The organism is Paenirhizobium selenitireducens ATCC BAA-1503, from assembly GCF_900492185.1.
Taxonomy (GTDB): Bacteria; Pseudomonadota; Alphaproteobacteria; order Rhizobiales; family Rhizobiaceae; genus Allorhizobium; species Allorhizobium selenitireducens_A.
The window spans coordinates 177,004-367,454 of record NZ_UEYP01000005.1; the positions used below are offsets into that span (position 1 = coordinate 177,004).

The following is a 190,451-nucleotide window of genomic DNA, read 5'->3' on the forward strand; positions in this document are numbered from 1 at the left end:
CGCGGAAGGCGAGGATCTTCGAGATACGGCCGTTTTCGATCAGCTTGCCATCCTGGCCGAGAACCTTGACAGCCTGGTTCGGCTTGATCGAGCCGGAATGGATGCGGCCGGTGATGATGCGACCAAGGAAGGGGTTGGCTTCGAGGATCGTGCCGATCATGCGGAACGCGCCGTCCTCATCACCGACGCTCGGTTCCGGAACATGTTCCAGGACGAGGTCGAGCAGAGGAGCAAGGCCCTGCTCCTTAGGGCCTTCCGGATTGACGTTCATCCATCCGTCGCGGCCCGAACCGTAGAGAATCGGGAAGTCGAGCTGTTCGTCGGTCGCATCGAGATTGGCGAACAGGTCGAAGACTTCATTGATGACTTCTTCGTGGCGGCCGTCCGGACGGTCGATCTTGTTGATCGCAACGATCGGACGCAGGCCGACCTTCAGCGCCTTGCCGACGACGAACTTGGTCTGCGGCATCGGGCCTTCGGACGAGTCGACGAGAACGATGGCGCCGTCGACCATCGACAGGATACGTTCGACTTCGCCGCCGAAGTCGGCGTGGCCGGGAGTGTCGACGATGTTGATGCGGACACCCTTCCACTCGACCGAGGTCGCCTTGGCGAGAATGGTGATGCCACGCTCCTTTTCGAGGTCGTTGGAGTCCATGACGCGTTCGGCGACGCGCTGGTTCTCGCGGAACGAACCCGACTGCTTGAGGAGTTCGTCAACGAGCGTCGTTTTCCCATGGTCGACGTGCGCAATGATGGCGATATTGCGAATCTTCATACAAAAATCTCTGATGGCTGGGCGCGCGACAAGACGTGGCGGCCTGTTACTTTGCCGCGCTCATACCTTGTTTTTTGCGTTTGCGAAAGGAAAAAAGCCGAGGCCGCCGGGCTTGGTTACCGGCGACCGGGAATCCCCTTTACCACGATCGTCGGCATCACGCCGCCAACCCCTTCTTCTTCAGCATGGCTTCTGGGCTCGGCAGCCGGCCGCGGAACGACGTGTAGGCCACTTCCGGATCGATCGAACCGCCGACCGAATAGATATTGGCCTTAAGCCTTTCCGCCATGGCCGGATCGAAGGCATTTCCCGTTTCCTCGAAGGCGGAGAAGGCATCGGCGTCAAGCACTTCGGACCACATGTAGGAATAATAGCCGGCAGAATAGCCGTCACCGGCGAAGACGTGTTGGAAGTGCGGCGTGGCATGGCGCATCACCAGCGACTTCGGCAGCCCGATCGTCTTCAACACCTCCGCCTGCAGCGCCATTGGATCCTCCACCGCCCCGCGTGTATGGAACGCCATGTCGACCAGCGCAGACGAGGTGAACTCGACCGTGGCAAAACCGGCATTGAAGGTGCGCGCGGCCAGAACCTTGTCGAGCAGGGACTGGGGAATCGGCTGCCCGGTCTCATAATGCGCGGCATAGGTTTTCAGGATCTCAGGCACTGTCAGCCAATGCTCGTAAAGCTGCGAGGGAAGCTCGACGAAGTCGCGTGACACGCTCGTACCCGACACCGATGGATAGGTGACGTTCGACAGCATGCCATGCGCGGCATGGCCGAATTCGTGGAACAGCGTGCGCGCATCGTCGAGCGACAGCAGCGCCGGGCGTCCCTCCTCGGGCTTGGCGAAATTGCAGACGTTGTAGATGATCGGGATCTCGCCGACTGCGCCATTCTTCAGCGGCAGCTTGTGCTGCGACTGGAACGAACTCATCCAGGCACCCGAACGCTTCGACGGTCGGGCGAAATAGTCACCGAGGAACATGGCGACCAGCTTGTCGTTGCGATCGCGGATCTCGAAGACCCGCACATCCGGGTGATAGCCGGCCACGTCCTCGAGCGGCACCGCCCTGATGCCGAACAGCCGTCCGGCGACATCGAAGCAGGCCTCGATGATCTTTTCCAGTTGCAGATAGGGCTTCAGTTCCGCCTCGGAAAAATCGAACTTCTTCGCCCGCAGCTTCTCGGCATAATAGCGCCAGTCCCAGGGCATGACCTCGTGGTTTCCACCCTCTTCGGCGATCAGTTCGGCAAGCGCGCCTTCTTCGGCCTTGGCCTGGTCCAGCGCCTTTTCCCATACCTTCATCAGAAGGCCGTTCACCGCCTCGGGCGTCTTGGCCATGGTGTCGTCGAGCTTCAGGGCGGCATAATTGGCATAGCCGAGCAGGCCCGCCTTTTCCGCCCGAAGCGCCAGCGTCTCCTTGACGATCGCCCGGTTGTCGCTCTCGCCGCCATTCATGCCGCGCGCCACCCAGGCCTTGAAGGCTTGTTCGCGCAGGTCCCGGCGTGTCGAGAAGGTGAGGAACGGCTCGATGATCGAACGGGAAAGGGTAACGACATGGGCATGGCCCTCGCCGCGCGCCGCAGCCACCGTCGCCATCGCTTCCTTCAGGAAATCCGGAATGCCGGCGAGATCGTCCTCGCCGTCGAGCGGCAGGAACCAGGACTTCTCGTCGGCCAGCACGTTCTGGCCGAACTGCGCCCCAAGGCTCGCCAGCCGCTCGTTGATCGCGGCGAGCCGCTCCTGCTTCGTTTTCTCCAGCCTGGCGCCCGACTTCACGAAACCCTTCCAATGGCGCTCCAGCACACGCAGTTCCTCGGTCGTCAGCCCGAGTTCGGCGCGTTTCTCCCACAGCGTATCGATGCGGCGAAAGAGGTCGGCATTCATGCCGATCTTCGAATAATGACGCGACATCTTCGGCGCGATTTCACGCTCCAAAGCCTGGATGGCATCATTGCTGTGCGCGCCGGCCTTGTTCCAGAACAGTGCCGAGACGCGCGACAGTTCATCCCCGGCGGTCTCCGAGGCGATGATCGTGTTGGCGAAGGTCGGCGCGTCCGGATTCTTGGCGATCGCGTCGATCTCGGCATCATGGGCGGCAAGGGCGGCGTCGAAGGCCGGCGCATAGTCTTCGTCGCGGACCGCCTCGAAGCGCGGCAGGCCGTTCGGGCCGGACCAATCGAAGACGGCGGGATTGACGGATGACGATGTGCTCATGGCGATTTCCCTTTGGACCTGCATGACGCCCGCAAACCGGGCTCGTCCTGCGATATGGTATTCATGGATTGGCGTTGGCAAGCGCATGGAGGATTTGGCGTTGAATTTTATCGCCCTCCCGTCGGTCACGGAGTCATCAAGGTCGCATTCGACCTATCGCCAAATCTCTCCCTCGGCCTTATGGTCCAGCGATCCATCGACCGCACGGCCCGCCGGTAAATCAGCGACGTCGACAACCCAATCCGACTGACTGGAACAGCATGACAAAGGCTCGCATGAGCGAGCGCCGCACCTCGCTGATCGGCGCACTCCTGACCACCATCGGCCCCGTCTCCATGGCCGTCTACACACCGGCCATGCCCGAACTGGTCAATGCTTTCGCCACGACGGAGAGTGCGATCAAGCTCAGCCTTTCGGTCTATTTCGGCGGCTTCGCCGTCGCCCAACTCGTTGCCGGTCCGGTCTCCGATGCCTTCGGGCGCAGGAAGGCCACCCTTGCCTTCCTGATGATCTATATCCTGGGCAGCCTGATTGCCGCCTTCGCGCCCACGGTCGACTGGCTTCTGGCCGGGCGCCTCATCCAGGGCATCGGCGCCTCGGTCGGCATTACCGTGTCGCGCGCCATCGTCCGCGATCAGTTCAGTGGCCCGGAGGCCGCCCGCATCCTCAACATGGTCGGCATCATGCTGGCGATCGGACCGGCCGCCGGCCCGACGCTCGGTGGCCTGGCGCTGGCATATTCCGGCTGGCAGGCGATCTTCGTGCTGATGGTCCTGTTCGGCATCGGCACCAGCCTGGCGATCGGCCTTCTGATGGCGGAGACCACCACACCCGACCGGACCCTTCTTCGCCCGACCCGCCTGATCCGCGCCTATGGCACCCTGATCGGCGATCCCCGTGTGCTGTTCTCCGCGCTGGTGCTCGGTGGCTGCATCGGCGCGCTCTACGCGCAGTCGACCATGCTGCCCTTCGTGCTCATCAACAATGTCGGGCTGACACCGAGCCAGTTCGGCATCGGCATGCTGATGCAGTCGGGCTTCTTCTTTTCGGGTTCGGTCGCGCTACGTCTGCTGGCCCGGCGACTGGGCGAGCGCGGCGCGCTGCGGACGGGCCTTGGCTTGATCGGCATCGGCGGCGCCATGATCGCCCTGTCCGTCCATCTCATCCCGCCGACCTTCCTGTCGATCATGGGGCCGGTGGCCGTCTGCTCCTTCGGCATCGCCTTCGTCAGCCCCTATATCACCACGGCCGGCCTTGCGCCGCATCCTCAGATCGCCGGCTCGGCGGCGGCCCTGATCGGCTTCATCCAGATGGCATCCGGCTTCCTCGGCGGCGTCGCGGCCGCCATGATCGGCGATCCGCTCACCGCTTTCGGCACCGTCATTCCCTTGATGGAATTCATGTCGATCGCCGCCTATCTCGCCTTCGTCCGGGCCCGGCGCCGCATGGAATGAAAAAACCCGCCGCTGCGTCTGCAACGGCGGGCTCTCGAAAGTGATTGGCGCGATGCTCAGCCCTTGAGGTTGCGCTTGGCGAGCGTCCTCAAACGAAGGGCGTTCAGCTTGATGAAGCCGGCCGCGTCCTTCTGGTCATAGGCGCCCTGGTCGTCTTCGAAGGTGACCAGCTGGTCGGAATAGAGCGACTTCGACGATTCACGGCCGATGACCATGACATTGCCCTTGTAGAGCTTCAGCGTCACTTCGCCTTCGACATGCTCCTGGCTCTTGTCGATCAGGGCCTGCAGCATTTCGCGTTCCGGCGAGAACCAGAAGCCGTAATAGATGAGCTCCGCATATTTCGGCATCAACTCGTCCTTGAGGTGCGCAGCACCGCGGTCGAGCGTGATGCTCTCGATCGCGCGATGCGCGGCCAGAAGGATCGTGCCGCCGGGGGTCTCGTAGACGCCGCGGGACTTCATGCCCACGAAACGATTCTCGACGAGGTCCAGGCGACCGATGCCGTTGTCGCGGCCGTAAGTGTTGAGTTCAGCCAGGAGCGTTGCCGGGCTCATGCGGACGCCGTTGATCGAAACCGCGTCGCCCTTCTCGAAACCGACCTTGATGATGGTCGCCTTGTCAGGCGCGGCCTCCGGCGAGATGGTGCGCATGTGCACGTATTCGGGCGCTTCCTGGCTCGGGTCCTCGAGAACCTTGCCCTCGGACGAGGAATGCAGAAGATTGGCGTCGACCGAGAACGGCGCCTCGCCCTTCTTGTCCTTGGCGACCGGGATCTGGTGCTGTTCCGCGAACTCGAGAAGATCGGTCCGGCTCTTGAACGACCAGTCGCGCCACGGGGCGATGATCTTGATGTCCGGGTTCAGCGCATAGGCCGAGAGCTCGAAACGAACCTGGTCATTGCCCTTGCCGGTCGCGCCATGGGCGATCGCGTCGGCGCCGGTCTTCTTGGCGATGTCGATCAGGTGCTTGGAAATGAGCGGGCGGGCGATCGAGGTGCCGAGCAGGTAGACGCCTTCGTAGACGGCGTTGGCGCGGAACATCGGGAACACAAAATCGCGGACGAATTCTTCGCGCACGTCCTCGATGAAGATCTCCTTGATCCCCAGCATCTCGGCCTTCTTGCGTGCCGGCTCGAGTTCTTCGCCCTGGCCGAGGTCGGCGGTGAAGGTCACGACTTCGGCGTTGAGTTCCGTCTGAAGCCATTTCAGGATGATCGAGGTGTCGAGCCCGCCGGAATAGGCGAGGACGACCTTCTTCACGTCTTTATGCGATGCCATGATGAAAGTCCGTTCGTGAGCGTTGAGCCGCATCGACCAGGGCCCTTGGTTTGCGGCACTTTTAGCGAGATTATCGCGCCGCGCAAGGGGAAGGGGCCATGGCAGAGGTCAGGCCGCCGAAAGCGGAACATGGCTTTGCGGGTTTGACCCAAGCGGGAACGGCGTCCATATCTCCGGTCTCTGAGGCAAACGAGAAGGGATATCGACATGCAACATCCAGCTATCGCCAGCGGCAAGGTCGCCGTCATCACGGGCGCTGCGTCCGGCATCGGCCTCGCCACGGCCAAGGCCTTCGCCCGCAAGGGCATGTGCGTCGTGCTTGCCGATCTTGGCGGAGACCGGCTCTCCGAGGCCTGCCAGCAGGTCGCGGCGCTCTCCGCGCACCCGGACACTGATGTCGTGGCCATCGAGACCGATGTCGGCAAGATCGACGAATTGGAGGCACTCGAGCGGGCGGTCATCCAGCGCTTCGGCCGCATTCACGTACTGATGAACAATGCCGGCATCCAGCCGGGCAGCAGCCTTTTCGGCCCGCAGGCCAACTGGGAAAACGTGCTGTCGGTCAACCTGATGGGCGTGATCAACGGCACGCGCACCTTCGGGCCACACATGATCGGCCATGGCGAGCCGGCGCTCATCATCAACACCGGCTCCAAGCAGGGTATCACCACCCCTCCCGGCGATCCCGCCTACAACGTGTCGAAAGCCGGCGTGAAGGCTTTCACCGAAGCGCTTCAGCACGAACTGCGCAACACACCGGACTGCCAGGTCACGGCGCATCTTCTGATCCCCGGCTTCGTCTTCACCGCGCTGACCGCCAACGGCCGCACGGTGAAGCCCGAGGGGGCCTGGACGCCGGAACAGACGGTCGATTTCATGCTGCAAAGCATCGAGCGCGGGGATTTCTACATCCTCTGCCCGGATAATGACGTCGACCGCGCGACGGACGAGAAGCGTATCCTCTGGGCCGCCGGCGACATCGTCGAGAACCGGCCGCCGCTGTCACGCTGGCATCCGGACTATGCGGAGAAGTTCAAGGCCGCACTCACCGGCCAATAAGCCGGATTGGCAAGCTGCAATGAGCCCGGTATGGATGACGCCAGTGCGTTGCCCGTTCCGGGCTTCTTTCGTTCCGGATATCTGCCATGGATTTCATTCCAAGCCTGCCGACCATCCTCGCCTTCAGTGTTGCGATCTTCCTGCTCGCCATCACGCCCGGACCCGACATGACGCTGTGGATCAGCCGTTCGCTGCGCGACGGCCGCGCCACCGGCCTGATGACGCTCGCCGGCACGAGCTTCGGCATCTCGATCCACACCCTGCTGGTCGCCTTCGGCATTTCGGCACTGATCGTCGCCTCGCCGACCGCCTTCACCCTGCTCAAGACGGGCGGTGCCGGTTATCTCCTCTGGCTGGCGATCCAGGCGATACGCCACGGTTCCAATTTCGTCGTGCGCGCCGACGGCGAACGACAGGTCTCCCCCACCAAGGCCTTTCTCAACGGCCTCTGGGTCAACCTCCTGAATCCGAAGGTCATCATCTTCTTCATGACCTTCCTGCCGCAATTCGTCAGCGCCAGCGATCCCAACGTGACGGGAAAGCTCCTTTTCCTCGGCATCTGGTCGATCATCCTGTCCCTGCCGATCGGCCTTGCCATCATCTTCATGGCGGACGTGCTCTCGTCGTGGCTGCAGGTCAACCGCAAGGTCCTGCGCGCCATCGACTACACCTTTGCCGGCGTCTTCTCGATCTTCGCGGTCAAGATCCTGTTCACCCAGGCGCGTTGATCCTCCAAGCAGACAAAAAGGCGCCGAGCCCTTATGGCCGGCGCCTTTTTTTTCACGTCTTGTCGCAGCAGATCAGCCGATCAGCAATTCATCGTCATCCAGCGTCTGGCCGCGGATGCGGCGGAACATGTCGATCAGGTCCTCGACCTGCAGGTCCTTGCGATTGTCGCCGGCTACGTCGAGGACGATCTCGCCGGCATGAAGCATGATCGTGCGCGTGCCGAAATCGAGTGCCTGACGCATCGAATGAGTGACCATCAGCGTCGTCAGCTTGCGTTCCGAGACGATCGACTGGGTGAGCCCCATGATGAACTCGGCCATGCCCGGATCGAGCGCCGCCGTATGCTCGTCGAGCAGCAGGACTTCAGAACCGGCCAGCGTCGCCATCACCAGCGACACGGCCTGACGCTGTCCGCCGGACAAGAGGTCCATGCGGTCCGCCATGCGATTTTCCAGGCCGAGATTGAGCGAGGCGATACGGTCGCGGAACTCGCTCCGGCGCGAGCCGCCGAGCGCGGACACAAGCCCCCGCCGCTTGCCCCGCTGCGAGGCGAGCGCGAGGTTCTCCTCGATCGACAGCGCACCGCAACTGCCGGCCAGCGGATCCTGGAAGACGCGGGCGACAAGTCGCGCGCGCGTCGCCGTCGTCTTGCGCGACACGTCGGCATTGCCGATCGTCACCCGGCCGGCCGTCGGCAGCACGTCGCCGGCGAGAACGCCGAGCAGGGTCGACTTGCCGGCGCCGTTGGAACCGATGACGGTGACGAAGGAGCCGGTCTCGATCGTCAGGTTGACGTTCTTCAGCGCCTGCTTCTGCAGCGGCGTGCCGCGGCCGAACACGACTTCGATGTTCTCCAGCGCGATCATGCCGATGCTCCTCCACGACGAAGGCGGGGAAGGACCAGCGCGACCGCGACGAGGACGGCGGTGACGAAGTTCAGGTCGGAAGCCTTGAGGCCAAGCACGTCGCTCGACAGGGCGAGCTGGATCGCCAGGCGATAGGCGATCGAGCCGAAGACGCAGCCGATCAGGGCGATCAGCAGGCCGCGCTTGCCGAACAGGGTTTCGCCGATGATCACGGCGGCAAGCCCGACGACGATGGTGCCGACGCCCGAGGTGACGTCGGCAAAGCCGTTGGTCTGGGCAAACAGCGCCCCGCCGAGCGCCACCAGCGCATTGGAAAGAGCAATGCCGAGATAGATCTGACTATCGGTCTGGACGCCTTGCGCCCGCGCCATGCGTGCATTGGCGCCGGTCGCACGCATCGCCAATCCCGCGTCGCTTTCAAGGAAGCGCCAGACGAGGAAGACAACGACGGCGACCAGCAGGAAGACGAAAAGCGGGCGGACCAGATATTCAGGAATGCCCTGGCCGTAAAACGGGGTGAGCATGGTATCCTGGTTGAGTAGCGCGACGTTCGGCTTGCCCATCACACGCAGGTTCACCGAGAACAGCGCAATCATCGTCAGGATCGAAGCGAGCAGGTTGAGGATCTTGAAGCGGACGTTGAGCATGGCGGTCACCAGACCCGCGGCCGATCCGGCGACCATCGCAATGGCGCTCGCGACCCAGGCGTTGAGCCCGGCGATGATCAGCACGGCGGCGACGGCGGCCCCGAGTGGAAAGGAACCGTCGACGGTCAGGTCGGGAAAGTCGAGGACACGGAAGGCGAGATAGACGCCGATCGCCACGAAGGCGAAGACCAGGCCCAGCTCGACGGCACCCCAGAAGGCGATTTGGCTCACGGTGGAGAAGTCCTTGTAGGCCGCGCACCGCCGGTTCAGCGCGGCATGGTGCACAGGAAGTTGACGGGGCCGCGCGAACACGGCCCCGATTGTCGAAGTTTACTCGATGGTCTTGGTGGCGCGGCTGGTGATGCTTTCCGGGAAGGTAACGCCCATCTTGGCCGCGGCCTTCTTGTTGATCACCAGATCGGTGCCGGCGGCGACGCGGACCGGAATGTCGCCCGGCTTTTCACCCTTGAGGACGCGAACGACGATCTCGCCGGTCTGCTTGCCGACGTCGAAATAGTTGAAGCCGAGGGCGGCCAGCGCACCGCGGTTCACCGAATCCGTATCGCCGGCATAGAGCGGGATCTTGGCTTCCTCGGCGACGCCGACGGCTGCCTCGAAGGCCGAGACGATGGTGTTGTCGGTCGGAACGTAGATCACGTCGACGCGGCCGACCAGCGCACGCGCGGCGCCCTGCACTTCAGCCGACTTGGTGGCGACGGATTCGACGATAGTCAGGCCAGCCTTTTCGGCTTCAGCTTTCAAGGCGGCGAGCGTCGAGACCGAATTGGCCTCGGCCGTGTTGTAGATGAAGCCGATCGACTTGGCGTTGGGGGTGATTTCCTTGATCAGCGCCACATGGTCGGCAACCGGCGACATGTCGGAAAGGCCGGTGACGTTGCCGCCCGGCTTTTCCATGTCCTTGATCAGTTCGGCGCCGAGCGGGTCCGACACGGCGGTGAAGACAACCGGAATGTCGCGGGTGGCGGAAACGACGGCCTGGGCGGACGGCGTGGAGATCGGAACGATGACGGTCGGGGCATCGCCGACGAACTGGCGGGCGATCTGCGCGGCCGTTCCCGGATTGCCCTGGGCCGACTCGTAGACGAACGTCAGGTTTTCGCCGTCCTTGTAGCCGGCCTCCGCCAGGGCTTCCTTGATGCCGTCGCGGGCGGCATCAAGCGCCGGGTGTTCGACGATGGCGGTGACGGCAACCGTGACATCTTCAGCCTTGGCCGGCAGGATCAGGGCGGTAGCAGCGAAAAGTGCGAGTAGGGTGGCGCGCATGAATGCCTCCAAAAGGTTGGTGTACCGCAGATCGTCTTAGGTAAGCGATCGCTTGAAATCAATTCACGCGCCGGTATGGAGTCGATGATTTCTCGTGATGCATTGTCGCATCGAGACCTGTCACCACTCCTTAGTCGTCCTCGCCGTGGCCGACGATCATCATCGCCTCGAAGGCCAGCCGATCGGTCTTGCGCATACGCTCCGATTCCGACTTCAACTGGCCGCAGGCGGCGAGGATGTCGCGACCGCGCGGCGTGCGGATCGGCGAGGCATAGCCGGCCTGATTGATGAAATCGGCGAATTTCTCGATCTGCTCCCAGTCCGAGCACTGGTAATTGGTGCCTGGCCAGGGATTGAACGGAATGAGGTTGATCTTGGCCGGCACGCCTTTGAGCAGCTGGATCAGCCCCTTGGCGTCCTCGAGGCTGTCGTTGACGTCCTTCAGCATCACATATTCGAAGGTGATGCGGCGCGCATTCGAAAGCCCCGGATAGGCGCGGCAGGCTTCGATCAGCTCCTTCAGCGGATATTTCTTGTTGATCGGCACCAACATGTCGCGCAGTTCGTCGCGCACCGCATGCAGCGAGATCGCCAGCATCACGCCGATCTCCTCGCCGGTGCGGTAGATCTCCGGAACGACACCGGAAGTCGACAGCGTGACGCGTCGCTTGGAAAGCGACAGGCCGTCGCCGTCGGTGGCGATCAGCAGCGCCTTCTTCACTTCCTCGAAATTGTAGAGCGGCTCGCCCATGCCCATCATAACGACATTGGTGATCTTGCGATCGCTCGATGGAATCATGGCGCCTTGCGGCACGTCACGGTCGGGGAAGTCGCCCAGCCGGTCGCGTGCCAGAAGCAATTGCGACAGGATTTCCTCCGCCGTCAGGTTGCGCACCAGGCGCTGCGTGCCCGTATGGCAGAAGGAACAGGTCAGCGTGCAGCCGACCTGGCTGGAAATGCAAAGCGTGCCGCGGCCCTCTTCAGGGATGTAGACCGTCTCGACCTCGACGGGGCGACCGGCACCGCGCGGCGGATAGCGCAGCAGCCATTTGCGGGTGCCGTCGTTGGATACCTGCTCTTCGACGATTTCCGGCCGGGCGATGGTGAAGTTGGCCTTCAGCATCTCGCGCATATCCTTGGAGACATTGGCCATGGCATCGAAATCCGAGACGCCGCGCACGTATAACCAGTTCCACAGCTGCGCGACGCGCATCTTGATCTGCCGCTCCGGCACACCCTTGTCGCGCAGCATCGCGCCCAGTTCCTCGCGGCTCGCACCGATCAGGGTCGGCATTTCCGCTCCAGCCTTGGTGACAGGCACGGTGCGCGCATTGCTCTGCCCCATCACACTCTCCATGACAGCCATGTCGTCAGAACCCTTTCGATCAAAGATGCCGCCTTCGCCATCGACGTGGCGACCGCACCCGATCCTGCATGAACGTAAGAAATTAAGCCGGGCGGGATCCGATATCCCGACAGCCCGGCATTTGCGGGGCCTCTAGCAGTTTTTTCGCCCTGCGTCACGCCGAATGTGAGACCCCCGGTCGCAGGCCCGAACGGCAAAAGGGCCGGTGTGTAACCGACCCTTGATCAACTTTCTCGCGTTGCAGGTCTTACTTGCAGTTTTCGATCTGCTTGAGGGCGGCCGAAATGCCGGAGAGCGAATAGGTATAATTCGTCCCCGTACCACGCGCCGAGGTCGCCTTGACCGTCATGTTGGTTCCGCCCTTCATGGCGGCAACCAGTGCCGGCTCCTCGGCGGCATTCTCGACCCAGGCCGAACTGTCCTTGACGAACATGACGAAGTTCTTCGCGTCGATCGTCACATTGACCTTGGAGCCTTCCTTGAGCGCATAGCCCATCATTGCCTGGGGCTCATAGGAGATGTTCTGGCCGGGCCTCTGCGACACGACGAAGAAGATGTCGCCGTGATTGACCGATGCAGGTTCCTTCGCAGTTGGGACGGAGAGAACGTAGCACACGTTCCCGCCATTGGACTTATAGGAATAAGCACCCCATGCCTTGAACTGCTCGATTCGCGTCGGCGACTGCGCCACAGCGAGAGTGCTGCTTGCCAGAATGATTGCCAATGCGGTTACGCTACTTCTTACGAACATGTCTTCCTGCCGGTTGCTTGTCCATCCATCGTTCGGCCGCTACGAGCCGAACACTCCATCGTCAAAACTTGATTCAGTATGACTTAATTTACGTTACCAAACCGTCAACGCGAAACGATTCCGGCCGCAAACCGTGGGCTCCGATCGAGAATCGCCCTATTTCGAGACATTCGCAAGGCTCAAAATCAGGCTCGCTCGATCCCGGCGATCTAGAGGAAAGAAATCTGGCGAGAGTTGGGCTCCGACAGAATTCCGCGCGAATGAAAGGCCCGATTCCGGAAAAAATTCACGACCGTCCTGGCTTGGCGTCCTGGCTTGGCGATTGTCAGCGGCCCTTCAGCCCTGCGCACGCGCGTCAGCAGGTAGACCCTCGTCGGACAGCATCGCGTCGGCGGCGTGGTAGTGCCTGTCCTTGATATGGCCGTTGATCAGCGCGATCGCCGAGGTCAGGACGGCGATATCGTCGGTGAAGCCGACCAGCGCGAACATGTCGGGAATGGTATCGAGCGGCAGGACGAAATAGCCGAGCGCGGCAAGCAGAATGCCCCGCACGCGTAGCGGTGTCTGTCGGTCGGTCGCGCAGTAGAAGGCAGCGATCACATCGCGCGAGAAGGGAACCTGCCGGATAGCCTTCTTCATCGTCGGCCAGAACTTCGCCCGGACATTGCTTTCCTGCCGCTCCTGCGTTTCCTCGTCGCCCGGCAGCAGGATTTCGCCGATCTTGATATCGTCCATTGCGTCCGATCCTCTCGTTTGGACCCGTCAAAGATATGGGAAGCCCATCGCCAAAATCAATCGCGCCCGGCGGCGGCCCTGTCCATCGCGCTTGCCAGGTTGAAGTCGAGATCTGTGAGCCCCTCGGCCGAATGCGTGGTCAAGGTCACGTCGACGCAACGATAGACATTCGACCATTCCGGATGATGATCAAGCCGTTCGGCGACGAGCGCCGAGCGGGTCATGAAGGCAAAGGCTTCGGCGAAGTCGGCGAAGATGAAACGACGGTTGATGGCCTTGCCGCCCGGCGCCAGCGACCACTGGGGCAGGGCCAAAAGTCGTTGCGCGATTGCCGCTTCGTCAAGTTTCTCGTATTTCATCAGCATCCTCTCTCATTTTTCCACGGAAGACCGATGACTCCGTTTCCTGTGCTTTTCGTCTGCCTTGGCAATATATGTCGCTCTCCGCTGGCCGAGGGGATCTTTCGTGACATGACGATGCAGAACGGCAGAGAACACGACTATCCGACCGATTCGGCAGGCACCGGCGGATGGCATATCGGCTATCCGCCGGACGCCCGCTCCGTGCAGGTCGCCCGCGAACACGGCATAGATATATCGGATTTGCGCGCCCGGCGTATCGAGGCCTCGGATTTCGAGCGCTTCGAGTTGATCCTCGCCATGGACCGCAGCAACCTGCGCCACCTCCAGGACATGGCGCCGCGCCAGACGGCGGCGACCCTTGCGCTTTTCAGCGCCTATGCCCTCGGCCAGGAGATCGATATTCCCGATCCCTATTACGGCGGGATCGAGGGTTTCCGCGACGTCTACAGCATGCTCTTCAGCGGCTGCAGATCCCTCGTCACAAAATTCGAGGCAGAGCGGGCCTCATGGAGCGGAAACACTTCCTCGGTGAGGTAGGGACCGCCACCGACCGATTCCTTCGAGGACAGGAGAACGAAGCGGCTGGCCAGGAACGGGGCGGTATGGAAGTCACCGCGCCCGGCGAGATAGTTGACGACGTCATCGACACGGCATGTCTTCAGGCGGGCCAGCGTCACGTGGGGCATGAACTTGCGTGGATCGGGCGGCAGGCCAATGCGCTGGCAAATGCGCTCGATCTCGGCCTGCAGGGCGAACATTTCCGGCGCCGGCGAAACACCGGCCCACACGGAGTGCGGCTTCTTCGAACCGAAGGAGCCAATGCCGTTGAGGCTGAGCGTGAATTCGGGACGGTCGATCCGGTCGAGCCGATCGACGATCTCGTCGGCGGTGCGGCCATCCACATCGCCGATGAAGCGCAGGGTGATGTGGTAATTCTCCACATCGATCCAACGTGCACCAGGGAGACCGCCGCGCAAAAGGGAGAGACTCAAGGCCGCGCTTCGCGGAATTTCGAGGGCAGTGAATAATCTCGGCATAGCGAGCTCCCCGAATCTTTTTGCAGATGCACACAGCGAATCACGCAATGCCGGGACACGCAAGTCCCTATTTCGGCGTGTCCCGTACGGTTTTCACAAAGTCTCGGACGACAGGCAGCATGCGCTCCACCATGATCGCGATCCCGTCGGCATTGGGGTGCATCCCATCCTCGAGCTGCAACTCGGAGCGCGTGACCACCCCGTCGAGGATGAACGGGTAGAAGGCGAGCCCGTGTCTTTCGGCAAGCTTCGGATAGATCGGGTTGAAACGCGCGGCATAGTCGGCCCCCATATTGGGCGGCGCCAGCATGCCGACCAGCAGGACCGCGATCCCACGATCCTTCAGCCTGCCGATGATCGCATCCAGGTTCCTTTCGGTCTCCTCCGGCGCAATCCCGCGCAACGCGTCATTGGCGCCGAGTTCCAGGATGACGCCCTTCGTCCCGTCAGGCACCGACCAGTCGACCCTGGCAAGCCCTGCCGCGCTGGTATCGCCGGAGACGCCGGCATTGGCGATCGTCACTTCAACGCCCTCCGCGACCAGCGCCTTTTCGAGGCGAACGGGCAGAGCATCCTCCTGCGGCAGCTGGTAGCCGGCCATCAGGCTGTCGCCGAAACCCACCAACGGAACCGGTTCTGCCGCCACGCTGAGGCCGGATGCGAGAACGCCGCCGGCAATCACGGCGAAATGAAGGAGCATCGCTTTAAATCTCATCGGGGCTTTCCTAAATTAAACAGGCTGGAACAGCGCGCGAAGCTTGCTTCGCCTCACATATATAGGGCGAGCACGAGTGATAAAAACCATTATCGAACTGAAGAAGGCCGACCTCACGCTGGGCAATGCGGCCGCATCCGTTCATGTTCTGAAGAACATCGACCTGACCATCGGCAAAGGTGAAGCCGTTGGCATCGTCGGCCCCTCAGGGTCGGGAAAGTCCACGCTGCTGATGGTGCTTGCGGGCCTCGAACGGCTCGACACTGGCGAGATCCACGTCAATGGTGCGCCCTTGCACAATCTTGGAGAAGATGCGCTGGCCGATTTTCGCGGCAAGAACATTGGCATCGTCTTCCAGTCCTTCCATCTGATCGCCAACATGACCGCCCTCGAGAATGTCGCCATTCCGCTCGAGCTTGCCAATGTGCGCAGTCCCTTCGACATCGCCCGGCGCGAACTGCAGGCCGTCGGCCTGGGTGAGCGGCTCGGCCACTATCCGGGCCAGCTCTCCGGCGGCGAGCAGCAGCGCGTCGCGATCGCCCGTGCGCTCGCTCCCTCGCCGGCCGTGCTTATCGCCGACGAACCGACCGGCAATCTCGACACGGAGACGGGTCGCCAGATCGCCGACCTGCTTTTTGCCCAGCAGGCCGAACGCGGCATGACGCTGGTGCTGGTCACCCATGACCTTGCGCTTGCCTCCCGCTGCTCGCGCCAGGTGCGCGTCGCCTCGGGCCGGATCGTGGCTGACGCCGCAGTGACCGAACGTCGCTCGGAAGTCGTGACGGCATGATGCGTTTCAGGACGAGAGCCTCGACAGCCTTTCGCATAGCCCTGCGCGAGCTGCGCGGCGGGCTGAAGGGTTTTTATATTTTCCTGGCCTGCATCGCGCTCGGCACCGGCGCCATCGCCGCCGTCAATTCGGTCGCAACGGCGATTACCGGCTCCATTGCCTCGGAAGGGCGTACGCTCCTCGCCGGCGACGTGCGCTTCGAGTTGAACAACCGTGAGGCCAACGCCGAAGAGATCCGTTTTCTGGAGGACTTGGGAGACATTTCCGTGTCGACCGTGCTGCGCTCCATGGCGCGCCTGCCCGACGGATCGGACCAATCATTGGTCGAAGTAAAGGCTATCGACGGCGCCTACCCGCTCTACGGCACCTTCGTGGCCGACCCCGCCCGTCCCTTGAGCGAACTTGTCGCCGCAAGCGAGGGCCGTTTCGGCGCGGTCGCCGCCCCTCTGTTGCTGGAGCGACTTGGCCTTGAAGTCGGCGACGAGATACTGATCGGCAAGGCACGCTTCGTCATCGCCGGCTCGATCGCAACCGAACCGGATGCGATCTCCGACGGCTTCGGCTTTGCACCCCGGCTGATCACCAGCCGCGAAGCCCTGAAGGCCAGCGGACTGGTGGAAACCGGCAGTCTGGTCGAGCATGCCTACAAGGTCCGGCTCACAGCCCCCGCCCCCACACCGGAAGAGATTCGGCGCAAGGCCGAAAGCACATTGCCGAATGCCGGCTGGTCGATCCGCACCAGCGACCGGGCCGCTCCGTCGCTCACAGAGAATATCGAACGCTTTTCCCAGTTTCTGACGCTGGTCGGCCTGACGGCGCTGGTGGTCGGCGGCGTCGGCGTGGCCAATGCGGTGCGCGCCTTCCTCGATTCCAAGCGCACCGTCATCGCCACCTTGAAGTGCCTCGGCGCACCGGCCTCGGTCGTCGTCATGGTCTATTTCTTCCAGATCACCATCGTTGCGGCCATCGGTATCCTGGCCGGTCTCGTGCTCGGCGCCATCGCTCCCCTGGTCGCCTCCTATTATCTCGCCGGCTTCCTTCCCATATCGACCGAACCGACGCTTTATCCCGGTGCCCTTCTGCTCGCGGCCCTGTTCGGCATGCTCGTGACCCTGGCCTTTGCCATCCTGCCGCTCGGTCATGCTCGGAAAGTCCCGGCGACCGCCCTCTTCCGCGAACAGGGTTTCGAGCCACGCGGCTGGCCGTCGTGGCCCTATCTGGCTGCCACCACGCTGGCCCTTGGCGCTCTGGCGGCGCTGGCAATCCTGACCTCCGAGGAAAGGCGCATCGCGACGATCTTCCTCGTCGCCATGGCCGCCGGCTTCGTTCTCCTGCGCCTGGTCGCCCTTGGCATCGCCTACCTGGCGCGGCGCAGCCCCCATGTGCCCTCCGCCGCGCTGCGGCTGGCGATCGGCAACATCCATCGTCCCGGCGCCCTCACGCCCGCCGTCACCCTGTCGCTCGGTCTGGGCTTGAGCCTGCTCGTCGCGCTGGCGTTGATCGACGGCAATCTGCGACGCGAACTCAGCGCCAACCTGCCGGAACGCGCGCCGAATTTCTTCTTCATCGACATCCAGAAGAGCGAGATCGAAGGCTTCCGTTCGGTCGTCGAGGGACAGTCGCAAAACGGCAAACTGGTGGAAGTTCCCATGCTGCGCGGACGCATCCTCGCATTCAACGATACGGATGTCGCCAAGATGGACGTGCCACCGGAAGGCCGTTGGGTACTTCGGGGCGATCGCGGCATCACCTATGCAGAAACGGTGCCGGAAAACGCATCCGTCATCGAGGGAGAGTGGTGGCCGGCAGACTATACGGGCGAACCTCTCGTTTCGTTTTCCGCCGAGGAGGCCGGCGAACTCGGATTGAAACTCGGCGACACCGTGACCGTCAACGTGCTCGGCCGCAACATCACCGCCAAGATCGCCAATTTCCGCAAGGTCGAGTGGGAAAGCCTGTCAATCAATTTCGTCATGGTGTTCTCGCCCAACACCTTTGCCGGCGCCCCCCATGCCTGGCTCGCGACGCTGACCGATGCGAGCGCCGGGCCGGCCGAGGAGGCCGCCATCCTGAAAGCCGTGACCCGAACCTTCCCGACGATCACCAGTGTGCGGGTCAAGGACGCGCTCGACGTGGTCGACCGGCTGGTCGGCCAGTTGGCGACCGCCATTCGTGCCGCCGCGGCCATTGCACTCGTGGCCTCGATCCTCGTGCTTTCCGGAGCGCTTGCGGCCGGCAATCGCGCCCGCACACACGATGCCGTGGTGCTGAAGACCCTGGGCGCGACGCGGGCCATGCTGATCCGTGCCTTTACCTACGAATACTTCCTGCTGGGAGCGGCGACCGCCTGTTTCGCCCTTCTTGCCGGCGGCGGGGTGGCCTGGTACGTGCTGAGCCAGATCATGCGGCTGCCATCCAATTTCCTGCCCGATGTGGCGCTCGCCACGATACTACTTTCGCTCGTGACGACGATCGGCATCGGACTCGCCGGCACCTGGCGAATTCTCGGACAGAAGGCGGCTCCGGTTCTCAGGGAACTCTAGCTCCCACCAAGATCTTCATCCGCCTCCGATTGAGCCATAACCGCCGGTCGGATCGGCGCCGATAACACCATTTTGAGAAGCGCGGCTCTTGTCGCGCGCGCCCGGAAACCTCATATTGGCGCTAGGCATGCTGAAGCTCCGCAGCGGCGCCTGGGTATGAAACCCGACACCGTAACCTTTTCGGAGCTTGAAAAGAGGAAACAATGTCTGAACTTCGCAACTACCAGAGCCGACCCGGCCAGAGTGGTGCCCAGTCGGCGACGATGATCGACGAGGGCCTGCGCGCCTATATGCTCAAGGTTTACAACCTGATGGCGCTCGGATTGACCATCACCGGTATTGCCGCCTTCGTCACTGCACAGATGGCGATCGGCAGCGACGGCCAACTGACCGCCTTTGGCCAGGCGATCTATCTGAGCCCCCTGAAGTGGCTGGTGATGCTCGCCCCGGTAGGCCTGGTGTTCTTCATGAGCTTCAAGATCCACTCGATGAGCGTCTCGGCTGCGCAGACCACGTTCTGGGTCTATGCCGGTCTGATGGGTCTGTCGCTGTCGTCGATCTTCATGGTCTACACGGGCGCCAGCATCGTCCAGACCTTCTTCGTGACGGCGGCGTCGTTCGGGGCGCTCTCGCTCTACGGCTACACCACCAAGCGTGACCTGTCGGGCATGGGTTCGTTCCTGATCATGGGCCTGTTCGGCGTGATCATCGCTTCGCTGGTCAATATCTTCCTGGCGTCTTCGGCGCTTGAATTCGCCATTTCGGTGATCGGCGTCCTGCTGTTTGCCGGCCTGACCGCCTACGACACGCAGAACATCAAGGAATCCTATTACGAAGCCGATGGCAGCGACGTTGCCGGCCGCAAGGCGATCATGGGAGCCCTGCAGCTCTACCTCGACTTCATCAACCTGTTCCTGTTCATGCTGCGCTTCCTTGGCAACCGCGAGTAACAGGAAAGACGATAAGGCCGGGACGTTCATCGAGCGTTCCGGCAAAAAGAAACCCGCCGGTGACGGCGGGTTTTTTGTGGCCCTTGAGAGCCCGTGCCCTTGTCGAGAACCTTACTGGTTCATCATGATCTGGCCCGTGCGGGCCGCTGCGAGCGGCGCGGAAACCATGCGAACGAACTTGGCGATATCGACTGCCGGGTGACGCGAGGCATAGATCACGTCGCGGTTCTTGATCGGGAAGGTCTGGCCGACGATCAGGCTGTCGGCCACAGACATGTCGAAGCGGTAGACGATCGGATAGCGGCCTTCCTTGTTCGGCCTCATGCCCTTGGCGACGAGTTCATGGAAACGCTCGGGCGACAGCAGGTCGGACACGATTTCCGGCTCCTCGTAACGGAAGACGAAGTAACCCTTGGCATCGATCCGCTCGTCCGAGCCGCCGCCAGCCAGCGCGATGCTTTCGAGCAGGTTCACGTCGTTGGAGCCAAAGGGGATGCGGCCGTTCTTCCAGACTTCGCCCAGCGCGGTGAAGGTCCGCGGATCGTGGGTGACAAAAATCTGGTCCTTGGGCTCGACGTAGATGTTCTCCGACGGGTTCTCGACGATCGACTGCAGCAGGACCGTGCCGGTCTTCTTTCCACGCGCCAGCGTGACGTAGGACTCGTAAGGCTGCGATGCCGGACCGCCAGCCTTGGCGATGACTTCCATGATCGTCTCGCCGGACAGTCCGAGCGGCACCATGGAGGGCTTGCCGACGGCACCGGACACCGTGACATTGCGGGACGAGGTGGAGCCGCTGCTGATGATGACATCCGGTTCGACGGCCTTGTTGGCCAATGCGCTCAAGACCGCCTGGCGCGCCTGCTCGAGCGTCCGGCCGCTGAACTGCACCAGGCCGACATAAGGAATGGCGGCCTTGCCGTCCGGTTGGACGATGACGTCGATATCGGTCTTCTTGGAATCCTGGGTCGAGAACAGGCCGTCGGCGCCGGCCTCGAAGATGGTGACCCGCAGCTGGTCGCCCACACCGATCACGACATTGCGTGCAGCGCCGCCGATACCAAAGCGGCGCTTCAGCATGCCGACGGAGAAATCAGCAACCGTGCGCGCGCTTTCCGCATTCACGTCGACGATTTCAAAGACGGCCGCGTTCGAACGGTGGACGTCGGAGATCGACTTGCCAGCCTGCGAATTGATATCGGATGCAAGCGGACCGGCACCGGGAACCGCTTCGCAGCTCGCCAGACCGGCACATACGATGGCAACAACAACAACGCGTTTCAAATGGGCACTCCTGACCGCGACAGATTCTCGTTCGGCTGATGTCCCTTAGCATGGGAAAAAGCCGGACTTCCAGACGTAGAACCACAATAGGTTACGGAAGCTAAAATTTGACCAATACCTGCCATCAAATTCTGCCGCCACTGTTGCCGATATGCCGCGGAGACGCCTTGGGTGAAGACCAGCGCGGAGGCGGATCGATGAAGGCACCGGGTTCGTTGACCTCATGGGCAAGAATGCGTCGCACGATCTCCCGAATGGCGATCACCCGGCCTTCCTGATGGTAGAAGTTGCCTTTGACCTGGATGGTGGCGGCCATAGCGGCAAGGAATCTCTGGAGTAGGGCATCGTCCACGGGCTCGGGTTCCGCCCAGAAACTGTCAAGGGCACCCTGATGGGTGAGCCCGGGTACGTCGAAAACCGCGCAGCCGAGCGCGATCGTCGGCACATGCGCCCTCAGGCTGTGAAGTCCGACCGTGGAATTCACCACGACAGCGCCCGATGCCCGCTTGAGCAAGGCAACGAGATTGCCCTCTTCGATGAAGATCACCCGCTTTTCGACCTGGTAGCGCCTCGCGATATGGGCGACCCTTTTGCCCCAACGTTCCAGCCCGTTATCCAGTGGATGCTGCTTGACGACCAGAAAATGATCAGCCGGCGCATGGGCGGCGAAGGAACGGATGACCTCTTCCAGCATCTCGGAGAGATGCGCATAGGGCGAGTTGGCGCGAATCTGGTAGTCGCTCTGGAGTTGCAACGCCACCACATAGAATGGCACATGACCGTTCTCCAGAAGATCGGTCGGGGTCCCGGCCTTCCGCTGCAGGGCCCGGACGACCCAAGGCAGATAGTCGACCAGCGCATTATAATATTTGTCGGCGCGATAGAGCGGGAAGAACGGGCGCCCGAAATAGGCGGTCAGATTGTAGACCACCTCGTTGAAGGCTTCCTGTCCGAAGGTATGGGGATAGAGCACATGCATATCCGGCTCCGGAACCTGTCCGCCGACGGCCTTGATGATCTCGGGATCATTGGGAAAATGCGACAGGCGGCCCATTCCGTCGCGTTCGAGGGTGATCCAGTCGGGACGCAGATAGCCAAATTCCATCGCATGACAACGAACACCCAACCTCTGGCCGATCTCCCGTGCCACACAGTGATACGGGAGTTGGTCGGCATAGTAGAGAATGTCGGTGATACCCTCGCGCTTGATCAGCGCCTCGAGGAAGCCCGGCCAGCGCTTGAACGAGCCGCGATAGTTGAGTGCGCCAGGCTTGCGCCAATAAAGCTGATCGCCCAAAGACAGGTTGACGCGATGGGTGGACGCGCCGGCCGCCTCGAATGCGTCAGCTAGCGCCCGCCAGAACGTCGATGGCGGCCCTTGAAGAAACAAGACTGAGGATCGTTTCCCGGATTGTTGCATCAGCAGACGCACCAGCCACTAAGGACAGAGAGGGGCATTCCGAACCATTTCACTAATACCAACATTTTACCTGGGCAACGGCGGCGACTATAGGTGGTGACCAATCCACGAACAAGACGGCAAGTGACCATGATGCACCGTTTCTCCCTGTTGATCCTCCAGGGTCCCGCCTCTCCTTTCCTGAGGGGTCTCGCCGCCGCGGCGGAGAAGCGCGGACTGGCGGTCCACAAGATCAATTTCTGCCTTGGTGATAGCGTCTTCTGGTGGCCGCGCACGGCCGAATGGTTCAAGGGCACGGATGCCCAATGGCCGCACTATCTCGAGCGCTATTGCCGTGACAGGCAGATCACCGACATGCTGATGCTGGGAGACGGACGGCCCAAGCATGCCGCCGCGATCGCGGTGGCCCACAGGCTTGGCATTCGCGTACATGTGTTTGAGCATGGTTATCTGAGGCCAGATTGGCTGACCATCGAGCCGGACGGTATGTCCGGGCGATCGCGCTTTCCACGCGATTCCGGGGTGATTCGCGCTATCGCCGCTGACAGACCACCGGCCGATCTCAGCGCGCATTTCCGCTCAAGTTTCCTCACCTATGCCCTGCTGGACCTCGCCTATCACGTCCCCAATGTGCTGCTGGGCTGGATGGTCCATCCGAACTATCGCACCCATGGCCCCGTTCATCCCGTCGTCGAATATGCCGGCTGGATCGGCAAGGCTTTCAGTGCGGGCCGGCGGCGCCGCGAGGCACAAGCAATCGAGCGCCGCTACCTGCCGGGCTTGCCACAACAGAGCCCTCGCTTCTTCCTCTTCCCGCTGCAACTGGCCGGCGACTACCAGATCCGCATCCACGCGCCGTTTGGTGATCTCGACCGGCTGGTGGAGGGAGTGATCCGTTCCTTCGCCCGCCACGCAGCACCCGACAGACGCCTCCTGTTCAAGACCCACCCGATCGACAACGGCCTGAGCGACTGGCGACGAAAAATCGCCGATATGGCGCACGCACAGGGCGTCGGCGAACGGGTTGATCTGATCGATGGCGGCGACCTGGACCGGCTGATTGCCCGCGCCGAGGGCGTGGTCACGGTCAATTCGACCGTCGGCCTGACGGCGCTGCTTGCCGCAAAACCGGTCATCAGCCTCGGTGCCTCGGTCTACGACATACCCGGCGTGACCCACCAGGCAAGCCTGTCCTCCTTCTGGACCAATCCCGAAGCCCCGGAAGCGGATATGCCCGACGCCCTGGCCCGGGCCCTGATTGCCACCATACAGGTGCGCGGCGGCTTCATCGGCAAGGAGGCGATCGATAGCGGCGCGCGGGAAATGGTCGACCGTATCCTCTCTCCGTCCCCTCATCTCTCGCAACGGGCCGCCGGACCGGCGGCATTTCGCTACGAGGCCGAACTGGGCACCCCGTGACGATGCGGGACTTCACCGTCTCTGCTTGCGGTGGAACCAGCGATAGAGCCATGGCTTCGCGATTCCGCCAAAGCGGGAGAGCAGGTAGAGGCTCGGCGTGAAGAAGATCTCCGCCTGCCCCCGGTCCAGACCCTTGACGATGCGCCGGGCAACGGCCTCGGCGCTCCACAGTCCGGCACTGCCCATCATCGCCACAGCTTCGGGAGGACGCAGTCTCAGTTCGGCAGCCAATTGCGGCGTATCCGTATCGGGGGGAAAGCAGATCGACACATCGATTCCATGCCCGCGCGATTCGACGCGCAATGCCTCGGCGAATCCGATGAGAGCCGACTTCGAGGCGCAGTAGGCGGTGTAGCCATGAAGGCCGATCAGCCCCGCCCCGGAGGAGACGATCATGATCCGGCCCCGCCTGCGGGCCTTCATGCCGGCATAGACGGCAGAAATCACATGAACCGTGCCGTGGAGGTTCGTGTCGACATGGCGCCTGAACTCAGCGCCTGAGAGGGCATCGAACGGCGCAGGCGCGACCATTCCCGCGGAGGTCACCAGAATATCGCAGGGGCCAACATCGGCTTCGACGGCAGAGAGCGCGGCCTGCACTGCAGCGTCGTCGGCAACATCGAGGCTGGCGATGAAGATGTCGTCCGCACTCCGCCCGGTCTCGGACACCAAAAGCGCCCTTGCCGCCTCGAGGCGCTCCCGGCTGCGCCCGATCAGGGTGACGCGGGCCGCCCGCGCGAGATATTGCCGCGCGACCGCCAGGCCGATCCCGCTCGAGCCTCCGGTAATGACGACGTGGACCATGGGCACCTCGGACCGTGTTCACCGGAATCACAATTGTGGAAAAGGAGCCGGCAAGCAGCAGACGGCTCAGGACTTGGCGAACAGCGCCATCAACTGGCGGGCGTCGAACGAGCCGAGCCCGAATTTCTCCTGCTCGAGACGTCCAAGGATGGCGGCCGTACGATCCACCGCACGGGCAATCTGCTCGTCGGTATGGGCGCTGGTGATGAAGAAGCGCAGGCGGGCGAGACCTTCCGGCACCGCCGGATGGATGATCGGCAGCACGTTGATACCGTCGGCATGCAATTCGTTCGACAGCTGTACCGCGCGCAGGGAATCGGCAACCAGCACCGGCACAACCGAATAGCCCTGGCTCAACCCCGTATCGAGACCGCGCTCGCGCGCAAGGTCGAGGAAGAGGCGGCTGTTGTGGCGCAGCTGGTGGGTCCGCTCCGGTTCTGCCTTCAGGATTTCCAGGCTGGCGATTGCCGCCGCCGCCAGCGCCGGGGCAAGGCCGACACTGTAGACGAAGCCGCCGGCCTGGGCCTTCAGCAAGGTGACCAGCGCCTCGCTGCCGGCGATGTAGCCGCCACAGCTGCAGCTGGTCTTGGACAGGGTCCCCATCCAGATATCGACTTCGCCCGCGGCAATGCCGAAATGTTCGAACACGCCGCGGCCCGTCTCTCCGAGCACGCCCAGCGAATGCGCTTCATCGACCATCAGCCAAAAGCCGTATTGCTCCTTGAGACGCAACAGCGCCGGCAGATCGGCAATGTCGCCGTCCATCGAATAGACGCCTTCGACGATCACCAGGATTCGCTCGTAGTCGCCGGCCAGCGTCTTCAGCACCCGGTCGAGATCGGCAGTGTCGTTGTGCTTGAAGAAGCGGCGGGTCGCGCCGGAGAGCTTTATGCCGGCCAGCGCGCTGTTGTGGATGAATTCGTCGTGGATCACCAGATCCTTCGGGCCGACCAGCGAACTGATCCCCGCGACATTGGTCAGGTAACCACTGACGAAACAGACCGCGGCCTGCGCATCGTAGACGTCGGCGATCTTCTCTTCGAGCACGGTATGGATTGTGCGTTCGCCCGCCACCACGCGGCTTGCCGAAGCCGAAACGCCGAAAGTCTGCAGCGCCTCGCTGGCGCGCGCCAGAACCATGGGGTGATGGTTGAGGCCGAGATAGTCGTAGGAGGCAAAATTGTCGAAGCTGCGCCCACCGATCAGCGCGGTGGCGCCGCTTGCGCCCTCATGCGCCCGATAGAACGGGTTTTCCATGCCCATCTGCTGGCCGGCGAGCTGCTGCATCACCACCTGCTTATATTCGGGCAGGTCGGAGAAGCCCGGCTGCTTGCGCACCGGCGCCTGCGCCGCGGCGTGCTCCGTCCGGACACGACGCCCGGCTTCGACGTCCTTCTGCAACCCCTTCATGCGGTTCAATATGAACTGCCGCTTGCTCTCATCCATTTCAGCGCTCCAAGGCCCTTACTCCGAGGAATCGGAGTTGCCTTCCTGATCGGCTCCGCCGTGACGTCGGCTCAGTTCGTCGAGAATCCGCAGCTCGTCCGGCTTTTCGGCCGCCGTTTCGTCCGTATCGCTACGCGATCTCACCTTCTCGAAGAGACGCCGCGTGATGTCCCCAACCGTGGCATTGTCTGCCAGGCTGCTCAGCGGCATGTCGAAGCCGGTATTCTGTTCGAAATTCAGCCCGAGTTCAACGGCCATGAGGCTGTCGAGCCCGATTTCCTTGAGGACGCTGTCCTTGGAGATGCTTTCGCGTGACACTCTTAGAATATTGGCGATTTCCTGCGCGACCACATCAAAGAGGATATCCTGCGCCTCGACCTGTGTCTTGCCGTCGATCATTGCCGCAAGGTCGATCTCGCCCCCTTCCGCCCCGCTTGCATGATGCGAAGCGCGACGCATGACGACCTCGAACAGGTTCTCGCCGACCACCCGCAGATGATGGGCGGCACCCCAGTCGAATTCCGAGACCATGACCACGGCAGCCTCGATGCTGTCGGGCGCGGACGCGATATAGTCCTCGACGCATTGCAGCGCTTCACGCGAGCCGATCGCGGTCTTACCGAGCCGGCGATCCAACCGCTGGCCGATCTCCGTGTTGCGGGCGAGATAGCCCGCGTCGGCAATCGCGCCGAAACCGACGGCCAGACCCGGCAGTCCCGCGCAGCGCCGCGCACGCGCCAGGCCTTCGAGAAATCCGTTCGCCGCCACGTAATTGGCCTGGCCCGGATTGCCGACCAGCGTCGTCACCGAGGAGAACAGGATGAAATTGTCCAGGCTGTCAGCGCGCGTCAGGCGGTCGAGGATCGCGGCACCCTTGGCCTTGACGTCGATGACCGGCCGGTTGCGTTCGCGGTTGAGATTGCCGATCAACGCATCGTCCAGCACCATGGCTGCGTGGACGACGCTCTTTAGCGGAGCGACCTTGCGGATCGTTGCCAGCATCGTCTTTACGTCCGATTCCTTCGTCACGTCGCAAGCATAGAGATGCGCCTCGACGCCGGCCGCGCGCCAGCGTTCGATCGCCGCTTCCGTTTCGGCATCGGCAACACCCCGGCGCGAGCAGAGCGCGACATGACGCGCCCCCTTCTCGACCAGCCATTCGGCGGCAACCAGACCGAAGCCGCCGATCCCGCCGACCACCAGATGAACGCCCTTCGGGTCGACCACCATCTTGCGCCTGGCTCGCGACGCGACCCGATCCACCCCGGCCTTCGGCGGCAGGACGACGATCTTGCCGATATGGCCGGCATTCTGCATGAGACGGAAGGCATCGCCGATCTCGTCGTGATCGAATGCACGATAGGGCAGCGGCGAGAACACACCCTCCTCGAACAGCGCCCCGATCTCGCCCAGCATCCGCTTCGAGAGCTCGGGATGAAGCACGAGCAACTGGTCGGCGTCGATGCCGAAATAGCTGACATTGCGGCGGAAGGGGCGAAGCCCGATCTTGCTGTCGGCGTAGTAGTCGCGCTTGCCGAGCTCGAGGAAACGGCCGAACGGCTTGACCAGCGACAGGCTCTGCTCCATCGCCTCGCCGAACAGCGAGTTGAGCACGAGGTCGACCCCTTCGCCTCCGGTCACCGACAGCACGTCGTTGACGAAGCTCAGCGAACGGGAATCGAAGATGTGGTCGGCGCCGAGCATTTCGACGAAGCGCCGCTTTTCCTGCGTGCCGGCGGTGGCGATGACCTTGAGACCGGCATGCTTGGCAACCTGCAACGCGGCGAGGCCGACACCGCCGGCAGCACCGTGGATCAGGATCGTTTCACCCGGGCGTGCCCTGGCAAGCTCGATGATCGCATAATAGGCCGTCAGGAAGACGACCGGGATCGAGGCCGCCGCGACCGGATCGACGCCGGCTGGCAGCTTGGCGACACCGGCACGATCGACCGCCACATGGGTGGCGAAGGCCGCGGCGGCGATCGCCATTACCGGATCGCCGATGGAAAGGTCGCTGACATTCTTGCCGACGGCAACGACGCGGCCGGAGAACTCCATGCCGATCGAGGCGCCCGCGAAGCCGTCTTCCAGCGCCTCTTCCGGCAGGAGGCCCATGGCCCACATGACGTCACGGAAGTTGAGGCCTGTTGCCGCGACCTGGACCAGAACCTCGTCCGGCCCGATCGCCGGCACGTCACAGCTTTCCCAGCGGATACTCGAAACCTGCGACGGCGTCTGCTGACGGATGACGGCGGCATCGAAATTGGCCGTGAAGGCGTTCGTTTCCGGCATGGCGCCCGGAACGGCGCGCATCTCGAGCACGCTCCTGCCATCGAGGTCGACGCACCATTCGCGGTTGACGGCGCCCGGCACGCAAATGGTTGCCACGTCGGCGAGCAAGTGGGCTAGATCACGACGGGCCGCGCCGCTGTCGATGCTCTGCACGTCGAGGAAGTCGAACTCGTTGCGCAGAACGCGCAGGAAAGTCCACAGGCCGGAATTGACCGGGTCGGCGGCCGGTCGATCGGCCACCGGCGCGCCGCCGGGTGCCGACACCAGAAGCCGGATGGGCGCCGGTTCCTTTGGAAGCGATCCACGATAGTCGGCAAGCGCCAGGGCAAAGGCGCTCAGGATCAGTACATTGTCCTGCAGCACGGCAGAGCCGTCCACCGCCGGATCGACGGCGGGCGAGAGATGGATCACGTCCAGCGGGCCATCCGCATTGCGTTCGAAGCGTTCGATGAAGGCCTTCTTGTCGGCGGCAAGATCGCCGCTTGCGGCAAGGACCTCGAACGACGGGAACCCCTGGGCCACGGCCGCGGCGGACAGGGCATCCGTCGCAACGCGTCCGTCATGAACCAGCAGGACCGGATTCTGCGTCGTGCCGATGACTTCCGAGACCTCGGACGCAGCGGAGGCTGCGGCCTTCGTTTCGATGGTGAAGACCGGACCGCCGGTCATCTCGCGCAGGGCGACATCCGCCTCGTCAAAGCCGATCCTCGAAAGGATCGCACGCCAATCGCTGGCGGTCGCCAATGCACCGATCGGGAATTCCGCCGTCTGGCTGCGGGCAAACCAGCCGTCCGAGAGGCCCGAGACGAAGTCGTGGAACAAGGAAGGCGCCTCGACGGCGGCCAGCAAAGTTTGAGCATCAGCCAACACGGCCCCGTTCTTCTCCGAGGCAAAATCCGTTTCGACCAGATCGCGAAGCTTGCTGCTTGCGCTGAGCACGACATCGGCCGATGCAAGGCTCGGCAGTTGCTCGCGCGAAAGGATCTTCACATGGGCCTGATCTTCGAAAGCGAGTTCGAGACGATGGCGAAGCGCGCCATCCGGCTCGTAGATCACCAGCCGCGCCCCATGGTCCGCGGCGATCTCTGCGATCCCCCGGCTCAGGCCCACCGAGGTGCTGCCGAGTTCGAGAATCTGCGGGCTTGCCTGTAATGGCCGCGTGGCGAACCAGGCGCGCAGGCCGTCCAGGAGGATGGCGATTCGCGACCGGGCCGCGACCGAATGGATTTCCTGGTGCTCGACGGTTGCTTCGCTGAGGAAGTGATCGCGCTTCGGCAAGGCTTCATCGGCAGCCCCCGCGCCGGCACTCCGGTCTGCGAGGCGATCGAGGACTTCGCGATGGACGTCGTTGATCAGGACCGCCTCGACGGCCCGATCCGGGCATTCCTTGTAGAGTTCGCCGAGGATCTCGGCCACCGGCGGCAGGGGACATTCCGGATCGATGATCCATTCCCCGTCCTGCTGCTCGATGAACCCGGCATCGGCCAGCAGATGCAGGCCATTGAACAGGAATGGCCGGAGCGCCGGATCGTCGGGAAGATCGGCCGAGGTGAGGCTCGCCTTGCCGCTCGCAAGCGTGCTCGTCATGTCGTGCAGGGCCCGCATGATTGCCGCGTTGAACAACAGCGTCTCGTTGTCGAGGCCGGTTTCCGGCAGATGCGCGAAGCAGGAATCCGCCGAGACGGCGGCCGCGCCCGACGGCAAGGTCCGCCCCGCCACCGACGAAGACAGCGCCTCGTAGTGGAAGGAAAGCGCGCCCAGCGTCTTGCGCTGTTTCAGGTAGGTACGACGGAAACGGCAGTCCTCGAAGGACGCAACGCGCTCGCCATCCGCGTCGAACAGATGGAACTTGGCCTTGATCGAGGTCGGGCTCAGCCGGTCGATCTCGATCACCGCCCGGCGGATCGTCGCACCGGTTCGGTCGATGCGGATCTGGCCGAAGCGCACCGGAATATAGGGTGCGCCGCGATGGTCGCCGCTGAAGCGGTCGAACAGGGCGACCAGACCGTGGAAAACGGCGTCGACGGAAACCGGGTTCAGATTGTAACGCAGCATCGGATGCGCTGGCGTCGCTGGTTCGGCAAGCGACACCTCGATCAAGCGATCGCCGCGGCAGATGGTCTGTTGCATCAGTTGGAAGTGCGGCCCGTAGTCGAGACCGAAATTGGCGGCAATGCCATAGGCCTTCTTCGCATCGATCTCGGCGGTCACGTCAATCTGCGGAAAGGCGGGGGCCGGACGCACCTCGGACGCGGAGAGCTTGCGCACCCGGGCGACCGCGTGGATCGTCCAGTCGTCTTCGCTCAACCGCTCGCGCGATCGGATCTCCAGATCACCGGTCTCGGGCGAAATCAGCGTCGAAAGCTCGATCAGGCGGCTTTCGCTGAGCTCGAGCGGGCGAACGATTTCGAGATTGGTGATCTCGACGCGCGACTGGCCGAACAACTGGTTGGCCGCCGAGACGGCAATCTCGATGAAACCGCTGCCCGGCAGAATAGAGCGACCGTCGACGACGTGCTCGGCCAAGTCCGGGAAGAGATGGGCATCGATATGGTTTTTCCAGGTCGCGCCGTTCGGATCGATGCGCCAGCCGACGAGCGTGTAGCCGACTTCGCTATCGCGGCCGTAGATGTCGGCGCGATCGCTGGTGCGGTCGGGCTGGAGGTCGATCCTCTCAAAGGGAAGTTCGGGCAGGGAAACGAAGGCATTGCGCTTGCCGAATACCTTGGCCCTGTCGACTGCCGCACCGCAGGCGACGGCGCGCGCCATGGCCTGGAGGATCGGATCGCTGTCCAGATGCCCGTCATCGCGCGACAGCGTGCCGACATAGTTGATCGAAGCCGAACGCTGCTTGGCGATATCGGAGAGATAGCCGCCGAGGATGGCGCGCGGCGTCACCTCGATGAAGACGTTGCAGCCGAGTGCCATCGCCTCTTCCGCGGCCTGCTGGAACTTCACCGGCTGGCGGACATTGCGCCACCAGTATTCCGGGGTCAGCGCCTCGCCGGTGATCGCGGTTCCCGTGACGGTCGAGATGAACACCGTGTCGCCGCGACGCGGCGCGATCGCCGGCATGTCGGCGAGAAAGGCATCCCGCGAGCGGTCGATCAATGGGTGATGGAAGGGATAGTTGATGTCGAGCGGCTGGACCGCCACCCTGCGCTTGCGGGCACGCTCGCGCAGCAGTTTGATGTTCTCGTAGGAGCCGGAGATCGTGACCGAATTGGGTGCGTTTATCGCCGCGACTTCGAGGTCCTCGAGGTCAAGCGAGCGAATCAGTTCCACGGCTGCCTGCTCGCCGAGCTTCACGGCGGCCATGGTGCCCTCGCCGGCCAGCACGTCCTGGTGCAGCGAGCGCTTGGCGATGACGGTGACGGCATCCTCGAGCGACAGCGCCCCGGCCGCATAGGCGGCCGCCACTTCGCCGACCGAATGGCCGAAGCTCGCCGTTGGGCGAAGACCCATCTCGACCATGGCGTCCGTCAGGGCAGCCTGGATGGCGAAGAGCAGCGGTTGTGCGAGCTTGGTGTCGCTGAGCTTGCTCTCGAGCTCTGGATCGCTCAGCGATGCCTTGAGGTCGATCGGAGACTGGTGCGAGAAAAGCTCTGAAATCCGCTCGAAGGCCTTCCGGAAGGACGCATTGTGCCTCAGCGCTTCAAGGCCCATGCCGGCCCACTGCGCGCCGTTGCCGGAGAATACAAGTGCGACCTTCGGGTCGCGTGACAGCGCTTCGCCCGTTTCGGCGAGCGATTCGGCACCGGAGAGATGCGCGTCGATCGCTTCGATGGCCTCGGCGCGGTCCGCCGTAACGACGAAGCGGTGGCGTAGCGCCGAACGGTTGGCGCTCGCGGCCGCGACGATGGCGGCGGCCTCCTCTTCGCTTTCCGTCTCGGCGAGACGATCGCGATAGGCGGCAAGCAGCGTCTTGAGGCTTTCGGCCGTGTGGGCGCTCAACATCAGAAGGCGAGGCGAGGCTTCGGTCGCCGGCTTCGATGCGGAGGTCGTTGCGGCCTTCCGAGGGTCGGCGATCACGACATGCGCGTTGGCCCCGCCAAAGCCGAAGGAGTTGATGCCGGCGAGGCGCGGGCGCTCGCTCTGGGCGAGGATCACGGGCTCATGCGCGACACGAACGTTCAGGCCCTGGAAATCGATGTCTTCGTTCGGCGTGTCGAAATGCAGCGACGCCGGCAGATAGTCGTGCTCCAGCGCGAGCATCGCCTTGATTACGCCCAGCAAGCCGGAAGCTGGTTCCGTGTGGCCGATATTCGTCTTGATCGAACCGATCCAGACCGGCTCTTCCCGGCGCATGCCGATCACCTGGCCGAGCGACCAGACCTCGGCCGGGTCACCGACCTTGGTCCCGGTGCCATGCCCTTCGACGAAGGCGACGTCGCGGGGATCGATGGCGTCGGAATAGATCGACATCAGCAATTCCGCCTGCGCCTCGCGCGACGGCAGGGAAATGCCATTGGTGCGCCCGGCGGCGTTGACGCCCGAGGCGACGATGGTCGCACGGCTGCGATCACCCTCGCGGGCGGCACGCTCGGACGACCGGAGCACGAGCACGGCGCCGCCTTCAGCGCGCACATAGCCGACACCGTCATTATCATAGGCCTTGCACAGCCCGTCGGGCGACAGCATGCGGGCCTGAGCGAAGCCGACGAAGGGCAGCGGATGGACGAGCATGTTGACGCCGCCGACGATCGCGGTGTCGACCTGGCCGGAATTGATGGCGCGCACGGCATGGTCGAGAGCGACGAGCGAGGACGAACAGGCGGTATCGACCGTCAGGCTCGGACCCTTCAGACCGAAGACGTGGGAAATACGGTTGGAGACGATCGAGAGCGTATTGCCGGTCATGAAGTAGGGACCGGGGGCTGCCGGATCCTCGACCGACAGATTGGCATGGTCGAGGCTGGATGCTCCGACATAGACGGCAACGCGTTCGTCCTGCAGGCTGGCAACCGGCAGATTGGCATCCTCGAGGGCCCGCCAGGTCAACTCCAGCAGGAGCCGCTGCTGCGGATCCATGAAGGTGGCTTCGCGACGTGAAATGCCGAACAAGGCCGGGTCGAAGGCATGGATATGCTCCAGTACGCCGGCAGCGTCGGTATAGTATTTGCCCGGAACGCCCATCTGCGGATGCCAGAACCGCGCTCGGTCCCAGCGATCGCCTGGAATACTCGTGACCGCACAAACACCCGCCCGCATCATCTCGAACAGCGCTTCAGGCGATCCGGCCCCAGGTGCGGCGCATGCGCGCCCGATTACTTCTACTGTCATATACTTCAATCGCAGAGTTTCATTGGTTTAGGGCACGACAACCTCGGCGCTTCAACAAGCATCCCGCATCCCCCTTAGCCAAGCGGCGGTACAGCGTCAATTGCATCACGGCTTTATCGCATAGCGAAGGCACGCTCGACGGCCAGTCCCGAAGAAATCCCCCGATCGCATAGCCAACGAGCACGGTATCACTATTGGAACGAGTGCAAATGCGCAAATGCGGTCGTAGACGCCCGACAATGGTTGAGTTATGAAGAGCTAAACAGTTCAGAGACCCGTCGGAAAAATGCGAATAGCCATTATCGGAACGTCAAATTCAGTCATGACCCACGGATGGGCGAACGCGCTCAGGAAAATCGTCCCTGAACATTGGGAAATTGAGAATCTTTCGCTTGGAGCAAGTCCTTCTCTCTACGGAAGTTTTATTATTCCAAGAGAAAATGTTGTGGAGAATTTTGATTTCGCCCTTCTGGACTTCACGGTAAACGATCAGCAATTTCTCGACATAAGCAATCTGTCCCGCGATTATTTGGCCGCGTCTTATGCGGGATTACTTCGGCATTTCGCGACAGAAGACGCCCGGTGCACACCGATTTGCCTGTTCCTACCTCAAAAGGCTTTCGCGCTGGAAGGGAAAGCCACTGACGCTTACTCCATATGCACGGGGATCTGCGAACACTACGACATCGAGTATATTGATGCGTTCGCAATGGTACAGAGGCTCGTCCAGACCGGCATTGGCGTGGACGAGATTTTCGCGGATTGGGGTCACCTGACACCCGAATACCAGATCGTCATGGCCGAGAAAGTTCTTGAGTTCTTGTGCAATGCCATCCCAAAGAAGCCTCGGCGTGAGATATTGGTCGAGGCGCCCATCATTACTGCAGTACCAAGAAGTGATATCGAGTATTTTAACGGCGAGGTGCGGACAATAGGCACATCGTTCGCGAAGCACGAAGTTACGACCTTGAGAGAGGGTGGCGGCGGAGTTATAAACGGCTCGCCCTTTCTCTTGGCCATTGTGCACTGGATCGACGAAGCTTCTGGCCCCGTCTGCTTCAAAGGCAGCGACACAAAAGTTTCGAAGGCACTCCGCAAGGAATGGAAACGGCTCTTCGCCTTAACCCATTTTCGCAAGCCAGTTCGCAGCGAGGGCTCAATTCCGTTTGAGTTCGGCGAGAAGCAAGGCTATTTGCTCGAGCGCGGTTTCGGCCTGGCGAAGACGACCCAAATCGCGGGCGATGTGGCTGACATTGTGGGATTCTTGAAATCCGATGTCGATCCGCTTGCCCAGGGCCGCATGCTGCTGGAGGCTCTCGCCGCAAGAGAACCGGCGCTTGTCTAGGTTCGATCTTGGGTCCTGCCGAGGCAGGCGTGGCTATAGGTCGCGAACTCGGCGGCACAAAGAAGACTTGCGACAAGCCTCGAAGTGCAGCAATACGCTCTGCGAGCCCTATTTTGCCACAAAGGCATGATGGATAGTCCACCCGTATGAGACACGTCGTCTCGCAAGCGACCTAGGTCAAGCGTTTCGGGATCTGCAGGAGCAATCGTGTATATAAAGACACATCTCAGGATCGTTGCTGCACTGTTGATGCGCGAGATGTCGGCACGATTCGGAAACAAGCCGGGTGGTTACATATGGGCGCTGCTCGACCCCGCCGCTCACGTCATGCTGATGACCTTAATTTTCAGCGCCATCGCACACGCCCCGCCGCTAGGTGAGAGTTTTCCTTTGTTCTTCGCCACCGGCTATATCGGCTTTCAATTCTATCTGGCGACTCTTAGTCAGGTGAGTGGCGCGTTGAAGGCCAACAAATCGTTGTTGAGCTACCCGAATGTCGCACCGATCGATACCGTGGTCGCCCGTTACATTCTTCAGATGGGTACCACGGTCCTGATCGGCTTGATCGTATTTTCCGCCATCGGCAGCACGCTTCACACCCCCCTGCGGCCCCAATGGGAATTCATCATCGAAGCAGCGTTGCTGGGAAGTCTCCTGGCGCTCGGAGCCAGCCTAGTCAATACGGTGCTGTTCCTGAAATACCCGCTGTACGAGAGCGTGTTTCATATCGTCAGCCGCCCGCTCTTCCTGTTGTCGGGGGTTGTGTTTCTCCCCGAGGCTTTGCCGAACCCCTTCAGGGAGATCATTCTGCTGAATCCGATCATCCATGTGGTGACACTCTTCCGGCGAGGCTTTTATCCGGAATATCGCGCCGCGAGTTTCAGTCCGGAATATCTCTATAGCTGGGTGTTTTGTGCGTTGTTTGCCGGTATGATTCTGTTCACGTTTTCTACCAGGACGCTACGTAACGAATGATCAGGTTAGAGCAGGCTTCCAAATTTGTGTATGCACGCGGCACCAGAAAGCCGATTCTTGACGGCGTTTCCCTAGTCCTCAAGCGCGGTCGCAGCGTCGGACTGCTTGGCCGAAACGGCGCCGGGAAATCGACCCTTCTGCGCCTCTTCGCCGGGACGATCCGACTCGATGCCGGACGCATTGTCCGCGAGGGGAACATTTCCTGGCCTCTCGGCTTCCAGGGGAGCTTCCAGGGCAATCTCACGGGCGAGCAGAATGTGCGCTTCGTGGCGCGGATTTACGGCGTCGATTCCGAGAAGCTGATCGACTATGTCGCCGAGTTTGCCGAACTTGGCGCGTTCTTCCGATCGCCCGTGGCAACCTACTCGTCCGGCATGAAGGCACGTCTGGCGTTCGGCTTGAGTATGGGTGTGAGTTTCGACTATTATCTGGTCGATGAGATCACGGCGGTGGGCGACGCCAATTTCAAGAAGAAATGCAGTGAGGTATTTCAAACCCGCCTCGTCGATTCCGATGTCGTCATGGTATCGCACAGCACGGCGACGATCCGGGAATATTGCGACTGCGGTATCGTGCTTGAAAAAGGCAAACTGACTTATTTCGATGACGTTGAGGATGCGATCCGCGCCCACGACAAGAACATGAAGGATAGCTGACACCATGGCAAATCCCGAGAACACGGCCGGCGCCAAGATCACGCCGCCGAAACTGGATGCCGCGGCAGCCAGGCCTAAGCAGCATCCGAATGTTCGGATACTCGAGGGCCTGCTGGACGAGAGCAAGAAGAAGGCGCGCGCGGTCCGATCGAAGCGCAACATGTCGATCCTTAAGATCCGGCATCTGATCATCATCTCGGGCTTCATCGCCCTGGTCGCCATTCCCACCACGCTGGCGTCGCTCTATCTCGCCTTCGTCGCGCAGGATCAGTACCACAGCTCCTCCTCGTTCGCGGTCCGAAGCATAGGCTCGACCATCGGCGCATCGGACATCATGGGAATGTTCACGCAGACGACGGCGACCAGCACCGTGGCCGATTCCTACATCCTGATCGACTACCTGCTCAGCGAGCGCATGCTGGAGGATGTCGATTCGCGGTTTGACCTGGATACGGTCTATGCGCCCCGGGGCGCGGACTATTTCTTCGGTTTGGCAGCCGGGCTGCCGATTGAAGACAAGCTGAACTATTGGCGCAAGATGGTCACCGTGAATTTCGACCATTCCTCCGGCATCCTCCAGCTTCAGGTCAAGGCTTTCACGCCGCAGCAGGCCCAGGAGATTGCAAGTTACATCTTGTCGAAGTCCGAGCAGCTGATCAACGAACTGTCGGATAAGGCGCACGAGGAAACCCTCAAGCTCGCCCGGCAGGAAATCGGCATCGCCGAGCAGCGCCTCACGGATGCCCGCATGGCACTGCGGGAGTTCCGCGACGTCTCGCAGGACGTCGATCCGGTCGAGGGCGCCAAGCTCGCGGTCAAGCTCGTCGCCGGCATGGAACAGGAACTGGCGAAGCTGAATGCGCATCTGGAGGCCGCCCGCTCGCAGATGGCGGAGGATACGCCGCGCATTCGCGTGATCAAGAGCCAGATTTCGGCGCTGACGTCGCGCATTGAAGCGGAGAAACAACGTCTCGGCAGCGGCACGACGGATGCCAAGACTGCACGAACCACGCAGGATCTGATCGGCTCCGACGTGTCCGGCAGGCTGCAGCTCTACGAAAAGCTCGAACTCGAACGCGAATTCGGTGAGCGGACCTACGCAGCGGCCCTCGCCTCGCTGGAAAAGGCCCGCCTGGATGCGACCGGCAAGCAGCGCTACCTGGCGGTCTTCATCGAGCCGACACTGTCGCAGATGGCCCAATACCCGCAACGCTTCCTCCATGCGCTCATGGTCTTTCTGGCCGGCATGTTCGCCTGGGGCATGGCGACGCTCATCTATTATAATATTCGCGACCGGGCCTGAGCCGGCCGATACCTTTCTCGCTGTCCAAACGAAAAAGCCTCCGGTCATCGACCGGAGGCTTTTAACTTAAGGTAAGCCGATTTGCAGAGAGAAGCCTTAAGCGGCCTCCTCCTGCGCGTCATCCTCTTCAACGCCCTTGCCGCGCTTTGGGCCCTTGGCGAGATTGACCTCAACCAGGCGCACGGCCTCGGTTTCGGACATCTTGTTGACAGCAGCGATCTCACGCGCCATTCGGTCGAGTGCCGCTTCATAGAGCTGGCGCTCGGAATAGGACTGCTCGGGCTGGTTCTCAGCGCGGAAGAGATCACGAACCACTTCGGCGATCGAGATCAGGTCGCCGGAATTGATCTTCGCGTCATATTCCTGGGCACGGCGCGACCACATGGTACGCTTGACGCGCGCCTTGCCCTGAACGACCTTCAGGGCACGCTCGACGAAATCACTTTCGGACAGCTTGCGCATGCCGATGCTCACGGCCTTGCCGACCGGGACCTTGAGGCGCATCTTGTCCTTCTCGAAGTCGATCACGAAAAGCTCGAGCTTCATGCCGGCCACTTCTTGCTCTTCGATGGCGGTGATGATACCGACACCATGTGCCGGATAGACGATCGATTCGCCGGTCTTGAAGCCTTGGCGCGTCGAAGATTTTTTCTGCTGGGTCGTCATTCGTTTCAAAAACTCCCTGTTATGCTCCCGGCATCACGCCGGTGCCGGGTCGGTCAGGCCCGGATGAGACGGGGGAAACCGTCGGGTCACTTCATCCTGGTCCAGGCCGCCACGCAAAACACCCCAATCGTCGCAACAGCAACGCGATCGCACAGATCGCTAGTGTCACGTTAACCGCGTTGGACGATGGGTTTGCTTTCGTGATGGTTCAGGGCACACCAATGCCGCGAAGTGGAACAGTTCTATCTTGCTACCACAAAAATATGAGGAAATCAATATTTTACTGCCGCACCGCCACAACGGGGCCTGCCCGGCCTGGTAGGGCGCGCTTCCTGTCACCCTATCCTGCCCAGTTCGTCCCTGTCACGCGACGCGGTCGATCGGGGATCAATCCCCGCTACCAGGCTTCGTCGAAAAGAACTTCTCGAACTTGCCGGGCACGCCGTCCATCTCCTTGGCCTCGGGCAGTGGATCCCGCCTGACCGTGATGTTCGGCCAGATCTTGGCATAGTCCGTGTTGATCTGCAGCCACTTGTCGAGACCCGGCTCCGTATCCGGCTTGATCGCCTCGGCCGGACATTCGGGCTCGCACACACCGCAATCGATACACTCGTCGGGATGGATGACGAGGAAATTCTCACCTTCGTAGAAACAGTCGACCGGGCAGACCTCGACGCAATCGGTATACTTGCAGCGGATACAATTGTCAGTGACTATATAAGTCATGCGGCACTCCAGGGTCTCGTTTCTGCGCGGACGGAATTCGGCTCCAGTTCATTTCCCATCCATCGCGGGCAGGGGTCAAACGACTGACGGACCGCGCTGGATTCTGCTGAACAGGGATGTGAGCTACTGTGTTATCCGGGCTATAGCAAGGATAAACAGTTCTGAAAATAGTCCCGGCCGCGCACAGTTTTCTAATCGTCGGACCAAGTTTCGCCAGGTTGCAGCCGATCGATCGCCCGCCTCTCCTTCTTGGTCGGGCGCCCTGACCCAGGAAGGCGCGCGGCCTGCTCGAGCGGCCCCAGCTTGTCTTCCTCGCTCGGCGGCGGCGTGATGTCCTCATAGAGCAGACGGGCTTGCTCGAATGGCCCCCGGCGTTCCCCTGGCTTTGCCACCAGAAGCACGATATCACGCTTTTGCAACGCAACCTCGATGCGGTCGCCCGGTCCGATCATGTGGCTGGATTGACGGACGATTTGTCCATTGATCCTGACATGGCCACCCGACACGCGCTCCTGCGCGAGCGAGCGCGATTTCGTAACGCGGGCGAATAACAGCCACTTGTCGATGCGCTGGCGCGAACCGGTCTGTGGCCGTTTGTCGTCCATGTTACTTCTTCATCTGCTCCTTGAGAGCGGCAAGCTTGGCAAAGGGCGAATCCGGATCGATCGGCTTTTCCTTGCGCGGCGACTTTGCCTCGAAACGGGCCGGCTGCGACTTTGCGTCGCGGTCCGGCCGATTGTTCGGCCGATCCTTGCGCTCGCCCCGATCCTGCCGCTCCGAACGGTCGCCCTTGTGGCCGGAGCCACCACGGCCGCCGTCCCTGTCGCGGCCCTTGCCGCCTTCGCCGTCGCGACGCCGCTCGTCCCGCTTGCCTTCGGTCTGCCCTTCGGCAGGCGTACGGCTGGGACCGCGATTGCCCTGGCGTTGGCGATCGCCCGCCGGGCGGGCGCCGCGCTGGTTGTCGGCACGGCCACCCGGACGCCACAACAGCACCGGCTTCGGCTCGGCAGCGACGGCCTCTTCCGCCGCGGGCTCGCCGGAGACTACAGCTTCGTTCACGGGAGCAACGGCGGCTTCGGCCGGAGCGGTTCCTTCTTCGCCAACCGGCTGCTCGACGCCGGGTGCTTCGCCAGCGTCACTTTCCGCCGAGGCGGCGTCTTCGTCAGCGGCTTCAGCCACACCGTTCTCGCCGGAGACTTCGCCGGCTTCTGCGGCCTTTTCCTCCGCAGGCGCCGGAGCACCAGTCTGGGCGGAAAGAAATGCCTCGGCTTCCTCGGCGGTTACGCTGTCGGCGCGATAGCCGAGACCCTTGAGGATCTCTTCCATGTCGTCCGGCGTGGCGCCGAGAATGGACAGCATCGCCGTCGTCGTGGTGAAACGCCGTCCGTCATAGGCGCCGTCCGGACGCTGCGGCGAGCCCGGCTTCCACTGCAAGAGCGGACGGATAAGGTCGGCGAGACGCTCGAGAATGTCGATGCGCACGGCGCGCTTTCCGAGGAAGCGAAAGCCGGCCAGCTTGTAGAACATGCGCTCGAAGCCCGGATCGGTGACCACCGAGGTACGGCCGGCAGCGAGCACCGGAATGAGATCGCCATAGCCCGGCTTATCGAGGCCGTCGTTCTTCAGCGCCCAAAGCAGCGTGATCAGCTCGGCCGGTGCCGGCTTCAAGAGCGCCGGCATGAAGATGTGATAGGCGCCGAAGCGCACGCCATAGCGGCGCATCGAAGCGCGCGCATCCTGGTCGAGCGACTTCACGTCGTCGGATACGTCGCGACGGAAGAGCACGCCAAGGTTTTCGACCAGCTGATAGGCAAGACCCTTGGCAAGGCCTTGCAGGTCCTCGGCGCGCGACAGGTCATCGAGCGGCTTGAGGATCGTCGAGATGTGATGATTGACGAAACGCTCGATGCGCGCCACCACGTGGTCGCGGGCGGCACCGGTCAGTTGTTCGTCCGCCAGCAGGATCACGCGGGGATGCAGCATGTGGTCCGCGCCCACGAGCTTGGCCACCGGATCGCCGAGCCAACGCACCAGACCATCCGCGCTTATCGCCAGATCGCTGTTGCCGGCAGCATGCAGACGTGCGGCCCGCGCTTCGAATTCGAGCCCCAGCGCACGATGCGCGGCGGCCTCGACAGCCTTCGCGTCAGACCCCTCCATGCCCGATATCGGCGTGAACCGGAAACCGGCGAGTTGTCCCATATGATGTCCTTCCACGAAGACATCGCCGTTAACACTGATTTCAGCTTCCAACATCGCATTCTCTCTCAAGCGCTTCATGAGCACAGATGTCCTGCGATCAACAAACCGTTTCGTCAACCGTTCATGTAGCGCATCAGACAATCGGTCTTCGATTTCCCGCGTCTTTTCTTGCCAGTGTGTCGGATCGGCAAGCCAACCCGGCCGGTTCGATACATAAGTCCATGTGCGGATTTGGGCAATCCGTGCGGACAAAGTATCGATTTCGCCGTCGGTTCGGTCCGCCCGACGCACCTGTTCGGCCATGAAGTCCTCGTTGACCGCCCCATGGCGCACGAGGTCGAAGAACAGGCTTTGGATCAGGTCGGCATGCTGGGCAGGCGTGATGCGCCGATAATCGGGCAAGGCGCAGGCTTCCCACAGCCTCTCGACGCGCGCCGGTGTATCGGCGAGGTCTCTGACCTCCGGATAGCGCGCCAGGAATTCCAGCGCCTGCTGGTCGATGGCGGGCAAGGCCTTCGTCAATCCTTCCACCCTCGGACCCGCCTCAAGGCTGCGCAGCAAAGCCGGGATCGAGGAGAAGTCGAACCGGGCGGTGCGCCATTGCAGCACCTTCACGCTATCGAATTCATGGCCTTCCAGCCTCTCGACCATCTCTTCCTCGAACGGATCCACGCGGCCCGTCACGCCGAAGGTGCCGTCCTTCAGATGACGGCCGGCACGGCCGGCAATCTGGCCGAGTTCTCCGGGATTGAGATTGCGGAACTGATAGCCGTCGAACTTGCGGTCCTGGGCGAAGGCGACGTGATCGACATCGAGATTGAGACCCATGCCGATCGCATCCGTTGCCACCAGGTATTCGACATCACCCTCCTGGTAGAGCGCGACCTGCGCATTGCGCGTACGCGGGCTGAGTGCCCCCAGCACGACGGCCGCGCCGCCGCGCTGGCGACGGATCAGCTCGGCGATCGCATAGACCTCGTCGGCCGAGAAGGCGACAATCGCTGTGCGCTGCGGCAGACGGGTGATCTTCTTCTGGCCGGCATAGAAAAGCTGCGAAAGCCTGGGCCGCTCGACGACGGTGATGCCGGGCAGCAGTTGCAGGAGAATGGGCTTCATCGTCGCCGAGCCGAGCAGCAGCGTCTCGTCTCGTCCACGCAGATGAAGCAATCGGTCGGTGAAGATGTGGCCGCGCTCGAGGTCGCCCGCCAGCTGGATCTCGTCGATTGCCACGAACGACGCCTTCGTCTCGCGCGGCATGGCCTCCACCGTGCACACGGAAAAGCGCGCGCCGGGTGGCGCGATCTTCTCTTCGCCGGTGACCAGTGCGACCTGCGATGCGCCGACCCGGTCGACCAGCCGGCCATAGACCTCGCGCGCCAGCAGGCGCAGCGGAAGGCCGATGATGCCCGAGCCATGCGCCACCATCCGATCGATGGCGAAATGGGTCTTCCCCGTATTGGTCGGCCCCAGCACGGCAGTGACGCCGCGGCCGCTCAGGATCATGGGTTGCGAATTCAAGGACGGCTCCGCGCTGCAAGGGATCATCGACACCGCATGGCGGCGTTCGGCGAGCTTGCCCACACATGGCGACGATTGACGGCAAAGGCAAGACGCACCTGACGGGAGACCCTGATTCCCCCACCTCACCGAACGGAAATTCCGCAGACAATATACCCGCAATCGGGGCGAATATCTGCCCAGGGAACAGGGTGGGAACGAATCGGCGACGAATCGCTGACTCATGTCGATTCAGCATTTGTTCACGCCTAGATCTCGACGGCCATTCGCCAGGCGGCACCAAATGCTGAATCGGATCAATTGCTTGCCACGCGGGCCCGCAGGATCGGTCCGATCGCAACCGTGCCGGAACTCTTTGGTGGGGTGGGGCGTTACCGGGTTCGAGGTTGAACAAACATGACACTCCTTCCACCGCCTGCCGAATGGATCAGCAAAAAGCCCGGCCAGAACTTTGTGCTGCTGCACGGAATGGCGATGGCCCCTGCGTTCTGGACCGTTTTTGCACCCGAGGTAACCCGCCGCGGACGCACCGTGGCATATCCGCTCCCCGGACATCATCCCTGGTCGCTGCCCGAACCGGGAACGCCGATCACCGCCGACGAGGTCGTCGACGCCATGGCCCAGGCGATCAGCCGGGATTTTGCCAGTGAGCCCGTCACCCTGATTGGCCACTCCACCGGCGGATTCCTGTCACTGTTGCTTGCAGTGCGACGCCCGGATCTGGTGCGATCCGTGATCCTGCTCGGTGGCTTTGCCTGCGGACGCTTCGAAGGCAAGGAGCGGTTCGCCGCGCGCATGCTGCGTGTGCCGCGCGTCGGCCCTTATGTCTTTCGCCATTTCTTCAAGCGCTGGATCTCGACCCGCGAACAGTTCCGCTGGGGTTCGATCGAGTGCGTCTACGACAAATCCTGCCCCTGGGAGGACGATCGGGCGGTAGACGCGATGGAAATGGTCCGCAGCCATCTGCTGCGAACCCGCCCTGAGGACGTCGCGGCGTGCGTCCAGTTCATGTCGAGCACGTCAATCCTCGGGGATCTGCCGAAAATGACACTGCCGGTGCTCAACCTTATCGGCGTTCACGACGGCATCGTCCCTCCAGCGCACCAATTGCGGTTGTCGAAACTGTTGCCGCGGGCGCAAACGGTCCTGTTCGGCGATTGTGGCCACCTGGTGATGGTCGAGCAGAAACGGCAGATGGAGAAGGTCATCGCGGGCTTCGTCGACCCACATTCGTCCGTTGCCACGGCACTCCGCGGCCGTTGGGCGGAGCGCTTCGCCCCGCTGTTCGATGACGCATCGACGGGCGCTTCATCAATTCGATTACCCGGCCTGGAACAATTTCTTTCGGACGACGTTGAGGCCACACGAATAGCGAGTTTCGCATTCCCAGTTGGAGAGGGTATACATGTTGAGCACAATTCTAATCGTCATCGTCATCCTGCTGTTGATCGGCGCACTCCCCAATTGGGGTTATAGCCGCAACTGGGGCTATGGACCGTCCGGTGGGCTTGGCCTCGTTGTGCTTATCCTTGTCATCCTGCTGCTCATGGGCCGGATCTGAGCGACACCCCAACCGAAAAGGAAATGATGATGAAAAAGACCCTTATTGCCCTGGCGCTGATCGCACCTCTCGCCTCCTGCACCGCCACTGAACGAGGCGCCGGCGTCGGAGCCGCAACCGGTGCCGTAATCGGTGGCGTGGCCACCAACTCGGTTGGCGGCGCAGCCGTCGGCGCGGTCGTGGGCGGCGCCGCCGGTGCGCTGATCGGCCAGTCCCAGGAACGCTCCGGCTATTGCGTCTATCGCGACCGCTACGGCCGCACCTACGAAGCACGCTGCCGCTAAGCGGCGACGCTTCGACAGAAAGCCGCCGGCTCCCCCACCGGCGGCTTTTTGCTGCTTACGTGACGGCCCTCATTAACACTTCGATCAAAGACGGAACGAATCAGCGACGAATCGGTTACGCATCTGGCTTCCCGGTTTGTTCACGACAAGATATTGTGGAATAACAAAGTGTTAACCATAGGCAACGGTGGATATTAAGTCCTTTCCGCCTCGTGGAAGGATCCGGCGTTAACGATCGACCCCAGCCTTCGGCGCAACAGGAAATACTGTTCGAGACTTGTATCCGCCAAGGCTTCGGCACGGCTGGAGAGAGCGTCGTCAAACGTGACGGATTGATCGAACTGACTGATCGTGAGGTCGAGACGCGCGCTGCCGATGCAATTGTAGAAGTGCGTGCCGCCCGGCACCTGGGTCTTGAGAATCTCCCCGCCGAACAAATCCTGCACGACCAGAGACGTCACGCTGCATTAGCCCTTCGCGGGATTCTCCGGCGTCCACTGCGTCGACGTGCCGGACGACCAGGCCTCCCTCAACGCCACAACGAGGTCCTGCAAACTTGGGAAGAACGGCAGCACCAGGACCTCCGTGGCAATGCGGCCCCTGTTGGCGGGGCCGCTTGCAGAATGACGGAAGGCGGACTTAGACGAAGAACTGGCCGCCATTGGCCGAGATCGTCGACCCGGTGATGAAGCCGGCATCATCGGAGGCGAGGAACACCACGATGCGGGCGATCTCTTCCGGCTCGCCGAGACGGCCGACCGGGATTTGCGGAATGATCCGCTCGTTCAGCACCTTTTCCGGGATGGCGCGTACCATTTCCGTGCCGATATAGCCGGGGCAGATCGCGTTCACCGTAATCCCCTTGGCCGCACCTTCCTGGGCGAGTGCCTTGGTGATGCCGAGATCGCCGGCCTTGGCCGCCGAGTAATTCGCTTGTCCCATCTGGCCTTTCTGGCCGTTGATAGACGAGATGGTGATGACGCGGCCGAAATTGCGGTCGCGCATGCCGGACCAGACCGGATGGGTCATGTTGAAAACGCCGGTGAGGTTGGTGTTGATCACCTCGTTCCATTGGTCGGGCGTCATCTTGTGGAACATGGCATCGCGCGTGATGCCGGCATTGTTGACGAGGATTTCGACCGGTCCCAGTTCGGCCTCGACCTTGGCGATCCCCTCGGCGCAGGCGGGGTAGCTCGAGACGTCCCATTTGAACGTGCGGATCCCCGTTTCCGCCTCGAAGGCTTTGGCCTTCTCGTCATTGCCGGCATAGTTTGCCGCCACCTTGTAACCCGCGGCCTTGAGCGCCGTCGAAATCGCCGCGCCGATGCCCCGGGTTCCGCCCGTCACCAATGCTGTTCTGCTCATGTCCTGATCTCCCCTCACAGAATAAAATCCAGCGTCCACCGACTCTTCTTGTGAAGCCGTTGTTAGGACAGTTTCATGTCAAGCAGATGGAAGCCCGCACGGCCGACGGCCGCGTCGGTGCGACCTTGGTTCAGAGTGCCTCCAGGCACATGGCGATGCCCATCCCGCCGCCGATGCACAGCGTTGCAAGGCCCTTCTTGGCGCCACGACGCTTCATTTCGAACACCAGCGTATTCAGAACGCGGGCGCCGGATGCGCCGATCGGATGACCGATGGCAATCGCGCCCCCATTGACGTTGACGATCGAGGTATCCCAGCCGAGGTCCTTGTTGACCGCGCAGGCCTGGGCAGCGAAAGCTTCATTGGCCTCGACAAGATCGAGATCGGAAATCTTCCAGCCGGCCTTCTGCAAGGCCTTGCGCGACGCCGGGATCGGGCCGGTGCCCATGATCTGCGGATCGACGCCGGCGGTCGCCCAGGAAGCGATGCGCACCAGCGGGGTAATTCCGCGGCGCTGCGCCTCGGCCTCGCTCATCAGGAGCGCGGCCGCTGCACCATCATTGATGCCCGAGGCGTTGCCGGCAGTGACCGTGCCTTCCTTGTCGAAGGCCGGGCGGAGCTTGGTCATGCTGTCGAGCGTCGCGCCGATGCGGATATATTCGTCGGCATCGACGGTCACATCGCCCTTGCGGCCCGGAACCACGACGGGAACGATCTCGTCCTTGAAACGGCCGGCGACCTGCGCAGCCTCCGCCTTGTTCTGCGAGGCGAGCGCAAACGCATCCTGCTCGTCGCGCGTCAGCTGGAACTGGCGGGCGACGTTTTCGGCGGTGGTGCCCATATGGTAGCCGTAGAAGGCGTCGGTCAGACCATCCTTGATCATCGTATCGACCATTTTCATGTCGCCCATCTTGGTGCCGGCCCTCAGATGCGCGCAATGCGGCGCCATCGACATAGATTCCTGGCCACCGGCGATGATGATCGTCGCATCGCCCGTGGAGATCTGTTGCATGCCAAGCGCCACGGCGCGAAGGCCCGACCCGCAGAGCTGGTTCATGCCCCAGGCGGTCGCCTCCTGCGGAATGCCGGCCTTCATCGCGGCCTGGCGGGCGGGATTCTGCCCCTGGCCGGCGGAAAGCACCTGACCGAGGATGACTTCGTCGACTTCCTTGGCGTCGACGCCGGCGCGTTCCAGCACCGCCTTGATGGCCGTGGCGCCCAGTTCGTGCGCCGGGACATTGGCAAAGGCGCCATTGAACGAGCCGACCGGCGTGCGCGCTGCGCTCGCAATAACGATGGATGAACTGCTCATGGACGCCTCCTCGGGTAACTGCTTCTTTGACGTTGAAACTGGCAAAGCTTTGGGCCGGAGTCAAACAGGAAGAACGCCGGCCGTTTCGTTCGTTAGTTGCACCGGCTTGGCTTTCATCAATTGCGAGTACCGCATCGCACAAAGAGATTGTCACCGCCCTCGATTTGCGCTTACACTTGCCACGGGAAGAGCAAAAATCCACAAAAACAACGGGGTTAGGAGACGAATATGGCCAAAGCCGACGGCGAGATCGTCATAAAGAAATATGCCAATCGACGCCTCTACAATACGGGCACCAGCACTTATGTGACGCTGGAAGACCTGGCCAAGATGGTCAAGAAGGGCGAGGAGTTCACCGTCCAGGACGCAAAGTCCGGCGAGGACATCACCCATTCTGTCCTGACCCAGATTATTTTCGAGCAGGAGTCGAAGACCGGCAACACGCTTCTGCCGATCTCCTTCCTACGCCAGCTGATCGGCTATTACGGCGACCAGATGCAGATGGTCGTGCCGAGCTTCCTCGAGCATTCGATGAAGGCGTTCACCGAACAGCAGGTCCAGATGCGCGAGCAGATGACCAAGGCCTTCGGCGAGACGCCGCTGACCAAGAATCTCCAGGCGCCCATTCAGCTCATGGAAGAGCAGGTCAAGCGCAACACCGAAATGTTCCACCAGGCGATGCAGATGTTCTCGCCCTTCCTCGGCGGCCAGCAGCCGAAGGAGACCAAGAAGGCCGAGGCAAAGGACATCGACGAGCTCAAGGAACAGCTGCGCACGCTGCAGAACAAGCTCGACAATCTCTGAACGCCATCAAAGAAACATGCCAATCAACCGTCGCGGGCAGGAGGAAACTCCTGCCCTTCTTGCATCCTGAAAGGCAAAATCCGGCTACAGGCCGATCGATACATCCCGGCCAGCCGAGCGGATCGACACCGCGAAGCCGCCGACGACATCGATGAAGGCGATGGTCATCAGGATGAAGAATGTCTGGGTCGCTGCCCCGCGCACCAGCAGGAATTCGACCAGGAAAGCAATGAAGACCAGCATGGACAGCATGTGGTTGATCAGCGAGCCGGAGCCGTTGATCGTCGCCTTCAGGATCTCGAAGAACAGAATGGCAAGCGACAGCAGGATGAGCACGTCGCTGACGGAAAGAGCCCAGACCGCGCCCGACAGCATGACGAAGGACAGCAACTGCTGGTCGAGCACCTCAACCCCACCGGAGCCAAATAAACCGAGCATTGCCAGATTGTAGAGCGCCAGCGGCAGGATCATCAACGGAATGGCGGAAAACATGGCGGCCCTCAGTCAGCAGCAGGTGAAGCGCCAGCAAAACAGGCGTTTGACCCGCGGATTTAACCGCCAGAACCCCTAAAAAGTAAAGGCCGGCACAAGGCCGACCTTAAAAAAGTCATCCGAATATTCGGAAATTATGCGCTTTCCTTGGGCGTCAGGACCTGACGGCCACGGTACATACCGGTCTTCAGATCGATATGATGCGGACGGCGAAGTTCGCCGGAGTTCTTGTCTTCGACGTAGGACGAAGCCTTCAGCGCGTCTGCAGAGCGGCGCATACCGCGCTTGGACGGGCTTGTTTTTCTTTTCGGTACAGCCATTTTAGTTACTCCACATGACGGGCAAAACAGGATCCCGCGGCCGGATGAGCCGAACAGCACCTGTCTCGATCTCGGAATTTGGCGCGCTTATACATGCCCCGCAGGGCTTTGACCAGTCCCTGGCTCAATTTTTTCAGGAAGCCTTGGCGGTAGCCGCGTTCAGGCCTCGTCCTCCGGGACGATCCAGGTCTCGGCAAGCGCCGCGTCACGCCAGGCGATCCAGGCGGGTTGGTTCTCCATCGCCTGCATGTAATCGAGCGTCTCCGCCTGGCGAACGAGATCATAGACCCGGAAGCGGTTGACCACGGGTGCATACATTGCGTCGGCGGCGGAGAAGGCACCGAAAAGGAACGGACCGCCGGAGCGCCGGCGCATGTCCCGCCAGATCGTCTCGATGCGCGCCACGTCGTCCGCGACACCTTCGGGCAGATCGATCGGCCGGACCTCGCGGCGCATGTTCATCGGGCAGGCACCGCGCAGCGCCCGGAAACCCGACAGCATCTCCATCGAGATCGACCGGGCCATGGCCCGGTCCCCGCTATCGGTCGGCCAGAGGCCGGCATCGGGAAAGATCTCGGCCGCATATTCGATGATCGAAAGCGATTCCCAGACCCGCAGGCTCCCGTGGTGCAGGACCGGAACGCGGCCGGTCGGAGAGATGTCCTTAAACTTTGGATTTCCGGCATCGAAATCGAACGGGATCAGCCGTTCCTCGAAGGGAATGCCGCAACCCGTCAGCGCCATCCACGGACGGAACGACCAGGAGGAATAGTTCTTGTTGCCGATATAGAGAATGAAAGGGTCCATCTGCGTCCTCCCGATTGGCACCATGTCATGCGAGAGTAAGCTGGGGCGTACCGCAGCACCAACCAAAGTTTTGCAACTCAATCATAAAGGCATGTGATGTAAGCGCCGGAGCGCTTGGCCCGACGATCGACCACCGCGGCCAGCCGTTTCATGCCCTTGCCCGGCTTGCCCGCCACCCGCTCGATCGGATTGGGAAGGGAAACGGCGAGCAGCGCCGCCTGGTTCGGCGTCAACTTGGCCGCGGACGTCTTGAAGTGATAGCGTGCCGCCGCCTCGATGCCGTAGATCCCCGGCCCCCATTCGGCGATGTTGAGATAGATTTCCATGGTCCGCCTCTTCGGCCAGACGATATCGGCGAAGATGGCGAGTGGCAGTTCCAGACCCTTGCGGATCATCGACCGGCTGTTCCACAGGTACAGGTTCTTGACCGTCTGCATTGGGATCGTGCTCGCACCACGGGTCGCCTCGCCCGCCAGCGCATCATCCACGACGCCCTTCATTTGCTCCCAGTCGACACCCGTATGGGAACAAAACTGACCGTCTTCCGACATCATCACCGCCCGCACGAGATGGGGCGAGATTTCCTCGAATTCCACCCATTGCCGGTCATAGCCCTTGAAGGTCGCAAGATCCGCCAGCATCAGCGTCGAAACGGGGTGGATGAACTCGCTTCTGTAAAGCAGGATCAACGCATAGGGCAGAACCAGAAGGGCGAGAACGACGAGAGCGATCCTTCGCGCCAGGCCGGCAAACCTGCGCGGCGCCCGCTCCGTGCCCTCGTCTTCATCCCCGATATCGCTGTTTTCCGCCAAGAAGTTCTGCCTGGTGTCTACGAGTGATCGTTTCTCTTAGCGAGCCTCCTCACCGATAGCCAGACCGCTTGCGACGAAGGGCGGCTTTTCCCGACCAGATTCCCGTTGCCAGTCTCCCGGCCCCATGCCACATAGCCGCGACGGAGGCCCCGATGACCCCATTCGAAGCAAAGCTCACTGCCACGGCCAAGCGGACCGAGGAACTGCTGAACGAACTCCTCTCGACCGATACGCGGCCACAGGAAACGGCTCGTCCGACCCACCTCATTGAAGCCATGCATTATGGGGCGCTCAACGGTGGAAAGCGGCTTCGCCCGTTCCTGGTGGTGGAAAGCGCAGCGATGTTCGGCGGCGACCGGGAGGCGGCGTTTCGTATCGGCGCAGCGCTGGAATGCCTGCACAGCTATTCACTGGTTCACGACGACCTGCCCGCCATGGATGACGACAAGCTTCGCCGCGGCAAGCCGACAGTGCATATCGCCTTCGACGAGGCCACCGCCATCCTCGCCGGCGATGCGCTGCTGACCTACGCCTTCGATATCATTGCAGCTCCCGAAACGGCGCTTGGCGATCGCGCCAGGATCGAGCTCGTGCTGGCGCTCGCCCGCGCCGCCGGTGTCGGGGGCATGGCGGGCGGCCAGGCGCTGGATCTGGCCGCCGAGAAGCGCTCACCTGACGAGCAGGGCATCATCACCCTGCAGGCGATGAAGACCGGCGCGTTGATCCGCTTCGCCTGCGAGGCGGGCGCCATCATCGCCAGTGCGCGCCCTGAGGACCGCATGCGCCTGCGCCGCTTCGGAGAGATCGTCGGGCGCGCCTTCCAGCTGGCCGACGACCTGCTGGACCTCACCTCGGATGCCGCGACCCTCGGCAAGGCGGCCGGCAAGGATGCCGCCCGCGGCAAGGGAACACTGGTGGCGCTGAAAGGTCAGGACTGGGCGGAGGCCGAACTCGACAGGCTGGTCGAGGAAGCCACCGACCTCATCGCAGTCTATGGCGATCGTGCCGCGACACTCATCGACACCGCCCGCTTCGTTGCCAAAAGGAAAAGCTGATCGTACGCGGCCAACCGCTCCACCCATCAATCTCTGAGCCGTTGCCATCAAATCTTCTGACATGCGCCCGAATGCCCGGCTCGCTATGCTGCGCCTTTCGCATCGGGGAGAACTGCGCGCCATGAGTGAAATTGCCCAGCATCTGCCACAGGTCGTTGCCGCTTACCTCGTCTACCTCGTCGCGGTCATGAGCCCCGGCCCTGCCGTCATGGCGATCGTTTCGACCTCGATCGCCGAGGGCCGCCGCTCCGGGCTTGCCATGGCGGCCGGTGTCTTCGCCGGATCGTTTACCTGGGCAATGGCCGCCTCGATCGGCCTTGCGACCGTTCTCACGCACTATGCGGGCGTGCTGCATGCCGTGAAGATCGCCGGCGGGCTCTATTTGCTCTATCTCGCCTACAAGGCGCTGCGTTCCGCCAGCCGCCCCGACTCCGCACGGCATTTGGCAGCGGTCGAGGCCGCGCCGGCCAGAAGCCTGAAGCGGACCTTCCTTCTCGGTTACGCCATCCACCTGACCAACCCGAAGGCGATATTCGCCTGGGTGGCGATCATTTCGCTGGGCCTTCCGGACGGTGCTTCGGCACAGGCGGTGGCCCTGGTTGTCGGCGGCTGCCTGCTGACGGGCCTGACCGTCTTCACCAGCTATGCCGTCCTGTTCTCCACCGGGCCGGCATTCCGCGCCTATCGCGCCGCCCGGCGCGGTATCGATGCCACGATGGGCGTGCTGTTTGCCGCTGCCGGCATAAAGCTGCTCACCAGCCGGATCTAGATCCGCTGCCACTCCCGACCGCGCCTTCTTGTTGAAAGGGCGGACCATCTGTGATGATGGCCCGCCCTTTCATGTCATCCAGGCCCTGCATTTTCATAAAGACAAGGGCGAAGTGGCAAGGCACCGCCGCACAGGATCGACGGCCTCGAACCCGCGATCATCCTTGCCCCGTGTAGAAACGCCTCAAGGCGCCGGCACGAGCGGGTAGCCGGCCTCAAGATCGGCGACCGCCTCACCATTGACCGTCACGTCATAGCCAACAGAGCCGGCAAGGCGTTCGACCGCGATGGCGTAGCGCCTGCCGTCGATCGTCAGGTCCGCCTCGAATTCATTCCATTCCGGCGGCAGGACGGGCTGGACGCGCAGCCGGTCGCCCTTGCGGGATATGCCGAGCAGGCCTTCGACGGCGAAGCGATAGAGCCAGCCCGCCGAACCGGTATACCAGGTCCAGCCGCCGCGGCCGGGATAGGCTTCACCGCCATAGACGTCGGCAGCGACCACATAGGGTTCGACCCGATAGCGTTCCGCCGACTCGGCATCGCGGGCGTGGTTGATCGGGTTCAGCAGCCCGAAGCAGCGCCAGGCGTCAGCCGGACGGCCGGCCTTGGCGAGCGCCAGGCCGAGCCAGATCGCCGCATGGGTATACTGCCCACCATTCTCGCGCACGCCCGGCGGATAAGCCTTGATATAGCCTGGGTCGAGCTTCGTCTTGGCAAAGGGCGGCGTGAACAGCCGGATGATTCCAGCCTCTTCGTCGACAAGCTCCGACAGCGCCGCATCGAGTGCCTTGGCCGTATGCTCCGGCTTGCCCTCGCCCGACAGGACGCTCCAGGACTGGGCGATCGAATCGATCCGGCACTCTTCCGATTGGGCGGAGCCGAGCGGCGTGCCGTCGTCGAAATAGCCGCGACGATAGTATTCGCCATCCCATCCGGCCGTTTCCAGCGCCTGCCCGAGGGCGGCAAGATGTGCCGTCCATCGGGTGATGCGGCCCTCGTCGCCCTTCGCCTCGGCATGGACGAGGAAGGATCGGAGCGTGGCGGCGAGGAACCAGCCGAGCCAGACGCTTTCGCCTTCGCCCTTTTCGCCGACGCGGTTCATCCCGTCGTTCCAGTCGCCGCCGAGGATGAGCGGCAGCCCACGGGAACCGGTCCGGGCCACCGCGAGGTCGAGCGCGCGAGCCGCATGTTCGTAGAGGCTCGCCTCTTCGCAGGAGACGCCCGGCTGGTAGAAGCTGTCGTGCTGGCCTTCCGCAAGAGGCGGCCCCTCGAGGAAAGCGAGGCGCTCTTCGAGGAAAGCCTGGTCGCCGGTCGCCGCGACATACTGGTCGACTGCATGGGCGAGCCAGACGACGTCGTCGGATATATGCGTGCGCACGCCGGCACCGGTGCTCGGCAACCACCAGTGTTGCACATCGCCTTCGACGAACTGGCGCGAAGCGGCGTTGAGGATCTGGCGGCGCGCCAGTTCCGGCTCGACCATCAGGAAGGCGAGCGTATCCTGCAACTGGTCGCGGAAGCCATAAGCCCCACTTGCCTGGTAGAAGCCGGCACGGGCGAAGATCCGGCAGGCCAGAGCCTGATAAGGCAGCCAGCGGTTGACCAGCATGTCGAAGGCCTGGTCGGCGGTCTTGACCTGCAGCCGTCCGGTGATACCGGCCCAATAGTCCTTGGCTGCCGCGAGGATCGACGGGAAGCTCTCCTTGCGCAGCGCTTCGATCAATTCGCGGGCGTCCTCCTCAGTGCCCGTCTCGCCGAGCAGGAAGGTGATGTCGCGTTCAGCGCCGGCCGGGACCTCGATGTCGAAGGCAAGTGCCGCACAGGGATCGCTCTCCGTCTCGGCAGAGCCTGAGAGATGCGACTGGCGGGCCAGCGCCTGCGGCATCCGGATCGAACCATGGCGACCGATGAACTCGCGCCGGCTGGCGGTATAGCCGCTGGGCGCGCCCAGCCCCGCCAGGAAGGCCGTGCGGCCCGGATAGTTGATGTCGTAAGGATTGGTGGCAAAGAGAGCCCCTGTCTCCTCATCGAATGAGGACAACACGAAGGGCGCACTCTTCTGCCCGCTATTGCCGAGCACCCATTCCGCATAGCCGTAGACGCGGAAGCTGCGGGCATCCTCGCCCCGGTTGCGCAGGACAAGGCGCGACAGCTTGGCCGGACGGCTCCGGTCGACGGTCTGGGTCAGCTCGAGTTCAAGATCGTCGTGGCGGCTGGTGAACACCGTGTAGCCGAGACCATGGCGGGTTTCGAACTCGGCCTTGTCATCGAGGTTGAGCGCGCTGAAAGGCACGAATGTCCGGCCGGTCTCGAGATCGGCGACGTAGAAAGCCTCACCCGGGCGATCGACGACCGGGTCATTGGTCCAGGGTGTCAGCTGGTGGTCACGCGAATTGCCGCTCCAGGTGAAGCCGGCCCCTTCGGCCGAAACATGGAAGCCGAAATTCTCGTTGGCGATCACGTTGATCCACGGCTGCGGCGTCGACTGCCGACCCGCCAGGCGCACGACATATTCCTTGCCGCTATCGCCAAAACCGCCGAAGCCGTTCCAGAATTCGAGACCCTCTCCGGCACGGGCCGGAGCGGTCTTGGTCGAGGCGACAGGCATCGCCGGCAACAGGCCCGGCCATTCGGTCTCCGATCCCTCCGGGCTGCGCGGCGTGGCAAAAAGCGAGACCGCCCGGTTGATCTGATCCACCACCTTGCCGTTTCGGGCGTGCAGAACGACGCGCGCGGCAGCGATCAGCGCCTGCGAGGCGCCCTCCTCCATCAGGTCGTTGCGTACGACGAAGACATGCGGCTTGCCGCTGCTGCCGTCGGGCAGGCGATGTCGCAGGTTTTCGGCCATCTGGTCGAGTGCATGCTGCATGTCCTGCGCATAGGAGGTGGCGCGTTCGTTGACGATGGCGAGATCGGCGACGATGCCGCGACGGCGCAGGTATTCGAGCGCGCTCATGGCTTCCCGGGCGATCTCGATATCCATGTCGTCGTTGATGCGCAGCGCAAAGATCGGATAGTCACCGGAAATCGCCAGCGGCCACAGCGCCGACTGGGTGGCAAGGCCGTTGCGGACGGTATCCGGATCGGCCCGCAGATGATTGTCGGGATAGACCAGATAACGGCCGAGATGCTGGAAGGCGGCGGCCTGCTGCGACGTGATGCCGATGTGGCGCAGTTCGACTTGCGCCCGGGTCCAGGCATGAATGAGTTCATGGCTGAAGGAATCCGGGTGACGATAGCGCTCGATCGCCTCGTCGATCTTTTCGCGACTGGGTGCGGCGATCGTCCAGAAGATCACGCTGACCTTCTTGCCCGACGGCACGCGCACGACGCGGCGCAAGCTGAGGATCGGATCGAGCGTGAAGCCCTCCGTTCCCGAAAGCGTGGCGCCCGGTTCAAAAGCCGCGGCCTCGGCGAGGCAGCGGCCCCGGCCGATGAAGCGCCGGCGGTCGGTCTCGAACTCGGTCGGCCGGCCCGGGCCGGTGGTATCGACGACGAGATGCGCGACACACATATCGGCGTCGCCCGGGCTGCGCTTGTTGCGCTCGGCGCGGATGACGTCGCGCCGGCGGCCGAATTCGGTCTTGATGAACATGCGCGAGAACAGCGGATGGGCATTGTCGGCATCGTCCTGGGCAATCACCGGCTCGAGATAGGACGTCACCTCGATGAAGCGATCCTCGCTGCCGGTATTGAGGATGGTCAGGCGCCGGCCTTCCGCGTCATGCTCGGTTGCGACGATGCACTCGACCTGGGTCGAAATGTCCCCGACCGTCTTGAAGAACTCGGCCTTGTCGTCGCCGAAGATCGCCTTGCTTTCCTCGTCCTCGGCGCGGCGTGGCGAAGCGGTCGCCGACCACCACTGGCCGCTCGCGGTATCGCGCAGGAAGATGAACGTGCCGGCGCGGTCTTCGGTCGGGTCGGCGACCCAGCGGGAGACGGCCTGGCCATTCCATCGCGAATAGCCCGATCCCGTCGCCGTCAGCATGACCGAATAATGGCCGTTCGACAGGAAGGCGAGCGCCCGGTCCTTGACCGCCGGATCGGTCACGATGCGCACTTCCGGACGCAGCAGGTCGGCCTGGCCCTTGCCCGGCGTCTGCGGCTCGTACTTGGCGCTCATCACCGGGATTTCCCGCGGTGCCTTTTCCTGCAACAGGAGTTCGGCTGCCTCGATCACCGGGTCGGCATGGAAAAGCTCGCGCAGCCGGCCGTTGAAGGCGACGTTGGCGATGGCCGCGATCGACATGCCGTGGTGGTGGGCATAGTAGTTGTAGACGACGGCGCAGGACTTGCCTTCGGGAAGGCGGGTCGGGGTGAAGTCCACGGCGTCGTGGAAGCCGTAGGCGCCCAGCGCGCCGAGCTTGCGCAGACGCGTCAGGTTTTCCAGCGCCGCTTCCGGGAAATACTGGCTGGCCAGGATCGAGGCATAGGGCGCAATGACCGCGTTCTGACCGAGGCCGCGCTTGAGGCCGAGCGTCGGCACGCCGAAATTGGTGTACTGATAGGTCAGTTCATGGTCGCGGGCATTGAAGGCCGCTTCCGAGATCCCCCACGGGATACCCAGCCGCTTGCCGTGGTTGATCTGTTCCTGCACCACCAGATTGTTGGTCTGGTTGAGAATCCCGCCCTGCCGCTCCTGCATGACGAGCGGCGGCATCAGATATTCGAACATCGAGCCCGACCAGGAGATTAGCGCGGCCCGCGCGCCGATCGGCACGACCTGGCGGCCGAGCCGGTACCAGTGTTCGGTCGGCAGATCGCCCTTGGCGATGGCGAACAGGCTGGTGAGACGGCATTCCGATGCCAGGAGGTCGTAGCAGGCTTCGTCCAGCTCGCGGCCGTCGACACGATAACCGATCGACAGGAGCCGTCGTTCCGGACGGAACAGGAAGCTGAAGTCCATCGAGAAGGCAATGCCGCGGGCGCGGTCACGCAGGACGGCAAGACGCTGGCGCAACGGATCGATGTTCGACAGGTCGAAGGCCGTGTCGGCGATGTGCGCCTCGCAGGCGGCGACCAGCGATTCCGTCCAGCGGGTGACTTCGCCGCTCTGTTCGGAGCGGACCTCATGGTGGAGGTTCGCCGCGAGCTTCTGGATGTCGCGCGCCAGCACGCTGAGGTTGATAATGCGGATCGAGGCGAATTCATGCTCGCGCTTGACGGCGGCCAGCGCATTGTTGAAGCCGTTGATGCGCTCCTCGAGCCGGCGGCGCAGGGGCCGCACCGTCTTGCGATCGTCCGGCAGTTCCTTGAGCACTTCGAGCAGGATGCCGCCCACATCGCCGATGCCGTCGAGATTGCCCTGCATATGCGCCGAGGGTGCCTCCGCCCATTCGCGGCAGGCCGAGGAGATGGCGATCAGATGGCCGGCGAGATTGCCGCTGTCGACCGCGGAAATATAGCGCGGCCCAAGCGTGTTCAACGTGTCCGTGTAATACCAGTTGTAGAGGTGCCCACGGTACTTCTCCATGCGTTCGACCGTCGCAATCGTCTGTTCCAGCCGTTCGATCGTCTGCTCGAAACTGATCCAGCCGAAATGCCGGGCCGAGACGACCGACAGCAGGTAGACGCCGATATTGGTCGGCGAGGTGCGATGGGCGACGATCGGTTCCGGATTTTCCTGGAAATTGTCCGGCGGCAGGTAATTGTCGCCGGCGGTGACGAAGGTCTCGTAGAAACGCCAGGTCCGCCGCGCGATCTTGCGCAACTCAATGGTTGCCTCCTCCGGAACGAAGAGGCTGTCCTCCGTTTCGGCCGACTGGCTGACATACCAGGCGACGAGCGGCGACAAGACCCACATCAGCGTGAAGGGCAGGCCGATCAGATAGCCGTAGCCGCCGAATGCCGCCGCTACCGCGAGCGCCAGCACGGCCAGCACCGGGGCGTGCAGCATGCTGCGATAATAGGTGGAAATGCTGCCCTGGGCGGAGGACTGGATACTGGCGGCGGTACGCCATTCAAGCAGCAGCTTGCGGCTGACCAGCATGCGATAGAGCGAGCGGATGATCGCGTCGCCCATCATATAGGCCATGTCGGCGATGAAGACGATGCGCAACGCCACCTGGGCGTTCGACGAACGCAGTTCCGACCATAGCGACTGGAAATGCGCCGCCGGAACGATATCCGTCTGTCGCGGCACGAGACCGGACAGCAGCGAGAGCGTCGGCGCGACGAACAGGCAGAAAATCAGCAGGAGTTGCCAGAGAAAGGCGCCGACCGGATCCATCGACAGCCAGCCGAGCACCGAGGCGAGGAACCAGGCCATCGGAGTCAGCGAACGACGCAGGTTGTCGATCATCTTCCATCGGCCGAGCGCAGTAATGCCGCGCGCCGGGTCGAAGATGTAGGGCAAGAGCTGCCAGTCGCCACGGGCCCAGCGATGCTGGCGGGAAATCTCGACCTCGTAGCGGGTCGGGAAGTCTTCGACCAGTTCCACATCCGTGACGAGGGCGCAGCGCGCCATCGATCCTTCTAGCAGATCGTGGCTCAGAACCGTGTTCTCGTCAATGCGCCCCTTCAGCGCCGTTTCAAACGCATCGACGTGGTAGAGGCCCTTCCCGGTGAAGGTGCCTTCGCCGGCAATGTCCTGGTAGACGTCGGATACGGTGAACACGTAAGGGTCGAGCCCCCGGTTCATCGAGAAGACGCGTTGGAAGACCGAGGCATCCTTGCCCGTCGTCAGGGACGGTGTCACGCGCGGCTGGAGCACCCCGTAGCCACTGACGACGCGCCCGGTTACAGGATCGTGCACCGGCCGGTTGATCGGGTGGTAGAGCTTGCCGACCATCTTGGTGACCGCGTCGCGCATCAGCCGCGTGTCGGCATCGAGCGTCATCACATATTGCACGCCCTCGGGCACGATGTTGGCGCCCGGCAGGTAGGAGGTGTCGTGATCGCCGCGCAAGAGCAGGTTCAGTTCGTGCAGCTTGCCGCGCTTGCGCTCCCAGCCCATCCAGGCGCCTTCGGCGGGATTGTAGAGGCGGCGGCGGTGCAGAAGGAAAAACCGGGTCTTGCCGTCATGGGCGTAGCGCGCCGCAAGCTCGGCGACCTGGCCCTTGGCATATTCGAGGATTTCGAGGTCCGCCGGCGTCTCCTCGACCGGGCTGTCGCGCCAGTCGCTCAGAAGCGCGAAATAGATCTCGCCGCGTGGATTGGTGAGATAGTGAACCTCGAGATTGCGCACCAGTTCGTCCACATCGTCGCGCTTGGCGATCAGGCACGGCACCACGACCAGCGTGCGCGCTTCATCCGGCAGGCCTTCCTTGAATTCGTAGCCAGTCAGGCGAGCCGGCTTGGCGATCAACGTCACAAGGGTGTTGAAGAGGCCGGTCGCGCCTTCGGAGGCGGGCAGCGCAAACAGCAGCAGCAGAATGACGGTCAGCGGCGTAGACACACCCGCCAGCGACAGGAAATAGCCGACCACGGCCATGGCGGCGAGCGTCAGGCCGATGACGGGGACCGCGATCGAGATCCAATTGAGACGCTGGACGCCAAGCGCCAGGCGGCGCCAGAGCGGCATGCGATAGCCGATCGCCCGCTCGAGCAGCGGACGCTGCGTCCCAACGAGATAGCCGCCGACATTGGGTGAGCCGACGCACCCATCGGCTTGGGCCGCCTCTTCGGCGAGATCGATCGCTTTTTGGGCAATCTCGATTTCCGACATGTCGGAGCGGCGCGCCAGCCTTTCGATCGTGCTGCGATAGGCGTTGCGCGAGCCGAAATCGAGAGCACGATAGTCGGTGTGATGGGCAAGCACCTTGTCGACCAGGCAGACGTCCTCGACCCAGACCGACCATTCCTTGTCGTCGATCTCGCGCAGGCTCTTGACGATGTTGCCGGTGGTCACATTGCCGGACGACAGCCGGTTGTGCTCCTGGGTCATCGCCTCTTCGGCGGTACGGCCCGCCTTTTCCAGGCGTACCTCGATCCAGGAGACGGCGAAGCTGGTGTTCTGCGAGCCGTTGCGCAGCCGGTAGAGGAACTGGGTGGCGAAGGTATTGTCTTCGGCGAGCGGCTCGATCTGTTTCAGGAGTTCGGTCGAGCTTGCGGCATCGTTGAGGCGAATGATCTCGTCGGCGACCTCGTTTGCCTTGCGGCGCATCCGGCGCGACCGGTCGACACGCGTCGAGATCCGCCGCAGATTCTCGATCAGCACGAAGCGGACGATCGAGGGAAGCGCCCACAACTCGCCGATCTCCAGCGTCTTGTGCTTCTGGAAGCCTTCGACCAGCGCCGTCATCGCCTCCATCGACACGGTCGAATGGGTGTGCGCGACGTATAGCCAGGCGAGCGCCATCGTCCGGGGAATTTCGCGGTTGCCGACCTTCATCGTCGGAAGTTGGCGATAGAACTTCTTGGGGAAGTCCCGGCGCACTTCCTGGATCGCCTCCTCGATGATGTAGTGATTGTCGAGCAACCACTCCGCCGCCGGCGTGATCGTGGCGCCAGCCTCGACGTCGGTCGCGGTCGCCCGGTAGACCCTCAGGATTTCCCGTTCGTTCTCGCGATGACGCGCGAAGAAGTCGAAATCCATCAGTCCCGGCAGATCCGTCGCACCATCCCGGGCGAGCGCCTCGGCTGCCTCGCGCAATTCGTCGATGGTGAAATATGCAGCGCGGATCGCATCGTTGTGATCGATCTGCCTGGTTTCTAGGTCGCGCGACGGAACATTCGGCGTCATGGTCAAAGACATAATCTCGAGTTTATCGTTAAAGGGAGCTCGTCAGGGTTCGTCTTGACCCGCTGCCATCCCCCGGCGCATCGCTTTGCACAGTTTTGGCCTCGCGTTCAATCATCTGAACTCAAAAAGCCCGCAATGCGAGACGATGACTGCAAGAAAACTGGTCCGGCGGAGATGGTACCGTGGCATCGCTAGGAAAATTGGCTTTTTTATGCCTTATTTCAAGGCCGTAGCCAAGGCCTACGCTGGTCTTAGACGCCGATGGTGGCTTTTGTCCTGCCGCGGCGATTGAAGCGTCGAGGCCACCTGGAAAAAGCTGCCTCCCAGGTCGGGACGCGGCACGCGATCTTTGGATCAAGCTCGCCGAACGCGTTCGCTGCGGATATCAGATCGCCACCCTTCGCGGCCCTTCGCCGTGCCCGGCGATCTCGGCAGCGAGTTCCACCATGCGCTGCGTGGCGCGAGCAAGCCGTTCATCGTCGACGGTCAGCGATATCCGGACGAAATTGATCGCCTCCTCGCCGAAGGAGCCGCCGGGCATGACCGCGACATTCCTCTCGCGAAGCAGGCGCTCCGCGAATGCCTGCCCCGTGAGGCCCGTCGCCGACACGTCGACGACAATGAACATGCCGCCCTCCGGCATCATCGGCTTCAGCGTTCGCGAAGCGGCAAGGCCGTCCGCCACCAGCTTCGCCCGACGCTCGTAGTTCGCCCGCATCACCGCGGCCGTATCGAACGGTTTGGACAGCGCCATGGCCGTCATGTCGGCGATGAACGGCTGCACGCCGAACAGCATGGTTTCAGAGACGGGTAGCAGGCGGTCGCAGAATTCCGTCGGTCCGATTGCCCAGCCGCTGCGGAAGCCGGGCGAAGCGTGGGATTTCGAAATCGAGGATACCACGATCGTCCGCTCGGCAAGCGCCGGATCGTCGAAGGGCGAGGCAAAGGCACCACCGAAAATCAGTTCCTCGTAGACCTCGTCACAGACGATCCAGAGGTCATGCGCGCGGCAAACCTCGCCGATCGCGGCGATCTCGTCGGCCGTCAGGACGGCTCCGGTGGGATTGTGCGGCGTGTTGAGCAGCACCACGCGCGAGCGCGGCGAAACCGCGCGAGCAAGGTCGTCGGCCTGCAGGTGAAAGTGCTTTCCCGGGTGAAGCGGAACCGGGACCATGCGGGCGCCGCTGGCGGCGATCACGCCTTCATAGGTCGCGTAATAGGGGTCGCCGACCAACACTTCGTCATCGCGGTCCAGCAGGCCGAGCATGACGGCGAAAAGCGCCGTCTGGGTTCCGGGAAAGCAGAGCACGTTGCGCGCTGTGACGTCAGGCCGACGCTTGCGATATTTCTCGACCAGCGCATCGACCACCGACGGCTCGCCCCGGCCGTTGGAATAGCGCGTGCGGCCGGCATACATGGCCCGGGCGCACTCGTCGAGCAATGCGCGATCGGGACTGACATCCGGCTCACCGATCGTGAGCTCGATCACCGGTACGCCCTCGGCCGCCTTGCGCCGGGCTTCGATGTGGATCGCCCATTTGCCTGATCCGAGATCAGCGAGACGTTCGGTTATGGAAGCATAGCGCATGGGTCGTCCAGTCATGTCTTGTCGCGAGGAGCGTCGGTATGGGAGAGGCTGAGGCCGCCCAACAGGGATTCGACCGATGCGAGCGCAATGCGCGGCAAGGCCTGATCGTCGAACAGATCCCCGGCCAGCGATCCTTCCAGCCATAGGCCGTCGATCAGGCCGTTGATGGCGATCGCCAGCTTGCGGCATTCCTCCGGCGCAATCGGCCTGCTGTTGGCAGAGAGGAAGGCCGAAAGCAGATCCTCCAGCGAGCCGAGGAAATTCAGGTAGTTTTCCCGATGGATGCGGGCAAATTCGGGATCGACGCGGACATGGCTGATGAACGCCGCCCAAAGCGACAGCGTGCGCGGATCGGTGATCGGCGGACTGACATTGGCGATGATGAAATCATGCAGCCGGCGGCGCGGATCGCTGCCTGCCGCTTCAGCGGCATTGATCGCCGTGGTGCCGATAGTCACCATCACCTCGCGGTAGGCCGCCTGCAGCATCTGTTCCTTGCCGGTGAAATAGTGGCGGATGAGGCCTCCGGTGACGCCGGCCCGCGCGGCGATCTGGCGCACGGTCGCCCCCTGAAGGCCGTATTCGGAAATGCAGTCCAGCGTGGCGGTAATGAGGTCCTGTCGGCGCTCCGCCTCCCCGGCACGGTGGAAGGGCCGGCGGCTCATGATCTAGGTCCGAGCAGCAAGGCGGTACCCTGGCCGGACAGTGTTCCGAATTCTCTCCGCCTGAATCCCTTCATGCTCCGCTCCCATTCTTGAGGCAGGCCGGTCGTCCCGTCGGCACTGTCCACCTTCTGTTTATACGGTTGAATAATTGAGGCACAAGTGCAAAACTCCGGCCTCGTTCGCCCACCGAGATCCGCTAAAGCCTCGGTGCGGGATCACGAGGCGGTGGCACGGCTGCCATGTCCCGCGCTTTCAAACCCTCTGCCAAACCCCTGGTGCTTCATGACAATTCAATTTTCCAACCATATGGCCGACGTCGTGGCAACCCGCCATCATCTCCACCAATACCCGGAGATCGGCCTGTCGGAATTCAACACATCGGACTATGTCGCCAAGAAGCTCGAGTCACTGGGCTATGAGGTGACCCGTGGCCTTGCCAAGACCGGCATCGTCGCCACGCTGCGCAACGGCGACAGCCCTCGCAGTATCGGCATCCGTGCCGATTTCGATGCACTTCCGATCCTTGAGGAAACCGGGCTCGAATACCAGAGCAAGAACCCCGGCATGATGCATGCCTGCGGTCATGACGGGCATACTGCCATGCTGCTCGGCGCAGCCGCGATCATCGCCGAGCGGAAGAATTTCGACGGCACCGTGCACCTGATCTTCCAGCCCGCCGAAGAGAATTTCGGCGGCGCCAAGATCATGATGGACGACGGGCTGTTCGAAAAATTCCCCTGCGACGCAGTCTTTGCGCTCCACAACGACCCGACCATTCCGTTCGGCCAGTTCGCGTTGCGCGAAGGTCCGATCATGGCCGCGGTAGACGAGTGCAAGATCACCGTCAACGGCCGCGGCGGCCATGGCGCCGAGCCCCAGGACACCGCCGATCCGATCGTCTGCGGCGCCTCGATCATCATGGCGTTGCAGACCATTGTCTCGCGCAACATCCATCCGATCGACCCGACCGTGATCACGGTCGGCGCCTTCCATGCCGGCGGTGCGAGCAATGTCATTCCCGAGCGCGCCGAGATGCTGCTGTCGGTCCGCTCCTTCGATCCCAAGGTGCGCGATCAGTTGGAGAACCGTATCCGCACCATCGCCGAGGGACAGGCTGCAAGCTACGGCATGAGCGTGACCGTCGACTACCAGCGGGGCTATAACGCGACCATCAACCACAAGGCGGAGACCGACTTCATCCGGACGCTGGCGACCCGGTTTGCCGGTGCGGACAAGGTCGTCGACATGCCGCGTCCGACCATGGGCAGCGAGGATTTCGCCTATATGCTGGAAGAGCGTCCGGGCTGCTATTTCTTCGTCGGAACGCAACGGACACCGAACGATCCGCCGCTTCATCATCCCCGCTACGACTTCAACGACGACATCCTGCCGATCGGCACCAGCTTCTGGGTCGAACTCACCGAAAGCTGGCTCGCCACGAAATAAGAGCTTTAAGACCAAAATAGAGAAGGCCCGGAAACGCAGGTTCCCGGGCCTTCATCGTTTTGCCTGTCCGTAAGCTCAGGTTCTGAGCACGCGATAGATCGCTGGAATGACCAGCACGGTCAGAAGCGTCGACGAGGCGAGCCCGAACAGCAGCGAGATCGCCAGGCCCTGGAAGATCGGGTCCGTCAGGATCACCGCCGCGCCGATCATCGCCGCAAGGGCTGTGAGCAGGATCGGCTTGAAACGGATCGAGCCGGCCTCGATCAGCACGTCCGTCAGATCCCGATCCGGGGTCTTGGCGTGGCGAATGAAGTCCACCAGCAGGATCGAATTGCGCACGATGATGCCGGCGAGCGCGATGAAGCCGATCATCGAGGTCGCGGTGAACGGTGCCGCGAACAACCAGTGGCCGCCGAGAATGCCGATGAAGGTCAGCGGGATCGGCGTCAGGATGACGAGCGGCACCTTGAACGAACCGAACTGGGCGACGACCAGGATATAGATCCCGAGAAGGGCGACCATGAAGGCGGCGCCCATGTCGCGGAAGGTGACCCAAGTCACTTCCCATTCGCCGTCCCACAGCAGCACCGACTTGTCCTGGTCCATCGGCTGGCCATGCAGGGCGATCTCCGGCTTGGTCAGCCCGGTCCAATCCTGGCTGTCCAGCGCATCCTGCACGGCGAGCATGCCATAGAGCGGCGCCTCGTAGTCACCCGCAAGCTCGGCCGTGACCATTTCGGCATAGCGACCGTTGTGGCGGAAGATCGGGAACGAGGCCTGTTCCTCCCCGACGCGAATGACGTCGCCCAGTTCCACCACCGAGCGGGAACCCGGCAGAAGGTTGGCGGGGATCGGCGTCGACAGGAATTTCTCGTCGAACACCATCGCGCCTTTTGGCCTGCTGATGACGATCGGGATCGGCGCACGGCCGTCGCCCCGGTGCGAATAGCCGAGCGTGGTCGAGCCGTTGAGGATCGACAGCGTGTCGAACACGTCGCTTTCCGAAACGCCGAAGAAGTCCAGGTCATCGCCGGAGATCGTGGCACGCAGACGGCTGGCGGGCTGGCCATAGCTGTCATCGACGTCGACGATGAAGGGGACCGACTTGAAGGCGGCCTTGACCTTCTCCGCCGTGGCACGGCGCGTGTCGGCATCCGGGCCATAGATTTCGGCCAGAAGTGTTGCCATGACCGGCGGACCCGGCGGCGGTTCGACCACCTTCAGCGAAGTGCCTTCCGGCACCTTGACCTCGGCGAGCAGCCGCTGGCGCAGATCGAGCGCGATCTCGTGGCTCGAGCGATCACGCTCCGACTTCGGCGTCAGGTTGATCTGGACATCGCCCATCTCGGGTTTCGAGCGCATGTAGGCATGACGAACCAAGCCGTTGAAGTTGAACGGCGCAGCCGTTGCCGCATGGGTCTGGACGCTCAGCACTTCCGGTGTATCGAGCGTCACCTTGGCGACAGCCTGGGCGATCGCATCCGTGGTTTCGACGGACGAGCCTTCGGGCAGGTCGATCGTCACCTGCAATTCCGACTTGTTGTCGAAGGGCAGGAGCTTGACCGTGACGTCCTTGGTGTAGAACAGCGCCAGCGAACCGAGCGTGGCGACGCCGACGAGAAGCAGGAAGATCCAGCTGTTCTTCTTGCTCGCCAGGATTGGGCTGGCGACCCTTGCATAGCCCGCGCCAAGAATGCCGCCGGTCGCGTGCGCATCGTCATGGTGCAGCTTGGCCTTGCCGGCGATCTTGAGCATAAGCCAGGGCGTGACCACAACGGCGACGAAAAAGGAGAAGATCATCGCGGCCGAGGCATTGGCCGGGATCGGGCTCATATAGGGGCCCATCATGCCGGATACGAACATCATCGGCAGCAGGGCTGCGACGACCGTCAGCGTCGCAACAATGGTCGGATTACCGACTTCGGCAACCGCATCGATCGCCGCCTCGCGGCGGTCTTTGCCGTCGTTGAAGCCCCAGTGACGGGCGATGTTTTCGATCACGACGATCGCGTCATCGACGAGAATACCGATCGAAAAAATCAGCGCGAACAGCGAAACGCGGTTCAGCGTGTAGCCCATCAGGTTGGCGGCAAACAGCGTCAGCAGGATCGTGACGGGAATGACGATGGCGACGACGAGCGCTTCGCGGCGGCCGATCGACACCCAGACGAGCGCGATGATCGACAGCGTGGCCAGCCCCAGATGGAACAGAAGTTCGTTGGCCTTTTCATTGGCGGTTTCACCGTAGTCGCGGGTGATCTCGACATCCATGCTGTCGGGAATGAGGTTGCCCTTCAACTCTTCGACACGATGCAGAATTTCTTCCGAGACCAGAACAGCATTGGCGCCGGCACGCTTGGCAAGCGCAAGCGTGACGGCGGGGACGCGCTTCAGTTCACCGTTTTCGCCCCGGGTGACCGTCGAGGCGCGCGCGTCCACCGTGTCGGTGACGAACGAGACATCGGCGACGTCGCGGACATAGACCGGCCGGTTATCGCGGGTGGTCAGCAGCAGATTTCCGATTTCGGTGGGAGTGGACAATGTCTCACCGGCGACGAGCTCGATCTGCCGCCCTTCGTCGCGGACCAGGCCGGTCGAGAACGAACGGTTGGCGGCGGTCACCTTGGCGGAGAGCTGTTGCAGGGTCATGCCGTAAAGGGCAAGCTTTTCCGAATCCGGCGCGATGCGGATCGCGTCACCGTTCTCGCCGACGAGGTAGCTCAGGCCGACGTCGTCGATCTTGGCCATCTCCACCCGCAATTCGCGAGCGATGCGGGTCAGCGCGGTCGCATCGACGCCAGCCCCCTTGTCGGCGGACGGGGTCAGCGTGAGCGAAACGATCGCCACGTCGTCGATCGTGCGGCCGACCACCAGCGGTTCGGGAATGCCGACCGGGATCGAGCTCATATTGGCGCGGATCTTGTCATGCACGCGCAGCACCGCCGAATCGCCGGATGTGCCGACGATGAAGCGGGCCGTGACCATGACCTGGTCGTCGGAGGTCTGCGAATAGACGTGCTCGACGTCGTTGATGCCCTTGATGATCGTTTCCAGCGGCTCGGTGACGAGCTTGACGGCGTCTTCCGCCTTCAGGCCGTCGGCACGCACGATGATGTCGACCATCGGCACGGAAATCTGCGGCTCTTCCTCGCGCGGCAGCGTCAACAGCGCGACGAGGCCGAGCGCGAAGGCGGTGATAAGGAAGAGCGGCGTGAGCGGCGAGGTGATGAAGCCCTTGGTCAGGCCACCTGCAATGCCGAGACTGGGAAGCTTCATGGCAGCAGGACCTCTTCGCCGGCGGCAAGACCAGTCAGGATTTCGGTCATATTCTTGCCATCGTACAGGATCGGCTTGGCCGTGACGACAGCGCGTTCGGCCGTGCCTTCACCCGATTTGACGGTGACATAGTCGACGCCGAAGCGGTTGGTCAGCGCATCGACCGGCAGCAGCAGGGCATCGCGCTCGCCGACGGGCACCCGCACCAGCAGGCGCTTGTTGACGAATGCGGTCGGCAGGTCCTCGACCTCGACATCGGCGATCACGCGGCCATTGTCTATTTCCGGATAGATCTTGGCGAGGCGGCCGGTACTCTGGTGGCCGTTGCCGTTGCCGTTGCCGTTGCCGCTATCGATTTCGATGGAGGCATCCTGCCGCAGCAGGTCGGCATGGCGCTCGGGGATCGCCAGGCGGAGGAAGAAGCCGCCGCCGCCGATCGTCGCAACCGGCTCGCCTGCCATGATGACGGCGTCCTTGGTGACCGGAACGGTGAGAACCTTGCCGTCGGCGGGCGCCAGCACCGCGCCTTCCTTGCCCTGCTCGACGACAACCGAGCGCTGGGCTTCGGCGGCCGCGATCTGGTTGCGCACGACATCGACCTGCGTGCGCAGGGCGTCCAGCCGCTGGGCCGTGGTCACCCCGCGCTTGATCAACTCCTCGCCGCGCGTCAGTTCCGACTGGGCGTTTTCCAATGACGCCCGCAGGCCGAGCAATTGGGCTTCGATCGCGGCGATCTGGAAGTCGATCTTGTCATCCTTGACGACGGCGATGACATCGCCGGCCTTGACGTCATCGCCTTCCGTGACCTTGAGGTCGACGACGGTGCCGCCGATCCGCGCCCGCGCCGAAACGCTGTCGCGCGCTTCGACACGGCCATAGACAGCCTTCCATTCAGGGATTTTCACCGCGTCGAGACGGATCGTCTCCGCCGCGAAAGAGGCTGTCGCCAAGAGTGACAGGCCGAGAATGGCGGAACACGCGAGCGCCTTGGCTTTCATGGAAGTTTCCTTTGAACAGGGATGCTCAGAATGCACAGCCGGGACGAAAGCCGAGCTTCTTGAAGATCATGGCAGCGGGGCAGAAACCGGTAAAGGCCGACTGCAGCATGTTAACGCCGATGAAGACGGTGAACCAGACGAAATACGGGTGGACGAAAGCCGTCAGCAGGACGGAAACGAGAACCATTACGCCGGCAAAGGCCAGCACGGCACGATCGAGAGACATTGCAACCTCCATGGATATATATCTACATATATTCGTATATACGATGGTTGAAGCGGTAGCAAGGACTATTTGCCGGCACCTGGCTGGACCAGACCGCAGCAGCAGAACCATTTTTTGGTTCCCTCCTAGCGGCGGGAAAGCAAACGTTCGCTGAAAATGATGATCAAGCCCGCGCTGCAGATCAGCGCTGCGCCGAAGAAGACGTTGAGCGCCGGGATATCGCCCCAGATCGCATAGCCGAGTGCGAAGGCCCAGACGAGTGCCGTATATTCGAACGGCGCAAGCACCGAGATCGGCGCCCTGCGCATGCCCTCGAAAAAGGCGAGCTGGGCCACGCCGCCGATAATGCCGGTCGCAAGCGACAAACCGAGCTCCGTCATTGTCGGCCTATGCCAGACCTGCACCAGCATCGTGCCGGTGAGAACGAGGAAGAAGCTGTTGGTCACGCTCATCTGAACCAGCGTTCGGGCACCCATGGCGGTGCGTCGCAGAAGAACGGTCGAGAAAGCCCAGAGGAAGGCCGCCAGCAGGGCGAGGTAGACGGGAGGGCGGAACGTCAGGCCCACTGGATCTGTTGCGATCAGCACGCCGAGAAAACCGACCACGACCGCCGTCCAGCGGGGCACGGTCACGCGCTCGTTGAGGATGGGCACGGCGAGCAGCGTGGCAACCACGGGCGCGGCGTAATAGAGCGTCGTCAGTTCGGCGAGCTGCATCTCGCGGGCGGCGTTGTAATAGCTCAGCCACGCGCCGAGCAGCAGCAGGCTGCGGATCATCATCGGCTTGACGACCGGTGAAGTGACCGCTTCGCGGATCAATGAGGGGCCGCCGAAGGCCAGGCATCCCACCAGGATGACCGCGCTGCGGAAGAACAGTATCTGCCACACCGCCGTCGTCTCGACCAGCAGCTTGATCAGGCCGTCATGCAGGGTGAAGAGGAAATAGGACAGGCTGGTCAACAGGATGCCGAGGCCGACGGTTGTTTTCACGCATGCACCTGAAGGCAGGATTATTGAGGGGAGCGACAGCGCGGACCCGAAGAAACGGGCGGGAAGAATGGAGCCACATTTTTCCTTTCGCGGTCGGCTGTCAATGGCCCGCCTCTACCGGATCTCTGGGGTGCATCCGCCATTTCGCCGGGAAACAAAATGTGAAATTCCCGCAAGGATTTCGCAGTTGAGGTTTCAATCGATTGAAATAAAGTGCCGCCAAATCGAGGAGCGGACGATGGCAGAGACGACCAATGGCAGCGCCGATGGCCTGCGCGGCGGCTATTTCACCCGGACAAGGGCGGCGGTGTCCCTGCTGTTCTTCATCAATGGCCTGATGATGGGCGCCTGGGCGCCTAAGATCCCGATCTTCGCCGCCTCGCTGTCCTTGAGCGAGGCCCATCTCGGCATCATGCTGTTCGTCTTCGGCGTCGGCTCGCTGTTGCTCATGCCAATCGCAGGGTTTCAGATCTCCAGATTCGGCTCGAGCCGGGTCGTCCTCGTCGCAGCGCTCCTGTTCATCCCGACCATTGTTTTCATCACGTTTGTCGACGCGCTCTGGGTGGGCGCGGTGGCCATCTTCCTGTTCGGCGGCCTGGCGGGCGCGATGGACGTGGCGATGAATGCCAATGCAGTGGAGGTCGAGCGTTCGATGCGCCGATCGATCATGTCGTCCTGTCATGCCTTCTGGAGCCTTGGAGGCCTGGTCGGAGCCGCAACCGGCGGTGTGCTGATTGCAGCCATTGGCGCGCTCGGTCATGCCCTGCTGGTGGCCGGCGTCGCGTTCGCATTGCTGGCGATTGCCCGGACGATGATCCTTGTCGACCAGCCACACCCCTCAGAACGGCGCGAGCGGGCGAGACTGCCGCTTTCGCCGTTGCCCTGGCTGATCGGCCTCATCGCCCTTTTCTCGATGATCCCGGAAGGGGCAATCCTCGATTGGGGCGCGCTCTATCTCGGCAAGGAACTCAATGCCTCGACGGCGCATTCGGGCTTTGCCTTTGCCGCCTTCTCGCTTGCCATGGCGGCCATGCGCTTTGCCGGCGATCTGGTGCGCGACAGGTTCGGCGCGGTGACAACACTCCGCCTTTGCACCATCGCTTCGTTTGTCGGCCTGATCATCGCCGGCCAGGCACCCAATGTCACGATCGCGCTGATCGGATTCGGTATTGCCGGGATCGGCATTTCCAACATGGTGCCCATCGCCTTTTCCGCCGGCGGAAACATCCCGGGCCTTGCACCGGGGATCGGCCTCTCGGTCGTGACCTCGCTCGGTTATTCCGGGATCCTGTTCGCCCCGTCGATCATCGGCTTCATTGCCGAATACACGTCGCTATCCAGCGTCTTCACGGCGGTTTCACTGCTCAATCTCGTCGTGCTCGCGCTTTCAGGACTGGCGCGCCACGCCGACCGGATCGGTGAGGCGCATCCTTAGGCATGGACACGGTCGCGCGAGGAACGGGCCGCTGCAAGGCCCGTCTGCGCGCCGCCGAGAAGAACCACCCGTCGGCGTCGCCGGGACCGCATGCAGCCCCATGATTTAGCGCAAGGTTGACAAGCGCGCATGTTTGATCCACCTGAATCCGAGTAATTTAGCGCCGCTCAAGGGCACTCCATGATCTCCGCAGACGAATTCGATCCCAAACCGCGCCACAGAACCGTTGCCGTCGATGTCGGCGGCGTGATCGTCGGCGGCAACGCTCCCGTCGTCGTGCAGTCGATGACAAATACCGACACGGCCGATGTAGACGCCACCGTCAGACAGGTGGCCGAACTGTTCAAGGCCGGTTCCGAAATCGTCCGCATCACCGTCGATCGCGACGAAAGCGCTGCAGCCGTTCCGAAAATCCGCGAGCGACTGCTTCGCCTCGGCCTTGATGTCCCGCTGGTCGGCGACTTCCACTATATCGGCCACAAGCTGCTGGCCGACCATCCGGCCTGCGCCGAGGCGCTGGCCAAATACCGCATCAATCCGGGCAATGTCGGCTTCAAGGACAAGAAGGACAAGCAGTTCGCCGACATCGTGGAAATGGCCATCCGCTACGACAAGCCGGTGCGCATCGGCGTCAACTGGGGCTCGCTCGACCAGGAATTGCTGACCCGGCTGATGGACAAGAACCAGGCGGAGGGTTTTCCGCTTTCCGCCCGCCAGGTGACGCGTGAGGCGATCGTCCAGTCGGCGCTGCTGTCGGCCGAACTCGCCGAGGAAATCGGCCTGCCGCGATCGAAGATCATCCTGTCGGCCAAGGTGTCCCAGGTTCAGGACCTGATTGCCGTCTATTCCATGCTGGCCAGCCGTTCCGACCATGCGCTCCATCTCGGGCTGACCGAAGCCGGCATGGGTTCCAAGGGCATCGTCGCCTCCTCTGCGGCCATGGGCTATGTCCTGCAACACGGCATCGGCGATACGATCCGCGTTTCACTCACTCCCGAGCCGAACGGCGATCGCACCCGCGAGGTGCAGGTGGCGCAGGAACTGCTGCAGGTCATGGGTTTTCGCCAGTTCGTGCCGGTTGTTGCCGCCTGCCCCGGCTGCGGCCGGACGACCTCGACCGTGTTCCAGGAACTGGCCCAGAAGATCGAGCAGGACCTGCGCAAGAACATGCCGGTGTGGCGGGAAAAATATCCCGGCGTCGAAGCGCTCAATGTCGCGGTGATGGGCTGCATCGTCAACGGGCCGGGCGAAAGCAAGCATGCCGACATCGGTATTTCCTTGCCGGGTACCGGCGAGATGCCGGCCGCTCCGGTGTTCATCGACGGAAAGAAGGCCATGACCTTGCGCGGCCCGAACATTGCGGCCGATTTCGAAGCCCTTGTGATCGACTACATCGAAAAGCGTTTCGGTCAAAAAAGCGCAGCCGAATGAGTTCGAACGGCCGCCAACTTCATATTGCCGCATTTGGCTTGTTGACGGAAATCAGAGTTTTCCTGGAGTTTGCCCGACGATGATCAAGAAACTGTCGATCCTCGCGCTTGCCGCGACCTATCTGACCGCCTGCACCACGACCGATCCCTATACCGGCGAGCAGAAGACGTCCAACCTGGCCGGCGGTGCCGTCCTGGGCGCCGCACTCGGCGCCGTCGGTGGCGCCGTGATCGGCGGTGGCGGACGCGACAGCCGCAATGGCGCGCTGATCGGCGCCGGCATCGGCGCACTCGCCGGCGGCGCGATCGGCAATTACATGGACAACCAGGAAGCCGAACTGAGGGCTCAGTTGCAGGGCACCGGCATTTCCGTCACCCGCATGGGCGACCGGATCATCCTCAACATGCCATCCAACATCACCTTTGCGACCGATCAGGACCAGGTCATACCGCAGTTCTACCCGACCCTGAATTCGGTGGCGATCGTGCTGCGCAAGTTTGAAAAGACCCTGATCGACGTCAACGGCCATACCGATTCGACCGGTAGCGTCGCCCATAACGAGGCGCTTTCCGAACGGCGCGCCATGTCGGTCGCAAGCTATCTCAATTCGCAGGGCGTCGATCCCCGCCGTGTGTCGGCGCTCGGCTTCGGCCCCAGCCAGCCGATCGCGTCGAATGCGACGGCCGACGGGCGCGCGCAGAACCGGCGCGTGGAGATACAGATCTCGCCGCTCAAGGCCGGCTGATCGGCGGCAGACGAAAAAGCGCCAAGACGCCGCGGCGGCACGCTGCCCTGAAACAACGAGAGGCCGGAACATCCACCAGGATGTTCCGGCCTCGATTGTTATCGGAGGGCTCTTATCCTGCTCCCCCGCATCGGTGCCTCAGGCCTCGAAAACCACCAGCAGATCCTTGGCGTCGATCTGGTCGCCGGTCTTGACCAGCACTTCCGCGATCGTTCCGTCGCGGTCGGCATGCAGGGCCGTCTCCATCTTCATCGCCTCGATCGACAGCAGCACGTCGCCCGCCCGCACCGACTGGCCGCTGGCGACCGCGACAGTGGAGATGACGCCGGGCATCGGCGCGCCGATATGACCCGCATTCGACGGATCGGCCTTGCGGCGCGCGGCACTGCCCGCAGCCCCATGGGCGCGATCCGGCACCTTGATGCGACGCGGCTGACCATTCAGTTCGAAGAACACGGTGACCATGCCTTTGTCGTCGGTCGCCCCCATCGCCTGGTTGACGATGACCAGCGTCTTGCCCTTTTCCAGGTCGACGAACAGTTCCTCACCAGCCGGCAAGCCGTAGAAATAATAGGGCGTCGGAAGCACCGACACCGGACCGTAGGTCTCGGCTGCCAGCGCATAGTCGGTGAAGACCTTCGGATACATGAGATAGGAGGCGAGCTCGAAGTCGCTGACCTCGCGGCCGATCTTCTCTTCGATCGCCTTGCGCTCGGCATCGAGGTCGGTGTCCTCGAGCAGGGAACCGGGCCGGACGGTATAGGCGGGCTCGCCCTTCAGCGCCTTCTTCTGCAGCCCTTCCGGCCAGCCGATCGGCGGCTGGCCGAGATCGCCGCGCAGCATGGAGACAACCGATTCCGGGAAGGACACGTCCTTCTTCGGATCGACGACGTCCTCGACGGTCAGGTCCTGGCTCACCATCATCAGCGCCATGTCGCCCACGACCTTGGACGACGGCGTCACCTTGACGATGTCGCCGAACATCTGGTTGGCGTCGGCATAGGCCTGCGCCACTTCGTGCCAGCGGGTCTCCAGCCCGAGCGACCGGGCTTGTTCCTTGAGATTGGTGAACTGGCCGCCCGGCATTTCATGCAGGTAGACTTCAGAGGCCGGCCCCTTGAGATCGCTCTCGAAGGCCGCATACTGGTTGCGCACCGCTTCCCAGTAGAAGGAGAGACGCCGGATCCAGTGCGGGTCGAGGCCGGGATCGCGCTCGGAGCCGCGCAGCGCCTCGACGATCGACCCGAGGCATGGCTGCGAGGTATTGCCCGACAGGCTGTCCATGGCCGCATCGACCGCATCGACGCCAGCCTCGACGGCGGCCAGCACCGTTGCCGCCGAGATGCCCGAGGTGTCGTGGGTGTGGAAGTGGATCGGCAGGCTGGTCGCCTCGCGCAGCGCCTTGAACAGGATCTTGGCCGCGGCTGGCTTCAAGAGGCCCGCCATGTCCTTGACGGCGATGATATGGGCGCCGGCCCTTTCCAGTTCGGCGGCGAGCGCCGTGTAGTATTTCAGGTCATACTTCGGCCGTGCGGCATTGAGAATGTCGCCGGTATAGCAGATCGCTGCCTCGCAGAGCTTGTTTTCCTCGGCGACCGCATCCATCGATACGCGCATGTTCTCGACCCAGTTCAGGCAGTCGAACACACGGAACAGGTCGATGCCGCCGGCCGCGGCCTGGCGGACGAAATACTTCACGACATTGTCGGAATAGTTCTTGTAGCCGACGCCGTTGGCGCCGCGCAGCAGCATCTGCAAAAGCAGGTTCGGCGCACCCTCGCGGATCAGCGCGAGACGTTCCCACGGATCTTCGGTGAGGAAACGCATGGACACGTCGAAGGTCGCGCCGCCCCAGCACTCGAGCGATAGCAGGTTGGGCAAGGCGCGGGCATAGGCGCCGGCGGCGCGTGCGATGTCATGCGTGCGCATGCGGGTGGCCAGAAGCGACTGGTGGCCGTCGCGCATCGTCGTGTCGGTGACTAGCACGCGGGTCTCGCCGCGCATCCATTCGGCGAACTTGACCGGCCCGAGCCTGTCGAGCATCTGCTTGGTGCCATCCGGGATCGGCGCGTCGATATAGGGGACGATGGGCTCGGCCGCATCTTCTGGCGGACGCGGACGACCCTTGGCCTCGGGATGACCGTTGACCGTAACATCGGCCAGATAGGTCAGGAGCTTGGTGGCACGGTCCTGGCGCTTGACCTGGGCAAACAGTTCCGGCGTCGAATCGATGAAGCGCGTCGTATAGCTGTTGTCGCGGAACTGCGGGTGGCCGATGATCGCTTCGAGGAAGGTGAGGTTGGTGGCCACCCCGCGGATGCGGAATTCGCGAAGCGCCCGGTCCATGCGCTGGATCGCCTCCTGCGGCGTCGGCGCCCAGGCGGTGACCTTTTCGAGCAACGGATCATAGTAGCGGGTGATCACCGCGCCGGAATAGGCCGTGCCGCCGTCAAGCCGGATGCCGAAGCCGGTCGCGCCGCGATAGGCGGTGATGCGGCCATAGTCCGGGATGAAGTTTTGCTCCGGGTCTTCGGTGGTGATGCGGCACTGGAGGGCATGGCCATTAAGGCGAATGTCCTCCTGCTTCGGCACGCCCGATTCCGGCGTGCCGATGGCATGGCCGTCGAGGATGTGGATCTGCGCCTTGACGATGTCGATGCCGGTCACGACCTCGGTGACGGTGTGCTCGACCTGGATGCGCGGATTGACCTCGATGAAGTAGAACTTGCCGGTGTCGGCATCCATCAGATACTCGACCGTGCCGGCGCCGACATAGTTCGTCGCCTGGGCGATCTTCAGCGAATAGTTGGCGAGTTCCTGGCGCTGCGCGTCGTTGAGATAGGGGGCGGGAGCCCGCTCGACGACCTTCTGGTTGCGGCGCTGGATCGAGCAGTCGCGCTCGAACAGGTGCACGACATTGCCGTGCGTGTCGCCGAGGATCTGGCTTTCGACGTGGCGGGCGCGCTCGACCAGCTTTTCCAGATAGACTTCGTCCTTGCCGAAGGCGGCCATGGCCTCGCGCTTGGCCTCGATGACTTCGCGGGCGAGATCCTTCGGGTCGCGGATGGCGCGCATGCCGCGACCGCCGCCGCCCCACGATGCCTTCAGCATCACCGGATAGCCGATCGCTTCCGCCATGCGGGCGACTTCCGCCATGTCGTCCGGCAGCGGCTCGGTCGCAGGAACGACCGGAACCCCGACGGAAATCGCGAGGTTGCGGGCCGCCACCTTGTTGCCGAGCTGGCGCATGGTCTCGGCGCGCGGGCCGATGAAGGTAATGCCGGCCTTGTCGCAGGCATCGACGAATTCCGGGCTTTCCGACAGCAGGCCGTAGCCGGGATGGATCGCATCCGCGCCCGAAAGCCGGGCGACGCGGATCACTTCGTCGATCGAAAGATAGCTTTCGATCGGCCCGAGCTCACGCGAAAGGTGCGGACCGCGACCAACCTGGTAGCTTTCGTCCGCCTTGAAGCGGTGCAGCGAAAGCTTGTCCTCCTCGGCCCAGATCGCGACCGTCTTCAGCCCGAGTTCGTTGGCGGCGCGGAAGACGCGAATGGCAATTTCGGATCGGTTGGCAACGAGAATCTTTGAAATGGACAAATCGGTCTCCTCAGTCGATGGCCACAGAATGCTGCACTGCGAAGAAACCTTTATCGCTTTGTCACAAAGAGTTCAATTTCCCCGATCGACGGATGACCGATTTCTACCGACCCTTAGGTGATAAGCCCCATGCGGAAGGCCAGCGCCACGACATGCTGGCGGTTCTTCGCCTTCAGCTTGTCCTGGATGCCGTTCATGTACCAGTCAACCGTGTGGTTGGAGATCTTCAGGATCTTGGCGATGTCGTTGGAAGTCATGCCGTCGGCCAGGTAGTTGAGCACTTCCATCTCGCGCCGCGTCATCCGCGTGTCGACCTGTGTCGCCTCCTCAAGCGTGCCGGTCTCGCGACGCAGTTCGAGCAGGCGCCAGAAAGCCTTCTTGGCGACCGCATCGAACAGGGTCATTTCCACCGGCGACAGATCGACCGGCTTGCCGCCGAGCGTCATGTTGCCCAGCAGTCCATTGCGCCCGTGCACGGGGAAGATATAGCCGTCCTGCAGACCGAAGCGGAGCGATTCCATCATCATCCGCTCCATGCGCTTGCGATGCGGATCGCTCTTGAAGGCGGTTATCGTCTCGTTCCAGCGAAAACCCTTCTGCGCTTGACCGAGATAGCGGATGGTCGGATCGATCAGCACGAACTTCTTGGCGATGTAGGTTTCGGGCCAGCCCTCTGGCCAGCGCCCCGTCAAAACGAGCCCCATCGGGTTCTCGTTGGGTTTCGGCTGACGGATGATCCCGTAATAGTCGAAACGATAGTGCCGCAGCAGCGTTTCCAACTCGGTGACGACTTCCTCGGCCGTGCGGCACTCATCCGCGACGACCAGGAACTGTATCAATTGGTTAATGCTCAAACCTACCCCCAACCTCGTCTCGCATGCGAGAACACGAAAAAGCCATAGGACGCCGATCTTTATCCGACCGAGTCTTTTGGAAGGCGTGCATAAGCTAACATATACAGTTAGGAGGCATTTAAATTCGACATCCGAAATCTAGCCCTTCCTGCAAAATCTGACGTTCCGGCTCCGCCATCCCGCCTCGGCTGCGCCGAGCCGCTTCTGGCGATCGATAGAGGCAGATGGCAGGCAGGTTCCGACGCCGCATGCACTATGGCATATCCCCTTGCCAGCTTATAAGAAAAACGCTTCAAGCTGCGATGGCCAATCCGGTCGATCGATGAGGAAACGCAATTGTCCTTGTTCCAAGTCTACATCAAGGCTCTGAAATACCTGTCGGCCTACCGCTTTCGGGTATCACTGGTCGTGATCGCCAACATCGTGCTGGCGATGATCACCATTATCGAGCCGATTCTGTTTGGGCGCATCATCGACGCCATTTCGGAAAAGGGCGACGCGAAAACCATGCTGATCGCCTGGGGCGGCTTCGGTGTCTTCAACACGATCGCCTATGTCCTGGTCGCCCGCGAGGCGGACCGGCTGGCGCATGGCCGGCGCGCCGACCTTCTGACCGAGGCTTTCGGCCGCATCATCTCGATGCCGCTCAGCTGGCACCATCAGCGTGGCACATCCAACGCGCTGCACACCCTTTTGCGTGCCAGCGAAACCCTGTTCGGCCTGTGGCTCGAATTCATGCGAACCCACCTGGCAACCGCCGTGGCGCTGGCCCTCCTCATCCCGACGGCCTTTTCGATGGACTGGCGGCTGTCCTCCGTGCTGGTCGTCCTCAGCGTTCTCTACATTCTGATCGGCAAGACGGTGATGAACAGGACCAAGGAAGGCCAAGCCTCGGTCGAGAGCCATTATCACACGGTCTTTTCGCATGTCAGCGACTCGATCAGCAATGTCTCCGTGCTGCACAGCTACAACCGGATCGAAGCCGAGACCCGGGCATTGAAGCAGTATGCGCAGCAGCTGCTCGCCGCCCAGTATCCCGTCCTCGACTGGTGGGCGATCGCCAGCGCCCTCAACCGGATCGCCTCGACCGTCTCCATGCTGATCATCCTGGTGATCGGCACGATCCTGGTGCAGAACGGCGAGCTGAAGGTCGGCGACATCATCGCCTTTACCGGTTTTGCCGGTCTGCTGATCGGCCGCCTCGACCAGATGCGCCAGTTCGCCACGCAGATTTTCGAGGCACGTTCCAAGCTCGAGGACTTCTACCAGCTCGAGGACGCAGTTCAGGAGCGCGAGGAACCGGCCGGCGCCGCCGAACTGAAGGATGTGCGTGGAGACGTCGAGTTCCGCAACGTCTCCTTCGACTTCGCCAATACGACCCAGGGCGTGCATGACGTGTCATTCTCGGTCAAGGCCGGCCAGACGATCGCCATCGTTGGACCGACTGGCGCGGGCAAGACCACGCTGATCAACCTGCTGCAAAGGGTGCACGAGCCGCAGAAAGGTTCGATCCTGATCGACGGCACCGACATCCGGACGGTCACCCGCAAGTCGCTGCGCCATTCGATCGCCACGGTGTTCCAGGACGCCGGCCTGCTCAACCGTTCGATCCAGGAGAATATCCAGCTCGGTCGCGAGGATGCGACCGAAGAGGAAGTTCTGAAAGCGGCGGAAGCCGCGGCCGCCACCGATTTCATCGAAAGCCGCCTGAGCGGCCTCACCACCCTGGTCGGCGAGCGCGGCAACCGGCTGTCGGGCGGCGAGCGCCAGCGCATCGCGATTGCCCGCGCCATCCTCAAGAACGCGCCGATCCTCGTGCTCGACGAGGCGACCAGCGCACTCGACGTAGAGACCGAAGAGCGGGTCAAGAGCGCGATCGACCGGCTGCGCCAGAACCGCACCACCTTCATCATCGCCCACCGGCTCTCCACGGTCCGCGAGGCGGACATCGTGCTTTTCCTCGATCACGGCCGGATCGTCGAAATGGGCAGCTACGATCAGCTGAGCGCCAGCGGTGGTCGCTTCGCCTCGCTGCTGAAGACGAGCGGACTGCTTGCCGAAGACAAACCGGCCTGAACCTGACGATCCGGCGCCATCGTCGGATCGACCGCGTGAGCGAAAGGCCGTCCGAGGCCTGCATTCCCAAAGCGTGCGCATCTCCCGCGCCCGGCGACCTTTTTTAACCCTTTGTCAATGAAGTGTTCTCGTTCCCGCCAGAATGACTTATCCAACGGCGGCGCCGACACTCTCGGTCGCAGGGGAAATTCTGGGGGGAGATCCGCATGTTCAAGCACGCTGCCGCCATTGCCGCGGCACTTGTGGCCACGACCGCACCGCTTCTGGCCGCCGACGCGCTCGAGCATGCGCCGCAGTCCGGTCATGACTGGTCGGGCATCTATGTCGGCATCGGCACGGGCGCCGGCGGTCTCGTCCACGAAATCGGTATTCCCCTGATCGACACGTCCTTCAACGGCATCGGCGCCGAGGGTGTTTTCGGTGAATTCACCGTCGGTTATGACCATATGCTTGGCGAGCGCATGCTGCTCGGCGTCTACGGCACCGCCCGTCTCGGCGGGATCAAGAGCGAGCTTTCCGCGCTGGGCGGCCTCCTGACCGGCGATATCACCGCCGATTACGGCTTCGACCTGATCGCCCGCGCCGGCTATCTCGCGACGCCCGAAACCCTCGTCTACGTGCTCGGCGGCTATAGCTACCAGCATTTCGACCTGTCCTCGAATGTCGGCGTTTCTGATGACTGGGAGAGCAACGGCTTCACCGCCGGCTTCGGCCTCGAAACCGCGCTGTCCGACCGTCTCTCACTGAAAGGCGAATACCGCTACAGCCAGTACGCCGCCTTCGACCTGGCTTCGTTCGGTGGCGTCGACATCGAGTCCGAGCCCTCCTCGCACACCTTCCATGTCGGCCTGAACTATCGCTTCGGCGCCGACGCCCAGGCGTCTGCTGGCCAGAGCTTCGGCCCCTCAGCCGTCAGTTGGACCGGCCTTTACCTCACCGGCTCGGCCGGCGGCAGCAGCCTGGTGCATGAGCTCGCCATTCCGCTGCTCGATACCGCGTTCAACGGCATCGGCGGCGAGGGTGTGTCCGGATCGATCGGCGTCGGGTATGACCACGAATTCTCGAACGGCTTCGTTGCCGGCATCCAGGCGGATGTCCGCTTCGCCTCGACCGCGACCACGCTCGATCTCGCCGGGCTGGTCGATGGCAGCATCGACGCCGATCGTGGTTATGACATCATCGGCCGCATCGGTTACAAGCCGGCCCCTTCGACGCTGGTCTACGCCCTTGGCGGCTGGACCCATCAGGATTTCGAGATCGGCTCCGATCTGACGGGATCACTTTATGACTGGTCGGCCAACGGCATGACCGTCGGTGCCGGCATCGAGACGGCCATGACGCAGTCCGTCTTTCTCGGCGCCGAATATCGCTATTCGGTCTATGAGACTGAGGACCTCGCCTCGGCCGGCATTCTCGAGATCGACCCGTCCTCGCACACCATCAGCGCGACGCTCAAATACAAGTTCAACTGAACAGAAGCGCTTCGTCCTTGCAGAACCCGCCGTCCGCCGGCGGGATTTTGCATTTGGCGCGGTCGCTTCCTCTGTGGCATGCTTCGGCGCGGGTGGCGGGGAGCCGTCCGTCGGCGAGTCGGGCCGCCATCTTCCACATTTCCGGCATATCGGCGAGGAGCACCCATGAGCGAGACTTTCACCGCAATCGTCGTCGACACCGTCGATGGCAAGCCGAAGGCAGGCTTCCGCCAGTTGACGCTGGACGACCTGCCCGACAATGACGTGCTGGTGGAAATCGCCTATTCGACGCTGAACTACAAGGACGGCCTGGCAGTCTCCGGAAAGGGTCGCATCGCGCGCCGCACACCGATGGTCGCGGGCGCCGATCTTGCCGGCACCGTCGTATCCTCCCGCTCGCCCCTGTGGAAGCCCGGCGACAAGGTCGTGCTCAACGGCTTCGGCATGTCGGAGACGGAATGGGGCGGCTATTCCCGCTTCCAGAAGGTCAAGGCGGAATGGCTGATGGCCCTGCCGGATGCCTTCACGCTCGAACAGGCGATGGTGATCGGCACTGCCGGCTATACGGCGGCCCTTTGCGTCGATGCGCTGGAGGACTGGGGCGTGATCAAGCCGGGCGACGGCGAGGTTCTGGTCACGGGGGCCGCCGGCGGCGTCGGCTCGGTCGCGGTCAGCCTGCTCGCCGCCAAGGGCTACCGTGTCACCGCCTCGACGGGACGACCCGAAACGCATGACTACCTGGCCTCGCTCGGCGCCAGCGCCTTCGTCGATCGCGCCAGCCTGGCGGAAAAGGGCGCGCCCCTGCAGAAGGAGCGCTGGTCGGGCGCCGTCGACAGCGTCGGCTCGACGACGCTTGCCACCGTGCTGTCGCAGACGGTCTATGGCGGCGCGGTCGCCGCCTGTGGCCTTGCCGGAGGGGCCGATCTGCCGGCGACCGTCCTGCCGCATATCCTCCGGGGTGTCGCCCTGCTCGGCGTCGACTCGGTCTTCGCGCCGATGGCGAAACGTGAGCGCGCCTGGCGGACGCTCGCCGATCACCTTGACCGGGCGCATCTTGCGGCCCTGACCACCGTCGAGCCGATGTCGAAACTGCCGGAACTGGCGGATGCGATCGTTGCGGGACAGATCCGCGGCCGCGTCGTCATCGACGTCAGCCGCTGAGCCTCATTCCGCCGCGGCGGCCGGTGACGTGTGGTTCTGGTTTTCGGGGCCGCCGACAGCCATTGCATCGCGGTCGTCCCTGTTCTTCTGCTCGCGGCCGAAGAACAAGGCGTAGGCCGCCGGCAGGACGAGAATGGTGAGCACCGTCGCCACCAGGATGCCGCCCATCATCGCATAGGCAAGCGGCCCCCAGAACACCCCGCGCGAAATCGGGATCAGCGCCAGGACGGCGGTCAGGGCGGTCAGGACGATCGGCCGGAAACGGCGAATGGCCGAACCGATGATCGCCTCGGACCGCTCCATGCCCGCCGCGATATCCTGGTCGATCTGGTCGATCAGGATGATCGAATTGCGGATGATGATGCCGAGCAGCGCAATGACGCCGAGGATGGCTACGAAGCCGAACGGCGCGCCGGAGATCAGCAAAGCCGCAGCCGCGCCGATGATGCCGAGCGGGCCGGTGGCGAGCACCAGCATCGCCTTGCCGAAATGCTGCAGCTGGATCATCAGCAGCACCACGATGACCAGCAGCATGATCGGCGCCTTGGCGGCGATCGAGGCCTGGCTCTCGGCACTGTCTTCCGCTCCGCCCTGCACCTCGATCTTGTAGCCGGGGGCAAGCCCGTCTCGAAGGGGCTGCAACTGACCAAAGATCTCAGAGACGATCTCGTTCGACTGGACGCCGTCGGGCAGGGTCGCCCGCACGGTGATCGACGGCAGGCGATCGCGCCGCCATTCGATACCCTGTTCCAAGACCGGGACAACGCGAGCCACCTGCGACAGCGGCACGAAGGCGCCGTTGTCGGTCGGAATGTAGACCGAGTTCACGGCCGTCAACAGGCTGCGGCTCTCCTCCGGTTCGCGAGCGACGATGGAAATCGTCTCCTCTCCGGCGCGGACATCGGCCAGCGGCGCGCCGCTCATCGTTGCCTGCAACATCTGCCGCAGACGCTGCGAGGTGACGCCGAGCGCACGCGCACGGTCCTGGTCGACCACGAGCCTCATCGCCGGAACCGGTTCCAGCCAGTCGTCGTGAACCGCTGAAAGCAGCGGATGGGCCGAGTAGACTTCTCTGACCTCGTCGGCGATGCGCCGCACTTCGGCGCGGTCGGGACCGACGACGCGGATCTGCACCGGCCAGCCCGTCGGCGGGCCGAGGAAAAGACGGTCGACCTTGGCGCGGATCGCCGGAAAATCCTCGGCCAGAATGCCGCGCAGCTTGACGATCAACCGTTCGCGCGCCGGCTCGTCATTGGCCATGACAAGCAACTGGGCGAAGTTCGGATTGCGCAATTGCTGGTCGAGCGGCAGGAAGAAGCGCGGCGCGCCCTCGCCGATATAGGTGGCAATGAAACGCTTGTCGGCATCGTCCATGATGCGGTCTTCCAGCGCCTTTGCCTGGGTTTCCACCTCGTGAATGCTGGTGCCTTCCGGCAGCCAGAGATCGACGAGGATTTCCGGGCGCGGGGACGCCGGAAAGAAGCTCTGCGGAATGAACTGGAAAGACCACAGGCTTGCAAGGAAGGTCGCGATCGTCAGGGCGAGCACGCTCAGCCGGTGGCGCACCGCCCAACCGACGGTCGAGCGCAGGCGGCGGTAGAAGCCGGTGTCGAACACGTCCTGATGGCTGCCGGCATGATGCCGCTGCTTGAGGATCATGTAGCCGAGCCAGGGAGTGAAATAGACCGCGACGAACCAGGAGACGACGAGCGAGATCCCGACCACATAGAACAGCGTGCGCACATATTCGCCGGCGGTCGAGGCGGCAAAACCGACCGGGATGAAGCCCGCGGTGGTGATCAGCGTACCGGTCAGCATGGGGAAGGCGGTGGAGGTATAGGCAAAGCTCGCCGCATCGATCTTGTGCAGCCCTTCCTCCAGTTTTCGCTCCATCATCTCGACGACGATCATCGCGTCATCGACCAGAAGACCGAGCGCGATGATCAGGGCTCCGAGCGAGATGCGCTGCAGGTCGATGCCGAGCTCGTACATGATGGCGAAGGTGGCGGCGAGCACCAGCGGGATGGCAATGGCGATGACGAGGCCGGAACGCCAGCCGATCGACAGGAAGGACACGACGAGCACGATGGCAAGCGCCTCGAGCAGTGCCTTCATGAACTCGCCGATGGCCTCGCGCACCACCTCCGGCTGGTTGGAGATCTGGGCGACCTCGACGCCATGCGGCAGGGAAGCCTCGAACCGCTGCAGCGTCGCCTCGACGGCCTTGCCGACATCGGTGACGTTGAAGCCCTTGGCCATGACGACGCCGACCTGCACGCTGTCCTTCCCGTTGAAGCGGAACTTGCGCTGGAACGGTTCCTCGGTGCCTTCGGTGACGGTGGCGATATCGCCCAGTCGCGTGACCTGCTGGCCGGCGCGCAGCCTGAGTTCGCGAATGTCGTCGGCCCGGCCAAGGCCGCCGTCGACCGATATGCGCACGGAGCGCTCGCCGGTGTCGATCGTGCCGGCCGGATCGATGGCGTTCTGCCCCGCCAGCGCGTTTTTGAGGTCGTTGAAGGTCAGGCCGCGTTCGGCCAGAACCTTGGACGACACGTCGATGTAGATCTTCTGCGGCTGGTCGCCGAGGATAACGGCCTTCTCCACACCCGGCGTCGTCAGCAGCATGTCGCGCGCCTGGATGGCATAGGCCTTCAGCTCGGGAAAGCTGTAGCCCTCGCCCGACAGCGAATGGAGCGTGATGAAGGTGTCGCCGAACTCGTCGTTGAAATAGGGACCGAGAAGGCCTTCGGGCAGCTCGCTGGAAATGTCGCCGACCTTCTTGCGCGCCTGGTAGAAGGCATCTGCCACATCGTCGGCATCCGTATCGCCCTTGACCTGTAGCGTGATGATCGCGCTGCCGGCGCGGGTATAGGATTTCACCCAGTCCAGATGCGGCACTTCCTGCAGCTTGCGCTCGATCTTGTTGACCACCTGGTCCTGCATGTCGGTGATAGAAGCGCCGGGCCAGACGGCCTGGACGACCATGACGCGGAAGGTGAAATCAGGGTCTTCCTTCTGGCCCATGCGCATCAGGCCAAGCACCCCCGCGATCAGGATCAGGCCGAACAGGAAGCGCGCCATGCTCGGATGGGCAATCGCCCAACGCGACAGATTGAAGGAGCCCTTGTCATTCGTGGACGTGGTCATGGCGTTTATCCGCTCTTCAAGGGGTCGTGATCAGCGTGTCTGGCTGGCTGCGGCAAGGTTGCCGTGCGCCGGGAGCGCGTATGCCGCATGCTCCTCGGCAAGCTTGACCTTGAGATTCTCGGTCATGAACTGGGTTCCGGCCACGACGACGAGATCGCCGGCCTTCAAGCCGTCGGAGACACGCACCCCGGCTTCGGAGAAATCGACGACGCTGACCGGACGTTGGTGCACGGTTCGGCCCACCGGGTCGACCGTCCACACGATCGGGCGATCGGACGGATCGCGGGTCAGCGCGGAGAGCGGAAGACTGAAGAGCGGCTGGTCGCTATCGGCAACCGCCTTGACCGTGGCCGTCATGCCGAGCAGCACCCGCTGATCGGACGGAAGCGAAATGCGGATCGCGAAGGTGCGTGAAGCTGGGTCTGCACTGCCCGCCACCTCGCGGACGGCGCCTTTGAGCGCGACGGTCCGGTCGGACCACAAGCCGACTTCGACGACCTTGCCCGGGGTAAAGGCAAGGACATCGCTCTCCGGAACCGCAATCGACACTTCCTTTTCGCCGTCGACGGCCACCGTCACGACCGGGCTGCCGGCGGCCACCACCTGGCCGGCATCCGCATGGGTCGCCGTAACGATCCCGTCCTTGTCGGCCGCAAGAACGGCATAGCCGACCTGGTTTTCGGCCTGGGCCAGCACGGACCGCGCCGAATCCCGCGCCGCTACCGCCTGATTATAGGAAAGCTGCGCTTGTTCGAGCTGGGCCTTGGCTGCCACCTGCTGCTTGAACAGCTGCTCGGCCCGTTTCCGGGCGAAGTCGGCGGTCTCGACCTGCCGCTCGGCGGCGATCAGATTGGCTCGGGCGCTTGTGACGGACAACGCATAGTCGGTCGCGTCAAGCCGGGCGAGCACGTCGCCGGCGCGCACGCGATCGCCGATATTGACTGCCCGTTCGACGACCTTGCCGCCGACGCGGAAGCCGGCCGGCGCTTCGCTACGGGCCCGCACTGCGCCTGAATAGGAGAGTTCGCGCGTCGTTGCGGCTTCCGCGACCTCGACGACCTTGACCGGGCGCACAGTTTCCTTGGGCGCTTCGGCGGTTTCGGCCGAGCAGCCGGCGAGCGCTGCAACGAGCAACAGGGTGAGGAAGGCTCTCTGGGACATGGCACGTCTATCCTCGGCGAAAGGGCTTCGCGGCTGGTCGTGTATTCTCTAAATCTGGCATGCGATTTCGACCCGCGGCTCAGGCCTTGAGTGCGCGAATCGCGAAGTCGGTCAGTTCCTGGGGCGAGGCGCGGTTTTCCTTGCAAAGACATTGCGCCACCAGCTGCGGATGGCTGAGCAGGGCAATGCTCGCGCCGAAACAGCGGGCAGCGACCCGCGCGTCCTGCTGGGGAAACTCTCCGGCGGCGATCCCGTCCTCGATGATCTTCTGTATGACATCGGTGAGACGGTCGATATGCCGGTCGATCACATCCCAGTTCTGCTCGATCGCCACGACCACCATCTCGTGAACCTTCTGCGCGTCCATCATGGTCTCGACGGTCAACCGATGCTCCGTCTCGACATAGCGGCGCAGACGCTCCTCGGCGCTGAGCGGAAGGGCGGCGATCTGCAATGCGAGCTCGTGGCCCGTCCCCAGCATGCGGCTGCACAGCGCCTGGAGGATTTCGTTCTTCGATTCGAAGAAGCGGTAGATGTTGGCCGGCGACATGCCCAGATCCCGTGCGATGTCGGCAACGGTGGTCTTGCTATAGCCGTAGTGACGAAACAACCGCTCGGCGGAATCGAGGATTCGCCTCACGTTTTCCTGCCGAACCTCGCTGTCCGGCGAATAGCCTTCACTCTGGGTATCCATGATGTTCATGCGAAGTCCTGATGACTGACGAATTTTGAATTTCGTCAGTCATAATTCGACAGCTGGCTTTTGTCAACCTGCGGCGGAGCCACGGATCAACCCTCATCCCACCATGGTCGCCCCGCGCGAAATCACTTGTTGCCGCAGCGAATGTGCCTATATCGTCGAGAAATCCCGGCATGCATCAGCCGAACCTGCGACCACATCCATATTGACAGGACCAGATTGAACCGCTGATGGCCTTCCGCTTCGTCCACACCGCCGACATCCATCTCGATTCTCCGCTGCGCTCACTCTCCCTGCGCAACCCGTCGCTGGCCGAACTGATCGGCGACTCGACACGCCAGGCGCTGGTGGCAATCGTCGATCTGTGCATTGCCGAGGAGGTCGATGCCCTGATCATCGCGGGCGATCTCTATGACGGCGACCAGACGTCGATGAAGACGGCCCGCTTTCTCTCCTCGCAGATGCAGCGGCTGGCGGAAGCCGGCATCGCCGTCTACACCATCCGCGGCAACCACGATGCGCTGTCGCGTATTACCCAGGAACTGATCCTGCCGCCTTCGGTGAAAGTCTATTCCGACCGGGCCGAGGCAGTCGAAGTCGAGAAGGGCGGACTGGGCATCGCGATCCACGGCCTGAGCTTCGCCCGCCCCCAGGCGCCCGAAAGCCTGCTGCCGAAATACCGGGCACCGCTGCCGGACCGGATCAATATCGGCATCATGCACACGAGCCTTGCCGGCGCCGCCGGCCACGACGTCTATGCTCCCTGCAGCCTCGCCGATCTGCAGGCCTCTGGCTTCGACTATTGGGCGCTCGGCCATATCCACCAGCGCAGCCAGTTTACCGGCCGATCGGCCGTGGTCATGCCGGGCATGCCGCAGGGCCGCGACATCAACGAGGCGGGACCGAAGAGCGTGTCGCTGGTGACGGTTCACGACGACCGCCGCATCACCATCGAGGAACGCCTCACCAGTCTCGCCGAATTTGCCCGCATCGCCGTCGATCTGAGCGCAACAATGACCTGGTTCGATGCCGTCGAGGCCATCGAACATGCAGTGGCCGAGGCCCGCGGCAGTGCCACCTCGGATCATCTCGTCGCGCGCCTTTCGCTGAGCGGCACGACGCCGCTCTCCTGGCGCCTGCGGCGCGACCGCGACCTGTTGCTCGCCGAAGCGGAACAGCGCGCCGAGGGGCTGGGGCGTGCCTGGATCGAAAAGATCGACATCGCCACCGAGGCGCCGGGTGAAGCAACCGGCCAGCCGAGCGCCGATCCGCTGATCGAGCTTGGCGCCCTCATGCGCGACGACGTCTCCAGGCGCCACGCCCTGCGGGACGAAATCCGCCAGATGGTCAAGGATCTGCGCGGCGAACTGCCGCCGGAAAGCCGCGGCCTCACCGGCGGTGACGAGGCCGAATTCGAGGCCTATGTCGACCGCTTGCTCGTCGAGGGCAGCAACGACGTCATTGCCCGGCTGAAGAGCGACGGGACGGGAGCAGGCGAATGAGACTCCGCCGGCTCGACCTCACACGCTATGGCAAGTTCACCGATTATTCGCTCGACTTCGGCGATGCAAATCCCGGCTCGCCCGATCTGCACATCGTCTATGGCCTCAACGAGGCCGGCAAATCGACGTCGCTCTCGGCCTATCTCGACCTGCTCTATGGCATAGAGGAGCGCAGCCGTTACAATTTCCTGCACGCCTACAATGCCATGCAGGTCGGCGCCTGCCTCGAGTTCGACGGCGCCCCCCACGATCTGAAGCGTGTGAAACAGCGAACCAATTCGCTGCTCGACGGTCGCGGTGAGCCGGTTGCCGAAGCGCTCCTCTCCGTGCCGCTGGCCGGCATCAGTCGCGACGCCTATCGCACCATGTTCTCGCTGGACGACGTCACGCTGGAAGAAGGCGGCAATGCCATCCTGCAGAGCAAGGGCGATCTCGGCGAACTGCTGTTCTCCGCAAGCGCGGGCCTCGCCGGTGTCAGCGCAACGCTTGGCGCCATCACGGACGAGGCCGACAGCCTCTACAAGAAGCGCGCCCGTTCGACGCGGATTGCCGAGTTGAAGCAGAAGCTTGCCGAGTTGAAGACAAGGCGCGACGAGATCGACACGCTGGCAAGCGCCCATGCCGGACTCGTCGCCACGCTCGCCCAGGCCGAGACCGCCTATGACGAGGCGATGCACGCGCGCGGCGCGGCGCAAGGTCGACGCGAAGCGATCGCACGCCTCCTGCGCGCCCGCCCGCTGGCGGCCGAGTATCGCCGCGTCGAGGCGGAACTGGCGCTGCGCGCCGACCTGCCGCGGCCGCCATCCGACTGGGCACGCGAGTTGCCCCGGCTGAAGGAGGAGGAGACACGCCTCGCCACCCGTCTCGCCGGTGTCGAAGCCGATGCCGAGCGGCTGCGCGCCGAAATCGACGCCATAGATCTCGATGAACGCGTCCTCGCACTGGCGGACCGCATCGGGCAATTGGGCAAGGGTCTGGTGCGCTTTGGCGGCGCCGAGGAGGATCTGCCGAAACGACGGATCGCGCTTGCCGAACGCCAGGCCGTGATCGGCGCAATCCTTGCCCGCCTGGGCCAGGCCGCATGCGGCGCCCCTGAGGACCTGCTGCTTGCGACAACAACCGTCGGCACCCTGCGCGACCTGATCGAAATGCGCTCCGGCGTCGAGGCGAGGCTGGAGACCGCGAGCCGCGAACTGAGCGCGGCAAAATCCGCGCACGAACGCGCCATCGCCGATCGACAGGCGGTCGCCGATGACGGTGACCCTTTGGACGCCTCTCAACTTAGCCGGCTTACGACTGCGCTGACGGTCGTCCGACGCAGCGACCACGCCACCCGGCAGCGCTTGGGCGAACGGGGCCTTGCCGAGCTGGAGCGCCGTTTTTCGGAATATTCCCGGCCGTTCGCCGCACTTCTGGATGTTTCCGATCCGGACGGCGAGGCATTGCGGGCCCTTGCCCTCCCCGATCCGCGCCAGCTCGAGGCCTGGCGCACCGCCCTGTCCGCCATCGACAGGCGGATCGCCGACCATGCTGAGCGTCGACGCGAACTCGTCACGCGGCAAAAGCAGGCCGAGGCGAAAATTCTTGCCCTGCGCGCCACCAGCGGATTGATCGATGACGCCGAGGCCCTGCGTCTCCGTGAGGCGCGCGACACCGCTTGGGCCGCGCATCTGGCCCGGCTCGACAGGGCCAGCGCCGAGACCTTCGAGGCGGCCATGCGGGCCGATGATCTGACGGCCACTGCCCGCCTCGCCGCCATGCGCGACCTGGCCGACCTGCGCGGGCTTTCGCAGGAACTCTCGCTCATAACGGCGTCGATCACCCGCCAAGAGGAATTGCTGGACGAGGCCGAAGCCGAACGCGAGACGCTCTGCACCGAGCTTCGAGCCGCCCTGCCGGCTGCGCTTTTTCGAACCGCCGATGACAGCTTCGCGCGGCTCTTCTCCCAGATTGAGACAATGGTCAGAAACCGCGCCGACGCACTCGCCGCCTGGGAGCGACTGGAAGCAACCAGACGCGAGATCGAGGAAGCGAGAGCCGACGCGGAAATCGATCGCGAGAGCCTGGCCGACGCGCTGCGGTCCGCTGGCCTTCACGAAGAAAGCGGTTCTATGGCCGCAATGGTCGCAACCGCGGAGGCCACTATCGCCGGCCACGCCACCCGGACCGCAGCCCGTGAGGCCGCCGACAAGGCCATGGCGAATCTCGAGCGTGGCCTGTCCGATCGCCGCAGCGAGTTCGAGGCGGCAAAAACGGCCTCCGCCGACTGGCAATCCCGCTTTGCGGCAGCCCTTGGCGAAACCTGGTTTCCCGAAGAAACCTCGGCCGGTGCCGTGCGTGAAATCCTCGAGACGCTCGACAGGCTGGGTCCTGCGCTGCATGATCGCGACGAACTTGCCAGGCGCATCGCCCTGATGGAGCGCGACAGGGACGATTTTGCCGCCGAGGTTAAGTCGCTCCTGTCGGATCTTGGCGAAAGCGTCGAGACCGAGGCGGTCTCTAGTATAGCCGCCACGCTTGCCGCCCGGCTGGACAAGGCCCGCCGCGCCCAGGACCTCAAGGCCGACAAGATCGCTGCGCTCGCACACCTTGCCGATAGCGAGCGAGCGCTGCGGCAGGATCTGGCCGAATTTTCCGCCCGCAGGGCGCAAATGACCGAGTTCTTCCAGGTGGAGACCCTCACCGATGTGGCCGGTTCGCTTGAGCAGGCGGCCGAGCGCGACCGGCAGGAGGCCCGCCTGCGCGCCCTTGCCGACCAGATACTTGCTGCCCTGCCCATGCCCGCGATCGAGCCGGCCCTTGTGGAAATGGACGCTACCGATTTCGAAGTACTTGAGCGCGAAGAGGCGGAGCTCGCCGCCCGGCTCGGCGATCTCGACGAGCGCACCCGACAGCTCTTCGCGGACAAGACTCGCGCCCGCGACCGTCTGGAAGCGATCGGCGGCGGCAGCGAGGTGGCGCGGATCGAAGCCGAAAAGCGCACCATCTTCCTTGAGATCGAGGAACTGGCCGACACCTATCTCCGGCTCAAGAGTGGCGCGCTGGTCGCCGCCGAGGCCCTGCGGGCCTATCGCGACAAACACCGGTCGTCCATGATGAAGCGGGCTTCCGAGGCTTTCCGCCTGATCACCCGGGGCGACTATATCGGCCTTGCCGCCCAGCCCGACAAGGACCGCGAAACGCTGATCGGCCTGACGCGTCAGGGTGGCTCCAAGCTGGCAAGCGAAATGTCGAAGGGCACGCGGTTCCAGCTCTATCTGGCGCTGCGCCTTGCCGGCTACGAGGAATTCGCCGCAAGCCGCCCTGCCGTGCCCTTCATCGCCGACGACATCATGGAAACCTTCGACGAGCCTCGCTCGGAAGAAGTGCTGCGCCTGTTCGGTGAAATGGCGAAGATCGGCCAGGTGGTCTACCTCACCCATCATCGCCATCTCTGCGATCTCGCCCGCCGGATCGTGCCGCAGGCGCGAATTCACGAGCTCGCCGGCTGACGGCTGTCGCATGCGGGCCATTTTTCTCTTGACGGCATCGGCTCTGCGCGGGCAGTCGTTGGCTCGATGAAACCTGCAGCGCCCAGGCTGCGCTGAAAATTCCGGATGGCGATCGGGTGGCAAAGATCTCGCAAGCCGCGCCTGGCACGCGCGTGACCCTGCCGAGGGCACTCTCCAAGCTCGGCTATTGCTCCCGTACCCAGGCCGAGAAGCTGGTGGCTGGTGGCCATGTCACGGTCGGCGGACGGCGCGTGACCGATCTTTCCGCGTGGGTCGACATTCGCACCGACCGGATCGCGGTCGACGGCAAGCCGGTTGAGGCCGAGGCCAGGGTCTACCTGATGCTCAACAAGCCACGCGGGCTGGTGACGACCCGCGACGACCCGGAAGGCCGCGACACCGTCTTCTCCTGTCTTGAGCATCTCGACATTCCGCATGTCTCGCCCGTCGGCCGCCTCGACAAGGCGAGCGAAGGCCTGCTGCTCTTCACCAACGACACGGTGCTCGCCCAGCGCCTGCTCGATCCTGACAGCGACATCGCCAAGACCTACCACGTCCAGGTCCGCGGCCGCCCGTCCGAAGCCGACCTCGCCCGCATGACGGCGGGCATTTTCGATGACGGCGAGCTGCTCAAGGCCAGACGCGTGCGGGTTCTGCGCGAGGCCGACAAGACCTGCTGGCTGGAATTCGAACTGCGTGAAGGCAAGAACCGCGAGATCCGCCGCATGCTGGAAGCGATCGGTAGCGAATGCCTGCGGCTCGTTCGAATTGCCTTTGGCGACCTGACGCTCGGCGACCTGGAAAAGGGTAAGACGCGCTTCCTGAACGATGCTGAGATCGCCACGCTGCGGCATCGCAATGGTTTTGCCTCACCCGCCGGAGAATAGCTTTCGCCTTAACCCAGGTTCCTGCTAGGTTCATTTGAACACATTCCATTTCGTGAGCGGAGATCCCTGATGAGCCGGCTGCATCGTGAAACCCATCTTGTCTCGCGCATCGGCTGGCTGCGCGCCGCGGTGCTCGGCGCCAATGACGGCATCGTCTCGACGGCAAGCCTGGTGGTCGGCGTCGCGTCGGCCTCGGCCGGAAGTTCGGAAGTCCTGGTGGCCGGCATTGCCGGCCTCGTTGCTGGCGCCATGTCGATGGCGGCCGGGGAATATGTCTCCGTCAGCTCGCAATCCGATACCGAACAGGCCGACCTGAACCGCGAGCGCAAGGAACTCGAAACACAGCCGGCATTCGAACGGGAGGAACTGGCGCAGATTTATGTGGCGCGCGGCCTCCAGCCTGATCTCGCCCACCAGGTCGCCGACCAGTTGATGGCAAAGGACGCGCTTGCCGCCCACGCCCTCGACGAACTCGGCATTTCCGAGATGACAACGGCCCGGCCGATCCAGGCCGCGTTGACCTCGGCTGCGACTTTTGCCGTGGGCGCGGCGCTTCCCCTGCTGATGGTCGTCATTTCACCGGCAAACCTTCTCGTCTGGACGGTATCCATCGCCTCGCTTCTCTTCCTGGCCCTGCTCGGTGCTGTCGGTGCCAATGCAGGCGGGGCAAATGTCTGGCGCGCCACGCTCCGCGTCACCTTCTGGGGTGCCTTTGCCATGGCGCTGACGGCCGGCATCGGTGCGGTGGTCGGCACTGCGATCTAGTCCCTCGACCGAACAGGCTGAGATGCAAGATGCCGACGCCACGGAAGACGGCGCCGGCATTTTCTTGTCCAACGCTACGCCTCAGGCCCTGGCGAAAGCCAGCAGATCGGCATTCAGCTGATCCTTGTGTGTGTCCGCAAGGCCGTGCGGTGCACCGGCATAGACCTTGAGTTCCGCATGCGGGATCAGCTTCTTGGACGCCCGGCCGGCCGCATCGATCGGTACCACCTGGTCGTCGTCACCGTGGACGATGAGGGTGGGGACGTCGAACTTCTTCAGGTCCTCGGTGAAGTCGGTCTGAGAGAACGCGATGATCGAGTCATAGGCGTTCTTATGGCCGGCCATCATGCCCTGCAGCCAGAAGCTGTCGATCATGCCTTGCGAGACCTTGGCCCCCGGCCGGTTGAAGCCGAAGAACGGGCCGCTGGCGATATCCTTGTAGAGCTGCGAGCGGTCGGCGAGGCTCGCCGCCTGGATACCGTCGAAGACTTCCTTCGGCAGGCCGCCGGGGTTCGCCGCGGTCTTGACCATCAGCGGCGGCACGGCCGAGATCAGCCCTGCCTTGGCGATCCGTCCGGTTCCATGGCGACCGATATAGCGGGCGATCTCGCCGCCGCCTGTCGAAAAACCGGCAAGGATGATGTTCCTGAGCTCCAGCGCCTCGATCAGATCGGAAAGATCGTCGGCATAATGGTCCATGTCATTGCCGTCCCAGGGCTGGCTGGAGCGGCCGTGGCCTCGGCGGTCATGGGTGATGACGCGAAAGCCGTTCTGCGCCAGATGAAAGGCCTGGGCCTCCCAGCTGTCCGAATTGAGCGGCCAGCCGTGGCTGAGGATGACCGGTTGGCCGGTTTTCGGGCCCCAGTCCTTGTAGTAGATCTCAACGCCGTCGCGGGTGGTGATCGTGCTTGCCATTGACTTCAATCCTGTTGGGTTCTGATTGGGTTGCATTGCCGTGGCCGCCTCCGCGGTCCGTATCGAATTGCCGAGCCCGGTGACGGCGGTAACCGCCCCGATGGCACCGGCAGCGAGCAGATCGCGGCGGGACACCGGGAATTCTCTGGCCCTTGCGGTTTGACCTTCCATGCTGGTCTGCTTTCCTGTCTCTTGAGTGCTTTGGCGTTCCGGAGCGCTGGTTGTTGTGTTAAGGGCAGGCGCACCGCCACACGAATGGCAAAATTGACAAGCACAGGGTCACAAGTGACAAAACACTTGATGAACGATACGGTTGAGATTGCCATCGCCAGCTATCCCGATGTCTGGCGAGCGTCCGTGCATGGATTGACGGACATGTTCGCGGTGGCGGAGAGGTATGATCGGCAGCAATCGGCGGCGCAGAGCCGCCGGCTGAGGGTCAGCCACTACGAGACCGACGCGGCGTACATGGTGTCGAAGGTTTTCGACACGCATCCATCCGAGAGGGAGGGGCGTCCCGTCGCGGTCGTTCTGCCGCCGGCCATCGGGGAGGAACTGCCCTTCGGCGAACGCATGGGCGGATTCCCCGAGTGGATCCGCGGGCACCACCGATCGGGCGCCATCATCTGCTCGGCCTGCGGCGGCGCTTCGCTGCTCGCCCAGACGGGGCTCCTGTCCGGTCGCTCGGCGACGACCCATTGGCTGCACGGCGAGACGATCGCCAAACGCCATCCGGACATACGCATCGACACCGACAAGATGCTGCTGGACGAGGGTGATATCATTACCGCCGGCGGCATGATGGCCTGGACGGATCTGGGCCTGCGGCTGATCGATCGCCTGCTCGGCACAAGCGTTATGCTGGCGACCGCCCGCTTCATGCTGATCGATCCGGGAGCGCGCGAGCAGAGTTTCTATTCGAAGTTCATTCCGCGGCTTGACCACGGTGACACGGTCATCCTCGGCATCCAGCACTGGCTGCACGGAACCGATTTCCGCGGCGTCAACATTGTGGTCATGGCGGAGCGGGCGGGGCTCGGCGAGCGGACCTTCCTGCGTCGTTTCCAGAAGGCGACGGGCCTCAATCCGACCGAGTATTACCAGCGCCTGCGGATCGCCAAGGCGCGCGATCTGCTCGAACAGTCCGACCTGTCGATCGAAAAGATTGCCTGGGCAAGCGGGTACGAAGACACCAACGCCTTTCGCAAGGTCTTCCGCAAGATCGTCGGCGTCTCCCCCGGCGAATACCGCATGCGATTTTCGATCGTCGGGCGGCAGGGCGATGAAACGGAAAACTGATTGTCAGAAAGGTGACCAGACCATCCCGCTGAATTGACGTCGGCCGCGCTCAACGCGCGACCGACGCCATTCAGTCCAAACCGGTGCCCCGATCACTTGACCGGAATCGAAGCCTTGCCGTGTTTCACGCCGGGTTCGCGCGACCACAGCCGCAACTTGCCGAGTTCCTTGACAAAGGCCGCAACATCCTTTGCCGATCCAAGCGCAATCACCCCTTCATCGAGACTGTCGGCAATACCGGCCTTCTTGAGGAGCGGCATCGCCGCCTCGACGTGACCGATAAACTTGCAATGCTGGAAGGCATCGGCGACGAAGTCCCGCGCCGTTGCCTCGGTCGCCAGTTCATCGACAGCCTCGGGGGACGGCAACACGGCAACCGCATCGTAGAGAACCGACGGCCCGCCATCGATCATCTGCTGTGCGGCGACCCAGCTTCCGTCAGAGGCTGTCACGCCACCAACCTTCGGCGCGATGATCTCGACCATCGCCTTTTCCTTGGTGACGGCAGATGTCAGCGCCTTCAGCAGGGCGGCATCGACGCCATCGGTCACAAGGATACCGAGCTTGCGGCCCTCGAACCGCTCCGGGCCGTTGAGCGCGATGCTGAGCGCCGGCGACGGCTCGAGGTCCTGGCGGGTCTCGACCGCCGCATCCGCCGGTTTGGGCATCGTCTTCAGTCCCAGCTTGGCCGCAACCGTGCTCGCCAGCGTCTCGTCGATATTGAGCAGATGCGAAACCACGCGCTCGCGGATCACCGGCGTCTCGACCTTACTGAGCTCGAAGGTCAGCGCATTGGCGATATGGCGCTGCTCCGCCGGGGTCTGGCTGATATAGAACTGCCGCGCCTGGCTATAGTGGTCGGCGAAGCTTTCGGGTCTCAGCCGAATCTTCGGACCCTGCCCTTCGGCGGGAAAATGGCGGAAGCCCTTGACCGGCGATTCCCGCGGCCCCTCGCCCCAAGAGTTCGGCTGGTAGTTCACCCGACCAACCGGATTGCGCATCGCCATGTGCCCGTCCTGCTGGAAATGGGCGAAGGGACATTTCGGCGCGTTGATCGGAATATGGGTGAAGTTCGGTCCGCCGAGACGTTTCAGCTGGGTATCGAGATAGGAGAAATTGCGGCCCTGCAGCAACGGATCATTGGAGAAGTCGATGCCCGGGGGCACGTTCTGCGTCATGAACGCAACCTGCTCGGTCTCTGCGAAGAAATTGTCCGGCATGCGATCGAGCACCAGCCGGCCGACAGGCTGCGGCGGCAGGATTTCCTCCGGGATGAGCTTGGTCGGATCAAGCACGTCGAAATCGAAACTGTCGGCAAACGCCTGGTCGAACAGCTGCACCTGCAACTCCCATTCCGGGAAGTTGCCCGACTGGATCGACTGCCAGAGATCGCGGCGATGGAAATCCGGATCGGCGCCGTTGATCTTCACCGCCTCGTTCCACGCCACCGACTGCAGGCCGAGCTTCGGCTTCCAGTGGAACTTCACGAAGGTGGACTCATCCTTGGCGTTGACAAAGCGGAACGTATGGACGCCGAAACCTTCCATGAAACGGAACGAGCGCGGAATGGCGCGATCCGACATGGCCCACATGATCATGTGCATGCTTTCCGGCGTCAGCGAGATGAAGTCCCAGAAGTTGTCGTGCGCCGTCTGCGCCTGGGGGAAGTCGCGGTCCGGCTCCTGCTTGGCGGCATGGACGAGGTCGGGAAACTTGATGGCGTCCTGGATAAAGAACACCGGCATGTTGTTGCCGACGAGGTCCCAATTGCCCTCCTTGGTATAGATCTTGACGGCAAAGCCGCGCACGTCGCGCGCCAGGTCGGCGGAACCCTTGTTGCCGGCAACGGTGGAGAAGCGGACGAAGGCCGGCGTCTTCTCGCCCTTTCGCTGGAACAGGTCGGCCTTGGTGTAGGCGGCAAGCGAATCATAGGTCTCGAAATAGCCATGGGCGCCATAGCCGCGCGCATGAACGACGCGTTCGGGAATGCGCTCATGGTCGAAATGGAACAGCTTTTCGCGGAAATGGAAATCATCCATGGCGAGCGGTCCACGCGCGCCGATACGCAGCGTATTCTGGTCGTCGGCGACCGGTCCGCCCTGCGCCGTTGTCATCACCGGCGCATCATGCGTCTCCGCGGTCTGGTGCAACTCACCGCCGGCCCCGCGCACGAGTGACTGGTCGTGAATGCCTGCGGAATCAGAGGGGGCTGCCTTGGTGGTCTTCTTGGCCATTGCGATTCTCCGGGAACGAGGAAGGGCTCCCACGAGAACACGACTGGCGTCTATTGGTTCCCTCGAACGGCCGGCATCAGGTCAGCTTTCTTCCTGCGAAACGGCCGGCCAATGCACCTGGTCAAGGCTGGCCAGCATGCCGTTGGCGATCTCCCGTTCGCCCATGATCACCCGGTCGGCACCCAGCTTCAGCAGATGCTCGACCTCGGCATCGGTATGCGCACGGGCGAGTATGAGGATGGCGGGATTGATCTCGCGGGCCCGCTGGATCACGTTGCCGGCCTCGAAGGCGTTCGGGATGGCCACCACGATGCTCTTGGCCGCGGCAATATTGGCAAGCTCCAATACCCTGGGCGAGGTGGCGTTGCCCATGATCACCTCCGTCTGCTGCCGCAGCAGTTCCTCCAGCGGCCGGTCGGAATCCTCGACGACGAGGAAGGGGACACCATTGGCCCGCAAATTATCGATGACGATCTTGCCGACGCGACCGCAACCGACAACGATCGCATGATCCGTCAGCGTGCTTGCCGCTGTGGTCTGCGCTTCGCTCTCGCCGTTGGCCAGGCGTTCTTCGGCGCCAACGGCATTGCCAGTCTCGACGGTATTCACGGTGGCGTCCTCGGTCGCCGCCGCCGTGCCCCCGCCCTTCGGCACAAGGCGGGCTTCCATCTTTGGAATGACCCGCTCTGCAAGATAGAACATGACCGGGTTGAGGATGATCGAAATGATCGCGCCGGCGAGGATCAGATCGCGACCTTCTTCCGGTAGAAGCTTCAGGCCGACGCCGAGTTCCGCGAGGATGAACGAGAATTCGCCGATCTGCGCCAGGCTGGCCGAAATGGTGAGCGCGGTGCCGGTCGGCATGCCGAAGGCGCGCACGATGAGGAAGGCCGCGAGCGACTTGCCGATCAGGATGATGAAGACGACGGCGAGGACCTTGAGCGGGCTGTCGACCAGGATATTCGGATCGAACAGCATGCCGACCGAGACGAAGAACAACACTGCGAAGGCATCGCGCAGCGGCAGGCTCTCCTGCGCGGCCCGGTGCGAAAGCTCGCTCTCCGCCAGCACCATGCCGGCAAAGAAGGCGCCGAGCGCCAGCGACACGCCGAACAACTGGGCCGAGCCGAAGGCGACGCCCAGCGCCAACGCCAGCACGCCGAGACGGAAGAGCTCGCGCGAGCCGCTATGGGCGATGGCATGCAGCATCCACGGGATGACGCGACGCCCGATGACCAGCATCAGGCCGAGGAAGGCGCCGACCTTGAGGAAGGTGAGCGCCAGCACCCAGCCGAGATTGAGGTCGATGTCGAGGAGCCCGGCAACTGCCGCCGAAAGCGGATCGGCATGGCCGCCCGCTTCGCCGCTATTGGCAAAGGCCGGGATCAGCACAAGGGCCAGGACCATCGCCAGATCCTCGACGATCAGCCAGCCGACGGCGATCTTGCCACGCTCGGTCTCGACCAGCCGCCGCTCCTGCAAGGCCTTCAGCAGCACCACGGTCGATGCCACCGAAAGCGCCAGGCCGAAGACCAGGCCGCCGCCGATCGGCCAGCCCATCAGCCAGCCCATGCCCCAGCCGAGCAGGGTGGCGAACCCGATCTGCGCGATCGCCCCCGGCACGGCGACGCCGCGCACCGACAGCAGATCCTTGAGAGAAAAGTGCAGACCAACCCCGAACATCAGTAGGATCACGCCGATTTCGGCGAGTTCCGGGGCGAGGTGCTGGTCGGCAACGAAACCCGGCGTGTGGGGGCCGACCAGGATACCGGCAAACAAATAGCCGACCAGGGGCGGCAGGCGAAAACGATGGGCGACATAACCGAAAGCGAAAGCCAGGACGAGACCGCCGACAATGGTGGAAATCAAGGGCGTCTCGTGGAGCATCGGGCCTCGCTGGAAATGTCAGAAGAAAAGTGCTATATATTGTCTATATCAACCAATATGGTCATTATAAATTCATGGGTCAAGGCACGCCGTCACCAATTCTTACGCCGGCACTCTGCCGCGCTGCCCGCGGCATGCTCGATTGGACGCAGGCGGACCTTGCCGAGCATTCGCAAGTGTCGCGCAGCACGATCCGCGACTATGAAGGCGCCCGGCATGAACTGCATCGCGCAACCGCTGCCCAATTGCTCCACGCCTTGGAACAGGGCGGCGCCATTTTCGTCGAAATCGAAGGTCTGGGCATGGCGCTTGCCGAACGCCCGATGAGCGACAATCTGCGGCCCAAGAGTCGAAGACCATGACCCTTTCATGCTATCCTGTCACCATGTTTGAGGGCTGTTTACGATTCGGAACGAGGATTGCTTTTTCTCTCCGGCCAGCCGCCGGGAGCCTTTGGGAAACAGCATGAGATATTATCTGGGTGGTCTTGCCGCCCGCGAGCGCAACGAAGACAGCGACCGCCACCTCGCCTTCTACCTGACCTTCGTCGCCGGCGCGGTGAATGCCGGCGGCTTCATGGCCGTTCAGCAATACACCTCGCACATGTCCGGCATCGTATCGGCCATCGCCGACAACATGGTGCTCGGCAATCGCTCCCTGGTGATCGTCGGCGTTTCCTCTCTGGCGTCCTTCATCTTCGGCGCGGCCAGTTCGGCGATCCTGATCAACTGGGCTCGCCGCCGCGCGCTCGAATCCGAATATGCCCTGCCGCTCGGCGTGGAGGCGCTGCTGTTGCTGATATTCGGCTTGTCGGGGTTTTTCCTCACGTCGGGCTCTTTCTCCACCATCTTGCTGACGATCAGCCTCCTGTGCTTCATCATGGGCCTGCAGAACGCCATCATCACCAAGCTGTCGGGCGCCCGTATCCGCACCACCCATGTCACCGGCCTGGTGACCGATGCCGGCATCGAGATCGGCAAGCTCTTCTATCGCAACGACCCCAAGCGACCCGAATTGGCTCCCGTCATCGCCGACCGCGGAAAACTCGCCCTGCTTCTTTCGCTGATCGGCCTGTTCTTCTCCGGTGGCATTGCCGGCGCGCTTTTGTTCAGCCGTTTCGGCCTTCCGGTCGCAGCCCTTTTTGCCCTGCCGCTCGGCCTCTTCGCATCCTTCCCGCTCGCCGCCGACATCAAGCGTTACCGCGCCCGGAACGGCTGAGGCGAACGGCCATCGCCATTGGAAGCAATGAAGCCAGGCCGCCCAGTATCAGCCCGCGGATTCAACTGAAAATGATGGATTCGGCACAAATCGAAACTAAAAGTTGACATTGGCGGCGGGATCACCTATTTTGTGCTTGTCGATATTTGCTTGTTTGACTTTTGTTTTCGCACCCTGACGCAGTGCCTCGACGAACTTCCCTTCAAAAAAGATCGAGCTAACCAGCCGCCCGTGCAATCGCACGGCGGGCACTCAATATTGCTATGAAAGGGTTCGTCATGACCACTGGCACAGTTAAATGGTTCAATTCCACCAAGGGCTTCGGCTTCATTCAGCCTGACAACGGCGGTCCGGACGTGTTCGTCCACATCTCCGCTGTCGAACGCGCCGGCATGCGCGAAATCGTCGAAGGCCAGAAGATCGGCTACGAGATGGAACGCGACAACAAGTCGGGCAAGATGTCCGCCGGTCAGCTTCAGGCTGCCTGATCGATCTTTGTGCTCTCGGGTGACCACGGATGTACTGGCACCAAGGAGGGCGCGGGAACAATGAAAGGTCAGGCATTTTGCCTGGCTTTTTTTTGGCCGGAAACCGGTACCGCCACCATACCATCGAGGATCACTGCCATGACAGAGACACAGAGCAAGGCCCGCATTCAGGCCGAAGCCGCCTTCGGCAAGACGCAATCGCAGTTTCTGGCGAGAAACCGGATCATCTCCGAGAACGACGCCGTCGTTCAGGAACGCGATGAAAAGACGATGCGCCTGCGCGCCCTGCGGATGGCGAAGGAAGCCGGCGGCACGACAACGCCCGACAGCATGACCCCGGCCTATCCGGCCAAGGACTGAAGGCACGAGCGGCAAGCCGCTCCGCCCCGAGAAAAACCGCGCGCGGACAGCATATGGTGCCGAAAGGTACGACCGAGCGCGATCGACACAAACCCGAAAACGATCCAATCCGAAAGTGGAACTTTGAAGAACACGAGAGACAACGGCCTGTCCGACCGCCGCAAGGCAACAGCCGACGCGAAGAAAATCCTTCTCGACAATTATCGCGCAGCGAAAGAAGCGGCCGCGCCGCATATCGAGGCCAAGCAGGCGGAACGCCTGGCGGTGGCAACCGCCCGCGAAGAACGCCGCGCCGAGCGAGAACGCGCCAAGGCTGAGGAACGGGACAGGCAGCTGGCCGCAGCAAAGGCTGAAGCCGAAGCGGCCGACGCCGCAACCCGCGCCGAAGCAGAGGCACGCCTGGAAGCCGAGACCTCCCGCATCAGCCGGGTCATCGAGGACGAAGCCGCCCGCAAGGCCAAGCGCGATCAGCGCTATGCCAACCGAAAAGCACGACAGGGTTGATAGGCGTCGGCGGTCCTTTGCGATTGCCGGAATGACGCAGGGTACACAACGCCCGCTCGGGCAGGATGCACGACCCTGCCTCCTGCCGCATCAGCCTTTGCCCTCGCACTGCGTGCCGTGACAGCCTGAGATTACTTGGCCATCGCTTTCATCACGGCACCGACGAGTCCGGTCAGTACGGCACCGCCGGCCGCCCCGCCGATAGCGTCGCCCAGCAATCCACCGAGCATGCCTCCGGCAGCCCCGCCGGCGGCCGGATCGGCCCCTGTGGCGCCGCCCAGCAGGCTGCCGAGCAGCGTGCCGCCCGCGACGCCGCCGAGCGCGCCGCTGATGATCTTCGGCAGTTGGCTCATCGCCGCCTGCTTGAAGGCCGCACCCACGGCCTGACCGCCGATGATGCCCGCTATGACTTGTAGGATAATGGGTAGAATCGCATCCATGTCGAAATCTCCCGAAGAAGCCGAAGACGTGATGTCTTCGGGCTTCTCATTGAGCCATAGATTGGCGGAAACACAAGAAAATGTTCCCGGCTTCGGCCATCGACCGATAGCCCGCCAGACGTGTTTTTCCATCTCGAGTAATAGACAAGGCGGCTGACCGCCGCCGCTGGACCTCAGTCCCTCTTCTTACCACCTCTGTCGAGCTGTTCCTGCAGCTTCCTTGCCAACTGGTCGATCCTGCCGGGAACGGAAGCCTTGCTGAGCTCGACGAGGAGTTCGGACTGCAGCTTGTTGACATCGCCAGCATCGCTATCGTTCCGTTTGTCCTTCTCTGCATCACGCATTGCAGTCCTCGCTTGCTACCCATTTTCACATCAACCAAGCACTACGGGGCGCATGCGGTTGTGGATCATTCCGCTATTCGGACAAGCTATCCACCCGTCACCGCGCGTCACGGAGACCGTCGGGTCGGGTGACTTTCGACACTCGATTCTTGCTTCGCTCCGACGGCGCCTCCAAGCCCCGTCGCCACGGAAGCTGGCTGCAACCGCAAGCCGGCCTGCGGGCTCTGCAGCGCCGGTCTTCTGCGCGCACGGCAATCTCAACTGTTTCAATTGTGCCCGATCTCTGTCACAAGCCGCACTGGAGCGCGGCTGCTGTCATCTATAGGACAGGGCCGGGCAGGCTGATTGACGTCTCACCCGCTGCCACGAAACAACGTGACCGCTCCACTTCCTTCGCCAACCCATGACCCGCCATCTGCTCCGACCCGTACGGAACCGAAGGATCGCGCCTGCCGCACAGGTTTGCCTGTCGGCTTGCCGGTGCCTGTGGCCTTCGCCCGGTGGCGCCGGCTACGACGATAGGATAGATGAAGGCGAACACGCAGAGCCGGAATCCGACATGCCCAGCAAGCAGAAGCGCACACGCCTGGAGAAACTGCAGAACTCCTGGACGAAGGCGACGGCCGAGGAACGGGTCGGCTTTCTCGCCTGGCTGCGGCAGGCGAATGGCCTGGTGGGCGACCCTCGGTATCCGTTGCTCGGCACGCCGCCGATCGCCAGCGGACGCTACCTACTGCCGTCCGCCATTGCCCGCATCCGGGCCATCATGGCAATGCGCAGCCTTTCCCCCGCCGACGTGATGGTCGAAATCGGCTTCGAGGCGGCCGACCCGTCGCTCGCTCGAGCCCTGGCTGAAAACGCCAGCCTGCGCCTCTCGGTCGTAGCCGCCCTTGAAATCTGGCTGGTTGCGCACGCCCCGACTGACGCACCCTGACAACTCCCCCCTGCCGCCGCTGACGCCGCCGGTTTCCGCCGCTCGTCCTAGCCGAGGCGGCCTTGCCCCGCGACTGAATTCAAGACTCATATACTCATGTTCAGACTTGACTCATTTGCGCATAGGCAGCAAGCATCGCCATGGCCGGCCTTCTCTTCCTGCTCGGCCTGCCCTTCCTGCTTGGCATTGCCCATCGCCTGCCGGAAGAGACGCGTCCCCACATCCCCTCGCTCGCCGCCGCGCTGAGACGGTCGAGCCTGAGACGTGGCCTGCTCGTGGCGGCGGTCTACGTCACCGCTCAGAAAATAGCTCTCGGCATGATCGGGCCCTTCCTGGTGGATGCCGGCCTGGACCTGTCGACGATCGGCCTCGTCAATGGATTCGGCAGCCTGTTCGTCGGCTTCGGTCTGGCACTCGCGCTCCAGTCCGTCTGCCTGATATGTTTTGCAGCGGCAGCGACGATGGGCCCGTTTCCGGCGTCCCTTCTCATGATCCTCGCGATCGGCAGTTCTTCCGCCGTTCTGGCCCTCGGCTTTGTCGCACTCTATGCACAGTTCATGCGTTGGTCCGATCCGCGCCAGGCCGGGGTCGATTTCACCCTGTTCCAGTGCATGGACGCACTGGTCAGCATGGCCGGCGGTGTGGTCGCCAGGCAGGTGGCACATTTCCTCGGCTATGGGGTCTTCTTTGCCTGCGCCGCGGCTTTGGCGACACTGGCCATGCCGCTGATGGCCGCAATCGCGGATCGTTGATCGCCACCCTCAATGACTGGGGGCCGCGGCGATCATTGCCGCCGTGGCCCCCAAACCCTGTTCACTGGGCGGATCTGCCCGAATATCCTTGCACCTGTCCGCGACCCAGGGGCGCGGAACGCCCCTCTTCAGCGTTCGGCGGGCGGCCTTAAAAGCGATTGCGCCGTATAGACGAGGATGGCGATCCCGACTGCCCCCATCGCCGCAACGCCGAACAGCACGATCACGTCGACGGGCCCACCGATATCGCGCAGGCCGGAGCGGGTGATCGTCTGGACGAAGATGACAGCCGCAACGGCACCGAACGGCATCGATAGCTGCGCCCAGAGGAATTTCTTCCACGACACCCGGCGGTCGCGGATCAGAACATAGAGATAGGCCAGCGTGACAAGCGCTGCGACGGCGACCATCATCCAGAACAGCGTGCGGCCGAAGATCTCCTCGAACACCGCGATCATCGTGCCAAAAGTCATGTCCTTCATGGCATCCTCCTTTTAAGCGCGGCCGCGCAGCATGGCATTGTAGGTCGGCTTCAAGGCGATCTCCTTCATCAGCCAGGAAATCCACAATTCCTCGAGCGGCGCGATGATGCCGGGGAAGGACGGTGTCAGATTGTTGTTGTAGTCGAACTCGACCAGCATGGCCTTGCCGACGCGGGTGATCAGCGGGCAGGACGTGTAGCCGTCGTAGCGGGCAGTGCTTTCCTTGCCCTCGATCTGCGCCGCCAATTGCTCGACCGCGACCGGCACCTGCCACTTGACGCTGGCAGCCGTCTTGCCCTTCGGCACGCCGGCAATGTCGCCGACGGCAAAGACATCCGGATAGCGCGCATGCCGCAGCGTGTGCTTGTCGACTTCGACCCAGCCCTGATCGACCCAGATACCTTCCTTCCACGGCAAAGGACTGTTCATCACCACCTCGGGTGCGCGCATCGGCGGGATCACGTTGGTGAAATCATAGCCGATCTCCTTGTCACCTTCCGGTGTCTTGAAGGTGGCGATCTTGCGGCCCGGGTCGATTCTGGTCATGACGTGGTCGTAGACCGGCTCGATGCCGCGTTCCTCGAACAGCATGCGCACCTTCTCGCTGACGATCGGCACGGAGAAGAAGGTCTTGTTCTGCGCCGCATAGATCATCTTCGACTTGCTGCGCGTGCCCTTCTGAACCGCATAGTCGTCGGTCAGGAAGGCATACTTGAGCGGCGCGCCGGCGCATTTCATCTCGGTTGCCGGACGGGAAAACAGCGCCACCCCGCCCTTGTCCGTAAAGCGGCTCATTTCCTCCCAGGTCCTGGCGGCATAGTCGGGGCCGGCATAGACCGAACCGATGCCGTCCTTGCCGATCAGGTCGAGCGACATGCCCTCGATCGCGCCATAGTCGAGGCGAAGCCCGGTGGCCACGAACAGGAAGTCGTAAGGAACCGCCTTGCCGCTTGCGGTCACGACCTGCTTTGCCTCCGGATCGATCTCGGCGGCGGCCTCCTCAATCCATTCGATATTGCGCGGCAGCCACTCGCCCGTGCTGGAGACCGAATAGTTAGCCGACTTCAGACCTGCCGCAATCAGGGTGAAGCCTGGCTGGTAGAGATGCTGCTTGCGGCCGTCGATGATGGTGATCTTGGCACCGTCAAACCGTTGTGACAGCCGATTGGCCAGCGCCGTGCCGGCGGCACCGGCTCCCAGGATCACGATTCGCGCCAAGGTCTTCGTCCGGGCGGCCGAAGCGCTGGAAAGCGGGGCGGCGGCAAGCGTCGCCCCGGCGGCCGCGAGGCCGAGGAATTGTCTGCGATTGGTCCTCATCGGATCCCCTCCCTGTTCCGTATCATCGACGGACGCATCTGTGGTCACGCAGGCTCTCGTTTCCTGCTTCCCGAGCACATGGCAGCGACGACGGAATCCCTCATGCGAGGCCAATTCAGAAGCCATGCACCACATCCTATCTTCCATATGTATCAGCCGGTGGGCTTCGTCCTTGATTTGGCTCAATATTGGTTGTCCGGGCGGCGCGCCTGCGGATCTGCGGCATAACCTCGCCTAGCAAAATGTTTCGCTTCACGAGCAGAGGCGGTAAGATTCGCTCGGCAGGGCGCTTGTTGTGATAGTGACAAGATACGCCTCAACGCTGCGACGCCTGCAGATTGCATGACCAGCCGGTCGGCGATCGGCTTGAACTTCAAGAGTGGAGCTGATGACCTTCCTCGATCCCGTCCGGTTCCGCGTCGTCCTCGCCGTCATGCTTGCGACCGCCTTCCTGCTGCTGCAATTCCTCTTTCCGGCGGACACGCCTCCCACGGCGCAGGGCGGCCCGGATGCAGCGCCGCTCCAGGTCTTCTTCCATCCGGAGTGCCCGCACTGCCATGACGCCATAGAATTCCTCAAGTCCCAGCAAACCGTCCGATACGAGTTGCATGACGTCTCGACAGCCAGCGGCGAAAGGCTGTTGCTGGAGGTTGCCAAACAGCATGGCATTGCCGAGGATCGGTTGGGTGTTCCCCTGTTCGTTTGCGGCTCGAACTACCTCATGGGTTATGAAAGCGCGGAGACGACCGGACAGGCGCTCCTGTCCTGCCGGGCCGGCAATCCTTCGGCGGAAGGACTGGCGGCCGATCCGTCACGGGTTCACATCCCCCTGATCGGAGAGATCGATCCTTCCCGCTATTCGCTTCTGGCGCTCACCGCGCTGATGGGCCTTTCCGACGGCTTCAATCCGTGCGCCATGTGGGTCCTGCTCTACCTGATCTCGCTGATCGCCGGGCTGCAGGATCGCCGCAAGATCTGGTGGCTCGTCGGCACCTTCGTCCTTTCTTCGGGATTGCTCTATTTCCTCTTCATGACGGCCTGGCTGAACACCTTCCTGTTCATCGGCTATACGAGAGTGCTAACCCAAGTCATCGCGCTCGTCGCCATCGGCTTCGGCCTCGACCATCTCTACCAGCTCGCGATCACCCGGGGCATTATCGTGTGCGAGGTCGGCGACGCCGCTCGGCACCAGCGCACCCTCGAGCGCGCCCGCGCGCTGGTTGCCGCACCCGTGGGCGTCGCGAGCCTGGTCATGGTCGCCGGACTGGCACTGACGGTCAACGCCATCGAATTCGTCTGCTCGGCCGCCCTGCCGGCCATTTATACCCATATCCTCAGCCTGCTCGACCTACCGGCCCTCCAGTACTACGGCTATATCGGGCTCTATGTGGCCTTCTTCATGCTGGATGATCTCATCATCTTCGGCCTCGCCGCCTTCGCCGTTCAAAAGGTGATCGACACGCGCTATGCGGCCGGGAGCCGGGCCGTCGGCGGCGTGTTGCTTTTGGGGTTGGGGATCTGGATGCTTCTGCCTTGAGCGGCAGCCTGCCTTTTCTCGATCATCTCGCAGCAGGTCATTCGCTGAGCGCATGAACTCATTGACAAACGTCAGCATCCTTCGGCGCTGCAGCATATTATAAGCTGCCTCCCAGATTGATTCTCATGTCCGTAATCTGGGATGCCTCCGATGACCAAGACCCGTTTTGTCCCGAGCGACGACATCCGCTCGATGTTTTCCGCCGCCATGTCCGCCATGTACCGCACCGAGGTTCCGGCCTACGGCACGCTGATGGACCTGGTGGCCAAGGTGAACGCAGAAACGCTCAGCGCCGACCCGAAGCTGCGCGAGCGCCTGGAAGACACCGATTCCCTTGACCGCATCACCGAGGAACGCCATGGCGCGATTCGTCTCGGCACGCCCGCCGAACTGGCCATGATGCGTCGCCTGTTTGCCGTCATGGGTATGGTTCCGGTCGGCTATTACGATCTCTCGACCGCCGGCGTGCCGGTCCATTCGACCGCCTTCCGCCCGGTCGGCGAAGCCAGCCTGAAGAAGAATCCGTTCCGTGTCTTCACCTCGCTGCTGCGCCTCGACCTGATCGCCGACGAGGCCCTGCGCGCCGAGGCCGAAGCAACGCTGGCCAGGCGCCAGATCTTCACCCCCGGCGCAGTGGAGCTCATCGAAAAAGCCGAGCAGCAGGGCGGCCTCGACCGCGCCGACGCCTTGCGCTTCGTCACCGAAGCGCTCGAAACCTTCCGCTGGCACGACAAGGCCCTGGTCAGCCCCGACATGTATGCACGCCTGCATGCGGCCCACCGCCTGATCGCCGACGTCGTCTCCTTCAAGGGTCCGCACATCAACCACCTGACGCCGCGCACCCTCGACATCGATCTCGTCCAGGCCCGGATGCCCGACTACGGCATCGCGCCGAAGGCCGTCGTCGAAGGCCCGCCGACCCGCAAATGCCCGATCCTGCTGCGCCAGACCTCGTTCAAGGCGCTCAACGAACCCGTCCTGTTCGAGGACAAGGACGGCACGTGGAAGGAAGGCTCGCACACCGCCCGCTTCGGCGAGATCGAACAGCGCGGCATTGCGCTCACGCCGAAGGGCCGCGCCCTCTATGACGAACTGCTCAATGCGTCGCGCCATTTGGTTCGCCCGGCCGCCGACGGTTCGAATGCGGCGGAATATGAAAAGGCCTTGGCCGAGGCCTTCACCCCCTTCCCCGACACCTGGGAAGCGATCCGCGCCGAAGGACTCGGCTATTTCGCCTACTCGCTGACGGAGAAGGGCCGCAAGGCAAAAGCCGACACGGATGCCAGCCTCGACGCGCTGATCGCCGAAGACCTCGTCCAGTTCGATCCGATCGTCTACGAGGACTTCCTGCCGGTCAGCGCCGCCGGTATTTTCCAGTCCAACCTCGGGGACGACGCAACCCAGGAATTCGTGGCAAGCCCCAACCAGCAGCGTTTCGAACTTGACCTGGGCGCCAAGGTGCTGAACGAATTCGACCACTATGCCGGCATCGAGCAGGCATCGATCGCCGATTGCCGCCAGATGCTGACGGCCATCGAGGCAGCTGAGTAAGACGCGACGATGATCGACCAGACGCACATTCGGGCACTCAAGGACATCCTCGGCGACAAGGGCATCGTTCAGGAGCCCGGCGCCATGGTCGCCTATCAGACGGGCGCCCGCTATGACGAAGGTCTGGCGGGTCTCGTCCTGCGGCCGGCGACGACGGAGGAAGTCTCCGCCGCCGTTGCCTATTGCGTCCGACACGGGCTTTCGATCGTTCCGCAGTCCGGCAATACCGGTCTCGTCTCCGGCTCGACGCCGGATGCGACCGGCGGACAGGTCGTGCTCAGCCTCGACCGCATGAACCGCCGTTTCGATCTCGATCTCGACAACCGCTCTCTGCATGTCGACGCCGGCTTCCGGCTGTCGGAGGTGAACCAGCGGCTTGAGAGCCATGGCCTGTTCTTCCCGATCGATCTCGGCGCCGATCCTCGTCTCGGCGGCATGCTGTCGACCAATACCGGCGGTTCGCGCTTCCTCAAATACGGCGACGTGCGCCGCAACACGCTCGGCATCAAGGTGGTGCTGGCCGACGAAGAGGGCACGGTCCTCGACCTCGCCTCGGACCTGCGCAAGAACAATACCGGCATCGACTGGAAGCAGGTCTTCATCGGCACCTCCGGCGCCTTCGGCATCATCACCGAATGCGTCCTGAACCTCGAGGCCCTGCCCAAGCAGGTGGCCACCGCCTATCTGGTTCCGGCGAGCGGCGCCCATGTCATGCCGCTGCTGCGCGCCATGGAACAGAAATTGGGCGCCTATCTCTCCGCCTTCGAGGGCATGTCGAGAAACGCGGTCACGGCGGCGCTCGATCACGTTCCGTCGCTGCGCAATCCCTTCCAGGGCGGACAGGTTCCCGACTACGTCATCCTTTGCGAGATCTCGCGGACCTGGGAGCCGCGCGAGGGCGAACAGGGGCTCGATGCGGTGCTGGAAACCGTGCTCGCCGAAATCTGGGAAAGCGAGGCGGCGCCGCTTGCCGATGCCTTCGTCGGCCCGGCCCACGAGATGTGGGCCCTGCGCCACGCACTTTCGGAAGGAGTCAAGCATTCCGGCAAGCTCATCGCCTTCGACCTGTCCTTCCGACGCGGCGACATCATGGCCTTCTGCGACAGCATGAAGCGCGACATGCCAGCCGCCTTCCCGGAGGTGACGATCTGCGACTTCGGCCATATCGGCGACGGCGGCGTGCACTTCAATCTGGTTGTCCCGAAGGACGGCACGGCGGCCACAGACAAGGCCTTCGAGAAACGCCTGCGCGACTGGGTTTTCGACATCGCGGTCAGGGATTTCGCCGGCAGCTTCAGCGCCGAGCACGCAATCGGCCGCAAGAACCAAAGCTATTATGACCTCTATACCGGCGAGACGATCAAACAGCTGGCGGCCGGCCTGAAGGCGATCACGTCGCCGGGGCCGCTCGGCGCGGTCCGTTTCGGCTGAGGCGAGAAGTCAGATCGCGGCTCCCGCAGCGGAGAGCCTGGAGATAAATGGAGAGGAAGGACATGAACATCAACAGTAAGCCCGAGGATGTGGTTTTCCACCCGGCGAAGCGCATCTCGTCGATCGGCGTCTCGGAAATCCTGAAGATCGGCGCCAAGGCTCAAGCGCTGAAGCGCGAAGGCCGTCCGGTCATCATCCTCGGCGCCGGCGAGCCGGATTTCGACACTCCGGACCACATCAAGGAAGCTGCCTGGAAAGCCATGCAGGCCGGCCAGACCAAATACACGGCGCTCGACGGCACGCCGGAGCTCAAGGCCGCCATCCGCGACAAGTTCAGCCGCGAAAATGGCGTCGATTACGCGCTCGACGAGATCACCGTGGCGACCGGCGCCAAGCAGATCCTGTTCAATGCGATGATGGCGACGCTTGATCCGGGCGACGAAGTCATCATTCCGACGCCCTACTGGACCTCCTATTCCGACATCGTCCAGATCGCCGAGGCGACGCCGGTCCTGATCGCCTGCAACGCCGAGGCGGGCTTCCGCCTGCAGGCGGCACAGCTCGAGGCCGCAATCGCGCCGAAGACGCGCTGGGTCATCCTCAACTCGCCGTCCAACCCCTCGGGCGCCGGCTACCGTGCCGAGGACTATCGCCCGCTGCTCGACGTTCTCATGAAGCACCCGCATGTCTGGCTGCTGGTCGACGACATGTACGAGCACATCGTCTATGACGGCTTCGAATTCGTCACGCCGGCCGCCCTTGAGCCGCGCCTGAAGAACCGCATCCTGACCGTCAACGGCGTTTCCAAGGCCTATGCCATGACCGGCTGGCGCATCGGCTATGCCGGCGGCCCGCGCGAGCTCATCAAGGCCATGGCAGTGGTCCAGAGCCAGGCGACCTCCTGCCCGTCGTCGATCAGCCAGGCGGCTTCGGTTGCGGCACTCAACGGCCCGCAGGACTTCCTCGTCGAGCGCAAGGCGAGCTTCCAGCGCCGCCGCGATCTGGTGGTCGCCGGCCTCAATGCCATCGAGGGACTGGATTGCCGCGTGCCCGAAGGCGCCTTCTATACGTTTTCGGGCTGTGCCGGCGTGCTGGGCAAGAGCACGCCGTCCGGCAAGCGCCTGGAGACCGATACGGACTTCTGCGCCTATCTGCTGGAAGACGCCAATGTCGCGGTGGTGCCCGGCTCGGCCTTCGGCCTGTCGCCCTTCTTCCGTATCTCCTATGCGAGCGCCGAATCCGAACTCAAGGAAGCGCTCACCCGCATCGCCGACGCCTGCGCCAAGCTGGTTTGAGGCCACGAGTTTCCGGTTCCGAGCGTCCTCTGGGATGGTCGGAACCGTCTCTTCTCGGCGGAGAAAACTCAATCGCTATGGGCGCGGATGACCTCGAGGAACGCCTCCCCGTAGCGCTCCAGCTTGGATTGCCCGACACCGGATATATCGAGCAGCGCCTCGCGATCCATCGGCCGCTCGCGGGCGAAGGCGACGAGCGTCGTATCGGGGAACACCACATAGGGCGGCACCGAAAGCTCCTTGGCGAGTGCCATGCGGCGGGCGCGCAATGCCTCGAAAAGCGCCACATCGTCGCTGTGCAGCGAGGAGCGCGCCTCCGTCGATGCGGACGAGGCCCCCTTTGAGGCATTGCCCTTGGTCGGCCTATCCTTGCGGAAACGCACCTCGCGCTCGCGCTTGAACACGGCGCGCGCCTCCGGCTCGAGCTTCAGCGCACCGAAGGCCGTATGGTCGACGCTGACCAGGCCCGCCGCCAGCAGTTGGCGATAGACCGATTGCCAGGTTTTCGCGGGCATATCCTTGCCCGCCCCGAACACCGGCATATCGACATGACCAAAGCGGATCGTCTTCTCGTTCTCCGTGCCGGTCAGGACGTCGACCAGATGGCCGGTGCCGAAGCGCTCGCCGGTCCGGTAGATCGCCGCCAGCGCCTTGATCGCCGCCTCCGTTCCGTCCCAGGTTTCGACGGGTTTCAGGCAGGTATCGCAATTGCCGCACCCGCCCGCATGCGCCTCGCCGAAATGCGCCAGAATCGCCTGCCGCCGGCAGCCCGGCGTCTCGCAGATCGCCAGAAGCGCATTGAGCTTGGCACGCTCGACCCGCTTGACCCCGTCCTCCGAGCCGCCTTCGTCGATCATCCGGCCGCGCTGGATGACGTCGGCCATGCCATAGGCCATCCACACCTCGGATGGCAGCCCGTCGCGTCCGGCCCGGCCCGTCTCCTGGTAATAGGCCTCAACCGAGCCCGGCAGGTCGAGATGGGCGACATAGCGCACGTTCGGCTTGTCGATACCCATGCCGAAGGCGACGGTGGCGACCAGGCAGAGATCCTCCTCCTTCAGGAAGGCGTCCTGGTTGGCGTCCCGCACATTCCGGTCCATGCCGGCGTGATAGGCAAGCGCCCGGACCCCTTGTGTGTTCAGCCATTCCGCCGTGTCCTCCACCTTGGCGCGCGACAGGCAGTAGACGATGCCGCTCGATCCCGTGTGTCGCGACAGGAAGCGCAGCAATTGCTGGCGCGGCTGATCGCGCTCGACGATCTCATAGGCGATGTTCGGCCGGTCGAACGACGTGGTAAAGACCTCGGCCGAGCGGAGCGCCAGCCTGTCGATGATGTCTTCGCGCGTATGCGGATCGGCCGTTGCGGTGAGCGCGATCCGCGGCACCCCCGGATAGTCCTCGGCCAGTCGCCCGAGTTCGCGATATTCGGGGCGGAAATCATGTCCCCATTGCGATACGCAATGCGCCTCGTCGATGGCGAAGAGAGCGATTCTCGCCTCTGCGACCATCTCCCTGAAGCCGGGCGTGACGATCCGCTCCGGCGTGACATAGAGCAGGTCGAGGGAACCTTCGGCGATCGCCCGGCGCACCTCGACATACTCGTCGCGCGACAGCGAGGAGTTGAGCGCGGCCGCCCGCACGCCGAGTTGCTTCAGCGCCTCCACCTGGTCGCGCATCAGCGCGATCAGCGGGGATACGACGATGCCGACGCCCGCGCGGCAGAGCGCCGGAATCTGAAAGCACAGTGACTTGCCGGCCCCGGTCGGGAAAAGGACGACGGCGTCGCCGCCGGACACGACCCGCTCGACCACCTCTGCCTGCCTGCCGCGAAAGGCCGGATAGCCGTAGACCTGCTTCAGCACTTCGAGCGGATTCCCCGTGCCTTGCCTGTCGAACAGGGGATCGAAACTGCTTTTGGCCTGCGGCATGGAATCGCTCTCATGAAATGCGCCGCACTATGCCATAGCTGCCGCCCGGTCGCGAGTGCCGGGAAGTAACCACCCTCACCTGCTCGCGTCGGAAGCCCCCAGCAGCATCCTTGCGCTCTCGGAGTCGGTCACGATCGCGGTTGCCAGTCCCGCCCTCAGCGTTGCCAACAGAATTGCGTGTTTGTGCGGGCCGCCGGAGGCCAGGATGCGGCTCGGGATGCCGCGATACGCGTCAAGCTCGGGCGATATGACCTGGCGGTTGAGCGGGTGGTCGACCGGATTGCCCTCGGCGTCGAGATAGCGTCCGAGAAGATCCCCGACGGCCCCCAAGGCCACGAGCTCGCCGATATCGGTCTGCGGCGGCAGGCCGTAGCGCACCTGCAGCGAATGGCCCGTCACATCGCCGACACTGAGGAAGGACACCTCGACATTCGAGCCGTCACGCAGGAACTCCTGGAACACCGGCTGGGCCGTGATCACGGCATGCGCCTCCTCGCTTCCGGCATAGATCGGCGCCGCGAAATAGTGGCACTTGGCATTCAGCACCTTGGCGAAGCTCCTGACGATCTCGAATGTGTTGATCTCCGAACCGCGCGTCAGCCCGCCCATCAACGAGCGCACCCGCATCGCCGGCTCGTTTGCACCGGTCATCTGCCTGACCGTTTCGTGCAGCGTGGCGCCCCAGCCGACACCGATCGAACGCGGCTTGCGTACCTGGATGAGCCGATCGAGGAACGACGCCGATGCGCGGCCGATCACCGCATGCATATGGGCCGGATCGGCCGGAGCCGGCGCGACCACCGTGTCATGAAGACCGAACCGGCTGCAGAGCCGCGCTTCCAGTTCGACGTTCTCGGCAAGCGGCGAACTGAAACTGATCCGCACCACGCCCTGCTCGAGGGCGGCAGCCAGCAACTCGTTGATCCGCCTGCGGGTGAGGTTCATCCGCTCGCCGATCTGCGCCTGGGTCAATCCCTCGACATGATAGAGCCACGAAGCCCGCACCATCAGTTCCTGGCTTTCCAAAATCCACCTCCAGAACAAATGTCACATCGGCGTAACATATGTAACATAAGACGCCGCATAGATGATCGCAGGCCTGAAGGCAATTGTTTCCGAAAGCCGCGCGACCAGCAAGCCATGCGAAGGCGAGAACTGGACCCTCCGTTCATCCCCCCTCCGCCGCAACAGGAACGGACTGCGCCTTGACCACGACGGAACTGCTTATCTTCGATTGCGATGGCGTGCTGATCGACAGCGAGCCGGCATCGAGCCGCGTGTTCTGCCGCGCCCTGCAAAAGGCCGGGGTGGAGATCACCCCGGACGAGGTGCACCGCCGCTTCACCGGCTATTCCGAGACCGATGCGATGCGCATCTGCCGGGAGGAGTTCGGCCTGGACGACGTGGCAGCGGTCTTTGCCGAGTCGCGGTCCAATCTCTATGACGAGTTCGCCCGCTCGCTTTCGCCCATGCAAGGCATGCCGCAGCTCATCCGCTCCCTGCCGCATCGCAAGTGTGTCGCTTCAAACAGCACCCTGGAGCGCCTGAAGAACAGCCTCGGCCTCTTCGATCTCTGGAATGCGTTCGGGGGTCATATCTTCAGCGCCGAGATGGTCGCGCGACCGAAGCCCGCACCGGATCTCTTCCTGCTCTGTGCAAACAGTCTCGGCGTAGATCCGGCCCATTGCATCGTGGTCGATGACAGTCCCCACGGCATTGCCGGCGCGGTGGCCGCCGGAATGCGGGCGATCGGCTTCATCGACCCGGCCGATCCGCGCGACGACCGACAATCCGTGTTGGTCGGCGCCGGTGCCTCCTTGGTGGCAATCGGTGCCGATGAGCTTGCAGGCGCATTCGACACGCTTCTTTCCGAATCACCTTGTCGCGTGCCCGCTCGCGAACCTGCGGCGCTCGAGGTGCCTGCCTGACCGTTGTCCGTCGCGGTCTCCGCGGCGGAAATATCACTAAAAATTCATGGGGCCATTAACAAACCGACACCGGGCTGGCGCAAGAAACCGCTTCCGCTACCCCTGCTGTCTCTCTCTTGCGAAAAGGAGTATTCCGATGCTTCCCATCACCCGCCGTCACACGCTTGGACTGTTCGGCGCGACCGCCGGCAGCCTGATCCTGCCGCGCATGACCTTTGCCCAGGGCAAGCGCCCCTCGGTGACGATCGCCGTGCAGAAGATCACCAACAACAACACGCTCTGCGTCTGGAACGAGCAGTCGAACGTCGGCGAGCGCGTCTTCTTCCCCAATCTCTGGGAAGGCCTGATCAACCGCGACTGGATGGGCAATCAGGGTCCGGTCGCAGGCCTTGCCACCGAGTGGAAGCGCATCGATGACAAGACGCTGGAGCTCAAGCTTCGCCAGGGCGTCAGATTCCACAATGGCGACGAGCTGACGGCCGATGACGTCGTCTTCTCCTTCTCCAAGGAGCGCGTGTTCGGCAACACCGAACCGAAGGGCGGCAAGACGATCTTCGAGGCCGACCACAAGCCCACGACCGTCAAGGAATTGCCGGCCGCCGTTCCCGGCATCGGTCGCCGCCTCTGGCCGGCGCTCGCCGGCGTCGAAGCCGTCGACAAGTACACCGTGCGCTTCCACAACGCGACCCCGGACGTCACACTTGAGGGCCGTCTCTATGCCTATGGCAGCCAGATCGCCAACCGCCGCGCCTGGGACGAAGCCGGCTCCTATACCGACTGGGCCCGCAAGCCGGTTACCACCGGCCCTTACCAGGTCGGCGAATACAAGCCGGACGTGTCGCTGACGCTGGTCGCCTTCGACGAATACTGGGGCGGCCGTCCGCCGCTCGAGGAAATCCGCTTCGTCGAGGTTCCGGAAGTGGCATCCCGCGTCAACGGCTTGCTGTCTGGCGAATACGATTTCGCCTGCGACCTGCCGCCGGATCAGATCGCCACGGTTCAGGCCGCCTCGGGCTTCGAGGTTCAGGGCTCGACCATCCTCAACCACCGCGTCTCCGTGTTCAACACCCAGAACCCCGTGCTTGCCGATCCGCTGGTGCGTCGCGCCATGACCCATGCGATCGACCGCCAGGCGATCGTTGACGCCTTGTGGGGCGGCCAGACGGTCATTCCGGCCGGCCTTCAGTTCGACATCTTCAAGACGACCGACATGTTCATCGACGGCTGGCAGGTGCCGGAATACAATCCGCAACTCGCCCAGGACCTGTTGAAGCAGGCCGGCTACAAGGGCGACGCCATCCCCTTCCGCCTGCTCAACAATTACTACACCAACCAGACCGCCAATGGTCAGATCATGGTCGAGATGTGGAAGCAGGTCGGCCTCAACGTCGAGATCCAGATGAAGGAAAACTGGGCGCAGATCCACGATCCGGAAGGCGTCAAGGGCGTACGCGACTGGTCGGCCTCGGCCAACATCAACGACCCGGTTACCCCGATGGTCACGCAGTTCGGCCCGAACGGCGAGATGCAGCAGAAGAAGGACTGGACCAATGCCGAGATGAACGAACTCTCGGTGGTGCTGGAAACCTCGACCGACCGCGCGCTGCGCAAGAAGGCCTATGCCCGCATGCTGGAAATCTGCGAGCGCGAAGACCCGGCCTACCAGGTCCTGCACCAGAACGCCGTGTTCACCGGCATGAAGTCCTCGCTGAAGTGGAAGGCGGCCCCCGCCTTCGCCATGGACTTCCGCTCCAACAACTGGACGATGTGACCGTTCCGGTTCGATCCGGCGGCGCCTAAGCCGCCGGATCTCCCCTTCCAGCAACCGCAGCGGCAGGCCAAGACCCGGCCGCCACTGGCCTTGAAGAAGGTGACTGCAATGAACCCCCATTTCGTGGAACTTCGCGACCTGAAAGTCGCCTTCGACGGCGTTACGGTCCTGCACGGCATCGATCTGACCGTCGGCCCCGGCGAGGCGCTGGGACTGGTCGGCGAATCGGGTTGCGGCAAGTCGGTCACCTGGCTCGCCGCCCTCGGCCTTCTCCCGGGCAAGGCCAGCGTCACCGGTTCGGTCAAGGTCGACGGCCGGGAAATCTGCGGCGGGTCGCGCAGCGTGCTCGAAGGCGTACGGGGCGGCCGCATCGCCATGATCTTCCAGGACCCGTCGAGTTCGCTCAACCCCGTGCTTCGCATCGGCCGGCAGATCACCGAGGCTCTGACGCTCCATCGCGGGCTGTCGGGCGAGGCCGCCAAGGCCGAGGCCCTGAGGCTGATGGACATGGTCGGCATTCCCGATGCCCGCCGGCGCTTCGATCTCTACTCGCACGAGTTTTCCGGCGGCCAGTGCCAGCGACTGATGATCGCCATGGCGCTTGCCGGACAGCCGGACCTTCTGATCGCCGACGAACCGACCACGGCGCTCGACGCGACGATCCAGGCGCAGATCCTAGACCTTCTCATCCAGCTTCGCGCCGAGACCGGCATGGCGACCGTCTTCATCAGCCATGATCTCGGCGCCGTCTCCCAGGTCTGCGACCGTGTCTGCGTCATGTATGCCGGACGGATCGTCGAGCAGGGCTCCATCGAACAGCTGTTCTCCGAACCGCGCCATCCCTATACCCGCGGCCTGTTCGACGCGATTCCGCGCATAGATGGCCCGCGCAACCGCCTGATCCCCATTCCCGGAACCGTGCCCAACCCGAAACACCTGTCCGCCGGCTGTGCGTTCGCGCCCCGCTGCGCCCATGCGGAGGACGCCTGCGGCTGGCAGCGCCCGGCGCTGGAGCACCAGGACGACGGTCGACGGCTCGCATGTTTCAACCCGGTCGCAGCGGCCCGCTCCGCGCCCGCACGGCAGATGATGCTGGAGGACGTTTAAGTGGCCGCGCCCCTGATCAAGGCCGATGGCCTCACCCGCGTCTACCAGTTGCGGCGCGGCCTGTTCGGCAAGGCAACGCCCGTGCGCGCCGTCGACGGCGTCTCGCTCGAGGTCATGCCGGGCGAGACGCTCGGCATCGTCGGTGAATCCGGTTCCGGCAAATCGACCCTCGGCCGTATGCTGCTGGGCATCGATCCGGCACAGTCCGGAACGGTTACCTTCGAAGGTAAGCCCATGCCGGAATTCGGCACGGCGGAATGGCGGGCGCTCAGGGCGAAGATGCAACTCGTCTACCAGGATCCGCTGGCGGCCCTCGATCGGCGCCTCACCATCGCCGCCCAGATCGGCGAGCCGCTCGACATCCACGACCTCCTGCCGAGGGAGGCACGCGCTGCCCGCGTCGAGGCGCTGATGATGGATGTCGGCCTTCGGCACGACCAGGCCGACCGCTACCCGCACGAACTGTCCGGCGGCCAGCGCCAGCGTGCCGTCATCGCCCGGGCGCTCGCCTCGCGGCCAAAACTGATCGTCTGCGATGAACCCGTCTCGGCGCTCGACGTCTCGATCCAGGCGCAGGTGGTCAACATGCTGCGCGATCTCCAGGAGGCAAACGGCATCGCCATGGTCTTCATCAGCCACGACCTGAAGGTGGTGCGCAACATAGCCGACCGCGTCGCCGTCATGTATCTCGGCCGGATCGTCGAGGAAGCCTCCTCCGACGTAATCTTCGCCTCGCCGAAGCATCCCTATACCCAGGCGCTCGTCTCCAGCGTGCCGGTTCCCGGCAAGCCGCTCACCGGCCGAACGATCCTCCAGGGCGAACCGCCGAACCCGGCCAACCGGCCGTCCGGCTGCGCCTTCCATCCGCGCTGTCCGCTGGCAACAGACATCTGCCGCACCACCGTGCCGGCGCTGCGCACCATCGGCGTCCAGCGAACGGCCGCCTGCCACCTGGTCGAAGGCGCAGACGCGCCGATCGCCGCTTGAGGAGACGACCATGATCCGCTTCGTCTTCATCCGTCTGCTGCGCGCCTTCGTCACCATCCTGGCCGTCGTCACCTTCGCCTTCGTCGTCCTGCGCATGTCCGGCGATCCCGCCCAGGTCATGCTCGGCCCCGACGTGCCGCAGGATGCGGTCGACGCCTTCCGCAAGGCCTGGGGCCTCGACCAGCCCTTGTGGATCCAGTACCTCGCCTACATCCAGTCGATCTTCAGCGGCGATTTCGGCGTGTCGATGCGCGACAAGGCGTCCGCCCTGCAACTGGTGCTGGAACGCATTCCCGCCACCCTGCAGCTGACCCTTCCGGCGCTCGTGCTGAAACTGCTGATCGGCATCCCGGCCGGGGTCTATGCCGCGCTTCACCGCCAGAGCATCATCGACCGTGGCGTGATCATGCTCTCCATCCTCGGCTTCACCATTCCATCCTTCGTCATGGGCCTGCTGTTGGTGCTGATCTTTTCCGTGAGCCTTGGTCTCCTTCCCTCCGGCGGACAGGACACCTGGATGCACGGCCTGCTGCCGACGATCACCATGAGCATTGGCGGGATCGGCATCCTCGCCCGCTTCTCGCGCAGCGCCATGATCGAGGTGATGGGCCAGCCCTATATCCGCACCGCCTCCGCCAAGGGGCTGAAATGGCCGGACGTGGTCTGGCAACACGCGCTGCCGAACGCCGCCGTGCCGATCGTCACCATCGTCGGCTTCATGGTCGGCTCGCTGATCGCCGGCGCGGTCGTGGTGGAATCGATCTTCTCCTGGCCGGGCATTGGTCGCCTGCTGGTTGTTTCCGTCGCCAACCGCGATCTCGCGGTCGTCCAGTGCATCCTGTTGATGATCGCCGCGACCATGGTGATCTCCAATCTCATCGTCGACCTGCTCTACGGCTGGCTCGACCCGCGCCTTCGCGCCCAAACCGCCCATTGAGGAAAACGTCATGAGCTCGACAGACATGGCACAGGCGCAACCGCGAAGCGGCCACGGCACCGGCGTCTTCTCCACCCTTCGCTGCAACGTTCCCCTCTCGATCGGGCTCGGCATCCTGTGGCTTGTCGCCATGGTACTCGTCGCCATCTTCGCCGACCTGCTGCGTCCCTACGGCATTACCGCGATGGACCTCACCAACCGCCTCGCCGCCCCCGGAAACGTAAAGCACTGGCTCGGCACGGACGAACTCGGCCGCGACGTGCTCGCCCGCCTGATCCAGTCGATCCGCGTCTCGCTCGTCATTGCCTTCAGCGCCACCATCCTCTCGGCGGTGTTCGGCACGGTGCTGGGCTTTGCCGCGGCCAAGTTCCGCGGCTGGGTCGAACACCTGGTGCTGGTGCTCGCCGATTTCCAGGCGGCCCTGCCCTTTCTCATCATGTCGCTGGCCGTTCTCGCCTTCTTCGGCTCGTCCATGCTGCTGATCGTCTGCCTGATGGGCTTCTACGGCTGGGAGCGCTATGCGCGCATTGCCCGGGGCCTTGCCATTTCCGCCAGCGCCCAGGGCTATGCCTCGGCCGTCGTGCAGCTCGGCGCCACGCCGCTTCGGGTCTATTTCCGCCACATCCTGCCCAATGTCGCCTCAACGCTGATCGTCTCGATGACGCTGACCTTCCCCGAGATTATCCTGATGGAAAGCGGCCTTTCCTTCCTCGGCCTCGGCGTCCAACCGCCCGAAACCAGCCTCGGCAACATGGTCGGCTTCGGCCGCGAATACCTGACGCGTGCGCCGTGGATCATGCTCGCGCCCGCCGTCGTCATCATGCTGACGACGCTTTCCATCTCGCTGGTCGGCGACTGGCTGCGCGACAAGCTCGACCCGACCGTGCGCTGACCCCCTTCTCAACCCCAGATCCTTCAGGACCAAGCTCATGACACTGATCACCGGCCATCGCGGCGCCCGCAATCTCTGGCCCGAGAACTCGCTTCAAGGCTTCCGCAACGTGCTGGAGCTTGGCGTCGATGCCGTCGAATTCGACGTGCACCTCACCGATGCCGGCGAACTCCTCGTCATCCACGACGCGACGCTCGAGCGCACGACCGAGGGCCAGGGCCCGGTCCGGGCGCTGACGCCCGAGGCGCGCCTGAACGTCAAGCTCAAGGACAGCGACGAAACGATCCCGACGCTGTCCGACGTGCTTTCGGTTCTGGCGGCGGCCGACGGCCTGCCCCTGCACGTCGAGATCAAGAGCGACGAGACCGGCACGCCCTATCCGGGCATCGTCGAGAAGATCGCGGCTGAACTTGCGGCCCAGGGCTTGGCCGGGCGCAGCTACCTGACCTCGTTCGACGTCTCCGTGCTCGAAGAATGCCGCCGCATCGCCCCGGACATCGCCCGGCTCGTCTCGGTCAACGCCGCCTGGGCCGAAAGGCAAGGCGGCCTGAAGAGCTTCATCAAGCAGGTCGAAGGTCTCGTCGAGATCGTCGCCATCCATCACGAACTGATGGAGGCCGAATGGGACCTGATCACTGGCCTGCTGCCGCTTCATCGCCTCTGCGTCTGGACGCTCAACGACGAGGCGCTGATCGGCAAATGGCTGGAGCGCGGCATCGGCCACCTGACCTCCGACAGCCCCGACCTCGCCCTTGACCTGCGCGGCAAGATTTCCGCTGCCGCTTGAAACCCTAACCCAACCCCAATCCCCCGATCCCAGTCTAGGAGTGAGAACATGAGCAACATCATCGCAACCGGCTTCAACGCCGCCTCGAACAATGGCGAAATGCAAAGCCTCGGGGACGACCTTCGGGCGCTCGCCGACATGGGCGTCGACACCGTCGAACTGGGTGTCACCACCCTCGACCTGATTGCCGGCGGCCGCATCATCAAGGATCGCGCCGAGCGCCTCGTCGCCCTCACCAAGCAATTCGACTTCCGCTACACGGTACACGGCCTCGTCTCGTCCAACTTCATGGACCCCGCCACCTGCCGCTACCAGATCGACGCGGCGAAGGCGCTGGTCGAGATCTGCGACCGGATCGATGCCCGCATCCTCGTCCAGCACGGCGGCTGCCTGCGCGCCGACCAAATCTTCGACCGAGCCGCAGCCGACCTGCGCGAGCGCGAAGCCCTCTTGGAGCTCGCCGAATTCGCCAGGCCCTACGGCGTGCGCATCGCGCTGGAAAACATCTTCACCACCGAGCACGGCCAGTATCGCCAGACGCCGGCCGAGGTCGCCGAGACGGTCAAGGCGGTCAACCACGCCAATGTCGTCGCGCTCATCGACTTCAGCCATGCCTATATCGAATCGACCTATCGCGGCCTGAACTTCCGCGAACAGATCGCCGCCATGGCGCCGGTTGCCGGCCATCTGCACCTGCATGACAGCTTCGGCCGCCCCCAGGGCTTCTACAAGGGCTTCCACCTGCAGGAAAACACCGCGATGGGCATCGGCGACCTGCACATGCCGCTCGGCTGGGGTGACATCGACTGGGAAGACATCTTCAGCGAGCTCGATTTCCTGCCCGGCACGGTCGCAATGATGGAAATCGGCGCACGCTACCGTGCCGAACAGCCGGAAAGCCTAGAGCGGGCCCGCCAGTTGATGGCGCTCAACAATCGCCAGAAGTCCATCGCCGCCGAGTGATCGTCCGGCCGGAGCAGACAGGCATGGCCGCCGCGGAGAACACGGCGGCCAATCGCGTTTCAGGACATTCGGCCGATCCCTTTTTGGGCTGCCATCACGAACGATCCGCGACCCCGCCAGACTTTCGCAACGACATAGCAAGCGAGACAGATGTCGACACTCGAGGAAATCGCATCGCGAGCCGGCTGCTCCATGGCCACGGTCAGCCGGGTGCTCAACCGCAGCGGACCGGTCAGCGAGGGCATGGTGCGGCGCGTGCGCAAGGCGGCCTCCGATCTCGGCTATCACCGCATCGAACGCACCCTTCCGCCGGGGCGGCGCCGGCCGGTGATCGGCGTGCTCATTCCCAGCATCACCAATCCTGTCTTCGCCGCCTCGCTGTCCGGCATCCAGAACCGCATGCGGGTCTCGGGCCACGGCGTGCTGATCGCCCAGTCCGACTACGACCCGTCGCGCGAGGCCGATGCCGTCGACTATCTTCTGGCGGAAAGGCCGACCGGCCTGATCCTCACCGTGTGCGACCCGTTGAAGAGCCAGTCGACCCTGCCCGCCTTCCTGCCCCCGACCGTGCTGCTCAACAACCTGCCGACGTCCCGCTTTCCCGCCGCCGTGACGACCGACAACCGGCTTGCCGGGCGCGAGATCACCACGCATCTGATCGAACACGGGCATCAGCGGATCCTGTTCGTCTCGGGCCGCTTCGAGAGTTCCGACCGCGCCAGGCTCCGCTATGAAGGCTACCGAAACGCCATGGAGGTGGGCGGGCTGCCGATCAAAGAAGCCCTGCAGATCTCATTCACCACCGGCTACGACGACCTCGACCTCGCCCAGGCGATGTCGCTTCACCGCCCGACCGCCATCATCGCCTCGAACGACCTTCTGGCCCTGGGCGTCATCAGCGCCCTTCGCCGCGAAGGGCTTTCGGTTCCCGGCGACGTCTCGGTGGCCGGCTTCGACGGCATCGCCATCGGCCGGCTGGTGCATCCGCCCCTGACGACGATCGAGATGGCCGATGCCAGCATGGGCGCAACGGCGGCCTCCCTGCTCCTCGACATCGCCGAAAACTCGGCAACGCCCCGCCATCTCACGCTCGGCTACAAACTGAATGCCGGCGGCACGGTCCGCCAGATCGGCCAGGGTTGTTGATCCGAGTCTTCCAACGATGGAAAACGGCTGAGAGAAGCCATATCCTCGACAAGAGGCAAGTCGTTCTGGTCGTCTATGGCACGGTGATCGGCGTCCGCTTCTCTTCTCCCCAGCGGGGAGAAGGTGGCGCGTGGCGCCGGATGAGGGGGCGAAGCCCCTGACCAAACGACCGGAGCATGACGTGTGCTACCGCGGACAGCCGACCAAAGCGCGCCCAGAACCGACACCAGCGACCGTGGCGTGGCCCAGGGGACCCCCTCATCTGCCCTTCGGGCATCTTCTCCCCGCTGGGGATAAGAGGAATCCGGGGACCCCACCGTGAATTCAGCCGTGGCATAGTGAAACGCCGGCATGCGCTTGCCAAAAGTGTGACGCGCCGCTGATGCGAGCGACGCGTCTTTCGTCAGGTCGTCCGTGACGAAGCAACAGGCTTAGCTGCGCGGCAGCAGGCCTTCGACTTCGGCGGCGGCATCGTCGAGGGCTTCCTTCGGCTCGGCCGACTGCTCGACCACGCGCGACAGGTTCTCGACGATGGTCTGGGTGACCTTCACGCCGTTCGAACCGGGGAAGGCATACCAGGGCTGCATCAGCGGCATCTGCTCGAGGCCGGCGCGGAACAGCGGGTTTTCCTTGTAGAAGTTGCCGAGATAGTCGGGCGACTTGGCGGCAAGCTCGTTGTTCGGCACGTAGCCGGTGCCGGGAACGACGACCGATGCACCGTACGGGCCGGCGGCGAACTTGATGAACTTCCAGGCGGCGTCCTGCTTTTCCGCGTCGCGGGTCAGCATGACGGCGGCGTTGCCGCCGGTCGGCAGCTTGCCGTTGACCGGATCGATCAGCGGGATATGGGCGGTGCGCAGGTCGAACTTGTCGCCGACGTTCTTGATGGTGTTGCGCAGCGCGCCGGTGGTCTGAAAGGCAAAGCCGACCTTGCCGGCAACGAAGGCCTGTTCGCCGGCCTGCTTGGTGAACACCGGAAGGCCACCTTCCTTGACCATGCGGTCGACCAGTTCGAAGGCCTTGACGCCTTCCGGACCGTTGAAGGCCACGCTGCTTTCGTCGTCGTTCAGCATCTTGCCGCCGGCACCGAACAGCAGGGCCGAGAACATCCAGTCGTCGCCCTGCCAGCGGAAGTCGATGCCTTCATTGCCGTCGCCGAGCGCCTTGATCTTGGACGACAAGGCGATGACCTCGTCCCAGGTCTTCGGCGGCTGGTCCGGATTGCCGCCGACTTTGCGAACGAGATCGGCGTTGTAATACATGATCGGGTTGGAGGTGGCGAAGGCGAGGCCGACCTGCTTGCCCTGGACCTGGGCGAGCTTCAGGATGTTATCCGAGAAGCCCTGCTCGGCCATGTTGCCGTCCTTGGCCATGAACGGTGTCAGATCAACGGGGATGTCGCGCTCGTTGACCATGCGCAGGCGGTTGAGGCCGATGAAAGTGACATCCGGCATTTCGGCCGTGCCGGCCTGGCGCATGATGGTCTGGATGCCTTCCTCATAGGTCGCCGAGGGGTTGGCAAAGGTGATCTTGATGTCCGGGTTTTCTTCCATGAACTTCTTCGAGATCGTGTCCATCACGTCCTTGAAGAAGCCCGGCATCGGATAATGCACGTTGAGCGTGGTCTCGGCATGGGCAGGCATGCTCACGGACAGCGTCACCGCTGCCGCGGCGAGCGCCTTCTTGAGATAGGTCATCGCAGGTCTCCTTGGGTTTCGACCGATCAGCCTTTCAGACCGGTCATGGTGATACCCTCGACGAAGCGCTTCTGCGCGAGCAGGAAAGCGAGCACGAGGGGAAGGGTGATGATGAGGGTGGCCGCCATCAGCGCGCCGTAGTCGTCGCCGGCTTCCGCCGCGCGGAAGTAGAGGAGCCCGAGCGGCGGCGTGGCATAGGCCTGGTTGGTGACGACGATCAGCGGCCAGAACAGGTCGTTCCAGTGGGCGACGACCGAGAAGATCGCAAAGGCGGTGATCGCCGGCCAGGCATTCGGCACCACGACCCGCGCCACGATGCCGGCCTCCGACATGCCGTCGAGGCGGGCCGCATGGATGAGATCGTCGGGAATGCCGCGGAAGAACTGCAGGAAGAGGAAGATCGCGAAGACCGAGATGGAGAAGGGCGCGACCAGGGCGAAATAGCTGTTGAGCACCGACAGCCGGTCGAAGGCGACGTAGAGCGGCAGCGCCGTCGCATGGATCGGCACGAGCAGGCCGAGCATGACCAGCGCCATCATCAGGCGGGCAGCCCGAAACGACAGCTTGGCCATGGCATAGGCGCAAGGGATCGCCACCAGCACCTGGACGACGAGGATCAGGCCGCAGACGATCACCCCGTTCAAGAGCAGGCCGCCCATCGACACCCGGCCGAAGGCCTTGGCAAAATTCTCCGCATAGGACCAGGTCTGCGGGATGAGGTTGAGCGAGGAGGAGAAGATCTCGCTCTGCGCCTTGCCGGCGGTCGAGATCATGAAGATGTAGGGCGCCAGGAAGACAATGGCGCCGAGGGTCAGCAAAGCAAGGCGCAGGGCGCGGCCGGGCGTGAAACGATCGGTCATCATCATGCGTAGTGCACCTTCCGGTCCATGACGCGGTATTGGAGAAACATCAGCGACACGAGGATCGCCAGGAAGATGACCGTCATCGCCGAGGCGTAGCCGACCTTGAGGAAGACGAACCCCTCCTGGTAAATGGTGAAGAGCAGCACTTCCGACGCCTTGTTCGGACCGCCTTCGGTCAGTGTTTTCACGGTCTCGAAGACCTTGACCGAATTGATGATGCTGATCGTGGTGACGAACAGCGTGGTCGGCCCGAGCATGGGCCAGGTAACGAGACGGAAGCGGGAGAGCGCCGAGCGTGCACCGTCGACTTCCGCCGCCTGGTAAAGCTCGCGCGGGATGGCCGAGAGGCCGGCGAGGAACAAGACCATGTTGAAGCCGGTGGCCTGCCAGATGCCGATGATCGACAGGCTGGTCATCACCGTGCTCGAGGCGCCGAGCCAGTTGGGCCCGTCGATGCCGATGAGCGCAAGCGCGGTGTTGATCGGGCCGATGGTCGGATGGAAGAGATATTGCCACACCGTCGCCATGGCGACGAGCAGCGAGGCGACGGGCAGGAAGAAGGCGGTGCGGAACAGGCTCTTGCCCCAGCCCTCGGATTCGATCAAAAGCGCGATGCCGAGCCCGAGTGCCATCGACGTGGGCGCGACGATCGCCGCATAGACCGTGGTGTTCCACAGCGATTTCTTGAAGGTGCGGTCCTTCAGGAGATCGGCATAGTTCTCGAAACCGACGAAGTTGAAGCTGGCATAGCCGAGCTCGAAATCGGTGAAACCGAGAAAGATCACGGCGATCGTCGGCAGGATGACGAACAGCAAGAGCAGCAGGACGGCCGGCGCCGCAAGCAGCAGGGCGATGCGCGCCTCACGACGTTTCGCCGCTTCGGCAGCGGAGCGCGCAACCGGCGGCCGGCCGGCATCGAGGGCCAGACTAGCCATGCAGGACCTCCGACCGTTCGGCAGAGACCATGGCGATGCTGGCGGAAAGCCGCTCGCCGTTTTCGTCGAACAGCAGAATGGCGGCGGGGTCGAGTTTCACATCGATGCGCTGGCCGGCGGCAAGGCCAACCGCCTCGGCGGGCGCGATCTTTGCCACGACGATGCCATCCATGCCGACAAGCCGTGTGAAGACCACCACTTCCGAGCCGAGGAATTCCAGCCGCTCGATGCGGGCCGGCAGGCTTCCTTCACCGGCCGGCGCGAGCGCCACGAATTCCGGACGGAAGGCGACCGTCACCGGCGCGCCGGACTTCAGGTGGAGACGGGTCGCAAGGCGGATGTCGCCAGCCTGCACCAGGCCCTTGTCGTCCACCACGGTCGACAGGACGTTGATGCGCGGCTGGCCGAGGAACTTGGCGACTTCGAGGTGGGCCGGATCGTCATAGATCCGGCGCGGGCTGTCGAGCTGCAGCAGGCGTCCGCCGATCATCACGGCGACGCAGTCGGCCATGGAGAGAGCCTCCGACTGGTCGTGGGTGACATAGAGCGTCGGCACGCCGGCCTTGCGGTGCAGCTCGACGATCTCGCCGCGCGCATGAACGCGCAGGTTGGCGTCGAGGTTCGACAGCGGCTCGTCCATCAGGAAGACGCTGGGTTGGCGCACCATGGCGCGGGCGAGCGCCACGCGCTGGCGCTGGCCACCCGACATCTGTCCCGGCTTGCGGTCGAGCAGATGGTCGATCTTCAGGGAAAACGCCATGTCCTGCACCTGGCGCTGGATGTCGGCGCGGATCTGCCGCTGGCCCGCCAGCATGCCACCCAGCAGCGGCAGGCGCCCGGCCGTCGACAGGCGCCGCATGGCGAGCGGAACGGCGATGTTCTGGCCGGCGGTCAGGTGCGGGTAAAGCGCGTAGGACTGGAACACCATGGCGATGTTGCGATCACCGGCTGCCCTGCCGGAGACTTCCTCGCCGCCAATGACAATCTCGCCATGGTCGGCATGATCGAGGCCGGCGACAATGCGCAGCAGCGTGCTCTTGCCGCAGCCGGACGGTCCGACCAGCGCGATGAACTCGCCCGCCTCGGCCTCGAGGCTGACACCCTTCAGGATGCTGTTGCCGCCATAGGACTTGTTGATGTCGCGAAGGCTGAACGCGCTCATTCGGCCGCCTCCGTCGCAGCCGCGGCGGCATTGCGCGGATAGACCTCGTCGATCACCTCGTCGAGCACATGGGCGATCATGCCGGAGACCGCGACGATCTCGCTCGTCACGTCGTCCTCCAAGTGATGGATCACGCCTCCGACGAGGCGCTCGCCCGGCATTTCGCGCTCCAGCTTGTCGATGATGAAGGAGGTCGGCGGCGCCCAGAGCAGCTGGGTGGCACCCAGTTCGCCCTGCCAGGTCCAGTGCAGGTGGCCGCTGGCATAGAGCGCCACGTCATGGGCGGCGATGAGGTCGAACAGGCGCTGGCGTTCGGCGGGGCGGGCACCCCAATAGCCGGTATCGCCCTCGGCCGGATCGTCGACGAACAGCGGCTTGTGGGCGAAGATCGCCACGCGGCGGCCTTCGCGACCTTCCAGCGTCTCGACGAGCCAGTCAAACTGCGCCTGTTCCTCCGCATGGCCAGACCCGATCAGCAGGCTGTTGAGGCCGATCAGACGCCAGCCGCCAATATCCTTGGCGAAGCGATCGGGACCGGCAAGGCGGCGCCAGCGTTCGAGCCGGACATCATCGATCGGCTGGTTCGAGCCGGGCATGTGACCGACGTCGTGATTGCCGGGAACGACGAGCACCGGCACGTCGAGTTCGCCGAGCAGCCCCATGGAGAAGACGATGTCGTCCGCCTGGTCGGCGCCGTCGATGGTAAGGTCGCCGGTGTGCAAGACGAGGTCGGGCTTGACCGCCTCGATCCAGCGGCGAATGGGCTCCCAGTTGCCGTTGAAGTGCGGCTTGGACGGGCTGAAATGCGTATCGCTGATCTGGACGATTTTCATGGGCTGGCACCTTGTCGACGCGGGATTGCAGCCGGATCTGAAGCGAAGCCGGCACTCTCGGCGATGTGTTTAGGGGCTCAGCGTGTCAGCCGCTTGAGAGGCGTTTCAGTGTTCTTCCAATATCGTCATCGAAGTTTCACAAGGTCCTGCCCCCGCGCCACCCGCCTCGGGACCACTTGCCATCCCTCACAAACATGATAATTCCGTTCAGGATAATCGGGCACGGGTGTCCGGAACCCGACCCGGTCCGCGGGACGATCATTCAAGGTACAGGCCTCCGGACGATCCGATCCCGTGCCTTGTTTCCTGAGCGTGCCACGCATCTCTTAAGGCGGAGACATATCCGAAGTGACCTATCGACACTCCATGACATGCCGGACCGACGGAATCCAGCCCGTGGCTCCGGCCAAATGGCGCGGGCTGGAGGGGCTCGTCGGCGTGTTCTGGGACGCAGAGGGGCAGGCAGGCGCCAACGCCTACTACCTCTCTCCCGACCCGCGCATCGTGATCTTCTTCAACGAGGTTTCCCCCCATATCCGCATGTCGAACCGGGAGAGCGGCTTCGGGCAGCATGACCGACCGATGACGCGGGCGCTATACGTGCCGGCCGGCGTCCCGCTGTGGACAAGATTTACCAGCCCCCATCGCTTCTCGCATCTCGACCTGCATTTGCACAGGGACCGCCTGCTGCGCTTCCTGACCCCTTCGGTGGGCGGCTCGGTGGCCCGCTCGATCCTCCGGCGTCCGGTGGAAATCCAGGATGTCGGGCCCATCGCCACGCTTGCCGGTCTGGTCGTCGACGAAGTCTCGAAACCCAGGCGTCATGCGGCCTATGCAGAGAGCCTGGTCGGCAGCATCGTCACCGGTCTGCTCGACATCCCCACGGACGAGGATGAAACGGCCAATGGAAGGCTGACCCAGGCGCAGATGAACAAGCTGGTCTCCTGCGTCAACGCGAGCCTGGACCGGCGCATGACGGTCGCCGAGATGGCCGAGGTCGTCGGCCTCTCGGAAAGCTGGTTCTCCACCGTCTTCCGGCAGACGACGGGAAAGACGCCGCTTCAGTGGCAACTCGGCAGGCGCATCGAGGCGGCGCAGGCCCTGCTGGTCAAGGGCGACCTCAGCCTCGTCGACATCGCGGCCCAGCTCGGCTTTTGCGATCAGGCCCACCTGACCAAGGTGTTCCGCCAGGTCGTCGGCCAGACCCCCGCCACCTGGCGTCGTGCGCAGGCATCATCCTGAAACAGCAAGCCCACCCGAACCATTCGGGTGGGGCCGATCGCTTACCAGGTCTGGCGCAGCGTCGCGTAGATCGTGCGGCCCGGATTATAGTAATAGGCCCCACCGTCATCATTGGCGATGTGCTTCTCGTCGAACAGATTGCTGACGTTCAGCTGGAAGGTGGTGTTCTCCTGGATCTTGTAGGTATAGGCCGCATCGAACACCACCGCGCCGTCCGACTCGCGGGTATTCGCGTTGTCGAAGTAGTACGAGCCGATATAGCGAGCCCCGAGCCCGAAGGTCATGTCGCCACGACGTCCATCGCCTTCCAGCGTGTAGGTGCCCCATAGCGAGGCCAGATGCTCTGGCACCTGGGCGAAACGGTTGCCGTCATAGGCGCCACCCTTCTCGACGATCTGTGAATCGATGTAGGAATAGGCGGCGATTACGCTGACATTGTTCGTCACCTCCACCTTGGCCTCGAGATCGAGGCCGCGATGGCGGATCTTCTCGACCGTCGCCGGCAGGTATACCGGCGCTTCGTAGGTCGTGATGTTCTCCATCGTCAGGTCGTAGACGGAAGCGGTGATGAGGCCCGGGAAGGCGTCCGGTCGATACTTGATGCCGACCTCATACTGCTTGCCGGCAGTGGGCTCGGTTCCGGTGCTCGGCGGGGCGACCGACTCGGCATAGCTGGTATAGACCGCCAACTCCTCGGTGATCTTGTAGGACAGACCGAAGCGCCGCGTCATTTCGCTGTAGTCACCGCTTTCCGTGGTGTTTGCCAGCCGATCCGTTTCACTAAGATCGAGCCAGTCATTGCGCAGCCCGACGCTCGCGGTCAGCTTGTCGTAGAAGGTCAGATCCTGCTGCAGATAGAGCGCCTTGGTCTTCTGGTTGTTTTCCGTGCTGCTATAGGGCGAAAGAGCGCCTGGCCCGCCCCAGTAGACCGGGTTCTCGAAGTCGATGTCAGGGGCGGCGACGTAGTAGTTGCTGCCGACCGAGTCGAACTTGTTGTATTCGGCGCCGACAAGGGTGCGGCTTTCCACGTTGTTGAAATTCGTCTCGTAAAGCAGATGCGCGTCGATGATGAACTGCTCGGTCGACTTCTCGCTGCCGAAGTAGGAGCGGTTCACCATGGTATCCGCCGGGTCGTCGGCACCCAGCGCATCCCAGATGTAGGCGTAGCCGAATCCGGTGTCGGACTTGCTGTAGCGCGCACTGGAGTTGAAGGTCAGGCCGTTGCCGAAATCGTGGTCGAACATGACACTGTAGGTGTTCCTGTTCGTCGTGTCGTAATTGTAGTCCGGCTCGCCGAAGAAACTGTCCCTGTCGAGATCCGTGCCGCGCGGATGACCGCCACCGCTCGGCGTACCGTCCCGGTCCAGATGATCGAAGACGAAGGTCAGGCTGGTCATGTCGGTCGGACGCCAGGTCAGGCCGCCCATGATGAAGTTCTCGTCGTCCTGCGAAAAATCGTACTCGGCGTCGGAGCGCTGGAACTTGCCGGTCAACCGGTAGGAGAGGGTATCGTCCTCGGTGAGGTTGTCGCCGAAATCGAAGCCGGCCTCCTTGTGTGAGAACGAGCCGCCCGTGCCGTAGACCTCGCCGAAGCGTTCGCTCTTCGGCACCTTCGTCACATAGTTCACCGACCCGCCCGGATCGGAAACCCCGAATCCGGTGGAATTGGCGCCCTTCAGCACTTCGATGCGCTCGAAGGCATAGGGCTCCTCACGTAACCCACTCCAGGTGCGGCCGATCACCATTCCATCGCGATAGGTGAACGGCGTGAAACCGCGGATCTTGAAATAATCGTAACGGTCATCCGAGCCGTAATAGTCGGTAACCACGCCCGATGTGTATTGCACGACCTGCTCGACGCTATTCGCGCCGCGCTCCTGCACCTCCTTGGCGGTGATGACGGAGACGGAGGCGGGCGCCACCAGGATATCCGTCGGCATCTTGCCGACGCCCGTGGTCTTCGTCGCGACGATCGTCTTCGAATCGTCGTCGCTGCCGCTGGCACCGCCCTGAACGGTAATCGTCTCGAGAACGGTGGACCCGTTCGCGCTTTCCGCCTCCTCGGCCTTCAGCGCGGCCGGAGCGAAGGCGACCAGTGCCGTGCAGCCCAACAGGACGGCGGTGCGGTAGCGGATGGAAACCTGTCCCGGGTTTCCGGCTGTTCTTACTCTTGCCATGTCTGGCTCCACAATTTCTTGACGTATGCAATGCCGTCAGCCGGCAGGGGCGCCGGCCTGGCCGAATGGGTGGGTCGGGAGAACATCGCGTGCGCGAACCTCCGCCCGTCCCGGCAAACGAGATCCCCTCTCGGTCGCGGCAGACGGCAGAGACTGTCCGATATCCCCTTCAAGGGGCTTTTAACTTGAGAAAATTTGTCCGGTATTGTAGTTTTTCCGTATTTTGTAGGATTCCCCGGAAAGTTCGTTCTCCTTCCGCGGCTTGCCCGGCAACATGCTTGACCTTGCCTGATGAAGCTGACAGAAAAAGTCAACTTAAAAACGTCGAGAGTTGACGCATGTCCTGCTTCCTCCGCTTGTGCCTGTTTCTGGTCGCCGCATGCCTGCCGCTTCTCGCGGCGGGTGGCGCCGGCGCCGGGGAATCCGTCTTCCCGGTGACGATCAGGCACGCACTCGGAACGACCGTCATCGCGAAAAAACCCGAACGGGTGGCAACCGTCGCCTGGGCGAACCACGAGGTCCCCCTAGCGCTCGGCATCGTTCCTGTCGGCTTTGCCGCCGCCAATTTCGGCGATGACGACGCTGATGGCCTCCTGCCCTGGGTGGCGGAAAGACTGGCCGAACTGAAGGTCGACATGCCGGTCCTGTTCGATGAAGGCGACGGCATCGATTTCGAGGCCGTCGCCGCCACCAGGCCCGATGTGATCCTGGCCTCCTATTCGGGCCTGAGCCAGGCCGACTACGATACGCTCAGCCAGATCGCGCCCGTTGTCGCCTACCCCCAAACGCCTTGGTCGACCGATTGGCGCGACATGATCCGCCTCAACAGCGCCGCTCTCGGCATGGCGAGCGAGGGCGAGGTGCTGATCGCCGAGATCGAGGCGAAGATTGCCGCGGAAGTCGCCGCCCATTCCGACCTGAGGGGCAAGTCGGCCATGTTCGTCACCCATCTCGATGCCACCGACCTCAGCATGGTCAATTTCTACACCACCCACGACACGCGCGTCAGGTTCTTCAAGGATCTCGGCCTCGCAACGCCGAAAAGCGTTACCGACGCCTCGGCGGGCAACAGTTTTTCCGGGTCGATCAGCGCCGAACGGATCGACGCCTTTGACGACGTCGACATCGTCGTGACCTATGGAGACCACCAGCTTATTGAGGCAATGAGCGCCAACCCGCTCCTGGCGCGCATGCCGGCCGTCGCCCACAACGCCGTGGTCACGCTCGGCAGGGATCCCGTCGGCACGGCGGCCAATCCCACGCCGCTGTCGATCGCCTGGGTGCTCAAGGACTATGTCGCCTTGCTTGCCGAAGCGGCCCGAAAGACGAAATGACCGCCGGAGATGGGACGTCCCTCACGCCTGCCGCCGTCGCGGCACGATCGAACCGCATGCGATCCCTCGGGTTGGCGGCGATGATCGCGGCCGTCGCTGCTCTGTGCGTCATGTCGCTCGCGATCGGCACGCGCGACGTCGCCTGGTCCGACATTCTTGCCGCCTTGCACGGGCAGGTCGACAGCATTGGTCAGGCTGCGGTCGCCATGCGCATCCCGCGCACGGCGCTTGCCCTCGTCGCCGGAGCGGCGCTGGGTCTCGCCGGTGCCGTCATGCAGGGCGTGACGCGCAACCCGCTGGCCGATCCGGGCATTCTCGGCGTCAACATGGGTGCGTCGCTGGCCGTCGTCATTGCCGTCGCCTGGTTCAACATCACCTCGGCCTATGCCTATATCTGGGTGGCCGTTCTCGGTGCGGCCTGCTCCGCCGTCTTCGTCTACACCATCGGCTCCCACGGGCGAGGCGGCGCAACCCCTCTCAAGCTCGCCCTTGCCGGCGCGGCGACCTCGATCGCCTTCGCCTCGCTGGTGATCGCCGTGGTCCTGCCGCGCAACGACATAGCCGGCGGCATACGTGCCTGGCAGGTCGGCGGTGTCGGAGGAGCGACCTTCGAGCGCATTTCCCACGTCCTCCCCTTCCTGCTCGTCGGTTTTGCCATCAGCCTCTTGTCGGCCAGGAGACTGAACTCGCTGGCGCTGGGCGACGACCTGGCGGCCGGGCTTGGCGAGCGCGTTGCCGTGGCCCGCGCCGTCGCCGCCCTGGGAGCCGTCCTTCTTTGCGGCGCGACGACGGCGATCTGCGGCCCGATCGGCTTCGTCGGGCTGGTCGTGCCGCATGTCTGCCGCCTGTTCATCGGCATCGATCATCGCTGGCTCTTGCCGTTCTCGGCTCTCGGCGGCGCCTGCCTGCTGCTGGCGGGAGATGTGCTTGGGCGCATCGTGGCGCGACCCGCCGAACTCGATGTCGGCATCGTCACCGCCCTGGTCGGAGCACCCTTCTTCATTTGGATCGTCAGACGGCAGAGGGTTCGGGACTTGTGACTTTGCCCTTGGCATCCACCGACGGGATCGCAGCAGGCCGCCGCCGTCGCGCGCGCGGGCTCATGGTCGTCGTCCTTGGTCTTCTTGTCGTTCTGGTCGTCATGTTCGGCCTGACCCTCCTGCGCGGGCAGTCGTACACGCCGCCGGGAGACGTCATTCGTGTCCTCTGGGGCGAAGACCTGCCGGGCGTGGCCTTTGCCATCGGCCAGCTGCGCCTTCCCCGCGCGGTCCTTTCGATCCTCGCCGGCGCGAGCTTCGGCCTTGGCGGAGTCGCCTTCCAGACCATGCTGCGCAATCCGCTGGCGAGCCCGGACATCATCGGCATCAGCTCGGGCGCCAGCACGGCCGCCGTCTTCGCCATCGTCGTGCTTTCGCTCGACGGGCCGGTGGTGTCCATCTTCGCCGTGGCTGCGGGCCTCGGCGTCGCCGTTCTGGTCTACGGGCTGTCGTTTCAAAACGGCGTCGCCGGAACGCGTCTCATCCTCGTTGGCATCGGCGTTTCTGCCATGCTGGAGAGCATCACCGCCTATCTCCTGTCGCGCGCCCCGACGTGGAACCTGCAGGAGGCGATGCGCTGGCTGACCGGAAGCGTCAACGGGGCGCAGCTCGACCAGGCGCTACCCCTCCTGATGGGGTTGATACTCTTCGGCGGTCTGCTGCTCGCCCGCACGCGCGACCTCGAGGCCCTGAGACTGGGAGACGACACGGCAGCGGCCCTCGGCGTCAGTGTTTCGGCGACCCGCATTCTCGTCATCGTCTCGGCGGTCGGCATGATCTCGATCGCAACGGCGGTCGCCGGTCCGATCGCCTTCGTCGCCTTCCTGTCCGGCCCGATCGCCGCGCGCATGGTTGGCGGCAGCGGCTCGCTGCTGGTTCCCTCGGCACTGGTCGGCGCGACGCTCGTGCTCGTCGGCGACTATTGCGGGCAGTTCCTTCTGCCGGCCCGCTATCCCGTGGGCGTGGTGACCGGGGCCCTAGGCGCGCCCTACCTCATCTATCTCATCATCCGGGTCAACAGGACGGGAGGGTCACTATGACCATGCATTCCCTCACCGCAAGCGCGCTTTCGGCGGGCTATGGCGAAGCGCTCGTTCTGAACGAGCTGAGCCTTGCCGTCCCGCCCGGCAAGATCACCACGATCGTCGGCGCCAATGCCTGCGGCAAATCCACCCTGCTGCGCACCATGTCGCGGCTGATCGCACCGCGCCAGGGTCACGTCCTGCTCGACGGCAAGTCGGTCCACCGGACCCCGACCCGCGAGCTGGCGCGAACGCTGGGGCTCCTGCCGCAGTCTCCCATTGCGCCCGAAGGGATCACCGTTTCAGACCTCGTCAGCCGCGGCCGCCATCCCCACCAGGGCATGTTTTCGCGCTGGACTCGCCAGGACGACGAGGCCGTGGCGGGCGCCCTCAACGCGACGAAGACCGCCGATCTCGCGGATCGACCGGTGGACGAGCTCTCCGGCGGGCAACGCCAAAGAGTGTGGATCGCCATGGCGCTGGCGCAGCAGACGGAAATCCTTCTGCTCGACGAACCCACAACCTTTCTCGACATCAGCCATCAGGTCGAGGTCCTCGACCTCCTGACCGATCTCAACCACACGCGCGGAACGACGATCGTCATGGTGCTGCACGACCTCAATCTGGCGGCCCGCTATGCCGATCACCTCGTGGCGATCGAAAGTGGACGCCTGCATGTCGCCGGCCGGCCGGAGGATGTGTTGAGCGAACAGACCGTGCGCGAGGTTTTCGGCCTTGAAAGCCGCATCATCACCGATCCGACCTCCGGCAGGCCGATCATGCTGCCGATAGGGCGGCACCGCATGACGAGCGATCCGTCATGTTGAAGACCCGATCGACGACCCCGCCCCAAGCGTATTCACAAGGAGCACCAGCCATGACTGGCACCCAGCAATTCACGCTTTCCGGCACGGCGCTGCCGAAGGATGTCGCCGGCATGCTCGACGAGATCTGCGAGCATTTCGTCGAGCATTCCGATGTCCAGAGGAACGAGAACCAGGTCCTGCTGAGAAGCGAGATAGGCTCCGCCGGCATCCGCGCCGAGGGTGACAGGCTGCTGATCGAGCTTGCCTGCCCCACGGCGGAGACGCTGCAACTGACCCGCACCATGCTGGCCGAACACCTGTTCTATTTCGCCGGGGACGACCCGTTCGAACTGAACTGGTCCGATCCGCCGCCGCAGACCAGATTGGCCAATCTCCAGGAGGCGATCGTCGTCTCGGTTGAGGATGTCACGCCTCGCATGCGTCGGGTCAAAGTCGCCTGCGCCGATGTGTCCCCCTATATCGACGGCGACATGCACGTCCGTCTTCTCGTCCCGCCAAGGGGCAGGCCGCCGGTCTGGCCCGGCATTCGCGCCGACGGGCGCCTTGCCTGGCCGGAAGGAGAAGACGCGCTTCTCGCGCGCGTCTACACAATCCGCGCCGTCGATGTCGAACGCCGCGAATTGTGGATCGACATTCTTCAGCATCCGGCACCGGGCGTGCGCACCCCCGGCGCGGATTTCGCCCGCGACGCTCTGCCCGGCGACAAGGTGGCGCTTTTGGGCCCCGGTGGCGGAGGCCATCCTCGGGCCCAGTCAATCTTCCTCGCCGGCGACGAAACGGCGCTGCCGGCGATTGCCCGCATCGCCGCCGAGGCGGAACCCGGCACGCGCCTGCGGGCGATCATCGAGGTCGAGGATGAGGCGGAGGAGCAGCCGCTTCCCAGCCAGGGCTCGCTGGAGGTGCGCTGGCTTCATCGCGCCCGGTATCCGGCAGGTGCGACGACCGTGCTGGCCGACGAGGCGATGGCGGCGATCGGATCACTCGATGCCGAGACCTTCATCTGGGCCGCGTGTGAAAAGAAGGAATTGCGCAGCATCCGAAGCTTTCTGAAGGCCCGCCAGCCGGACCGGAAGGCAAAATACCTCGCCTGGTACTGGTGGCGTGGACGCGACAGCGATTCCCTGAGGTGAAAGCGAAGACGGCGCCATGCTCATCGGCAGCCTGACCAGCACCTCGGGCGAAGGGCGATCCTCGCAGACCGAAACGACGATGATCTCTGATCGTGGCCGGGTTAGCGAATAATCCCCTTCCTAGCCGGCAGCTCTTATGCGAGCCGCCGGCTTCATCAGGCTGCCGCGCTTTCGCGCCGGGAAGTCGATGACCTGTAAATGACCATCATCCTCACCCGGTCGATCGACCTGCCACTTGTTGTGAAGCAGGCAAAAACTTTCTGGCCGGCGCTCGCCGCGCAAGCGCGTTAACGCTTTGTTAACCATGGGGAGGCTAGCAAGAACTAACCAATCATTAACCCAGATGACCAAAGTGCTAACAGACGCCCGCTCGATCCGAATCAAGGGCCGCTCCTTTATGGCGGTCGTACTCTCGCCCGATCTGCCGCTCGACGAGTGGCTGGCAAGGCTGGACGACCTCGCCGCGCGTTCGGCGGGTTTCTTTCTTGGCCGTCCCGTCGTCCTCGACGTCACGGATCTGGCCATCGATCGTCCGCAGCTGAAGGATCTGCTGGCTGGGCTTCGCAAACGCAATGTCAGCGTCATGGGCATCGAGGGCGGAAGGCCTTCGCTGATCGAGCCCGGAATGCCGCCCGCCCTGAAGGGTGGCCGCCCGGCCGCCGATTTCGAAGTGGCGACGAGCGAGGCGGCCGAAGTTTCGCCGGCTACGGAGACGAAGGCCGAGGAGCCGCCTGTCACGCGCCAGGCGCTCCAGTCGCTGATCATCCGCGAGCCGGTCCGTTCGGGCCAGTCGGTCACCTTCGCCGACGGAGACGTAACCGTGATCGGCTCGGTCGCCTCGGGCGCCGAAGTCATCGCCGGCGGCTCCATTCACATCTATGGCGCCCTGCGTGGACGCGCCATGGCCGGATCGCTGGGCAACGCATCGGCCCGTATTTTCTGCCGCAAGCTCGAAGCCGAACTGGTGGCCATCGACGGCATCTACAAGATGGCAGAGGACATGGCGCCGGAGCTTCGCGGACAACCCGTACAGTGGTGGCTCGACGACGAGACGCTCAAGGCAGACAAACTCAATTGAGCCGGAAAGGCGAAGAACAGGAGATTAAGATGGGGAAGGTAGTCGTCGTCACGTCGGGAAAGGGCGGGGTTGGCAAGACAACCTCGAGCGCCGCACTGGGTGCAGCGCTCGCGCAGCGTGGCGAGAAGGTCGTCGTGGTCGACTTCGACGTCGGCCTGCGCAATCTCGATCTGGTCATGGGTGCGGAACGCCGGGTCGTCTATGATCTGGTCAATGTCATCCAGGGCGACGCCAAGCTTCAGCAAGCGCTGATCCGCGACAAGCGCGTGGACACGCTCTTCCTGCTGCCTGCCTCCCAGACCCGGGACAAGGACAATCTGACGCCCGAGGGCGTGGAACAGGTGATCAACGACCTCAGGCGCTATTTCGACTGGGTCATCTGCGACAGCCCCGCCGGCATCGAGCGCGGCGCGACGCTCGCCATGCGCCATGCCGACGTGGCCGTCGTGGTGACCAATCCAGAAGTCTCGTCGGTGCGCGATTCCGACCGCATCATCGGCCTGCTCGACGCCAAGACCGTGAAGGCCGAACAGGGCGAGCGGATGGAAAAGCACCTGCTTTTGACGCGCTACGACGCCAACCGGGCCCAGCGCGGCGACATGCTCAAGGTCGACGACGTTCTGGAGATCCTGTCGATCCCCCTTCTCGGCATCATTCCGGAAAGCATGGATGTTCTGCGTGCCTCCAATATCGGCGCACCGGTCACCCTTGCCGATGCCCGTAGCGCACCGGCGCTCGCTTATTTCGACGCGGCGCGCAGGCTTTGCGGCGAGGAAGTGCCCATTGAGATCCCCGGCGAAAAGCGGGGGCTCTTCGGCAAGATTTTCGCGCGGAGGGCAGCATGAGCATTTTCAGCCTGTTCCGCAAACAGAAGTCTGCACCGACCGCGCGCGAGCGCCTGCAGGTTCTTCTCGCCCATGAACGCGCCTCGGCGGGCTCCGATCTCGTCGCCGTGCTTCGCGAGGAGATCCTCGCGGTGATCGCCCGGCACGTACAGGTCGATGGCGACAAGGTTCACGTCACCATGGAGCGCGACCAGCACGTGTCGATCCTCGAGATCGAAGTCGAGATCCCGCTGGATGGCGCCAGACTGGCGGCTTGAGAAGTGATATTGGCACGGGCCAATCGCCGATTGGCCCGTCTTGCTTTTGAGGCTCGCAGGTTACGTGCCGCTTTCAACCTGGCAAGGGAGGGTCCGAATCCCTCAGGTGACCGCGCCGACCTGCCAGGGCACGAACTCGTTGTCGCCGTATTCGAATTCCTCGCTGCGGGTCTTCTTGCCCGAAGCAACGGCGATCACCTCCTCGAAGATACGCCGGCCCGCAGCCTCGATCGTATCGTCGCCGGTGACGATGTCGCCGCAGTTGAGGTCCATGTCCTCCTGCATGTGGCGGTACATTTCGGAATTGGTGGCGATCTTGATGCAGGGTGCGGGTTTGAAACCGGAGACCGAGCCGCGCCCGGTGGTGAAACAGATGACGTTGCAGCCGCCCGCCACCTGGCCCGTTACCGCGACCGGGTCATAGCCGGGCGTATCCATGAAGACGAAGCCGGGTTCGGTGATCATCTCGGCATATTCGTAGACCGCCGACAGCGGCATGGAGCCGCCCTTGGCGACCGCCCCGAGGGACTTCTCAAGAATGGTGGTGAGCCCGCCCAGCTTGTTGCCGAAGGAAGGATTGTTGTTCAGCTCGTCACCGTTTCGCGCCGTGTAGTTGCGCCACCACTCGATCCGATCGAGAAGCTTCTGCGCAACCGCCGGACTGACCGCGCGACGGGTCAGCAGATGCTCGGCGCCATAGATCTCCGGCGTCTCGGCCAGCACCGACGTACCTCCGTTCCGGACCAGCAGATCAGAGGCAAAGCCGAGTGCCGGATTGGCCGAAATGCCTGAATAGCCATCCGATCCGCCACATTCGAGCGCAAGCTTGATGCCGGACAGTGGCTGGGGCGTGCGGCCGACCGCATTGACGATCGGCAGCATTTCCTGGATCGCCTCGCAGGCCGCCTCGATGGTCTTGCGCGTGCCACCGGTGTGCTGGATCGTCATGGTCTTGAGAAGCGCGCCTTCGGCAAGCTTGTAATGCTCCAGGATGGGGGCGATCTGGTTGGTCTCGCAACCCAGCCCGATCATCAGGATGCCGCCGAAATTCGGATGGCGGGCATAGCCCTGGATGGTCCGGGTCAGGATCTCATAACCCTCGGACTTGGTGTTGATCGCACAGCCGCCCCCATGGGTCAGCGCGACCACCCCGTCGACATTGGGAAAACCCTCGAGCCCGTGATGCCGGTTGAAATGCTCCGCCACGTAGCGCGAGACGGTCGCCGAACAGTTCACCGACGAAATGATACCGATGTAGTTGCGGGTGCCGACACCACCCGCCCCCCGGTCAAAGCCCATGAAGGTGCGCCGCTCGGCCTTTGGCAGCAGTTCCGGGCCGGGGACACCGCCGAATTCGTAGGCGTGATGCGATTCGATCATGGACAGATTGTGCAGATGCACATGCGCCCCGGCCTCGATCGGTTCCGACGCGACCCCGATGACCTGGCCAAACTTCAGCACCTCCTTCCCCTTGGGGATGGCATGCAGCGCGATCTTGTGGCCGCGCCCGATCTGGACCTTGGCCACCAGCCCTTCCGGCCCAGCCGGCGCGCCTGCGGCAATCACCTTGCGGGCGACGCCAACGTCATCGGCGGGGTTCAGGATGATGATCGGCGAAATGGCAGCGTTCATGGCCGGGGCTCCCTGGCAGAAATGATGCAAAGAGGTGAGGTCCGATGCCCGATTCGGCAAGCTGCCTCATGGACACTGGGCGCCGGTGGCCGTGGTGTAGACGGCATAGAGCGAGCGCGTTGCGGTGATGAAGAGCCGGTTGCGACGCGGCCCGCCGAAGGTCAGGTTGGCGACGGTCTGCGGCACCAGGATCTTGCCGAGCAGGGTCCCGTCAGGCGCGAAGCAATGCACGCCGTCACCCGCACTGGTCCAGACATTGCCGGCTGTGTCGGTGCGCAATCCGTCGGGAATGCCGTTGTCGAGATTGCAGAACACCCGACCGTTCACCAGGCGGGAGCCGTCCTCGACGTCGAAGACACGAATATGGCTCGGCGCCGTCTCGTCGTGGCTTCTTGCGGAATCAGCCACATAGAGCATGGTCTCGTCGGGCGAGAAGGCCAGACCGTTCGGTTGGCGGAAATCGTCGGCGACCACCGAAAGCGCGCCGCTTGCCGGATCGATCCGGTAGACATTGCGGGTCGGCTGCTCGGGCTCGGCGCGGTAACCTTCATAGTCGGACAGGATGCCGTAGGTGGGGTCGGTGAACCACACGCTGCCATCCGATCGGACCACCACGTCGTTCGGCGAATTGAGCCTTCTGTCCTGATAGTTTTCAGCAAGTACCGTGATGCTTCCATCGACTTCCGTGCGGGTCACGCGGCGCGTTCCATGCTCGCAGGAAATCAGCCGGCCTTGGCGGTCACGGGTGTTGCCATTGGTGAAATTGGACGGCTCGCGAAAGACCGACACCTCACCGCCGGGCGAACAGCGGAGCATGCGCTGGTTGGGGATGTCGCTGAACAAAAGGCAGTTGAGATCGGCGAACCAGACCGGGCCTTCCGCCCAGCGGCAATCGGAATAGAGCTCATCCAGCCCGGCACTCGGCACGATCAACTGCCGAAACCGGGGATCTCTGATTTCGTAGATCGATGAAGGGACAGTCACCATGGCCGTGTTCCCGAAAGGCTGGAAAATGAAATGAAACGATACATCACCGGGCGCCACGCTGAGGACGGCTTGCGAGCAGGATGACGGTGAAGATGATCAGGCCGGTGAGGATCAGGCGCACGCCTGCGCCGAAGCCATAGGTGTTGAGCATCGAGACGACCAGGAACATGAAGAGCGATGCACCCCAGATGCCCGGCACATTGGAATTTCCGCCGGCGACCGCCGAGCCGCCGATGACCACCACGGCGATCGACATCAGCAGATATTCCGATCCCATGTTGAGCGCGGCGCCGCCGGAGAAGCTCGCCAGCAGATAGCCGCAGGTGGCCGCGAGCACAGCGCACAGCACATAGGTCAGCAGGCGCGAGCCGTCGACGGGGATACCGGCCATGCGGGCAGCGAAACGGCTCTGGCCGATCGCCGAGATCCAGCGTCCGAAGATGGCCCGATCCAGCAGCCACCACACCGCCACGGACAATACAAGCGCCACCAGCGCGATGTTGGGAATGCCGAGCGTCGTCGAGGTGGTGAACTGCGCCAGGGCCTCGGGCGGCTTGATCCTGAGGCCGCGATTGTACCATATGGCCGAGGACTGGACGATGAAGCTCATCGACAGAGTGGCGATGATCGGCGGAATGCGCAGCAGCTTGATCAGCGCGTAATTGAGCACGCCGACGACCACGCCGATCAGGATTGCCAGGAGCAGGCCGACCACAATCAGCGAATCCTGCCCATCCATCACCTTGAGTGCGATGGTCCCCGACAGCGTCATCGTCGCCGGCACCGAGAGATCGACATTGCCCGGCCCAAGGGTGATCACCAGCATCTGGCCGAGACCGACAATGATGGAAAAGGCGCCAAAGGTGAGCGCGGCCTGGGACAGGCCCGCTGAACTGGCGCCTCCGGTAAACAGCACCGTTATGATCCAGGTCGCGATGGCGGCGACGAAGGACCAGATCCAGGGTTTGCGGGAGAGAGAGGTCAGGCGGGTCATGGCTGCTTCTCCTCCTGGCTGCGGCGATTGAGCACCAGCCGAAGCCCGAGCACGATGATGAGGATCGCCCCCTGCGCGCCAATCTGCCAGTCGGGCGAGATGCGCAGGAAGGACAGGAACGAGCCGGCCAATGTCAGCGTCAGCGCGCCGATCACGGCACCGACCGGCGAGACGCGTCCACCGACGAATTCACCGCCACCGAGGATGACGCCGGCGATCGACAGGAGCGTGTAGCGCAGTGCGATATTGGCATCCGCCGAGGTCGTGAGACCAACCAGCGCGATGCCCGACAGGATGGCGAAGAAGCCCGCCGCCGCATAGGTCGCACCCTTGATCCACAGCACCGACCAGCCGGCGCGCGCAACCGATCGCGCATTGCCGCCGACGCCGCGCATCAGCACGCCGAAGGTGGTGCGCATGACCAAAAGGTGGGCAACCAGTGCGATCAGCAGGCTTGCGACAATAGCCATCGGCAGGAGCGGCGGCTTGGAAATCATCATCGCGCGCAACCAGGCCGGTGCTTCGCCGCCCGGCGCCGGCAGAATGATGACGGCCAGCCCGCCCCAAACGAAGCTCATGCCGAGCGTGACGACGATCGACGGCAGGTCGCGCACGTGGATGATCATACCGAGCGCGGCATAGACGGCGATCGCGGCAGCCAGGATGGCGATCGCCGTCAACGGGGCGGTCGGCATGTAGACCGCCGTGACGCAGGCGGCGAAACTGACGAAAGTACCGATCGACAGGTCCAGATCGTTGACCGCGATGATCAGCATCTGGGCGATCGTCGCAAGCGCGATCGGTACGGCCAGATTGAACAGCAGATTGAGCCCGGTATAGCTCATGGCCCGCGGCTGCATGTAGAAGATGGCGGCCAGCAGGATCGCAAGCGACACGGCCGGCAGCATCAGGCGCAGGGTGGATGCGGAAGGTGTCTTCATGCCGCATCTCCCGAGAAGGATGCGGCCAGGACGCTCTTCTCCTCAATCGCGTCGCCCACGAGTTCCGCGACAATCGCCCCGTCCCTGAACACATAGACCCGGTCGCACAGGCAGATCTCGTCCATTTCGGTGGAGTACCAGATGAATGTCCGGCCGCGGTCGGCCTCCGATCTCAGAATGGCATAGACCTCCTGCTTGGTGCCGATGTCGACGCCGCGCATCGGGTCGTCCATCAGCACGATATCGGCTTTGGTGGCGAGCGCCCGGGCAAACAGCACCTTCTGCTGGTTGCCGCCGGATAACGAGAGAATCGGATTGTTCATGTCCGGCGTGCGGATCTCCATGCGTTGCTTCCAGTCTGCGCCGAGTGCCCATTCTCGCGGTGCGTTGATCGCGGCAAGCCGCGAAAGATGCGGCAGGCTGCCGATCGACAGGTTCTTCAATATGCTCCAGAGGGGAAAGGTGCCGTTGAGCGCGCGGTCGCCGGCAACGAAGGCAATCGCATCACCGTGACCGGGAAGCCAGTTGCCGCTACGGTCGCGGAACAGAGCAAGCAGCATGTCGGTCTGGCCATGTCCGCCAAGTCCGGCAAGCCCGATGATCTCGCCGCTGCGGGCACGAAAGCCGATCTGCGACCCCTCCTCGGGCGGTCGGTCGATCGTGAAGGGCGCATCTTGACGCTCCTTGCCAACCCCGCGCATGCGTTCCTTGACCACGCTGCCCATGGCTTCGACGAGGCTATGCACGCTGAACCCGCCCGCCGGCCGCGACGTCACCACCCGGCCATCCTTCATCACGACGATCCGGCTGGAGGTCGAGAGGATCTCGCCCAGGATATGGGAAATCAACAGCACCGACCCGCCCGACGCGACGAAACGCCGGACATGGGCGAGCAATTGCTCGGCAAGGCCTGCGTCCAGCGACGAGGTCGGCTCGTCCAGGATGACCAGACGCGGCGCCTCGGTGACTGCGGCAAAGGTGATGGCGATCTCCACCATCTGCCGCTCGGCGATCGACAGTTCGCCTACCGTCGCGGAGCAGTCGATGTGATTGCCGGGAAAGATCTCGTCGAGCTTGCTGCGAATGAGCGACAATGCCCGCTTGCGCCAGCCGAAACCCTTCAACCCGGCATGCATGACGCGGGTGTTCTCGACAATGGTGAGGTTCGGGCAGAGCGACAGTTCTTGGAACACGCAGCGTACGCCGTTGGCGCGGGCCGTGGCGACGCCACCGGCACCCTCCTCGCCGCCATAGGCGATCGTGCCTTGATGCGGCAGCAGTCCACCATTGATCACGTTGACGATGGTCGACTTGCCGGCACCATTATGGCCAACCAGTCCGACCGCCTCGCCGGGAAGGATGGTCAGGTCGACGCCGTCGAGCGCCTTGACCGCGCCGAACTCGACCCTGATCCCGCGCGCGGAGACGACCGCCTGCTGTTCGGCTTCAATACTCATGCCTTTGGCCAATGTTCGTCCGAAAATTCATGGGATGACCACCCGGCGCCAGGTTGGGGGCGCCGGGTGGCGGGAGTCACGGCGGCGTGAAGCTCCGCCGTGTTGAGACCGTTACTTGCCGTTGATGACCGCCTGCGCGTCCTCGAGCGAGTATTCGACGTTGGCGACGCCGCCCTTCTCCGTGGTCTCGAGGTTCTTCTCGAGATTGTCCTGGTCGATGCGCAGGAAGGGCACCACGAGATCCTTCTTCACGTCCTTGCCGTCGAGGATCTGTTGCGCGACCCAGAAGGCAAGCGTCGAGACGCCCGGCGCGATCGAGACCGACATGGTCTCGTAGCCGTTCGCGTCCTTCTGCTTCTTCCACCACTGCAGTTCGTCCTCGCGATTGCCCATGACGATGGTCGGCATGGGGCGCTTGGCGGCTTCGAAGGCCTGGGCGGCGCCATAGCCGTCACCACCCTGGGTCACGACGGCGGCGATCTCCGGCAGGCTCGGCAGGATGCCGGCCACCGCGCGCTGGGCGACGTCCTGGGCCCAGTCGCCGTGGACCGAACCGGCGATCTTGAACTGCGGGAACTGCTTGACGCCCTCATGAATGCCCGCGGAAATCTCGTCATCGACGAACACGCCTGCAAGGCCGCGGATCTCGAGCAGATTGCCGCCGTTCGGGATCTTCTTGGACAGGTATTCGACCTGGCTGCGGCCCATTTCCTTGAAGTCGACGGCAATGCGCCAGGCACAGGGTTCGGTGACGATGCCGTCGAACGAGACGACGACGATGCCGGCATCGCAGGCTTCCTTGACGGCGCCGTTGAGCGCGGTCGGGGAAGCCGCATTGACGACGATGGCGTCATAGCCCTCCAGGATCATGTTCTGGATCTGCGCGGCCTGCTCGGTCGCCTGGTTCTCGGCCGTGGTGAAGGGATCGGCCGCGGCAACGACACCGGCCTTCACGGCTTCCTTGGTCACCTTGTCCCAGCTGGTCAGCATTGCCTGGCGCCAGGAATTGCCGGCATAGTTGTTGGAAAGGGCGATCTTCTTGCCGGACGTGTCGGCAAGGGCGGAAATCGGCATCGCGGCGCACACCAGCGCCACCGACGCCAGGAGTATTTTCCTGATGGTCATGTCTCTCTCCCAAGATGCCGGTCGGTATCCGGCGGATTTCCGGGGCCACTCCTCAACGGCTGATCCGGAAATGTTGCTTCCTGAGGTCTGTCGCCTCAGTGAAAAGCAGGATGGAGGAAATCAAAAAAGCTGTATAGACGAATTGAAGCACGGAGCCTGCGGGATCCCGCAGGATATTTGCGGATCCCCGCAAGACGCGGCTGGCTGAACTTGCGCTAATATAGCGTAATGGGAAATGGTTTTGCGGCTCGGGAGGGAGCCTCGACGCCAGGGAGGAAGACGATGCTGGAAGACGCCTCGGCCGCGTTGTTTGGCCAGTACCTGACAATCTCGCGCCTGCTTGCCGGCCAACTCGATTTCCATTCCGCCATACGCGCGGTGGCCAAGGAAATCAACCTGATCATTCCCAACGACCACATGGATGTCTGCATCATCACGCCGGGCAGCACCTACCACACCGCCTATGAGAGCGGTTTCGAGACCGACTGGGGCAAGAGGTCGGCGGCGTTGATTGCCAACAGTCCGATCCGCGATCTCCTCACCGGCAAGGTCGATCAGATGCTGACGGCCGATGCGAGCACCGACCCTGCCTTCAACTTCCCCGGCGCCTTTTCCAAGCCGATTTTCGACTATGGTCTGCGGAGCCGCCTGCACGTCGCGCTCAAAGTGCACGGCGAGGTCATCGGCGCCCTGTCCTGCTCCAGCCTTCAAGCCGATTTCTATACCGCGGCGGACCTGGCGCGGGCCCGCTCGATCGCCGACCTGCTCGCTCCCTATTTCTTCGCGCTGCGCGCCGCCGAGCAGGCGAAGCGCTCGGCCATCATCGAGGCCGAGGCGCGGGCGCGCGAGGAGGGCTTGCGCCTCGGCGCCTTGCGGCTGACGGAGGCCCTGGAAGCCGAACGCCAGAGGATCGGCATGGACCTGCACGACCAGACGCTGGCCGACCTCACCCGTTTCGCCAAGCGGCTGGAACGGCTGAGCCTCATGCCGTCGATCAGTGGCGAGACGCTCGAGCCCCTGTTTCGCAGCCTGCAGCACTCGATGCAGGACCTCAGGCAGATCATCGAGGAGGCCCGACCCTCCGTCCTGCAACTGTTCGGCCTTGCCGATGCCATCGAGAATCATCTCGAACGCTCGGTCAAGGACAGCGGGATGAGCATCGATCATCAGCTTCTCGACGAGACTGATGGTGCGACCGACCGGCTGGGCCATTCCGTGCGGGTCGCACTGTTCCGCATCGCCCAGGAGGCGATCAACAATGCCATTCGCCATTCCCAGGGTGACCGGATCACCGTTCGCCTTGCCTGCTCGAATGGGAAATTGCTGCTGGAGATCCGCGATAGCGGCATCGGTATCGGCAAGGTGGCGCGACGGCCCGGCAGCGGACTGGAGAACATGGCGACCCGGGCCCGACTGATTTCAGCCGGGTTCAATTATGGCCGGGAGAACGACGAGACCTTTGTCCGCGTCTGCATGCCGCTGCCGGATCAGGCACAGGAGGACCACGCATGAAGGTTCTGATTGTCGAGGACGACGCACTTCACCGAGCCTATCTCAATGAGGCCGTACGCGCAGCCCTGCCGGAATGCGATACCGTTTTCGAGGCCGAGAACGGCCTCACCGGCGAGAAGCTGGCACGCGAGCAGCGGTCGGAATTCATCGTCATGGACCTGCAGATGAGCCCGCGAAACGGCATCGAGGCCGCCCGCACCATCTGGAAGGAGCGGCCGGACACCCACATCCTGTTCTGGTCGAACTATGCCGACGAGGCCAATGTGCGCGGCATTGCCCGCATCGTGCCGGAGGGCGCGGCCTATGGCTACGTGCTGAAATCCGCGTCTGACGAACGCCTGCGCCTCGCCCTGCGCTCGATCTTCATCGAGGGCCAATGCGTGATCGACCGGGAGGTTCGCGGCCTGCAGCAGAAGAGCCTCGGCCATGCCAAGGGCTTTTCCGATTCGGAATATGAAATCTTGATCGACATCGCCCTCGGGCTGACCGACAGGGCGATTGCGCGCCGCCGCAATCTGTCGCTGCGCAGCGTGCAGAACCGCCTGCAGCAGCTCTATGAGAAACTCGGCGTCTATCAGCCGGTCGGCGAGGATGCCGAGGAAGGCCGCTTCAATCTGCGTGCCCGGGCGGTGACCGTGGCGCTGCTGCGCAAGCTGCTCAACCACAATGCGCTGGAACGCGCCGAGGCGGAACTTGAGCAATGGCTGGAGCGCAAGCCGGGCACGACAAGCAACCGTCGCTCGGCTTCCGCCTGAGGGCATCCGTTCCGCCGCTTGAACTCCACGGTAAATCAGGTCGCTAAGGTCCGGATCGGCTGGCCGATCGCGGAAATGCGCAGCGTCGGGCATAATTGTCCTTCGTCAACAAATGCGGTTGACTCCGGAAATTTATGCGCTCTAATGGAAAAATTGGTAAGACCACTTTACCAAAGCGCGCACGGGAGGACGTGCGCCGAGGAGGTTTTGAATGTTTGTGGCCCTGGAGCCGCGCCGCCTTTATCGGCAGGTCGCGGATCGGATACGCGCGCTCATCGAAGCCGGCGAACTGGTCGTCGGCGAGCGGCTTCCGGCCGAGCGCGACCTGGCCGAGCGGTTCGGCGTGTCCCGCCCGACCGTGCGCGAGGCCCTGATCGTTTTGGAGGTCGAAGGCTATATCCAGATCCGCATGGGCTCCGGCGTCTACATCGCCCAGAAGCCGGCAAGCACGCCGGCAATCCTGCCGGCCGATGAGGTCGACGGCCCGTTCGAAATCCTCCAGGCCCGCTGCATCGTCGAAAGCGCCATCGCCGAAGAGGCGGCCCGCCACGCCACGCCGCAAGGCATCGCCCGGCTCGACGAGATGCTCGCGCGCATGGAACAGGCGGTGGAGCAACCCGAGCGCGCCATCGCCGCCGACCTCGCCTTCCATTCCACCATCGCCGACATGATCGGCAATTCCGCGCTTCGCCACTTCATTAGCCTTTTGATCGACAAACGCACCTCGCCCTATTTCCAGAAGCTGGCGAGCTATTTCGAAGGCCCCCACACCTGGCAGAGGGCGGTCGAGGAGCACAAGGCGATCCGCGACGCCATCGCGGCCGGCGATCCGTCCGCGGCACGCGAGGCCATGCGCCGGCACCTGACCTTGGCGCAAAAGAGATTCTCAGAAAGCTTCGGGGAGGAGCCGGCGAGGGAAGACTGATCCTGCCGCATTCAGCGGAGGAGCAGGAGAGAGAAGTCTGAAATCAATTTCGGGAGGAAAGAATGACATTCAGATTGAAGACCGTCCTTGGCGCAACCGCGCTTGTCCTGGTGTCGGCTCTGGCGGCTCAGGCCGAAACGGTGCTGAAATGGGCCCATGTCTATGAGACCTCGGAGCCATTCCATACCGAATCGGTATGGGCTGCCGAGGAGATCGCCAAGCGCACCGAGGGTCGCTACAAGGTCGAAGTCTATCCGGCCTCGCAGCTCGGCAAGGAAGCCGACATCAACCAGGGCCTGAAGCTCGGCACCGTCGACATCATCATTTCCGGCTCGAGCTTCGCGGCGCGCGACTTCAAGCCGATCGGCGTCACCTATTTCCCCTATATCTTCCGGGACCCGAGCCATCTTCTGGCCTACACGAAAAGCGACATCTTCAAGCGCCTGTCCAAGGGCTATGAGGATGCCACCGGCAACCACATCACCGCCGTCACCTATTACGGCACCCGCCACACCACCTCCAACAAGCCGATCGAGAAATGCGCCGACATGGCCGGCCTGAAGATCCGCGTTCCGGATGTCCCGGCCTATCTCGCCATGCCCCGCGCCTGCGGCGCCAACACCACGCCCATCGCCTTTGCCGAAGTCTATCTGGCGCTTCAGAACGGCACCGTTGAGGCCCAGGAGAATCCGCTGACGACCATCGAGGCCAAGAAGTTCTACGAGGTGCAGAAGAACATCGTCCTCACCGGCCACATCGTCGACCACCTGAACACCGTCGTCTCCAAGACGCTGTGGGGCAATCTCTCCGATGCGGACAAGGCGATCTTCACCGAGGTGATGCAGGAAGCCGCCGCGCGCGCCACCAAGATCATCGAGGAGCGCGAGAACAAGCTGGTCGACACCTTCAAGCAAAAGGGCATCAACGTCGTCACGGTCGACAAGGCCGACTTCGAGAAGACCGTTCTCGAAAAGGTCACCTTTGAGGAATTCGGCTACGACAAGGCCGACTGGGAAGCCATCCGCGCGGTCCAGTGATCGCGCCACTCCCGGCGCCTCATCGGCGCCGGGTTTCACCTTCGCAAATTCCGCTCGCTGGAGCTTTCCCATGACCGACCAAAAACACGCGCCGATCAGCGTGGACGAGATGGCGCACGCCTTCGAGGAGGACACCGGCCCGGCCGACCTGTCGCCCTACGCGATCGAGGACTGGCTGACGCTGGCCATCTTCTGGGGCATGGCGGCTTGCGTCTTCCTGCAGTTCTTCACCCGCTATGCGCTGAACAACAGCCTGGCCTGGACAGAAGAGATCGCCGCCAACTGTCTCGTCGTCATCGTCTTTCTCGGTTCCGTCATGTGCGTGCGCATGTGCCGCCATATCCAGGTCGACCTGCTTTACCGCCTGATGTCGAAGCGCGCCGCACGCCTTCTGCAAGGTGCAGTGGATCTCGTCGTCATCGGCTTCTTCGCCTACGCCACCTGGCTGATGTGGCGCTATGTGGCAGTGGTGGGCAGCGAACGCATGGTCACGGTCGACCTGCCGCGCGGCTTCGTCTTCTATACGGTGCTGGCCGCCTTCGCCCTGATGTTCCTGCGCGCCGTGCAGAATCTCGTCAAGGACATGACCAGCGCGAAGACGGTGCGTGAACAGGCTGAAGAAGCCGACATTCCGGCAGGAGTTTGAACAGTGTTGCTTCTCATCGGTGCCTTCCTGCTTCTCATGCTCATCGGCACGCCGGTCGCGGTTGCCATGGCCGTCGCGTCGCTGTCCTATCTCCTGGTCTACGGCGTCGCACCCGACATCATCGCCGCGCAGCGCATGATCGCCGGCGTCGAGAGCTTTCCGCTGATCGCCGTGCCCTTCTTCATCCTGGCCGGCAACCTGATGAACATCGCCGGCGTCACCGGCCGCATCTACCATTTCGCCCTGTCGCTGGTCGGCTGGATGAAGGGCGGTCTGGCACAGGTGAACATCATCGGCTCGGTGGTCTTCTCCGGCATGTCCGGCACCGCGCTCGCCGATGCCGCCGGCATCGGCACGATCGAAATCAAGGCGATGAAGGATCACGGCTATCCGGTCGAGGCAGCCGTCGGCGTCACCGCCGCCTCGGCGACGCTCGGGCCCATCTTCCCGCCCTCGCTGCCCTTCGTCATCTACGGCATGATGGCCAATGCCTCGATCGGCGCGCTGTTCATGGCCGGCATCCTGCCCGGCATCGTCATGACCGTCCTGCTGATGCTGACCGTCTACATCTTCGCCCGGCGCAATGGCTGGGGCTCGGATACGCCGTTCGAGCTTCGCCGGCTGATGGGCGCATCGCTCGAGGTGGCCATCGTTTTGTGCTTCCCCGCGGCGATCTATCTGCTGATCATGGCTGGACTGTCCGTCAATGTCGCGGTGTTGATCGGGCTGGTCCTGCTCGTCGCGCTCGACTGGTATTTCGATTTCCACGCCGTCATGGCGCTGATGACCCCGGTTCTTCTGATCGGCGGAATGACCATGGGCTGGTTCACGCCCACGGAAGCGGCTGTCGCCGCGGTGATCTGGTCGCTGTTCCTCGGCCTGGTACGCTACCGCACCATGACCTTCAGGGCGCTGGCCAAGGCCTCGTTCGACACGATCGAGACGACGGCTTCGGTGCTGTTCATCGTCACGGCAGCCTCGATCTTCGCCTGGCTTTTGACCGTTAGTCAGGCGGCCCAGCTGTTCTCGGACTTCATGTTCTCGCTGACAGACAACTGGTGGACCTTCCTGATCCTGGTCAACATCCTGTTGCTGATCATCGGCGCCTTCCTCGACACGATCGCCGCCATTTCGATCCTGGTGCCGATCCTCATGCCGGTCGCGGCCCGCTACGGTATCGACCCGGTGCATCTCGGCCTGATCATCACCTTGAACCTCATGATCGGTCTTCTGACGCCCCCGGTCGGCATGGTACTGTTCGTGTTGTCACGAATCTCGAAATTGTCGGTGGAACGCACGACCATGGCCATCCTGCCCTGGATGATACCGCTGTTCGTAGCGCTGCTGTTGATCACCTTCATTCCGGCCCTCACGCTCTGGCTGCCGACGCAGCTTGGCCTGATCCGCTGACAAATAAGCCCGCGCGCCCCGGCGCGCGGGCAAGACCGCTCGTTTAAAGGACAGAAAGAAAGTTTCGGACATGCTGACGCGGGTGGCGCGACTTCACGGACAACGCGATTTGCGGATCGAGACCGAGGACCTTCCCGAGCTCAAGTCCAGGGAGGTCCTGCTGCGCATGGCCGCCGGCGGCATCTGCGGATCGGATCTCCACTACTACCAGGACGGCGGGTTCGGGCCGGTGCGCGTGCGCGAGCCGATCATCGCCGGTCATGAGGCCGCGGGTCGCGTCGAGACCGTCGGCCCCGATGTCGATGGCCTTCAAAGCGGAATGCTGGTCGCCGTCAATCCGTCGCAACCCTGCGGCCAGTGCCACTATTGCGGAATCGGCCAGCCGATCCACTGCCTGTCGATGCGTTTCATGGGCAGCGCCATGCGCCTGCCGCACGAACAGGGCCTGTTCCGCGACCGGATCATCGTTCCGGCGATCCAGTGCCATCCCGTCGCCGACGGCATCACGGCGGCGGAAGCGGCCTGCGCCGAACCGCTGGCGGTGTGCCTGCATGCCGCCGCCCAGGCCGGTGCACTTGAAGGCGCGCGCGTTCTGGTCTGCGGCGCCGGCCCGATCGGCCTCCTGACGATGGCCGCCGTACGCCATGCCGGCGCCGCCGAAATCGTCGCCACCGATCTCAGCGACGCCGCCCTGTCGCGGGCCCCCGCGATGGGCGCGACCACGACGATCAACGTGGCAACAAATCCCGATGGCCTCTCGCCCTGGCAAGTCCACAAGGGCCGGTTCGACGTGGTGTTCGACTGCTCGGCGGCCGGCCCCGCCTTGCGCTTGGCCTTCGCCGCGGTGAAACCGCGCGGCACTATCGTCCAGGTCGGCGTCACCGGCGACATCACCATTCCACTCAATGCGCTGGTCGGCAAGGAAATCGTCTGGCGCGGTTCGCAGCGCTTCGATCGCGAATTCGCCGAGGCCGTCACGCTGATCTCAAGCCGGACGATCGACGTCAGGCCGATCATTTCCCATGCATTTCCGCTCGAAGAAGCGGTCGAGGCCTTCGACCAGGCCGGCGACCGCTCCGTCGCCTGCAAGGTGCAGCTCACTTTCGCTGGCGTTGAATGAACCAGGAGGGCAGGACACTGCGCCGCATCGAATGCACCCCGCTTCACTCTCACACTGGATTGGCCTGACCATGGAACGTCTCTCTCGCTCGACCACCCTGCCCGCTTCCGTCGCCCGGCCCACCTACGACCGGGCGGCCCTTCGCCCCGGCATTGTTCACATCGGTCTCGGCGCCTTTCATCGCGCCCACCAGGCCGTCTACACCCAGCGCGCGCTTGCCGCCTCTTTCGGACCCTGGGGCATTGTTGCCGTCAACCTGCGCTCGCCCGAGCCGGTCGAGGCCCTCGAGGCTCAGGATGGCCTTTACTCCGTCGTGGTGCGGGGATCGGACGGCGACGCCGCCGAGGTGATCGGCGCGACGGTGGACTGGGTCTGCGCGGCCCGCGACAGCGAGAAGGTGCTCGCCTATCTCGCCAATCCCGAGATCCGCGTGGTGACGCTCACCGTCTCGGAAAAGGCCTATGGCCTGCATCCGGCGACCGGCGGGCTGGACCTTGCGCATCCCGCCATTGCCGCCGACCTCGCCCATCCGCACGCCCCGACCGGCGTGCTCGGTTTCTTGGTCGAGGGACTGGCGCTCCGCCGCGCCGCGGGCGTGTCGCCCTTCACCGTGCTCTGCTGCGACAATCTTCCGTCGAACGGCAGGATTGTCCGCCGCCTGGTGCTGGATATGGCCGGCCGTCGCGACCCGGACCTTGCCCGCTGGATCGCCGACAAGGGCTCCTTTCCCTGCAGCATGGTGGACCGTATCGTTCCCGCCGCGACCGAGGCCACCCGCTCCCTTGCCGAAACGCTCATCGGCGCCAGGGACAGCCTGGCGCTCGAAACCGAGCCTTTCCTGCAATGGGTGATCGAGGACGACTTCGTCTGCGGTCGCCCCGCCTGGGAGGCCGGCGGCGCCATCTTCGCCAGCGATGTCGAGCCCTATGAAAAGATGAAGCTCAGGCTGCTCAACGGCTCCCACACGCTGATCGCCCATCTCGGCCTGCTTCACGGCCTGGAATATGTTCGTGACGTCATGGCCGTGCCCGAACTCGTCGACCAGGTGCGGCGACACATGAAGGCGGTGGTACCGACGCTCGATCCGGTCGCCGGCATCGATCTCGATGAATACCAGCGCCAGCTGCTCGAACGCTTCGCCAATCCGGCAATTGCCCATCGCAACATCCAGATCGCCATGGATTGCAGCCAGAAACTGCCGCAGCGTATCTTTGCCGCGGCGGTGGAAGCCCTGGCCGCCGGCGACGCGGCGGCCGAATTCGCCCATGTCGTGGCGCTCTGGATCGCCGTGGTGCGCAAGCGCATGGATTGCGACGATCCGCGACGCGAAGAAATCCTGGCAGCCGCAAGCTCGCTCGACCCGTCCGATCCTTCCGCCGCCTTCCTCGCCATACCCGGGCTCTTTCCGCCCGAACTCGTCGCCGCCCGAGGCTGGCGCGACCGGGTCAATGACGAACTTGAAGCTCTCGCATCCACGTCAAGCAGGAACAACCCATGAAAGCGCTCGTCTGCGACGAACCCGGCCGTCTCTCGCTCGTTTCGCGTCCCGAACCCGTCCGCAAGGACGGCGAGGTTCTGGTGCGCATCCGCCATGTCGGCATTTGCGGAACGGATTTCCATATATTCGCCGGCAAGCATCCTTTCCTCGAATATCCGCGGGTGATGGGTCACGAACTCTCCGGCACGGTCGAGGAGGCGCCCGCCGGCAGCCGCCTGAAGGCGGGCGAACCGGTCTACGTCGTTCCCTATCTTTCCTGTGGCGCCTGCCAGGCCTGCCGCAAGGGGCTGACCAATGCCTGCTGCAACATCCGCGTGCTCGGCGTCCACTGCGACGGCGGCATGGCGGACTATGTCTCTGTGCCCGAACAGAATGTCGTGCCGACCGGCGGCATTCCGCTGGAAGACGCCGCCATGATCGAATTCCTGGCGATCGGCGCCCATGGGGTGAAACGGGGCAATCTTGGCGCGCAGGACCGCGTGCTCGTCACCGGCTCCGGCCCGATCGGCATGTCGGCCATCATCTTCGCCAAGGCACGCGGCGCGCATGTGACCGTGATGGACACCCGAGAGGACCGCCTGGCCTTCGCCGTCGAGCGTCTTGGTGCGGACGAAATCCTGATGGCCGACGAGGGGGCGGAGAGCGAAGCAGACCGGCGCACCGGCGGGGAATTCTACGACGTGGTGATCGACGCCACCGGCAACGCCGTGCCAATGCAGCGCGGCTTCCATTTCCTCAATCACGGCGCACGCTATGTGCTGCTTTCCGTCGTCCGCCAGGACATCACCTTCGCCGATCCCGAATTTCACAAGCGGGAAGTGACACTTCTGGCCAGCCGCAATGCCCAGCCCGACGACTTCGCCGAGGTCGTGCGCCAGATCGAGGCCGGCCGGGTGCCGACCCGGGCCCTCAATACCCACCGGGGCAGGCTGGAAGACGCGGTGGAACTCTTTTCTCAATGGTCGCGGCCGGAAACCGGCGTGATCAAGGCTATTCTGGAGGTGTGACATGACGGCGAAAAAGACTTTACGGCTCAATGCGCAGGACAACGTCGTCGTCGCCATCGCCGACCTGCCGGCCGGCAGCCCCGTCGAAGGCGACATCCTCGCCCTTGCCCGCATCCCGCGCGGCCACAAGGTCGCCAGCCGCCCGATCGCCCGGGGCGAGCCGATTCGCAAGTTCGGCCAGGTGATCGGCTTTGCTTCCGGCGATATCCAGCCGGGCGAATGGGTGCATGAGAAGAACGTCACGATCGGCGACGACTTCGAACGCGACTATGCCTTCGCCGCTGACGCAAGACCGGTCGAGGGCCTGCTTCCGGGCGAGGTGCCCGCCTTCTTCAAGGGCTTCCGCAGGGCCGACGGCCGCGCTGGCACGCGCAACTATATCGGCATCCTGTCCTCGGTGAACTGCTCGGCCACCGTCGTCGATTATGTCGCCGACGAGATCAACCGCTCGGGCATTCTGGCCGACTATCCCGGCATCGACGGTGTCGTTCCCCTGCCGCATGGCCAGGGATGCGGCATGGCTGGGAAGGGCGAGGCCTTCGATATCCTGGCGCGCACGCAATGGGGTTATGCGAGCCATCCGAATTTTGCCGCCGTGCTGCTGATCGGCCTGGGCTGCGAGGTCTTCCAGATCCCGCGGATGAAGGACACCTATGGCATTGCCGAGGGCGACCACTTCCAGTCGCTGACGATCCAGGAGATCGGCGGCACCCGCAAGGCGGTCGAGGCCGGCGTCGCCCGCATCCGCGACATGCTGCCGTTTGCCGCCCGCTCGGTGCGCGAACCGATCTCGGCCGCCGAGCTTGTTCTCGCCCTGCAATGCGGCGGCTCCGACGGCTATTCGGGGCTGACCGCCAATCCCGCTCTCGGCGTCGCCGCCGATATGCTGGTGCGCCAGGGCGGCACCACGATCCTCTCCGAGACCCCGGAGATTTATGGCGCCGAACACCTGCTGACCCGCCGCGCCGAAAGCGTCGAGGTGGGACGGAAAATCGTCGACCTCATCCACTGGTGGGAAGACTACACGAAGCGCAACGGCGGCGAGATGAACAACAACCCGTCCCCCGGCAACAAGGCGGGCGGCCTGACGACGATCCTGGAAAAGTCGCTGGGTGCCGTCGCCAAGGGCGGCAACTCGACGCTGCGTGGCGTCTATCGCTATGCCGAGCGCATCGACCGCAAGGGTTTCGTCTACATGGATACGCCCGGCTATGATCCGGTGGCCGCCACGGGCCAGGTCGCCGGCGGCGCCAACGTGCTCTGTTTCACCACCGGCCGCGGTTCGGCCTATGGCTGCAAGCCCGTCCCTTCGATCAAGCTCGCCACCAACAGCCAGCTCTTCGCCCGCATGCCGGACGACATGGACATCAATTGCGGCGACATCATCGATGGCGTGTCGCTTGAGGAAAAGGGCCGCGAGATCTTCGAAACCATACTCACCGTCGCCTCCGGAAAACCCACCAAGTCGGAAGAACTCGGCTACGGCCGCAACGAATTCGTCCCCTGGCAGATCGGCGCGGTGATGTAATCCCGCCAGTTCACCGGCACGGGGCAGCCGTTATCTTGCCGGCGCAGAGGAACTGGTAGTGGCCTTTTGGATCGCCACGCCGTCGCGGTCGAACACATGCAGGTGCGAAAGATCGAAGTGCAGCGAAACGCGGTCGCCGGGCTTCACACCAGCAGATGCCGGCAATGAGACCGTCAGCGTTGCCTTCGGGTCAGCGATCTCGACATAGGCATAGGTCTCGGCACCCAGATGCTCGACGATCTCGACGCGGGCCGGCACGAGCCCCTCCCCGTCAGCGACAAGCGAGAGATGCTCGGGCCGAATGCCCAAGGTGACATCGCCCCCCGCACCTTGTGGCAGCGCTCCAAGCGGGATTGATGCGTCGCCCAACCGGATGACGCTGCGCGCGCCCGCATGATCGAGCCTGGCGGGCAGAAAATTCATCGCGGGCGCGCCGATGAAGCCGGCGACAAACATGTTGGCCGGCCGCTCATAGAGCTCCATGGGAGCACCGACCTGCTCGATCCGACCATGATTGAACACCACGATCCGGTCGGCCAGCGTCATCGCCTCCGTCTGGTCGTGGGTGACATAGATCATGGTCGCGCCAAGCCGCTTGTGCAGGCGCGCAATCTCAAGGCGCATCTGCACCCTCAGCGCCGCATCGAGATTGGACAAGGGCTCGTCGAAAAGGAACACCTTCGGTTCGCGGATGATCGCCCGCCCGATCGCCACCCGCTGGCGCTGTCCGCCGGAAAGTTCACGCGGCGTGCGCTCGAGCAAGGCCTCTATCTGCAGAACACCCGCCACATCCCCGACGCGCCTTGAAATCTCCTCCTTGGGACGCTTGTTCAGTTTCAGCCCGAAGCCGATGTTCTCGGCCACCGTCATGTGCGGGAACAGCGCGTAGGACTGGAATACCATGGCGATCTCCCGCCTGGACGGTGGCGTGCGGGTGACGTCGTGGCCGGCGATGTCGATCTGGCCGCTCGTCAGGTCCTCCAGCCCGGCGATCATCCTCAGCATGGTCGACTTGCCGCAGCCGGACGGGCCGACGAAGACGACGAATTCGCCGTTCTCGACATCGAGATTAATGCCCTTGATGACCTCGAGGCTGCCGAAGGCCTTGCGCACGTCGCGAAGCGAAAGCTGTGTCATGTTTTACCCTTTAACCGCGCCCATAGTCATGCCCTTGATGAAGAAGCGCTGGAAGAACAGAAAGACGATCAAGGTCGGCAGGCTGGCCACCAGAGAAAGCGCGCCCTGTACGCCCCAGGCCACAGAATACTGCCCCTTGAGATTGACGATGCCGAGCATCACGGTCCGCATTTCGTCCGACTGGGTGAAGATCAGCGGCCAGAGGAAATCGTTCCAGATCCAGGTGAACTGCAGTGTCGCAAGCACCGCGAGCGCCGGCAGGCTGAGCGGCAGGACGACCTTTGTCAGCACCTGCCATTCATTGGCGCCTTCAAGGATTGCCGCTTCCCTGAGGGCGGTCGGCACCGTCGCGAAGAAATTGCGCATCAGCAGTGTGCAGATGGGGATACCGAGCGCCGTGTGGACGATGAACACCGGCCAGAGCGTGTCGATCAGGCCGAGGCCGTTGAACAGTCGGAACAGCGGCACCAGGATCACCTGCGGCGGGAAGAACATGCCCGCGATCACCGCCAGGAACAGGGCGTTCGATCCCCTGAACGGCAACTTGGCGAAGACATAGCCGGCCAGCACACCCAGCGCGGTCGAGGCAATCGTGCCCGGAACCGTGACGATCAGCGTGTTGAGGAAATAGCGGTGGACCGCCGGATTGCCGAGCACCTCGACGAAGTTGCCCATGAACAGCGCCTGCGGCATCGACCAGAGCTGACCGAGGGCGATTTCGCGCGTGGTCTTCACCGAGGACAGCAGCACGCCGACCGTCGGCAGCAGGAACATCAGCGCGAGAACGACCAGGATGACGAAGATCGCCACAGGCCAGGGATTGAACCGCCTTTCGGCGACCGGACTAGCCATAGATCTTGTCCACCTTCTTGAGCTGCCGGAAGTACAGGCCGATGATCGTGACCGCGATCAGGAACAGCACGACGGAAATCGCGCTGCCATATCCCATCAGGTATTTCCGGAAAGACTCGTTGTACATGTGCATGGCGAGCGTGTCGGAGCTGTTGAACGGCCCGCCGCCGGTCATGATGTAGAGAATATCGAAGCCTTTCAGCGAGTTGATCACCGACAGCGCGACGACGACCACGGTCGAGGGCGTCAGAAGCGGCAGCACGACGAAGAGTGTGCGCTGCCATGCGCTGGCACCCTCGATCTCACACACCTCGAGCAGGTCCTCCGATATGGCCGTGAGCCCGGCCAGATAGATGACCATCGACAGGCCGGTTTGCTGCCACGACCAGGCAACGATGACGGACAGGAGCGCGGTATCGGGCTTGGCAAGCCACGCATAGCGCATCTTCTCCCCAGAGGCCGACGAAATGAGCGTGTTGAGCAGACCCCAGTCCGGCTGGTAGATCCAGATCCAGATCTGGCCGACGATGACGGCGGAGAGACAGATCGGCAGGTAGAAGATCGTCTTGAAGATGCGGGTCCCCGGCACCCTGCTGTCCAGCAACAGGGCGAGCAGGAGGCCGAGCACCGTCGGCACGAGGATCGCCGCCACCATCCAGATGGTCGTGTTGATCGCCGCATTGAGAAAAAGCGAGTCGGTGAATATCTTGGCAAAATTCGAGAAACCGACGAAATCATAGTCGCTGTTGAAGCCGTTCCAGTTGGTGAAACTGTAGTAGAACGAACTGAGCAGCGGCCAGATCACAAAAATGCCGAACACGCCGAGCGGCAGCGCCAGAAGCGCGACACGCCAGAAACGGTTATGCCGCTCCATGCCCTTTGATCCTTTCCGATGCGGCCGCGGCCCTTACAGGCCGCGGCCTGCCTTCGGTTACTGCTTGAACGCGACCTTCGCGTCGGCGGCCATGTTTTTCAGGATTTCATCCATCTTGGACGGGTCGTCAATGAAACGCGTGAACATCGACAGACCGACCTCGGCGACCGGCGGCGGCGTGGCGAGGTCATAGTTGAAGGCGAAGACGGGCGCTTCGGACACGGTCTGGGCCGCGTGCTGCATGACGCTGTTGTAGGTCTTCGGATCGAGATTCACGTTGGCCGAAAGCGCGCCTTGAGCCTCGGCCCACTTCGCCTGGACTTCCGGGTTCGACATCATGAAGGCCAGGAACTTTTCCGCTCCTTCCGGATTTGCGGCATTGGCCGAGATCACCAGCCCGTCGACCGGGCCGACGGCGGCATTGACCACGCCCTCCTTGACGGTCGGGAACGGGAAGAAGTCGTAATCCGTGCCCGGCACCAGGCCGATACCATTCCAGTAGCCGGTGATCCAGGTGCCCATCAGCGTCATCGCAGCATCGCCGCGCGCCACCTTGTCAGCAGCGTCTGTCCAGTCGTCCGCATTGGCGTTCTCGACGAACAGTCCCTCATCCAGGAGGCTCTTCCAGAGGCCCATGGCCGTCGCGACTTCCGGGTCGTCATAAGATGCCTCGCCCGACATCAGGCGCGCGCGATAGTCCGGGCCGGCAGTGCGCAGCAGCAGATAGTCGAACCAGAACTGGGCCGGCCAGCGGTTCTTCGAGCCGAGCGCGATCGGCGCCACGCCCTTTGCCTTCAGCGTCTTGCACATGGCGATGAAATCGTCCCAGGTCGCCGGCATCGCCGTGATGCCAGCATCGGCCAGAACCTTCTTGTTAAAGAAGACGCCCGCGTAGTGGTAGTTGAAGGGAACCAGGAAGCGCTTGCCGTCATAAAGGGTGGCGCTTTCGGCGATCGGCTTGGAAACGACCGAATCGAGCTTCTCGGCAGCCCACATGTCGTCGATCGGACGCAGACTCTTCGAATCGACGATGAACTGTACGCGCGCGCCCGCCCAATAGCTGAACACGTCCGGCAAACTACGGCCGGCGGCCCGCACCAGGATATCGGTCTTGAAATCCTCGTGCCCGACCGGGCTTTCCTTCATCTTGATCCCGCTTGCCTTCTCGAAGGCCGCGATCTGATCGTTGAAGGCCTTCAGACCGAGTTCGCCAGTGAAATAGTGGCTGATCGTCACCTCGCCGGACTGGGCGAAGGCTTGCGGCACGAGGCACGCGGAAGACGTCATGAGCGCTGCGGCCATAAGCGCGCGCCGTGAAATCGAAAACATCAGTTCCTCCCATGAAGTTTGCGTATGTTTAACTTTGCATTATCGCACTATCAACTTCTCGCAAGAATATCGCCGATGTCAACAAAAAGTATTGCATTTCGGAACGAATGCGGTGAAGTTCGAGTATATCAGGTCAATGGCGCTATTTTGTTGCCATATGTTGTACATTATGTTTAGCATATACAAACTATCGCAAATAGCCTGAATGGAGTTCAACAATGCGCCTGCTGCAATCCCTGTCCCGTGGCCTCGAAGCCCTCGACTATATCGCCTCCCGGAGCGAGCCCGCCCGGCTGACCGATATCGCCGAGGCACTTGGCGTCGACAAGTCGAATGCGTCGCACCTGATGAAGACGCTGGTCGCTTGCGGCTACGCCCTTCAGGACGCCGCTCGCCGCTACCAGCCGACCGATAAGATAGCGCAGCCCGCGCGGAGCGAGCACTCGCTGGCCGAAATCATCGCAGCCAAGGAAGCCTGGCGCCCCGCGCTCGAAACGCTGGTGGCGCAGACCGGCGAATGCGCGCACATGGCGGTGCTGGTGCGCGACCGCGTCTGGTACATCGACAAGGTCGACTCGCCCCTGCCACTCAAGGTGGACCACCCGATCGGCGCCCTGTCTCCCCTGCATTGCACGGCACTCGGCAAGGCTTTCCTGGCCTTCGGCGGGGCGGAGGCGGAAGGGCAACTGACCTCGTATACGCCAAAGACTCTGACCACCCGCAAATCGCTCGACGAAGAGATTGGCCGCACGCGGGCGCGCGGCTATGCCGTCGACGACGAGGAATTCGCCCAGGGCATCCGCTGTGTCGCACGCCCGGTCTACGACGCCGGTGGGCGGATGATCGCCGCCATCGGCGTTTCCGGGCCGAGCGTTCGGGTGGACGATGCCCGGCTGGCAGAGCTTGGCCGCATCATCACTTCCGTTTCCGTTGTACAGCCAGAGAAGGACCCCATTGAATGACAAAGGGACCGATTAGAGTAGCGATTATCGGCACGGGTCGCATTTCCGACCTCCATGCGATCGAATATCTGCAAAATCCGTCGAGCCGGATCGTCGCCCTTTGCGATCGCGATCCGGACCTTGCTGCGAGCAAGGCAAAGGACTGGGGCCTCACGGATGTCGCGATCGAAACCGATCTGGATGCTCTTCTGTCCCGCGCCGATGTCGACCTCGTCGAAATCCTTTTGCCGCATCATCTCCACCTTCCCGCAGCCCTCAAGGCCATCAATGCCGGCAAGATCGTTTCCCTGCAAAAGCCGATGTGCGTCTCGCTGGAGGAGGCAGACCAACTGGTCGCCGCGGCGGAAGCCTATGACCGCCCCTTCAAGGTCTTCGAGAACTTCATTTTCTATCCGCCGGTCCTGAAGGCCAAGGCGCTGATCGACGAAGGTGCGATCGGCACGCCGCTGTCCATCCGCATCAAGTCCAATCCGGCGCGCAGCGCGACCGCCTGGGACGTTCCGCCCGCGGCCAATGCCTGGCGCCAAAAGGCGACGGAAGCCGGCGGCGGCCCGCTGGTCTTCGATGATGGCCACCACAAGTTTGCCCTCGCCTGGCATTTCATGGGCGAGCCCGACGAAGTGCACGCCTTCATCGGCGACACCGAGGGTCCGGGCGGCATCCGTTTCGATGCCCAGTCGCAGATTTCCTTCCGATTCCCGGGCAACCGCATCGGCAATCTTGAGATCGTCTATTCGCCGGACATGGAACTCGCCACCCGGCACTACGCCCAGGACGACCGTGTCGAGATCACCGGCACGAAGGGCATCATCTGGATCAACGGTGGCCATGGGAGGTTGGCCGAGACGCCGCCGCTGGCGCTTTATCGGGATGGGGCCATGACTGAATACCGGGACATTCCGACCGGCTGGGAGCAGAGCTTCGTCCTTTCGACGCGCCATTATCTGGAGGCACTGCAGAATGGCGGCCCGCCGGTTCTCACCGCCCGCCAGGCCCGTCAGATCCTGCGCTTTGCCCTTGCGGCGGAGGAATCGGCGCGGCTCGGCCGCACCGTGGACCTGCGCGCGGAAGGAGGCTCCCGGTGACCATGGCGACCTCCTCTTTCGCCGATCTGCAGACGGCCACCGCCACTGAACGCGCACGCTGGATCCGCGAAGCCGGCGGGCTCGAAGCCGCCATCGACGCAGGCCGCCTCGAGCAGACCGTCGCATTGCCGCTGGTCGAAGCGCTGGTGCTCGGCCTGATGCGTCAGGGTGTCACAAAATACCTCGCGATCTTCGGGCACGGCAGCACGGCGGTCGCGGATGTGCTCGAGGCCTATGAGGCGGAAGGGCTGGTGCGCTGCTGGCAATTCCGCAACGAAGTCGAAATGGCGCATGCCGGCACCGCGCTCTCCTGGGTCTATGGCGAGCCCTGCGCCGTGGTGACCTCGATCGGCCCCGGCGCGTTCCAGGCAATGGCGGCATCGCTCGCCGCCTCATCCAACGGCGTCGGCCTCTATCATCTCTATGGCGACGAGACGACCCATGGAGAGGGCTACAACATGCAGCAGGTGCCGAAGCCGGCACAGGGGATCTTCTCGCAAATCACCTCCCTGATGGGGAGCTCCTACACGCTGCATAGTCCGGGCGCGCTGCGGGATGGACTGCGCAAGGGAGCGGCTTGCGTATTCCACCCGTGGCGCCCCGGACCCTTTTTCATGAACATGCCGTTGAACACGCAAGCGGCACCCGTGACCTTGCGCCTGGACGCACTGCCCCAGCGACCGGTCTTCCCGAAGCTCGCACCCGCCGACGACACCGCGATCGAGCGGGCCGCCGCCGTGATTGCCTCGGCCAGCAAGGTGGCTCTCAAGCTTGGCGGCGGCGCACGCGGCGCATCCGCCGAGATCCGCCGCCTGGCGGAGGCATCCGGGGCCGCGGTCGTGCTCAGCCCCGGCGCCAACGGCGTGATGCCGGCGGACCATCCGCAAAACATGCATGTCGGCGGCTCCAAGGGCTCGATCAGCGGCAACTGGGCGATGGAGGAGGCCGAGGTTCTGGTGGTGATCGGCAGTCGCGCCGTCTGCCAGGCGGACTGCTCCGGCATCGGCTGGCCGAATGTCCGCGAGGTCATCAATATCAATGCCGACCCTATCGACGTCCAACACTACAACCAGACGATCGCACTCACGGGAGACGCGGCAATCGTGGCGACGCGACTGGCCGACGCGCTGGGCAGCTATCCCGTGGTCAGCCACAAGGCCTCCTGGATCCAGGCTGCCCGCAAGAAGAAGGCCGAATGGGAAGCCTTTCTCGCCGGACGGTTCTCCGCTCCGCGTCTGACCGATCCCGTCTGGCAGTGCGAAGTGCTGACCCAGCCTCAGGCGATCAAGATCGCCAGTGATTTCTGCCAGCGCCATAACGCGCTGAAATTCTTCGATGCGGGCGACGTTCAGGCGAACGGCTTCCAGATCGTCGACGACACCGCGACCGGTGATACCTTCACCGAGACGGGCGCATCCTACATGGGCTTTGCGGTCTCGGCGCTGCTCTCCTCCGCCCTCGCCGACAAGGGTCGCTACGGCATCGCCTTCACCGGCGACGGCTCGTTCATGATGAACCCGCAGGTTCTGATCGACGGCGTCGAGCATGGCGCGCACGGGACAATCCTGCTTCTCGACAACCGGCGCATGGCCGCCATCAGCCATCTCCAGCTTTCCCAGTACGGGCGTGATTTCCGCACCAGCGACGGGGTCGCCGTGGACTACGTGCAGATGGCGGGCGCCGTTCGGGGCGTCAGGGCGATCTGGGGCGGCACCGACGGAATTTCGCTGCTGACGGCACTGGAAGAGGCCCGCCGCCATCCCGGCCTGAGCCTCGTTCACGTCCCCGTCTATTTCGGCGAAGACCCCAGCGGTGGACTGGGCGCTTATGGACAATGGAACGTCGGCAACTGGTGCGACGACGTTCAACGGCAATATGCCTGCACCCTGATTTGAGGCTGAAACCATGTACGAACAATACGGACTGCTGATCGGCGGCGAATGGCGGCAAGCCTCCGACGGAGGCCTGATCGAGGTGAAAAGTCCGGCGACGGAAAACACCGTAGGCCATGTACCGGCTGCGACAGAGGAAGACGAGCGGGCGGCCCTTGCCGCCGCCGAGGGCAGCTTTGCCCCCTGGGCCGCCGTGGCGGCCTGGGATCGCGCAGCGACCCTCAGGCGTGCGGCCGATCTGATGCGCGAGCGTGTGGCAAAGTTGGCGCACATCATGAGCAGTGAGACAGGCAAGCCGCTCGCCGAAGCGGAGGCCGAGATTCGCGCCAGCGCCGACCAGTTCGAATGGCAGGGTGAGGAAGCCAAACGCATCTACGGCCAGACGATCCCCGGCCGCCACCCGGACGAGCGCCTTTCGGTGATCTACCAGCCGGTCGGTCCCTGCCTAGCGCTCACCGCCTGGAATTTTCCCATGCTCCTGCCGGCCCGCAAGATCGCCGCAGCGCTTGCCGCCGGCTGTACCGTCATTGTCCGGCCGGCCTCCGAGGCGCCGGGCAGTTGTATGGCGATCGGCGAGGCGCTGATCGACGCCGGCCTGCCCAAAGGGTGCCTGTCGATCCTGACCGGCCCCGCCGTGCCGATGGTCTCGCGGTTGATCGCATCGCCCGTCATCCGCAAGGTGTCGCTGACCGGCTCAGTGCCCGTCGGTCGGGAAATCCTCAAGGCAGCGGCCGACGGCATCAAGAAGGTGACAATGGAGCTCGGCGGCCATGCGCCGGTCATCGTCCATGCCGATTTCGATCCAGTCGCGGCGGCGGAAAAGCTGGCAGCCACCAAGTTCCGCAATTGCGGTCAGGTCTGCATTTCGCCGTCGCGCTTCTATGTCCACCGCTCGATCCTCGCCCCCTTCGAAGAAGCCTTCGCCAAATACGCGCGCGGCCTGACGATCGGTGACGGGCTGAAGCCCGGCGTCACGACCGGTCCGATGATCCGCGCCCGATCGCTCGCCGGTGCCGAGGCGCTGATTGCGGACGCGCTTGAGCGTGGCGCGAGGCTGCTCGCCGGCGGAAAGCGTCCGGCGCATCTCGATCGCGGGCATTTCCTGGAACCGACAGTCCTTAGCAACGTGCCCGAAGATGCCCGTATCATGCGGGAAGAGCCCTTCGCACCGATTGCGCCGATCGCGGCTTTCGACAGCCTGGACGAGGTGATTGCGCGGGCGAATTCCACCGACTTCGGCCTGGCGGCCTATGTTTTCACCCGCGACTCGGCCCTGGCCGCGCAGACGGCGGAGGCTCTGGAGGCCGGCATGGTCGGCATCAACGAAACACTGCTCGCAACCGCCGAGGCGCCCTTCGGCGGTACGCGCCAGAGTGGCTTTGGCCGCGAAGGAGGAAGCCTTGGCATACTCGACTATCTGAACCCGAAATACATACGCCACCGGCTGGTGAAGGGAGCACTCCATGACTGACAAGAAGCCTGCCGGACTCGACAATGGATTGACCAACTACGGCGACCGGGATTTCGCCCGCTACCTGCGGCGTTCCTTCGCCAGTTCGATGGGGTATACAGGGGCCTCGCTCGACAAGCCGATCGTTGGCATCTGCACCACAGAGAGTGGCTTCAACAACTGTCATCGCCACTTTCCCGAAATGATCGAGGCGGTGAAGCGCGGCGTGCTGGCCGCCGGCGCGCTGCCCGTCACCTTCCCGGTGATCTCGCTCGGCGAAGTCTTCCTCTCGCCGACTTCGCTCGTCTATCGCAACCTCATGGCGATGAGCGTCGAGGAAATGATCCGGGCCCAGCCGATGGATTCCGTCGTGCTGATGGGCGGTTGCGACAAGACGGTGCCGGCACTGCTGATGGGCGCCTATTCCGCAGGCAAACCCGCGGCCCTGGTCGTCGCCGGCCCGATGATGACCGGCCGCCACAAGGGCGAACGACTGGGCGCCTGCACCGATTGCCGCCGCTTCTGGAGCAAATACCGCGCCGGCGATGTCGACAAGCAGGAGATCGACCAGGTTGAGGGCCGTCTCGCCGTCACGTCCGGCACCTGCGCCGTGATGGGGACAGCGAGCACCATGGCGCTGCTGGCCGAGACCCTCGGCATGATGTTGCCGCACACCGCCGCAATTCCGGCCGTGCATGCCGACCGTCTGCGCGCGTCGGAGGAGACCGGCACGCTCGCCGCCCAGATGGCCATGACCGGCGGCCCCCGCCCGGAATCGCTTATCACCCGGGCGTCGATCGAGAATGCGCTGCGGGTGCTGCTCGCCGTGTCGGGCTCGACCAATGCGATCGTGCATCTGGCGGCCATTGCCGGCCGGGCCGGGATCGACATCGACCTTGCCGACTTCAACCGGCTTTCGGACGAGACGCCGGTGCTAGTCGACCTCAAACCGGTCGGCAACGGCTACATGGAGGATTTCCATGCCGCCGGTGGGCTTGAGGGTGTGCTCAGAGGCATTGAGGACAAGCTCAATCTCGAATGCCGCGACGTCACCGGCCAGACCCTCGGCGAGCGGCTGGCAAGGCCGCTGAGCGACCCGATCGATCGCGCCGTGATCCGCACCGCCGACAATCCGGTGGATCCGCTCGGAGGACTGATTGCGCTCACCGGCACACTCGCTCCGGAAGGGGCGATCCTGAAACGGGCGGCGGCGACCCCTGCCTTGCTCGAACACGAAGGTCGCGCCGTCGTGTTCTCCTCTCTGGAGGATCTCGCCGCGCGGATCGATGACCCTACTCTCGACGTCGCGGCTGACGACATCCTGGTCCTGCAGAATGCCGGGCCTCGCAGCGCGTCGGGCATGCCGGAGGCAGGCTACCTGCCGATCCCGAAGAAGCTGGCGGCAAAGGGCGTGAAGGACATGGTGCGGATTTCCGATGCGCGCATGTCGGGCACGGCTTTCGGCACGATCGTCCTGCATGTGACACCCGAAACCGACCTCGGTGGGCCCTTGGCTCTGGTCAGGAACGGCGACCGTATCCGCCTTTCGGCCAGCGAAAAGCGGATCGATCTGCTGGTCCACGAAGAAGAACTCGCGCGCCGTCGAAAGGAGTTTAGTCCGAACACCACGGAGCCCGCACGCGGCTATGCCCTCCTTTATCGCCGGCACGTTCTGCCGGCCACAAAGGGCTGTGACTTCGATTTTCTCCGCGTCAGCGCATAAGTACAAACGCCCCTGTGCACTATGGCTCAAGGATACCGCAATGCTTCTTGGGCTTTGAGGCAGATTTGCTGAAGGGCGGCCTCCCACGACGCGCTTCAGGAAATGTGTGTCAGAGCCAATGTTGCACGCCGAAACACACACTCAAGCGCCGACAGCTTGCTGTCGATCGCAAGATCGAACAGCGCGCGGTCGCGCATGCGCCCCTCCCTGTCGAGGAAGAAGCGGAGGATCGCATGATCCGGGCTTTCCCGGCGCCTCGCTCACCGGCTTCTGCAAATCAAAAGCTGGCCTTTGCTTTGTGAGCACGGATGAGAGAGCCATCGGTAACCGGTATATCTGCGTCGCCTTCGGAATGGCACCCCATACAGGCCGTGAAGTTCGGCCTTACTCCTGCTCTGCCATCCGATAGCCGACGCCCGGTTCCGTGCGCACGATCCGCGGCTGCGTTGGATCCCGCTCGATCTTGTGGCGAAGCTGACCGATGAAGACGCGCAGGTAGTGGAGATCATCGGCGTGGGCTGGCCCCCACACCGACGTCAGCAAGGTGCGGTGGGTCACGACGCGGCCCGCATGCCGGGACAGATGCAGAAGCAGGTCATATTCCTTGGGCGTAAGGCGGATTGTTTCCGAGCCGCGCGAGACCAGGCGGCGGATCGGATCGATGGTGAGGCCGTCGACTTCCATGATCGTTGGGACCGCCTCGCTCCGGCCGCGGTGCCGCAGCGCGCTGCGGATGCGGGCGGTCAGCTCACCGATGCCGAAGGGCTTTTCGACATAGTCATCTGCCCCCAGGTCGAGCGCTGCGATCTTTTCGCTCTCGCGGTCGCGGGCCGAAAGGATGACAATCGGGATATCGCTCCAGCCGCGCAGGCTGGCGATGACCTCCTTGCCGTCCATGTCGGGCAGGCCGAGATCGAGGATGACCAGATCCGGCGCCTGCGTCGCAACCGCTTTCAGCGCCTCCGCGCCGGTCGCTGCTTCAATGACGTCGTAGCCCCCCGCCGCAAGCGATGGCTTCAGGAAGCGCTGGATCTGCGGCTCGTCGTCGACGACGAGAATACGAGACAGGGTCATCTGGGCTCGGTCCTCGATCCCTCGGCTCCGGGGAATCGCATCACGACGCGTGTTCCCCTCTTCTTCAGTGCCGGGCTTTCGGCATGGATCTTTCCACCCATCGCTTCGACGAAACCGCGCGCGATGGAGAGGCCAAGGCCCGTTCCGGGCGCTCGCCCGTCCGGCTTGCCCCTGCGATAGAATTTTTCGAAGACCCGGTCCAGATCTTCCGACGGGATGCCCTTACCAAGGTCCGTGACCGAAATCAGCACGTCCGCGCCGTCGCGCCGCGCATAGACGTTGATCGGCTCCTCGCCGCCATACTTGACCGCATTGTCGAGAAGATTGAACAGCACTTGGCCCAACAGCACGCTGTCGCCCTTGATCAGCGGCAGGTCGGGGGCGATGCCCGTCTCGATGGCGCGGCCGGGCGAATACTTGCGAGTCCGATCGACGGCGGACTGGATGACGTCGGTCACGTCCACCCAGTCGCGCTTGGGCTTCAGCGTGCCGGCCTCAATGCGCGTCATGTCGAGCAGGTTGGCGACGAAGCGGCTCATCCGGCCACTTTCCTCCTCGATCGACTGGAGAAGGTCGTCGCGGTTTTCGGGCGTCATGCGCTCGCCGAGCTGGCGCAGGCCGGTCACGGCGCCGGTGATCGTCGCCAGCGGCGTCCGCAGGTCATGGGAAATCGAGGACAGCAGGGCTTCCCGGTAGCGTTCGCCCTCGAGGCGTGCGGCCTGAGTCACCGTTTCCTCGGCGAGCCGGGCACGATCGAGGGCGATCGCCGTCTGGTCGAGGATGGCCGTAAGGGAACGCTCGGCATTGAGGTCAAGTCGTTCAGCCGAGTGTTCGATTCCGCACACTCCGACAATTCCGTGTGGCCCGAGCAGCGGCCGAAACTCGAAGCGACTGTTCGGCAGAGTGCCCGTCCCATGTCCGGCCGGCTCGCGCTTCTCATGGGCCCAGCGGGCCGCCGTCAAGTCGGTGATGTCCAGATCGCTATCCGGTGGCCATGCTGCTGCCACGCCCAATTCTCCATTGCGGGCAAGAAGGAGAACCACGCTTCGCTTCAGGCTCGCCTGCAACTGCGAGACCGCAAGCCAGATGGCGTCCTCCGTCTTTGCCGTGCCCGCGAGCTTTCGCGAGAAATCGTAGAGTGACTGGAGCGCCGTCGCCCTGATGCGAGCGCCCTCTGCCTGTTCACGTATACGGGAGGCAAAGCCACCGGCGATGATGGCGACAGCAAGAAACACGAACAACGCGAAGACCTCATGCGGCGCGGCGATCGTGAAGGTGTGCAGCGGGTCGATGAAGAAGAAGTTGTAGGCGAGCGTGGACATCAGCGCCGCGAGGAAGGCTGAGAGATAGCCCCCGGAAACCGATGCACCCAGCACGGCGAGCAAGAAGAGAAGCGAAATGTTCGGCAGATCGATAAACTGGTCGATCACCTTGCCGACTGCGGTGGTGGAGGCGACGAAGCCGAACGCGATCACGGCGGATTGCGGCAACAAGGCAAGGTTCGGTGCCGGCAGTCGCAGTGTCGGGCGCCTCTTTTCGTTCTTCTCCGGCGTGACCATGTAGACGCCGAGGCCGGAGGCCTTTCTCGACAGCGCCTCCGGCAGCGACTTCGAGAATAGCCGTTCCATGCCCCGCCGCCGTCTCGTCCCGATCACGATCTGGGTCGCGTGTTCGCGGCGGGCGAGCTTGAGGATCTCCTCGACGAAATCATTGCCGATGATCCGCCGGGTTTCCGCGCCCAGCTGTTCTGCCAGTCGGAAGAGGCTCTCGATTTTCTGAAGGCGTTCGGGCGTCTCCACCTCCCGATCGGCGTGCTCGATGGAAACGACGATCCAGGGTGCGTTCAGCCCGGATGCAAGACGGCTTGCCACCCGCACGACCTTTTCCGACAGGGGATCGGACCCCACGCAGACGATCAGTCGCTCGCCGGTCGCCCAGGGGCCGTCAATGGCGTTCTGCTTGAGGTAGTCGACCATCTGGTCGTCGACGCGGTCAGCCGTGCGGCGAAGGGCAAGCTCGCGAAGCGCTGTGAGGTTGCCGAGACGAAAGAACCTGTCGACCGCCCGGCTTGCACTCTCCGGCAGATAAACCTTGCCTTCCTTGAGGCGATCGATCAGCTCGGTCGGCGGAAGGTCGACGAGGATGACCTCGTCGGCGCGTTTCAATACCACATCCGGTACGCGTTCCCGCACCGTGACGCCGGTAATCTGGGCGACGAGATCGGCCAGGCTTTCCAGATGCTGGATGTTGAGCGCTGTCCAGACATCGATGCCGGCGGCGATCAGTTCTTCGATATCCTGATGCCGCTTGGGGTGGCGGCTGCCTTCGGGGTTGGAGTGCGCCAGTTCGTCGACGATGACGATGCGCGGCTTGCGGGCGAGGGCCGCGTCGAGGTCGAGTTCCTCCAGCATGCGGCCGCGATGGGCGATGCGTTGTCTGGGCAGGACCTCCAGGCCATCGAGAAGGGCGGCCGTCTCGCCGCGGCCGTGGGTCTCGACCAGGCCGACGACGACGTCGATGCCGTCGGCCTTCAGCCGCCCGGCGCGCGACAGCATGGCATAGGTCTTGCCGACGCCGGGGGCCGCGCCCAGGAAGATGGTCAGCTTGCCCCGGCGGTCTTTCTCCGCCAGGGCAAGCAGGGCATCCGGATCCGGTCTGCGGGTCTTGTCGCGATCGTCGTCCGCCATTCGTCCTCTCACGTCTTCAAGGCATCAAGCGTCAGATTGAGCTTCAGCACGTTGATACGCGGTTCGCCGACGAAACCGAAGTCGCGATTTTCGATCCCCTGTTCGACGAGATCGGCGACCGCTGCCTCGGACAGTCCCCGGGCCTTGGCGACGCGGGCAATCTGCGCGCGGGCGAAGTCCGGCGAAATATGCGGGTCGAGGCCCGAGCCCGAGGTCATGACGGAATCGGCGGGGAGCGCGGCTGTAGTGCCCGTTGCCTTCAGCCGTTCGACCTCGGCGGCGACACGGTCGCGAAGCTTGACGGAGGTTGTGCCGAGATTGGAGCCGGAGGAAGCGTTGGCATTGTAGGCGTCCGGCCCGGTCGCGGACGGTCGCGGCCAGAAATAGCGGTCGGATGTGAAGTTCTGGCCGATCAGGGCGGAGCCGATCACGGTTCCGTCCTTCTCGATCAGGCTGCCATTGGCGAGGGCCGGCAGAACGGCTTGGGCAATGCCGGTCACCGCCAGCGGATAAGCGAAGCCGGTCAAAGCCGTCATGGCGACGACGAGAGTAATTGCGGGGCGAAGATGATGGATCATGGCTACACCAGATGAAGAGCGCTGACCGCAAGGTCGATGACCTTGATGCCGGCAAAGGGAAGGATAAGGCCGCCCAGGCCATAGATGAGCAGATTGCGCCGCAGCAGCGAGTCAGCACCCGCCGGGCGGTAGGCGACGCCCTTGAGGGCCAGCGGTATGAGCGCCACAATGATCAGGGCATTGAAGATGACCGCCGAAAGGATGGCAGATTGCGGCGAGGCCAGCCCCATGACGTTCAGGGCATCAAGTGCCGGATAGGTGGCGACGAACAGCGCCGGGATGATGGCGAAGTATTTTGCGACATCGTTGGCGATCGAAAACGTCGTCAGCGAACCGCGCGTCATCAGCAACTGCTTGCCGATCTCGACGATCTCGATGAGCTTCGTCGGGCTGGAATCGAGGTCGACCATGTTGGCGGCCTCGCGGGCGGCCTGGGTTCCGGTCTGCATGGCGACGCCGACATCGGCCTGGGCAAGCGCCGGCGCATCATTGGTGCCGTCGCCGCACATGGCGATCAGCCGGCCGCCCTGTTGCTCGCGCCGGATGAAGGCAAGCTTGTCTTCCGGTGTGGCCTGGGCGAGATAGTCATCGACGCCGGCTTCCGAGGCGATCGCTGCGGCCGTCACCGGGTTGTCGCCGGTCACCATCACGGTACGGATGCCCATGGCGCGAAGCGCTGCGAAGCGCTCCTTGATGCCGGGCTTGACCACATCCTTCAGGTGGATGACGCCGAGCAGCCGGTCGCCGTCCGCCACCGCCAGCGGCGTACCGCCGCTTCGGGCCACCAGGTCCACAGCGCGGTGAAACTCGGAAGGCGCGTCGTCTTCGGTCACGCCGGCAAACTTCAGGACGGCATCTACGGCGCCCTTGCGCAGTTGTCGCGCGCCCTGGTCCACGCCGGACAGGCGCGTTTCGGCGGTAAACGCGACGACGGCATCGAAGCGGGCCTCGGGCGTGGCAATGCCGTGGTCGCCCGTGGCCAGCGCGACGATGGAACGGCCCTCCGGGGTTTCGTCGGACAGGCTGGCCAGAAGGGCCGCCTCCGCCAGTTCCGCCTGGGTGACGCCCGGAACCGGCAGGAAGTCGCTCGCCATGCGGTTGCCGAAGGTGATCGTCCCGGTCTTGTCGAGCAGCAAGGTATCGACGTCGCCGGCAGCCTCCACGGCGCGGCCGGAGGTGGCGATAACATTAAACCGCACCAGGCGGTCCATGCCGGCAATGCCGATGGCCGACAGCAGACCGCCGATCGTCGTCGGGATCAGGGTGACCAGCAGGGCGGCCAGAACCGTGACGGAGATGACGGTGCCGGAATAGCCGGCCAGTCCCCAGATCGCCACACAGACGAAGAGGAAGATCAGCGTCAGGCCTGACAGCAGGATCGACAGCGCGATCTCGTTCGGGGTCTTCTGGCGCTGGGCACCCTCGATCAAGGCGATCATGCGGTCGACGAAGGAGGAGCCGGGAGCAACGGTGATTTTCACCTTGATTTCGTCGGACAACACCTGCGTGCCGCCGGTCACCGCCGAACGGTCGCCGCCGGATTCGCGGATCACCGGCGCGGATTCCCCGGTGATGGCGCTTTCGTTGACAGAAGCAACCCCCTCGATCACTTCGCCGTCGCCGGGAATCAGCTCGCCGGCCGCGACAAGGACGATGTCGCCGATCTTGAGGCTGGACGCGGGAACGGTCTGGATACTGTCGTCAGACGACAGCCGGCGGGCCGTCAGTTCGGATTTGGTGCGCTTCAGGCTATCGGCCTGGGCGCGGCCGCGTCCTTCCGCCACGGCTTCCGCGAATGTGGCGAAGAGAACGGTGAACCAGAGCCAGGCGGAGATCTGGCCGGAAAAGCCGGTTTCCGCCGCACCGGTGACGAGGTCGCGCACGAAGAGCACGGTGACAACGGCGGCCACGACCTCGGTGACGAAGATCACCGGATTGCGCAGCAATTGCCGGGGATCGAGCTTCAGGACAGCGTCGCGCGCTGCCGGCAGCAGGATGGCAGGGTCGAGAAAACCCGGTGCCTTGCGGTCTTTTGACATGGACTGTTCCTTCAGAAGGTCTGGCCGGCCAGCATCGCGAAATGTTCGACGATGGGGCCGAGGGCAAGCGCCGGGAAGAATTGCAGCCCGCCGAGGATGAGGATGATGCCGATCAGCAGGCCGACGAACAGCGGGCCGTCGGTCGGGAAGGTGCCGGCGGACGCAGGTGATTTCACCTTGGCGGCGAGCGAGCCGGCAATGGCCATGACCGGGACGACATAGGCGAAGCGGCCGAGCAGCATGGCGATGCCGAGAGTGGTGTTGTACCAGGGGGTGTTGCCGGTGAGCCCACCGAAGGCCGAGCCGTTATTGCCCGCCGCAGATGTATAGGCATAAAGGATTTCCGACAGGCCGTGCGGGCCGGCCGTGCCGACGCTGGCCACCGCAAAGGGCAGCATGGCCGAGACGGCAGTGAAGCCGAGAATGGCGAGCGGCAGGATGAGGACGGCGAGCATGGCATATTTCATCTCGCGGCCCTCGATCTTCTTGCCGAGGAATTCCGGCGTGCGGCCGACCATCAGGCCTGCCACGAAGACGGAAAGCAGCGCGAAGACCAGCATGCCGTAGAGGCCCGAGCCGACGCCGCCGGGCAGCACTTCGCCAAGCTGGATGAGGAACATCGGCACGAGGCCGCCAAGACCGGTGAAGGAACCGTGCATGCCGTTGACGCCGCCGTCCGACAGGCCGGTGGTGACGGTCGCGTAGAGGGCGGTCATCGCCTGGCCGAAGCGGACTTCCTTGCCCTCCATGTTACCGAGCGCCGGATCGACGCCAAGCCAAGTCAGGATCGGATTGCCCTGGGCTTCCGCCCAATAGGTCGCAGCGACGCCGGCGATCAGCAGCACGGCCATGGCCGAGATCAGGGCCCAGCCCTGGCGACGATTGCCGACCATCTGGCCGAAGGTGTAGACGAGTGCCGCCGAGATCGACAGCATGGCGAAGATGTTGAGATAGTTGGAAAATGCCGTCGGATTCTCGAACGGATGAGCGGCATTGACGTTGAAGAAACCGCCGCCGTTCGTGCCGAGCTGCTTGATCGCTTCCTGGGAAGCGACGGGACCGAGCGCGATGACCTGCTGGCCGCCTTCGAGCGTTGTGGCGGTTACCGAGGCATCGAGCGTCTGCGGCAGGCCCATGGCCACGAAGGCGAGCGCAACGACGATGGCGATCGGCAAGAGCACGTGAAGCGTGGCGCGGGTCATGTCGACCCAGAAATTGCCGAGCGTCGAGACCCTGGAGCGGACGAAGGCCCGGGCGAAGGCGACAGCGAGTGCCATGCCGGTGGCAGCCGACAGGAAGTTCTGCACGGTAAGGCCGGCCATCTGGGCGAAATGGCCGAGCGTCGTTTCGCCGGCATAGTTCTGCCAGTTGGTGTTGGTGACGAAGGACACCGCGGTGTTGAAGGCGAGATCCGGCGCCATGCCGGCAAGACCCCGAGGGTTGAGCGGCAAGTAGGCCTGCAGCCTGAGGATCGCGTAAAGAGCGAGGAAACCGGCTAGCGAAAAGGCCAGCATGGAGACCGTGTAGGCAAGCCAGCCCTGCTCCTTGTCCGGCTGGATGCCGGCGAGGCGATAGAGTCCGCCCTCCAAAGGGGCAAGGACGGGCGAGAGGAAGGTGCGTTCGCCGGAAAACACCTGCGCCATGTAAAGCCCGAGCGGCTTGATGGCGACGAGGACGGCGAGGAAGAGGAGGCCGATCTGCAGCCACCCGACAATGGTCATGGGAATACTCCTCGAAAAATCAGAAGCGTTCGGGCCGCAAAAGGGTAACCACGAGATAGACGCCAAGGGCGACGGCGACGAAAAGGCCGAAAAGAGGTTCAATCATGCTTGCCCCCGTCATAGCCGGTCGAGGGCGCGGGCGTAGAGTGCCAGAACGAGAAGCGTGCCTCCGCCGAGCGCGAGGAAGATGAGGTCGGACATGTCCGTTTCTCCTGTTGATACGAAGACAGGATTAAGGGTGCCTCAGGTCAGGCTTCGATTGCGAAGAGGCGGGAGGGGAATAAGGAAAAGATAAGGATGCCCCTAACGGACGACTATCGACCATCGCCAATGATAGTCCCACTACCGAGCAGGCTTCGTGCCTTCCGAACCGGATGTCCGCTTATTGAAGGTGGGGCCGGCCACCGGGAACGACCGACATGAGAGCGCATACGGAAATCATTTCCGGTAAGGGGCCGTCAGGAGACGGACAGCTTCCGGCCGTTCTACCCGCCAAGCAGACGCTGTCATTTTGTGTCGGAGTAAAGTGATCTCTCGAATAAGGCACTGATTACTCAGCCTCGCTCCTCGATCTTGACAATGCGGCCCTCTTCCAATGTCAGGATACGGTCAGCGCGGTCGAGGATGTGGTTGTCATGGGTGACGAGCAAAGTCGTGGTACCCCGCGCTTCGCCCATGCGCTTCAACAGATCGACGACCTCGGCCGCACAGTCCTTGTCCAGTGCGGCGGTGGGCTCGTCTGTCAGCACCAGCGCCGGGTCGGAGACAAGGGCCCGAGCCACGGCCACGCGCTGTTTCTGCCAACCTGACAAGTTGGCGGGCAGGTAGGTCTTGCGGTCCGTCAGGCCGACAAGACCAAGCGCATGGGCGGCCGCGTGTTCCGCCAGGCCGTCGGACACGGCACCATGCACCTGCACCGGCTGGCCGACGACGACGGTATTGATGCGGTCCTGCCTGATCTCTACCTCGGCCATCATCTGGTCCGTGTCGCCCATGTCCATGATGCCGTCGGCAGGGGGGCGCTGCCCAGCGCGTAACATGGATGTCGAGGATTGTACCGGTGATCGGGGCCACGAACTCGGCGCGCCCAAGATCAAGCGGCACACGGGCACGAAGGCGGTCAGCAGCGCACTCCGCATCCCACCCGACGAACCTGCGACATAGGTCGCAAGCAGACGCTTGCTGTGGCCCGGCATCAGGGCATTGACAGCACCCGGCACCAGCCCCAGGGACAGGAAGGCAAGAAGTGCAGTAGCCCCGCCGCCACCCGCCAATGTGCGCACATGCTGCCCGAAGGTGAAATAGGTCTCTTTCTGATACTCCAGTATCTAGGCCAGCATGTCAGGCGACCTTGAGCGCTAGCCAGGCCAACACCAGATAGCGGCCGACCTTGGCGATGGTGACGAGCGTGACAAACGTCGGCAACGGGACCCGCAGCACACCCGCGACAACGGTCAGCGGATCGCCGATGATCGGAACCCAGCTTGCCAGCAGAGACCACTTTCCATAACGCCGGTACCAACCCTCAGCCTTGTCGAGTTTTTCCGGCGAGACCGGGAACCATCGACGGTCGCGGTAGTGCTCGATTCCACGCCCCAGTATCCAGTTGACCACCGAACCCAGCACATTGCCGATGCTCGCAACGCCAAGCAGTGTTACAAGTGGGTACCGATCTGCGACGATCATCATGGCAAGCACCGCCTCCGACTGCGCCGGCAGAATCGTGGCCGCGAGAAATGCAGCGCCGAACAGGCCGGCATAGGCAGCAAGGTCAGTGTTCACGCGGCCAGTCCGGATGCAGCCGGTCGATCATGAAGGCGTGGCTGTGTCGATGCCCATATCGGTGATGACCCTCCATCAGATGGGGATGGTTTTCTTCCAGATCGTCATGGCTGTGTTCGATGTCCGCCTCGTCAGAGGGCCGCCAGACCCGGACTGCTGCGATCAAACCAAGGCCGGCCAAGATGCCAAGGACCATCGCCGTCCACGACAGGCCAATGGTTGCGCCGAGCCATCCGGCGAGTGGGTAGGTTATCAGCCAAGCCGCATGGGACAAGGCGAAATGGGCCGCGAACAAGGCCGGACGATCCTCGGCATGGGCGGACCGGCGCAACAACCGGCCGGACGGTGTCTGCACGATCGAATAACCGAGCCCGATCAGTAGCCATACCGCCAGTAGCGTCGCGTAGTTGCTGACGAATGCCGTCGTGAGCAGCCCGGCGATCAGGATAGCGGCTCCTAAGAGCATCACCGGATGGTCTGCGACGCTGTCGAGTAGTCTTGGCAGCGACAGTGCCGCGACCATCGAGCCGCATCCAAAGGCGGCGAGCGCCAGGGCCGTATCCGATTGCGACAGCCCGAGATTCACCTGGACGAAGACGACGGTGTTGACGATGACCATGGCGCCTGCTGCGGAAACGGTGAGGCAGAGCGCCAGAAGGCCGCGCAGTCGCGGGGTCGCCAGATAAAGGCGAAGGCCGCGGGTGGTCCGCTCATAGATGCTTCGGCGCTCCTTCGAAGGATGGCGCGGCAAGACCACGGACACCACCAGGGCCGCAGACGCCAGAAAACCCACGACAGTGCCGGCAAAGAGCGAATGAAAGGATATGACCGTCAGTAGCGCTGCCGCCAGCATCGGGCTGACAAGGCTTTCGAGATCGTAGGCGAGCCTCGAAAGCGACAGGGCACGGGTGTAATCCCTCTCGTCGGGCAGGACGTCGGGAATGGTTGCCTGGAAGGCCGGCGTGAAGGCGGCGGAGGCCGACTGAAGCACGAGGATCAGCACATAGACCTGCCAGATCTCGGTGACGAAGGGCAGGCACAGTGCCACAGCCGCCCGCACCAGATCGAGGCTGACCAGCATGGCGCGGCGCGGCAGGACTTCTGCGAAAGCCCCGGCAATCGGTGCGACCGTGACATAGGCGATCATCTTGATGGCGAGCGCCGTTCCCAAGACCGCGCCCGCCCGATCTCCGGCCAGGTCATAGGCCAGCAAACCGAGCGCGACCGTCGCAAGCCCCGTTCCAACCAGCGCGATCACCTGCGCCAGGAACAGATGCCGGTAGGTTCGATTGGCTAGAACGCCCAGCATGGCGGCTCCCTCAGAGATATTTGGTGATCGCCTTGAACTCGTCGATCGCCTTGCGCTGCTCGCGGTCGAGCGCGCCGACGGTCTCGTCAAGACAGTGGTCGAGATGATCCTGGATCAGCGTGCGCTTGGCGTTCTCGACCGCCTTCTCCACCGCATGAAGCTGCTGGGCGATGTCGAGGCACGGCCTGCCGGCATCGATCATGGCGATCACGCTCTTCAAGTGGCCCTCGGCCCGCTTCAGCCGTTTGACTATGTCGGGATGGGATTCGTGTCGATGCTCTGCCATGGTTTCTCTTCCTATCCCCCTGGAGGGGATATATCAACGCGCTTTCTTGTTTTCCTTGACCAATCACGTCTATCTGCTTGCTCATGCTTCTTCGCGATAGGAAGCGATTCGGGGTGACCTGAGATCCTGAACCTCCTCCAGATTTTGGTAGAGTCCGTCACAACGAGGAGACGGACGAATGAAGCGTTCACGGTTCACGGAAAAACAGATTATCAAGATATTGAAGGAGCAGGGTGAGCCTTGGCGAACGGTGCGGAGACGGTGGACGTCTGCCGCAAGCACGGCATTTCGGATGTAACCTTCTACAAATACAAGGCGAAGTATGGCGGCATCGACGGTGAAGCGGAAAAGCAGATGATCCTGTGAATCATTTGCCCGCTGAACGATGCGCAAGCTGAAGGCGCTCGAGGACGAGAACGCCAAGCTGAAGAAGCTGCTCGCCGAAGCCATGCTGGACAATGCGATCCTGAAGGATGTCGCTGCAAAAAAATGGTGACGCCCGATGTGAAGCGGGATGCGGTGGCTCACGTCTGTGCGCAGCACGGGGTGAGCCAGCGTCGGGCGTGCGAGGTTCTGTCTGTGGATCGGTCGAGCATTCGATATCGCAGCGCGCGGCCTGACGATGCGTCCATCCGCGAGGCGATGAAGAAGGTGGCGTCGGAGCGTCGTCGCTTCGGCTATCGCCGTATCCATGTCATGCTCGACCGGCAGGGGATCGTCATGAACCTGAAGAAGCTTCGAGGTCTCTATCGGGAGGAGAAGCTGACGGTGCGCAAGCGTGGCGGCCGAAAGCGGGCCCTGGGGACGAGACGTCCTTTGGCTCTGCCGTCGCGTCCGGGCGAGCGCTGGAGCCTGGACTTCGTCAGCGATGCCTTCACCGACGGTCGTCGCTTTCGGGTGCTGGCGGTCGTCGACGACTTTACACGCGAATGCCTATGCCTGGTCGCCGATACATCCCTGTCGGGGGCACGGCTTGCCCGCGAACTGGATAGTCTCATCGCTCGACGGGGAAAGCCGAGGACGATTGTCTCGGACAACGGCACGGAGATGACCAGTATGGCCGTCCTCAAATGGTGCCAGGAGACCAAGGTCGAATGGCATTACATCGCTCCCGGCAAGCCGATGCAAAACAGCTTCGTCGAAAGCTTCAACGGCAGCTTCCGCGACGAGTGCCTGAACGAGACCCTGTTCTCGTCGCTCACCCAGGCCCGCGCCGCCATCACTGCATGGAAGGAGGATTACAACAAAAACAGACCGCACTCGTCGCTGGGCAATATCACCCCCAGCGAGTTCGCAATGAAAATGGCTATGGAAAAACGGGCCGCATGAGGCCAGATTAGAAACCCAAGACTCTCCCGAAAACTGGAGGGAGATTGGGTCTCAGGTCACGATCCCGATGCCAAGATCGCGAAGGACCTTCGTTCTGCATTCATCGCGGAATACTGCCGCGCAGTCTACGTACCCCTTGTGGCGAGCGAGTTGGAAATTATGGCACTCGAGGCTGCAACGATTGCCATCGCGCGATCGGAGAACATTCTCTGGAATCGAGCGACTACAATGGTATATCCCGAGCCTACGGAACTCGTGGATGCGCTGATTGCGAAGCTAGGATTGTCGCGACGTGAAATCGAAGCGATTGAGCGACAGCGTTTGCGCTTCGACCATCCTGCCGCACGCTCAGGACTGCTGGCATCCTGACCAATCAGGTAACATCGCAGGCGGAAATAATTTCCGCCTGCGATACCCTGCATAAACATAGTCGAATACCGCAAGCGCTAGATGCATTTCCATCTTTCAGTGGATGCTGAAATAAATTCCGCATCCGCATCCGCATCGCTTTTCCCCGTCATGCTATCACCCAACGGGGTTGAAAGTGCTCTTTCAACATTTGCATTTGAGGAGGAATTTTCTGTCTAAACGTCAGACCAAAGTACGTCGCCGCCCGTGTGCTGCCAACATACAGGTACTTCCCATAGAGGTCCGGCTTGGCGTCAACTAACGCATCCATATCGACGAAGAAAGCGGCTTCAAACTCGAGGCCTTTGATATGTTTGATATCAAAGACGCGTACGGTTTCTTTGCTGCCGAGGGATTTTCCATCTTTGCATGCTTCTGCCTTGTAGTTAATCTCAACCAAGGCGGCGTTGAGCGCATGAGTCAGCGGCTCTACTTGATCCTCGCTGTTCACGAGCACTGCAATAGAAGGTAAGCGGCCCTCTCGGATTTCAATTTCCCGCATGCGATCAGCGAGCCAAGCCGCCTTGGCGGAGACGCTTTCCAAGTCCTCGCCCCACACCGGTGCAATCCCTTCGATGTCGTTGAAGTCTGGAAGCGTGACTTCCTCACTATGTCCATCTATCGAGCTGATAGCACCCGCCAATTCAACCAGCTTGCGCGTTTGCCGATAGGAAATCTTCACAGAGTATCGCCTGATCTGGGAGCTAATCCAGTCAAAGTCTTTGTCCGTTCGAATTCCCCAATCCGTCAGCCGCTGATTGAAATCACCGCAAACGAAGAATGAGTTAAGCGCGGGATTGGCCAGCTCACGCATAATTGCGAGTTGGATCAACGAGAAGTCCGTGACTTCATCGACGAGGATTTGATTTTTGTAGAGGCTCTTGATGTTGGACAGTATGCCTTGGCTCGGTTCGTAGTCACGAACTCGATCCGAACTCCGGTTCAGCTCCCGACCGATCCGAAGCATTGCAAGAATCAATAAATCGAGTTCACGCCAGCAAATTGCAGACGGCGCAGGTGGCTTTTCCAAGTACCACTCGCCAGCTAGTGCTGGGTCTGTTCTGAAGGCTCGAAATTTGACGACGATCGAATGCAATATCACGCGATCAAGTCTCAGAAACTTTCTGATCGCCCTTTGGGTCGTCGATATCTGCGCAAGCTGTTTCAGCTGTTCCGGTGTCGGCAAATTGGCATCGGTGAGCCAATCTGCTATCCTCGCTGCAAAGCTCGTCGAGCCTAGCTTCCTTCCACGAGCCTTCGCATTCGCCAGTGTTCGAAGCACTTTTTCAAACTGAGCAAGGGCCGCGCGCCTGCCTTGCGCTGTTAGCCTCCCGCGATCGTCATCTTCATCGTCGTCAAAGGGCTCATCACTGTCCTCCGGGCTTTCGTCACCGCTCAGCTGACGACGAAAGTCTGCAGCTTGCTTGCCAAAATCCGCGAGAAAATTCTGATTATATTTCAGAATGCGATTCACTAACTGGGTCGGGATTTTGCTGAACTCGCCCCTTAACTGCGTGAGTTGCCGCGTTAATTCTTCACGAATTTGAAGCATATCCTCGATGATGCGGGCGTCGACACCACCTCTTCGCGTCGAAAGGATATTGGCGATCTTTCTGCCCAATTCCACGACCTCTGGGCTTGAGGAGCGTTGGAGCGCCGAGGCCTCCCCGTTCAACTCTTCCGTGAAAGCGTTCCAGAAATAGGATATGAAGCTATCATACCAAACTGCGTCATCGGATGAACGGCGTTTGTCGACCAGGTATCGCGAATTCTCCTCTCGCAATACAAACAGGCCCCGCTTGCTGGTGGTGTTCAATAGATCAAGATGGTCCCGAGCGATCTGATCACGATACTCATCCCATGTCTTGATGTTCTCATCAGTCGCGGGAATTCCTTCATTGTTGAAATTCCTTGTCACATACTGCTTCAAGAGCTCGGTGGGCGAAAACATCATCCAGCTGCGAGCATGGTCCGAAAGCGGGCCCGCGATCTCGATGGCAGATCGCTCTGCCTCACTCAGCGATCCTTCGCTGAGATCGACCTTCTGACCGAGTCGACGGATCAGAGTTGTCGTCTTACCGGTACCGGGCGGCCCAGAAAGAAACAGCTGCGTATTGATGGGCAGGCGGTAGATTTCATCCTGATACTCATCGACAAGCCGTTCTTGACGGAGCGCGAAGCCCTCCACGCGTGGTCGGCTGATGCCTTCTGTTGATTTGCACTGAGAGCTGACCCGGGATTTGCGCCGAGAAGTGACCCGCCTTAGGTATCGTCCGTCGTGGTTGGGGTGGTCAAGTTCCTCCGTTTCTCCTTCGTCGCTTTGGGCTCATGGGCCGAACTGTTTTTGAATCGGAAGCTGTCGTTTCCGGTTTCGAGGATATGGCAATGGTGCGTGAGGCGGTCGAGCAGCGCGGTGGTCATCTTGGCATCGCCGAACACGCTGGCCCATTCGCTGAAGCTCAGGTTGGTGGTGATGATGACGCTCGTGTGCTCGTAGAGTTTGCTCAGCAGATGGAATAGCAGTGCACCGCCTGAAGCACTGAACGGCAGGTAACCGAGCTCGTCGAGGATGACGAGGTCGGAGTGTGCCAGGCGATTAGCGATCTGGCCTGGACGACCTTGGGACTTCTCCTGCTCGAGAGCATTGACCAGCTCCACGGTCGAGAAGAACCGAACCCGCTTGTGATGATGTTCGATGGCCTGGACACCGATCGCTGTGGCGATATGCGTCTTGCCCGTGCCGGGACCGCCGACCAGGACGATGTTGTTGGCCTCGTCGAGGAAGTCGCAACGATGAAGCTGACGGACCAGCGCCTCGTTGATCTCACTGCTGGTGAAGTCGAAGCCGTTCAGATCACGATAGGCTGGAAAGCGTGCCGTCTTGAGCTGGTAGGCTGTCGATCGAACCTCTCGTTCCGCGGTCTCAGCCTTGAGGAGCTGCGACAGGACCGGGATGGCGGCCTCGAATGCCGGCGCTCCCTGCTCTGTGAGTTCACCCACCGCTTGGGCCATGCCGTGCATCTTCAGTTGCCGCAGCATGATGACGATAGCGCCGCTTGCCGGATTATGACGCATGGCGAACCTCCGTCTTTCTGAGCGCGTCGTAGCGTTCGACATTGGCCTTGGGCTCGTTGGTGAGCGTCAGGGCCTGAGGCGCGTCGATGGTGGGCGGTGTGAAGGATTTGCCGTCGACGAGGCGATGCAGCAGGTTCAGCACGTGGGTCTTGGTCGGAACGCCGGACTTCAGCGCCATGTCGACCGCCGACAGCACGGCCTGTTCGTCGTGCTGAAGGACCAGTGCCAGGATATCGACCATCTCGCGGTCTCCACCTGGCTTCTTGAGGAGATATTGCTGCAAGCTCTTGAATGCATCCGGCAGCTCGACGAATGGTGCGCCATTGCGAAGAGCGCCAGGCTTGCGCTGCACCACCGCCAGATAGTGCCGCCAGTCGTAGATCGTCTGTCCCGGCCGGTCATGGGAACGATCGATGACGCGACGATGCTCGCAGACAATCTGGCCTTCCGCAGCAACCACGACACGATCCGGATAGACCCGCAGGCTCACCGGTCGATTGGCGAAGGATGCCGGGACGCTGTAGCGATTGCGCTCCAGATGGACGAGGCAGGTTGGCGTCACCCGCTTCGTATATTCGACGAAGCCGTCGAACGGCCGGGTAACAGGCATCAGCGCCAGAGCTTCCTCAGCCCAGATGTCGGCGATGGTGCCGCGCATCTGTCCGTGCGGGGTCTTTGCCCAGAACTCCTTGCATCGAAGCTCCAGCCAGTCGTTCAGGGCATCCAATGATGGAAAGCGCGGAACAGGTTGGAAGAAGCGATGACGCGCATCCTGAACATTCTTCTCGACCTGCCCTTTCTCCCAACCGGACGCCGGATTGCAAAACTCCGGCTCGAACACGTAGTGACTGGCCATCGCCAGGAAGCGCACGTTGACATCGCGCTCCTTGCCACGCCCGACCTTGTCGATTGCCGTGCGCATGTTGTCGTAGATGCCGCGGCCGGGGATGCCGCCGAAGACCCGGAATGCATGATTATGGGCATCGAACAGCATCTCATGCGTCTGCAGGAGATAGGCCCGAACAATGAAAGCGCGGCTGTAGCTCAGCTTCGTATGTGCGACCTGCAGCTTGGTGCGCTCATTACCGATGATGGCCCAGTCTTCCGACCAGTCGAACTGGAACGCTTCGCCCGGTTCGAAGGCTAGAGGCACGAACGTTCCCCGCCCTGTCGTCTGGAATTCCCTCTGCCGGTCTGACTTCCATTCCCGGGCAAACGCTGCAACACGGCAATAGGAACCGCCGTAGCCGAGGCTCACCAGGTCGGCATGGAGTTGCTTCAGGGTGCGCTTCTGCTTGCGGCCCTTCTTCGATTCCGTCTTCAGCCAGGCCGACAGCCGATCCGCGAACGGATCAAGCTTGCTCGGCCGCTCCGGGACCTTGAACTTCGGCTCCACGCTGTCCAGGCGCAGGTACTTGCGGACAGTGTTCCGGGACAGGCCGGTCCTGCGGCAAATCTCCCGGATCGATAGATGCTCTCGAAAATGCCAGCGTCGGATTACGCTCAGTAACGCCATGTCGATCACTCCAGAGCCCCCGCTGAAACCTCGCGAGGGATGATTGAAACATGGGTCAAATCTCAGTGATAATTTCCCGCAATCCCGGGTCAGTTCTCAGTGCAAAACAACA

General features: G+C 63.2%; 152 protein-coding genes and 1 pseudogene (1 of these 153 running past the window's edge). 75 read left to right on the plus strand and 78 right to left on the minus strand.

The features are described from left to right. Together typA and RHIZ70P_RS11195 are read right to left on the minus strand one after the other, a co-directional pair. Positions 1 to 778: the 5' end (the start) of a translational GTPase TypA gene (gene typA / locus RHIZ70P_RS11190; RefSeq protein ID WP_115670386.1), read on the minus strand. Its footprint begins 1,055 nt before the window's first position; the window shows 778 of its 1,833 coding nt (coding positions 1-778); its start codon is at positions 776 to 778; the stop codon falls past the left edge of the window. A 157-nt stretch (positions 779 to 935) separates the two neighbouring features. Further along, positions 936 to 2,999 (minus strand): M3 family metallopeptidase, encoded by a 2,064-nt coding sequence (locus RHIZ70P_RS11195; RefSeq protein WP_115670535.1) that lies wholly within the window; start codon positions 2,997 to 2,999, stop codon positions 936 to 938. A gap of 275 nt (positions 3,000 to 3,274) precedes the next feature. Here RHIZ70P_RS11195 and RHIZ70P_RS11200 point away from each other — a divergent pair, with 275 nt between their 5' ends. Beyond that, on the plus strand, positions 3,275 to 4,453 hold the full coding sequence (locus RHIZ70P_RS11200) for a multidrug effflux MFS transporter (RefSeq protein ID WP_235842210.1): 1,179 nt from the start codon (positions 3,275 to 3,277) through the stop codon (positions 4,451 to 4,453). A gap of 56 nt (positions 4,454 to 4,509) precedes the next feature. Here the strand turns inward: RHIZ70P_RS11200 and RHIZ70P_RS11205 are convergent, their stop codons facing one another. After that, entirely contained in the window at positions 4,510 to 5,733 is a 1,224-nt protein-coding gene (locus RHIZ70P_RS11205; protein WP_115670388.1) for an argininosuccinate synthase, read from the minus strand. Between the two features lie 207 nt (positions 5,734 to 5,940). Between RHIZ70P_RS11205 and RHIZ70P_RS11210 the strand changes: the two genes are divergently transcribed. Both RHIZ70P_RS11210 and RHIZ70P_RS11215 read left to right on the plus strand, forming a co-directional pair. Beyond that, positions 5,941 to 6,792 carry an SDR family NAD(P)-dependent oxidoreductase gene (locus tag RHIZ70P_RS11210; RefSeq protein ID WP_115670389.1) on the plus strand — a complete coding sequence of 284 codons (852 nt, stop codon included), beginning with the start codon at positions 5,941 to 5,943 and terminating at the stop codon, positions 6,790 to 6,792. A gap of 86 nt (positions 6,793 to 6,878) precedes the next feature. Continuing rightward, complete coding sequence (locus tag RHIZ70P_RS11215; protein ID WP_115670390.1) at positions 6,879 to 7,520, plus strand: LysE family translocator; 642 nt, start codon at positions 6,879 to 6,881, stop codon at positions 7,518 to 7,520. A 72-nt stretch (positions 7,521 to 7,592) separates the two neighbouring features. On the opposite strand, the gene RHIZ70P_RS11220 is transcribed toward RHIZ70P_RS11215, so the two are convergent. From RHIZ70P_RS11220 to RHIZ70P_RS11250, 7 genes are all read right to left on the minus strand, one after another. Then, on the minus strand, positions 7,593 to 8,387 hold the full coding sequence (locus RHIZ70P_RS11220) for an ABC transporter ATP-binding protein (protein ID WP_115670391.1): 795 nt from the start codon (positions 8,385 to 8,387) through the stop codon (positions 7,593 to 7,595). After that, a complete protein-coding gene (locus tag RHIZ70P_RS11225) occupies positions 8,384 to 9,265 on the minus strand; it encodes an ABC transporter permease (RefSeq protein WP_115670536.1) in 882 nt (293 codons plus the stop codon). Before RHIZ70P_RS11225 ends, RHIZ70P_RS11220 begins: the two co-directional genes overlap by 4 nt. A gap of 99 nt (positions 9,266 to 9,364) precedes the next feature. After that, a complete protein-coding gene (locus RHIZ70P_RS11230; RefSeq protein WP_115670392.1) occupies positions 9,365 to 10,318 on the minus strand; it encodes an ABC transporter substrate-binding protein in 954 nt (317 codons plus the stop codon). Positions 10,319 to 10,448: 130 nt separating this feature from the next. Then, positions 10,449 to 11,663 carry a 23S rRNA (adenine(2503)-C(2))-methyltransferase RlmN gene (gene rlmN / locus RHIZ70P_RS11235; protein WP_419178289.1) on the minus strand — a complete coding sequence of 405 codons (1,215 nt, stop codon included), beginning with the start codon at positions 11,661 to 11,663 and terminating at the stop codon, positions 10,449 to 10,451. A gap of 268 nt (positions 11,664 to 11,931) precedes the next feature. After that, positions 11,932 to 12,435: an invasion associated locus B family protein gene (locus tag RHIZ70P_RS11240; protein WP_115670394.1), complete on the minus strand. Its 504-nt coding sequence runs from the start codon at positions 12,433 to 12,435 to the stop codon at positions 11,932 to 11,934. A 336-nt stretch (positions 12,436 to 12,771) separates the two neighbouring features. Beyond that, positions 12,772 to 13,170, minus strand: coding sequence for a YkvA family protein (locus RHIZ70P_RS11245; RefSeq protein ID WP_115670395.1), 399 nt, complete (start codon positions 13,168 to 13,170; stop codon positions 12,772 to 12,774). 56 nt (positions 13,171 to 13,226) lie between these two features. Next, positions 13,227 to 13,529 (minus strand): 4a-hydroxytetrahydrobiopterin dehydratase, encoded by a 303-nt coding sequence (locus RHIZ70P_RS11250; protein WP_115670537.1) that lies wholly within the window; start codon positions 13,527 to 13,529, stop codon positions 13,227 to 13,229. Between the two features lie 33 nt (positions 13,530 to 13,562). Here RHIZ70P_RS11250 and RHIZ70P_RS11255 point away from each other — a divergent pair, with 33 nt between their 5' ends. Beyond that, complete coding sequence (locus RHIZ70P_RS11255; protein ID WP_115670396.1) at positions 13,563 to 14,069, plus strand: low molecular weight protein-tyrosine-phosphatase; 507 nt, start codon at positions 13,563 to 13,565, stop codon at positions 14,067 to 14,069. Here RHIZ70P_RS11255 and thpR read toward each other — a convergent pair. Together thpR and RHIZ70P_RS11265 are read right to left on the minus strand one after the other, a co-directional pair. Then, positions 13,976 to 14,569 carry an RNA 2',3'-cyclic phosphodiesterase gene (thpR, locus tag RHIZ70P_RS11260; RefSeq protein WP_115670397.1) on the minus strand — a complete coding sequence of 198 codons (594 nt, stop codon included), beginning with the start codon at positions 14,567 to 14,569 and terminating at the stop codon, positions 13,976 to 13,978. The two genes, RHIZ70P_RS11255 and thpR, sit on opposite strands and share 94 nt — an antisense overlap. Positions 14,570 to 14,636: 67 nt before the next feature. Continuing rightward, positions 14,637 to 15,284, minus strand: coding sequence for an arylesterase (locus RHIZ70P_RS11265; protein ID WP_115670398.1), 648 nt, complete (start codon positions 15,282 to 15,284; stop codon positions 14,637 to 14,639). Positions 15,285 to 15,360: 76 nt separating this feature from the next. On the opposite strand from RHIZ70P_RS11265, the gene RHIZ70P_RS11270 reads away from it, so the two are divergent. The 3 genes from RHIZ70P_RS11270 to RHIZ70P_RS11280 all read left to right on the plus strand — a co-directional run bounded on the left by RHIZ70P_RS11270 (position 15,361) and on the right by RHIZ70P_RS11280 (position 19,567). Further along, a complete protein-coding gene (locus RHIZ70P_RS11270) occupies positions 15,361 to 16,074 on the plus strand; it encodes an ABC transporter ATP-binding protein (protein WP_115670399.1) in 714 nt (237 codons plus the stop codon). Continuing rightward, on the plus strand, positions 16,074 to 18,617 hold the full coding sequence (locus tag RHIZ70P_RS11275; RefSeq protein ID WP_115670538.1) for an ABC transporter permease: 2,544 nt from the start codon (positions 16,074 to 16,076) through the stop codon (positions 18,615 to 18,617). The genes RHIZ70P_RS11270 and RHIZ70P_RS11275 overlap by 1 nt, the downstream gene beginning before the upstream one ends. A gap of 203 nt (positions 18,618 to 18,820) precedes the next feature. After that, positions 18,821 to 19,567 carry a Bax inhibitor-1/YccA family protein gene (locus RHIZ70P_RS11280; RefSeq protein ID WP_115670400.1) on the plus strand — a complete coding sequence of 249 codons (747 nt, stop codon included), beginning with the start codon at positions 18,821 to 18,823 and terminating at the stop codon, positions 19,565 to 19,567. 111 nt (positions 19,568 to 19,678) lie between these two features. Here RHIZ70P_RS11280 and RHIZ70P_RS11285 read toward each other — a convergent pair whose 3' ends face one another. Then, positions 19,679 to 20,851, minus strand: coding sequence for a polysaccharide biosynthesis/export family protein (locus RHIZ70P_RS11285; protein WP_115670401.1), 1,173 nt, complete (start codon positions 20,849 to 20,851; stop codon positions 19,679 to 19,681). Between the two features lie 124 nt (positions 20,852 to 20,975). Beyond that, positions 20,976 to 22,241: a capsule biosynthesis protein gene (locus RHIZ70P_RS11290; protein WP_235842211.1), complete on the minus strand. Its 1,266-nt coding sequence runs from the start codon at positions 22,239 to 22,241 to the stop codon at positions 20,976 to 20,978. A gap of 159 nt (positions 22,242 to 22,400) precedes the next feature. On the opposite strand from RHIZ70P_RS11290, the gene RHIZ70P_RS11295 reads away from it, so the two are divergent. Then, positions 22,401 to 23,690, plus strand: coding sequence for a capsule biosynthesis protein (locus RHIZ70P_RS11295; RefSeq protein ID WP_115670402.1), 1,290 nt, complete (start codon positions 22,401 to 22,403; stop codon positions 23,688 to 23,690). Positions 23,691 to 23,702: 12 nt separating this feature from the next. Here RHIZ70P_RS11295 and RHIZ70P_RS11300 read toward each other — a convergent pair whose 3' ends face one another. The 3 genes from RHIZ70P_RS11300 to RHIZ70P_RS11310 form a co-directional block, all read right to left on the minus strand. Further along, complete coding sequence (locus tag RHIZ70P_RS11300) at positions 23,703 to 24,494, minus strand: SDR family oxidoreductase (protein WP_115670403.1); 792 nt, start codon at positions 24,492 to 24,494, stop codon at positions 23,703 to 23,705. A 66-nt stretch (positions 24,495 to 24,560) separates the two neighbouring features. After that, positions 24,561 to 25,940: an aminotransferase class I/II-fold pyridoxal phosphate-dependent enzyme gene (locus RHIZ70P_RS11305; protein WP_115670404.1), complete on the minus strand. Its 1,380-nt coding sequence runs from the start codon at positions 25,938 to 25,940 to the stop codon at positions 24,561 to 24,563. Between the two features lie 18 nt (positions 25,941 to 25,958). Next, a complete protein-coding gene (locus RHIZ70P_RS11310) occupies positions 25,959 to 33,515 on the minus strand; it encodes a type I polyketide synthase (RefSeq protein ID WP_115670405.1) in 7,557 nt (2,518 codons plus the stop codon). A 322-nt stretch (positions 33,516 to 33,837) separates the two neighbouring features. On the opposite strand from RHIZ70P_RS11310, the gene RHIZ70P_RS11315 reads away from it, so the two are divergent. The 4 genes from RHIZ70P_RS11315 (at position 33,838) to RHIZ70P_RS11330 (ending at position 37,794) form a co-directional block, all read left to right on the plus strand. Next, on the plus strand, positions 33,838 to 34,860 hold the full coding sequence (locus tag RHIZ70P_RS11315) for a hypothetical protein (RefSeq protein WP_147293990.1): 1,023 nt from the start codon (positions 33,838 to 33,840) through the stop codon (positions 34,858 to 34,860). 204 nt (positions 34,861 to 35,064) lie between these two features. Beyond that, the gene (locus RHIZ70P_RS11320) at positions 35,065 to 35,835 is read left to right on the plus strand and encodes an ABC transporter permease (RefSeq protein WP_115670407.1); all 771 of its coding nucleotides are present in this window, start codon (positions 35,065 to 35,067) and stop codon (positions 35,833 to 35,835) included. Continuing rightward, complete coding sequence (locus RHIZ70P_RS11325) at positions 35,832 to 36,491, plus strand: ABC transporter ATP-binding protein (protein WP_115670408.1); 660 nt, start codon at positions 35,832 to 35,834, stop codon at positions 36,489 to 36,491. The genes RHIZ70P_RS11320 and RHIZ70P_RS11325 overlap by 4 nt, the downstream gene beginning before the upstream one ends. 4 nt (positions 36,492 to 36,495) lie before the next feature. Beyond that, the gene (locus RHIZ70P_RS11330; protein ID WP_115670409.1) at positions 36,496 to 37,794 is read left to right on the plus strand and encodes an RkpR, polysaccharide export protein; all 1,299 of its coding nucleotides are present in this window, start codon (positions 36,496 to 36,498) and stop codon (positions 37,792 to 37,794) included. 96 nt (positions 37,795 to 37,890) lie between these two features. On the opposite strand, the gene RHIZ70P_RS11335 is transcribed toward RHIZ70P_RS11330, so the two are convergent. From RHIZ70P_RS11335 to RHIZ70P_RS11350, 4 genes are all read right to left on the minus strand, one after another. Beyond that, positions 37,891 to 38,460: a CarD family transcriptional regulator gene (locus tag RHIZ70P_RS11335; protein ID WP_115670410.1), complete on the minus strand. Its 570-nt coding sequence runs from the start codon at positions 38,458 to 38,460 to the stop codon at positions 37,891 to 37,893. A gap of 387 nt (positions 38,461 to 38,847) precedes the next feature. Beyond that, the gene (gene fdxA / locus RHIZ70P_RS11340; protein WP_115670411.1) at positions 38,848 to 39,186 is read right to left on the minus strand and encodes a ferredoxin FdxA; all 339 of its coding nucleotides are present in this window, start codon (positions 39,184 to 39,186) and stop codon (positions 38,848 to 38,850) included. 191 nt (positions 39,187 to 39,377) lie between these two features. Further along, the gene (locus tag RHIZ70P_RS11345) at positions 39,378 to 39,791 is read right to left on the minus strand and encodes an RNA-binding S4 domain-containing protein (protein WP_115670412.1); all 414 of its coding nucleotides are present in this window, start codon (positions 39,789 to 39,791) and stop codon (positions 39,378 to 39,380) included. A gap of 1 nt (position 39,792) precedes the next feature. Then, a complete protein-coding gene (locus tag RHIZ70P_RS11350; RefSeq protein ID WP_115670540.1) occupies positions 39,793 to 42,933 on the minus strand; it encodes a helicase-related protein in 3,141 nt (1,046 codons plus the stop codon). Positions 42,934 to 43,302: 369 nt separating this feature from the next. Here RHIZ70P_RS11350 and RHIZ70P_RS11355 point away from each other — a divergent pair, with 369 nt between their 5' ends. From RHIZ70P_RS11355 to RHIZ70P_RS11365, 3 genes are read left to right on the plus strand one after another with little or no spacing between them, the layout of a single operon-like run. Continuing rightward, positions 43,303 to 44,382, plus strand: a complete 1,080-nt coding sequence (locus RHIZ70P_RS11355; protein WP_115670413.1) for an alpha/beta fold hydrolase — start codon at positions 43,303 to 43,305, stop codon at positions 44,380 to 44,382. Beyond that, on the plus strand, positions 44,312 to 44,467 hold the full coding sequence (locus tag RHIZ70P_RS11360) for a DUF3309 family protein (RefSeq protein WP_115670414.1): 156 nt from the start codon (positions 44,312 to 44,314) through the stop codon (positions 44,465 to 44,467). Before RHIZ70P_RS11355 ends, RHIZ70P_RS11360 begins: the two co-directional genes overlap by 71 nt. A 26-nt stretch (positions 44,468 to 44,493) precedes the next feature. Next, on the plus strand, positions 44,494 to 44,751 hold the full coding sequence (locus tag RHIZ70P_RS11365; protein ID WP_181903999.1) for a glycine zipper domain-containing protein: 258 nt from the start codon (positions 44,494 to 44,496) through the stop codon (positions 44,749 to 44,751). A 194-nt stretch (positions 44,752 to 44,945) separates the two neighbouring features. Here the strand turns inward: RHIZ70P_RS11365 and RHIZ70P_RS11370 are convergent, their stop codons facing one another. From RHIZ70P_RS11370 to RHIZ70P_RS11380, 3 genes are all read right to left on the minus strand, one after another. Beyond that, entirely contained in the window at positions 44,946 to 45,212 is a 267-nt protein-coding gene (locus tag RHIZ70P_RS11370) for a YunG family protein (RefSeq protein WP_235842212.1), read from the minus strand. Positions 45,213 to 45,390: 178 nt separating this feature from the next. Further along, a complete protein-coding gene (locus tag RHIZ70P_RS11375; protein ID WP_115670415.1) occupies positions 45,391 to 46,116 on the minus strand; it encodes a beta-ketoacyl-ACP reductase in 726 nt (241 codons plus the stop codon). A gap of 130 nt (positions 46,117 to 46,246) precedes the next feature. Further along, a complete protein-coding gene (locus RHIZ70P_RS11380; RefSeq protein ID WP_115670416.1) occupies positions 46,247 to 47,428 on the minus strand; it encodes an acetyl-CoA C-acetyltransferase in 1,182 nt (393 codons plus the stop codon). A gap of 228 nt (positions 47,429 to 47,656) precedes the next feature. Here RHIZ70P_RS11380 and phaR point away from each other — a divergent pair, with 228 nt between their 5' ends. Then, positions 47,657 to 48,232, plus strand: a complete 576-nt coding sequence (phaR, locus tag RHIZ70P_RS11385) for a polyhydroxyalkanoate synthesis repressor PhaR (RefSeq protein ID WP_115670417.1) — start codon at positions 47,657 to 47,659, stop codon at positions 48,230 to 48,232. Between the two features lie 84 nt (positions 48,233 to 48,316). Here the strand turns inward: phaR and RHIZ70P_RS11390 are convergent, their stop codons facing one another. From RHIZ70P_RS11390 to mtgA, 4 genes are all read right to left on the minus strand, one after another. Continuing rightward, on the minus strand, positions 48,317 to 48,724 hold the full coding sequence (locus RHIZ70P_RS11390; protein ID WP_115670418.1) for a hypothetical protein: 408 nt from the start codon (positions 48,722 to 48,724) through the stop codon (positions 48,317 to 48,319). A gap of 134 nt (positions 48,725 to 48,858) precedes the next feature. Further along, complete coding sequence (gene rpmF, locus RHIZ70P_RS11395; protein WP_028737195.1) at positions 48,859 to 49,044, minus strand: 50S ribosomal protein L32; 186 nt, start codon at positions 49,042 to 49,044, stop codon at positions 48,859 to 48,861. A gap of 159 nt (positions 49,045 to 49,203) precedes the next feature. Then, the gene (locus RHIZ70P_RS11400; protein WP_115670419.1) at positions 49,204 to 49,851 is read right to left on the minus strand and encodes a glutathione S-transferase family protein; all 648 of its coding nucleotides are present in this window, start codon (positions 49,849 to 49,851) and stop codon (positions 49,204 to 49,206) included. 77 nt (positions 49,852 to 49,928) lie between these two features. After that, the gene (mtgA, locus tag RHIZ70P_RS11405; protein ID WP_419178292.1) at positions 49,929 to 50,645 is read right to left on the minus strand and encodes a monofunctional biosynthetic peptidoglycan transglycosylase; all 717 of its coding nucleotides are present in this window, start codon (positions 50,643 to 50,645) and stop codon (positions 49,929 to 49,931) included. 170 nt (positions 50,646 to 50,815) lie between these two features. Here mtgA and RHIZ70P_RS11410 point away from each other — a divergent pair, with 170 nt between their 5' ends. Both RHIZ70P_RS11410 and RHIZ70P_RS11415 read left to right on the plus strand, forming a co-directional pair. Next, positions 50,816 to 51,718 (plus strand): polyprenyl synthetase family protein, encoded by a 903-nt coding sequence (locus RHIZ70P_RS11410; RefSeq protein ID WP_115670421.1) that lies wholly within the window; start codon positions 50,816 to 50,818, stop codon positions 51,716 to 51,718. 121 nt (positions 51,719 to 51,839) lie between these two features. Beyond that, on the plus strand, positions 51,840 to 52,487 hold the full coding sequence (locus tag RHIZ70P_RS11415; protein ID WP_115670542.1) for a LysE family translocator: 648 nt from the start codon (positions 51,840 to 51,842) through the stop codon (positions 52,485 to 52,487). A 183-nt stretch (positions 52,488 to 52,670) separates the two neighbouring features. Here RHIZ70P_RS11415 and RHIZ70P_RS11420 read toward each other — a convergent pair whose 3' ends face one another. The 3 genes from RHIZ70P_RS11420 to RHIZ70P_RS11430 all read right to left on the minus strand — a co-directional run bounded on the left by RHIZ70P_RS11420 (position 52,671) and on the right by RHIZ70P_RS11430 (position 63,422). Next, entirely contained in the window at positions 52,671 to 61,181 is an 8,511-nt protein-coding gene (locus RHIZ70P_RS11420) for a GH36-type glycosyl hydrolase domain-containing protein (RefSeq protein WP_115670422.1), read from the minus strand. Between the two features lie 373 nt (positions 61,182 to 61,554). Then, a complete protein-coding gene (locus RHIZ70P_RS11425; protein WP_115670423.1) occupies positions 61,555 to 62,757 on the minus strand; it encodes a pyridoxal phosphate-dependent aminotransferase in 1,203 nt (400 codons plus the stop codon). A gap of 11 nt (positions 62,758 to 62,768) precedes the next feature. After that, positions 62,769 to 63,422 carry a TetR family transcriptional regulator C-terminal domain-containing protein gene (locus RHIZ70P_RS11430; protein ID WP_115670424.1) on the minus strand — a complete coding sequence of 218 codons (654 nt, stop codon included), beginning with the start codon at positions 63,420 to 63,422 and terminating at the stop codon, positions 62,769 to 62,771. Between the two features lie 282 nt (positions 63,423 to 63,704). Between RHIZ70P_RS11430 and RHIZ70P_RS11435 the strand changes: the two genes are divergently transcribed. Beyond that, positions 63,705 to 64,868, plus strand: coding sequence for a M20 aminoacylase family protein (locus tag RHIZ70P_RS11435; RefSeq protein ID WP_235842213.1), 1,164 nt, complete (start codon positions 63,705 to 63,707; stop codon positions 64,866 to 64,868). A 75-nt stretch (positions 64,869 to 64,943) separates the two neighbouring features. On the opposite strand, the gene RHIZ70P_RS11440 is transcribed toward RHIZ70P_RS11435, so the two are convergent. From RHIZ70P_RS11440 to RHIZ70P_RS11455, 4 genes are all read right to left on the minus strand, one after another. Continuing rightward, positions 64,944 to 68,144, minus strand: coding sequence for an efflux RND transporter permease subunit (locus RHIZ70P_RS11440; RefSeq protein WP_115670426.1), 3,201 nt, complete (start codon positions 68,142 to 68,144; stop codon positions 64,944 to 64,946). Beyond that, positions 68,141 to 69,142 (minus strand): efflux RND transporter periplasmic adaptor subunit, encoded by a 1,002-nt coding sequence (locus RHIZ70P_RS11445; protein WP_115670427.1) that lies wholly within the window; start codon positions 69,140 to 69,142, stop codon positions 68,141 to 68,143. The genes RHIZ70P_RS11440 and RHIZ70P_RS11445 overlap by 4 nt, the downstream gene beginning before the upstream one ends. Positions 69,143 to 69,167: 25 nt before the next feature. Then, positions 69,168 to 69,368, minus strand: a complete 201-nt coding sequence (locus RHIZ70P_RS11450) for a YgaP family membrane protein (RefSeq protein ID WP_115670428.1) — start codon at positions 69,366 to 69,368, stop codon at positions 69,168 to 69,170. A 125-nt stretch (positions 69,369 to 69,493) separates the two neighbouring features. Further along, positions 69,494 to 70,357 (minus strand): DMT family transporter, encoded by an 864-nt coding sequence (locus tag RHIZ70P_RS11455; RefSeq protein ID WP_115670429.1) that lies wholly within the window; start codon positions 70,355 to 70,357, stop codon positions 69,494 to 69,496. 238 nt (positions 70,358 to 70,595) lie between these two features. Between RHIZ70P_RS11455 and RHIZ70P_RS11460 the strand changes: the two genes are divergently transcribed. From RHIZ70P_RS11460 to RHIZ70P_RS11470, 3 genes are all read left to right on the plus strand, one after another. Then, the gene (locus RHIZ70P_RS11460) at positions 70,596 to 71,792 is read left to right on the plus strand and encodes an MFS transporter (RefSeq protein WP_115670430.1); all 1,197 of its coding nucleotides are present in this window, start codon (positions 70,596 to 70,598) and stop codon (positions 71,790 to 71,792) included. A 180-nt stretch (positions 71,793 to 71,972) separates the two neighbouring features. After that, the gene (gene ispG / locus RHIZ70P_RS11465) at positions 71,973 to 73,223 is read left to right on the plus strand and encodes a flavodoxin-dependent (E)-4-hydroxy-3-methylbut-2-enyl-diphosphate synthase (protein ID WP_115670431.1); all 1,251 of its coding nucleotides are present in this window, start codon (positions 71,973 to 71,975) and stop codon (positions 73,221 to 73,223) included. 79 nt (positions 73,224 to 73,302) lie between these two features. Then, on the plus strand, positions 73,303 to 73,968 hold the full coding sequence (locus RHIZ70P_RS11470) for an OmpA family protein (RefSeq protein WP_115670432.1): 666 nt from the start codon (positions 73,303 to 73,305) through the stop codon (positions 73,966 to 73,968). A 138-nt stretch (positions 73,969 to 74,106) separates the two neighbouring features. On the opposite strand, the gene pyc is transcribed toward RHIZ70P_RS11470, so the two are convergent. Then, positions 74,107 to 77,568: a pyruvate carboxylase gene (pyc, locus tag RHIZ70P_RS11475; RefSeq protein ID WP_115670433.1), complete on the minus strand. Its 3,462-nt coding sequence runs from the start codon at positions 77,566 to 77,568 to the stop codon at positions 74,107 to 74,109. A gap of 113 nt (positions 77,569 to 77,681) precedes the next feature. Then, positions 77,682 to 78,422 (minus strand): LuxR family transcriptional regulator, encoded by a 741-nt coding sequence (locus RHIZ70P_RS11480; protein WP_115670434.1) that lies wholly within the window; start codon positions 78,420 to 78,422, stop codon positions 77,682 to 77,684. A gap of 336 nt (positions 78,423 to 78,758) precedes the next feature. On the opposite strand from RHIZ70P_RS11480, the gene RHIZ70P_RS11485 reads away from it, so the two are divergent. The 3 genes from RHIZ70P_RS11485 (at position 78,759) to RHIZ70P_RS11495 (ending at position 83,131) form a co-directional block, all read left to right on the plus strand. Beyond that, positions 78,759 to 80,498: a glucan ABC transporter ATP-binding protein/ permease gene (locus RHIZ70P_RS11485; RefSeq protein ID WP_115670435.1), complete on the plus strand. Its 1,740-nt coding sequence runs from the start codon at positions 78,759 to 78,761 to the stop codon at positions 80,496 to 80,498. Positions 80,499 to 80,704: 206 nt separating this feature from the next. Next, positions 80,705 to 81,970 (plus strand): outer membrane protein, encoded by a 1,266-nt coding sequence (locus RHIZ70P_RS11490; protein ID WP_115670436.1) that lies wholly within the window; start codon positions 80,705 to 80,707, stop codon positions 81,968 to 81,970. Positions 81,971 to 82,135: 165 nt separating this feature from the next. After that, positions 82,136 to 83,131 (plus strand): MDR family oxidoreductase, encoded by a 996-nt coding sequence (locus RHIZ70P_RS11495; RefSeq protein WP_115670437.1) that lies wholly within the window; start codon positions 82,136 to 82,138, stop codon positions 83,129 to 83,131. Positions 83,132 to 83,134: 3 nt separating this feature from the next. On the opposite strand, the gene RHIZ70P_RS11500 is transcribed toward RHIZ70P_RS11495, so the two are convergent. The 3 genes from RHIZ70P_RS11500 to RHIZ70P_RS11510 all read right to left on the minus strand — a co-directional run bounded on the left by RHIZ70P_RS11500 (position 83,135) and on the right by RHIZ70P_RS11510 (position 88,133). After that, positions 83,135 to 86,278: an efflux RND transporter permease subunit gene (locus RHIZ70P_RS11500; RefSeq protein WP_115670438.1), complete on the minus strand. Its 3,144-nt coding sequence runs from the start codon at positions 86,276 to 86,278 to the stop codon at positions 83,135 to 83,137. A 30-nt stretch (positions 86,279 to 86,308) separates the two neighbouring features. Beyond that, positions 86,309 to 87,439, minus strand: coding sequence for an efflux RND transporter periplasmic adaptor subunit (locus RHIZ70P_RS11505; protein ID WP_115670439.1), 1,131 nt, complete (start codon positions 87,437 to 87,439; stop codon positions 86,309 to 86,311). A gap of 79 nt (positions 87,440 to 87,518) precedes the next feature. Continuing rightward, positions 87,519 to 88,133 (minus strand): TetR family transcriptional regulator, encoded by a 615-nt coding sequence (locus tag RHIZ70P_RS11510; RefSeq protein WP_115670543.1) that lies wholly within the window; start codon positions 88,131 to 88,133, stop codon positions 87,519 to 87,521. 236 nt (positions 88,134 to 88,369) lie between these two features. Here RHIZ70P_RS11510 and RHIZ70P_RS11515 point away from each other — a divergent pair, with 236 nt between their 5' ends. From RHIZ70P_RS11515 to RHIZ70P_RS11530, 4 genes are all read left to right on the plus strand, one after another. Next, positions 88,370 to 89,641, plus strand: a complete 1,272-nt coding sequence (locus tag RHIZ70P_RS11515) for a metallophosphoesterase family protein (protein ID WP_115670440.1) — start codon at positions 88,370 to 88,372, stop codon at positions 89,639 to 89,641. Beyond that, positions 89,638 to 93,132 (plus strand): ATP-binding protein, encoded by a 3,495-nt coding sequence (locus tag RHIZ70P_RS11520; RefSeq protein WP_115670441.1) that lies wholly within the window; start codon positions 89,638 to 89,640, stop codon positions 93,130 to 93,132. Before RHIZ70P_RS11515 ends, RHIZ70P_RS11520 begins: the two co-directional genes overlap by 4 nt. Positions 93,133 to 93,248: 116 nt before the next feature. After that, positions 93,249 to 94,019: a pseudouridine synthase gene (locus tag RHIZ70P_RS11525; RefSeq protein ID WP_235842214.1), complete on the plus strand. Its 771-nt coding sequence runs from the start codon at positions 93,249 to 93,251 to the stop codon at positions 94,017 to 94,019. A 69-nt stretch (positions 94,020 to 94,088) separates the two neighbouring features. Continuing rightward, complete coding sequence (locus RHIZ70P_RS11530) at positions 94,089 to 94,784, plus strand: VIT1/CCC1 transporter family protein (RefSeq protein ID WP_115670443.1); 696 nt, start codon at positions 94,089 to 94,091, stop codon at positions 94,782 to 94,784. An 81-nt stretch (positions 94,785 to 94,865) separates the two neighbouring features. On the opposite strand, the gene RHIZ70P_RS11535 is transcribed toward RHIZ70P_RS11530, so the two are convergent. Continuing rightward, positions 94,866 to 95,699, minus strand: coding sequence for an alpha/beta fold hydrolase (locus RHIZ70P_RS11535; RefSeq protein ID WP_419178290.1), 834 nt, complete (start codon positions 95,697 to 95,699; stop codon positions 94,866 to 94,868). A 300-nt stretch (positions 95,700 to 95,999) separates the two neighbouring features. On the opposite strand from RHIZ70P_RS11535, the gene RHIZ70P_RS11540 reads away from it, so the two are divergent. After that, positions 96,000 to 96,998 (plus strand): GlxA family transcriptional regulator, encoded by a 999-nt coding sequence (locus RHIZ70P_RS11540; protein WP_115670445.1) that lies wholly within the window; start codon positions 96,000 to 96,002, stop codon positions 96,996 to 96,998. Positions 96,999 to 97,090: 92 nt separating this feature from the next. Here RHIZ70P_RS11540 and catE read toward each other — a convergent pair whose 3' ends face one another. Continuing rightward, complete coding sequence (gene catE, locus RHIZ70P_RS11545) at positions 97,091 to 99,232, minus strand: catalase C (protein WP_115670446.1); 2,142 nt, start codon at positions 99,230 to 99,232, stop codon at positions 97,091 to 97,093. 81 nt (positions 99,233 to 99,313) lie between these two features. Then, positions 99,314 to 101,119: a cation:proton antiporter gene (locus RHIZ70P_RS11550; protein WP_115670447.1), complete on the minus strand. Its 1,806-nt coding sequence runs from the start codon at positions 101,117 to 101,119 to the stop codon at positions 99,314 to 99,316. A 29-nt stretch (positions 101,120 to 101,148) separates the two neighbouring features. Between RHIZ70P_RS11550 and RHIZ70P_RS11555 the strand changes: the two genes are divergently transcribed. From RHIZ70P_RS11555 to RHIZ70P_RS11575, 5 genes are all read left to right on the plus strand, one after another. Next, positions 101,149 to 101,481: a helix-turn-helix domain-containing protein gene (locus RHIZ70P_RS11555; RefSeq protein WP_115670448.1), complete on the plus strand. Its 333-nt coding sequence runs from the start codon at positions 101,149 to 101,151 to the stop codon at positions 101,479 to 101,481. Positions 101,482 to 101,584: 103 nt separating this feature from the next. Beyond that, entirely contained in the window at positions 101,585 to 102,337 is a 753-nt protein-coding gene (locus RHIZ70P_RS11560; protein ID WP_115670449.1) for a YoaK family protein, read from the plus strand. 263 nt (positions 102,338 to 102,600) lie between these two features. Further along, the gene (locus RHIZ70P_RS11565) at positions 102,601 to 102,825 is read left to right on the plus strand and encodes a cold-shock protein (RefSeq protein WP_115670450.1); all 225 of its coding nucleotides are present in this window, start codon (positions 102,601 to 102,603) and stop codon (positions 102,823 to 102,825) included. A gap of 138 nt (positions 102,826 to 102,963) precedes the next feature. Further along, the gene (locus RHIZ70P_RS11570) at positions 102,964 to 103,185 is read left to right on the plus strand and encodes a hypothetical protein (protein WP_115670451.1); all 222 of its coding nucleotides are present in this window, start codon (positions 102,964 to 102,966) and stop codon (positions 103,183 to 103,185) included. Positions 103,186 to 103,308: 123 nt separating this feature from the next. Next, positions 103,309 to 103,689 (plus strand): DUF6481 family protein, encoded by a 381-nt coding sequence (locus RHIZ70P_RS11575; RefSeq protein WP_115670452.1) that lies wholly within the window; start codon positions 103,309 to 103,311, stop codon positions 103,687 to 103,689. A 131-nt stretch (positions 103,690 to 103,820) separates the two neighbouring features. Here the strand turns inward: RHIZ70P_RS11575 and RHIZ70P_RS11580 are convergent, their stop codons facing one another. Together RHIZ70P_RS11580 and RHIZ70P_RS23000 are read right to left on the minus strand one after the other, a co-directional pair. Then, on the minus strand, positions 103,821 to 104,129 hold the full coding sequence (locus RHIZ70P_RS11580) for a hypothetical protein (RefSeq protein WP_115670453.1): 309 nt from the start codon (positions 104,127 to 104,129) through the stop codon (positions 103,821 to 103,823). 173 nt (positions 104,130 to 104,302) lie between these two features. After that, on the minus strand, positions 104,303 to 104,473 hold the full coding sequence (locus RHIZ70P_RS23000) for a hypothetical protein (protein ID WP_181904000.1): 171 nt from the start codon (positions 104,471 to 104,473) through the stop codon (positions 104,303 to 104,305). Positions 104,474 to 105,032: 559 nt separating this feature from the next. Between RHIZ70P_RS23000 and RHIZ70P_RS11585 the strand changes: the two genes are divergently transcribed. Beyond that, positions 105,033 to 105,407 (plus strand): hypothetical protein, encoded by a 375-nt coding sequence (locus RHIZ70P_RS11585; RefSeq protein ID WP_115670454.1) that lies wholly within the window; start codon positions 105,033 to 105,035, stop codon positions 105,405 to 105,407. Between the two features lie 140 nt (positions 105,408 to 105,547). Next, positions 105,548 to 106,159: a hypothetical protein gene (locus tag RHIZ70P_RS11590; RefSeq protein ID WP_115670455.1), complete on the plus strand. Its 612-nt coding sequence runs from the start codon at positions 105,548 to 105,550 to the stop codon at positions 106,157 to 106,159. Between the two features lie 128 nt (positions 106,160 to 106,287). Here RHIZ70P_RS11590 and RHIZ70P_RS11595 read toward each other — a convergent pair whose 3' ends face one another. Both RHIZ70P_RS11595 and RHIZ70P_RS11600 read right to left on the minus strand, forming a co-directional pair. Beyond that, positions 106,288 to 106,641, minus strand: a complete 354-nt coding sequence (locus RHIZ70P_RS11595) for a DUF5368 domain-containing protein (protein WP_115670456.1) — start codon at positions 106,639 to 106,641, stop codon at positions 106,288 to 106,290. Between the two features lie 12 nt (positions 106,642 to 106,653). Continuing rightward, entirely contained in the window at positions 106,654 to 107,958 is a 1,305-nt protein-coding gene (locus RHIZ70P_RS11600; protein ID WP_115670457.1) for an NAD(P)/FAD-dependent oxidoreductase, read from the minus strand. 388 nt (positions 107,959 to 108,346) lie between these two features. Here RHIZ70P_RS11600 and RHIZ70P_RS11605 point away from each other — a divergent pair, with 388 nt between their 5' ends. The 4 genes from RHIZ70P_RS11605 to RHIZ70P_RS11620 all read left to right on the plus strand — a co-directional run bounded on the left by RHIZ70P_RS11605 (position 108,347) and on the right by RHIZ70P_RS11620 (position 113,772). Continuing rightward, the gene (locus tag RHIZ70P_RS11605) at positions 108,347 to 109,495 is read left to right on the plus strand and encodes a glutaredoxin family protein (RefSeq protein WP_115670458.1); all 1,149 of its coding nucleotides are present in this window, start codon (positions 108,347 to 108,349) and stop codon (positions 109,493 to 109,495) included. Positions 109,496 to 109,645: 150 nt separating this feature from the next. Continuing rightward, positions 109,646 to 111,046, plus strand: coding sequence for a VOC family protein (locus RHIZ70P_RS11610; RefSeq protein ID WP_115670459.1), 1,401 nt, complete (start codon positions 109,646 to 109,648; stop codon positions 111,044 to 111,046). A 9-nt stretch (positions 111,047 to 111,055) separates the two neighbouring features. Continuing rightward, positions 111,056 to 112,477: an FAD-binding oxidoreductase gene (locus RHIZ70P_RS11615; protein ID WP_115670460.1), complete on the plus strand. Its 1,422-nt coding sequence runs from the start codon at positions 111,056 to 111,058 to the stop codon at positions 112,475 to 112,477. Positions 112,478 to 112,539: 62 nt separating this feature from the next. Further along, positions 112,540 to 113,772 carry a pyridoxal phosphate-dependent aminotransferase gene (locus tag RHIZ70P_RS11620; RefSeq protein ID WP_115670461.1) on the plus strand — a complete coding sequence of 411 codons (1,233 nt, stop codon included), beginning with the start codon at positions 112,540 to 112,542 and terminating at the stop codon, positions 113,770 to 113,772. A gap of 68 nt (positions 113,773 to 113,840) precedes the next feature. Here the strand turns inward: RHIZ70P_RS11620 and recQ are convergent, their stop codons facing one another. Both recQ and RHIZ70P_RS11630 read right to left on the minus strand, forming a co-directional pair. Continuing rightward, entirely contained in the window at positions 113,841 to 115,700 is a 1,860-nt protein-coding gene (gene recQ, locus RHIZ70P_RS11625; protein ID WP_115670462.1) for a DNA helicase RecQ, read from the minus strand. 75 nt (positions 115,701 to 115,775) lie between these two features. Further along, a complete protein-coding gene (locus RHIZ70P_RS11630) occupies positions 115,776 to 116,726 on the minus strand; it encodes a sugar-binding transcriptional regulator (protein WP_115670463.1) in 951 nt (316 codons plus the stop codon). Between the two features lie 179 nt (positions 116,727 to 116,905). Here RHIZ70P_RS11630 and RHIZ70P_RS11635 point away from each other — a divergent pair, with 179 nt between their 5' ends. The 9 genes from RHIZ70P_RS11635 (at position 116,906) to RHIZ70P_RS11675 (ending at position 126,218) form a co-directional block, all read left to right on the plus strand. Then, positions 116,906 to 117,628, plus strand: a complete 723-nt coding sequence (locus RHIZ70P_RS11635) for an HAD family hydrolase (protein ID WP_115670464.1) — start codon at positions 116,906 to 116,908, stop codon at positions 117,626 to 117,628. A gap of 136 nt (positions 117,629 to 117,764) precedes the next feature. Further along, positions 117,765 to 119,399 carry an ABC transporter substrate-binding protein gene (locus tag RHIZ70P_RS11640; protein ID WP_115670465.1) on the plus strand — a complete coding sequence of 545 codons (1,635 nt, stop codon included), beginning with the start codon at positions 117,765 to 117,767 and terminating at the stop codon, positions 119,397 to 119,399. Between the two features lie 108 nt (positions 119,400 to 119,507). Continuing rightward, positions 119,508 to 120,506, plus strand: a complete 999-nt coding sequence (locus RHIZ70P_RS11645) for an ABC transporter ATP-binding protein (RefSeq protein ID WP_115670466.1) — start codon at positions 119,508 to 119,510, stop codon at positions 120,504 to 120,506. After that, a complete protein-coding gene (locus RHIZ70P_RS11650) occupies positions 120,507 to 121,493 on the plus strand; it encodes an ABC transporter ATP-binding protein (protein ID WP_181904001.1) in 987 nt (328 codons plus the stop codon). Between the two features lie 10 nt (positions 121,494 to 121,503). Then, positions 121,504 to 122,430 carry an ABC transporter permease gene (locus tag RHIZ70P_RS11655; RefSeq protein WP_115670467.1) on the plus strand — a complete coding sequence of 309 codons (927 nt, stop codon included), beginning with the start codon at positions 121,504 to 121,506 and terminating at the stop codon, positions 122,428 to 122,430. Between the two features lie 10 nt (positions 122,431 to 122,440). After that, complete coding sequence (locus RHIZ70P_RS11660) at positions 122,441 to 123,322, plus strand: ABC transporter permease (RefSeq protein ID WP_115670468.1); 882 nt, start codon at positions 122,441 to 122,443, stop codon at positions 123,320 to 123,322. 37 nt (positions 123,323 to 123,359) lie between these two features. Then, positions 123,360 to 124,109 carry a glycerophosphodiester phosphodiesterase family protein gene (locus tag RHIZ70P_RS11665; protein ID WP_115670469.1) on the plus strand — a complete coding sequence of 250 codons (750 nt, stop codon included), beginning with the start codon at positions 123,360 to 123,362 and terminating at the stop codon, positions 124,107 to 124,109. 48 nt (positions 124,110 to 124,157) lie between these two features. After that, positions 124,158 to 125,072: a TIM barrel protein gene (locus tag RHIZ70P_RS11670; RefSeq protein ID WP_115670470.1), complete on the plus strand. Its 915-nt coding sequence runs from the start codon at positions 124,158 to 124,160 to the stop codon at positions 125,070 to 125,072. 150 nt (positions 125,073 to 125,222) lie between these two features. Then, a complete protein-coding gene (locus RHIZ70P_RS11675) occupies positions 125,223 to 126,218 on the plus strand; it encodes a LacI family DNA-binding transcriptional regulator (protein ID WP_115670471.1) in 996 nt (331 codons plus the stop codon). 431 nt (positions 126,219 to 126,649) lie between these two features. Here RHIZ70P_RS11675 and RHIZ70P_RS11680 read toward each other — a convergent pair whose 3' ends face one another. Genes RHIZ70P_RS11680 through RHIZ70P_RS11700 form a run of 5 tightly spaced genes read right to left on the minus strand, consistent with a single transcriptional unit; the run spans position 126,650 to position 131,708 of the window. Then, positions 126,650 to 127,915, minus strand: a complete 1,266-nt coding sequence (locus RHIZ70P_RS11680) for an ABC transporter substrate-binding protein (protein WP_115670472.1) — start codon at positions 127,913 to 127,915, stop codon at positions 126,650 to 126,652. Between the two features lie 26 nt (positions 127,916 to 127,941). Next, entirely contained in the window at positions 127,942 to 128,778 is an 837-nt protein-coding gene (locus tag RHIZ70P_RS11685) for a carbohydrate ABC transporter permease (protein ID WP_115670545.1), read from the minus strand. After that, positions 128,778 to 129,713, minus strand: a complete 936-nt coding sequence (locus RHIZ70P_RS11690; protein ID WP_115670473.1) for a carbohydrate ABC transporter permease — start codon at positions 129,711 to 129,713, stop codon at positions 128,778 to 128,780. Before RHIZ70P_RS11690 ends, RHIZ70P_RS11685 begins: the two co-directional genes overlap by 1 nt. Beyond that, entirely contained in the window at positions 129,706 to 130,875 is a 1,170-nt protein-coding gene (locus tag RHIZ70P_RS11695) for an ABC transporter ATP-binding protein (protein ID WP_115670474.1), read from the minus strand. The genes RHIZ70P_RS11690 and RHIZ70P_RS11695 overlap by 8 nt, the downstream gene beginning before the upstream one ends. Continuing rightward, entirely contained in the window at positions 130,872 to 131,708 is an 837-nt protein-coding gene (locus RHIZ70P_RS11700) for a metallophosphoesterase family protein (protein WP_115670475.1), read from the minus strand. The genes RHIZ70P_RS11695 and RHIZ70P_RS11700 overlap by 4 nt, the downstream gene beginning before the upstream one ends. A gap of 348 nt (positions 131,709 to 132,056) precedes the next feature. On the opposite strand from RHIZ70P_RS11700, the gene RHIZ70P_RS11705 reads away from it, so the two are divergent. After that, positions 132,057 to 132,950: a helix-turn-helix domain-containing protein gene (locus RHIZ70P_RS11705; protein ID WP_210209738.1), complete on the plus strand. Its 894-nt coding sequence runs from the start codon at positions 132,057 to 132,059 to the stop codon at positions 132,948 to 132,950. Positions 132,951 to 132,991: 41 nt separating this feature from the next. Here the strand turns inward: RHIZ70P_RS11705 and RHIZ70P_RS11710 are convergent, their stop codons facing one another. Continuing rightward, positions 132,992 to 135,127 carry a TonB-dependent siderophore receptor gene (locus tag RHIZ70P_RS11710; protein ID WP_115670477.1) on the minus strand — a complete coding sequence of 712 codons (2,136 nt, stop codon included), beginning with the start codon at positions 135,125 to 135,127 and terminating at the stop codon, positions 132,992 to 132,994. 338 nt (positions 135,128 to 135,465) lie between these two features. Here RHIZ70P_RS11710 and RHIZ70P_RS11715 point away from each other — a divergent pair, with 338 nt between their 5' ends. From RHIZ70P_RS11715 to minE, 8 genes are all read left to right on the plus strand, one after another. Beyond that, positions 135,466 to 136,461: an iron-siderophore ABC transporter substrate-binding protein gene (locus RHIZ70P_RS11715; protein ID WP_115670478.1), complete on the plus strand. Its 996-nt coding sequence runs from the start codon at positions 135,466 to 135,468 to the stop codon at positions 136,459 to 136,461. Continuing rightward, positions 136,458 to 137,501, plus strand: a complete 1,044-nt coding sequence (locus tag RHIZ70P_RS11720; protein WP_115670479.1) for a FecCD family ABC transporter permease — start codon at positions 136,458 to 136,460, stop codon at positions 137,499 to 137,501. The genes RHIZ70P_RS11715 and RHIZ70P_RS11720 overlap by 4 nt, the downstream gene beginning before the upstream one ends. 62 nt (positions 137,502 to 137,563) lie before the next feature. After that, positions 137,564 to 138,538, plus strand: coding sequence for a FecCD family ABC transporter permease (locus RHIZ70P_RS11725; protein WP_181904005.1), 975 nt, complete (start codon positions 137,564 to 137,566; stop codon positions 138,536 to 138,538). Next, entirely contained in the window at positions 138,535 to 139,347 is an 813-nt protein-coding gene (locus tag RHIZ70P_RS11730) for an ABC transporter ATP-binding protein (protein ID WP_115670481.1), read from the plus strand. The genes RHIZ70P_RS11725 and RHIZ70P_RS11730 overlap by 4 nt, the downstream gene beginning before the upstream one ends. A 50-nt stretch (positions 139,348 to 139,397) precedes the next feature. Next, complete coding sequence (locus RHIZ70P_RS11735; protein WP_115670482.1) at positions 139,398 to 140,477, plus strand: DUF2218 domain-containing protein; 1,080 nt, start codon at positions 139,398 to 139,400, stop codon at positions 140,475 to 140,477. A 343-nt stretch (positions 140,478 to 140,820) separates the two neighbouring features. Beyond that, positions 140,821 to 141,555 carry a septum site-determining protein MinC gene (minC, locus tag RHIZ70P_RS11740; RefSeq protein WP_115670483.1) on the plus strand — a complete coding sequence of 245 codons (735 nt, stop codon included), beginning with the start codon at positions 140,821 to 140,823 and terminating at the stop codon, positions 141,553 to 141,555. A 29-nt stretch (positions 141,556 to 141,584) separates the two neighbouring features. Beyond that, positions 141,585 to 142,400 (plus strand): septum site-determining protein MinD, encoded by an 816-nt coding sequence (gene minD, locus RHIZ70P_RS11745; protein ID WP_115670484.1) that lies wholly within the window; start codon positions 141,585 to 141,587, stop codon positions 142,398 to 142,400. Then, complete coding sequence (gene minE / locus RHIZ70P_RS11750) at positions 142,397 to 142,657, plus strand: cell division topological specificity factor MinE (protein WP_115670485.1); 261 nt, start codon at positions 142,397 to 142,399, stop codon at positions 142,655 to 142,657. The genes minD and minE overlap by 4 nt, the downstream gene beginning before the upstream one ends. Before the next feature lie 102 nt (positions 142,658 to 142,759). Here the strand turns inward: minE and RHIZ70P_RS11755 are convergent, their stop codons facing one another. The 6 genes from RHIZ70P_RS11755 to RHIZ70P_RS11780 form a co-directional block, all read right to left on the minus strand. Then, positions 142,760 to 144,289, minus strand: a complete 1,530-nt coding sequence (locus RHIZ70P_RS11755; RefSeq protein ID WP_115670486.1) for a UxaA family hydrolase — start codon at positions 144,287 to 144,289, stop codon at positions 142,760 to 142,762. A 66-nt stretch (positions 144,290 to 144,355) separates the two neighbouring features. Next, entirely contained in the window at positions 144,356 to 145,276 is a 921-nt protein-coding gene (locus RHIZ70P_RS11760) for an SMP-30/gluconolactonase/LRE family protein (RefSeq protein WP_115670487.1), read from the minus strand. A 43-nt stretch (positions 145,277 to 145,319) separates the two neighbouring features. Continuing rightward, positions 145,320 to 146,270, minus strand: coding sequence for an ABC transporter permease (locus RHIZ70P_RS11765; protein ID WP_115670488.1), 951 nt, complete (start codon positions 146,268 to 146,270; stop codon positions 145,320 to 145,322). Next, positions 146,267 to 147,211, minus strand: a complete 945-nt coding sequence (locus RHIZ70P_RS11770; protein ID WP_115670489.1) for an ABC transporter permease — start codon at positions 147,209 to 147,211, stop codon at positions 146,267 to 146,269. Before RHIZ70P_RS11770 ends, RHIZ70P_RS11765 begins: the two co-directional genes overlap by 4 nt. Then, on the minus strand, positions 147,208 to 148,668 hold the full coding sequence (locus RHIZ70P_RS11775) for an ATP-binding cassette domain-containing protein (RefSeq protein WP_115670490.1): 1,461 nt from the start codon (positions 148,666 to 148,668) through the stop codon (positions 147,208 to 147,210). The genes RHIZ70P_RS11770 and RHIZ70P_RS11775 overlap by 4 nt, the downstream gene beginning before the upstream one ends. A 111-nt stretch (positions 148,669 to 148,779) precedes the next feature. Then, on the minus strand, positions 148,780 to 149,793 hold the full coding sequence (locus RHIZ70P_RS11780; protein WP_115670491.1) for an ABC transporter substrate-binding protein: 1,014 nt from the start codon (positions 149,791 to 149,793) through the stop codon (positions 148,780 to 148,782). A gap of 282 nt (positions 149,794 to 150,075) precedes the next feature. Here RHIZ70P_RS11780 and RHIZ70P_RS11785 point away from each other — a divergent pair, with 282 nt between their 5' ends. The 10 genes from RHIZ70P_RS11785 (at position 150,076) to RHIZ70P_RS11830 (ending at position 161,231) form a co-directional block, all read left to right on the plus strand. Beyond that, positions 150,076 to 151,305, plus strand: a complete 1,230-nt coding sequence (locus RHIZ70P_RS11785) for a GAF domain-containing sensor histidine kinase (RefSeq protein ID WP_115670492.1) — start codon at positions 150,076 to 150,078, stop codon at positions 151,303 to 151,305. Further along, positions 151,302 to 152,060 (plus strand): response regulator transcription factor, encoded by a 759-nt coding sequence (locus RHIZ70P_RS11790; RefSeq protein WP_115670493.1) that lies wholly within the window; start codon positions 151,302 to 151,304, stop codon positions 152,058 to 152,060. Before RHIZ70P_RS11785 ends, RHIZ70P_RS11790 begins: the two co-directional genes overlap by 4 nt. Positions 152,061 to 152,271: 211 nt before the next feature. Beyond that, a complete protein-coding gene (locus RHIZ70P_RS11795; RefSeq protein WP_115670494.1) occupies positions 152,272 to 152,985 on the plus strand; it encodes a FadR/GntR family transcriptional regulator in 714 nt (237 codons plus the stop codon). Positions 152,986 to 153,047: 62 nt separating this feature from the next. Then, positions 153,048 to 154,022: a sialic acid TRAP transporter substrate-binding protein SiaP gene (locus RHIZ70P_RS11800; protein WP_115670495.1), complete on the plus strand. Its 975-nt coding sequence runs from the start codon at positions 153,048 to 153,050 to the stop codon at positions 154,020 to 154,022. A 70-nt stretch (positions 154,023 to 154,092) separates the two neighbouring features. Next, positions 154,093 to 154,668, plus strand: a complete 576-nt coding sequence (locus RHIZ70P_RS11805; protein WP_115670496.1) for a TRAP transporter small permease — start codon at positions 154,093 to 154,095, stop codon at positions 154,666 to 154,668. Positions 154,669 to 154,671: 3 nt separating this feature from the next. Further along, positions 154,672 to 156,078, plus strand: a complete 1,407-nt coding sequence (locus RHIZ70P_RS11810) for a TRAP transporter large permease (protein WP_115670497.1) — start codon at positions 154,672 to 154,674, stop codon at positions 156,076 to 156,078. 70 nt (positions 156,079 to 156,148) lie between these two features. Next, the gene (locus RHIZ70P_RS11815; RefSeq protein ID WP_115670498.1) at positions 156,149 to 157,198 is read left to right on the plus strand and encodes an L-idonate 5-dehydrogenase; all 1,050 of its coding nucleotides are present in this window, start codon (positions 156,149 to 156,151) and stop codon (positions 157,196 to 157,198) included. Positions 157,199 to 157,268: 70 nt separating this feature from the next. Next, positions 157,269 to 158,696: a mannitol dehydrogenase family protein gene (locus RHIZ70P_RS11820; RefSeq protein WP_115670499.1), complete on the plus strand. Its 1,428-nt coding sequence runs from the start codon at positions 157,269 to 157,271 to the stop codon at positions 158,694 to 158,696. Next, positions 158,693 to 159,703, plus strand: a complete 1,011-nt coding sequence (locus RHIZ70P_RS11825) for a zinc-binding alcohol dehydrogenase family protein (RefSeq protein ID WP_115670500.1) — start codon at positions 158,693 to 158,695, stop codon at positions 159,701 to 159,703. The genes RHIZ70P_RS11820 and RHIZ70P_RS11825 overlap by 4 nt, the downstream gene beginning before the upstream one ends. Before the next feature lies 1 nt (position 159,704). After that, entirely contained in the window at positions 159,705 to 161,231 is a 1,527-nt protein-coding gene (locus tag RHIZ70P_RS11830; protein WP_115670501.1) for a UxaA family hydrolase, read from the plus strand. Positions 161,232 to 161,261: 30 nt separating this feature from the next. On the opposite strand, the gene RHIZ70P_RS11835 is transcribed toward RHIZ70P_RS11830, so the two are convergent. The 4 genes from RHIZ70P_RS11835 to RHIZ70P_RS11850 are packed head-to-tail and all read right to left on the minus strand — an operon-like array spanning position 161,262 to position 165,423. Continuing rightward, on the minus strand, positions 161,262 to 162,368 hold the full coding sequence (locus RHIZ70P_RS11835) for an ABC transporter ATP-binding protein (protein WP_115670502.1): 1,107 nt from the start codon (positions 162,366 to 162,368) through the stop codon (positions 161,262 to 161,264). A gap of 3 nt (positions 162,369 to 162,371) precedes the next feature. Next, entirely contained in the window at positions 162,372 to 163,220 is an 849-nt protein-coding gene (locus tag RHIZ70P_RS11840) for a carbohydrate ABC transporter permease (RefSeq protein WP_115670503.1), read from the minus strand. After that, a complete protein-coding gene (locus RHIZ70P_RS11845; protein ID WP_115670504.1) occupies positions 163,213 to 164,094 on the minus strand; it encodes a carbohydrate ABC transporter permease in 882 nt (293 codons plus the stop codon). Before RHIZ70P_RS11845 ends, RHIZ70P_RS11840 begins: the two co-directional genes overlap by 8 nt. 57 nt (positions 164,095 to 164,151) lie before the next feature. Beyond that, positions 164,152 to 165,423: an ABC transporter substrate-binding protein gene (locus tag RHIZ70P_RS11850; RefSeq protein WP_115670505.1), complete on the minus strand. Its 1,272-nt coding sequence runs from the start codon at positions 165,421 to 165,423 to the stop codon at positions 164,152 to 164,154. 218 nt (positions 165,424 to 165,641) lie between these two features. Here RHIZ70P_RS11850 and RHIZ70P_RS11855 point away from each other — a divergent pair, with 218 nt between their 5' ends. Genes RHIZ70P_RS11855 through RHIZ70P_RS11875 form a run of 5 tightly spaced genes read left to right on the plus strand, consistent with a single transcriptional unit; the run spans position 165,642 to position 172,535 of the window. Next, positions 165,642 to 166,385, plus strand: coding sequence for an IclR family transcriptional regulator (locus RHIZ70P_RS11855; RefSeq protein WP_115670506.1), 744 nt, complete (start codon positions 165,642 to 165,644; stop codon positions 166,383 to 166,385). After that, complete coding sequence (locus tag RHIZ70P_RS11860; protein WP_115670507.1) at positions 166,382 to 167,470, plus strand: Gfo/Idh/MocA family protein; 1,089 nt, start codon at positions 166,382 to 166,384, stop codon at positions 167,468 to 167,470. Before RHIZ70P_RS11855 ends, RHIZ70P_RS11860 begins: the two co-directional genes overlap by 4 nt. A gap of 2 nt (positions 167,471 to 167,472) precedes the next feature. Further along, positions 167,473 to 169,365, plus strand: coding sequence for a thiamine pyrophosphate-binding protein (locus tag RHIZ70P_RS11865; protein ID WP_115670508.1), 1,893 nt, complete (start codon positions 167,473 to 167,475; stop codon positions 169,363 to 169,365). Positions 169,366 to 169,375: 10 nt separating this feature from the next. Then, entirely contained in the window at positions 169,376 to 170,833 is a 1,458-nt protein-coding gene (locus RHIZ70P_RS11870) for an NAD-dependent succinate-semialdehyde dehydrogenase (RefSeq protein WP_115670509.1), read from the plus strand. Then, positions 170,826 to 172,535 carry a dihydroxy-acid dehydratase gene (locus tag RHIZ70P_RS11875; RefSeq protein WP_115670510.1) on the plus strand — a complete coding sequence of 570 codons (1,710 nt, stop codon included), beginning with the start codon at positions 170,826 to 170,828 and terminating at the stop codon, positions 172,533 to 172,535. The genes RHIZ70P_RS11870 and RHIZ70P_RS11875 overlap by 8 nt, the downstream gene beginning before the upstream one ends. 384 nt (positions 172,536 to 172,919) lie before the next feature. On the opposite strand, the gene RHIZ70P_RS11885 is transcribed toward RHIZ70P_RS11875, so the two are convergent. From RHIZ70P_RS11885 to RHIZ70P_RS11930, 10 genes are all read right to left on the minus strand, one after another. Continuing rightward, on the minus strand, positions 172,920 to 173,609 hold the full coding sequence (locus RHIZ70P_RS11885) for a response regulator (RefSeq protein ID WP_115670511.1): 690 nt from the start codon (positions 173,607 to 173,609) through the stop codon (positions 172,920 to 172,922). Next, a complete protein-coding gene (locus RHIZ70P_RS11890) occupies positions 173,606 to 176,296 on the minus strand; it encodes a sensor histidine kinase (protein WP_115670512.1) in 2,691 nt (896 codons plus the stop codon). Before RHIZ70P_RS11890 ends, RHIZ70P_RS11885 begins: the two co-directional genes overlap by 4 nt. An 8-nt stretch (positions 176,297 to 176,304) precedes the next feature. Then, the gene (gene kdpC / locus RHIZ70P_RS11895) at positions 176,305 to 176,874 is read right to left on the minus strand and encodes a potassium-transporting ATPase subunit KdpC (protein ID WP_115670513.1); all 570 of its coding nucleotides are present in this window, start codon (positions 176,872 to 176,874) and stop codon (positions 176,305 to 176,307) included. 2 nt (positions 176,875 to 176,876) lie between these two features. Further along, a complete protein-coding gene (gene kdpB / locus RHIZ70P_RS11900) occupies positions 176,877 to 178,913 on the minus strand; it encodes a potassium-transporting ATPase subunit KdpB (RefSeq protein WP_115670514.1) in 2,037 nt (678 codons plus the stop codon). Between the two features lie 11 nt (positions 178,914 to 178,924). Then, the gene (gene kdpA / locus RHIZ70P_RS11905; RefSeq protein ID WP_115670515.1) at positions 178,925 to 180,634 is read right to left on the minus strand and encodes a potassium-transporting ATPase subunit KdpA; all 1,710 of its coding nucleotides are present in this window, start codon (positions 180,632 to 180,634) and stop codon (positions 178,925 to 178,927) included. Between the two features lie 19 nt (positions 180,635 to 180,653). Then, positions 180,654 to 180,755 (minus strand): K(+)-transporting ATPase subunit F, encoded by a 102-nt coding sequence (gene kdpF / locus RHIZ70P_RS23475; RefSeq protein WP_210209739.1) that lies wholly within the window; start codon positions 180,753 to 180,755, stop codon positions 180,654 to 180,656. Positions 180,756 to 181,188: 433 nt separating this feature from the next. Then, the gene (locus RHIZ70P_RS11915) at positions 181,189 to 181,830 is read right to left on the minus strand and encodes an ATP-binding cassette domain-containing protein (protein WP_115670546.1); all 642 of its coding nucleotides are present in this window, start codon (positions 181,828 to 181,830) and stop codon (positions 181,189 to 181,191) included. Between the two features lie 145 nt (positions 181,831 to 181,975). Continuing rightward, on the minus strand, positions 181,976 to 182,416 hold the full coding sequence (locus tag RHIZ70P_RS11920; protein WP_235842216.1) for a YqaA family protein: 441 nt from the start codon (positions 182,414 to 182,416) through the stop codon (positions 181,976 to 181,978). Continuing rightward, on the minus strand, positions 182,406 to 183,725 hold the full coding sequence (locus RHIZ70P_RS11925; protein ID WP_115670516.1) for an MFS transporter: 1,320 nt from the start codon (positions 183,723 to 183,725) through the stop codon (positions 182,406 to 182,408). Before RHIZ70P_RS11925 ends, RHIZ70P_RS11920 begins: the two co-directional genes overlap by 11 nt. A gap of 10 nt (positions 183,726 to 183,735) precedes the next feature. Further along, the gene (locus RHIZ70P_RS11930; protein WP_115670517.1) at positions 183,736 to 184,011 is read right to left on the minus strand and encodes a metal-sensing transcriptional repressor; all 276 of its coding nucleotides are present in this window, start codon (positions 184,009 to 184,011) and stop codon (positions 183,736 to 183,738) included. 178 nt (positions 184,012 to 184,189) lie between these two features. Here RHIZ70P_RS11930 and RHIZ70P_RS11935 point away from each other — a divergent pair. Beyond that, positions 184,190 to 185,340: pseudogene (locus RHIZ70P_RS11935) on the plus strand (IS3 family transposase). A 517-nt stretch (positions 185,341 to 185,857) separates the two neighbouring features. Here RHIZ70P_RS11935 and RHIZ70P_RS11940 read toward each other — a convergent pair. The 3 genes from RHIZ70P_RS11940 to istA form a co-directional block, all read right to left on the minus strand. Next, complete coding sequence (locus RHIZ70P_RS11940; protein WP_115670518.1) at positions 185,858 to 187,936, minus strand: ATP-binding domain-containing protein; 2,079 nt, start codon at positions 187,934 to 187,936, stop codon at positions 185,858 to 185,860. Positions 187,937 to 188,010: 74 nt separating this feature from the next. After that, positions 188,011 to 188,823: an IS21-like element helper ATPase IstB gene (gene istB / locus RHIZ70P_RS11945; protein WP_115670519.1), complete on the minus strand. Its 813-nt coding sequence runs from the start codon at positions 188,821 to 188,823 to the stop codon at positions 188,011 to 188,013. Next, the gene (istA, locus tag RHIZ70P_RS11950; protein WP_115670520.1) at positions 188,813 to 190,339 is read right to left on the minus strand and encodes an IS21 family transposase; all 1,527 of its coding nucleotides are present in this window, start codon (positions 190,337 to 190,339) and stop codon (positions 188,813 to 188,815) included. Before istA ends, istB begins: the two co-directional genes overlap by 11 nt. Between the last annotated feature and the right edge of the window lie 112 nt (positions 190,340 to 190,451).

What these genes read in the sequence shown, in the direction of transcription:
- RHIZ70P_RS11300 (WP_115670403.1), bottom strand. Translation starts at nt 24,494, where the DNA reads ATGGTCCACGTCGTCATTACCGGAGGCTCGAGCGGGATCGGCCTGGCG.
- RHIZ70P_RS11795 (WP_115670494.1), top strand. Translation starts at nt 152,272, where the DNA reads ATGTTTGTGGCCCTGGAGCCGCGCCGCCTTTATCGGCAGGTCGCGGAT.
- RHIZ70P_RS11680 (WP_115670472.1), bottom strand. Translation starts at nt 127,915, where the DNA reads ATGACCTATCTCAAGAAGGCGCTCGCCGCGGCAGCGGTGACGCTGTCC.
- RHIZ70P_RS11875 (WP_115670510.1), top strand. Translation starts at nt 170,826, where the DNA reads ATGACTGACAAGAAGCCTGCCGGACTCGACAATGGATTGACCAACTAC.
- RHIZ70P_RS11560 (WP_115670449.1), top strand. Translation starts at nt 101,585, where the DNA reads ATGAGATATTATCTGGGTGGTCTTGCCGCCCGCGAGCGCAACGAAGAC.
- RHIZ70P_RS11430 (WP_115670424.1), bottom strand. Translation starts at nt 63,422, where the DNA reads ATGAGCCGCCGGCCCTTCCACCGTGCCGGGGAGGCGGAGCGCCGACAG.
- kdpC (WP_115670513.1), bottom strand. Translation starts at nt 176,874, where the DNA reads ATGATCCATCATCTTCGCCCCGCAATTACTCTCGTCGTCGCCATGACG.
- RHIZ70P_RS11675 (WP_115670471.1), top strand. Translation starts at nt 125,223, where the DNA reads ATGTCGACACTCGAGGAAATCGCATCGCGAGCCGGCTGCTCCATGGCC.
- RHIZ70P_RS11315 (WP_147293990.1), top strand. Translation starts at nt 33,838, where the DNA reads ATGACCCACGGATGGGCGAACGCGCTCAGGAAAATCGTCCCTGAACAT.
- RHIZ70P_RS11640 (WP_115670465.1), top strand. Translation starts at nt 117,765, where the DNA reads ATGCTTCCCATCACCCGCCGTCACACGCTTGGACTGTTCGGCGCGACC.
- minD (WP_115670484.1), top strand. Translation starts at nt 141,585, where the DNA reads ATGGGGAAGGTAGTCGTCGTCACGTCGGGAAAGGGCGGGGTTGGCAAG.
- RHIZ70P_RS11585 (WP_115670454.1), top strand. Translation starts at nt 105,033, where the DNA reads ATGCCCAGCAAGCAGAAGCGCACACGCCTGGAGAAACTGCAGAACTCC.
- RHIZ70P_RS11210 (WP_115670389.1), top strand. Translation starts at nt 5,941, where the DNA reads ATGCAACATCCAGCTATCGCCAGCGGCAAGGTCGCCGTCATCACGGGC.
- RHIZ70P_RS11440 (WP_115670426.1), bottom strand. Translation starts at nt 68,144, where the DNA reads ATGAAGCTTCCCAGTCTCGGCATTGCAGGTGGCCTGACCAAGGGCTTC.
- RHIZ70P_RS11520 (WP_115670441.1), top strand. Translation starts at nt 89,638, where the DNA reads ATGAGACTCCGCCGGCTCGACCTCACACGCTATGGCAAGTTCACCGAT.
- RHIZ70P_RS11245 (WP_115670395.1), bottom strand. Translation starts at nt 13,170, where the DNA reads ATGGACGATATCAAGATCGGCGAAATCCTGCTGCCGGGCGACGAGGAA.
- RHIZ70P_RS11790 (WP_115670493.1), top strand. Translation starts at nt 151,302, where the DNA reads ATGAAGGTTCTGATTGTCGAGGACGACGCACTTCACCGAGCCTATCTC.
- RHIZ70P_RS11265 (WP_115670398.1), bottom strand. Translation starts at nt 15,284, where the DNA reads ATGAGATTTAAAGCGATGCTCCTTCATTTCGCCGTGATTGCCGGCGGC.
- RHIZ70P_RS11870 (WP_115670509.1), top strand. Translation starts at nt 169,376, where the DNA reads ATGTACGAACAATACGGACTGCTGATCGGCGGCGAATGGCGGCAAGCC.
- RHIZ70P_RS11780 (WP_115670491.1), bottom strand. Translation starts at nt 149,793, where the DNA reads ATGACCATCAGGAAAATACTCCTGGCGTCGGTGGCGCTGGTGTGCGCC.
- RHIZ70P_RS11550 (WP_115670447.1), bottom strand. Translation starts at nt 101,119, where the DNA reads ATGCTCCACGAGACGCCCTTGATTTCCACCATTGTCGGCGGTCTCGTC.
- phaR (WP_115670417.1), top strand. Translation starts at nt 47,657, where the DNA reads ATGGCCAAAGCCGACGGCGAGATCGTCATAAAGAAATATGCCAATCGA.
- RHIZ70P_RS11295 (WP_115670402.1), top strand. Translation starts at nt 22,401, where the DNA reads ATGATGCACCGTTTCTCCCTGTTGATCCTCCAGGGTCCCGCCTCTCCT.
- RHIZ70P_RS11355 (WP_115670413.1), top strand. Translation starts at nt 43,303, where the DNA reads ATGACACTCCTTCCACCGCCTGCCGAATGGATCAGCAAAAAGCCCGGC.
- RHIZ70P_RS11855 (WP_115670506.1), top strand. Translation starts at nt 165,642, where the DNA reads ATGCGCCTGCTGCAATCCCTGTCCCGTGGCCTCGAAGCCCTCGACTAT.
- RHIZ70P_RS11785 (WP_115670492.1), top strand. Translation starts at nt 150,076, where the DNA reads ATGCTGGAAGACGCCTCGGCCGCGTTGTTTGGCCAGTACCTGACAATC.
- RHIZ70P_RS11350 (WP_115670540.1), bottom strand. Translation starts at nt 42,933, where the DNA reads ATGATCCCTTGCAGCGCGGAGCCGTCCTTGAATTCGCAACCCATGATC.
- RHIZ70P_RS11835 (WP_115670502.1), bottom strand. Translation starts at nt 162,368, where the DNA reads ATGACACAGCTTTCGCTTCGCGACGTGCGCAAGGCCTTCGGCAGCCTC.
- RHIZ70P_RS11735 (WP_115670482.1), top strand. Translation starts at nt 139,398, where the DNA reads ATGACTGGCACCCAGCAATTCACGCTTTCCGGCACGGCGCTGCCGAAG.
- RHIZ70P_RS11570 (WP_115670451.1), top strand. Translation starts at nt 102,964, where the DNA reads ATGACAGAGACACAGAGCAAGGCCCGCATTCAGGCCGAAGCCGCCTTC.
- RHIZ70P_RS11655 (WP_115670467.1), top strand. Translation starts at nt 121,504, where the DNA reads ATGATCCGCTTCGTCTTCATCCGTCTGCTGCGCGCCTTCGTCACCATC.
- RHIZ70P_RS11825 (WP_115670500.1), top strand. Translation starts at nt 158,693, where the DNA reads ATGAAAGCGCTCGTCTGCGACGAACCCGGCCGTCTCTCGCTCGTTTCG.
- RHIZ70P_RS11420 (WP_115670422.1), bottom strand. Translation starts at nt 61,181, where the DNA reads ATGTCTTTGACCATGACGCCGAATGTTCCGTCGCGCGACCTAGAAACC.
- RHIZ70P_RS11775 (WP_115670490.1), bottom strand. Translation starts at nt 148,668, where the DNA reads ATGAGTATTGAAGCCGAACAGCAGGCGGTCGTCTCCGCGCGCGGGATC.
- RHIZ70P_RS11375 (WP_115670415.1), bottom strand. Translation starts at nt 46,116, where the DNA reads ATGAGCAGAACAGCATTGGTGACGGGCGGAACCCGGGGCATCGGCGCG.
- RHIZ70P_RS11345 (WP_115670412.1), bottom strand. Translation starts at nt 39,791, where the DNA reads ATGGACGACAAACGGCCACAGACCGGTTCGCGCCAGCGCATCGACAAG.
- RHIZ70P_RS11415 (WP_115670542.1), top strand. Translation starts at nt 51,840, where the DNA reads ATGAGTGAAATTGCCCAGCATCTGCCACAGGTCGTTGCCGCTTACCTC.
- RHIZ70P_RS11535 (WP_419178290.1), bottom strand. Translation starts at nt 95,699, where the DNA reads ATGGCAAGCACGATCACCACCCGCGACGGCGTTGAGATCTACTACAAG.
- RHIZ70P_RS11580 (WP_115670453.1), bottom strand. Translation starts at nt 104,129, where the DNA reads ATGGATGCGATTCTACCCATTATCCTACAAGTCATAGCGGGCATCATC.
- RHIZ70P_RS11620 (WP_115670461.1), top strand. Translation starts at nt 112,540, where the DNA reads ATGAACATCAACAGTAAGCCCGAGGATGTGGTTTTCCACCCGGCGAAG.
- kdpB (WP_115670514.1), bottom strand. Translation starts at nt 178,913, where the DNA reads ATGTCAAAAGACCGCAAGGCACCGGGTTTTCTCGACCCTGCCATCCTG.
- RHIZ70P_RS11720 (WP_115670479.1), top strand. Translation starts at nt 136,458, where the DNA reads ATGACCGCCGGAGATGGGACGTCCCTCACGCCTGCCGCCGTCGCGGCA.
- RHIZ70P_RS11660 (WP_115670468.1), top strand. Translation starts at nt 122,441, where the DNA reads ATGAGCTCGACAGACATGGCACAGGCGCAACCGCGAAGCGGCCACGGC.
- RHIZ70P_RS11925 (WP_115670516.1), bottom strand. Translation starts at nt 183,725, where the DNA reads ATGCTGGGCGTTCTAGCCAATCGAACCTACCGGCATCTGTTCCTGGCG.
- RHIZ70P_RS11695 (WP_115670474.1), bottom strand. Translation starts at nt 130,875, where the DNA reads ATGAGCGCGTTCAGCCTTCGCGACATCAACAAGTCCTATGGCGGCAAC.
- RHIZ70P_RS11275 (WP_115670538.1), top strand. Translation starts at nt 16,074, where the DNA reads ATGCGTTTCAGGACGAGAGCCTCGACAGCCTTTCGCATAGCCCTGCGC.
- rpmF (WP_028737195.1), bottom strand. Translation starts at nt 49,044, where the DNA reads ATGGCTGTACCGAAAAGAAAAACAAGCCCGTCCAAGCGCGGTATGCGC.
- RHIZ70P_RS11330 (WP_115670409.1), top strand. Translation starts at nt 36,496, where the DNA reads ATGGCAAATCCCGAGAACACGGCCGGCGCCAAGATCACGCCGCCGAAA.
- RHIZ70P_RS11540 (WP_115670445.1), top strand. Translation starts at nt 96,000, where the DNA reads ATGAACGATACGGTTGAGATTGCCATCGCCAGCTATCCCGATGTCTGG.
- RHIZ70P_RS11530 (WP_115670443.1), top strand. Translation starts at nt 94,089, where the DNA reads ATGAGCCGGCTGCATCGTGAAACCCATCTTGTCTCGCGCATCGGCTGG.
- RHIZ70P_RS11460 (WP_115670430.1), top strand. Translation starts at nt 70,596, where the DNA reads ATGGCAGAGACGACCAATGGCAGCGCCGATGGCCTGCGCGGCGGCTAT.
- RHIZ70P_RS11845 (WP_115670504.1), bottom strand. Translation starts at nt 164,094, where the DNA reads ATGGAGCGGCATAACCGTTTCTGGCGTGTCGCGCTTCTGGCGCTGCCG.
- RHIZ70P_RS11690 (WP_115670473.1), bottom strand. Translation starts at nt 129,713, where the DNA reads ATGGCTAGTCTGGCCCTCGATGCCGGCCGGCCGCCGGTTGCGCGCTCC.
- RHIZ70P_RS11595 (WP_115670456.1), bottom strand. Translation starts at nt 106,641, where the DNA reads ATGAAGGACATGACTTTTGGCACGATGATCGCGGTGTTCGAGGAGATC.
- RHIZ70P_RS11890 (WP_115670512.1), bottom strand. Translation starts at nt 176,296, where the DNA reads ATGGCGGACGACGATCGCGACAAGACCCGCAGACCGGATCCGGATGCC.
- RHIZ70P_RS11380 (WP_115670416.1), bottom strand. Translation starts at nt 47,428, where the DNA reads ATGAGCAGTTCATCCATCGTTATTGCGAGCGCAGCGCGCACGCCGGTC.
- RHIZ70P_RS11860 (WP_115670507.1), top strand. Translation starts at nt 166,382, where the DNA reads ATGACAAAGGGACCGATTAGAGTAGCGATTATCGGCACGGGTCGCATT.
- RHIZ70P_RS11390 (WP_115670418.1), bottom strand. Translation starts at nt 48,724, where the DNA reads ATGTTTTCCGCCATTCCGTTGATGATCCTGCCGCTGGCGCTCTACAAT.
- RHIZ70P_RS11800 (WP_115670495.1), top strand. Translation starts at nt 153,048, where the DNA reads ATGACATTCAGATTGAAGACCGTCCTTGGCGCAACCGCGCTTGTCCTG.
- RHIZ70P_RS11830 (WP_115670501.1), top strand. Translation starts at nt 159,705, where the DNA reads ATGACGGCGAAAAAGACTTTACGGCTCAATGCGCAGGACAACGTCGTC.
- RHIZ70P_RS11670 (WP_115670470.1), top strand. Translation starts at nt 124,158, where the DNA reads ATGAGCAACATCATCGCAACCGGCTTCAACGCCGCCTCGAACAATGGC.
- RHIZ70P_RS11215 (WP_115670390.1), top strand. Translation starts at nt 6,879, where the DNA reads ATGGATTTCATTCCAAGCCTGCCGACCATCCTCGCCTTCAGTGTTGCG.
- ispG (WP_115670431.1), top strand. Translation starts at nt 71,973, where the DNA reads ATGATCTCCGCAGACGAATTCGATCCCAAACCGCGCCACAGAACCGTT.
- RHIZ70P_RS11255 (WP_115670396.1), top strand. Translation starts at nt 13,563, where the DNA reads ATGACTCCGTTTCCTGTGCTTTTCGTCTGCCTTGGCAATATATGTCGC.
- RHIZ70P_RS11600 (WP_115670457.1), bottom strand. Translation starts at nt 107,958, where the DNA reads ATGAGGACCAATCGCAGACAATTCCTCGGCCTCGCGGCCGCCGGGGCG.
- RHIZ70P_RS11505 (WP_115670439.1), bottom strand. Translation starts at nt 87,439, where the DNA reads ATGTCCCAGAGAGCCTTCCTCACCCTGTTGCTCGTTGCAGCGCTCGCC.
- RHIZ70P_RS11230 (WP_115670392.1), bottom strand. Translation starts at nt 10,318, where the DNA reads ATGCGCGCCACCCTACTCGCACTTTTCGCTGCTACCGCCCTGATCCTG.
- RHIZ70P_RS11470 (WP_115670432.1), top strand. Translation starts at nt 73,303, where the DNA reads ATGATCAAGAAACTGTCGATCCTCGCGCTTGCCGCGACCTATCTGACC.
- RHIZ70P_RS11815 (WP_115670498.1), top strand. Translation starts at nt 156,149, where the DNA reads ATGCTGACGCGGGTGGCGCGACTTCACGGACAACGCGATTTGCGGATC.
- RHIZ70P_RS11495 (WP_115670437.1), top strand. Translation starts at nt 82,136, where the DNA reads ATGAGCGAGACTTTCACCGCAATCGTCGTCGACACCGTCGATGGCAAG.
- RHIZ70P_RS11515 (WP_115670440.1), top strand. Translation starts at nt 88,370, where the DNA reads ATGGCCTTCCGCTTCGTCCACACCGCCGACATCCATCTCGATTCTCCG.
- RHIZ70P_RS11565 (WP_115670450.1), top strand. Translation starts at nt 102,601, where the DNA reads ATGAAAGGGTTCGTCATGACCACTGGCACAGTTAAATGGTTCAATTCC.
- RHIZ70P_RS11325 (WP_115670408.1), top strand. Translation starts at nt 35,832, where the DNA reads ATGATCAGGTTAGAGCAGGCTTCCAAATTTGTGTATGCACGCGGCACC.
- RHIZ70P_RS11915 (WP_115670546.1), bottom strand. Translation starts at nt 181,830, where the DNA reads ATGCCGGGCCACAGCAAGCGTCTGCTTGCGACCTATGTCGCAGGTTCG.
- RHIZ70P_RS11820 (WP_115670499.1), top strand. Translation starts at nt 157,269, where the DNA reads ATGGAACGTCTCTCTCGCTCGACCACCCTGCCCGCTTCCGTCGCCCGG.
- istA (WP_115670520.1), bottom strand. Translation starts at nt 190,339, where the DNA reads ATGGCGTTACTGAGCGTAATCCGACGCTGGCATTTTCGAGAGCATCTA.
- kdpF (WP_210209739.1), bottom strand. Translation starts at nt 180,755, where the DNA reads ATGACGGGGGCAAGCATGATTGAACCTCTTTTCGGCCTTTTCGTCGCC.
- RHIZ70P_RS11365 (WP_181903999.1), top strand. Translation starts at nt 44,494, where the DNA reads ATGATGAAAAAGACCCTTATTGCCCTGGCGCTGATCGCACCTCTCGCC.
- fdxA (WP_115670411.1), bottom strand. Translation starts at nt 39,186, where the DNA reads ATGACTTATATAGTCACTGACAATTGTATCCGCTGCAAGTATACCGAT.
- RHIZ70P_RS11610 (WP_115670459.1), top strand. Translation starts at nt 109,646, where the DNA reads ATGACCAAGACCCGTTTTGTCCCGAGCGACGACATCCGCTCGATGTTT.
- RHIZ70P_RS11770 (WP_115670489.1), bottom strand. Translation starts at nt 147,211, where the DNA reads ATGAAGACACCTTCCGCATCCACCCTGCGCCTGATGCTGCCGGCCGTG.
- RHIZ70P_RS11760 (WP_115670487.1), bottom strand. Translation starts at nt 145,276, where the DNA reads ATGGTGACTGTCCCTTCATCGATCTACGAAATCAGAGATCCCCGGTTT.
- RHIZ70P_RS11250 (WP_115670537.1), bottom strand. Translation starts at nt 13,529, where the DNA reads ATGAAATACGAGAAACTTGACGAAGCGGCAATCGCGCAACGACTTTTG.
- catE (WP_115670446.1), bottom strand. Translation starts at nt 99,232, where the DNA reads ATGGCCAAGAAGACCACCAAGGCAGCCCCCTCTGATTCCGCAGGCATT.
- RHIZ70P_RS11590 (WP_115670455.1), top strand. Translation starts at nt 105,548, where the DNA reads ATGGCCGGCCTTCTCTTCCTGCTCGGCCTGCCCTTCCTGCTTGGCATT.
- RHIZ70P_RS11435 (WP_235842213.1), top strand. Translation starts at nt 63,705, where the DNA reads ATGACAATTCAATTTTCCAACCATATGGCCGACGTCGTGGCAACCCGC.
- RHIZ70P_RS11755 (WP_115670486.1), bottom strand. Translation starts at nt 144,289, where the DNA reads ATGAACGCTGCCATTTCGCCGATCATCATCCTGAACCCCGCCGATGAC.
- RHIZ70P_RS11305 (WP_115670404.1), bottom strand. Translation starts at nt 25,940, where the DNA reads ATGGATGAGAGCAAGCGGCAGTTCATATTGAACCGCATGAAGGGGTTG.
- kdpA (WP_115670515.1), bottom strand. Translation starts at nt 180,634, where the DNA reads ATGACCATTGTCGGGTGGCTGCAGATCGGCCTCCTCTTCCTCGCCGTC.
- RHIZ70P_RS11445 (WP_115670427.1), bottom strand. Translation starts at nt 69,142, where the DNA reads ATGAAAGCCAAGGCGCTCGCGTGTTCCGCCATTCTCGGCCTGTCACTC.
- RHIZ70P_RS11360 (WP_115670414.1), top strand. Translation starts at nt 44,312, where the DNA reads ATGTTGAGCACAATTCTAATCGTCATCGTCATCCTGCTGTTGATCGGC.
- RHIZ70P_RS11200 (WP_235842210.1), top strand. Translation starts at nt 3,275, where the DNA reads ATGAGCGAGCGCCGCACCTCGCTGATCGGCGCACTCCTGACCACCATC.
- minE (WP_115670485.1), top strand. Translation starts at nt 142,397, where the DNA reads ATGAGCATTTTCAGCCTGTTCCGCAAACAGAAGTCTGCACCGACCGCG.
- RHIZ70P_RS11310 (WP_115670405.1), bottom strand. Translation starts at nt 33,515, where the DNA reads ATGACAGTAGAAGTAATCGGGCGCGCATGCGCCGCACCTGGGGCCGGA.
- RHIZ70P_RS11685 (WP_115670545.1), bottom strand. Translation starts at nt 128,778, where the DNA reads ATGATGACCGATCGTTTCACGCCCGGCCGCGCCCTGCGCCTTGCTTTG.
- RHIZ70P_RS11335 (WP_115670410.1), bottom strand. Translation starts at nt 38,460, where the DNA reads ATGACGACCCAGCAGAAAAAATCTTCGACGCGCCAAGGCTTCAAGACC.
- RHIZ70P_RS11700 (WP_115670475.1), bottom strand. Translation starts at nt 131,708, where the DNA reads ATGAAAATCGTCCAGATCAGCGATACGCATTTCAGCCCGTCCAAGCCG.
- RHIZ70P_RS11730 (WP_115670481.1), top strand. Translation starts at nt 138,535, where the DNA reads ATGACCATGCATTCCCTCACCGCAAGCGCGCTTTCGGCGGGCTATGGC.
- thpR (WP_115670397.1), bottom strand. Translation starts at nt 14,569, where the DNA reads ATGCCGAGATTATTCACTGCCCTCGAAATTCCGCGAAGCGCGGCCTTG.
- RHIZ70P_RS11280 (WP_115670400.1), top strand. Translation starts at nt 18,821, where the DNA reads ATGTCTGAACTTCGCAACTACCAGAGCCGACCCGGCCAGAGTGGTGCC.
- RHIZ70P_RS11725 (WP_181904005.1), top strand. Translation starts at nt 137,564, where the DNA reads ATGGTCGTCGTCCTTGGTCTTCTTGTCGTTCTGGTCGTCATGTTCGGC.
- RHIZ70P_RS11490 (WP_115670436.1), top strand. Translation starts at nt 80,705, where the DNA reads ATGTTCAAGCACGCTGCCGCCATTGCCGCGGCACTTGTGGCCACGACC.
- RHIZ70P_RS11205 (WP_115670388.1), bottom strand. Translation starts at nt 5,733, where the DNA reads ATGGCATCGCATAAAGACGTGAAGAAGGTCGTCCTCGCCTATTCCGGC.
- RHIZ70P_RS11410 (WP_115670421.1), top strand. Translation starts at nt 50,816, where the DNA reads ATGACCCCATTCGAAGCAAAGCTCACTGCCACGGCCAAGCGGACCGAG.
- RHIZ70P_RS11665 (WP_115670469.1), top strand. Translation starts at nt 123,360, where the DNA reads ATGACACTGATCACCGGCCATCGCGGCGCCCGCAATCTCTGGCCCGAG.
- RHIZ70P_RS11930 (WP_115670517.1), bottom strand. Translation starts at nt 184,011, where the DNA reads ATGGCAGAGCATCGACACGAATCCCATCCCGACATAGTCAAACGGCTG.
- minC (WP_115670483.1), top strand. Translation starts at nt 140,821, where the DNA reads ATGACCAAAGTGCTAACAGACGCCCGCTCGATCCGAATCAAGGGCCGC.
- RHIZ70P_RS11885 (WP_115670511.1), bottom strand. Translation starts at nt 173,609, where the DNA reads ATGACCCTGTCTCGTATTCTCGTCGTCGACGACGAGCCGCAGATCCAG.
- RHIZ70P_RS11220 (WP_115670391.1), bottom strand. Translation starts at nt 8,387, where the DNA reads ATGATCGCGCTGGAGAACATCGAAGTCGTGTTCGGCCGCGGCACGCCG.
- RHIZ70P_RS11500 (WP_115670438.1), bottom strand. Translation starts at nt 86,278, where the DNA reads ATGACCACGTCCACGAATGACAAGGGCTCCTTCAATCTGTCGCGTTGG.
- RHIZ70P_RS11450 (WP_115670428.1), bottom strand. Translation starts at nt 69,368, where the DNA reads ATGTCTCTCGATCGTGCCGTGCTGGCCTTTGCCGGCGTAATGGTTCTC.
- RHIZ70P_RS11865 (WP_115670508.1), top strand. Translation starts at nt 167,473, where the DNA reads ATGGCGACCTCCTCTTTCGCCGATCTGCAGACGGCCACCGCCACTGAA.
- RHIZ70P_RS11195 (WP_115670535.1), bottom strand. Translation starts at nt 2,999, where the DNA reads ATGAGCACATCGTCATCCGTCAATCCCGCCGTCTTCGATTGGTCCGGC.
- rlmN (WP_419178289.1), bottom strand. Translation starts at nt 11,663, where the DNA reads ATGGGGCAGAGCAATGCGCGCACCGTGCCTGTCACCAAGGCTGGAGCG.
- RHIZ70P_RS11400 (WP_115670419.1), bottom strand. Translation starts at nt 49,851, where the DNA reads ATGGACCCTTTCATTCTCTATATCGGCAACAAGAACTATTCCTCCTGG.
- RHIZ70P_RS11605 (WP_115670458.1), top strand. Translation starts at nt 108,347, where the DNA reads ATGACCTTCCTCGATCCCGTCCGGTTCCGCGTCGTCCTCGCCGTCATG.
- RHIZ70P_RS11710 (WP_115670477.1), bottom strand. Translation starts at nt 135,127, where the DNA reads ATGGCAAGAGTAAGAACAGCCGGAAACCCGGGACAGGTTTCCATCCGC.
- RHIZ70P_RS11715 (WP_115670478.1), top strand. Translation starts at nt 135,466, where the DNA reads ATGTCCTGCTTCCTCCGCTTGTGCCTGTTTCTGGTCGCCGCATGCCTG.
- RHIZ70P_RS11850 (WP_115670505.1), bottom strand. Translation starts at nt 165,423, where the DNA reads ATGTTTTCGATTTCACGGCGCGCGCTTATGGCCGCAGCGCTCATGACG.
- RHIZ70P_RS11615 (WP_115670460.1), top strand. Translation starts at nt 111,056, where the DNA reads ATGATCGACCAGACGCACATTCGGGCACTCAAGGACATCCTCGGCGAC.
- RHIZ70P_RS11645 (WP_115670466.1), top strand. Translation starts at nt 119,508, where the DNA reads ATGAACCCCCATTTCGTGGAACTTCGCGACCTGAAAGTCGCCTTCGAC.
- RHIZ70P_RS23000 (WP_181904000.1), bottom strand. Translation starts at nt 104,473, where the DNA reads ATGCGTGATGCAGAGAAGGACAAACGGAACGATAGCGATGCTGGCGAT.
- istB (WP_115670519.1), bottom strand. Translation starts at nt 188,823, where the DNA reads ATGCGTCATAATCCGGCAAGCGGCGCTATCGTCATCATGCTGCGGCAA.
- RHIZ70P_RS11765 (WP_115670488.1), bottom strand. Translation starts at nt 146,270, where the DNA reads ATGACCCGCCTGACCTCTCTCTCCCGCAAACCCTGGATCTGGTCCTTC.
- recQ (WP_115670462.1), bottom strand. Translation starts at nt 115,700, where the DNA reads ATGCCGCAGGCCAAAAGCAGTTTCGATCCCCTGTTCGACAGGCAAGGC.
- RHIZ70P_RS11805 (WP_115670496.1), top strand. Translation starts at nt 154,093, where the DNA reads ATGACCGACCAAAAACACGCGCCGATCAGCGTGGACGAGATGGCGCAC.
- RHIZ70P_RS11840 (WP_115670503.1), bottom strand. Translation starts at nt 163,220, where the DNA reads ATGGCTAGTCCGGTCGCCGAAAGGCGGTTCAATCCCTGGCCTGTGGCG.
- RHIZ70P_RS11240 (WP_115670394.1), bottom strand. Translation starts at nt 12,435, where the DNA reads ATGTTCGTAAGAAGTAGCGTAACCGCATTGGCAATCATTCTGGCAAGC.
- RHIZ70P_RS11510 (WP_115670543.1), bottom strand. Translation starts at nt 88,133, where the DNA reads ATGGATACCCAGAGTGAAGGCTATTCGCCGGACAGCGAGGTTCGGCAG.
- RHIZ70P_RS11425 (WP_115670423.1), bottom strand. Translation starts at nt 62,757, where the DNA reads ATGCGCTATGCTTCCATAACCGAACGTCTCGCTGATCTCGGATCAGGC.